General features: G+C 58.8%; 178 protein-coding genes, 8 tRNA genes, 1 other RNA gene and 2 pseudogenes. 94 read left to right on the forward strand and 95 right to left on the reverse strand.

All coding sequences use genetic code 11. The features are described from left to right. Nucleotides 1-115: 115 nt before the first annotated feature. Entirely contained in the window at nucleotides 116-1,645 is a 1,530-nt protein-coding gene (locus tag AABE20_RS10275; protein WP_338332976.1) for an efflux transporter outer membrane subunit, read from the reverse strand. Nucleotides 1,646-1,782: 137 nt separating this feature from the next. Here AABE20_RS10275 and AABE20_RS10280 point away from each other — a divergent pair, with 137 nt between their 5' ends. Continuing rightward, nucleotides 1,783-2,430: a TetR/AcrR family transcriptional regulator C-terminal domain-containing protein gene (locus AABE20_RS10280; protein WP_338332977.1), complete on the forward strand. Its 648-nt coding sequence runs from the start codon at nucleotides 1,783-1,785 to the stop codon at nucleotides 2,428-2,430. A 67-nt stretch (nucleotides 2,431-2,497) separates the two neighbouring features. Here the strand turns inward: AABE20_RS10280 and AABE20_RS10285 are convergent, their stop codons facing one another. The 6 genes from AABE20_RS10285 to AABE20_RS10310 form a co-directional block, all read right to left on the reverse strand. Beyond that, the gene (locus AABE20_RS10285; RefSeq protein WP_338332978.1) at nucleotides 2,498-3,424 is read right to left on the reverse strand and encodes an FAD-binding protein; all 927 of its coding nucleotides are present in this window, start codon (nucleotides 3,422-3,424) and stop codon (nucleotides 2,498-2,500) included. 2 nt (nucleotides 3,425-3,426) lie between these two features. Further along, entirely contained in the window at nucleotides 3,427-4,176 is a 750-nt protein-coding gene (locus AABE20_RS10290) for an electron transfer flavoprotein subunit beta/FixA family protein (protein WP_165992143.1), read from the reverse strand. Between the two features lie 63 nt (nucleotides 4,177-4,239). Continuing rightward, entirely contained in the window at nucleotides 4,240-5,877 is a 1,638-nt protein-coding gene (locus AABE20_RS10295; RefSeq protein WP_338332979.1) for an electron transfer flavoprotein-ubiquinone oxidoreductase, read from the reverse strand. Between the two features lie 114 nt (nucleotides 5,878-5,991). Then, on the reverse strand, nucleotides 5,992-6,669 hold the full coding sequence (locus tag AABE20_RS10300; protein WP_338332980.1) for a 2OG-Fe(II) oxygenase: 678 nt from the start codon (nucleotides 6,667-6,669) through the stop codon (nucleotides 5,992-5,994). Between the two features lie 161 nt (nucleotides 6,670-6,830). After that, complete coding sequence (gene hemN / locus AABE20_RS10305) at nucleotides 6,831-8,222, reverse strand: oxygen-independent coproporphyrinogen III oxidase (protein ID WP_338332981.1); 1,392 nt, start codon at nucleotides 8,220-8,222, stop codon at nucleotides 6,831-6,833. A 9-nt stretch (nucleotides 8,223-8,231) separates the two neighbouring features. Next, a complete protein-coding gene (locus AABE20_RS10310) occupies nucleotides 8,232-9,068 on the reverse strand; it encodes an OmpW/AlkL family protein (RefSeq protein ID WP_338332982.1) in 837 nt (278 codons plus the stop codon). A gap of 301 nt (nucleotides 9,069-9,369) precedes the next feature. On the opposite strand from AABE20_RS10310, the gene AABE20_RS10315 reads away from it, so the two are divergent. Beyond that, nucleotides 9,370-10,152: a Crp/Fnr family transcriptional regulator gene (locus tag AABE20_RS10315; RefSeq protein ID WP_338332983.1), complete on the forward strand. Its 783-nt coding sequence runs from the start codon at nucleotides 9,370-9,372 to the stop codon at nucleotides 10,150-10,152. A gap of 108 nt (nucleotides 10,153-10,260) precedes the next feature. On the opposite strand, the gene AABE20_RS10320 is transcribed toward AABE20_RS10315, so the two are convergent. Beyond that, nucleotides 10,261-11,841 carry a Do family serine endopeptidase gene (locus tag AABE20_RS10320; protein WP_338332984.1) on the reverse strand — a complete coding sequence of 527 codons (1,581 nt, stop codon included), beginning with the start codon at nucleotides 11,839-11,841 and terminating at the stop codon, nucleotides 10,261-10,263. 153 nt (nucleotides 11,842-11,994) lie between these two features. After that, nucleotides 11,995-12,474, reverse strand: a complete 480-nt coding sequence (locus AABE20_RS10325; RefSeq protein WP_408740891.1) for a nucleoside deaminase — start codon at nucleotides 12,472-12,474, stop codon at nucleotides 11,995-11,997. Between the two features lie 250 nt (nucleotides 12,475-12,724). Between AABE20_RS10325 and AABE20_RS10330 the strand changes: the two genes are divergently transcribed. From AABE20_RS10330 to AABE20_RS10365, 8 genes are all read left to right on the forward strand, one after another. After that, on the forward strand, nucleotides 12,725-12,880 hold the full coding sequence (locus AABE20_RS10330; RefSeq protein ID WP_338332985.1) for a hypothetical protein: 156 nt from the start codon (nucleotides 12,725-12,727) through the stop codon (nucleotides 12,878-12,880). 122 nt (nucleotides 12,881-13,002) lie between these two features. Further along, nucleotides 13,003-13,734: a gamma-glutamyl-gamma-aminobutyrate hydrolase family protein gene (locus AABE20_RS10335; protein WP_338332986.1), complete on the forward strand. Its 732-nt coding sequence runs from the start codon at nucleotides 13,003-13,005 to the stop codon at nucleotides 13,732-13,734. After that, a complete protein-coding gene (locus AABE20_RS10340; protein ID WP_338332987.1) occupies nucleotides 13,731-14,507 on the forward strand; it encodes a pseudouridine synthase in 777 nt (258 codons plus the stop codon). Before AABE20_RS10335 ends, AABE20_RS10340 begins: the two co-directional genes overlap by 4 nt. After that, nucleotides 14,507-15,094 carry a 16S rRNA (guanine(966)-N(2))-methyltransferase RsmD gene (rsmD, locus tag AABE20_RS10345; protein WP_338332988.1) on the forward strand — a complete coding sequence of 196 codons (588 nt, stop codon included), beginning with the start codon at nucleotides 14,507-14,509 and terminating at the stop codon, nucleotides 15,092-15,094. The genes AABE20_RS10340 and rsmD overlap by 1 nt, the downstream gene beginning before the upstream one ends. A gap of 108 nt (nucleotides 15,095-15,202) precedes the next feature. Continuing rightward, nucleotides 15,203-15,763, forward strand: a complete 561-nt coding sequence (gene ssb, locus AABE20_RS10350; protein ID WP_338332989.1) for a single-stranded DNA-binding protein — start codon at nucleotides 15,203-15,205, stop codon at nucleotides 15,761-15,763. 344 nt (nucleotides 15,764-16,107) lie between these two features. Further along, nucleotides 16,108-16,521 (forward strand): RNA polymerase-binding protein DksA, encoded by a 414-nt coding sequence (gene dksA / locus AABE20_RS10355; protein ID WP_025828648.1) that lies wholly within the window; start codon nucleotides 16,108-16,110, stop codon nucleotides 16,519-16,521. 69 nt (nucleotides 16,522-16,590) lie between these two features. Further along, nucleotides 16,591-16,665 (forward strand) — tRNA-Thr (locus tag AABE20_RS10360). 291 nt (nucleotides 16,666-16,956) lie between these two features. Further along, entirely contained in the window at nucleotides 16,957-18,075 is a 1,119-nt protein-coding gene (locus AABE20_RS10365) for an acyltransferase family protein (RefSeq protein ID WP_338332990.1), read from the forward strand. Nucleotides 18,076-18,320: 245 nt separating this feature from the next. On the opposite strand, the gene AABE20_RS10370 is transcribed toward AABE20_RS10365, so the two are convergent. From AABE20_RS10370 to AABE20_RS10390, 5 genes are all read right to left on the reverse strand, one after another. After that, the gene (locus tag AABE20_RS10370) at nucleotides 18,321-18,812 is read right to left on the reverse strand and encodes a hypothetical protein (RefSeq protein ID WP_338332991.1); all 492 of its coding nucleotides are present in this window, start codon (nucleotides 18,810-18,812) and stop codon (nucleotides 18,321-18,323) included. 29 nt (nucleotides 18,813-18,841) lie between these two features. Beyond that, nucleotides 18,842-20,104, reverse strand: a complete 1,263-nt coding sequence (gene tyrS / locus AABE20_RS10375) for a tyrosine--tRNA ligase (protein ID WP_338332992.1) — start codon at nucleotides 20,102-20,104, stop codon at nucleotides 18,842-18,844. Nucleotides 20,105-20,226: 122 nt separating this feature from the next. Then, nucleotides 20,227-21,684: a metalloprotease TldD gene (gene tldD, locus AABE20_RS10380; RefSeq protein ID WP_338332993.1), complete on the reverse strand. Its 1,458-nt coding sequence runs from the start codon at nucleotides 21,682-21,684 to the stop codon at nucleotides 20,227-20,229. Between the two features lie 98 nt (nucleotides 21,685-21,782). Beyond that, complete coding sequence (locus AABE20_RS10385; protein WP_338332994.1) at nucleotides 21,783-22,466, reverse strand: histidine phosphatase family protein; 684 nt, start codon at nucleotides 22,464-22,466, stop codon at nucleotides 21,783-21,785. Between the two features lie 27 nt (nucleotides 22,467-22,493). After that, nucleotides 22,494-24,668, reverse strand: coding sequence for a GMP reductase (locus AABE20_RS10390; protein WP_338332995.1), 2,175 nt, complete (start codon nucleotides 24,666-24,668; stop codon nucleotides 22,494-22,496). Between the two features lie 479 nt (nucleotides 24,669-25,147). On the opposite strand from AABE20_RS10390, the gene AABE20_RS10395 reads away from it, so the two are divergent. Beyond that, the gene (locus tag AABE20_RS10395) at nucleotides 25,148-27,829 is read left to right on the forward strand and encodes a DNA translocase FtsK (RefSeq protein ID WP_338332996.1); all 2,682 of its coding nucleotides are present in this window, start codon (nucleotides 25,148-25,150) and stop codon (nucleotides 27,827-27,829) included. Between the two features lie 8 nt (nucleotides 27,830-27,837). Next, nucleotides 27,838-28,503, forward strand: coding sequence for an RluA family pseudouridine synthase (locus tag AABE20_RS10400; RefSeq protein WP_338332997.1), 666 nt, complete (start codon nucleotides 27,838-27,840; stop codon nucleotides 28,501-28,503). A 126-nt stretch (nucleotides 28,504-28,629) separates the two neighbouring features. Here AABE20_RS10400 and AABE20_RS10405 read toward each other — a convergent pair whose 3' ends face one another. Genes AABE20_RS10405 through AABE20_RS10430 form a run of 6 tightly spaced genes read right to left on the reverse strand, consistent with a single transcriptional unit; the run spans nucleotide 28,630 to nucleotide 34,316 of the window. Then, nucleotides 28,630-29,778 (reverse strand): glycosyltransferase family 4 protein, encoded by a 1,149-nt coding sequence (locus AABE20_RS10405; protein WP_338332998.1) that lies wholly within the window; start codon nucleotides 29,776-29,778, stop codon nucleotides 28,630-28,632. 30 nt (nucleotides 29,779-29,808) lie between these two features. Then, nucleotides 29,809-30,468 (reverse strand): glutathione S-transferase, encoded by a 660-nt coding sequence (locus AABE20_RS10410; RefSeq protein ID WP_338332999.1) that lies wholly within the window; start codon nucleotides 30,466-30,468, stop codon nucleotides 29,809-29,811. 20 nt (nucleotides 30,469-30,488) lie between these two features. Beyond that, complete coding sequence (gene mnmA, locus AABE20_RS10415) at nucleotides 30,489-31,571, reverse strand: tRNA 2-thiouridine(34) synthase MnmA (RefSeq protein ID WP_338333000.1); 1,083 nt, start codon at nucleotides 31,569-31,571, stop codon at nucleotides 30,489-30,491. A 32-nt stretch (nucleotides 31,572-31,603) separates the two neighbouring features. Beyond that, nucleotides 31,604-31,918 carry a ferredoxin family 2Fe-2S iron-sulfur cluster binding protein gene (locus AABE20_RS10420; protein ID WP_338333001.1) on the reverse strand — a complete coding sequence of 105 codons (315 nt, stop codon included), beginning with the start codon at nucleotides 31,916-31,918 and terminating at the stop codon, nucleotides 31,604-31,606. Nucleotides 31,919-31,973: 55 nt separating this feature from the next. Further along, nucleotides 31,974-33,158, reverse strand: coding sequence for a cysteine desulfurase family protein (locus AABE20_RS10425; RefSeq protein WP_338333002.1), 1,185 nt, complete (start codon nucleotides 33,156-33,158; stop codon nucleotides 31,974-31,976). A gap of 9 nt (nucleotides 33,159-33,167) precedes the next feature. Continuing rightward, nucleotides 33,168-34,316, reverse strand: coding sequence for a cysteine desulfurase family protein (locus tag AABE20_RS10430; protein WP_338333003.1), 1,149 nt, complete (start codon nucleotides 34,314-34,316; stop codon nucleotides 33,168-33,170). A gap of 475 nt (nucleotides 34,317-34,791) precedes the next feature. On the opposite strand from AABE20_RS10430, the gene AABE20_RS10435 reads away from it, so the two are divergent. Further along, the gene (locus AABE20_RS10435) at nucleotides 34,792-35,457 is read left to right on the forward strand and encodes an alpha/beta hydrolase (RefSeq protein ID WP_165992122.1); all 666 of its coding nucleotides are present in this window, start codon (nucleotides 34,792-34,794) and stop codon (nucleotides 35,455-35,457) included. Between the two features lie 159 nt (nucleotides 35,458-35,616). Here the strand turns inward: AABE20_RS10435 and AABE20_RS10440 are convergent, their stop codons facing one another. Next, nucleotides 35,617-36,390 carry an RNA methyltransferase gene (locus AABE20_RS10440; protein ID WP_338333004.1) on the reverse strand — a complete coding sequence of 258 codons (774 nt, stop codon included), beginning with the start codon at nucleotides 36,388-36,390 and terminating at the stop codon, nucleotides 35,617-35,619. Continuing rightward, a complete protein-coding gene (gene cysS / locus AABE20_RS10445; protein WP_338333005.1) occupies nucleotides 36,387-37,763 on the reverse strand; it encodes a cysteine--tRNA ligase in 1,377 nt (458 codons plus the stop codon). The genes AABE20_RS10440 and cysS overlap by 4 nt, the downstream gene beginning before the upstream one ends. A gap of 141 nt (nucleotides 37,764-37,904) precedes the next feature. Here cysS and AABE20_RS10450 point away from each other — a divergent pair. Beyond that, nucleotides 37,905-37,979 (forward strand) — tRNA-Thr (locus AABE20_RS10450). A 309-nt stretch (nucleotides 37,980-38,288) separates the two neighbouring features. On the opposite strand, the gene AABE20_RS10455 is transcribed toward AABE20_RS10450, so the two are convergent. The 7 genes from AABE20_RS10455 to tsaE form a co-directional block, all read right to left on the reverse strand. Then, entirely contained in the window at nucleotides 38,289-39,431 is a 1,143-nt protein-coding gene (locus AABE20_RS10455) for a hypothetical protein (RefSeq protein WP_338333006.1), read from the reverse strand. 265 nt (nucleotides 39,432-39,696) lie between these two features. Next, nucleotides 39,697-41,043 (reverse strand): bifunctional folylpolyglutamate synthase/dihydrofolate synthase, encoded by a 1,347-nt coding sequence (locus tag AABE20_RS10460; protein WP_338333007.1) that lies wholly within the window; start codon nucleotides 41,041-41,043, stop codon nucleotides 39,697-39,699. Between the two features lie 8 nt (nucleotides 41,044-41,051). After that, nucleotides 41,052-41,957 (reverse strand): acetyl-CoA carboxylase, carboxyltransferase subunit beta, encoded by a 906-nt coding sequence (gene accD, locus AABE20_RS10465; RefSeq protein WP_338333008.1) that lies wholly within the window; start codon nucleotides 41,955-41,957, stop codon nucleotides 41,052-41,054. A gap of 166 nt (nucleotides 41,958-42,123) precedes the next feature. Continuing rightward, entirely contained in the window at nucleotides 42,124-42,450 is a 327-nt protein-coding gene (gene trxA, locus AABE20_RS10470; protein WP_338333009.1) for a thioredoxin TrxA, read from the reverse strand. 130 nt (nucleotides 42,451-42,580) lie between these two features. Next, nucleotides 42,581-46,153 carry a double-strand break repair helicase AddA gene (gene addA / locus AABE20_RS10475; RefSeq protein WP_338333138.1) on the reverse strand — a complete coding sequence of 1,191 codons (3,573 nt, stop codon included), beginning with the start codon at nucleotides 46,151-46,153 and terminating at the stop codon, nucleotides 42,581-42,583. Beyond that, nucleotides 46,153-49,230 carry a double-strand break repair protein AddB gene (gene addB, locus AABE20_RS10480; protein WP_338333010.1) on the reverse strand — a complete coding sequence of 1,026 codons (3,078 nt, stop codon included), beginning with the start codon at nucleotides 49,228-49,230 and terminating at the stop codon, nucleotides 46,153-46,155. The genes addA and addB overlap by 1 nt, the downstream gene beginning before the upstream one ends. Then, a complete protein-coding gene (tsaE, locus tag AABE20_RS10485) occupies nucleotides 49,227-49,685 on the reverse strand; it encodes a tRNA (adenosine(37)-N6)-threonylcarbamoyltransferase complex ATPase subunit type 1 TsaE (RefSeq protein WP_338333011.1) in 459 nt (152 codons plus the stop codon). Before tsaE ends, addB begins: the two co-directional genes overlap by 4 nt. Nucleotides 49,686-50,126: 441 nt before the next feature. Here tsaE and AABE20_RS10490 point away from each other — a divergent pair, with 441 nt between their 5' ends. After that, entirely contained in the window at nucleotides 50,127-50,885 is a 759-nt protein-coding gene (locus AABE20_RS10490) for a response regulator transcription factor (protein WP_338333012.1), read from the forward strand. Nucleotides 50,886-50,937: 52 nt separating this feature from the next. On the opposite strand, the gene thiD is transcribed toward AABE20_RS10490, so the two are convergent. The 17 genes from thiD to secA form a co-directional block, all read right to left on the reverse strand. Further along, the gene (gene thiD, locus AABE20_RS10495; RefSeq protein WP_338333013.1) at nucleotides 50,938-51,771 is read right to left on the reverse strand and encodes a bifunctional hydroxymethylpyrimidine kinase/phosphomethylpyrimidine kinase; all 834 of its coding nucleotides are present in this window, start codon (nucleotides 51,769-51,771) and stop codon (nucleotides 50,938-50,940) included. Nucleotides 51,772-51,789: 18 nt separating this feature from the next. Further along, a complete protein-coding gene (gene glmM, locus AABE20_RS10500; protein ID WP_338333014.1) occupies nucleotides 51,790-53,148 on the reverse strand; it encodes a phosphoglucosamine mutase in 1,359 nt (452 codons plus the stop codon). 147 nt (nucleotides 53,149-53,295) lie between these two features. Beyond that, nucleotides 53,296-54,327, reverse strand: coding sequence for a dihydropteroate synthase (folP, locus tag AABE20_RS10505; RefSeq protein WP_338333015.1), 1,032 nt, complete (start codon nucleotides 54,325-54,327; stop codon nucleotides 53,296-53,298). A 96-nt stretch (nucleotides 54,328-54,423) separates the two neighbouring features. Continuing rightward, entirely contained in the window at nucleotides 54,424-56,355 is a 1,932-nt protein-coding gene (gene ftsH, locus AABE20_RS10510; protein ID WP_338333016.1) for an ATP-dependent zinc metalloprotease FtsH, read from the reverse strand. Between the two features lie 118 nt (nucleotides 56,356-56,473). After that, a complete protein-coding gene (gene tilS, locus AABE20_RS10515) occupies nucleotides 56,474-57,781 on the reverse strand; it encodes a tRNA lysidine(34) synthetase TilS (RefSeq protein ID WP_338333139.1) in 1,308 nt (435 codons plus the stop codon). 27 nt (nucleotides 57,782-57,808) lie between these two features. Further along, complete coding sequence (locus AABE20_RS10520) at nucleotides 57,809-58,657, reverse strand: tol-pal system YbgF family protein (protein WP_338333017.1); 849 nt, start codon at nucleotides 58,655-58,657, stop codon at nucleotides 57,809-57,811. 145 nt (nucleotides 58,658-58,802) lie between these two features. After that, the gene (gene pal / locus AABE20_RS10525; RefSeq protein ID WP_165991207.1) at nucleotides 58,803-59,276 is read right to left on the reverse strand and encodes a peptidoglycan-associated lipoprotein Pal; all 474 of its coding nucleotides are present in this window, start codon (nucleotides 59,274-59,276) and stop codon (nucleotides 58,803-58,805) included. Between the two features lie 319 nt (nucleotides 59,277-59,595). Continuing rightward, a complete protein-coding gene (tolB, locus tag AABE20_RS10530; protein ID WP_338333018.1) occupies nucleotides 59,596-60,963 on the reverse strand; it encodes a Tol-Pal system beta propeller repeat protein TolB in 1,368 nt (455 codons plus the stop codon). 25 nt (nucleotides 60,964-60,988) lie between these two features. Beyond that, nucleotides 60,989-61,996 carry an energy transducer TonB gene (locus AABE20_RS10535; protein WP_338333019.1) on the reverse strand — a complete coding sequence of 336 codons (1,008 nt, stop codon included), beginning with the start codon at nucleotides 61,994-61,996 and terminating at the stop codon, nucleotides 60,989-60,991. A gap of 32 nt (nucleotides 61,997-62,028) precedes the next feature. After that, nucleotides 62,029-62,460: a protein TolR gene (tolR, locus tag AABE20_RS10540; RefSeq protein ID WP_338333020.1), complete on the reverse strand. Its 432-nt coding sequence runs from the start codon at nucleotides 62,458-62,460 to the stop codon at nucleotides 62,029-62,031. 2 nt (nucleotides 62,461-62,462) lie between these two features. Beyond that, nucleotides 62,463-63,203, reverse strand: a complete 741-nt coding sequence (gene tolQ, locus AABE20_RS10545; protein WP_025826892.1) for a protein TolQ — start codon at nucleotides 63,201-63,203, stop codon at nucleotides 62,463-62,465. A 97-nt stretch (nucleotides 63,204-63,300) separates the two neighbouring features. Beyond that, the gene (gene ybgC / locus AABE20_RS10550; RefSeq protein ID WP_338333021.1) at nucleotides 63,301-63,714 is read right to left on the reverse strand and encodes a tol-pal system-associated acyl-CoA thioesterase; all 414 of its coding nucleotides are present in this window, start codon (nucleotides 63,712-63,714) and stop codon (nucleotides 63,301-63,303) included. Further along, nucleotides 63,711-64,787, reverse strand: coding sequence for a Holliday junction branch migration DNA helicase RuvB (ruvB, locus tag AABE20_RS10555; protein WP_338333022.1), 1,077 nt, complete (start codon nucleotides 64,785-64,787; stop codon nucleotides 63,711-63,713). Before ruvB ends, ybgC begins: the two co-directional genes overlap by 4 nt. Then, a complete protein-coding gene (ruvA, locus tag AABE20_RS10560; RefSeq protein WP_338333023.1) occupies nucleotides 64,784-65,392 on the reverse strand; it encodes a Holliday junction branch migration protein RuvA in 609 nt (202 codons plus the stop codon). Before ruvA ends, ruvB begins: the two co-directional genes overlap by 4 nt. Beyond that, the gene (gene ruvC / locus AABE20_RS10565) at nucleotides 65,389-65,895 is read right to left on the reverse strand and encodes a crossover junction endodeoxyribonuclease RuvC (RefSeq protein ID WP_338333024.1); all 507 of its coding nucleotides are present in this window, start codon (nucleotides 65,893-65,895) and stop codon (nucleotides 65,389-65,391) included. The genes ruvA and ruvC overlap by 4 nt, the downstream gene beginning before the upstream one ends. A gap of 2 nt (nucleotides 65,896-65,897) precedes the next feature. Continuing rightward, nucleotides 65,898-66,647: a YebC/PmpR family DNA-binding transcriptional regulator gene (locus AABE20_RS10570; protein ID WP_338333025.1), complete on the reverse strand. Its 750-nt coding sequence runs from the start codon at nucleotides 66,645-66,647 to the stop codon at nucleotides 65,898-65,900. A gap of 40 nt (nucleotides 66,648-66,687) precedes the next feature. Continuing rightward, on the reverse strand, nucleotides 66,688-69,411 hold the full coding sequence (gene secA / locus AABE20_RS10575) for a preprotein translocase subunit SecA (RefSeq protein WP_338333026.1): 2,724 nt from the start codon (nucleotides 69,409-69,411) through the stop codon (nucleotides 66,688-66,690). Between the two features lie 245 nt (nucleotides 69,412-69,656). Here secA and AABE20_RS10580 point away from each other — a divergent pair, with 245 nt between their 5' ends. The 5 genes and pseudogenes from AABE20_RS10580 (at nucleotide 69,657) to AABE20_RS10600 (ending at nucleotide 76,026) form a co-directional block, all read left to right on the forward strand. Next, complete coding sequence (locus tag AABE20_RS10580) at nucleotides 69,657-70,586, forward strand: peptidylprolyl isomerase (RefSeq protein WP_338333027.1); 930 nt, start codon at nucleotides 69,657-69,659, stop codon at nucleotides 70,584-70,586. 86 nt (nucleotides 70,587-70,672) lie between these two features. Further along, nucleotides 70,673-71,920, forward strand: coding sequence for a bifunctional glutamate N-acetyltransferase/amino-acid acetyltransferase ArgJ (argJ, locus tag AABE20_RS10585; protein WP_338333028.1), 1,248 nt, complete (start codon nucleotides 70,673-70,675; stop codon nucleotides 71,918-71,920). Between the two features lie 56 nt (nucleotides 71,921-71,976). Then, the gene (locus AABE20_RS10590) at nucleotides 71,977-72,639 is read left to right on the forward strand and encodes an RDD family protein (RefSeq protein ID WP_338333029.1); all 663 of its coding nucleotides are present in this window, start codon (nucleotides 71,977-71,979) and stop codon (nucleotides 72,637-72,639) included. A gap of 46 nt (nucleotides 72,640-72,685) precedes the next feature. Continuing rightward, nucleotides 72,686-75,261, forward strand: a pseudogene (locus tag AABE20_RS10595) (mechanosensitive ion channel family protein). 12 nt (nucleotides 75,262-75,273) lie between these two features. Next, nucleotides 75,274-76,026 (forward strand): 2OG-Fe dioxygenase family protein, encoded by a 753-nt coding sequence (locus tag AABE20_RS10600; RefSeq protein ID WP_338333031.1) that lies wholly within the window; start codon nucleotides 75,274-75,276, stop codon nucleotides 76,024-76,026. A 24-nt stretch (nucleotides 76,027-76,050) separates the two neighbouring features. Here AABE20_RS10600 and AABE20_RS10605 read toward each other — a convergent pair whose 3' ends face one another. Next, entirely contained in the window at nucleotides 76,051-76,374 is a 324-nt protein-coding gene (locus tag AABE20_RS10605) for a hypothetical protein (RefSeq protein ID WP_338333032.1), read from the reverse strand. Between the two features lie 174 nt (nucleotides 76,375-76,548). On the opposite strand from AABE20_RS10605, the gene AABE20_RS10610 reads away from it, so the two are divergent. Next, nucleotides 76,549-76,962 carry a hypothetical protein gene (locus AABE20_RS10610; RefSeq protein ID WP_338333033.1) on the forward strand — a complete coding sequence of 138 codons (414 nt, stop codon included), beginning with the start codon at nucleotides 76,549-76,551 and terminating at the stop codon, nucleotides 76,960-76,962. A gap of 74 nt (nucleotides 76,963-77,036) precedes the next feature. On the opposite strand, the gene AABE20_RS10615 is transcribed toward AABE20_RS10610, so the two are convergent. After that, the gene (locus AABE20_RS10615; protein WP_338333034.1) at nucleotides 77,037-77,966 is read right to left on the reverse strand and encodes a DnaJ C-terminal domain-containing protein; all 930 of its coding nucleotides are present in this window, start codon (nucleotides 77,964-77,966) and stop codon (nucleotides 77,037-77,039) included. Nucleotides 77,967-78,386: 420 nt separating this feature from the next. Between AABE20_RS10615 and AABE20_RS10620 the strand changes: the two genes are divergently transcribed. From AABE20_RS10620 to AABE20_RS10660, 9 genes are all read left to right on the forward strand, one after another. Continuing rightward, entirely contained in the window at nucleotides 78,387-78,677 is a 291-nt protein-coding gene (locus AABE20_RS10620) for an accessory factor UbiK family protein (RefSeq protein ID WP_338333035.1), read from the forward strand. 60 nt (nucleotides 78,678-78,737) lie between these two features. Continuing rightward, entirely contained in the window at nucleotides 78,738-79,238 is a 501-nt protein-coding gene (locus AABE20_RS10625; protein ID WP_338333036.1) for a type III secretion system chaperone family protein, read from the forward strand. Nucleotides 79,239-79,240: 2 nt separating this feature from the next. After that, nucleotides 79,241-80,062: a pyrroline-5-carboxylate reductase gene (proC, locus tag AABE20_RS10630; RefSeq protein ID WP_338333037.1), complete on the forward strand. Its 822-nt coding sequence runs from the start codon at nucleotides 79,241-79,243 to the stop codon at nucleotides 80,060-80,062. A gap of 71 nt (nucleotides 80,063-80,133) precedes the next feature. Further along, complete coding sequence (locus tag AABE20_RS10635) at nucleotides 80,134-80,793, forward strand: TetR family transcriptional regulator (RefSeq protein WP_338333038.1); 660 nt, start codon at nucleotides 80,134-80,136, stop codon at nucleotides 80,791-80,793. 69 nt (nucleotides 80,794-80,862) lie between these two features. After that, nucleotides 80,863-80,937, forward strand: a tRNA-Gln gene (locus AABE20_RS10640). A gap of 735 nt (nucleotides 80,938-81,672) precedes the next feature. Continuing rightward, nucleotides 81,673-82,401 carry an FkbM family methyltransferase gene (locus AABE20_RS10645; protein WP_338333039.1) on the forward strand — a complete coding sequence of 243 codons (729 nt, stop codon included), beginning with the start codon at nucleotides 81,673-81,675 and terminating at the stop codon, nucleotides 82,399-82,401. A 56-nt stretch (nucleotides 82,402-82,457) separates the two neighbouring features. Beyond that, nucleotides 82,458-83,942, forward strand: a complete 1,485-nt coding sequence (locus tag AABE20_RS10650; RefSeq protein ID WP_338333040.1) for a hypothetical protein — start codon at nucleotides 82,458-82,460, stop codon at nucleotides 83,940-83,942. A 34-nt stretch (nucleotides 83,943-83,976) separates the two neighbouring features. Beyond that, nucleotides 83,977-84,741, forward strand: a complete 765-nt coding sequence (locus tag AABE20_RS10655) for a hypothetical protein (protein ID WP_338333041.1) — start codon at nucleotides 83,977-83,979, stop codon at nucleotides 84,739-84,741. A 399-nt stretch (nucleotides 84,742-85,140) separates the two neighbouring features. Next, nucleotides 85,141-86,382 (forward strand): MFS transporter, encoded by a 1,242-nt coding sequence (locus AABE20_RS10660; protein ID WP_338333042.1) that lies wholly within the window; start codon nucleotides 85,141-85,143, stop codon nucleotides 86,380-86,382. A gap of 91 nt (nucleotides 86,383-86,473) precedes the next feature. Here AABE20_RS10660 and AABE20_RS10665 read toward each other — a convergent pair whose 3' ends face one another. Beyond that, a complete protein-coding gene (locus tag AABE20_RS10665; protein ID WP_025826862.1) occupies nucleotides 86,474-86,743 on the reverse strand; it encodes an HU family DNA-binding protein in 270 nt (89 codons plus the stop codon). A 403-nt stretch (nucleotides 86,744-87,146) separates the two neighbouring features. On the opposite strand from AABE20_RS10665, the gene AABE20_RS10670 reads away from it, so the two are divergent. Both AABE20_RS10670 and AABE20_RS10675 read left to right on the forward strand, forming a co-directional pair. Continuing rightward, a complete protein-coding gene (locus AABE20_RS10670; RefSeq protein ID WP_338333043.1) occupies nucleotides 87,147-87,587 on the forward strand; it encodes a hypothetical protein in 441 nt (146 codons plus the stop codon). A 126-nt stretch (nucleotides 87,588-87,713) separates the two neighbouring features. Further along, nucleotides 87,714-88,412: a hypothetical protein gene (locus tag AABE20_RS10675; protein ID WP_338333044.1), complete on the forward strand. Its 699-nt coding sequence runs from the start codon at nucleotides 87,714-87,716 to the stop codon at nucleotides 88,410-88,412. Between the two features lie 403 nt (nucleotides 88,413-88,815). Here AABE20_RS10675 and AABE20_RS10680 read toward each other — a convergent pair. Next, a tRNA-Gly gene (locus AABE20_RS10680) sits at nucleotides 88,816-88,890 on the reverse strand. A gap of 180 nt (nucleotides 88,891-89,070) precedes the next feature. Between AABE20_RS10680 and AABE20_RS10685 the strand changes: the two genes are divergently transcribed. The 9 genes and pseudogenes from AABE20_RS10685 (at nucleotide 89,071) to ubiM (ending at nucleotide 97,380) form a co-directional block, all read left to right on the forward strand. After that, nucleotides 89,071-91,122, forward strand: coding sequence for an NAD(+) synthase (locus tag AABE20_RS10685; RefSeq protein WP_338333045.1), 2,052 nt, complete (start codon nucleotides 89,071-89,073; stop codon nucleotides 91,120-91,122). Between the two features lie 58 nt (nucleotides 91,123-91,180). Further along, nucleotides 91,181-91,777 carry an imidazoleglycerol-phosphate dehydratase HisB gene (gene hisB / locus AABE20_RS10690; protein WP_165991186.1) on the forward strand — a complete coding sequence of 199 codons (597 nt, stop codon included), beginning with the start codon at nucleotides 91,181-91,183 and terminating at the stop codon, nucleotides 91,775-91,777. Nucleotides 91,778-91,914: 137 nt separating this feature from the next. After that, on the forward strand, nucleotides 91,915-92,571 hold the full coding sequence (gene hisH / locus AABE20_RS10695) for an imidazole glycerol phosphate synthase subunit HisH (protein WP_338333046.1): 657 nt from the start codon (nucleotides 91,915-91,917) through the stop codon (nucleotides 92,569-92,571). Then, nucleotides 92,571-93,910, forward strand: a pseudogene (gene hisA, locus AABE20_RS14395) (1-(5-phosphoribosyl)-5-[(5-phosphoribosylamino)methylideneamino]imidazole-4-carboxamide isomerase). The gene hisH and the pseudogene hisA overlap by 1 nt, the downstream one beginning before the upstream one ends. Then, nucleotides 93,904-94,692, forward strand: coding sequence for an imidazole glycerol phosphate synthase subunit HisF (gene hisF, locus AABE20_RS10710; protein ID WP_338333049.1), 789 nt, complete (start codon nucleotides 93,904-93,906; stop codon nucleotides 94,690-94,692). The pseudogene hisA and the gene hisF overlap by 7 nt, the downstream one beginning before the upstream one ends. Further along, a complete protein-coding gene (locus tag AABE20_RS10715; RefSeq protein ID WP_338333050.1) occupies nucleotides 94,689-95,171 on the forward strand; it encodes a phosphoribosyl-ATP diphosphatase in 483 nt (160 codons plus the stop codon). Before hisF ends, AABE20_RS10715 begins: the two co-directional genes overlap by 4 nt. A 7-nt stretch (nucleotides 95,172-95,178) precedes the next feature. Then, on the forward strand, nucleotides 95,179-95,553 hold the full coding sequence (locus AABE20_RS10720) for a histidine triad nucleotide-binding protein (protein WP_338333051.1): 375 nt from the start codon (nucleotides 95,179-95,181) through the stop codon (nucleotides 95,551-95,553). 40 nt (nucleotides 95,554-95,593) lie between these two features. After that, the gene (locus AABE20_RS10725; RefSeq protein ID WP_338333052.1) at nucleotides 95,594-96,175 is read left to right on the forward strand and encodes a nitroreductase family protein; all 582 of its coding nucleotides are present in this window, start codon (nucleotides 95,594-95,596) and stop codon (nucleotides 96,173-96,175) included. A 5-nt stretch (nucleotides 96,176-96,180) separates the two neighbouring features. Then, nucleotides 96,181-97,380: a 5-demethoxyubiquinol-8 5-hydroxylase UbiM gene (ubiM, locus tag AABE20_RS10730; RefSeq protein ID WP_408740873.1), complete on the forward strand. Its 1,200-nt coding sequence runs from the start codon at nucleotides 96,181-96,183 to the stop codon at nucleotides 97,378-97,380. Here the strand turns inward: ubiM and AABE20_RS10735 are convergent. Together AABE20_RS10735 and AABE20_RS10740 are read right to left on the reverse strand one after the other, a co-directional pair. Continuing rightward, nucleotides 97,356-97,832, reverse strand: a complete 477-nt coding sequence (locus tag AABE20_RS10735; RefSeq protein WP_338333053.1) for a DUF4186 domain-containing protein — start codon at nucleotides 97,830-97,832, stop codon at nucleotides 97,356-97,358. The two genes, ubiM and AABE20_RS10735, sit on opposite strands and share 25 nt — an antisense overlap. A gap of 8 nt (nucleotides 97,833-97,840) precedes the next feature. Then, a complete protein-coding gene (locus AABE20_RS10740) occupies nucleotides 97,841-98,293 on the reverse strand; it encodes an Ivy family c-type lysozyme inhibitor (protein WP_338333054.1) in 453 nt (150 codons plus the stop codon). Nucleotides 98,294-98,647: 354 nt separating this feature from the next. Between AABE20_RS10740 and AABE20_RS10745 the strand changes: the two genes are divergently transcribed. Together AABE20_RS10745 and AABE20_RS10750 are read left to right on the forward strand one after the other, a co-directional pair. After that, nucleotides 98,648-99,631, forward strand: coding sequence for a glycosyltransferase family 2 protein (locus AABE20_RS10745; RefSeq protein ID WP_338333055.1), 984 nt, complete (start codon nucleotides 98,648-98,650; stop codon nucleotides 99,629-99,631). 269 nt (nucleotides 99,632-99,900) lie between these two features. Then, nucleotides 99,901-101,319 (forward strand): DUF2142 domain-containing protein, encoded by a 1,419-nt coding sequence (locus AABE20_RS10750; RefSeq protein WP_338333056.1) that lies wholly within the window; start codon nucleotides 99,901-99,903, stop codon nucleotides 101,317-101,319. Nucleotides 101,320-101,390: 71 nt separating this feature from the next. Here AABE20_RS10750 and AABE20_RS10755 read toward each other — a convergent pair whose 3' ends face one another. From AABE20_RS10755 to mnmE, 7 genes are all read right to left on the reverse strand, one after another. Then, nucleotides 101,391-102,791 (reverse strand): hypothetical protein, encoded by a 1,401-nt coding sequence (locus AABE20_RS10755; RefSeq protein WP_338333057.1) that lies wholly within the window; start codon nucleotides 102,789-102,791, stop codon nucleotides 101,391-101,393. A 498-nt stretch (nucleotides 102,792-103,289) separates the two neighbouring features. Next, nucleotides 103,290-103,365: transfer RNA gene (locus AABE20_RS10760), tRNA-Lys, on the reverse strand. A gap of 67 nt (nucleotides 103,366-103,432) precedes the next feature. Then, nucleotides 103,433-104,344: a ParB/RepB/Spo0J family partition protein gene (locus AABE20_RS10765; protein ID WP_338333058.1), complete on the reverse strand. Its 912-nt coding sequence runs from the start codon at nucleotides 104,342-104,344 to the stop codon at nucleotides 103,433-103,435. Continuing rightward, nucleotides 104,341-105,132, reverse strand: coding sequence for a ParA family protein (locus AABE20_RS10770; protein WP_338333059.1), 792 nt, complete (start codon nucleotides 105,130-105,132; stop codon nucleotides 104,341-104,343). Before AABE20_RS10770 ends, AABE20_RS10765 begins: the two co-directional genes overlap by 4 nt. Beyond that, nucleotides 105,119-105,715 (reverse strand): 16S rRNA (guanine(527)-N(7))-methyltransferase RsmG, encoded by a 597-nt coding sequence (gene rsmG / locus AABE20_RS10775; protein WP_338333060.1) that lies wholly within the window; start codon nucleotides 105,713-105,715, stop codon nucleotides 105,119-105,121. The genes AABE20_RS10770 and rsmG overlap by 14 nt, the downstream gene beginning before the upstream one ends. Continuing rightward, entirely contained in the window at nucleotides 105,705-107,585 is a 1,881-nt protein-coding gene (gene mnmG, locus AABE20_RS10780; protein WP_338333061.1) for a tRNA uridine-5-carboxymethylaminomethyl(34) synthesis enzyme MnmG, read from the reverse strand. Before mnmG ends, rsmG begins: the two co-directional genes overlap by 11 nt. Nucleotides 107,586-107,609: 24 nt before the next feature. Then, nucleotides 107,610-108,929 (reverse strand): tRNA uridine-5-carboxymethylaminomethyl(34) synthesis GTPase MnmE, encoded by a 1,320-nt coding sequence (gene mnmE / locus AABE20_RS10785; RefSeq protein ID WP_338333062.1) that lies wholly within the window; start codon nucleotides 108,927-108,929, stop codon nucleotides 107,610-107,612. A gap of 183 nt (nucleotides 108,930-109,112) precedes the next feature. Between mnmE and AABE20_RS10790 the strand changes: the two genes are divergently transcribed. Continuing rightward, nucleotides 109,113-109,577 carry a methylated-DNA--[protein]-cysteine S-methyltransferase gene (locus tag AABE20_RS10790; RefSeq protein WP_338333063.1) on the forward strand — a complete coding sequence of 155 codons (465 nt, stop codon included), beginning with the start codon at nucleotides 109,113-109,115 and terminating at the stop codon, nucleotides 109,575-109,577. 56 nt (nucleotides 109,578-109,633) lie between these two features. On the opposite strand, the gene AABE20_RS10795 is transcribed toward AABE20_RS10790, so the two are convergent. Then, a complete protein-coding gene (locus AABE20_RS10795) occupies nucleotides 109,634-110,311 on the reverse strand; it encodes a hypothetical protein (protein ID WP_338333064.1) in 678 nt (225 codons plus the stop codon). Nucleotides 110,312-110,562: 251 nt separating this feature from the next. Between AABE20_RS10795 and AABE20_RS10800 the strand changes: the two genes are divergently transcribed. Continuing rightward, the gene (locus tag AABE20_RS10800) at nucleotides 110,563-111,009 is read left to right on the forward strand and encodes a hypothetical protein (protein WP_338333065.1); all 447 of its coding nucleotides are present in this window, start codon (nucleotides 110,563-110,565) and stop codon (nucleotides 111,007-111,009) included. Between the two features lie 219 nt (nucleotides 111,010-111,228). On the opposite strand, the gene AABE20_RS10805 is transcribed toward AABE20_RS10800, so the two are convergent. The 5 genes from AABE20_RS10805 to hemE form a co-directional block, all read right to left on the reverse strand. After that, nucleotides 111,229-111,305: transfer RNA gene (locus AABE20_RS10805), tRNA-Pro, on the reverse strand. Between the two features lie 69 nt (nucleotides 111,306-111,374). Next, the gene (locus tag AABE20_RS10810) at nucleotides 111,375-111,959 is read right to left on the reverse strand and encodes an LOG family protein (RefSeq protein WP_338333066.1); all 585 of its coding nucleotides are present in this window, start codon (nucleotides 111,957-111,959) and stop codon (nucleotides 111,375-111,377) included. Nucleotides 111,960-112,170: 211 nt separating this feature from the next. Then, nucleotides 112,171-112,623: a protoporphyrinogen oxidase HemJ gene (hemJ, locus tag AABE20_RS10815; RefSeq protein ID WP_338333067.1), complete on the reverse strand. Its 453-nt coding sequence runs from the start codon at nucleotides 112,621-112,623 to the stop codon at nucleotides 112,171-112,173. Continuing rightward, a complete protein-coding gene (locus AABE20_RS10820) occupies nucleotides 112,623-113,315 on the reverse strand; it encodes an HAD family hydrolase (RefSeq protein WP_338333068.1) in 693 nt (230 codons plus the stop codon). The genes hemJ and AABE20_RS10820 overlap by 1 nt, the downstream gene beginning before the upstream one ends. Next, nucleotides 113,315-114,394, reverse strand: a complete 1,080-nt coding sequence (gene hemE, locus AABE20_RS10825; protein ID WP_338333069.1) for a uroporphyrinogen decarboxylase — start codon at nucleotides 114,392-114,394, stop codon at nucleotides 113,315-113,317. Before hemE ends, AABE20_RS10820 begins: the two co-directional genes overlap by 1 nt. A 368-nt stretch (nucleotides 114,395-114,762) precedes the next feature. On the opposite strand from hemE, the gene AABE20_RS10830 reads away from it, so the two are divergent. From AABE20_RS10830 to AABE20_RS10845, 4 genes are all read left to right on the forward strand, one after another. Further along, nucleotides 114,763-115,395, forward strand: a complete 633-nt coding sequence (locus AABE20_RS10830) for a Maf family protein (RefSeq protein WP_338333070.1) — start codon at nucleotides 114,763-114,765, stop codon at nucleotides 115,393-115,395. Nucleotides 115,396-115,494: 99 nt separating this feature from the next. Continuing rightward, a tRNA-Ala gene (locus AABE20_RS10835) sits at nucleotides 115,495-115,570 on the forward strand. A gap of 172 nt (nucleotides 115,571-115,742) precedes the next feature. Next, a complete protein-coding gene (locus AABE20_RS10840) occupies nucleotides 115,743-116,288 on the forward strand; it encodes a Spy/CpxP family protein refolding chaperone (RefSeq protein WP_338333071.1) in 546 nt (181 codons plus the stop codon). Nucleotides 116,289-116,433: 145 nt separating this feature from the next. Then, the gene (locus AABE20_RS10845) at nucleotides 116,434-117,666 is read left to right on the forward strand and encodes a multidrug effflux MFS transporter (protein ID WP_338333072.1); all 1,233 of its coding nucleotides are present in this window, start codon (nucleotides 116,434-116,436) and stop codon (nucleotides 117,664-117,666) included. A gap of 9 nt (nucleotides 117,667-117,675) precedes the next feature. On the opposite strand, the gene AABE20_RS10850 is transcribed toward AABE20_RS10845, so the two are convergent. The 4 genes from AABE20_RS10850 to AABE20_RS10865 all read right to left on the reverse strand — a co-directional run bounded on the left by AABE20_RS10850 (nucleotide 117,676) and on the right by AABE20_RS10865 (nucleotide 119,990). Then, the gene (locus tag AABE20_RS10850; RefSeq protein ID WP_338333073.1) at nucleotides 117,676-118,071 is read right to left on the reverse strand and encodes a hypothetical protein; all 396 of its coding nucleotides are present in this window, start codon (nucleotides 118,069-118,071) and stop codon (nucleotides 117,676-117,678) included. Between the two features lie 34 nt (nucleotides 118,072-118,105). Further along, a complete protein-coding gene (locus AABE20_RS10855; protein WP_059024588.1) occupies nucleotides 118,106-118,291 on the reverse strand; it encodes a Trm112 family protein in 186 nt (61 codons plus the stop codon). A 23-nt stretch (nucleotides 118,292-118,314) separates the two neighbouring features. Then, nucleotides 118,315-118,956 (reverse strand): LON peptidase substrate-binding domain-containing protein, encoded by a 642-nt coding sequence (locus AABE20_RS10860; RefSeq protein WP_338333141.1) that lies wholly within the window; start codon nucleotides 118,954-118,956, stop codon nucleotides 118,315-118,317. A 77-nt stretch (nucleotides 118,957-119,033) separates the two neighbouring features. Further along, nucleotides 119,034-119,990, reverse strand: coding sequence for a tetratricopeptide repeat protein (locus AABE20_RS10865; RefSeq protein WP_338333074.1), 957 nt, complete (start codon nucleotides 119,988-119,990; stop codon nucleotides 119,034-119,036). 236 nt (nucleotides 119,991-120,226) lie between these two features. Here AABE20_RS10865 and uvrA point away from each other — a divergent pair, with 236 nt between their 5' ends. The 8 genes from uvrA (at nucleotide 120,227) to AABE20_RS10905 (ending at nucleotide 129,145) form a co-directional block, all read left to right on the forward strand. Then, complete coding sequence (gene uvrA / locus AABE20_RS10870) at nucleotides 120,227-123,094, forward strand: excinuclease ABC subunit UvrA (protein WP_338333075.1); 2,868 nt, start codon at nucleotides 120,227-120,229, stop codon at nucleotides 123,092-123,094. A 35-nt stretch (nucleotides 123,095-123,129) separates the two neighbouring features. After that, nucleotides 123,130-123,909 carry a creatininase family protein gene (locus AABE20_RS10875; protein ID WP_338333142.1) on the forward strand — a complete coding sequence of 260 codons (780 nt, stop codon included), beginning with the start codon at nucleotides 123,130-123,132 and terminating at the stop codon, nucleotides 123,907-123,909. A 135-nt stretch (nucleotides 123,910-124,044) separates the two neighbouring features. Next, nucleotides 124,045-125,244, forward strand: a complete 1,200-nt coding sequence (locus tag AABE20_RS10880) for a YncE family protein (protein ID WP_338333076.1) — start codon at nucleotides 124,045-124,047, stop codon at nucleotides 125,242-125,244. 84 nt (nucleotides 125,245-125,328) lie between these two features. Then, the gene (locus AABE20_RS10885; protein WP_338333077.1) at nucleotides 125,329-126,543 is read left to right on the forward strand and encodes a DUF2075 domain-containing protein; all 1,215 of its coding nucleotides are present in this window, start codon (nucleotides 125,329-125,331) and stop codon (nucleotides 126,541-126,543) included. Nucleotides 126,544-126,747: 204 nt separating this feature from the next. Further along, nucleotides 126,748-127,308, forward strand: coding sequence for a NifU family protein (locus tag AABE20_RS10890; protein WP_338333078.1), 561 nt, complete (start codon nucleotides 126,748-126,750; stop codon nucleotides 127,306-127,308). 102 nt (nucleotides 127,309-127,410) lie between these two features. Further along, a complete protein-coding gene (locus tag AABE20_RS10895) occupies nucleotides 127,411-127,995 on the forward strand; it encodes a malonic semialdehyde reductase (protein WP_338333079.1) in 585 nt (194 codons plus the stop codon). Beyond that, nucleotides 127,995-128,687: a tRNA (adenosine(37)-N6)-threonylcarbamoyltransferase complex dimerization subunit type 1 TsaB gene (gene tsaB / locus AABE20_RS10900; RefSeq protein WP_338333080.1), complete on the forward strand. Its 693-nt coding sequence runs from the start codon at nucleotides 127,995-127,997 to the stop codon at nucleotides 128,685-128,687. The genes AABE20_RS10895 and tsaB overlap by 1 nt, the downstream gene beginning before the upstream one ends. Beyond that, a complete protein-coding gene (locus AABE20_RS10905; protein ID WP_338333081.1) occupies nucleotides 128,687-129,145 on the forward strand; it encodes a GNAT family N-acetyltransferase in 459 nt (152 codons plus the stop codon). Before tsaB ends, AABE20_RS10905 begins: the two co-directional genes overlap by 1 nt. Before the next feature lie 78 nt (nucleotides 129,146-129,223). Here AABE20_RS10905 and purD read toward each other — a convergent pair whose 3' ends face one another. Next, nucleotides 129,224-130,513, reverse strand: coding sequence for a phosphoribosylamine--glycine ligase (gene purD / locus AABE20_RS10910; protein ID WP_338333082.1), 1,290 nt, complete (start codon nucleotides 130,511-130,513; stop codon nucleotides 129,224-129,226). 43 nt (nucleotides 130,514-130,556) lie between these two features. Between purD and xseA the strand changes: the two genes are divergently transcribed. The 4 genes from xseA (at nucleotide 130,557) to AABE20_RS10930 (ending at nucleotide 133,812) form a co-directional block, all read left to right on the forward strand. Beyond that, a complete protein-coding gene (xseA, locus tag AABE20_RS10915; RefSeq protein ID WP_338333083.1) occupies nucleotides 130,557-132,005 on the forward strand; it encodes an exodeoxyribonuclease VII large subunit in 1,449 nt (482 codons plus the stop codon). Nucleotides 132,006-132,095: 90 nt separating this feature from the next. After that, entirely contained in the window at nucleotides 132,096-132,434 is a 339-nt protein-coding gene (locus tag AABE20_RS10920; RefSeq protein ID WP_338333084.1) for a hypothetical protein, read from the forward strand. 84 nt (nucleotides 132,435-132,518) lie between these two features. Beyond that, nucleotides 132,519-132,605, forward strand: a tRNA-Leu gene (locus AABE20_RS10925). A gap of 31 nt (nucleotides 132,606-132,636) precedes the next feature. After that, nucleotides 132,637-133,812 (forward strand): phosphoserine transaminase, encoded by a 1,176-nt coding sequence (locus tag AABE20_RS10930; protein WP_338333085.1) that lies wholly within the window; start codon nucleotides 132,637-132,639, stop codon nucleotides 133,810-133,812. Between the two features lie 210 nt (nucleotides 133,813-134,022). Here the strand turns inward: AABE20_RS10930 and AABE20_RS10935 are convergent, their stop codons facing one another. The 5 genes from AABE20_RS10935 to AABE20_RS10955 all read right to left on the reverse strand — a co-directional run bounded on the left by AABE20_RS10935 (nucleotide 134,023) and on the right by AABE20_RS10955 (nucleotide 139,436). Next, nucleotides 134,023-135,414: an NAD-dependent succinate-semialdehyde dehydrogenase gene (locus AABE20_RS10935; RefSeq protein ID WP_338333086.1), complete on the reverse strand. Its 1,392-nt coding sequence runs from the start codon at nucleotides 135,412-135,414 to the stop codon at nucleotides 134,023-134,025. A 36-nt stretch (nucleotides 135,415-135,450) separates the two neighbouring features. Further along, complete coding sequence (gene adhP / locus AABE20_RS10940) at nucleotides 135,451-136,479, reverse strand: alcohol dehydrogenase AdhP (protein ID WP_338333087.1); 1,029 nt, start codon at nucleotides 136,477-136,479, stop codon at nucleotides 135,451-135,453. A 65-nt stretch (nucleotides 136,480-136,544) separates the two neighbouring features. Next, a complete protein-coding gene (locus AABE20_RS10945) occupies nucleotides 136,545-137,960 on the reverse strand; it encodes an NAD(P)(+) transhydrogenase (Re/Si-specific) subunit beta (RefSeq protein ID WP_253543732.1) in 1,416 nt (471 codons plus the stop codon). A gap of 1 nt (nucleotide 137,961) precedes the next feature. Continuing rightward, nucleotides 137,962-138,288, reverse strand: coding sequence for an NAD(P) transhydrogenase subunit alpha part 2 (locus AABE20_RS10950; RefSeq protein ID WP_048854975.1), 327 nt, complete (start codon nucleotides 138,286-138,288; stop codon nucleotides 137,962-137,964). Further along, the gene (locus AABE20_RS10955; RefSeq protein WP_338333088.1) at nucleotides 138,288-139,436 is read right to left on the reverse strand and encodes an NAD(P) transhydrogenase subunit alpha; all 1,149 of its coding nucleotides are present in this window, start codon (nucleotides 139,434-139,436) and stop codon (nucleotides 138,288-138,290) included. The genes AABE20_RS10950 and AABE20_RS10955 overlap by 1 nt, the downstream gene beginning before the upstream one ends. Nucleotides 139,437-139,844: 408 nt before the next feature. On the opposite strand from AABE20_RS10955, the gene AABE20_RS10960 reads away from it, so the two are divergent. The 7 genes from AABE20_RS10960 (at nucleotide 139,845) to AABE20_RS10990 (ending at nucleotide 146,417) form a co-directional block, all read left to right on the forward strand. Next, entirely contained in the window at nucleotides 139,845-140,867 is a 1,023-nt protein-coding gene (locus AABE20_RS10960) for an aspartate-semialdehyde dehydrogenase (RefSeq protein WP_338333089.1), read from the forward strand. A gap of 137 nt (nucleotides 140,868-141,004) precedes the next feature. Next, nucleotides 141,005-141,478, forward strand: a complete 474-nt coding sequence (gene sdhC / locus AABE20_RS10965) for a succinate dehydrogenase, cytochrome b556 subunit (RefSeq protein ID WP_338333090.1) — start codon at nucleotides 141,005-141,007, stop codon at nucleotides 141,476-141,478. 1 nt (nucleotide 141,479) lies between these two features. Next, complete coding sequence (gene sdhD, locus AABE20_RS10970) at nucleotides 141,480-141,893, forward strand: succinate dehydrogenase, hydrophobic membrane anchor protein (RefSeq protein ID WP_338333091.1); 414 nt, start codon at nucleotides 141,480-141,482, stop codon at nucleotides 141,891-141,893. A 116-nt stretch (nucleotides 141,894-142,009) separates the two neighbouring features. After that, nucleotides 142,010-143,821, forward strand: a complete 1,812-nt coding sequence (gene sdhA, locus AABE20_RS10975; RefSeq protein ID WP_338333092.1) for a succinate dehydrogenase flavoprotein subunit — start codon at nucleotides 142,010-142,012, stop codon at nucleotides 143,819-143,821. A gap of 24 nt (nucleotides 143,822-143,845) precedes the next feature. Then, the gene (locus AABE20_RS10980) at nucleotides 143,846-144,628 is read left to right on the forward strand and encodes a succinate dehydrogenase iron-sulfur subunit (RefSeq protein WP_338333093.1); all 783 of its coding nucleotides are present in this window, start codon (nucleotides 143,846-143,848) and stop codon (nucleotides 144,626-144,628) included. A gap of 180 nt (nucleotides 144,629-144,808) precedes the next feature. Then, nucleotides 144,809-145,471: a tyrosine-protein phosphatase gene (locus AABE20_RS10985; RefSeq protein ID WP_338333094.1), complete on the forward strand. Its 663-nt coding sequence runs from the start codon at nucleotides 144,809-144,811 to the stop codon at nucleotides 145,469-145,471. Nucleotides 145,472-145,499: 28 nt separating this feature from the next. After that, on the forward strand, nucleotides 145,500-146,417 hold the full coding sequence (locus AABE20_RS10990; protein ID WP_338333095.1) for a DMT family transporter: 918 nt from the start codon (nucleotides 145,500-145,502) through the stop codon (nucleotides 146,415-146,417). Nucleotides 146,418-146,509: 92 nt separating this feature from the next. Here AABE20_RS10990 and AABE20_RS10995 read toward each other — a convergent pair whose 3' ends face one another. Genes AABE20_RS10995 through AABE20_RS11005 form a run of 3 tightly spaced genes read right to left on the reverse strand, consistent with a single transcriptional unit; the run spans nucleotide 146,510 to nucleotide 150,731 of the window. Continuing rightward, nucleotides 146,510-147,736: a phosphoglycerate kinase gene (locus AABE20_RS10995; RefSeq protein ID WP_338333096.1), complete on the reverse strand. Its 1,227-nt coding sequence runs from the start codon at nucleotides 147,734-147,736 to the stop codon at nucleotides 146,510-146,512. Further along, nucleotides 147,736-148,758, reverse strand: a complete 1,023-nt coding sequence (gene gap / locus AABE20_RS11000) for a type I glyceraldehyde-3-phosphate dehydrogenase (RefSeq protein ID WP_338333097.1) — start codon at nucleotides 148,756-148,758, stop codon at nucleotides 147,736-147,738. The genes AABE20_RS10995 and gap overlap by 1 nt, the downstream gene beginning before the upstream one ends. A gap of 20 nt (nucleotides 148,759-148,778) precedes the next feature. After that, nucleotides 148,779-150,731, reverse strand: a complete 1,953-nt coding sequence (locus tag AABE20_RS11005) for a transketolase-like TK C-terminal-containing protein (protein WP_338333098.1) — start codon at nucleotides 150,729-150,731, stop codon at nucleotides 148,779-148,781. Nucleotides 150,732-150,984: 253 nt separating this feature from the next. On the opposite strand from AABE20_RS11005, the gene AABE20_RS11010 reads away from it, so the two are divergent. Together AABE20_RS11010 and hemA are read left to right on the forward strand one after the other, a co-directional pair. Then, nucleotides 150,985-151,476, forward strand: coding sequence for a hypothetical protein (locus AABE20_RS11010; protein WP_338333099.1), 492 nt, complete (start codon nucleotides 150,985-150,987; stop codon nucleotides 151,474-151,476). 60 nt (nucleotides 151,477-151,536) lie between these two features. Further along, nucleotides 151,537-152,850 carry a 5-aminolevulinate synthase gene (gene hemA, locus AABE20_RS11015; protein ID WP_338333100.1) on the forward strand — a complete coding sequence of 438 codons (1,314 nt, stop codon included), beginning with the start codon at nucleotides 151,537-151,539 and terminating at the stop codon, nucleotides 152,848-152,850. A gap of 68 nt (nucleotides 152,851-152,918) precedes the next feature. On the opposite strand, the gene AABE20_RS11020 is transcribed toward hemA, so the two are convergent. The 8 genes from AABE20_RS11020 to AABE20_RS11055 form a co-directional block, all read right to left on the reverse strand. Beyond that, nucleotides 152,919-154,172 (reverse strand): methyl-accepting chemotaxis protein, encoded by a 1,254-nt coding sequence (locus AABE20_RS11020; RefSeq protein ID WP_338333101.1) that lies wholly within the window; start codon nucleotides 154,170-154,172, stop codon nucleotides 152,919-152,921. 594 nt (nucleotides 154,173-154,766) lie between these two features. Next, entirely contained in the window at nucleotides 154,767-155,504 is a 738-nt protein-coding gene (locus tag AABE20_RS11025) for a class II aldolase/adducin family protein (protein WP_338333102.1), read from the reverse strand. A gap of 31 nt (nucleotides 155,505-155,535) precedes the next feature. Next, nucleotides 155,536-156,582, reverse strand: coding sequence for an isopenicillin N synthase family dioxygenase (locus tag AABE20_RS11030; protein ID WP_338333103.1), 1,047 nt, complete (start codon nucleotides 156,580-156,582; stop codon nucleotides 155,536-155,538). Continuing rightward, nucleotides 156,582-157,448, reverse strand: a complete 867-nt coding sequence (locus AABE20_RS11035; RefSeq protein WP_338333104.1) for a sugar phosphate isomerase/epimerase family protein — start codon at nucleotides 157,446-157,448, stop codon at nucleotides 156,582-156,584. Before AABE20_RS11035 ends, AABE20_RS11030 begins: the two co-directional genes overlap by 1 nt. Before the next feature lie 27 nt (nucleotides 157,449-157,475). Then, nucleotides 157,476-159,836 carry a TonB-dependent receptor gene (locus tag AABE20_RS11040; protein WP_338333105.1) on the reverse strand — a complete coding sequence of 787 codons (2,361 nt, stop codon included), beginning with the start codon at nucleotides 159,834-159,836 and terminating at the stop codon, nucleotides 157,476-157,478. 154 nt (nucleotides 159,837-159,990) lie between these two features. After that, nucleotides 159,991-160,743, reverse strand: a complete 753-nt coding sequence (locus AABE20_RS11045; protein WP_338333106.1) for an amino acid ABC transporter ATP-binding protein — start codon at nucleotides 160,741-160,743, stop codon at nucleotides 159,991-159,993. After that, nucleotides 160,733-162,310 carry an ABC transporter substrate-binding protein/permease gene (locus AABE20_RS11050; RefSeq protein ID WP_338333107.1) on the reverse strand — a complete coding sequence of 526 codons (1,578 nt, stop codon included), beginning with the start codon at nucleotides 162,308-162,310 and terminating at the stop codon, nucleotides 160,733-160,735. Before AABE20_RS11050 ends, AABE20_RS11045 begins: the two co-directional genes overlap by 11 nt. Beyond that, nucleotides 162,310-163,263 (reverse strand): LysR family transcriptional regulator, encoded by a 954-nt coding sequence (locus tag AABE20_RS11055; RefSeq protein WP_338333108.1) that lies wholly within the window; start codon nucleotides 163,261-163,263, stop codon nucleotides 162,310-162,312. The genes AABE20_RS11050 and AABE20_RS11055 overlap by 1 nt, the downstream gene beginning before the upstream one ends. A gap of 315 nt (nucleotides 163,264-163,578) precedes the next feature. Between AABE20_RS11055 and AABE20_RS11060 the strand changes: the two genes are divergently transcribed. Genes AABE20_RS11060 through AABE20_RS11070 form a run of 3 tightly spaced genes read left to right on the forward strand, consistent with a single transcriptional unit; the run spans nucleotide 163,579 to nucleotide 166,702 of the window. Next, nucleotides 163,579-164,451 carry a dimethylarginine dimethylaminohydrolase family protein gene (locus AABE20_RS11060; protein ID WP_338333109.1) on the forward strand — a complete coding sequence of 291 codons (873 nt, stop codon included), beginning with the start codon at nucleotides 163,579-163,581 and terminating at the stop codon, nucleotides 164,449-164,451. A gap of 26 nt (nucleotides 164,452-164,477) precedes the next feature. Beyond that, nucleotides 164,478-165,422: a 2-hydroxyacid dehydrogenase gene (locus AABE20_RS11065; RefSeq protein WP_338333110.1), complete on the forward strand. Its 945-nt coding sequence runs from the start codon at nucleotides 164,478-164,480 to the stop codon at nucleotides 165,420-165,422. Nucleotides 165,423-165,457: 35 nt separating this feature from the next. Continuing rightward, on the forward strand, nucleotides 165,458-166,702 hold the full coding sequence (locus tag AABE20_RS11070; protein WP_338333111.1) for a M20 family metallo-hydrolase: 1,245 nt from the start codon (nucleotides 165,458-165,460) through the stop codon (nucleotides 166,700-166,702). A gap of 138 nt (nucleotides 166,703-166,840) precedes the next feature. Here the strand turns inward: AABE20_RS11070 and AABE20_RS11075 are convergent, their stop codons facing one another. Together AABE20_RS11075 and AABE20_RS11080 are read right to left on the reverse strand one after the other, a co-directional pair. Further along, nucleotides 166,841-168,022 carry an aminotransferase class I/II-fold pyridoxal phosphate-dependent enzyme gene (locus AABE20_RS11075; protein WP_338333112.1) on the reverse strand — a complete coding sequence of 394 codons (1,182 nt, stop codon included), beginning with the start codon at nucleotides 168,020-168,022 and terminating at the stop codon, nucleotides 166,841-166,843. A gap of 476 nt (nucleotides 168,023-168,498) precedes the next feature. After that, on the reverse strand, nucleotides 168,499-169,275 hold the full coding sequence (locus AABE20_RS11080) for a DsbA family protein (RefSeq protein ID WP_338333113.1): 777 nt from the start codon (nucleotides 169,273-169,275) through the stop codon (nucleotides 168,499-168,501). Between the two features lie 193 nt (nucleotides 169,276-169,468). Between AABE20_RS11080 and AABE20_RS11085 the strand changes: the two genes are divergently transcribed. Then, the gene (locus tag AABE20_RS11085) at nucleotides 169,469-170,905 is read left to right on the forward strand and encodes a gamma-glutamyltransferase (RefSeq protein WP_338333114.1); all 1,437 of its coding nucleotides are present in this window, start codon (nucleotides 169,469-169,471) and stop codon (nucleotides 170,903-170,905) included. Nucleotides 170,906-171,167: 262 nt separating this feature from the next. Beyond that, a complete protein-coding gene (gene recA, locus AABE20_RS11090) occupies nucleotides 171,168-172,199 on the forward strand; it encodes a recombinase RecA (protein ID WP_338333115.1) in 1,032 nt (343 codons plus the stop codon). Here the strand turns inward: recA and AABE20_RS11095 are convergent, their stop codons facing one another. Further along, entirely contained in the window at nucleotides 172,200-172,715 is a 516-nt protein-coding gene (locus AABE20_RS11095) for a GNAT family N-acetyltransferase (protein WP_338333116.1), read from the reverse strand. A 64-nt stretch (nucleotides 172,716-172,779) separates the two neighbouring features. On the opposite strand from AABE20_RS11095, the gene AABE20_RS11100 reads away from it, so the two are divergent. The 3 genes from AABE20_RS11100 to mdoH all read left to right on the forward strand — a co-directional run bounded on the left by AABE20_RS11100 (nucleotide 172,780) and on the right by mdoH (nucleotide 176,915). Continuing rightward, complete coding sequence (locus tag AABE20_RS11100; RefSeq protein ID WP_338333117.1) at nucleotides 172,780-173,154, forward strand: winged helix-turn-helix domain-containing protein; 375 nt, start codon at nucleotides 172,780-172,782, stop codon at nucleotides 173,152-173,154. 63 nt (nucleotides 173,155-173,217) lie between these two features. Further along, the gene (locus tag AABE20_RS11105) at nucleotides 173,218-174,762 is read left to right on the forward strand and encodes an OpgD/OpgG family glucan biosynthesis protein (RefSeq protein WP_338333118.1); all 1,545 of its coding nucleotides are present in this window, start codon (nucleotides 173,218-173,220) and stop codon (nucleotides 174,760-174,762) included. Between the two features lie 2 nt (nucleotides 174,763-174,764). Beyond that, complete coding sequence (gene mdoH / locus AABE20_RS11110; RefSeq protein ID WP_338333143.1) at nucleotides 174,765-176,915, forward strand: glucans biosynthesis glucosyltransferase MdoH; 2,151 nt, start codon at nucleotides 174,765-174,767, stop codon at nucleotides 176,913-176,915. 54 nt (nucleotides 176,916-176,969) lie between these two features. Here mdoH and AABE20_RS11115 read toward each other — a convergent pair whose 3' ends face one another. From AABE20_RS11115 to AABE20_RS11125, 3 genes are read right to left on the reverse strand one after another with little or no spacing between them, the layout of a single operon-like run. Further along, on the reverse strand, nucleotides 176,970-178,076 hold the full coding sequence (locus tag AABE20_RS11115; RefSeq protein WP_338333119.1) for an N-acetylglucosamine-6-phosphate deacetylase: 1,107 nt from the start codon (nucleotides 178,074-178,076) through the stop codon (nucleotides 176,970-176,972). Nucleotides 178,077-178,079: 3 nt separating this feature from the next. Further along, entirely contained in the window at nucleotides 178,080-179,414 is a 1,335-nt protein-coding gene (gene gluP, locus AABE20_RS11120; RefSeq protein ID WP_338333120.1) for a glucose/galactose MFS transporter, read from the reverse strand. Nucleotides 179,415-179,458: 44 nt separating this feature from the next. Further along, entirely contained in the window at nucleotides 179,459-179,884 is a 426-nt protein-coding gene (locus AABE20_RS11125) for a hypothetical protein (protein WP_338333121.1), read from the reverse strand. Nucleotides 179,885-180,027: 143 nt separating this feature from the next. Here AABE20_RS11125 and ffs point away from each other — a divergent pair. The 6 genes from ffs to folB all read left to right on the forward strand — a co-directional run bounded on the left by ffs (nucleotide 180,028) and on the right by folB (nucleotide 184,584). Next, an RNA gene (gene ffs, locus AABE20_RS11130) (signal recognition particle sRNA small type) lies at nucleotides 180,028-180,125 on the forward strand. An 86-nt stretch (nucleotides 180,126-180,211) separates the two neighbouring features. Beyond that, the gene (locus tag AABE20_RS11135; RefSeq protein WP_338333122.1) at nucleotides 180,212-182,263 is read left to right on the forward strand and encodes a DNA polymerase III subunit gamma/tau; all 2,052 of its coding nucleotides are present in this window, start codon (nucleotides 180,212-180,214) and stop codon (nucleotides 182,261-182,263) included. A 119-nt stretch (nucleotides 182,264-182,382) separates the two neighbouring features. Continuing rightward, nucleotides 182,383-182,706, forward strand: a complete 324-nt coding sequence (locus AABE20_RS11140) for a YbaB/EbfC family nucleoid-associated protein (RefSeq protein ID WP_048854954.1) — start codon at nucleotides 182,383-182,385, stop codon at nucleotides 182,704-182,706. Nucleotides 182,707-182,751: 45 nt separating this feature from the next. Continuing rightward, nucleotides 182,752-183,348 (forward strand): recombination mediator RecR, encoded by a 597-nt coding sequence (gene recR, locus AABE20_RS11145; RefSeq protein ID WP_338333123.1) that lies wholly within the window; start codon nucleotides 182,752-182,754, stop codon nucleotides 183,346-183,348. Between the two features lie 29 nt (nucleotides 183,349-183,377). Further along, on the forward strand, nucleotides 183,378-184,178 hold the full coding sequence (locus AABE20_RS11150; protein WP_338333124.1) for an SDR family oxidoreductase: 801 nt from the start codon (nucleotides 183,378-183,380) through the stop codon (nucleotides 184,176-184,178). 4 nt (nucleotides 184,179-184,182) lie between these two features. Beyond that, nucleotides 184,183-184,584: a dihydroneopterin aldolase gene (gene folB, locus AABE20_RS11155; RefSeq protein WP_338333125.1), complete on the forward strand. Its 402-nt coding sequence runs from the start codon at nucleotides 184,183-184,185 to the stop codon at nucleotides 184,582-184,584. A 99-nt stretch (nucleotides 184,585-184,683) separates the two neighbouring features. On the opposite strand, the gene AABE20_RS11160 is transcribed toward folB, so the two are convergent. Next, nucleotides 184,684-185,013, reverse strand: coding sequence for a TIGR02300 family protein (locus tag AABE20_RS11160; RefSeq protein ID WP_338333126.1), 330 nt, complete (start codon nucleotides 185,011-185,013; stop codon nucleotides 184,684-184,686). Between the two features lie 246 nt (nucleotides 185,014-185,259). On the opposite strand from AABE20_RS11160, the gene aroA reads away from it, so the two are divergent. The 3 genes from aroA to rpsA all read left to right on the forward strand — a co-directional run bounded on the left by aroA (nucleotide 185,260) and on the right by rpsA (nucleotide 189,257). Then, on the forward strand, nucleotides 185,260-186,609 hold the full coding sequence (gene aroA, locus AABE20_RS11165; protein WP_408740888.1) for a 3-phosphoshikimate 1-carboxyvinyltransferase: 1,350 nt from the start codon (nucleotides 185,260-185,262) through the stop codon (nucleotides 186,607-186,609). Continuing rightward, complete coding sequence (gene cmk, locus AABE20_RS11170) at nucleotides 186,609-187,259, forward strand: (d)CMP kinase (RefSeq protein WP_408740892.1); 651 nt, start codon at nucleotides 186,609-186,611, stop codon at nucleotides 187,257-187,259. Before aroA ends, cmk begins: the two co-directional genes overlap by 1 nt. Nucleotides 187,260-187,544: 285 nt before the next feature. Continuing rightward, entirely contained in the window at nucleotides 187,545-189,257 is a 1,713-nt protein-coding gene (gene rpsA, locus AABE20_RS11175; RefSeq protein WP_048854947.1) for a 30S ribosomal protein S1, read from the forward strand. A 104-nt stretch (nucleotides 189,258-189,361) separates the two neighbouring features. On the opposite strand, the gene rdgB is transcribed toward rpsA, so the two are convergent. Further along, on the reverse strand, nucleotides 189,362-189,961 hold the full coding sequence (gene rdgB / locus AABE20_RS11180; RefSeq protein ID WP_338333128.1) for an RdgB/HAM1 family non-canonical purine NTP pyrophosphatase: 600 nt from the start codon (nucleotides 189,959-189,961) through the stop codon (nucleotides 189,362-189,364). After that, nucleotides 189,958-190,692, reverse strand: a complete 735-nt coding sequence (gene rph / locus AABE20_RS11185) for a ribonuclease PH (RefSeq protein ID WP_338333129.1) — start codon at nucleotides 190,690-190,692, stop codon at nucleotides 189,958-189,960. The genes rdgB and rph overlap by 4 nt, the downstream gene beginning before the upstream one ends. A 125-nt stretch (nucleotides 190,693-190,817) precedes the next feature. Between rph and hrcA the strand changes: the two genes are divergently transcribed. The 7 genes from hrcA to AABE20_RS11220 all read left to right on the forward strand — a co-directional run. After that, nucleotides 190,818-191,897 (forward strand): heat-inducible transcriptional repressor HrcA, encoded by a 1,080-nt coding sequence (gene hrcA, locus AABE20_RS11190; RefSeq protein ID WP_338333130.1) that lies wholly within the window; start codon nucleotides 190,818-190,820, stop codon nucleotides 191,895-191,897. Nucleotides 191,898-192,005: 108 nt separating this feature from the next. Then, nucleotides 192,006-194,723 (forward strand): penicillin-binding protein 1A, encoded by a 2,718-nt coding sequence (locus tag AABE20_RS11195; protein WP_338333131.1) that lies wholly within the window; start codon nucleotides 192,006-192,008, stop codon nucleotides 194,721-194,723. A 59-nt stretch (nucleotides 194,724-194,782) separates the two neighbouring features. Further along, nucleotides 194,783-195,914 (forward strand): peptide chain release factor 2 gene (gene prfB, locus AABE20_RS11200; RefSeq protein WP_338333132.1). Its coding sequence is split into 2 segments (ribosomal slippage): nucleotides 194,783-194,851 and nucleotides 194,853-195,914, totalling 1,131 coding nucleotides; the frame shifts between segments, so codons are not numbered across the junction. Nucleotides 195,915-196,216: 302 nt separating this feature from the next. After that, on the forward strand, nucleotides 196,217-196,909 hold the full coding sequence (locus AABE20_RS11205) for an energy transducer TonB (RefSeq protein WP_338333133.1): 693 nt from the start codon (nucleotides 196,217-196,219) through the stop codon (nucleotides 196,907-196,909). A 120-nt stretch (nucleotides 196,910-197,029) separates the two neighbouring features. Continuing rightward, nucleotides 197,030-198,043 carry a MotA/TolQ/ExbB proton channel family protein gene (locus AABE20_RS11210; RefSeq protein WP_338333134.1) on the forward strand — a complete coding sequence of 338 codons (1,014 nt, stop codon included), beginning with the start codon at nucleotides 197,030-197,032 and terminating at the stop codon, nucleotides 198,041-198,043. A gap of 3 nt (nucleotides 198,044-198,046) precedes the next feature. Beyond that, nucleotides 198,047-198,472 (forward strand): ExbD/TolR family protein, encoded by a 426-nt coding sequence (locus AABE20_RS11215; RefSeq protein ID WP_338333135.1) that lies wholly within the window; start codon nucleotides 198,047-198,049, stop codon nucleotides 198,470-198,472. Nucleotides 198,473-198,544: 72 nt separating this feature from the next. Next, the coding region (locus tag AABE20_RS11220; RefSeq protein ID WP_338333136.1) for an ExbD/TolR family protein at nucleotides 198,545-198,789 on the forward strand (245 nt) is incomplete at its 3' end.

Genomic DNA, 198,789 nt, shown 5'->3' on the forward strand with positions numbered 1-198,789 from the left:
CTAATCAAAAAATCCCAGAAAACCGCCATGCCCCACACTAAATGTTCCTACCCCAAAATAAAAACAGGCCCATAAGGCCCGTTTTTGGTTTGAAATATCTTATGCACCCAAGCGGTTAAGTATGTTTGGGCTGCGCCAGCGGAAAGGTTGTCTGCCATCCGCCGCCCAGCGCGTTATACAGGCGCACCAGATCGTCCGAGATAGTGGCCGTGCTCTCGGCCAGACTGGTCTGGGACGAAAGCAGCCTGCGCTGTGCATCAAGCACCTGAAGGTAATTCTGCAATCCATGTTTGTACTGGCTTTGCGCCAGATCCATGGAACGCCTGTCTGCTGCGACCTGATCGCTCAGGCGCTGATTCTTTTTCTGCTCTGCCTGATAGGCCGTCAGCGCGTTGTCCACCTCGCTCCATGCATTGAGCACCGTCTTGCGGTAGCGCAGGGCTGCGGCCCTCTGGGACGCCTTTTTCATCTGCAACTGCCCGGTCAGGCGGCCACCTTGAAAAATGGGAATGGTGATGGATGGCCCCACATTCCACATGCGGGAACTCCACATGCCCATATCGCGGAACGAGAAAGACTGAAGCCCAAAGCCCGCATCAATTGTGACCTTGGGGTAAAAATCGGCCATGGCCTGCCCCACTTCCGCCGTGGCGGCATGCAGTTCGGCCTCTGCCTCGCGGATGTCCGGGCGGCGGTGCGCCAGTTCGGACGGCAGGCCAATGGGCACGGCGGGGGGCACCAGCGGAATACCGGCCGTTTGCACCAGTTCGCTATTCAGCCCACCCGGAGGCGCTCCCATAAGCAGATTGATCGCGTTGATCTGCATGGCAATGCGCTGCTCGAACTGGGGGATCAGCGCGCTCGTATGCTGGAGTTCGGACTGCGCGCTATCCACATCCAGTTCACTGACCAGACCCGTTTTATAACGTGACTGGCTGAGTTGCAGCAGCTTGGCCGCTGCATTGCGGTTGGCAACGGTAATGCGCAACTGCTCCTGCAGGCTGCGCAGCGTCATGTAATCGGACGCAAGTTCGGACTGACGGGCGATCAGAATACCCCGGCGTTCTTCCATGGTGGCGTTGGTGTAGGATTTGGCTGCCTCGTACTGCCTGCGCACACGACCCCACAGGTCAACCTCCCAACTGGCCTGCACGCCATCCTGCCAGTTATTCAACAGGGGGATTGTGGCCTCGGAAGACTGGCTGGTCAGCATATCTCCCAACTGACTACCTGCGGAATGCTCACCAATGCGCTCCACAATCCGTTGCAACTGCTTGCTACTGTGCTGCACACGACTATACGACCCGGACGCCGCAAGGTCTGGAAAGCGCTCTGCCCCGGCCAGCAACAACTGCCCACGGCTGACGGCAAGCTGCTCGGATGCCTGCAACACATCCAGATTCTGCGCGGCCAGACGCTGCTCAAGCGATGTTAGCTCCGGGTCATGGAACACGGACCACCATTGTACGTCCGGCTCCTGCTCCGTAGGGACACTCAGAGCACTGGTGCGCTCCTGTGTTGCCGCCTTCTGCCACTGTGCGGGAGACCACGTCTGGGGCTTTTTATAGTCTGGCCCTACGGCACATCCTGCCAGAATAAAACCGACTGCCAGTGCGCCTGCCCGCCGTGCATTCCTTCTTGCCACCCGCTTACCCTCGTCGAAATTATGCGCCTGCTTTAATATGCGTTATAACCGCTACGCTGACCGACCAGTTCGGTCAGGGCATACCCTATCGTCTTTCCCTACCGCGTCAATCACAAGTCTCCAAAGCCCGAAAATCCATGGCCTTATCCTCCTCAGTTCCCGCACCGTCCAGCTCACCCTGCATGGGAGAGTCCGAGACCAAACGACAGCAGATTCTCACCGGCGCCAGCGCGGTTTTTGCCGAGCATGGCTACGAGGGAGCAAGCATGTCCGCCATTGCGCGGCAGGCTGGCGTGTCCAAGGGAACGCTGTACAATTACTTTGCCAACAAGGCCGAGCTGTTTGCCGCCTTTGTTGAGCAGCGCTGCCGGGAAAAACTGCCCGTAGCCCTTGCCCCCGTGCGCGAGGATTCGCCCCCGCGTGAAACACTGACCGCCGTGGCCCGCGCCATGGTGCGCCTGATTACCCAGCCCGAAAGCCTGATGCTGTACCGGATTATTGTCTCCGAAGCGCCGCGCTTTCCCCAGCTTGGGGCCGTATTCTGGGAGAATGGTCCCCGAGTCGGCATTGCCACACTGGCCAACTGGATCCGCGAGCAGGAAGCACGGGGCACACTTGCCACCGATGATCCGGTTTTTGCCGCCGAACAGTTTTTTGCACTTTGCCAGACGCGCATTGCCCATCTCAGGCGCTTTAACCTCAACCCCGAGAACAGTGCCGAGGATGAGGAAAAAGTCATCCATGCTGCAGTCCGGGTATTTATGGCCGCATACGGCGTGGAGTAACCTTACAAAAAAGGCCCGCATACCACCGGTATGCGGGCCTTTTCAGGCATAAGAGCAGGAGCCGCGCTTATTTTTTAAGCGCTTCCGCCAGTTGCGGCACAACCTCGAACAGGTCGCCCACAATGCCGTAATCCGCCACCTGAAAAATAGGGGCTTCGGGGTCTTTGTTGACCGCCACGATCACGCGGCTGTCCTTCATGCCTGCCAGATGCTGGATTGCGCCGGAAATACCAAACGCCATGTACAGCTCAGGAGCCACGATCTTGCCGGTCTGACCAACCTGCAACTCGTTTGGCACAAAGCCGGAATCCACGGCAGCGCGGGATGCGCCAACAGCAGCACCCAGCACATCGGCCAACGGGTCAAGCGCGTGGAATTTTTCCTCGCTGCCCATGCCACGACCGCCAGAAACCACAACGCGGGCCGATTCCAGATCAGGACGGGCGGAGTCGGATAGCTGAACAGCTTCAAAGCGGGACACGTCCGGGCTTTCCACCACTGCCACAGCCTCAACCGGAGCGCTGCCACCTTCAGCCGGTGCGGCATCAAACGATGCACTGCGCACGGTCAGAACTTTTTTGGCATCGGAAGAGCGTACCGTTGCCAGCGCATTGCCTGCATAGATCGGGCGCACAAAGGTCTGCGCGTCCACAATGCTCACCACATCAGGGATGGGCTGCACGTCCAGCAGGGCGGCGGCACGCGGCAGCACGTTTTTGCCCGTAGCACCGGCAGCGGCCACAATGTGGTCATACCCACCAGCAAGCGAGACAAGCAGGGCCGCCAGAGGTTCGGCCAGTTCGTGCGCATAGCGCGCATCGGCGGCATGCAGCACTTTGGACACACCCGCAATCTGGCTTGCGGCCTGCGCCAGAGCGGCATCACCCGTGACCAGCACATGCACATCACCCAGACGGGCAGCGGCGGTTACAGCAGAAAGGGCTGCCTTTCTGATCTGGCCGCCTTCATGATCCAGAAGAACAAGAGCGGTCATGTTCAGATCACCTTTGCTTCGTTACGCAGTTTTTCCACCAGCTCCGCAGCGGAGCCAACCTTGATGCCAGCCTTGCGTTCAGCCGGTTCAGCAACAGACACAATGGTCAGGCGCGGGGCCATGTCCACGCCAAGATCGGCGGCGGGAATGGTTTCCAGCGGCTTTTTCTTGGCTTTCATGATGTTGGGCAAAGAGGCATAGCGCGGTTCGTTCAGGCGCAGATCAGCCGTAATAATAGCTGGCAGGGCAAGGGAGACCTGCTCCGTGCCGCCATCAATTTCACGGCTGACATTCACGCGGCCATCAACCACATCAACCTTGCTGGCAAAGGTGCCCTGACCCCAGCCCAGCAGACCGGCCAACATCTGGCCCGTTGCGTTCATGTCGTCATCAATGGCCTGTTTGCCCAGCACAACCAGCGAGGGGCCTTCTTTTTCGACCAGCGTTTTCAGCACCTTGGCAACAGCCAGAGGTTCGGGGCTTTCATCGGTCAGCACCAGAATGGCCCGGTCAGCGCCCATGGCCATGGCGGTACGCAGGGTATCTTGGGCCTGCTGCACACCAATGGACACAACAACGACTTCCGAAGCAGCGCCTTTTTCACGCAGGCGCACGGCTTCTTCCACCGCAATTTCGTCAAACGGATTCATGGACATCTTGACGCCAGCGGTTTCCACTCCGCTGCCATCCGCCTTGACGCGCGGTTTGATGTTGTAATCAACAACCCGCTTTACAGGTACGAGTATCTTCATGACTTCTTTCGCTTGCAGACGCAGGATGGTTCGAACGGTTCTTTATCGTACTTTGACCGAAATTCACATACCAGCCGGATAATTGGGACCACCACCCCCTTCTGGCGTGGTCCAGTCTATGTTCTGGGTGGGGTCCTTGATGTCGCATGTTTTGCAATGCACGCAGTTCTGGGCATTGATTTGCAGGTGTGGCGCACTCTGCTCATCCGCTACTTCGTACACACCCGCCGGGCAGTAACGCGCCTCTGGTGCGTGGAACACATCCCAGTTGACCGTTTTCCACAAGGATGGGTTTTTGAGCCGCAGATGGACCGGCTGGTCCTCCTCGTGATTGGTCGCAGACAAAAACACGGAGGACAGGCGGTCAAATGTCAGCTTGCCATCGGGCTTGGGGTAAAATGGCTTGGTGCACAGGTCTGCCGGACGCAGCGTTTCGTTATCATGATGTTTGAAGTGCAGCGTCCACGGTGCGCGCCCACGCAGCAGCATGGCGTCCAGCCCTGCATATACAGCACCACCCATGGCGCCAAACCGTGCAAAGGCAGGGCGGATGTTCCGCGCGGTGCGCAGTTCCTGCCATAGCCAGGACTGCCGGACTTTTTGCGTAAAGGACCCCGGTTCCACACGGTCGGTCTTGATGGCCTCCACCACGGCTTCGGCCGCCAGCATGCCCGACTTCATGGACGTATGCGTGCCCTTGATTTTGGGCACGTTCAAAAATCCTGCGGAATCCCCGATCAGCGCGCCACCTGGGAAGGTCAGGCGCGGCACGGACTGCAACCCACCTTCAGACAGAGCGCGCGCACCGTAGGAAATACGCCGCCCCCCTTCCAGATGATGGCGGAAGGCGGGGTGCAGCTTGACGCGCTGCATTTCCTCAAACGGAGAGAGCCATGTGTTGGCGTAGTCCAACCCGACCACAAACCCGTAGGATACAAGGTTGTCACCAAAATGGTACAGCCATGCGCCACCATAGGTCTTGTCGTCCAAAGGCCAGCCAAAGCTGTGCTGCACCAGACCGGGGCGGTGGTTTTCGGCCGGGATTTCCCACACTTCCTTAATGCCAAGGCCGTAAGTCTGCGGGTCCACGCCCTTGCGCAGGTCGTAATGGACCATGACCTGCTTGGTCAGGGAGCCACGGCAGCCCTCGGCAAACAGGGTGTAGCGCCCGCGCAGTTCCATGCCCGGCTGGTAGTTGGGGCCGGGTTTGCCGTCCCGGCCAACACCCATATCCCCTGTGGCCACACCCACCACACGGTTGCGTTCGATCAGCACTTCGGAACCCGCAAAGCCGGGGTAGATCTCCACCCCCAGTTCCTCGGCCTGTGTGGCCAGCCAGCGGCAGACCTCGCCCAGACTGACAATATAGTTCCCGTGGTTGGCCATGTGCGGCATGACCTTGTCCAGCATGGGCACGCGGATACTGCCGGTTTCGGTCAGGTAGAGCATATCCTCGGCCGTAACGGGCGTGTTCAGCGGTGCGCCGCGTTCACGCCAGTCTGGCAGCAGTTCGGCCAGAGCGCGCGGCTCAATGACCGCACCAGACAGAATATGCGCCCCGATCTCGCTCCCTTTTTCAATCAGGCAGACACTGGTCTGGGGCGAAAGCTGGCGCAGACGAATGGCAGCAGCCAGTCCGGCGGGACCACCGCCAACAATGACAACATCGAACTCCATCGACTCACGCACAGGTTCACTCATTCCCGTTTTATCCCCGTTGAAATTTCTGTAGCTTTCCTAAACCCGATTTGTCACAGAATTGCAAAAAACGGGCACCCCGGCCCGTTTTGCGCCATTTCTGCCAAACAGGAAAGGTCAGGACCGGGCCATACGCGGTCCAAAGGCCAGTTCGTGCACGGCACGCCAGTTTTTATCGACAAAATTCACAATCAGGGTGCGCCGCGTTCCCCTGATCGGGCGCTGGACAAAGCCATGCCACGTCCTGTCAGACGGAATGAACAGCACCCCCGAATTGAATACCCCCGATGCACGCGCCACGGACTCGCCTTGCGGGGTCATCAGGTCCGTACCCCATTGCTCCGCCTCCTCCCCAATGGACAGGGAGATAAGCAGGGTCAGCTTTTTGGCCCCGATATCCGTATGCGGTTCCAGCCAGAATCCATTCGTATCCAGGCACAGCTCCAGCCGCAGGGCGGCTTCATCCAGCGGGGTTTCACACACGCGTTCGAATGTTTGGCGCATGGAATCGGAATCCAGCAACCGGGCCATGCGGTCCAGCCGGGCATCCCCTGCGCGCACCGCAGGGTCCACAAAAACGCGGAAAGCATTGCGCGTTTCCCGCCGTCCGCCAACATCCCCTGCTATGGCTGCCTCGCCCGGATTCCACGCCACCAGAGCATCGCATGCAGGGGGTTCCAGCACGTTGTCCAGCATCCAGTGGGGGAACGGATATGTGGCGGCAGATGTATGGGTCAGCCTGTCTGGCAGGGTAAAATGTCCGGTCTGGCCGGGCAAAGGAGCATCAGGACGCATGATGTCCGATCCTTCCGCTGAAACAGAAAATATGCTGGAGAACCAGAGGTGCAGGACTTTTTGCAGCATTGCCTCTGCGGTTCAGAAGCTGTTCCTCCATGCGCCAAAACGACCTGATGATCAAGTTGCATGGCAGAAATGCCAATTTGAACGGTCTGTACTTACAGCGCGCCAGAAAAACGGGGCGCGGGCGATTTGCCCGTGCTGGCCGCAGCCAGCTCTTTCTGGCGCGTATCAAAAACAGCAGCAACATTCCGCAGGAACGGACGCCCTTTTTCCGTTACCTCTATGCGGCTGTCTGTGCGTGTAATCAGCCCATCGCGCTCAAACAGGTGCAGGCTGGCCAGTTCCTCCGCAAACCCGTCCATACCCGGATTACCGGGAATGTGGTTTGCGCTCAGGTCGACTGCCAGATCGCACATAATCCGCTCGATAATGGCCCCACGGCAGCGATCGTCCGCCGTGCAGGCAACCCCACGCATAACCGGCAGCTCCGCCGAATCGGCCAGTGCGCGCGCATAGGTGGCAACGGAGGCAATGTTCTGGGCAAACCCTGCTGGCGCCATGGAAATGGCCGAAGCCCCCATGCCGAGCAGAACCGGGCAGGAATCCGTTGTGTAACCCTGAAAGTTACGATGCAGGGTGCCCGCGCGCGCAGCTTTGGCCAAGGCATCGTCGGGCAGGGCGTAATGGTCCAGCCCGATGGCCTGATACCCCGCCGCCTGCAACACCGCATCAATCTGCGCCCGCTGCGCCAGCCGTTCTGACGAACCGGGCAACGCATCTTCAGGAATAAGTTTCTGGCGCTTTTGCTTCCACGGAATATGGGCATAACCAAAAACGGCCAGCCGGTCGGGGCGGAGCAGGGCAATCTGGCGCGCCGTCTCGCCCACGCTTTCCACCGTCTGGTAGGGCAGGCCGTAAATCAGGTCGATATTAACGCCTGTAACACCCGCGGCGCGCACCTGCTCAATACAACTCTGGGTCTGCGCAAAGGACTGGTGACGACCGCAGGCTTCCTGCACTTTTTCGTCCAGATCCTGCACACCAAGGCTGATGCGGTTGAACCCCAGCGCACCCAGCAGAGCAGGGTAGCCTTCGGGCACATGCCGTGGGTCCATTTCCATGGCCAGTTCGGCATGGTCGGCAAAACGGAAAAAAGTACGCACAGCCCGCATAAGCTGCCGGAGCGATGCAGGCGGCAATGTGGTGGGCGTGCCACCGCCAAACTGAAGATGATGGACCGTGCGCTGCTCGCCCGTTAGAGCTACAACCCGGCGCATTTCCTCGCGCAGCAGGTCGCCATAGGCTACGCGCCCGTCCTCATGCCGCATAACGGAGGTATTGCACCCGCAAAACCGGCAGAGTTCATCACAGAATGGAACATGAAAATAAAGCGAGACAGGCAGGTCTGCTGGCAGCGTACGCCACCAGCTTTCCACGTCCTGAGACCCGACCGCATCTGAAAAACTCGCAGCGGTCGGGTAACTGGTGTAGCGCGGCAGATTCCCGCCGTAGCGGGAAATCAGGTCAGAGACGGGGTCCGCGCTCATCAGCTTAGATCAGAAGCGGTATGCAATACCGGCGGACACCACGGTGGGGTCCAGGGATTCATGAGCGCGAACCTTAACAGTTTCAGCCGCATTTTCAGCCCATGCATGCATACGAACGAACATCTGCTTGACATCGGCGTTGAAGAACCAGTTGCCAACCAGCTGATAGTCGAAACCAACGTTAACGGTCGGGCCACCGGTGAAGCCGGAGTTAAGCTTGGTCAGACCGCCAACCTGCGGCAGAGCGCCTGCACCACGCATGTTGTGGAACCACATAGCGGTTACACCCACACCCACATACGGGTTGAAGCGCTTGTGCGGACGGAAATGCCAAGCGAAGGTCAGCGTCGGGGGCAGAACCCAGGCAGAACCGACATCCAGCACGCGCGAACCACCGTTCAGACCCTGCAGATCGCTACCAACAGCGTTCACACGGTGGTGGGTGCTGGTGGCAATCAGGTCAACAGACAGGTTGTCCGTAAGGAAGTATTCAAGCGTCAGTTCCGGCATCGCCTGATTGGTGGTGGACAGGTGGGTGCTGTTCAGATGTGCGTAAGACGCACCACCATTTGTGCTCACCTTCACGCTGCTGTCACGGTCCTGCGGCAGAACGCCAACGCCGGACAGACGGACCATGAAGTCACCACGGCCCAGACCAATTTTGGTGCTGGCGCAGGTTTCAAAAATACCGCAGTGGCCAGAGCCTTTCTGCGCATCGGGGATACGGTTCATAACCGGGGCATTAACGTAGGCAGCATTGGGGTTTGCTGTCTGCGCCTGAGCGGCACCCGTCAGGGCGGCCACACCAGCCACTGCGGCTGTCAGAAAGGAACGGAACTTGACCATTGTGTTTTGTCTCTTCCACTGCACTGTAATTCTGTGCCGGAAAAACCACGCCCACGCCGTTGCAACCTTGATTTAGATCAAGTCTGCCCCATACTGGGTAAAGATGGGTCAAAACTGTGTCATTTTGAGCACAGCCCCCGGTTTCGACTTTTTTGCAGTTCTGGCCTGCAATTAAAATAATCCCTTGGCATGATTGATTTATGTCAACAAAAGCTCAATGCTGCGGGGCGACCTTCTACTGCCCCAACCGTTATAACAAGCCGCAACTGGTTAATACTAAACGGTTTTCTGGATTTATCGCATGACATCTTCTCCCCAGACATCTGCCTTTGCGCATCCCGGCGGGGCAGCACATGCCCCCAAAGCGGATATGGATGTCATGCGTTGCCTTGTGTGTGACATCCGGAACAGGAGTCTGTGCAACAGTATGGATGAGGAAGGGCTGGCAGCCCTTGCCCACTCATCCCGCCAGTTACTGCTGCCGCCGGGCACCACAATTGTTGAAGAGGGTGAGCCTGCGCTGGCATTTTTCAATGTGACGCGCGGCACGGTCAAACTGTTCAAATCCCTGCCCGATGGACGCAGGCAGATTACGGGTTTTGCCGATGCAGGGCAGTTTTTGGGCCTGAGCACGGCGCAGACCTACTCTTTTGGGGCAGAAACGGTGGATAACGTGCGCCTGTGCCGCTTCCTGCGCCCCCAGCTTGAGACATTACTGAGCGACTACCCAACATTTGAACGCCGCCTGCTGGCCGCCGTAACCGACAAACTGGCCGAAGCGCAGGAACAAATGCTGCTACTGGGGCGCAAAACCGCGCGCGAAAAGGTTGCCACCTTTCTGCTGGACCGGATGAAAGCCTTCCACCAGACCGCAAACCGGCGGCAGGAGGCGGAAAATCTGGCCTCCGTGCCCATGACACGGGTGGATATTGCCGATTATCTGGGTTTGACGATTGAAACCGTCAGCCGGACCATAAGCGCATTCCGTCGCAGCCTGCTGATTGCCAGCGCGGAAAACCACCGGATTCGCATTCTGTCGGTAGCCACTCTGCTCAACATCGCCTCCGGGCAGAAGGCCGACTAGGCCGCACTCCCCCACGCATAAAAGCCAACCGGGCACCGCTCCAAACAAAAGGCCGACTCCATGGGAGCCGGCCTTTTGCCTTAATAATACCAGACGGGGCGGAACCACTCAGTTCTCGTCATCATCCCCGCTGCCAAGGCCACTCTCGGCAGGCAGGCCAGCATTACTGCCATCTGGCGAAATCGCGATGAACAGAGACTGCCCTTCGCGCAGAATACGCAGCAGCAATGGTTTTTTGGCCGCCATTGCTGCCTTGATCAGACCCACGGCAGCCTTGGGAGCATCCACCTGCTGGCTACCCACGGCCTGAATAACATCCCCCGGGCGAATACCCGCCTGATCGGCAGGGGACCCGGCTTCCACATCGCTCACCACAACGCCGTGCGCGTCCTGCGGCAGGCCAAGCTGCTGGCGCGTATCGCGGTTAAGGGGGGCCAGAGCTATGCCCAAGTGCTGCCCACCAACCGCACTGGCGGTTTTGCCCGTATCGCCCGCAGCACTGGCAAGGTTGCCAATTTTGAGGTTGACCGTCTGCGCCTTGCCCGCACGCACAAAGCCAATTGTAACCTGCGTACCCGGCGCAACCGCCGCCACACGCACGGCAAGGTCATGCGGGGTGGCAATCTTCTGGCCATTAAAGTCGGTAATCACGTCTTCGGCCTTCAGCCCTGCTTTTTCGGCCGGGCTGTCCTGGCTCACACTGGCCACCAGAGCACCGGCAGGCGGCGTACCAGCCACGGCCGGGGCAGGCAGGTTGAGCGCACTGGCCATAACGGGGGAAATAATCTGCGCGTTAACCCCAAGGTAGCCCCGCACCACATGGCCGGTCTTGCGCAACTGGTCCACAACACTGCGCACCGTATCGGAGGGAATGGCAAAGCCAATACCGATCGACCCCCCACCGGAGGGGGAGAGAATGGCGGTGTTCACACCCACCACCTTGCCGTCCTGCGTAAACAGCGGGCCACCGGAGTTGCCACGGTTAATGGGCGCATCCACCTGAATGAAGTTGTCGTACGGGCCTTCGTTAATGTCGCGCCCACGGGCGGAAACAATACCCGCGGTAACCGTGCCCCCCAGCCCATACGGGTTGCCAACCGCAATCACCCATTCGCCCGGCTGGACATCATCAGACTCGCCCAGTTCAATAAAGGGGAGCTTTTGCGTAGGCGTGACCTTGAGCAACGCCAGATCGGTCTTGCCATCACGGCCGACAACCTTGGCGGGCAGGGTCGTGCCATCATCCAGTGTGACCGTAACCTTGGTCGCCCCTTTGACCACGTGGTTGTTGGTCACCACATACCCATCGGCCGAAATGACAAAGCCCGACCCGCGCGCCTCGATCAGCTGCTTGGAGGGCTGGGGCATCATCTGGAACGGAAAGGGGAATGGAAAAGGCCCGCCACCACCGCCCATACCCATGTTACCGCCCTCGCCTTCCATGGCGTCGGAACGGATCATGGAGGTAATGGACACCACGGCCGGTTTGACCTGTTTGACCAACTCCACAAAATCGGGAATCCGCTGGGCGGGGCCGCTGGGCTTGATCATGCTGGACGTATCCGCCCATGCCGCAGCACCAGCCCATGGCCCGGCGGCGGAAACCAGCATGCAGCCAGCGAGCAGAGCCTTGGTCCAGTTGCGGCGGCTGCCACGCGTGCAAACGTTTGTCACAGATTTTTCCGACATCACGATCTTGACTGTTCCTTGTTGTACCCAAGCAGGACTCGTTTCGGGTGATCCGGTTTGACCGGGTGGCCATTTGCACCAAACAGCCACCAGAACCTGCGCCACCTTACGCCCTACAGGCTAACATGGTTTCCTTTTTGGAAAAAAAAAGCCTTAATCTGGACCTGTATGCAGGCTTTCATGCGGGGGCGGGGGCACCTCATCACGCAGGGTGCGGAAAAAGCTTTTCAGCATCTCGCCCGCCTCACGCTCGCGCACGCCGCCCACAATATCGGGGCGGTGCAGGGCCTCGGCCCGGTAGGGCAGCCGGGGGCCATGTTCCACGGCGCCACCCTTGGGGTCATACGCGCCAAAAACCAGCCGCCCGAGCCGAAAATGGGCCATGGCCGCAGCACACATGGGGCATGGTTCCAAGGACACAACCAAGGTGCAGTCTGCCAGCCTGCGGCCGTGCCGCTGGCGCACGGCCTCGCGCATGACCAGCATTTCCGCATGGGCGGAGGGGTCTTGCAGTTCTTCCACCCTGTTGCCCGCCTGCGCCAGCACCATGCCCTGCGCGTCCAGCAACACCGCCCCAACCGGCACCTCGCCCCGGCCAGCCGCCAGACGGGCCTGCTGCAAGGCCAGCTCCATGCCGCCCCCCTGCGCCTTGCCAGCGGGGAGCGTGGGTGTATGACAAACCATTCCAACGCCTTTCATGGCCCCTGCTCCCGCATTTGAACACTTTGGGGTCAGAAACATCACATTTTTCTTGCAATCCAAACCGTAATTTTGTCATCCTGCCTTAAAGCCGCCACTATCCTTGGTTTTTGCACCGCAACGGTGCGTCTGACCCGGATCATGGCCTGCTGGTCCTTCACTCATGGCTGGAAAGGTCGGAACCATGCATTCTCTGTCTTTCATTCTGGCCGCGGCTGCAATGGGGTTTGGTCTTGCTGTTGCGGACAGGCTTCCCAGCGAATCCTCCACCCCCGCAACCGCGCAGGTTACCAGCAGCCACATGATGCCACACAACATCCCTTCGTTCCTGACCCGCTAGGCAGGCCACACGGCGCGCACGCACGGGCCAGACGGGAAAAGATGCAAAATTTCAGCACCTGTGGCACCTGACACGAAACAGTTCCGGTTTTCCTATGGCTTTTCGTGCAGGACCACAGGCTTATGGCAGCAGAGCGCCCCGTTATTGGCATTACCCTTGATCTGGAAGAGGGCGGTGCAGACCGTTACTCCCGCTTTGCGTGGTGTGCCCTGCGCGAAAATTATTTGAGCGCCGTAGCCACAGCTGGTGGCCTGCCGGTGGCCCTGCCCCTGTTCCCCCAGCTTGGGCAGGAATACGTGGCCAAGCTGGACGGGCTGGTCATAACCGGTGGTGCGTTTGATATTGACCCCCAGCTCTATGGCGCAACCGAGCGCCACCCCAGCGTAACCCTGCGCCCACGCCGCACACGGGCCGAAAGCATGCTGCTGGCGGCGGCCTTGCAGCGCAACATACCTGTGCTGGGCATATGCGGGGGCATGCAGCTGATTGCCGTAGCCCTTGGGGCAACGCTTATCCAGCACCTGCCCGATACATACCCCTCCGCATTGCCGCATGAGCAGCCAAACCCGAGGGACGAGGCAAGCCACAGCGTTACAATCCAGCCAGACACCCTGCTCGCCCGCATGACCGGGGGGGCAGAACGCATTGCCGTAAACTCCGCCCACCATCAGGCCGTAGGCACCCCCGGACGTGGCCGGGTGAATGCCATTGCCGAGGATGGCGTGATAGAAGGCATAGAAGACCCGGACCATCGTTTTTGCCTTGGGGTGCAATGGCACCCGGAATTTGGCATAGACCCGGCAGACAGAACTCTTTTCAAGGCCTTCATACAGGCATCAGGAGAACAGGCGTGACGCAGGAAGCGCGGGGAGAACGCATTGCAAAGTGGCTGGCACGCTCAGGGGTGGCCAGCCGGCGCGATGCAGAGCGCATGATTGAGGAAGGGCGTGTGCAGCTGAACAGCCAGACCGTTACGCACCCGGCAACCTTTGTCACCGATGGCGATATTGTTCTGGTGGATAACCAGCCGGTTTCCGCCCCCGAACGCACAAGGCTGTGGCGCTACCACAAGCCCGACGGGCTGGTAACAACCCACAAGGACCCGGAGGGACGGCCAACCGTTTTTTCCTCCCTGCCAGAAGGCATGCCCCGCGTGATCAGCGTTGGCAGGCTTGACCTGAACAGCGAAGGGCTTTTGCTGCTGACCAATGATGGCGAACTGGCCCGCAGGCTGGAACTGCCCTCCAACGGCTGGCTGCGCCGTTACCGTGTGCGCGTCTTTGGCGTGGTGGATGAAGCCCGTCTGGCCTCCCTTGCCCATGGCTGCGTGTTCGAGGGGGTGCGCTATGGCCCCATTATTGCCGCCCTCGATTCGCGCAAAGGGGACAATGCGTGGCTCACCGTCTCGCTCAAGGAAGGCAAGAACCGGGAGATCCGCAAGGTCATGGCCGGGCTTAACCTGCATGTCAGCCGCCTGATCCGCACCAGCTACGGGCCATTCCCCCTTGGCACGCTGCAAAAAGGCGAGCTGGAGGAAGTGCCCCCCCGCGTCCTGCGTGACCAGTTGCCCAAAGCGCCGGAAAAAACCACGCCGTCAAACACCGCACTCCGCAACAAGGCCCGCTGATGGTGCGCATTATTGCCGGTGCGCGCAAAGGCCGTGTGCTGGCCGCCCCCACCGGCGGCGCCACACGCCCCACGGCGGACCGCGTGCGCCAGGCCCTGTTTGACGTGCTGGCCCACGCCCCGTGGGGTGGGCCAGCCCTGCTGGAAGGCGCACACGTGCTGGACGCCTTTGCAGGCACAGGCGCACTCGGGCTGGAGGCTATGTCCCGCGGGGCGGAGCATGCTGTTTTTTTTGAGACAGACCGCCCTGCCCTTGCCGCCCTGCGCGCCAATATTCACGCCTGCGGGTGGGATGGGCAGTGCCAGACTTACCCGCGCGATGTAACCAGCCCGCCCACCGCGCGCGCCACCCCCGCCACCTTGGTGTTTTTGGACCCTCCCTACCATAAGGGCCTCCCCACCAAGGCGCTGGCAGCCCTGAAGGCAAAGGGATGGATTGCCCCCAACGCCGTGGCCGTAATTGAAACCGGGCGCGACGAACCCCTGCCCTTTACGGATGAGACCGAAGAGGCTCCCCCCTGCCCCCATACCCTGCTGGCAGAGCGCCAGCACGGTGCCGCACGCCTGTCCATCTGGCGGCTGGCATGAGGGCAGACGTAAAAAAACACCGCACATATCTAATGGCCGCACGCGCCTTGCTGCGCTACACAGACCAGAACAAAACGATTTTACAGGTTACAGAAGGCAAAGAGAAACATGGCTGGAAGCGTTAACAAGGTCATTCTGGTCGGCAATCTGGGCAAAGACCCCGAAGTCCGCACCAGCCAGGGCGGGCAGAAAATTGTGTCCTTCTCCCTCGCTACCAGCGACACATGGAACGACCGCGCCTCGGGCGAAAAGCGTGAGCGGACGGAATGGCACCGTGTTGTTATTTTTAACGACCGGCTGGCCGATGTGGCAGAGCGCTTCCTGCGCAAAGGCCGCAAGGTTTACCTTGAAGGCTCGTTGCAGACCCGCAAATGGACCGATCAGGGCGGGCAGGAACGTTACACGACCGAAGTTGTTGTGGACCGCTTCCGTGGCGAACTGGTTCTGCTGGACAGCCGCAATGGTGGTGAAGGCGAAGGCGGCGGCTTTGGTGGTGGCAGCAGCTACGGCGGCTACAACACCGGCGGCGGCAATGCAGACTACGGCAATGGTGGTGGCAATGGTGGCTCCCGCCTGCCCGCCCCGCAGCGTGGTGGCGGCGGTGGCGCACCTTCTGGCGGGTGGGATGCCTCGGGCAGTGGCGATCTGGATGATGAAATTCCGTTCTGAACGCACAACCCGCGCAACAATGACCAAGGGGGCCGTTGCCATACGGCCCCTTTTTTTATGGGTGGGAATAAGGCCACCACCTTGCCATCCCGCCCCAGCAAAACAAAAAAACGGGGTGGAGGGGTTGGCGCATCACATCCGATTTTATTGAAATTTTAATAAAGTGATGTTTTCTGTTTATTACTTTTTCCAAATATCAGTTTTTCTTTATCTTACTGACCGATCATTCTGCTTTTCTTCATGCATTGGTGCATAAATTTCTTGGCGCATGGGCATGATGCCGCTATAAGCCGCGTCATTCTTTCAAGGCAGGTTTCCTGTCATTGCAAAGGCTGACGACAGACATGATTACTTTACCGCCAGATTATCGCCCGTCGGAAGACGAAGAGTTCATGAATCCTCTTCAGACGGAATACTTCCGGCAGAAACTGCTCAAATGGCGCGCTGATCTTTTGAAAGAGGCGGGGGACACCCTGGCCAGCCTTTCCGAAGGTGGCATTCATGAAGCCGATATTACCGACCGCGCCAGCGTGGAGACGGACCGTGCGCTGGAACTGCGCACCCGTGACCGCGCACGCAAGCTGATTGGCAAGATCAACCTTGCTCTCCAGCGGGTTGAAAACGGCAGCTACGGCTATTGTGAGGAAACGGGCGAGCCGATTGGCCTCAAACGTCTGGAAGCCCGCCCCATCGCCACCTTGTCCATTGAGGCGCAGGAACAGCACGAGCGTATGGAAAAAACGCATCGGGACGATTAATTTTCGTCTTTTTTTGTTCCCCCCGCTCTTGCGGTGTCCGGCCCAAAAGGCTAGAACCCCGCAAGCAGTGCTGCTGTAGCTCAGTGGTAGAGCACTCCCTTGGTAAGGGAGAGGTCGACAGTTCAATCCTGTCCAGCAGCACCAGCAATCTTCCGTTCTTCACAGGCGCTTGGGCGTCTGGTTTGTCCGGCGTGGCACACAGGCAGAGCACCGTATGCTCTGTGGCCTGTCAGTGCTTACGCATTGTGGCGTTGAGGGCCGTATGTGAGCGGCATAAAATTGCCGTTGGGAAATATGATTATTTCCTCTCTCCAAAAATAAATCTTGAGCCAAAAATACTTGTCTTCTCGTTGCATGAGAGTATGCGAAACCGCGTGAGACTGATCTTTCAGGCATTTGAATGATTTTTCGTGACGTAGAGGACGCCGTATTTTTATGAAGCACCCCATTAACTCCATTCAAATGCTGCGTGGCATTGCCGCACTCGCTGTCGTTTTATGCCACTCTCGCAATTATCTTGTTGGGGATGCGTTCAACGCGGCTGATCATATCTTGTTCAATGGCGCCATGGGGGTGGATCTGTTTTTCATTATAAGTGGATTCATCATGGTGATCTCCACTTATCAATACCGTGGCACGTTCCTTGATGTGGTCGATTTTCTCATCAAGCGTGTTTCAAGGGTTCTGCCGCCCTACGTTATTGCGACATTCATCTACATCTTATGTTCGGCTGGCCTGTCCTATTTTACGCAGCCACACGCTATATCCGGTCTTTTTAGAGCATTTGTGTTCCTTCCTGAAACATATATGCCGTATTTTAATACGCCGCTCCCTGTGGGATGGACGTTAAACTTTGAAATGTATTTCTATCTTATTTTTTCCATATCTCTTTTATTTGGAAAATTTAGATTCCTTGCTTTGTGTTCGTTTATTTTTGTAACTGTTTGTTATATTCCAAAAAAATTGGGCGCTTTCACGCTCAATCCTTTGCATTTCCAGGACTATTCAGTCCCTTATTATAACATGATGGCAAACCCCTTTATTCTTGAATTTCTGTGTGGGGCAGGCATTTCATATATCTGTCTCTATCTTCGGAAACATCATACCAAGCTGGCAGGACTGCCTTACCTGCCTTACCTCTCCCTTGGCTTTGGTCTTACTTTTTTACTGAACTGGACCGATATTCCACATAAGCTGCACTCCCATGGTCTACTCAACTGGGGCATACCGTGCGTATTGATTTTTTCCATTATTGTCATAATGGATGTTATCCATACCTTTAGAATACATCACTTTCTGACCAAAATAGGCAATGTTTCTTATACTCTTTATTTAACACACACGTCCTCACTACTGGTTCTTAGCCATCTTTTAGACCGTATTCATCTTGGCGGCATGAAAATCTCTGTGTTTTATGCGCCATTTTCCGCCACAATCTGCGTTATTGTCTCTTTTTTACTTTATAATGTTATGGAAAAAATTCCGTCTGATTATATTCGCACAAAACTTCTCTCTGGTGTGCGGTCTTTTCGGGTACGAGCCGTCCAACAATAACCAAAGCCGCGCCCGCTCCCACACACAGAGCGGGCACAGCGTGACTATACGGCCAACAACAGGCCACCAGATGATTGTTTGGACAGACCCGCAAAAGAGCGCATCCGTCAGGACGACCCCACGGCAGCTCAGGTGCTTTGCCTCACAAGGCATCTAAAGTTCACACCATACAAAAAAGGCCCCGCACTCTGGCGGGGCCTTTTGCAAACAACCTGATCATAAGGCCACGTCAGGCCCGGAGCGGTTCAACCACGCGGGCCACCTCTGGAACCACCCTCACCCGGACCGCCACCATGGCCACCGCCGGATGGGCCGCCGCCATGTCCGCCACCGCCGGGGCGTTGTCCACCACCCCCACCGGGGCCGCCGGGCGCTCCACCACCGCCAGAACCATTACCGGGGCCACTACCGGGAGCACCACCGGGACGATTCCCGGGACCACCACCGGGGCGGTTACCACCCCCCGGTCGCCGCCCTATGCTTCCACCACCACCGCCGCCACCGGGGCGACCGGGACCCATACCCGGCCTGCCCATGGGCGGGCGTGGAGCCGGGCGGGACCAGCCACCACCGCTGTAATATCCGCCGCCATAGCCGTAATAATCATCATACCGCACGCCGGAACCCGCATATCCGTATGGATAATACGGACGTGGCCCCGGACCATCGGGGCCAACGCAGCCCGCCAGAGTTGTTAAAGACCCCAATGCCGCCAGAGCGCACACAAGACGTTTCATAACTATGGCCTCCTGCTGGTGGTCAGCACTCAGGCGCCAACTTTCACCAGCACATGATGTTTTTTGCCAGCAGAGAGCCTGATGGCGCCGTCCACACTATCGTGCTCCATAATCAGGCGATTTTCATCCGCGATCACGGCATTGTTGAGGCGCGCGCCACCCCCACGTACCAAACGCCGGGCCTCGCCATTGGTTTTGGCAAGCCCGGCCTCCACCAGCAGGCGGAAAACGGGAATACCCTGTGCAAGGTCTGGCTGGGCCACCTCATGCACGGGCAGGTCGGCAGCGGTGACCCGGCCTTCCTCAAAGGTCTGGCGGGCGGCCTCGGCGGCGGCCAGAGCGGCCTCGCGCCCGTGGCACAGGGCCGTGGCCTCGGTTGCCAGCACTTTTTTGGCCTCGTTAATTTCGGCCCCCTGCAAGCCCTCAAGGCGGGCGCATTCCTCCAGCGGAAGGTCCGTGAACAGGCGCAGGAAGCGCCCCACATCGGCATCCTCCGTATTGCGCCAGAACTGCCAGTAATCAAACACAGGCAACCGTTTGGGGGAGAGCCACACCGCACCACTGGCTGTTTTGCCCATTTTGGCACCCGATGAGGTGGTCAGCAAAGGGGTGGTTAGGCCCATGACGGACTTCTGGTCCGTCCTGCGCACCAGTTCCACACCCGAGATAATGTTACCCCACTGATCAGACCCGCCAAGCTGGAGCACCAGACCGTATTTGCGGCTGAGTTCGCGGAAGTCATAGGACTGAAGAATGGAGTAGTTGAACTCCAGAAAAGTCAGCCCCTGCTCACGCTCCAGCCGGTTTTTGACCGAGTCGAACGCCAGCATGCGGTTAATGGAAAAATGCACCCCCACATCACGCAGCAGGTCGATATAGGCCAGCTTGTCCAGCCAGTCGGCGTTATTCACCAGCAGCGCATCGGACGCGCCCGTGCCAAAGGTCAGGAACTGGCGCAGGCACCCTTCGATCCCGGCAAGGTTGGTCTGGATAATGTCATCCGTCATCAACCGCCGTGCTTCCTCACGGAAGGAGGGGTCGCCAATCCGGGCGGTGCCGCCACCAACAAGGGCAATCGGGCGGTGGCCATGCTTTTGCAGCAGCCGGAGCATCATAATCTGGATCAGCCCGCCCACATGCAGGCTGTCCGCCGTGGGGTCAAAGCCGATATAAGCCGAAATGGACTCCCGTTCCATAAGTGCGTCCAGCGCCTGCGCATCCGTGCACTGGAAAATGAAGCCACGTGCTGCGGCCTCGCGCATGAAAGAACTCTGAAATCCGCTCTCGACCATTTTCCTGTCCCTATCCTCCGGCCCGCATCAGGCGGGCAGAACCCAAGGCACACGCTCTAGCATGAGAGCGCGCGCAACAGGAACCGCCCACGCGCGAGCGTAATGCTCTGGGGGTTGTGCCCTCAGGCCGTGCCACCCACGGTCAGCCCGGTCATTTTAAGGGTCGGCTGGCCCACGCCCACCGGCACGCCCTGCCCGGCCTTGCCACAGGTGCCAATGCCGGGGTCCAGTTCCAGATTACCCCCGATCATGGAGACCTGCGTCATGGCCTCCGCCCCGCTGCCGATCAGGGTGGCCCCCTTGACCGGGGCCGTCACCCGCCCGTTTTCGATCAGATACGCTTCCGATGCGGCAAAAACGAACTTGCCCGAGGTAATATCCACCTGCCCGCCACCAAAATGCACCGCATACAGGCCGCGCTTGACCGAGCGGATCATTTCCTCCGTGGTGGCGTTGCCTTCAAGCATAATGGTGTTGGTCATGCGCGGCAGGGGCATATGCGCGTAGGACTGGCGGCGGCCATTGCCCGTGGGGGCCACCCCCATAAGCCGCGCGTTCAGCCGGTCCTGCAGATACCCTTTGAGAATACCATCCTCAATCAGCACCGTGCGGCCTGTGGGGGTGCCCTCGTCATCTATGGTCAGGCTGCCGCGCCGGTCGGGCATGGAGCCATCATCAATAACCGTTACACCGGGGGAGGCCACGCGCGAGCCAATGCGCCCGGCAAAAACAGATGTGCCCTTACGGTTGAAGTCCCCCTCCAACCCGTGGCCCACGGCCTCGTGCAGCAAAATGCCGGGCCAGCCAGCACCCAGCACCACTTCCATTTCCCCTGCCGGGGCGGCCTGTGCCTCCAGCGCAACCAGCGCCTGCCGCAGGGCCTCGTCCACAGCGCCGTGCCATGTTTCCGCATTCAGCAGGCGGTTAATCTCGTACCGTCCGCCAAGGCCGTAGCTCCCGCTCTCGCGCTTGCCAGCATGTTCGACCACCACCGACACATTCAGCCGCACCAGTGGCCGCAGGTCGGCCACACGCGCGCCATCTGCGCGGATGATCTGCACGGCCTGCCACTCGCCCGAGAGCGAGGCCATGACCTGCACCACGCGCGAATCCTTGGCCCGTGCATACGCATCTATGCTGGAAAGCAGGCCCGAACGGGCGGCAAAATCCGTATCTCCCAGCGGGTTGGCATCCGTGTACAGCCGCTGGTTGGTGGGGCGTGGGGGTGGGGCCATCTGCCCCGACCGGCCCGCGCGCACAGCACTGACCGCATCGGCCGCGCGCAGCAGGGAGGTGCGGCTCATCTCGTCCGAATGGGCAAAGCCTGTTTCTTCCCCCAAAACCGCGCGCAGGCCAAAACCCGTGCTGGTGTTGAAGGAGGCGGAACGGATCACCCCGTCATCCAGTGCTATGGATTCGCTCTCGCGGTATTCAAGGAACAGTTCGCCATCATCCATGCCGTCCAGCGCCGTGCGGGTCAGCTTTTCGGCTTCATCGCGGTTGAGCTGGGCCTGCTCTTTGGCAAAAAACAACTGGTCTGTGGCGGCCAGCGCCCCGGCGTGTGAGGGAGAGAAAGACATGGACCAAAGCCCTCCGTCTGGAAAATATCCGTACTGGAAATAACGGCGGCCCGTATGGCCCGCCACCTGTTTTGCCTGAATGCCAGAAGCCGCGCGGGTCAGATACCCGGCAACTCATTAACCGTAACCACCCGCCAGCCCGAATCCAGCCGCTCCAGAATGGTGAGTGAGAGATTCTGCACCGAAAAATGCAACGCTGTCTCGGCGTGTATGCGCAGCGCATGCGCAAGAGCTGCACGAATAACCCCACCATGGGCCACCGCCACAATGTTCCGCCCCGCATGCGTTCTGGCCAGCCGGTCCAGCAGGCGGCCAACGCGGCTACAGACCTCAATCACACTTTCGCCCCCCGGGGGGCAGTCCGTGGCGGCCACGGGCCAGAAGGGGTGGGGGGGCAGGGTCAGGTGTTCTGGCAGGGCGTGGTATTCCAGCCCCTGCCATGTGCCCAGATTCTGCTCAATCAGGTCTGGCTCCACCGTAAGCGGGCGGGGGCCGTAGCCTGCCTCCTCAATGGCCTGCGCGGTGCGCCGTGTGCGTGAGAGCGGGCTGATGAACCACTTGGCATCCTGCGGCAGGCGTTCGGCCAGCGCGCGGTACATGGGTTTTTGGGCAATCAGGCTCTCGGGGCAGAGCGGCACATCCATGCTGCCATACATGCACATACGGGCGTTCTCTTCCACCAGAGCGTGGCGGATCAGCCAGAAGCGGGTAATACCGGTTGGAAGTTCAGGCCCATCAAGAAAATGGTCCTGAGAAGAGGATGAGGCTTTTTCGGCAGTCATGTGTTCGCTCATGCCTCTGTTGTGGAATCAGCTTTGCCGGAGCGCAAGAGCAGAAATGCCCTGCCTGCCCAGAGCATGAACCTGCCGGGGCACACCCGCCCCACCGGGCAGGCCAGTGCTGAGCACACTGAGGCCACAAGGCGGCGTGGCATGGGCCAGATCCGCCCAATAGCGCAGGATCAGCCCCAGTTTGGCCAGCATCCATGCCACGGGGTGGTCTGCCGCCACACCCCCCTCCGCAACGGACAGGCCAGCAGGCCATACTGCGGCATAGCCCCCCCCCGTACCCGAAATATGCCGTGCCGAGGCCGAAACCCGCAGCGCCCCCATGCCCGCCTCCACACCACCAACCGTGGTTATGGCAACAGGTTGCCCCACATGGCACGGCAGAGCCGCAAGAGCGCGCTCTCCCTCCCGCAGGGTTGCGGGCAGGTGGGGGGTCATATCGGCCAGCAGCCAGCCGTGCAGGTGTTTTGCCTGTTCAAAATCCAGCGCCGCGCCATCCACCAGCACAACAAACGCCAGAATACTGGGCAGGCTGTCCCACGCATCCGCTTCTGGCTGGGCGCAAAGCGCGACCGAAGGCAGGAGGCGCACAAACGGGCAGGCATCCAGCGCAGCCGTGGCGTCTTGCATAAACTGGTGCAGCCGGTCCCTTTTTTGCGCATCCGGCACAGCGGCAAAGGCCACCATTTCGGCCCGTGCGCCGCTCCAGCGCAGGAACAGGCCCGCGTTCAGGCCCAAAGGCAGGGTACGGGCCGCAGGCAGGTCCGGCCATTCCGCCCGCGTGGCGTAAGCCGCCAGACCCGTGGGCAGGCGGCTCTGGCGCAGCCGGTCCAGCCAGCTATCGGGCAGGAACAGCGCGCCGCTAAAGGGGGGGCCGGTAAAAAACTTGGACCCTGTTACCATAACCGCCCAGCCCCAGCTTACATACTGGTGCACAGCTTCCGGCCGCAGCCGGGCCTGACAGGCATCCACCAGCACATCCACCTGTCCGGGGTAGCGCGCGCACAAGGCCCGCACCCTGCTGGCAGGCAACACCAGTTGCCCGGTTTTGGAAACATGCAGCACATACAACAGTACGCGCCGCCCCGCCCTGACCGCACGGGCTATCTGCTGCGCGCAGGCTGCAAACAGGGCATCATCTGGCACACGCTCGCCGCCATCTGCGCGCAATGGCAGGGCGACATGCTCCGCATCGCGCATGAACCCGTCTATGACAGCGCCTTTTTGCACGCTTTGCCCACGCGCGGTGCGGTTGGCAAAGTGGCGGCCGCATGTGGCCAACGGCACACCGCTACCTGTTTCCTCCACTCCGGGCAAAATGGTGGTGAGGGGGGCATGCAGCAGGCCCATCAGTGCTGTGGCGGCCAAAGCGCAGTCTGTCCCCGATGGAGCCAGCACAACACGCCCGGCACCATCCAGATGGTAAAAGGCGGCAAGGAATGCCTTGACCTCCTCCACCGCGGCCTCCCCCGCCTGCTCGTCCACTGCAAGACGGATCAGCCGGACACCAGCCTGATGAATGGCGTGTGCCGCAGCCAAGGTGGGGGTGGAGGCTGTGGAGGAGGAAAAATCCAGCTCTCCATAGCGGGGGAAGGGCTGGCACCCATACCGGTTAAGCCCGGTCTGCGCGCCGGGGTCCAGTCGTTCGTCCCCGCCTTGCACCACCAGCCATTCCGCTGGCTGCAAAACCGGCCATGCCGTGCAGGCCCATTCGTGCAGGGCCTGTGCATCTACCCCGCGCGGGCGGAGCGCAGGAGCCACACAACACGCCATGTCCGCAACACACAGAGCCAGTTGGGCGGCATCGGGCACGGCAGGGCCAGCAAGCGCGCCCCCCCATGACCACGGCAGGTTTGCCCCCCCTCTGTCTGGCGGGCAGAATGGTCCGGTACGCCATGCGCAGGCCGTAACCCTGACCGCCGCCAGCAGGATGCGCGCCATCCGCTGCCCATCCATGCCCTCCACCGCATCCTGCGCATGGTGGGCTGAGGCGGTTACAAGGGCTGCAAGTTCGACCGCCAGACGGGCAAAAAACCGCGCTTTTGCAGGTCCAACCCGTTCTGGACCACACAGAATGGTCCCATCAGGCTGAACGCACACAGGGTGTTCCAGCATGGCATGTTGCACAACCGAGCCGGGCGCCAGCATATGCCGCAAAATGGGGGAGGACTGCATATGCTGGAAAACATCGGTCAAATTACTTGCGTCCATTCACTCAGCACACCTTGGAGCGGAAGATAAACAAAAACAGACATCCGCCATTCCGCCGGGCCTGCGCACCCTGATCTTTATTTTTAACCCACAACAGCCCCGCCCCTGACTGTATGGTCCCATGCACCACACGCCCCACCCCGGTAAAGGCGGGAACACCCGTTAAGCCGGTATGGTGGTCATGCTGCCCCTTATATTGTCGATCCCCCGCGTCTGAACAAGCAGAACACGCCACTGCCGCCTATGTCCGCCACGCCGGGTGGCCATGCTCCACCCCCGGATGCCCCCGCCAGCCTGCCACGCAGACCGCCCGCCTCTGGCCGTAATCTTGTGCGAAGGATGCGGTTCGCAATACTCGGCAGGGCTGCTAAGAAGAATGCAGTCACCCTTTACAACCACCCGCGCCCGCGATTCCTGCCCCACGCAGGAAGCAGGTGCGGCCTCTGGAGTCAGGACCGGCACCCTTGGCGCGCACAAGCCCTCTCAATACCACCAACTCTCCCGTTCCCCACAAAAGTGCCCTGCGCCTGCGCATGGAGGAAGGGGGCGGCGTTGCGCTATGCGTTCTGGCCTGTGCCCTGCTGGCCGCCCTGCTGACCTATAACCCGACGGACCCGTCGTTTAACACCGCCACCAACCAGCCGCCCACCAACCTGCTGGGCACAACCGGTGCGTTTATAGCCGATACGCTGCTACAGGGAATCGGGCTTGGGGCCACCGTGCCCGTGCTTATTCTGATCGCATGGGGGTGGCGTTTTATGGGCCACCGCCTGCTCGGCCATGAAACAGGGGTGATCTTTGGCATGCGGGTGGCCGCCATTTTGTGCCTGCTCCCTGTTTCTGGCGCGTTGTTCGCGGCTGTTCCGCTCCTGTTTACCGCACTACCCACGCCTGAATGGCCAACACAGGCGGGTATTGGCGGGGGTGTTGGCCACTCCATTGCCCAGACATCCATTGCCGCGGGCATGGCGGCCATCGGGCCTGCGGGGGGCATGGTCATCTGGCTTTTAGGCGGGTTGCTTGCGGGGCTTCTGCTCGCACTGGGCACCGGCCTGCGGCGGGAGGAATGGTTTGCCATCTGGCGGGCATTTGCCTTTGTGGTCTGCCTGCCCGGCAGGCTGGGCAGGCGGTTTGTACGCTACTACGCCAGCCACAAACCACAGCCCGCACCCAGCGCGCAGCCCGCCGCCTACACCACACCGGCCCCGCCAGCAGCGGACCCGTTTTATGGCAGCACCCTGCCCTCCAACGCCTTGTTTGATGATGAGGAGGACGAGCACAGCCCCGCCCCTTACCATCCCACACAGGCTACACCCGCCCAGACCACGGGCACGGGCACCGCACTGGTGCTGCACGGCGCGCAGGATCACGCGCCCACCACCAGCCACGCCCTTGTTCCCACACCACAGGACACACCAACGGGCAGTGGCGCGCGGGCTGCGGCCATAACGCCGCTACCCGCCACAAAGGCCGAGTCTGCCTTTACGCTGCCCACGGCCACAACACCGCATTCTGTGCCGGAAAAACCGGCCAAAAGCGGGTTGCTGGGCCGCCTGTTCTCCGGCTCCAGCCAGCCTGAGAGCACCCCCGCCAGCCCGGAGCGCAACCCCACCACCACCCGCAAGGGCGGGTGGGAACTCCCCCCCATGAGCCTGCTGCGCGCAGCCCCCGGCAACGCCCATACCGGCCCCTCGCCCGAACTGCTGAACGCCACCGCCCGCATGCTGGAGCAGGTTCTGGCCGATTACGGTGTGCAGGGCCGCATTGTGGGCATGAGCGCTGGCCCCGTGGTCACACTTTACGAGCTTGAACCCGCACCGGGCATTCGTTCTGCCCGCATTATCGGACTGGCGGACGATGTGGCGCGCTCCCTGTCCGTGCTGAGCGTGCGTATTGCCACCGTGCCGGGGCGCAACGTGATGGGGATTGAGGTTCCCAACCAAACGCGTGAGACGGTTTATCTGTCCGAACTGCTCAACCAGCCCACATGGCGTGAGGATACCGGACAGCTCCCCCTTGCCCTTGGTAAGGACATTGCGGGCGAACCCATGTTCTCCGACCTTGCGCGCATGCCCCACCTGCTGGTGGCAGGCACCACCGGGTCGGGTAAGTCGGTTGGGGTGAACGCCATGATCCTCTCCCTGCTCTACCGGCATTCGCCCGATGAGTGCAGGCTGATCATGATTGACCCCAAGGTGCTCGAACTTTCCATTTACGATGGCATTCCCCACCTGCTGACCCCGGTCGTGACCGAACCACCCAAGGCCGTAAACGCGCTCAAATGGGTCGTGCGCGAGATGGACCGCCGCTACCGCACCATGGCCCACCTACAGGTGCGCAACATTGCAGGCTACAACGCCCGTGCGGCCGAAGCCCGGGCAGATGGGGAGGTGGTGGTCCGCCGCGTGCAAACCGGCTTTGACCCCGAAACCGGCAACCCGGTGTTTGAGGAACAGTCCGTCGCCCTCGATCCCATGCCCTATATTGTGGTCATTATTGACGAAATGGCCGACCTGATGATGACCGCAGGCAAGGAAATTGACGCCTGCGTGCAACGTCTGGCGCAAAAGGCGCGTGCTGCGGGTATTCACGTTATCATGGCAACGCAGCGCCCTTCGGTGGATGTGATTACCGGCACCATCAAGGCCAACTTTCCCACCCGTATTTCGTTTCAGGTGATCAGCAAGTTCGACAGCCGGACCATTCTGGGCGAGCAGGGGGCCGAGCAGCTTCTGGGTCAGGGGGACATGCTGTTCATGCAAGGTGGCGGCCGCATTACCCGTGTGCATGGCCCGTTTGTGGCCGACAGCGAGGTGGAGCAGGTTGTGAACTTCCTTAAAGAACAGGGCGAGCCGATTTATGATGACGACGTGCTGGCCGAACCCATGGAGGAAAACACATCCTCCAGTAGCGGCAGCCGTTCTGGCGGGAACGAAAACGCCGAAGCTGACATGTACACCGAAGCCGTGAACATTGTGACGCGGGAAGGCAAGGCGTCCACCTCCTTCATCCAGCGCCACCTGTCCATTGGTTACAACCGCGCGGCCAAGCTGATTGAGCAGATGGAAAAAGAAGGCATTATCAGCCGGGCGGACAATGTGGGCCGCCGCAAGGTGCTGGTTGGCTCCGCGCGGGACGAAGACTAGGCCACTCCATGCTCCCGGCCCTTCCCCCCCTGCTCTACCAGAGCAACCATGTGGTTATCCTTGATAAGCCCGCGGGCCTGCCCGTGCATACCGGCCCCGGCGGCGGAGCCTGCGTGGAGGACTGGTTCCCCCAGCTTTCCCGCCGTAAGGATGGACCGTGGCTTGCCCACAGGCTGGATGCCGAAACATCGGGCTGCCTTGCCATAGCCCTGCGCAAACAGCCATTACTGGCCATGCAGCAGGCCTTTGCCAGCAAAACCGCGCGCAAGACCTACTGGGCCGTAGTACACGGCGGCCCGCAGGCCACAAACGGGCGTATTGACCTGCCCCTGCTCAAAACCACCACCAGAACAGGCTGGTCCATGCAGGTCGCGAATGGTGGCGCACTCTCCGCCACAACATGGCGGGTGCTGGGCCGGAGTGGCGCCACAAGCTGGCTGGAACTGGAGCTGGAAACCGGGCGCACCCATCAGGCCCGTGTGCACTGCGCCGCCATGGGCTGGCCCATTATGGGGGATACCCTGTACGGCAAACCCGACCCGGCTGGCCTGCACCTGCTGGCCAGAAGCCTGCACCTCCCCATTGATAACGGCATTACCGCAACCGCCCCCCCACGCGCGGGCATGCAACCCGCCCTAAGCGCCTGTGGATGGAACAAAACCGGCCAGGGCTGAACCAGCCCCCCACAGGAAGCCCCCCGGTAGCCCGCCCGGCACCCACAACAGGCCCGCGCCCATGGGGGAGCAGGCACCACCGCGCTCAGCCGGGCCACCCCCACGTGCTCCGCCAACGCCCGTAACCTAAGGCTGCCCGAGCAGCCCCACATCTGGCCAGCACCGCACAAGCCGCGTGTGCAAACTCTGGCGTTGGGGGCGCAGGGCGGCACTGTCAAACATTTGCGCCCGAGCGCGGCCCGCCTGCCCCATGCGGGTCCGCAGATCGGGGTCAGACATCAGGCGGTCGAGTGCTTCCACCAAAGTGGGCAGGTCATCCGGGTTGGCGTAAAGGGCGGCCTGCCCTGCAACATCAGGCAGACCACCTTTGGCGGAGGTGACCAGTGCCGCACCACAGCCCATGGCCTCCAACGCCGCCATGCCAAAGGGTTCGGCCCACCGGCTGGGAACAACCACAATGGCAGCATGGCTCATGGCCTGCACAACCTGCGTATGGGGCAGGTAACCCGCCATATGCACCCCCGCAGCCCGAGCCTGCGCCTGCACCTTGGTCAGAAATTCTGTTTGTGGAGAGGCCGGTCCAAACCTGTCCGCCCCTATAATTCTGGCCTGCCATGTGGGGTGGCGGGGCAGTACGGTGGCGCAGGCCTGCACAAAGGCGTCCACCCCCTTATCCGCCACAACACGGCCCGCAAACAGCACAAGATTATCCCGCACAGGGGCAGGAGCAGGCAGCGCGGCAAGGTCCAGCCCATTGGGCAGAACCGCAACGTGCCCCTGCGCCCCCTGCCCCAAAAACCGCTCCCGCACCCAGCCCGAGACCGCCACAACCGCCATGTTGCGCGCCAGTTCCGTGCGCTCCGCTGCGGTTTTGCCCCCCCGCATGCCGCACGGGTCGTTATGCAGGACCAACACAAGCGGAATATGGGGAAAGCGCTGCCGCACGGCCCGCGCCAGATCCGGGCGATTATGGATTTCCACCAGATCGGGGCCAATCTTGTGGATCAGCCGTGCCACGCCAGCACGGTACCGCCCCATGGTGCCCAGCGGGAACAGCACGGACGGCACAGGGGCAAACGCCACATCGCCATAAGGGGGCGTTCCGGGCGGGCTGCCCACCACCACCTCGCCAGCACCCGCCATGCGGTGCACCAGCAGGGCTATGGCCCCTGCTTCGCCGGGGGCAAAGCGTTCACGCGGCGGCAGAACGGTCATGACCCGCAAAGGCCGTGAAAAATGTGCAGCAGGCCCGCCTACGGGGCTGGCTCTGTTCATACTTGCGCCCGGCTGCCGGTCATGACGTGGTCAGGCCAGAGTTTCGTACATATCCAGTTGCCATTCCACCGGCTCCCGCGCAGCAGCGGCGTACCACTCCACCATAAGCGGGTGGTGCCGCACGGCCTGCATGTAAGCCTGCGCCGTAGCGGAAAGACCCGGCACATCATAGGACAGAAAACGGCAGACAACAGGGGCAAACATGGCATCCACATTGCCCATGCCCGGCCCGCACAGGAACGGACCGCCCCGGCCAGCCCCTTCGGTCCAGATGGCGTTAATGCGCGCAATATCCTTGTGCACATCCTCCCCCAGAGGTGCGGCCAACGCGCGGTTGCGCCCCAGATTCATGGGCAGGGCGGAGCGCACGGCCCGGAAGCCGGAGTGCATTTCGGCCGCAGCCGAGCGCGCCCATGCCCGCATAGCCCGGTCCGTAGGCCACAAAAACCCGTGGTGTTCCGCGCAGTATTCCGCAATGGAGAGCGAGTCCCACACCACAGCGCCTTTATGCTCCAGATAAGGCACACACCCGTTGGGCGAGAGGGTTTTGAGCGCTACGGTCTGGCCTGCACCGGCCAGCGGCACAACCTCCACCCCCACATCCAGCCCTGCCAGACGCACACTCAGCCAGCCCCGCAAGGACCATGACGAATAACGCTGTGTGCCAATAACCAGACGACCTTCCGCCATGCGCGTACTCTCCCTGTTTTTTAAGCCGTCGCCTGCTGTTCCGTCCGGCGGATGAACCCGCCACCCAGAATACGGCTCCCCTGATAAAACACGCAGGCCTGACCGGGGGCGGGCATGGCTGGTTCTTCCAGCAGCACCGTAGCGCCATCGGGTGTGGGCACCACGCGGGCGGTGCGCGGCTCTTCACGCGCGCGCATCTGCACCTTGCAGACAATCCCTTCCGGTGGGGCGTCCACCAGCCAGTTCACATCCCGCACAGACAGGGAACTGACAAACGCATGCGCGCGTGGGCCAATAATAACCCGCTTGCGCCCCGGCTCCACCCCCACCACCATCTGGCGTTCGCCCTGCAGGCGGGCGGCGTTGCCCAGGCGTTTGCTCTGCCCCACGGTAAAGCGCATAACGCCTTCATGCTCGCCCACAACATGGCCGGACTGGTCCACAATCTCGCCCGGGCCTGCCATTTCGGGGTGCATGCGCTCCACCAGATCCACGTAGGACCCATCGCTGACAAAGCACAGGTCCTGACTGTCGGGCTTGCCTGCCACAACCAGCCCAAACCGCTCGGCCTCCTGCCTTACGGCGGCTTTGTCGGGCATATCGCCCAGCGGGAAGCGTAAAAAATCCAGTTGTTCACGCGTGGTGGCGAACAGGAACCAGCTCTGGTCGCGGGCCTCGTCCACCGGGCGGTGCAGTTCCGCCCCCTGCGGGCCTTCCACACGGCGCACATAATGGCCGGTGGCCATGGCATCGGCCCCGATTTCCTTCGCCAGTCCCAACAGGTCCGTAAATTTGACGCCCTGATTGCACGCAACGCAGGGGACCGGGGTTTCGCCCGCCGCATAGGCATCGGCAAAGCGTTCGATCACACTGTCCTGAAAACGGCGTTCGGCATCAATAACGTAATGCGGGAACCCCAGACGGTCGGCCACGGCGCGGGCATCGCGGATGTCCTGCCCTGCACAGCACGCCCCTTTTTTGGCCGCCCCTCTGGAGTCGTAGAGTTGAAGGGTCGCGCCCACAACCTCGTGCCCTTCCTCTAAAAGACGGGCAGCCACCACGGAACTGTCCACCCCTCCGGACATGGCAACAAGAATACGCATGGGCGGGATATCCTTCCCCTTAATCTGTAAGGTCAGGCCTTGCTGGGCAGGCGCACAACCAGACCATCGAGTGCTTCGGTCATCACGATCTGGCAGCCAAGGCGTGAGGTTTTTTCCAGCCCGAAAGCGAGGTCGAGCATATCTTCCTCATCATCGGTGGGCGCACTCAGCCTGTCCGCCCATGCGGGGTCCACCACCACGTGGCAGGTGGCGCAGGCCAGCGAGCCTTCGCATGCACCTTCAAGGTCCACATCGTGCTTATGGGCAATTTCCAGCACGGACAGGCCCACCGGGGCATCAACCGTGCGTTCTGTTCCGTCCTGCTCAACAAACGTCATCTGGGGCATTGGTTTCCATCCTGCCAAAAAATATCATGGCGGCGGCGGCCTGTAGGGTCGGGCCTTAGGCTGCTGGCGTGGGCCGCCGGGGTGTGGCCCGCACCTGTAGGGCAGCCTGTGCCAGACTGTCCGCCGCGCGTTCTGCTTCGGCGGTGGAGGTAAAACGTCCGGGGGACAGACGCAAGCTTCTTCCTGCCTCATCAAAGCTCAGGCCCATGGCTTCCAGCACGTAGGACGGGGCCAGTTCGGCCGAGGAACAGGCCGAACCGAGGGAAACCTCAAGCCCCGGCATGGCCGCCAGCACGTCCGCTGCGCGCAGGTCAGCGGGTAAGCGCAGGCTGAAAATACCCGGCAGGCGCGCAGCCCCCTCCGCATTGACCACACAACCCGGCAGACGGGTGGACAGGTGCTCCAAAAAGCAGGTCTGCACCTTGGCCAGATGCGTGGCGTCACGCGCCATATCCGCTCTGGCTATTTTACAGGCCTCCCCAAAGCCTGCCAGCAAAAAGCCCGGCAGGGTGCCTGAGCGCAGACCCCGCTCCTGCCCCCCACCGGAGAACAGGGGGGTCAGGCGCACACGCGGGCGGCGGCGCACAAACAGCGCACCCGCACCCTTTGGCCCATACAGCTTGTGGCTGGAGACCGAGGCAAGCGCCACCGGCAGAGCGTGCAGGTCCAACGCGATCTTGCCCGCCGCCTGCGCCAGATCGGTATGGAGCAGCGCACCGGCCTGCGCGACCAGCGCCCCCAGTGTGGCAAGGTCCTGCAAGACCCCGGTCTCGTTATTGGCTGCGGCAATGGAGACCACTGCCGTTGGCGCACCCGCCAGAGCGCGGGCCAGCACATCCGGCTCCACCTGCCCGTGGGCGTTAACCGGTAGAATAACCGGCTCAAACCCTTCTCCAGCAAGGTCCTCCACACTTTGCAGCACGCATTTATGCTCGGTCGCCACCGTGATAACCCGGCGGCGGGGGCTTCCCTGCGTTGCCAGATGCCGGGCAGCCCCCTTGATGGCAAGGTTGTTGGACTCGGTCGCACCAGAGGTAAACACAACCTCGCGCGCCTCTATGCCAAGCAGAGCGGCAACCTCCGCACGGGCGTGCTCCACCATCTGGGCCGCACGGGCGCCACTGGCATGGGTGGTGCTGTGCGGATTGCCGTTTTCCTCCGCCAGAGCGCGCAGCAGAACAGCCTGCACGCGCGGGTCGCACGGGGTGGTTGCCGCGTGGTCAAAATACAATGCCGCCATGCCTGCCCCTTACCGCGCCAGCGCCAGACCGGACCCAGCCGCCATGCGCGTATAACTGTGCACAAACCGCTCCACGTCTGCTGCGCATACGTTCCACGGCAGGGACACGCGTATGGCCTGCCCTGCCAGTTCGCCCAGCCCCATGGCGTCCAGCACGTGGGAGAACGCAACCTTGCCAGATGAACACGCCGACCCTGCGGACACACAAACCCCATCCAGATCCAGCCGCATAAGCTGCCCCTGCGCGCGCCGACCGGGCAGGGCGAGAGACGCCGTGTTGCCCAGCCGGGGCACCTCCGCCGCGCACACCACGGCCCCGGCGGCACGGGCGGCCTGTTCGATCTGATGGCGCAAGGGGGCCAGATCACGCGGGTTATCCAATGCATCGCACAAGGCTGCGGCCAGCCCGGCTATGGCGGGCAAGGGCTGGGTGCCACCCCGGCGGCCCTGTTCCTGCCCGCCGCCATCAAACAGGGGGGTTAATGGCCTTGGGGCCGGTCCGCGCAGCAGCAACGCCCCCGCACCCTTGGGGCCACCCATTTTGTGGCCCGAACAGGCCAGACTATCCGCCCCCAGTTCCTCCACATTGACCACCATACGGCCTGCGGCCTGCACGGCATCCACATGCAGGTGCGCGCCGTACTGGCGGCAAAGACGGGCGACCTCGCCCAATGGGTGGAGCACCCCTGTCTCGTTATTCGCTAACATCAGGCAGACAAAGGCGGGGGCGCCGGGGGCGCACAAGGCGGCCTCCAGCAGGTCCAGCCGGACCTGCCCGTTGCTGTCCACCTCCAGCCATGCCACATCCGCCCCGTCTGGCGCGCCTTTGCGCACGGCGTCATGCTCGGTGCGGCCAAGCAGAAAACGCCGCCCCTGCCCAAGCCCGTGCATGGCCAGCACGTTGGCCTCCGTGCCACCAGAGGTAAACACGCAGTTGAGCGGGGCCACCCCCATGCGGCGGGCCACCGTATTGCGCGCCTCTTCCAGCACGGCGCGCGCGCGGCGGCCTGCAAAATGCACGGAAGATGGATTCCCCGTAAGGTCCGCCGCCTCCAGCATGGCCGCGCGGGCGGCCGGGCGCAGGGGTTCAGTCGCATTGGCGTCCAGATAGACGGGTTGGGAAAAACCCTTTGCCCTATCGTCTGTTTTATCGTTCATGCTTTTTATCTATCCGTAACCATACCAGAACTGCGCTTTTTGCAGGCCGAACAGAATGGCCATTAGCACGATTTATGTAGAAATTCTGGCCCCCAAGCCGCTATAGAGTGCCACATGGTCAGCACCACAGGGCACAACGAAGACGGCAGGCAGGAAACGTGTTTCCCGCATATGCGGTATTCACGAACAACACCACGCGTGATTATGCCTGCGTTTTGCACAAGGTCAACGCCAGAGTGTGCCTTATCCCCTTTTCAGGTCGTGGGACGGACACCATGTGTTTGAATGCGCTCCTTTTTCCGTTTTCCCCCAGAAGCGGAAAGGGGAGACATGCTGACTGAGAGTTCAAGCTTGCGGGCCTTTACCTGCCCGCATGTTCCGACCCGGAACGTGGCATCGTTCCCCGCCGGGGCAGTTTATCAAACCCGGAAGCGTCATGCCCGTGGACGCCTTTCCCAGATCAAGCGGAACCTACATGCCTGAGGTTATGTTTGCCGGCCCGGATGGACGTCTTGAAGGACGTTATCACCACTCAAACGAGCCCAACGCCCCGCTTGCCCTCGTGCTGCACCCCCACCCGCTGCACGGCGGCACCATGAACAACCGGATTACATACGCCTTGTACCGTACGTTCGAAAACATGGGCTTTTCCGTCATGCGCTATAACTCCCGTGGGGTTGGCCGCTCGCAGGGGCGGTTTGACGGGGGCATTGGCGAAATTTCCGATGCAGCAGCAGCCCTTGACTGGATGCAGATGATCAACCCCAACGCCAGCGGTCTGTGGATTGCCGGGTATTCGTTCGGGGCGTTCGTGGGCATGCAGTTGCTGATGCGCCGCCCCGAAATTACCGGCTGGATCAGCATTGCCCCCCCTGCGGCACATTATGACTTTGGCTTTCTGGCCCCCTGCCCGTGCGGTGGGCTGATGATTGCCGGTGGCAAGGATGACATGGCCCCCGAGCCTGCCATCCACAAACTGGTGGACAAGCTGAACACCCAAAAGGGCGTTGCGGTGGACTACCGTGTTTACCCCGAAGCGGATCATATTTTTGCCAAACAGGCAGACAAAATTACCGCTGCGGTGGAAGACCACGTCACCCGCGCCATGGGCCAGCAGCATATGGCCCTTGCCGCGGACTAAACGCCTGATACTGCCTCTGCACGCCTTGAGCGGCAGAGGCGCCAGCACCCCCCGACCTGCATGTTCCGCACGGTTCGGGGGTCTGCCGCCCACACGGGCACAAACCACCCTCTGCCTGACTTTACCCACCGTGGCGGCACACCACCACAGGCTGGCAGCCTAGTCCTCCGTGCGGCGAGGGTGGGCAAGTTCGCGCACAACACCATGCAGGGTCCGCAGCTCCTGCTCGGTCACTTCGCCACGGGTGAAAAAGTGGCGCAGGTTGCGCACCATGCCGGGGCGTTTTTGCTCATTGCGCAAAAAGCCGCAGCCATCCAGCTCGCGCACAAGGTGGCCCATAAAGTTTTCAAGCTCGCCCTTGGTGGCCACATGGGTCTCGTTGGTCATGAGCGTGCGTGGTGGCGTGGCGTCTGCGGCCATCCACCATTCATACGCCATAATCATGACCGCCTGCGCCAGATTGAGCGACATAAAAGTGGGGTTGAGCGGGTAACGGATAAGCGCATCCGCGCGCGCCATGTCCTCATTATCCAGCCCTGCGCGCTCGGGGCCGAACATCAGCCCGACCTTTAAGCCCCGCGTAGTGGCCGCGCGCAGTTCGGCCGCACCGCCACGCGCGGTCATAACGGTTTTTACAATATGGCGCGGCCGTGGGCATGTGGCGTACACATGGTGCAGATCGGCTATGGCGTCATCCACACTCTCATGCACCGTGGCGGCTTCCAAAATCCTGTCTGCCCCAGAGGCCGTGCGCCATGCCCTGTCCTGCGGCCAACCATCCCTTGGGCTAACCAGCCGTAAATGGAACAGGCCGCCATTGGCCATGGCGCGGGCCGTAGTGCCAATGTTTTCGGCCATTTGCGGCCGCACCAGAATAACAACAGGTGTGTTGCCCAAAGGCTCCAGCGGCGCCCCGCCGTCCCGCCCGGTCATGCGCGCCTCCAGCTTGTTCCATCTTTTGTATCTTCAAGCACAATGCCCTGTGCCTGTAGCCGGTCGCGCAGGGCATCGGCTTTTGCAAAGTCCCGCGCTTTTTTGGCGGCCAGTCGCTCGGCTATAAGTGCTTCAATTGCGCAATCTTCCTCAACCGAAGCCCCCCCTTTGAACCATTGCGCCGGGTCATCCTGCAAAAGACCCAGCAGCGCACCCCCGGCCCGAAGTGCGCCAGCGGCCTGCCTGTCCCCCCCCATGGCCTGACTGGCCAGCACATGCAGTTCGGCAATGGCCTTGGGGGTGTTCAGGTCTTCCTCCAACGCGGCGCGCACGGTTTGTGGCACGGGGGCGTCGGGTACGTCCGGCACGCTGGAAAGCGCGCGGTAGAAGCGGTCCAGCGTTTTGCGCGCCTCGGTCAGCCCGGCCTGTGTGTAATTGAGTGTGGAACGGTAATGCGCGCCCAGCAGCAACAGGCGCAGCGCCTCTGCCGGGGCCTGTGCCAGCACATCGCGGATGGTCAGGAAATTGCCCAGTGATTTGGACATTTTCTCACCTTCCACCAAGAGCATGGCATTATGCACCCAGTAATTGGCAAACTGGCTGTGCGGAAAGCAGCACAGGCTTTGCGCGCGTTCGTTCTCATGGTGTGGGAACAGCAGGTCCGAACCGCCGCCATGAATGTCAAAACTGTCGCCCAGATATCGGTGCGACATGGCCGAACATTCAATATGCCACCCCGGACGCCCCCTGCCCCACGGGCTTTCCCACCCTGGCTGGTCCGCATCCGATGGTTTCCACAACACAAAATCACCCGGCGCTTTTTTGTATGGGGCCACTTCCACCCGCGCCCCGGCTTCCAGCTCATCGGGATTACGGCCAGAAAGTGCGCCGTAGGACGGGAATGACCCAACCGAGAACAGCACATGGCCCTGTGCTTCATACGCATGCCCGTTTTCAATCAGGCGGGCGATCATGGCCTGCATCTCGCCAATATTATGGGTCGCGCGGGGCTCTATATCGGGTGGCAATACCCCAAGGGAGGCCAGATCGTGATGGAACTCCTGCGTGGTGCGCTGGGTGAGCGCGCCAATATCTTCCCCATTCGCGCGGGCGCGGGCGGTTATCTTGTCGTCCACGTCGGTAATATTGCGCACAAAGGTCACACGCGGATACAGGTGACGCAGGAGCCTGACCAGCACATCCGCCGTAAGCATGGCGCGCAGGTTACCAATATGGGCCAGATCATACACTGTGGGACCACAGTAATAGACCTTGATATGGGCCGGATCGAGCGGCTGGAACGGCACGGTTGCGCGGCGTTGGCTATCGTGCAGAAACAGGGCGGGAGCGGGGCTGGGGGAAACGTGCGGCATGTCCGCCTAGATGCGCCACCCACGAAAACGATGCAATATGTGTATGGGCCAAAAAAACCGCGATTATTCCAAAAAACAGGACTTGACGCTCTTACCCTTTTATCGCTTATAGTCCGGCCTTAGCGCAGAATATGTGCATGTGCCCTTATAGCTCAGTGGTAGAGCAACCGCCTTGTAAGCGGTAGGTCTTCAGTTCAAATCTGAATGGGGGCACCATTTTTTTCCACATCATGCTGCCTTGTTTCTGGCCGTAGCCTCCACACCCGCTGCGTGCAGGGACTCCCCTCAGCCAGTACATATCGGTCATATTTGTAGGCTGCCCGCACTACTGGCAGACCCTGTGCATGACCTCTCCCGCCCGCACGGCAGCCAGATACGCATTCAATGGCAATGTGTGCCGCATATAATAATCCTGATAAGGCTGGGGAACGCAGGCATTCATGCCCACTTTAAGAGCATAGATATTCCATACAGATAATACTGCAATCAATACAATCTGAACAACCTTAACAAACACAACAAACCTCATGTTAAGAAGAATGTATTCATGTACCAAATCAAAACAAAACAAACATGCCCCGCCCCCAAACCCACCAGTATGTTCCGTGTCTCCCTGTAAGGCAGCTTGACTGTAAGATACGCCAGAAACTCTATGGCCAGAGGGTTTGCAAGAATATGGCGCTCAATCGCCACCACTCCAGTGGATGCGCCCACAAATGCTGTGGTGCTCAGGAGCAGGGCATTCACCATCCATTTTTTACGCCACATCAAAAACAGCAGCACCATGACATAAATGGCATACACGCCGAATATTTTGCGATCCGCGCTCTCTAACGCGATGAGAATATGCTGTGGAAAAAACAGAAAATGCCTCCCCCAAGCTTTTTCCACATGCGCAAAAGCAAAGCCGTCACCGATCAGATCATAAAAATACAGGACAAACGCCGAAAGCCCCGCCCCCGCAACGGAAACCAGCAAGGCGGCCTCGCGCAGGCGGTCCAGCATGGTTCGTTCCTGCATGGACCGGTCTTCTGGCTGACGGGCGGTAAAAAACCACCATGCGGCCAGACAGATTACCATGAGAAAACCGGTGGGTCTGGATATGGAGAGGAAAAAACCCAGAATACAGGCCAGATATAATTTATAGAGCCTAAGGGAAACAAGCATTCCCATAAGCAAAACGCCATAAACCGCTTCTGAGTATTGCGAATAGTACCATATATTCAGAGGATAAACTATAAAAAACAAACAAAACAGAAGATTGTTAACTTCAATACCCCTTAATTCCATATCTTTACAGCATAAAAGCACAATAACTGGCCACAACAAAATATTGACCAACAACCCGGACGTTATAACCTTGATACCCAGCCCCCATGATACAAGGCTGGAAATAATCGGATATAACGGAAAAAATGCCCAGTTCTTCTGAGCGCCAGCGTTATAGACCGTCTCGGTCGATAAGGGCATGTACCCGTTTTGGGCAATTCCAACGTACCATGTGCAGTCCCAGCGGCAGCTTGCTTCCACCAGACCGCCCCAGGGTATGGCCAAAACCGCATTAAAAAAGAGCTGCACACCACTCATTGCCAGAATAACCAGCATAAGCCGTGCGCCACGCAGCGTGGAAAAACGCTGCACCATGCCCTGAAGATTAAAAGCCTTCATGCCGCACCAGAACGCCACGGATTGCTGGCTGAACTTTTACGTTTTGCATCCACAAGGATTTTGCCAAAATATTCGCCAGAAATGTCCAGCCGAAACATTTTATACTGCCCGCGCTAAAATCCACCCCGACACCAGACAGACAGCCTGACAGAGCACACCACTGTTTATGACCTGCGCCGGAAACTTACAAAATAAAATCAAAAGGGATAGCCATGCCGTAAAGACACATCTTTTTACGGCTCCAAAACGCACTCACCCGCAAAAATTACCTTACAACCCAGCCATCCTGCCTGAGTGCAACACCCGCCAGATACAGACTGCCACAAATCAGCACCCGGGCGGGCTGCTGTGTGTGGGCGTGGGCGGCCAACGCGCCAAGTGCACGGGCAAGGGTGGGGCCAATATGGGCCTTACCGCCAGAGGCGTCCACAATAGCCTGTACGGGCAGGGCAAGGTGCTGTTCGGGTTCGCAAATCGCCCACAAATCATCCGCATATGGCAAAAGCGGCCCCAAAAAGCCTGAGGCGTCCTTGGTCTGCTTCATCCCCACCAGTATGTGCAGAGGGCGGTCTTTCCAGTGCTCCAGTTCCTGCGCCAGTGCGGCTCCGGCTCCGGGGTTGTGCCCCCCATCCAGCCACAGTTCCCACCCGTTGGGCAGCAAAGCCGCCAGATGGCCGTGCAGGCGCTGCATGCGCGCAGGCCACTGCACCTGCCCAACGCCCTGCCATGCAGCCTGTGGCACAGCCAGCCCGGACAAACGCAGAGCCTCCACCGCCAGAGCTGCGTTTTCCATCTGCCATGGGCCTGTCAGGGCTGGCATGGGCAGGTCGAGCGATCCTTTGGCATCGTTCAGGCGCAGTCCGGCGGGCCTGTCCGCAGCACCCGGCTGTGGGGCAATGTTCCACTCAACGCCACGGCGGGCCAGACCAGCCCCCACCGCCTGCGCCTGTGCCTGCAGAACCTGCATGACCTCGGCAGGTTGGTAACCTGTAATTGCTGGCACGCCGGGTTTGAATATCCCCGCTTTTTCCGCAGCAATCGCGGCCAGAGACTCGCCCAAAAACGCCTCATGATCGCGCGAGATGGAGGTCACAATGCACGCGGCGGGGTGTTCAAGCACATTGGTGGCATCGCACCGCCCACCAAGACCGACCTCAATAATGGCCAGTTCCGCCGGGTGGCGGGCAAACAGCACAAAGCCCGCTGCCGTTAACACCTCGAACACGGTAATGGGCGCACCGTTGTTCACGCGCTCAATTTCCTCCAGCGTGGCCACAAGCTCGGCCTCGCTGACCAGCTTGCCCGCAATGCGGAACCGCTCGGTCACATCCACCAGATGCGGGGAGGTCATAACATGCACACGCCAGCCCGCCGCCTCGGCTATGGCGCGCAGGGTGGCGCAGGTGCTGCCCTTACCATTGGTGCCCGCCACATGGATAACCGGCGGCAGTTTGCGCTCGGGGTGGTCCAGACGGGCCAGCAGGGCTTCCAGCCGACCGAGCGAGAGGTCGATCAAGGCGGGGTAAAGGTGGTTCAGCCGTTGCAGAACCTCCCCCGTGCGACCGGTAAATTCGGGCACAGGGGCCGTACCCCCGGACTGCGGCTGGGTCACGGAAGGGTTTACTCTGCTGCGGCAGCGGGGGCTGCAACCGGCTTGGGCGGGGGCGCTTTTACATCGGCTGGAGCGTGTGTCAGCAGGCCAATCAGGCGTGACAGGGTGGCAGGCAGATCCTTGCGGGGCACAACCATGTCCAGCATACCGTGCTCGACCAGATATTCGGAACGCTGGAAGCCTTCTGGCAGCTTTTCACGCACCGTGTCCTGAATAACGCGCGGACCGGCAAAGCCGATCAGGGCGTTGGGTTCCCCGATCTGCACATCCCCCAGCATGGCGAAGGATGCCGTAACCCCGCCCGTGGTCGGGTTGGTCAGCACCACAATGTAGGGCAGGCCCGCATCACGCAGCATCTGCACTGCAACGGTTGTGCGGGGCATCTGCATCAGGCTCAGAACGCCTTCCTGCATGCGTGCCCCGCCCGATGCGGTAAACACCACCAGCGGAGATTTTTGCAAAATGGCCAGTCGGGCGGCAGCCACAAAGCGCTCGCCAAAGGCCGCACCCATGGTGCCTGCCATAAATTCGAACGCCATAACGCCCACAACCGCATTGTGCCCGCCAATGGTGCCATGCGCGACCACAAGGGACTCGTCCAGATGGCTTTTGGCGCGGGCGTCTTTCAGGCGGTCGGTATATTTTTTCTGGTCCCTGAAGCCCAGTGGGTCCACGGGGGCCAACGGCAGTTCAATACGGGTGAATTCACCGTTATCAAAGGTCCATGCCAGCCGGTCATTCACCAGCACACGCATATGGTGCCCGCAATGGGGGCAAACATTCTGCGCCTTGCGCAGTTCCTTGGTCAGGACCATCTGGGAGCACGAATCACAGGTGGTCCACAGGTTGTCCGGCACATCACGGCGCAAAAGACCGCGGATTTTAGGACGGACGTATTCGGTGATCCAGCTCATTTTGAACCCTGTGACTGCACTAGACTAACTCTGCGGACCCTGCCCGCCTGCGTGGTTGCATTACGCGGGCGGCGCCAATCTGCCAAGTGATTATGAAAAAACCTGACCATGCCGCACAGGTGCGCCCCGTTGTAAAACGTAGCGCACCCGTGCGTAAAAGCGTGGCTTAAAGCGCGCCTTCAACCCATGCCTTGAGCTGGCTTTTGGGCAGTGCGCCAACCTTTGTGTCCACCACCTTGCCATCGCGCACCAGCATAAGGGTCGGAATGGAGCGCACACCATAGGTGTTGGGTGTTACGGGGTTGTCATCAATATTGATCTTGGCAACCGTCACCTTGCCCTGCAGGTCCTTACCGATTTCTTCCAAAGCCGGGCCGATCATTTTGCACGGACCGCACCACTCCGCCCAGAAATCGACCAGCACCAGACCGGACGCCTTGAGCACGGAGGCATCAAAACTGGAATCGCTGACAGCAAGCGTATGTTCACTCATGACATGTTTTCCTTACTACTGGGTGCTGGAGCACCACATGCTGTCCTTATTAACAGGTCTGGGGCCACGCACACAGGGTGCGAACCACCACACCGGGGTTAGCTAACACTTAAGGTGGCCTGCGCCGTGGTCAAGATGCCACCCGCCCCAAAGCCCCCGGCGCATACTGGTCCAGCAGGTGGTCTGGCAGCCGGTCGGCACGGGGCAGTTCGGTCCAGACCAGCACACACACAACCGGCCTGCCCGGCCATAACCCCTGCAACAAGGCCCGGTACGCCGCCATCTGGCGCAGGTACAGCACCGGTGTCTGCTCCACGGAGCGGGGGGCGTGGCGACCACTTTTGTAATCACACACAACAACCCGGTCAGGCAGTACGCACATGCGGTCCACCTGCCCCACAATCACCTGCCCACCGGCAATACCAGCCAGCCGCTGCTCCGCCCGGGCATGCGGGGTAAACAGGTCCACCAGTTCGGGCATGCGCAGCACAGCCACAATCTGCGCGCCAAGCTGCGCCGCCTCCTGCGCGGACAGGCCCGATGCGGGGCGGGCCAGCCAGTCCGTGGCCAGCCGCTCCCACGCTTCGGCAGGGTGGTCGGGCAGGAACTGGAGGAGCGCATGGACCAGATTACCCTTACGGAACGCCGCCTCGCGCGCCTTGGCCGGGGTAATGGCCGCCACATCCAGCGGGGAGCGCGCGGGGGGCAGCGGGCCAAGCATGGTATCGTCCGGTCTGCTTGGGGCTAATGGGCGGGCCAGCGGCCCCTCCGCCTGTGGGGGGCTGGGCCACCATAGGGGCGCCTGCCCCACCCAGCCGGGCAACTGGTGGGGGGTGGCATCTGGCCCGCCCGGCACAACTGGTGGCGCGGGCGCGGGCTGGGTGGTGGGGGTGGCCTGTTCCTCCAGCACCAGTATTTTGCCTGACCAGTCCCCAATGCTCCACTCGCGCTCCTGTGCGCCTGCGCGTTCAAACCCAAGGCGGCAACGTTCATACCAGCTTTCTGGCGGCACGGTGCGGCCGGGCATCCAGCCACAGACCACCAGCCTGTCGGCCGCGCGGGTCAAGGCCACGTAGAGCAGGCGGTTGTACTCCTCTATCGTCCTCTCACGCAGGCGCTCGTACAGGCTGCGGGTCAGCCCGACGGACAGGGCGTTGCGGGGCACGTAAAGGGGCACCTCCACGCCTGTTGCCTTATCCTGCGCCCAGAAGAGCCGGTCCTCAAAGCGGGGCAGGCCCACCGTATCGGGCAGAATAACCAGCCGGGCCTGCAACCCCTTGGAGCCATGCGCGGTCATAACCCGCACGGCATTGCCCCCGGCTTCCGCCTCGCGCTTGACGCTCTCCTGCGAGTGGCGGAGCCAGTGCAGGAACCCCTGCAAGGACGGCGGATGCTGCTCCTGATAACGCAGGGCGGCGGACAGCAGTTCGTCAATCGGTTCGGCGGCTTCTGGCCCCAGACGGGCCAGAAGGCGGGCGCGCCCACCCTGCTGGCCAAGGGCTGCGCAGAGCAGTTCGTACGGGCTGAGGTAGTCCACCCGACCAAACAGGGTGTTGAGCATCTGCCATGCCTGCGTCCAATCCGCCTGCTGGGCATGCCGCTCGCGCAGAATGGACCACAAAGGCGCTCCGGGCGCACGCCCGACGGCCAGAGCCATCAGGCTGTCATCGGACAGGCCACCCAGAGGGGAAGTCAGCACGCAGGCGAGGGTCAGATCATCCTGAGGGAGCAGAAGGGCCGCACACAGGGCCATAAGGTCCTGCACGGCAAGCTGGTCGGCAAGGCCCGTGCGCACCAGTGTCGCCACCGGAATGTTGTGCCCCTTGAGTGCTCGCACCAGCAACGGCACAAAGGAGGAGCGGCGCGGCACCAGCACCAGCACATCGCCCGCGGTCAGGGGTTTTTGCCCCGGCGGGGGTGGGGCCGCCAGTTCACGCGCAATGGAGCTGGCCAACGCATCGGCCAGTTTCTGCCGTGGGCTTTGCCGGGTGGCGTTAACGGCTGCTGGCTCCCACGGGCTTATGCTGTCCTCCGCGTCCTGCGTCTCTGCTAACGGCCAAAGCTCCACACGCCCGCCTTGGCCGGGCCGGGCCGTAATGTGTTGCATGGCGCGGCCGTGCTCCTCCGCAACGCCACGGGCGGCCTGTGCATCGGCAAAAACCGCATCAACCAATTGCAGGACTGGTGCTGTGGAACGGAAGGAGACAGTCAGTTCCGGCTCCCGCCATGGCAGGTTTGCTGCGTGTGCGCGCTGTTTGAACTGCGCCCGCCATGCCCGGAATTCATCCGGGTCGGCCCCCTGAAAACCGTAGATGGACTGTTTGTAGTCTCCCACGGCAAAAACCGTCCGGGGGCTTTCCTCCCCCCGCGCCCCGGCACCTGCAAAAAACTCCGCCGTCAGGTCGCCTGCAATGCGCCACTGCTGGGGGGAGGTATCCTGCACCTCGTCCAGCAGCAGGTGGTCTATGCCGCCATCCAGCTTGTACAGCACCCAAGCCGCCCCCGGTGTGCGCAGGAGCGAGAGTGTGCGGTGGATCAGGTCATCATATTCCATCTGGCCCTGCAGGGCCTTGCGCTGGTCGAACAGTGTGGCCACAGGGGCGACCATCTGGAGCAACGCCACGCCCAGACGGGCCAGATGGCGGGCATTCCTGCCCTCTTCCACCGCCAGTATGCGTTCGGCCTCCTTTGCCAGCGCATCGGCCACATCCGTGTATTTTTGCGCAAGTTTGGTCGAAAGCAGGCTACGGCTGCGCAGCTTGCCCTCCTTGGTCAAAAACCCGTGGCGCCACACGCCCCACTGCGCGGCCCGCTCGGGCGGGGGCAGGGCCAGCCAGTCCAGCAGGAGCAGCGCACTGGCCCTGGCTGTGGCCGAACCTTCCTCCACCACAGCCAGCAGGCCAGTGCGCAAGGTGGCCTCCGCCGCAAACCCCGTGCAGGCGGCAAGCAGGAAGGCCTCATCAGTCTGTTGCAAGGCGGTTTCGGGCAGGTCCAGCACCCGGCACAGCATGGCCTGCGCCTGCTCTGGCTGGGTGCTTACGCGCGCACGCGCGGCCTGTGCCCGCTCATCGCGCCGCAAGGTGCCTGCAAGGGCAATAAAGTCGCCAAGCCCGATCTGCCCGGCCAGAGGCGCCACCGTGCTGGACGCCTGTGCGCCCAGTACGGTTTCCACACAGCTTTGCAACGCCAGTGCCGCGTCTGTTTCCTCCATGACCGTAAAATGCGGGTTCATGGAGGCTTCAAGCGGGAACCGCCGCAAAAGCGACTGGCAGAACGCATGAATGGTGCCAATACGCATACCACCGGGCAGATCCAGTACCTCTGCAAACAGCGCGCGCGCCTTGCGCCGGGTCTGCTGTGTGCAGGGGACGGACAGGGCCTTGAGTTCCGCATCCAGCCGGTCATCTGGCAAAGTCACCCACCGGCCAAGGCGGGTTTGCAGGCGAATGGCCATTTCCGCCGCCGCAGCCTTGGTAAAGGTCAGGCACAAAATCCGCGCAGGATCGCTGCCGGGCACCACCTCGCCATTGGTTTCCACCCGTGGGAGCATAAGCCGGAGCAGGCGGTCAATCAGCAGTTTGGTTTTGCCACTCCCCGCCGAGGCCGAAACAAAAACAGACGCCGTGGGGTCAGACGCCATGGCCTGCTGCTGGTTGGCCTGTGCAATGGCGGCATCCAATGCGCCTTGAGCCGTAGGGGGGATCATGCATCGGTCTCCGTGCGGCCTGTGTTCCATTCCGGCACGCGGGCCAGACGGGCATAATCGGCAAAACGTGGCTCCTGCCCCGGATGGGGGTGGGAAAGATAGGGCTGCGTGGGCTGGTCATACGCGGCAATCCGGTCCAGCAGGCGCTGCCATGTCTGCTCGGCCAGAGCCGTCAGGCTGTCATGCTCCTTGGGGACTACGGCCACCTCCCCCCCCGGTTCCGCCCCACCTGTGAGCCGCCAGTAGATCAGCCCTTCAATCTCCGTCACATTGGAGGCAGCGGCAAACCCGCCCCGCAGCAACATGGCGGCCTCCAGCGGCAGTTGCGGACTCCAGCCAGACAGAACATCGCGCAAGGTGGGCAGCATGCCTGTCTTGTAGTCCTGCACAATCACCTGCCCCTGCGCGCCAAGTTCCACCCGGTCGGCCCGGCCCACAAGGCGGAACGGCCCACCCGGTGCATCGGGCACCAGCACGGCTCCTGCAATTTCGGTCAGAATGGCCTGTGGTGTGCCGTTGGCCGCCCGGCGCTGCTCCTCCGCCTGCGCAACCCAGCTTGCAATCCGCTCCAGCCGGGGCGCCCACCATGCCTGTAGAGCCGGACGCAGGGCCTGCTCGGCAAGGCAGGTCTGAAACACCTCCGCCAGCCTGCGCTCCGCATCCATGGGCCACGCCGCGCCATGGGTTTTAACCCAGCGTTCCAACGCTTCATGCACAATCATGCCGTAATCGGAGGCATCGGCCCCTTCCTCCAGCTCTGGCAGGGGGTCAAGGCGGAGGATGTGGCGGGCATATATGGCGTAGGGGTCGCGCATCCATGTTTCTATTTCCGTCACACTCAGTTGGCGCGGACGCAGGGCAACAGCGGGCGTGGGGCGGGGTGGGGCCACCGGCATGGCGGGGCCATCCGGCTGGTCCAGCCGCGCAAGCCAGGACAGCACCGGGTGTTCGGGCACTCGCCCCCCCCAACCAGCCAGAAAAGCGTCCAGCCGGGTCAGCCAGCGTGCGGGCACCACGGGTGCGCCATCGCGCCGGAGGGAGGAGGACAGAACAACCTGCTCCGCCGCTGCCGCCATGGCAAAAAAGTCATGCGCGGCCTGCCCCACCGCCTGTTCGGGCGGGGGCAGGCCCACACGCTGGCGCATGGGGCGGCTCATCCACGGTCCCGCATCGGGGGCGGGGGGCCACACCCCTTCGGACAGACCACCCAGAATAACAGTTTCCGCCGTTTGCAGGCGTGCTTCAAACAGGCCCCAGATCAGCACGCGCGGATGCAGGGCCTGCGGGTTATTCCCACGGCGGGTGGCTACGCGCTCCTGCGCCAGAACCGCACTCAGCAACCCATCCAGCACGGCGGGGGGCTGGGGGGGCAGCACATCGGTCGCCAGCATAAGCTCGCTCAGCCGGGAAGCCAGAAGGCTGCCATCCTCCCCTTTCCACAACCGGGAGGCCGCGTCTTCCTCCTCCGTGCTGGCAAGGCGTTCGACTGTGGCTATCAGGGCTTCCAGCAAAGCTGGCACCGTTGCCTGATGCCGCGCGCCCGCAACCCCGGCCGCGACCGCGCCCTCCGCCTGATCCCAGCCCAGAACTGGCTCAAGGCAGCGCGCCAGCCGATCCATGAAGGCAGGCAGGGGTTCGGGGCCAAACGGACGGTCGGCACTATGGCCTTCGGCTATGCGCTGGCGATCTTTTTCACGCCTGGGTTCCAGCTTGCCCTTAACCGCCGCACACAGCCCCGCAAAGCCGGGTGCTGGGGATGGGCCGCGCAGCACCGCGCGCTCCAGCAGGCGGGCGGAGGCACGGCACACACCCGGCCCCAGACCACAAGCCACCAGCGGGTGCTTGAGCACGGACAAAAGTGCGACCGGGGCAAACTGGCTGTCCACCAGCCGCGCCACCAGCCGCAACAGCACCGCTGCGGGTGTGTCCGCCAGTGTGGCCCCCGCACTGTCATCGGCCAGAATGCCCCACCGCTCCAGCTCGGTGGCCACGCGCGCGGCCAGCCCCCGGTCGGGCGTGACCAGCGCCACACGGTGGCCGGGCTGCTCAATGGCGTTGCGCATGAGCATGCTAATGGCCACGGCCTCCTCCTGCTGGTCCGCCGCCTCAAACCGGCTGACATGGGCCAGCGCCACCGGGCCGGGCTTTGCCCAGTCATCCAGTGCGGCGGCAGGCAGCATGACGCGCGACAGAACGGCCGCGCGCTCGGGCTGGCCCCCTTGCGCGCTCCAGACCTGCACATCCTCACGCCCGGATTCCAGTGCTGCCAGCAGGTGGCTCATGCCCGCCTGCGGGTGGCTGTCGGGCAAGGTTGCAAACACATCCTCGGGCATGAGCGTATCCAGCCCCGGCAGAATAACCTTCCCCCCCGGACAGGACAGAATGGCCCGCAGCGCATCCGCCGTGGGGGCCATGGCATGCGTAAAACCCGCAGCCCATAAGGGTGCGGCATACCCCTGCCCGCCCATGTTCCGCCACAACCGCGCCTGCGCGCCAAGCAGCGCCACCTGCCGGGCCACGGGGTTAACCAGCCCCTGCTCCTGCAGCCATTTGGGCCACTGGTCGGTCACGATTTCCAAAAACCGCAGAATAATCTGCCAATGCTCGGCGTGGTCCTCCTGCACCGCATCGGGCAGACGTTCGAGCAGATTGACCCCCGCCCACTCCGCCTCGTCCATCAATTCGGCCAGTGCACGGGCCAGCGGCCATGCCTGATCCAGCGTGGGGCGGGTGCCAAAGGCCTTGTCCGCCCTTAAAACAAGCAATGTCAGCATAGCCAGCCGGGTCATGGCGGGCACGGCGGGGGGCAGGGCCAGCGCATCCGCCCCACCACAGGCGGAAAGCCCCAGTTCGGTCTCGTCCAGCGCGCCAATGGGCATAATGCGTGGCAGGAGCATGCTGCGCCCATCCATCTGCCGCAAAAAGGCTTCCGTTAACGCACGCGCCGCACGGCGGCCGGGCAGCACGATTGTGCCTTCCCCCATGGCTTCGGGGTCATGGCCTGCCGCTTCGATCCAGCGCGCGGCCAGATTGTCCAGAAAAGGCAGATGCGCGGGAATGGTTGCCAGCTTCATGCCGTCTGCTCCGGGGGAAGAACCGATGGGGATTGCAGCCGTTCCGGCCAACCCGCCAGGGTGACCTGCCGGCTACCATCGGCCCCGACTGTCAGGGTGATATGCAAGGCGTTAGGCGGGGTCATATCCTCCAGCCGTTCGGGCCATTCCACCAACATCACGCCCTCGCACGCATCATCCCACCCCAGTTCGTCCAGTTCCTCCACGCTGCCCAGACGCCACAGGTCAAAATGATATGCCGTGGCCACGGGGCCGTCATACGCCTGCACCAGCGTATAGGTCGGGCTGGGCACCTCCATGTCCGGTGTGGCGCAAAAACTGCGCAAAAAAGCCCGCGCAAACACACTTTTGCCCGCCCCCAGCGGGCCAGACAGCAAAATGGCGTCTCCCGCACGGGCAAGGCCTGCAAGCGTTCTGGCCAGTTGTGCCGTATCGGCTTCGGTTTTCAGCAACATGACCGCTCCGTGTTCCTGCTTCCATGGTGGGCGCGCACCCATGCATCATGGTTCAAGACAGACCTTTTTCATATCAGGCCAAAAACGGAAAGGGTGGAGCACTATGATTGTAGATTTTTTACAAAACCGGATATTTGTTAGGAAATAATAAAACCTTATTGAGAAAAATTGCATATTCCGCAAAAAAATTACTTCATAATACTTTATTGATTATCTTTTCCGGAACTTTCTGCACATATAATCTTTTTACCAAGGTGATAAATCGCTTGCTGGATATATCACCCGAAGCCATACCCTGATCACATACCTGTTATTACTGAAACTATAAAAATAATATGAATTTGTGTTTATTTTTTCAGAAAAACACGTAAAGGTGTCATTCATGCCATCAAATACAACCTTAAGGTGTATAACCCTTCCAGCAGCTATGTGAGGCCAGTCATGCGCATCCTGTTTGCCGAGGACAAATTTACCTCCAGCCGCGCCATTCTTTCCGCCCTGAAAAAAGCAGGCTTTGCGGCCGATCTGGCCCGATCCGGCCAGAACGCCATAGAATTACTGCGTGACTACGATTACGGACTTGCCATTATTACCATGACCCTGGCGGACATGGACGGATATACCATCCTCAACACCCTTCGCACGCTCAAGATCACAACGCCGGTTATCATTCTTTCCAACATAGATACGCCAGCCGCCAAGATCCGGGCTTTTGCACTGGGCGCTGATGATTATCTGGCCGAACCGTTTGAATCCGCCGAGCTGATTGCCCGCGCACAGGCCATTCTGCGCCGCTCAAACGGATATGCACATCCGGTTGCGCAGGTTGGCGCATTAACCCTGCACCTGAACAACCATACGGTTACAGTGGAAAACCGCCCCATTCACCTGACCGGCAAAGAATTTGCCATTCTGGAATTGCTGGTGCTGCGCAAGGGCATTGCCCAGACCAAGGAGACATTCCTCAACCACCTGTACGGTGGCCGGGATGAACCCGATATCAAGATCATTGATGTCTTTATTTGCAAGCTGCGCAAAAAGCTCCAGACCGTGGGGGCCGAGGACCTGATTTCCACCGTATGGGGCCGTGGGTACATTCTGCATGACCCGCAGGCACAGCCTGTTCCCGCCCCCCTGCTCGCTCTTTCGCAACTCCCCACACCACCAGAGGCAGCCTTGCTCCACGCTGTTGGGGACTAATTACGGCGCGACCACGCCGCTTGATACGACAGATTGACGCACACAACGTTACTCAGGACCGGATTGCAGGGTACCAGGGATGAGCATGCCACAATGGCCCGGCTCCCTTGCCCAGTTCCGGGGCCTGTAAAATAGCATCATACACATACTTGCAGGACCGCCCGACCGCATCGGGCAAAGCAAACCCCTGCGCAAGAGTGGTGGCCAACGCACTGGCCAGTGTGCAGCCCGTGCCATGTGTATGCCGGGTTGGAATACGCTGCCCCAAAAATTCGCTCACCCCGGACTGGTCCAGCAGAACATCCACCAGATTATCCCCCGCCAGATGCCCGCCCTTGAGCAGGATGGCCGCACCCGTCTGCTGGTGTAGCCACAGGGCAGCAGCGCGCATGTCCTCTACCGTATGGATGGCGCGGCCTGTCAGTTTTTCCGCTTCGGGCAAATTGGGCGTAACCAGCGTGGCAAGGGGCAGCAACGTGGTGCGCAGGCAGGCAAGTGCGTCTTCCGCCAGCAGGGCAGCGCCTCCCTTGGCCACCATAACCGGGTCCACCACCACATGCAGCGCAGGTCTATGCTGGCGGATCCGGGCTATGTCCTCCGCCACGGCCTGCGTTTGCGCAGCACCGCCCAGCATGCCCGTTTTTATGGCGTCCACCCCAATATCGTCCACCACACAGCGGATCTGGTCATGGATGAACTGCGTGGGAACCGGCATAATAGCCTGCACACCCTGCGTGTTCTGGGCGGTCAGGGCGGTTATGGCGGTCATGGCATACCCGCCCAGCGCCGTAATGGTTTTGATGTCCGCCTGAATGCCCGCCCCTCCACCAGAGTCGCTCCCAGCTATGGAGAGAACTCTCGGGCGCGAGGGGGCGGATCGGGTCATACAGGGCATTCTTTCGGCTCAGGCTGGCTGGGTTGCTTTTTCCAGCACGGCACACATTTTGCTCACGGCTTCTTCCACCAGGGCGGCATCTTCTGCCTCGGCCATCACGCGCACCAGCGGTTCCGTGCCACTACGCCGGAGCAGCAGGCGGCCCTGACCGGCCAGAATACGCTCCACCTCAAGCTGGCGCTGGCGCACCTCGTCCGTATCCAGCGGGCAGGCTCCGGCGTAACGGACATTCCGCAGCTTTTGCGGAAAAGGCTGGAAAAGACGGCAGACCTCGCTTGCCGGGCGACCAGACTCGACCAGCACGGCCAGAATCTGCAATGCGGCAATCAGCCCATCCCCCGTGGTGGCAAAGTCGGTCAGCACCATGTGGCCAGACTGTTCGCCCCCCACATTCACGCCGCGTTCGCGCATGCGTTCGACCACGTGGCGGTCCCCCACAGCCGTGCGCTCCAGCCCCACGCCCATTTTTTCCAAAAACCGTTCAAGCCCCATGTTGGACATAACCGTGGCCACCACGGCGTTGCCCACCAGACGCCCCTCCGCAGTCCATGACCGGGCGATCAGGGCCAGAATCTGATCGCCATCAATCAACCGCCCGGTTTCATCGGCGATCAGCACACGGTCCGCGTCCCCATCGAGGGCGATGCCAATATGCGCGCCGTGCTGCACCACCGCCTTACAGAGGGCCTCGGGGTGGGTGGAGCCACATTGTTCGTTAATGTTCACACCGTTCGGCTCACACCCGATGCGAATAACCTCCGCCCCAAGCTCCCACAACGCCGTGGGGGCAACCCGGTAGGCCGAGCCATTGGCGCAGTCGATCACAATTTTCATGCCATCAAGGCGCAGCTTGCGCGGGAAGGAGGATTTAGCACTCTCAATATACCGCCCGGCCGCATCGTTCAGGCGCGAGGCACGGCCGATCTGGGCCGGGTCCGCCATATCCGCATGCAGGTCGGTCACCATCAGGTTTTCAATTGTGCGCTCATCCTGATCGGAGAGTTTGAAACCATCGGGGCCGAACAGCTTAATCCCGTTATCACCAAACGGATTATGGGAGGCGGAGATCATAACCCCCAGATCGGCCCGTAAGGAGCGGGTGAGCAGGGCAATGGCCGGTGTGGGCAGCGGCCCCACCAGAGTGACATCCATACCAGCGGACAAAAAGCCGGAAACCAGTGCGCTCTCGATCATATAACCGGATAATCTGGTATCCTTACCCAGCAGCACACAGTGCCGGTGGTCCCCACGGCGGAAATGTAGCCCCGCCGCCTGCCCCAGCTTTTGGGCAATTTCCACCGTCATGGGGGCTATATTGGCGGTGCCACGAATACCATCTGTTCCGAAAAATCGCTTCATAATACTCATTCCATTCCGCAATCGGCAATGGACCTGAATACTCTGGCCGTTGCTGGCGGAAACTCCTGTCCTGTCCTGCTGATCTTTCCTAAAACGGTTTTGGGTTGGAAGAAACCGTGTTCAGGCCACAAAAAATATTTTTGGCACGCGCGGCACTCATGCCCCCAGCGCGCCCTGCCACACCCGAACGCCCTGCGCCATGCTGGCCACATTGTGCACCCGCAGCACCGGGTTCCCAAACGGCAGAGCCATAAGAGAGGCCGCCACCGTGCCACTATCGCGCTCCGCCGGGTCCGCAACGCCGGTCAGTGCGCCAATCATGCGCTTGCGCGAAAGGGCGAACACCACACGGCACCCCAGATTGGCCAGCAGCAACACACGGCGGAGCAGCACCACATTTTGCTCCTGCGTTTTGGCAAAACCAAAGCCGGGATCAACCATCAGCCGTTCACGGGCAATGCCTGCCGCCACGGCGGCCTGCACCCTTTGCCCCAGTTCCCGCACCACATCGCAGGCAACATTGGTGTATTGGGTATGCGCCTCCATTGTCTGGGGGGTGCCACGCATGTGCATGAGCACAACGCCGCAACTTTGCCCCGCCAATAGTGGCAGGGCGGCAGGGTCATGCCCCAGAGCGGAAACATCGTTAATCACATCCGCCCCCGCAGCCAGTGCCCGCTCCATGACCAGACTGTTCCGCGTATCGACCGAAAGAGGCATACCCGGCAAACACTGGCGCACCCCTTCCAGCACCGGGCCTACCCGCTCCCACTCCTGCTGGGGGGAAACAACCGCCGCACCGGGGCGTGTGCTTTCCCCCCCTATATCGAGCACACCGGCACCGTCGCGCGCCATCTGCTCCGCGGCCTGTATGGCGTGGCCTGCGTTATAGTGCTGGCCCGCGCAGCTAAAGCTGTCCGGTGTTGTGTTGAGAATACCCATAACCAGCGGTCCCGCAGGCAACCCAGCCTCCGGCACGGGGGACACAAGGCGCTGCAACACGGGTAGCCAGCCATGGGGCACAGCCGCCACAGGCATGGGGCCGGTTGCTGTATTGCCCTCTATGAGCAACACGGTTGTAAAAGCAGCAGTACTGTTCTGGAGTGGTAACGCCACGCCCTGACGGATGGCCTCCTGCGCCATTTGCCCGAACAGCAGCCCCATGGGTTCAACCAGCCTGTGCCACATGCTTCTGGTCCTTTGAGTGGGTCTCCACCACGTAAAAAAGGCGGCACCTCATGCCGCCTTTTTGACTAAAAACTCTTTTTATCACCCAATCCGGCCTTAACCGGGCTGGGGGGCTGGCACTGGGCCACCATCTTCTGCCGCCGGGCCGGAGGACGGGGCATCCCCCGTAACCTGCGGCACAGATGCCCGGCGGTTGACCGGACCCTCATCAGCTTCTTCGGGGCGTTCAATCGGCTGACCACGCATGATCTGCCGGATCTCCTCACCTGTCAGGGTTTCGTATTCCAGCAGGGCTTCGGCCAGACGGTGCAGTTCATCCACGTGGTCGTGCAGGTAGTTACGCGCCTGCACATAAGCCTCGTCAATCAGGCGTTTGACTTCAACATCAATATCGCGCGCCGTCTGTTCGGAGAAGTTACGGGACGCCCCAAAAAAGCTGTTCCCCTGATCTTCATCCGCATAGGCGATCATGCCCAGCTTGTCGCTCATACCCCATTCGGTCACCATGCTGCGGGCAACGCGGGTAGCCATTTTGATGTCTCCCATCGCGCCATTGCAGATGTTGTCCTTACCGTAGACCACCTCTTCAGCCACACGCCCGCCCATGGCCACAACAAGGTGGGCAATGGCGTTCATTTTGCTCATGGACAGCCGGTCGTCCTCTGGCAGGCGCATGACCATGCCAAGGGCACGACCACGCGGAATAATGGTGGCCTTGTGAATGGGTTCGCTCTCGGGCACCAGCACGGCGGTAATGGCATGCCCGGCCTCATGGTAGGCAGTGCGCTTTTTCTCATCATCACTCATGACAAGGGAGCGGCGTTCCACGCCCATCAGCACCTTGTCCTTGGCGTCTTCAAACTCACGCATGGAGACGGTGCGGCGGCCAAGGCGGGCAGCGGACAGGGCGGCTTCGTTTACCAGATTGGCAAGGTCCGCGCCGGAAAAGCCGGGAGTGCCACGGGCAATAATGCGCGGGTCCACATCGGACGCCAGCGGCACCTTACGCATGTGCACACGCAGAATTTTTTCACGCCCGCTTACGTCAGGGTTGGGCACGACAACCTGCCGGTCAAAGCGGCCGGGGCGCAGCAATGCGGGGTCCAGCACATCCGGGCGGTTGGTTGCGGCAATCAGGATCACGCCCTCATTGCTTTCAAAACCGTCCATCTCGACCAGCATCTGGTTCAGGGTCTGTTCGCGCTCGTCATTACCCCCGCCCATGCCCGCACCACGGTGGCGGCCAACGGCGTCAATTTCATCGATAAAGATAATGCACGGAGCGGATTTTTTGCCCTGCTCGAACATATCCCGCACACGGGATGCGCCAACACCAACAAACATTTCCACAAAATCGGAACCGGAAATGGTGAAGAAGGGCACATTGGCTTCCCCCGCAATGGCGCGGGCCAGCAGGGTTTTACCCGTGCCGGGGGGGCCAACAAGCAGCACGCCTTTGGGAATTTTACCGCCCAGACGTGTGAACTTCTGCGGGTCCTTGAGGAAATCCACGATTTCTTGCAATTCGCCCTTGGCTTCATCAATGCCTGCCACGTCTTCAAACGTAACGCGACCGTGCTTTTCGGTGAGCATTTTGGCGCGGGACTTGCCAAAGCCCATAGCGCCACGCCCGCCCGCACCCTGCATTTGCCGCATCATGAACAGCCATGCCGCCACCAGCAGAATAATGGGCAGGGAGTTCAGGAAGTAGCGCAGCAGCGGGCTACCATCCTGCTCCAGCGGTTTGGCCACAACCTCCACCCCTTTACCCACCATGCGCGAGACAAGGGAGGGGTCCATGGGGGCATAGGTCTCAAACGCGGTGCCATCGGTCAGCGTGCCGGAAATATTGTGATTCTGCATGACAACAGACCGCACGTGGCCCGAATCAATATCGGCCACAAAATCGGAATATGCCAGTTGCTGCGCGGCATGTTGCGCCGTGCCCGGCTGGAACATGTTCACCAGCAACAGCAGCAGCAGGATAATGCTGACCCAAAGCGCCAGATTGCGACCTAAATTGTTCATCTTGCCCGAGTGTCCATACTTCTAGTGCGTAAAGCGCCGGAGTGTCCTGCCATCTTGCCCAGCGCCCGGGGAAAAAAGCAACCTTTGCTCTTATAAATGGGATGCCTGAACCATTTTCCTAGCCCATGGGTCCCACATAGTTCCTGTCGTGTACTTTTTTGCACCCGTACACACCCATCCCGGTTACGGGAACAGGCGGTCTGAACTCAAAAAAAGCGTCTTTCCAGTCTGCCGTAAGGCACCATTGCAGATGCGGCACGGCAACCCGTTGCCCCTGCCACCACAAGGCAGGCAACCCCGCACAGAACAGGGCTGGCCACCCGGCACGGACCTTGCGTTCCAGCCCGTAACCGGCAGGCCCCACATATACCCCGCAACGCAACAAGGCAGAAGGGGCGTGCAGCACAAAGCGGCTATCCCACACAACGCCGGGACTGGCCGCAACCGGAGCGGCAACCCCCGCCTGCTCCCGAATGAGAAACCACTCATCACGCCATCTGGCAAGCCGCGTACCCGCCAATGTGCCCGCGCCGCCGTTTTTGCACAGCCGCGCCACAGCCGCCGGGGCTGGTGGGTACTGCTGCGCGCCCACAGTACGGATCAGCCCCGACAGCACGGCAGGTTCTGGCAACACCTGCCCCAGCCTGACCCAACCATGGGGGAAAAACGCACAGGTCTGCGCCAGCGCCACGGCCTGTGCGCTCTCACGCGCCATGCGCTCAAACCCCGCATCCATGGCAAGGCACCAGAACTGTTCGGACTGGCCGTTCTCATTAAGCGCAAAGCGGACACGCACGCGTTCGGCCCGCAGGTCCAGGTTGGAGGGGTCATCCACCCATGTCTGCCCTGCTGCGCGCAACGTATTGCGCAATGCGGCGCGGGAGACCCCTAGCAAAGGCCGGACCAGCCGGACATCCGGCGTGTGGGTAATCCAGCCCATGGCCGCAAGGCCATCTGGCCCACTGCCTGCGTTGGAGCGCATCCATGCGGTTTCGGCCTGATCATCGGCCTGATGGCCAAGCAGCAGGTCCACACACCCGGCCTGCTGGCAGGCCTGCACCATGCGGGCATAGCGGGCCTTGCGCGCCCGCGCGGCCATGGCGGGGCCTTTGGTCAGGTCTGTCAGGGTTATCAGGCGGGCAGGCACGTCCATTGCGTGCAGGCGCGCAAGTGTAAGCTGGGCCTCGGCTGCGGATTCGGGGCGCAGACCGTGGTCCACCACAAGAGCCAGCAGATTGCTCCGCCAACGCCGGGCCAGCCACGCTAGGGCCAGACTATCCCCCCCGCCAGAAACAGCCAGCGCAACCGGAGGCTGCCCCGGCTTATCCTTTAACCACGGGCCAAGCGTGTCCAGCAGTGCGGCAAACCAGTGTGGCGGAACCGGCTGGTCGGAAAAAACCGGGCGCTGTGCAAAACAGACCGGAATATTCCTACCCCCCGCACCGCAGGTCCATCAGTTACAGCCACCCTTACGCCCGTATATTTCCGCCGCATGCGCCACGCGCGGTGCGGGGGACGGGAACTCGTTATTCAGCTTGCCCAGTGCCTCACACGCGGATTTTTTGTCCCCCAACGCCAGAAGTGCTGCCGTAACCCCCAGCAGGGCATCGGGCGCACGGGCACTTTTGGGGGACTGGCGATACGCATCGTAATACGCCACGGCGGATTGGCGATACTGCTTTTGCCCGGCAAGGGACTGGGCCAGAAGGAACTGCGCATCCACCCGGAACGCACCCTTTGCACTTTTCAGGGCGGCCTCGGCATTGTCATGCGCGGTATCGTAATCACGCTTTTGCAAGGCGGCCTTGCCGGCACTCAGCAGGGCATCTGGCGTGCTGGGGCGGGCTGCGGGTTCTGCTGGCGCTGCGGCAGAAGCAGCCGCACCACCCGCCCCGGACTGTGCGGCAAACTGGCTGTCCGCCACCTGCTTGGACAGGGCCGCCGTTTTTTGCTGCAGGTCGTTGGTCAGTTGGTCAATCTCGCCGCGCATGTCGCGCTGCTGCTGTTCGAGCGTGCTCACACGCTCCAGCAACTGGGACACCAGATCACCATTGGCGGTGGAGGAAGCCCCCCCCGGTGTGGCGGATGGTGGCGGCAGTGCTCCCCCTTCGCTCTGGGAGGCCTGCATCTGGCTCATGGTCTGCTTGAGAGCAAGAATCTGGTCCTGAAGGGCAATGCCTTCCCGGCTGGTAACGTCCTGTGCATGGCCCATGGGGCTGGTTGTGCCCATAAGCACGGCCACCAGACCCGAAAGCACCAGACCATGACGAACAACGCGTACTGCTTTAACCCGGGACTTCATTGAGAACCTCACCCCATCCATAACAAACGGGCAAGAATTCCATCATTCCGCCCCGTAAAACAAGACACGAAATACAAAACAGGCCGGGCTTTGAGGCCCGGCCTGTTCCGCTAGATCAGTCAGATTTCAGAAATATCTGAAAATCTTACTTCACAGCCGTAATAGCGTTACGGTTCTGTGCCCATGCTTCTTCGGTGTCGCCCAGAGCGGTGGGGCGGTCTTTACCGTAGGAGATGGTGGAGATGCGCGAAGAGGTCACGCCTTTTGCCACCAGGAAGTCACGAGCGGCGTTTGCACGACGCTGACCCAGGGCAATGTTGTATTCTTCGGTGCCGCGGTCATCGCAGTTGCCTGCAACTTCAACGTTCACCTGGGGATACTTGGCGAGCCAGTCAGCCTGCTTCTGCAGGGTGGTTTTGGCATCGGCGCTCAGACCGCTCTTGTTCAGGTCATAGAATACGCGGTCCCCCACGTTAGCGACCAGATCAGCTTCGCTGCCCGGCACCGGGCCAGACGGCTGGACAGCCGCGCCGGTGGAAGCACCCGTGTTTGCATTTTCGTGCGCACAGGCTGACAGAAGAGCAACCATACCAAGCGCAGCAACAACTTTCAGTCTCATGTGTCGGATCCTGAGAATTAGCCTAAGGGCTATTCGGAGAAAAAGAAGTTAATAACCTTGTATCCCCGCGTATTCTTCTGCTCCCCTCCGAACCCTTCGAAGAGCCGACGAATTTTGGAGACCATTCCGCCGTAAGCCATAGCTTATGCGGCCGGTCAAGCATGTTCTCTGTTTCTCATACCAGCCATACCTTGACTGATACCCAAACAACACACCCCGGCCCTGAGCACATTAACCCTAATTTACGAAATTATAAAGAAAATTACGGCGGAATTATGAAAACTTCTCCCGCCCAAAAGCCGGGCGGGAGAATAATCCTTCACCCATTCAGGGGGGACCATGCCGGGTCGGATGCCCCTTCTGGCGTAGGAATAACGCGGTCGTTAAAGCCCGTAATGTCGACCATGCCGATGTTGGAGCTGAATCCGCTCCCCCCCACCCCGGCGCGGCTCTGGCGGCAATAGGCCAGCACACGCCCGTTGGGGCAGAAGCTCGGACTTTCCACCGTAAAGCCCTCGGTCATGATCCGCTCACCCGTGCCATCGGGCTGCATGACTCCGAGCGAGAACATGCCCCCCGCAATGCGGGTAAAGGCGATCAGGTCCCCACGGGGGGACCATACGGGCGACCCATAGGTGCCCTGACCGTAGGAGATACGCTGCGCGTTCCCGCCGCCTGCGGGCATGATGTACAGCTGCGGGCTGCCCCCCCGGTCGGAGTTGAACACAATCTGGGAACTGTCCGGGCTGTAGCACGGGCTGGTATCAATCGCGCCCGATGCCGTAAGCTGGCGGCGCGCGCCCGATGCCAGATCGACCGAATACAGGTCAGACCCACCGTTGCGGGTAACGGACAGCAAAACCGAGCGCCCATCGGGCGAGAAGCGCGGCGCGAACGAAATGCCCTGAAAATCGCCCAGAATCTGCTGCCGACCGGTATTGAGGTCAAACAGATACACCCGTGGCCGGTTGTTGGCGTAGGACATGAAAGCGATCTGGTCCTTGGCGGGGCTGAAGCGGGGCGTCAGCGTCAGCCAGTTCCCGGCTGTGAGCATACGGGCATTGGCCCCGTCCTGATCCATAATGGCCAGCCGGGTGCGCTGGTGCCCACGCGGGCCAGAGCGGGAAATAAAGGCGATGCGGGTATCAAAATACCCTTTTTCACCCAGCATCCGCTCGTAAATCACATCGCCCACAATATGGGCGATACGCCGCCAGTTGGCGGAGGAGGTGGTGTAGGCCGTGCCCTGAATCTGCTGCTTGGTCAGCACATCCCACAACCGCATTTCCACCCGTACGGACGCCCCGCTGCCCGTAACGCTGCCCGTCACCTGTGCATGCGCGCCAAGGCCCTTGGCCGTGGCAAAATCGGGCTTGGCGGCGGCGGATGAACCGGGAATGACTTTGAACAGACCCGTGTTGTTCAGGTCGTTGGTCAGCACCTCGGCCATTTGCTGCCCAAGACCACCCCCAAAATCGGGAATGATAATGGGAATGGGCGCCGTGCGGGCCTGATCCACCGTAATTTCCGCCTCCGGTGCGGCCGCTGTTGCAGCAAAAGCCGCCAGCGGGGTTGCCAGAATGCCCCCTGCGGCAACACTCGCGCCCAGCAGGGTACGGCGGCGCAGCGCGCCCACCAGAGCATCTGCTTCCTGATCGGAAATAAGAGGCCGGGTACTCATCAGCATGTGTTTTCCTCCGTGTGGCCTGCTTTTAAGGCCTGAAGACAAATTTGAGTTGCCGGGTCTGCCCAAGAAGTTCCTTGGGAATCGGCAGTTTGGCGCATGTGGGGCTCAACACGGCCGCGCGTGCGCGCTCGGCCAGAGCGCGGTAGGACGCATCCGCACTCATGCGGGCCTGTGTTTCCGGGGCGAACTGCACAATCCGTGCCTCACCCGTAGCATCCACGGTAACAACAAGATGGGCCACAAAACTGGCATAGTCCTTGGCCGCCGTATCCTCCGAATAGCAACGGCGGACGGACGCCCCAATGGCCTTTTGCTGCCCAACGCTCAGGCTGCCCGTAATGTTACTGCCCACGGGTGACCCACCCCCATTGGGAGCACCACCAGCCAGCGGGTTGGCCCGCGCCTTGGGGGCGTGAGTCTGCTTCTGGTCCGCGCGGAAGGTATCCAGCGTTTCCAGCAAGGAGTGTGTGTCCGGCTCGCTCTTTTTGGCCTTGTTGGGCTGCGTCATGTGCGAGGGCACCACCGTGTCGGGCAGTGTGTCCGTCTGCTGCGTCATGGGGGATGGGGGCGCCACACTCGTGGACGGCTTGAGCGGCGCCGGAGGAGATGGCGGCGTCTTGACCGCCTCTGGCGAGGGTTCCTCCGCCTTGGGGGGCAGGGGCACGTCAGGCAGCGGTTCCGCCTCCGCCTGCGGCGGGGGTGGCACAGCCTGTGGGGGAGGCGGTGGCGGGGGTGGTTCCTCGTTCGGCACGTCCTTGGGCGGCTCAGGCGTGGGCGGAGCGTCCTGCACGGCGGGCGCGGGTGGGCGCTGCTCATCCGCGGGCTTTTCAGCCTTGGCGGACGGGCCACCGTCCTGCGCATCGGATGGTTCAAACTCCATCTCGACCGTTGGCTGTGGGGGTTCTTCCGGCGGCTTTGGCGGCGGCAGGGAGATCAGCAGTGCCACAAGTGCTGCGATATGCGCCGCACCTGACACATAAAGAGACCGCCTGAGCATACGCTGATCAGACCGGCGTGGCCGTGCCATGGGCATCGTGTTCGTACCTCTCCACCCGACCGGATGGCTTATTGCCCGGAGCTGGCGGGTTGCTGCGCCAGCAGAGCCACATGCGTAAATCCACCTGCGGTAATCTGGCCCATGACCTGCATGACCTGCCCGTAGTCTATGTGGGCATCACCGCGCACAAAAATGCGGTGGTCGGAGTCGTTATTCGCAGCAGCCTTGAGCTGGGCCACAAGCTGGTCCGTAGTCACCGGCTCATCCCCCAGATAGAGGGACCCATCCGCCTTGATGGACACCGTAATCGGCTTGTTGTCCGAGTTCACGGGGCGGGCATCGGTTTTGGGCAGGTCAACATTCACGCCGCTGGTCATCATGGGGGATGTGACCATGAAGATGATCAGCAGCACCAGCATGACGTCCACCATGGGAGTCACGTTGATCTCGGCCATAGGACGCCTGCGTCGGCGGCCGCCCCCTCCAGATGACATGGCCATGCTTAGACCCTTTCTTCAGACTGGCGGGAGAGAATGGCGGCAAATTCCGTGCCGAACCCTTCCAGACGGTCCTCAAACAGGTCCATGCTGTTGCTGATTACGTTGTAGGCCACGTAAGCGGGAATGGCGGTCAGCAGGCCAATGGCGGTTGCAAACAGCGCTTCGGAAATACCGGGGGCCACAACGCTCAGATTGGTGTTGTGTTCAGCCGCAATGGAGCTGAAGGAATGCATGATCCCCCACACCGTGCCAAACAGACCCACAAAAGGGGCAACAGGCCCAACGGTTGCCAGAAAAATAACCCAGCGGCGCAGGCGATCCATCTCGCGCGTAATGGTAATGCCAATGGCGCGGTCCACGCGCTCCTTGACCCCACCACGCACCAGATCCACGCCGGGAATACGGGCAGAACGCCGCCATTCGCCCATGGCTGCGCCAAATACGGCGGCCATCGGGCTAACGGGCTTTGCGCCATCGCTCTCGTACAGGTCATCCAGACTGCCACCGGACCAGAACCGGTCTTCAAAGCCTGAAGCCGCCCGGTTGATCCGCCGGATTGTTACAAACTTGTCGATAATAATGGCCCAGACCATGATGGAGCACAAAAGCAGCCCCAGCATGACCAGCTTAACCACAAGTGAGGCGTTCATAAACAACGCCCAGACCGACAGGTCTCCCGCCGCGCTTACGCCGAGATTTGCCGCATCAACCGCACGATCCAATAATGCCTCCTGCCTCTGCACCCGTTGCGGGCCACCAGTCTCCGACTCGGGCGAGATTGCTCACGGCCCAACACTGCTGCTTCTTACTGTTTTCCGTAAAAAAGCAGAAGAGGCGCTTTTAGTCCTTCGGTGCCAACCTGCTCAGAAGATCATGCCATAAAGGCGGAAATCGGGCAGGACGCCCATCTGCCGCACGCACACATGCCAGACCCACATCCACCTCGGCCGCAACATCGGCCCCACGGGTTACAATCTGCTCCAGCCGGCAGCTTGCCGCACGCAGGGATGTCAGCCGTGTTGTTACGGTCAGCACATCATCCAGCCGCAGGGGTGTGCGGTAGGTCAGCCTGGCGTCGTGCACCACAAACACAAGTCCGTAATCATGCAAAAGACCAGAGGCAGGCATGCCGCAACTGCGAATGGCCTCCGTCCTTGCCCGCTCGGCAAAGGCCAGATACCGGGCGTGGTACACAATGCCCCCGGCGTCCGTATCTTCATAATACACACGAAAATCTATGGAGTGGCTGCTCATGGAGCTTCCTCATCATCCGCCAGAAAATCCATCTGAGGTCCGGCAGTGTTTTCTGGTCTGGGTGGAGGCGTCAAACCAAGGTGCCGCCAGCCCCGCTCGCCCAGCACACGGCCACGGCTTGTGCGCAGGACCAGCCCCTCCTGAATAAGGAACGGCTCGATCACATCTTCCAGCGTATCGCGCGATTCGGCTAGTGCTGCGGCCAATGTTTCCACCCCCACGGGGCCACCGTGGTGGTACTCTGCTATGCGCCGCAGGTATCGGCGGTCCATGCCGTCCAGCCCCAGCGCGTCCACCTCCAGGCGGGTCAGGGCGGCATCGGCCACGTCTGCCTCGACCACCTGCCCTTCCGGCACGGAAAGGGAGGCAAAATCACGCACCCTGCGCAAAAGCCGTCCGGCAATACGGGGGGTCCCCCGCGAGCGGCGCGCAATTTCCATCGCCCCTGCGGCGGACAGGGCAAAACCCAGTTTTTCCGCCCCACGGGCAACAATGCGGGTCAGTTCCTCTGGTGTGTAAAACACCAGCCGGAGCGGAATGCCAAAGCGGTCACGCAAAGGTGTGGCCAGCAGGCCCGCGCGCGTGGTGGCCGCCACCAGCGTAAAGGGCGGCAGGTCAATCCGTACGGAGCGGGCCGCCGGGCCTTCGCCAATAATCAGATCAAGCTGGAAATCCTCCATTGCGGGGTAGAGAATTTCCTCAATCGCGGGCTGAAGGCGATGAATTTCATCAATAAACAGCACATCACGCGGTTGCAGGTTGGTCAGAATGGCCGCCAGATCCCCCGCGCGTTGGATAACCGGGCCTGATGTGGCCCGAAACCCCACCCCAAGTTCACGCGCCACAATCTGGGCCAATGTGGTTTTGCCCAAGCCCGGTGGCCCATGCAGCAACACATGGTCCAGCGCCTCGCCCCTATTCCGGGCGGCATGGATAAAAACGGACAGATTCTCACGGCTGGCCTTCTGCCCCGTAAAGTCAGACAGGGTTTGCGGCCGAAGTGCGGCCTCGCCCGCATCCTCCCCCTGCCGGGTGGCGTCAATCTCGCGCTCGGGGGAGAACTCCATGCTCATCGGGCAAGGTCTTTCAGGCTGTCACGCAGCACGCCATCCAGCGTGGCGTCTGGCCCGCTGGCTTCCATAATGCGGCGCACAACGGGGGCGGCCTCCATACGGCGGAAGCCAAGCCCGGCCAGCGCCATAAGGGCATCGGCCTCTATGCTGCCAACGGGGGTCGCCATGGCGGGCACACTAAAGCCACCCTTGTTGCCGGGCATCTTGCCGGCTTTGTCGCGCAGTTCGGTCAGAATCCGTTCGGCCAGACGGGCGCCAACACCGGGGGCGCGCATCAGGCTGGCCTTGTCCGCCGTGGTCAGGGCTGCAACCAGTTCCCCTGCCGAAAGGGCGGACAGAATACCCAGCGCCACCTTGGCCCCAACCCCCTGCACCCCTGTTAGCAGACGGAACCACTCGCGCTCCGCACTTTCGGAAAAACCGTAGAGCAGAATGGCGTCCTCACGCACAACGGTCTCGATCAGAATCCGGGCTTTTTCGGGCGGGTTAGGCAGGGCTGCCAGAGTGCGGGTGGAGGCCGCGACCAGATAGCCCACGCCGTTTACGTCCACCACACAACTGCCCAGATCGACCTGAATGACAAGGCCGCACAAAAACGCAATCATGCCATCCGCACTCCGGCTGCAATGTGGCGGGCACTCGCCCTGTGGTGAGCATGGCAGATGGCAACGGCCAGAGCATCGGACGCATCCGCCCGAATAACTTCCACGCCCGGCAAAAGCCTGCGCACCATCATTTCCACCTGTTTTTTATCAGCCGAGCCGGTGCCAACCACCGCTTTTTTAACCGACAGCGCGCCGTATTCGGCCACACTCAGCCCCGCAAGGGCGGGGGCCAGCAGGGCCACACCACGGGCATAACCCAGCTTGAGCGTGGCTGCCCCGTTGCGGTTGACGTAGGTTTCCTCCACCGCGGCTTCGGCGGGCTGGAGGCGTTCGATCAGCATAGACAGGTTGTCGTGCAGAACCTTCAGCCGGTCTGGCACGCTATCGGCACTGTTGGTGGCGATCACGCCGTTTTCCACATGCCGGAGCCTGTTGCCCTCGACATCAATCACGCCCCACCCTGTAAACCGCAGGCCGGGATCAATGCCGAGCAGACGGACCACAATCAGGCCGACAGTTTTTCCGCCAGATCATCCGGCAGGTCAAAATTGGCATACACGTTCTGGACATCATCATTGTCTTCCAGAACGTCAAGGAACTTGAACAGGCTCTGGGCCTTTTCCTCATCCAGTGTCACGGTGTTTTCAGGCCGCCAGTCCAGCTTGCCACTTTCCGCCTCGCCAAAGCGGGCTTCCAGCGCGTCCTTGACCGCAAAAAAGGATTCCACTTCGCACGTCACTTCATGGGCGGCATCGGTGGAGACCACGTTTTCGGCCCCGGCCTCAATGGCGGCTTCAAGCATGTCATCTTCGGAAGCCACGGATGCGGGATACGTGATAACCCCAAGCCTGCGGAACATGAAGGAGACGGAGTTGGTCTCCCCCATGGAACCCCCACATTTGGAAAATGCCGCCCGCACTTCGGACGCGGTGCGGTTGCGGTTGTCCGTCAGGGCTTCCACAATAACCGCAACACCTGCGGGGCCGTAGCCCTCGTAGCGCATTTCCACGTAGTCATCGCCACCTGCACCACCAGATGCTTTTTTGATGGCGCGCTCAATGGTGTCCTTGGGCATGTTCACCTCACGCGCGGCCACAATGGCCGCACGCAGGCGTGGGTTGGAGTTGGGGTCGGGCAGGCCGGAGCGCGTGGCCACGGTCAGTTCCCGAATGATCTTGCCAAACTGCTTGGCGCGCTTGGCGTCCTGCGCACCTTTGCGGTGCATGATGTTCTTGAACTGGGAATGACCAGCCATATTCCTTACCTTACCTGTCCTGCCCGCGGGCGGGCCGTGCTCAGCCTAACTGCCCGTGGCAATGCTTGTATTTTTTACCCGATCCGCATGGGCATGGCGCGTTGCGGGGGGTTTCTCCCCAGCTTGACGGATCATCCGGCATAATGGCGCTACCCCCGATGGGTACGGCCATTTCCGGCGCGGCACCCGGCGTAAGCCCGGTACCCGGTTCCGAGGCATACCCTGCAACTTCGGGGTCAGCATGAATGGCCGCCGTGTCTGCAAAGGGGTCTTCCATCGGCGGAGGCGAGACCTCCACATGCGCCATCAGCGATGCAACGCGTTGGCGCATTTCCTCAAGCATGAAGGTAAAGAGCTGGAAGGCTTCATGCTTGTATTCGTTCAGCGGGTCTTTCTGCCCGTATGCACGCAGGCCAATGCCCTGACGGAGCTGGTCCAGCGCGTGCAGGTGTTCCTTCCACACCGCATCATACGTTGTGAGCAGAATCTGCTTTTCAATAAACCGCATCAGGTCCGGGCCAATATTGGCCGCCCGCGCGGCGTGGGACTGGGTAACCGCCTGACTGATCCGCTCGGCCACGCTCTCGGCGTCCATGCCGTCCTCACGCGCCCAGTCGGCAATGGGCAGGTCAAGGCCAAACACCTTGTGGACCTGCTGGGTCAGCCCCTCAACATCCCACTGCTCGGCAAAGGATTTTTGCGGAATGTGGCGGGCCACCAGCATATCGGTCACATCATCCTGCGCCTCGGCCACAATGGCGGATACATCGTCCTGCGCCATGAACTCACGCCGGTGGGCGTACACTTCCTTGCGCTGGTCGTTCATCACGTCATCATATTTGAGCGTGTTCTTGCGCATGTCGAAGTTGCGGGCTTCGACCTTTTTCTGTGCCCGCTCAAGCGCCTTGCTCAGCCACGGATGCACAATGGCCTCGCCTTGCTGCATGCCCATTTTCTGGAACATGCCGCTCATGCGGTCAGACCCGAAAATCCGCATCAGGTCATCTTGGAGCGAGATAAAGAACTTGGAGTTCCCCGGGTCACCCTGCCGTCCGGCGCGGCCACGGAGCTGGTTGTCAATCCGGCGGCTTTCATGCCGTTCGGTGCCGATGACGTACAGCCCACCGGCCTCACGCACAATGGCGTGGTCGCGGGTCACGCGGTCGCGGATTTCCTGCTCCGCTGCGGCGCGTTCGGGCGTGTCGTCCATATCGCCCAGTTGCTGGCCGATCAGCATTTCCACGTTGCCACCGAGTTTGATGTCCGTTCCACGGCCAGCCATGTTGGTGGCAATGGTAATGGACCCCGGCGCCCCGGCCTGCGCCACAATCTTGGCCTCCATTTCATGGAAGCGGGCGTTCAGCACGTGGTGGGGAATGTTCTCGCTTTTGAGCAGGGCGGACAGGGCCTCGCTCTTTTCGATCGAGGTCGTGCCAACCAGAATGGGCTGCTGGCGCTGGTGCACCTCGTGGATGAGTTTGACAACGGCGGCAAATTTTTCGCCTTCCGTCAGATAAATCTCGTCGTCCTCATCCTTACGGGCCACAGGCCGGTTGGTGGGAATGGCCACCACGTCCAGATTATAGATTTCGGCAAATTCATCGGCTTCGGTCATGGCCGTGCCGGTCATGCCCGAAAGGCGGGGGTACAGGCGGAAAAAGTTCTGGAAGGTAATGGAGGCCAGCGTCTGGTTTTCCTGCTGGACTTCCACGTGTTCCTTGGCTTCCAACGCCTGATGCAGACCGTCGGAGTAGCGGCGGCCTTCCATCATACGGCCGGTGAACTCGTCAATAATCACCACCTTGCCGTCACGCACGATGTAATCCACATCGCGCGAGAACAGGGTGTGCGCCCGCAAGGACTGCTGCACATGGTGCACCACGGCCACGTGGTGCAGGTCATACAGCCCGCCCTCGTCCAGCACGCCTTCGGCGCGCAGAAGAAGCTCAACCGCATCCGAGCCGGCATCGGTCAGGATAACGGTGCGGAATTTTTCGTCTTTTTCGTAGGTGGCGGGGTCCTGCACAAGCTGGGCCACCACAGCATCGACCGAGCGGTACAGGTCGGAACTGTCTTCCGCCGGGCCGGAAATAATGAGCGGAGTCCGGGCCTCGTCAATCAGGATCGAGTCCACCTCATCCACAATGGCGTGGTGGAAGGGGCGCTGAACCATCTCGGCCAGCTGGTATTTCATGTTGTCGCGCAGGTAGTCGAACCCGAACTCGTTGTTCGTGCCGTAGGTTATATCTGCGGCATAGGCCTGCCTGCGCTGCTCGTCTGGCATGTTGGGCACGATCACGCCCGTGGTCAGGCCCAGAAAATTGTAAAGCTGCCCCATTTCCGCCGCATCGCGCGAGGCAAGGTAGTCATTGACCGTGACCACATGCACACCTTTGCCAGAAAGGCCGCTCAGATACACAGCCAGTGTTGCCACCAGCGTTTTGCCTTCCCCCGTGCGCATTTCCGCAATGCGGCCGGAGTGCAGGACCATGCCGCCGATCAGCTGCACGTCAAAATGGCGCATGCCCAGCACACGGCGCGATGCCTCACGCGTGACGGCAAAGGCCTCGGGCAGCAGGTCATCCAGTGTGGCTCCTTTGGCCAACCGGTCCCTGAACTCTATGGTTTTGGCTGCCAGGGCAGCATCATCCAGAGCCTGAATCTGAGGCTCCAGGGCGTTAATTTCCGACACACGGCGCTGGAATGCCTTGAGCGTCCGGTCATTGGCTGTGCCGAACAGGGCGCGGACGAAGCGTGAAAGCATGAACACCTTTCCAGAACAGTGCAGCCTTGCCTTACCCCTGCTTCGAACCCGCAGAAAGGAAGCGGGGCAGAGTGAAAGACACAGGCATTTTGTGTGGCTTGCCCTGCAAAATAGGACCGGGCCGGTGTTCGGTCAACCAAGCTTACCGCCCGGCCCCCATATCCGAACGAAACAGGGGTTGCCGGGGCGGGTAGCCTCCTTCATACATATCGAACTGTTTTTTACCGACTTTAAGGTTTTGTCCTATGCGGTTTATTCCCTACGCGTTCGGGTTGGCAGCCACTGCCCTGCTCGGTTCCTCCATGCTGTGTGCTCCCTCCTTTGCGGCGGCTCCGGCACCGGCGGCCTCCACGGCACCTGCCCAGCCCACTGACCCGAACACGGTTGTCGCCACCGTTAATGGTGAGAAAATCACCGTTGCCGATGTGCAGAACGCCATGGGCACCATGCCACCGCAGATGCGCCAGCTCCCCCCGACGCTGGTCTACCCCATGCTGATCAACCAGCTGGCCGACCAGAAAGCCATCCTGATTGCAGCACAGAAGGAAGGGCTGAACAAAAAGCCCGACACCCAGAAGCTGATGCAGACAGCAGCAGACAACGCGCTCCAGAATGCGTGGCTGTCCCAGCAGGTCATGCCCCACCTGTCTGATGACTCCATCAAGCAGTATTATAACGAAAATTACGTGGGCAAACCTGCCGAGCAGGAAGTTCACGCACGCCACATTCTGGTCAAGACCGAAGCCGAAGCCAACGACGTTATTAAAAAACTGCAAGGTGGCGCGGACTTTGGCAAACTGGCAGCCGAAGTCTCGACCGACAAAGGCAGCGCTGCGCAGAACGGTGGCGACCTTGGCTGGTTCAAAAAAGGCGACATGATCCCCGCCTTCTCTGATGCCGCTTTTGCCATGAAAAAGGGGGAAATCAGCACCAAACCCGTGCAGAGCCAGTACGGCTACCACGTTATTCAGGTGCTGGACACACGCACGGACCCGACCCCCACACTGGACGCCGTGCATGACAAGATCCGTCAGGCCCTGATCCAGAAATACGTGCGTGAAGCCGTGGAAAAAGCCGCTTCCGGTGTAAAAATCGTGCGCTTTGACCCGACCACAGGCAAGCCGCTGCCAGATGCGCCCGCCGCTGGCGCTGGTTCTGCCGCACCCAAAAAATAAAATACTCCAACCGTTAACAGCCCCGCTGCCCATCAGGTCTGGCCTGAATGTGAAGCGGGGCTGAAATCTGCCAAGGATACCGCCAGATGGCGCAGTCTCTCCCCGTTTCTCCCCTCGCCCAGCCATTGCCTGAGCTTGGCACTGTTCGTGGGGTAAGGCTTGGCGCCATTGCCGCAGGTATCCGCTACAAAGGCCGGACCGATCTGGTTCTGGCCGAATTTGCCCCCGGCACCACGGTGGGAGGGGTCTTTACCAAATCCAAATGCCCCGGCGCCCCCGTGGACTGGTGCCGCGCCATTCTGCCCACCGGGCAGGCCCGCGCACTGGTTGTAAACGCTGGTAACGCAAACGTGTTCACCGGCCGCGCAGGCCGCCAGACATGCGAGGCCACGGCACAGGCTACCGCCACAGTAGCCGGATGCGCACCCGATGAGGTCTATCTGGCCTCCACCGGCGTGATTGGGGAAATCCTGCCCGCCGAGCGCATTACCACCGCCCTGCCCGCACTCCACGCAGCCCTGTCCGAAACAGGGTGGGAAGCGGCTGCACGCGGGATCATGACCACGGATACCTTCCCCAAGGCAGCCGTGCGCAAAACGCAAATTAACGGCACGGATGTGGTTATTCAGGGCATGGCCAAAGGCAGCGGCATGGTCGCGCCCGACATGGCAACCATGCTGTCCTTTGTGGCCACAGATGCAGCCCTTCCCGCCCCGGTGCTGCAAACCCTGCTGGGTACGGGGGTCAAAAGCACCTTCAACTGCATTACGGTCGATTCCGACACCTCCACCTCCGACATGGTTCTGCTTTTTGCCACGGGGGCTGCGGGCAACGCTCCGGTGGCCGATACGGTGGACGCACTGCACGACCCCGCTCTGGCTGATTTTCGCACAGCGCTGAATGACCTGCTGCGGGAGCTGGCCCTGCTGGTCATCCGCGATGGGGAGGGCGCTACCAAGCTTATGACCATTACGGTAAGCGGCGCGGTGTCTGACGAATCCGCATGGCGTGTGGCCATGGCCATTGGCAATTCCCCCCTGGTCAAGACCGCCATTGCGGGCGAGGACGCCAACTGGGGCCGCGTGGTCATGGCTGTTGGCAAATGTGGAGAACCCGCCGACCGGGACACGCTGAGCGTATCCATTGGTGGGGTCTGCATTGCCCGCGACGGGACCGTAACCGAAGGGTATGACGAAACACCCGTGGTGGCCCACATGAAGGGGCAGGAAATTGATATTGCGGTTGATCTTGGACTGGGCACAGGCACAGCCCGCGCATGGAGCTGCGACCTGACACACGGTTACATCGACATCAACGGCTCATACCGTAGCTGAGCATTCCGTTTTTTGCAGATGATCCGCCAGCCTGCGGCATACCAGGGAGCCTGACCATGTCCAGCATTACGCCCCCACCCGGCTGGGGAGCCGCGCCACAGCCCCAACCCGCCGGGTCCGGCCAGTGGAACGCGCCACAACAACCGCAGCCCGATATATGGGTCTATGCGGGGTTCTGGTGGCGTGTATGGGCGTTTTTGGTTGATGCGGTCATTCTCAGCACGGCCGAAGGTATTCTCAGCCTGTTTTTTGGCCCCAAGATCAATGTGGACTGGGAAGAACTGCCCATTCCCGATGCCTCCGGCCAGACGGTGGATGTGGTCAATATCGCCACAACATCCGTGCCCCATGCCAGCCCTGTTTCTGTCCTGATCCCGCACCTGCATGCGGGGTCGGAATGGCATACATTTGGCATGATTCTTACCCTGCTGCCCATGCTGTACTGCGTGATGTTCGAGGCATCCTCGTTCCGGGCAACACCGGGCAAGCGGCTGTTCGGGCTGGAGGTTGTCTCGCTTCAGGGGGGGCAGATTTCCCACCTGCGCGCGCTGCTGCGGTTTGTCATCAAGGCGTTTTTGTCCTTCCCCCTGCTTTATATCGGGGTTTTGATGGTGGCCTTCACCCAGCGCAAACAGGGCCTGCATGACATGATTGCGGGCACTCTGGTGCTCCGGCACACAAAACCAGCCCCGATTGTGCCTTTTCCACCCCACGACTGACCCCATCCCCCTGCCCGAATAACAGTTGATCCGGTTGTCGGTCTTGATACCGCCAGATTTGCCTCCTACCCTGCGGGCAACATCAGGCGCGTAGCGCAAAACCCCCAGACCATTCAGCAAAGGACAGGGCAGGTCATGACCGCACACAGCCGGGACCGGTATTTCTTTTTTTCCTGGATATTCAAAACCTGTTTTGTTTTTTTGCTTGGCTGGGGGCTGCTCCCCCATGCTCCCGCTCTGGCAGACACCCCCGCCACGGCACAGGCGGGCGGGCTAAGCCAGCAGGATGCCCAGCAACTCCTGAATGTGCTGAACGACCCGCAAAAGCGCGCTGACTTTACAAAAACACTCTCGCTCATGGCCAAAGGGCTGCCTCCAGCCCCGGCGGGTGCCACATCCAAGCCCGCGGCAAGTGCGGCCTCGCCCGCCGTCATAGACAATTCCGTCCATTCGGAACTGGATGATCTGGGCAATACCGCCACCGAGTATGTCAACAACTTTACCAGCCTGTTTACCGACCTTGGTTCTGTGGGCACATGGTTCCGCCACGAAATTCAGAACCCGCAGTCGCGCCAGTCCTTGCTGGATTCCTTTGGCCGCGCCCTTCTGATTATTGCTCTCGCCCTTGTGGCGGAGCGCGCAACCAGCATTGGCCTGCGCACCCCCCTGACCGCTGTGAAAAAAATGGCGGAAGCGCGCGAGGCCCGGCAGTCCGAAGCCCAGAGCCGCACCAACGCTACACCGCCCAGCACGGATGCAGCCCCCGCAACACCGGACACGGACACCCCAACAGAAGTCGATACCACCCAAACGCGTGAGACGGACCAGCGCCGGGGGGACGAGGTCCTGCGCTACCTTGTTCGCGTTCCCTACAACGCCATGCATTTTCTGCTCAAGCTGCTACCCGTGGGGATTTGCCTGCTGCTGGGCTACCTTGGCGCGGAGTTCCTGACCTCCACCGATCAGGCACGCACAGTGGCCCTGACACTCGTGAACGCCTACGCCATTGCCCGCTGCCTGTACCTGGTTGTTGAAACCATTCTGGTCCCCCGCTCCCCCGCCATCCGCCTGCTGCCCATGCCAGATGACACGGCACGACTGCTAACGCGCTGGTGGAACGTGCTGGTTGCCGCCCCGTCCATTGTCATCTGCCTGTCCATTCTAGGGCGCGAGTTTGATCTGGACACACGTGGGGTGGAAGCCATGATGCGCGGCGTGGTGCTGGTTGAGCACCTTCTGATCGCCGCCTTTATCTGGCGTATCCGCCATATTGTGGCCCGGGCACTCCAGCCGCCTCCGGGGCGGCGCAAAAATGCCCTCTGGGCGTTTGCTGGCACGCTGGCCAAGCTGTGGTGGGTGCCTGTTATTTTTCTGGACATGGCTCTGTGGTTTGTCTGGGCGGCCCACCTGAAGGGGGGGTACCAGTGGATTCTGCACGGCACGTTGCTGACCTTCCTGTGCCTTGTGGTCTCACGCGTGCTGGCTTTGCTGGTGTACGGGCTACAGGACCGGCTGTTCCGCGTTGGACCGGAATTGCAGGCCCAATACCCCGACTTGCAAAAACGGGCGGATTTTTACTACCCGTTCGTGCGCAAGATCATGACCATTGCCATTATTCTGACCACCGCAATCTGTGTGGCGCAAAGCTGGAGCATTCCTACCTTTGACTTTTTCCTCCACTCAGCCCTTGGTCTGCGGCTGGTTGGGGCTGCGGCCTGCCTGCTGATTGGCATGACCATTGCCGCTTTGGCGTGGGAGACTGTGAACAGTATTCTGAACAAACAGATCTCGCGCTATTCCGCCAGCGCGCAGGAGGCGCGGGCGGCACGGCTGCGCACGGTGCTGCCCATTATTCGCACCGTGCTGCTTACCGTAATTATTATTTTTGTGGCTGTGACCACCCTCTCCCAGATCGGGATCAACGTAACTCCGCTGCTTACGGGTGCGGGTATTCTGGGTGTTGGTCTGTCCTTTGGTTCGCAAAGCCTTGTTAAGGACGTGATCACCGGCTTTTTCATGCTGGCGGAAGACGCCATTCAGGTCGGGGACTGGGTAACAACGGGCGGCATTGCCGGAACGGTTGAACACCTGTCCATCCGCACCCTGCGGGTCCGCTCGTTTGATGGTGACCTGCACATTATTCCGTTCTCCTCCGTGACCTCCATTGCCAATACCGCGCGCGGCTTTAACCAGATTATTGTGCGCCAGACGCTGGATCTGAGCGAAGACACGGGCAAGGTCGTCAAGATCATGCAAAAGGCCATTGAGGACATGCGCAAGGAAGATACCTTCCGCCCCATGATCTTCTCCGATTATACCGATCTGGGGGTAGACAGTTCGGATGGGAACGGCGCTGTGCTACTCGGCATCATCAAAACCGCCCCGATGATGAAGTGGAAGGTCCAGCGCGAATTCTACCGCCGTATCGCCCTGCGCATGGCAGCTGCGGGTGTTAAGTTCTACACCCCCACCAGCTACTCCACCACGCCGCCCAACGTGCCGCTGCACATGGCGCTCGACGCCATGCCCGCCATGCCGCAGAATGCGCCAGCACCGGCCAAAACCGTGCAAAAGCCCACCACGGACACACCACAGGCCCCACCACCCAAAACCCACGAATAAGAGACCCATCCCATGTCCGAGCCTATTTTTGCGGCCACCCTTGCGGGCAATATTATCCAGACTCTGGAAACACCTTTGGCGGAGGAGGGCTTTGCCTTCCTTCAGGCTCAGGCCATGCGGGCCGTGCTGGAGGCCGATGGGCTGGTCGGGTGGGAGGACTTTGCCGCAAGCTGGAACGATCTGGGCATGGACCGTTACATGGCCGATGGCGGGCGCTACCGGCGCAGGCGCTACGCCACGTTCTCGTTGACCGAGGGGGCAATTACACGCAAACCCCACCAGCCCCACTACCAAAGCCGGGACTACAATACGCTTAATGGCGGCGTGGAACGCTGGTTCAAGCCCGTTCTGCCCGCTCTTGGCGAGCACCCGGCCCTTATGGCCATCCTACGGCTGGCCCTGCGCGTGATAACGGACATGACCCCGCCCGAGCGCAGGCCCAACGCATGGCACACGGAAATACACCAATTCCGTATTGAAGCCCGGCCCGATGCGGCAGGTTGCCCAACCCCCGAAGGGCTGCACCGTGATGGCGTGGACTGGGTTTTTGTTGTGATGGTCCGGCGGGAAAACGTGGCACGGGGGGAAACATCCATCCACGACCTCAGCCACAAACAGGTTGGCAGCTTTACCCTGACCAACCCGCTGGACACAGCGGTTGTGAATGACAACAGGGTTTACCACGGTGTTACGCCCGTCCAACCCGTAGACCCCAACCGCCCCGCTTACCGCGATGTGCTGGTGGTAACCCTCCGCCACGAATAGGCGGCGGATGAGCCGGGCGGGGTCTTAGTAGCCCGCGTAATAAATGGCGTGCAGCCCAAGGGCTACAAAACAGATAACAAACACCAGTGCTCCCGCCATCTGGGAGAACTCCTTGAACGTCATCCCCGGATCGCGCGCAGGTGGGGCAACCGGGTGCTGGACCGGGGCGGGCTTGTCTGGCTGGGAGGCAGGCAGCACATGCACCGGCTCAGCCAGTGCCTCGTGCGTTTGCGTGTGAACCGTCTCGCTGCTGGGCGGGGTGGCGTTTGTGGCCGGTGCCGGTAGGGTCTGCCCATCGTGCAGAGGAGCGGTCCCGTCAACACGGCCTTGTGTTTCCTGCTCACTCATGATGCTGTTCTCCACGTGGTTGTCATGCAGACCGAAAAGGGTCCTGTTTTTTTGGTCCTGTCATGGGGGTTCGTCAAGCGGTTCAGGGTATCTGCCCCTCGGTGCCAGCACTGGACGCGGCCTGAACAAACACGCCACATAGACCGGACCTTATTTTGTGCTACGGAAGCAGACATGAAACATATTCTTCTTTGTTCCGCCGTGCTGGGGCTGGCAGCCGCTCCGGCAATGGCCGCCCCACACACAGCAGCCCCCACCCCAACACCCGCACAGGCTGAAACCACTTACCCCACGGCCACCTTTATGGGGGCATGGACCGTTCGGGCGGAAGTGCCCGCCTTTACGGTTGCAGCCAACAAGGCGTTGGGGCCTGCGGCAAGGCTTCTGGTCAGTGTGCCAGACGTTTTTGCTGCAACCATTGGCGAAAACCGGTTCAGCCTTGCCAGAAAAAGCGGCGCGTCCTGGACGGGCACCCAGCATGACACAACCATGACCATGACCCTGATTTCCCCCAACGCGGGACATATCCTGATCACCAACACGAACGGGCACAAGGTGGACGTTCCGGTGTACCGCAACGACCCCTGACCCCCTTGGCGGCCTGCTGGCCGCCCTGCCAGAGCGTACCCTCCCACACGCCTGCGCGCGTGGGAGGATGAGCGTTACGCGTTAACGGCGGCCTCTGGCGTCCAGTCTTTCAAAAACGCTTCCAGTGCGGCATCGGCCTTGCCGACCTTGACCTCCAGACGCACGTAAAGATTACCCGCATCCTTGCCGCCATGGGCCTGCACACCCTTGCCACGCAGGCGCAGCACGGTGCCGGTATCGGACCCGGCGGGTACGTTCATCTTAACCGTGCCTGTTGGGGTTGGCACCATAATGGGGCCACCCAGCACGGCGGTTTTGATGTCCACGGGCAGGGTTGCGCGCAGGTCGGAACCTTCACGCGTGAAGGTCGCATCGGGCAGCACGGTTACGGTAATCAGCGCATCCCCTGCGGGACCACCCTGCACACCGGGCATGCCCTTACCGCGCAGGCGCAGGACCTTGCCATCCTCCATACCCGGCGGAATACGCACGTCCAGCGTGGCGCCATCGGGCAGGTTCACACGGGACGTGGCGCCATTAACCGCATCCAGAAAGCTGACATTGAGTGCGAAGGAGCGATCCGCCCCTTTGCGCGGTCCGGCCCGGCGCGCACGCGCACCACCGCCAAACATGCCGCCGAACAGGTCGTTAAGGTCTTCTTCCTGAAAGCCACCCATGCCGGGGCCACCGGGGCGGAACCCGCCCGCGCCGCCAAAACCACCGCCAAAGCCGCCGCCACCAAAACCGCCACCACCGCCAAAACCGGGGTGGCGTTCCTGCCCGGAGGCATCAATCTCGCCCCGGTCAAAACGCGCGCGCTTGTCCGCATCGGACAAAAGGTCATTGGCCTGATTGAGCGCCTTAAATTCCTCTTCGGCCTTTTTGTCGCCGGGGTTCAGGTCGGGGTGATATTTTTTGGCCAGCTTGCGGTAAGCCTTGCGGATGTCATCCTGACTGGCTGTTTTGGCAATGCCCAATACTGAATACGGATCGCGATCACTCATGCAGCCGTCCCTTCCCCCATCCTGTTACCGTTACCGGGCCGCACCGTGCGCGGCCCACAACCAGCCACCGCCCTAAAAAGTGCGTTCAGGCGGGGTTTGCAAAAATCCTCCGCCAAGACTGTGCTCATTATACTGCTGTCTCCATACCACGGGCGCGCCCACCTGATGCGTGTTGGCTGCGCGCTCCGGTTTTTCAACTGTTATCTCTAATAATGGGAACGCGACCCCAAGCGGTCAATGGAGTGTGAACGAAAGCCACGTGTGCGCCATGCGGATAAACTGCGCCACAAAAATGGAATCCGGGGCATGGCCTCTGTCCGGCTGGCGCTTTATTCTTTATAAAGTCGGGACCATAAGAGCGCTACGCCAGACAGCAACAGGCTGTTGGTCGCTCATAACGGATTGATTGGAGACCCCCGCATGGCTGACAAACCGCGCTTTTTTGATGATCTTGCAGGTGTTGCCGGAGGTGCCGTATCCGCACTGACCGGCGTACGTGAGGAAATGAACGCCATTGTCCGCAGCCGTGTGGACGAAGTGCTGACCAGCCTGCAGGTTGTCCGCCGCGAAGAATTTGAAGTCATGCGTGAACTGGCAGCACAGGCGCGTATTGGTCAGGAAGAGGCCGAACGCCGCATGGCCGCACTGGAAGCCCGGGTAGAAGCACTGGAACAACACCTGACCGGTGGCCACCAGCACGGCGCGCACTAAAACCCGCGCGCCAGCGACCGTCCCGTTTTTGTTTTTGACCGCAGGCACGGGAGTCATGCCATGCCAGCCCTGACAACCGGCTCCACCACCCCACCCACCAACCCGCTGGACCTGATGGAACAGGTCATGGCCGGGCATGGGTGGACCTTTGACCGCTGCACCCCGACCGAAATGGCGGCCGAAGCCCCGGCCAGATGGTGCGACTACGGATTGTTCTTTTCGTGGTCGGCCGAGCTGGGCACCATTTTGTTCACCTGCGCCTTTGACCTGCGCGTAAGCCCGGACATGCGTCTGGCCCTGTACGAGCTGATCGGCCTTGCCAACGAACAGGTCTGGGTTGGCCATTTTAGCGTGGATACGGAGGATGGGGTGCTGCTGTTCCGCCACGCCCTGCTCCTGCGCGGCACGGAAACCGCGACCGACATTTTTGAAGACATGATCGACATCGCCCTGACCGAGTGCGAGCGTTTTTACCCCGCCCTGCGCTTTTTCCTGACTGGCGGGCTGAGTGCGGCGGATGCGCTGGCCTCGGCCATGCTGGACTGCCACGGAGAGGCATGACCATGACCGAGCATTTCCCCCTTCCCTCCATTCTGCTTGTCGGGTGCGGCAAAATGGGTGGCGCCATGCTTGAAGGCTGGCTTGGCGCCGGTTTGGCGCCCTCCGTTATTATTGACCGCCACATGGCGGACCTGCCCGCCCCCCACCGTATTGTGCGGACCATACAGGACGTTCCGGCCGATTTTGCGCCTGACGTTGTTATTGTTGCGGTCAAACCGCAAAAGGCCGACCCGGTTCTGGCAGAACTGGCCCAGCGCTTTGGGCAGGCAACGCTGCTGTCTGTCATGGCCGGGCGCACCATTGCCAGCCTGCACGCAACCTGTGTGCAGGCCAATGCACAGGCCAACCCGGTTATTATCCGCTCCATGCCCAACACGCCGTGCGCGCTGGGTGCTGGCATGAGCGGGCTGTACGCCCCCGCCAACGCCACTGCCGAACAAAAAGCCCATTGCGATGCGCTGCTCAAAGCCGTGGGGGAAACCGTGTGGGTGGAGGAGGAAGGACTGATCGACTCCGTTGCCGCCATTTCCGGCAGTGGCCCGGCCTATGTGTTTTTAATGGCCGAACTGCTGGAAAAAGCCGGGGTCGAACAAGGCCTGCCAGCCGAGGTCGCCCGCAAGCTGGCCCGTGGCACCCTGTATGGCGCGGGCTGCATGCTGCACACCCTGCCAACCGATGCGGCAGAACTGCGCCGCAACGTGACCAGCCCCGGCGGCACCACAGCCGAAGCGCTCAAAATTATGATGGCCCCGCAGGCGTGGCCCGCCACAACCTCCGCAGCCATTGCCGCCGCCGTGCACCGCGCCCGCGAACTGGCCAGCTAATTTCTTTTTCCTCATTCTCTCAGGTGCCGTGCGCGCCCTGCTCCTTACCGCTCATGCGACAGGTCTTTGATATGGATAATGACGACTTTGACACAGCCCTTGTCTCGGCTGCCCTAACACTGGCTCAGGACCGGGGCTGGGGTTCCGTTACCGTGCTGGCGGCAGCCCGTGAGGCAGGGCTGCCCCTGCCCGAGGCCCGGAGGCGTTTTCCACTCAAGGCCAGTATTCTGCTCCGCCTTGGCCGTCTGGCCGATGATGTGGCTTTGGCGGACGACATGATCTGTGGTGCGGTGCGCGAACGCCTGTTTGACCTGCTTATGCGCAGGCTGGACGTGTTCCAGCAGTATCGGGGCGGGCTACAGTCGGTTTTTCGCAGCCTGCCCATGGACCCGGCCCTGACGCTGCTGCTTGGTGGCGCTACGGTGGAAAGCATGCGCTGGATGGCCGATGCCGCGGGTGTGAACGCCAACGGCGTGTTCGGTTTTGTCCGCGTGAACATGCTGGTCGCTGTATGGACCCATACCCTGCGCGTGTGGGAAAAGGACGAAAGCCCGGATATGGGCAGCACCATGGCCGCTCTTGATCAGGCATTGGACAAGGCGGGCCGGTTTGGCCTGTTCCCCACCGGGGCAGACGAAAACGCCACTCAGGACGGTCTGGCCGATCTGGATGACGTGGCGGATATGGACGTAAGCTTTGCCAACACCACAATATCGGCACAAGAGCACTAATTTAGCAACAAGCGGCCTTTACGACCGAACCCTGTTTAGCTTAAAAGGGGCGCAGGCAGTTCAGGCCATTGGGGCGTAGCCAAGCGGTAAGGCAGCGGATTTTGATTCCGCCATGCGGAGGTTCGAATCCTCCCGCCCCAGCCAGAACCTGTTTTTTCCCATTCCATTATGGTGCGCCCATCCTTCCCAACGCAGAAGCTGGATGGAAACCCTATGCTTTGCCTAAGCTGTGCCGTGGGGCGTGAAAATGTGAGAGCGCAGCCTTAATCATGTTGCGGTCTGTCACTGGTCTTTGTTGTTTGTCATCGTGTTTTCAACAAGGTGGCGTTTTATAGAGGCGTCCCCTATCCTTCTTCGGCGGAAGACAGGCGGTTCTCTTCCCTGTTGCACGAGAGCGGCCGCCTCCACGGCTTTCGATGCGGCCGTCTGTTTCCCGCTCAGGCGGTCCCAGAGAATAAAACGCGTGCATAGGGCCTTGTAAGACCCCTCTCCTTTCGGCGCATTTTCCCGCTCAATCCCGTTCCATGTTACGTACATACTCTCCGGCGCTCTGCCACGCGAGGGACACCCTGCACCAATAAAAATTGCAGCCAGATCAACTCCATCTGGTGTGCTCAAAGCAAAACTGTGCCCGCTCACAGGCCACCACCACAAGTGAACCTGTGCACCACAACACACTCTTTAACTGCGCCAAGAAAGAGGCCCTGAGCCTGATTGACATGCTGTAGGCCCGATGTGCCGCAGGTTTTCAAAAATTGATTGATACGCTATAATCTTGCTAATCTAGATCCTTTGCACTGCCAAATGGCTTTTAATATTTTCCGCTTTCGGAATAACATCTGCGCATGCCACACTGCACTTACAATAAAGAGAACACAAATGATCAGCAATCAGTTTATTCTTGAAGAGAACAAGCTCCACTCGCTAGAAAATTCTCCAATAAGTGACAATGTTCCGTGCTGCCCAGAAACATATTCCCAAGATGGTGAAGATATTATTATCTCATCACTGCTGAGAGCACAGTTGCTTCGCGAAAAGCGTTCCATGAGCGATGTATTTTATATTGAAATAGGCGCAAACCACCCAATATACGCAAGCAACACCTATCTTTTATATAAAAAATATGCAGCCCACGGTCTTTTAATTGAAGCTGATCCCAATCTTATTGCTGATCTAAAAAGAGTGCGCCCGCGCGATACAGTCGTCCAATGTGCAATTTCCAACCTGCATGCTCCAGAGCTTGTCTTCCATGTTGCACAGGCATCCGAACTCTCTTCCCTCAATCCCGATCATATTCATAGCTTTGGAAACTTCTTTGGCCATGGTGGCATTTCTCAAAATGTGCGCGTTCCCAATATCCATATCAATACTCTTCTTGAAAATGTAAATAACGTTGACTTCCTTTCCATTGACTGTGAAGGGCTTGACTACGATATTATTAGCAGCATTGATTTTGAACGTTTCAAACCTTTTATTATACAGTGCGAACCCAGTGAGCATTTTATGAAAGGGAATACACAAAAACTGATCAGTTTTATGGAAAGCCATTCGTATAAGCTTCAGGCCCGGACAGATATTAATCTGATATTCACACGCCTCTCTCTTTGAATAAAAAACTCCAGACCCGTATTCTACATTATTAATGAGAAGGATATCTTCGTACCGTGTCCGAATATAAGACTGAAGCTCCAGACAAGACCCCGGATGGTCGTCCCTGTATTCGTACGTTTGATATCTTTGATACCCTGATTGCCAGACGCTGCGTTCAGGCCGTTGATATTTTTTGCCAGATTGAAGCAAAATCTGGCATTAAAGATTTTGCGTCCATTCGGCGTCAGGCCGAACAGAACGTTATGCATGCTCCACATGACCTTAACACCATCTATACCGAGATCGCGCGCCTTATGGGGACCACCCCGCGCGCTCTGGATCCTGTCAAGCGCATGGAAATTGACATTGAGCATGACAATATTATTCCAATTTTAGAAAACATCGCTCAGGTCCGGCATGGAGATCTCCTGCTTTCGGATATGTATCTGAACAAAGAGCAGATTTTGAGCCTGCTGGATAAAGCTGGTTATCAGCGCAAGACAGGCCTTATTGTCAGCAATAGCGGAAAGAAGGATGGTTATATCTGGCCAGAAATCTCAAGCAAAATAAAGATTGAACAACACCTGGGCGATAACTCTCATTCTGACATTGAGATGCCCAGAAGATTTAATATTCCCGCTGTTCATACAAAAATTTCCGAACCCTCCCCAATTGAAGACATCTTTATCAAGATCGGTGCGCCCCAACTTGGTCAACTCTGCCGCGAATTACGGCTGAGAACGTGGAACGCCAATCAGGATTTGCGTACAGTTCAGCTGATTCAGGCTAATTTGAATTTTCCGCTTTTCCTGCTGGCAAGCATTGCGCTAGCCAGAGCGGCTGAAAAACTCAACAAGCGGTCCATTCTTTTTTCCAGTCGCGATTGCGAAATGTGGCTTCCTCTGTTTACGGAAATAAGCAGGCGGCTTGGGCTAACTTTTGATAGCATTTATTTTTACACCAGTCGTTTGACAAAAATAAATCCGTCACACGATTATCTGGAGTATGGGCGGCACCTTATTACACAGGATGCTCTTGTTGTTGATATTTGTGGAACAGGCTGGTCTATTTCTCATTTTCTAAAGAAATTAGACCTGCACAATGTTCCCGTTCTTATGCTGCACAAATTGCCTGCCGCAGCGGCGTATGAAGCAACGGCGGAAACAGCACAGTCATGCACATTTTATTCCATTGTTAATCAGGATCGTACGGATTTTTCAAATACGCTTCTTGAGATGTGCAATTATTCAGACCACACAATGGTCACTGATGTCATTCTATCAAAAGAGAATGTTATCCCTGTTCTGTCAAAGGAAACACGCTCTGCGCATGAGCTTGACTGCATCAACTGCCAGAAAGATGTCTTTAATCTCGGCATATCTTTGCTAAAAGATCATTATAACATATGCGATATTTTATCACTGGATATGAACTCCATTGTACAATTATGCGAGTTTCTCTACTCTGAACTGTCCAAGCAGAAGGTATTAAGAAATATATATGGCAAAAGTCATACTTCTGAAGAAAATGAAATCCGCAAGATGATTTTAACAGCATAATGTTTATTACGTATCATAACGAGGCTACACAGGCATGACGAATACAGACATATCCTACAGCGTGATTACAGGCTGGTACGCCAATCATAAAACGCGGGATTACAAAGTATATGGGAACGAATTTGTTCGGTCTGTTGAATGCTTTGATTTATGGTATTATTGTATTAACAAATTCACAAACCCAGAAAAAATTTTCATTATTGATGCAAACTCGCCAATACAGCCAAAATTCCCGAAAAATGACTGTATCAATGTTATCCGTATGCTGCGTAACCATCAACATGCCGCTCAGTCTCATACCCATCTCAGCGGTTGGTCTCGCACTTTATTATGTGGGTTGATGTGTGGCCTGGCGAACGGCAGCGCTTACACTGTGCTTATTGAGCAAGGCTCCCTTTTCTGCGGTCATGATATTATTGAAAGAGAAATAGAGGCTTATCCCGATGCGGATATTATAGTGCCAACAGGAACAGGCACACCTCAACCGATCCAGACCGGAATTATGATATTCCGAAACGAGATTGTTACACAATTTATCAATAACTATTTCAATATTCTTGCACATGACAGCATCGTCACACCTGAAAAAAAATGCACCCTCGCTGCAAAGGATATGAAAATCGCTTTTTCTTCCTTACCTTTTGGGCGGCGGCGTCCCATAGATTTCAATTACCAGCATATGTTTATTCGGCATGCCAATTTGGAAGAAATCCAGCATTTCATCCAAAAAATCAATTATGGCGCAGATAGTCTCCAAACCTATATGGCGCGTTGCAAAGCGGAGTTATCGCATTCCTGACCCGTATTCTCCATTAGTCCGCCTGACCGTTATGGCAAGCTGGGTAGCAACATAGCAAAGCGCTTCCAGCTTACCGTAACAGGTTGCACTGCCACCCAACGGCTTCAACCTGACAAAAACGGGTATGTCGTGTTTCAGCTTTTAGCATTTGGAAAAGCAGAGAGTCCTTCAAAGGATACCCCCTACGCTCCCCCGGACTGCCCAATGGCCTAACCTGCCCCTTAATTTTTACGGACACCCGCGATATACGAGGGAGTGCAAAGCACTCATTCGATCACACTCAAGGCTGTAATTTTTGCCAATACGGTGTTTTGATTGGTGTTCGGGGGTGTCCTGCGCCTTCATGCCCACACCGACAGCCCTTTCCCTTTTGTTTTTGGATCCAACGCACCTCCCGCCATGACCGATACCCCTGCCGCTCCCCCCTCCCTCCTGCGCCATCCCGGTCTGGTGGCCGTTATCGGGGCGCGGGCCCTGTCCTCCTTTGCCGGGCAGGTGCAGGCCGTGGCCGTTGGCTGGCAGGTTTATGCACTCACCCATAGTGCGGCAGCTCTGGGGTTTGTGGGGTTGGCCCAGTTTTTACCCATGATGGCGTTTATTTTCCCCGCGGGGCACGCGGCAGACCAGCACGACCGCAAACGCATTGTTATGACCAGCCAGAGCATTGCGCTGCTGGCTGCCGCATTCATGGCCTATGCCTCTTTTACGCACCAGTTGAGTGCGGCGATGATTTATGGGCTGGTGGCCATATTTGGCACCTGCAAGGCGTTTGAAATGCCCGCCCAGCAGACTTTTCTGCCCTCTATTGTGCCCCCCGCCCTGTTCCCCCGCGCAACGGCGCTCTCGTCCTCCCTTTTTCAGGTTGCAAGTATTGCTGGCCCCTCCCTTGGTGGACTTTTGTACGGTCTGGGAGCTGGGGTCTGCTATTCGCTTTGCGCGCTCAGCTTTGGCATAGCCGCGCTGGCCACGTGGTCCATGGTCCTGACCAACCCGGCACGGCCCCGGCAGCGGCCAACTCTGGCGGCAGTTTTTGGCGGCATTGCCTTTTTGCGCCGCAAACCCACCATGCTGGGGGCAATCTCGCTTGACCTGTTTGCCGTCCTGCTCGGTGGGGCTACGGCCATGCTGCCCATATTTGCTACGGATATTCTGCATGCAGGCCCATGGGGGCTTGGGCTTTTGCGGGCATCCCCCGCCATTGGCGCGCTGCTGGTTGCTACCGTGCTGGCCCGCCACCCGCTGGGGCGGCATGCCGGGCGATGGATGTTTGCAGCCGTAGCGGTTTTTGGTGTTGCCACCATTTTGTTCGGCCTGTCCCACTCCATTGCCGTATCCGTGCTGATGCTGGCCATTCTGGGAGGGGCGGATGTTGTGAGCGTTATGGTGCGTGGCGCATTGGTGCAACTTGGCACACCTGATGAAATGCGCGGTCGGGTTTCCGCCGTGAACATGCTGTTCATCGGGTCTTCCAACCAGTTGGGCGAGTTTGAAAGCGGCATGCTGGCCGCGGTTATGGGGCCTGTTGCAGCCGTGGTACTGGGGGGGATTGGCACACTGGTGGTAACTGGTGTGTGGATGGGCCTGTTCCCCGGCCTGCGCAGACTGGACAGGCTGGAAGACGTTACAACCGAGACCATATAGAACCCGATAGCCACAAAAAAAGCCGCACCATGTTACTGGTGCGGCTTGATCAGGCCCCGGCTCACACCGAGTGGGGAGACCTGATTTTTTCTCAGACAGCTTTTTTCAGGTTGGGGCTGGCCTTGAAACGGACCGTTTTACCGGCCTTAACCTTGACCGGCTCACCCGTGCGGGGGTTAAGCGCCTTGCGGGCCTTTGTTTTGCGGACCGTAAACGTGCCAAAGGACGGCAGGGTAAACCCACCCTCGCGCTTAAGTTCAACGACAATGGCGTCGATAAGGTCATTCGCTGCCTGATTGGCGGCAACCCCTGTGCAGTTGATCGAATCCTGGATCACTGCTGCAATAAAGGCCTTGCTCATAGAGTTACTGGCTCCCTTTCAGACAGAATTTTGTACATGATAATTATTGAACGGATATGCCTAAAAGGCTTTACGGCTTGTAGTCACATTTTTTGAAAATTACCAACATAAAAAATATATCTTTTTCGATTCCTGCCGATGGGAACAGCAAAAACGGAATCTGTGACTTTGCAGACACACACAGGCACTCCCCAGAAGCCCAAGAGCAATGGACCAGAGCGGCCAGACACACGCGCCTTATTCGTAAAATGTTACAGACAAAGCTAATGTTATTACACAACTCTGCCCCGCTGGCATGCATGAGGATTTACATAAAAAATTCATAACTTCTATTATTTCTGTGTCGCATTAAAAAGACCGTGCCCTATACTGAACCGCCGGAGAATTCGGGCACAAATAATTGTTGAACACGCCATTGCTTTGCACACGCGCCGTCGGAACTCTCCAGAGCGTCCTTGGTCAGGCCGCCCACTTCGACAAGCTCGAAAGCCATCCGACCCGCGGTGCCCGCAAGCTAGCCGTGAAGAAGAAGCAACGATGCCTGAGCGTAGCCGAGATCAAGGAGTTGGGCAGGGCGATGCGACATGCGAGGCGCAACGACGAAAGCCCCGTGGCCTTTGCGATCGTCCGCTTCCTTGCCCTGACGGGTTTCCGTCTCTCCGAGGGGCAGGGCCTGCAACGCCCCTGGCTTAACGTCGACGCCGGTTACGTGGCCTTCCCTGACACCAAGGGGGATGCACAGGTCCGAGCGATCGGACCGTCCGCCGCAAAGCTTGCCGCCAGCCAGCCGGTGAGAGGCACGAGCCCCTACGTCTTCCCGTCCGATGTCATGCGAACAAGATAGACGGGCATGTTGACGTCCTCCCTCAGAAACTAGACTTGCCGAACGGCGGAAGGGTTGAGCATATTCCCGATTTTTTTTGATGATAAATTCTCCAAACACGACGTCACTAACAACCGGGGATGATGAATGCTCGACCGTCTGACCAGCATGAAGGTGTTTGCCAAAGCTGTGGAACTGGGCTCCTGTGCAGCGGCAGCCCAGCATCTAACCCTGTCTCCACAAATGGTGAAGAAACGACGCGCGATTCTGATACCCGCCCTGATATCCGCTCTGGCGATGCCCGCCCTCGCGAGGGATCAGACACCTCCCCCCGCAATGCTGCCGGACCCGCCACGCGGATACAGCGTGCTCACTCAGGAAACCCTTCTGACCGGCCACCCCCAGCGCAGATTCGAAATCGTGGCGCTGGGCCGCGACGACGAAGCCCCACACGGCGAAGCCTCGGCACGCCCCTTGCTGATCTTCGAGCAGCGCGGCGATCGGTTCGTGCAAATAGCCCGTAACGATCAGGTCATCTTCAAAGCGGACGAGGGCGGTCAATGCGATCCCTTTCTCGACGGCTATGACGGAATTGTTGTCACGGGCCGTTTCTTCACCGTGCAGAACGGCGTCGCCTGCGGACAGCACTGGACCGACTTCATCACCTTCCGTCTCGATGACCGGTTCGGCTTCGTCTTCGACAATGAACGCGCTGAATCCTGGTCGCTTCACGCGACACACGGCACGGCGGACGACGGAGAACTCATGCGCGACAGACCGCAATCCATCCGCCGCGACAAACCCGGACATATCACCACATTTTCGGACTGGCACCGCGAGCATTAGGGTAGGCACTCACTGATCACAGCCAGAATATGACGATTGCGGCGAGGGTAGGCAAAGTCGGGGTTTGCAACAGGACGTCAAATGAGCGGAACCGATACGACTGGGACCTGTACGCCGCGCCCGCCTAGTCGAGAATCCGGTGATCAATTGGATCTAGCACGCAAGGCGGTTGATCGATTTGTGCAAGAGAGCGAGACGGGCACGGGGCACCGATAAACCAACGTAGGACAGTTTTCTCCGCCACCTCGACGTCGACCTGCCCGCCATTCCTCACGCCAAAAACGCGCTCTGGTATCCGACAGCACACTTCCTCGTGCTGACAAAAAACGTCACATGAGACGTTGTCAGCAAAAAACGGCCCCGAAGGACTGTTCTAACCGACCCAAATTTTCTAAGGAAAATCTGGAGCGGGCGATGGGATTCGAACCCACGACCCCAACCTTGGCAAGGTTGTGCTCTACCCCTGAGCTACGCCCGCATCAGATGGGCTCCTTTTATGGGGGAGCGCGTGATCGCGCAAGAGGGAAAATGCAAAAAAGCCGCTTTTTTTTCATGCCCCTGCACGCATCTGTCATAAAGCAGCACTTTACCAGCCCTTGGCGGCCACTTTGCCCGCCTGCTAGACAGAACCATGCACCCCCGGCAAGGAAGGAAAGCCGTGACCCCGTCCTTATTCCGATCTCTGTACCATCAGGGATTTGTGCGCGTGGCGGCCTGCACGGCACCCGTCACCCTTGCTGACCCGCATGCCAATAGCGAGCAGATTGTCGCCACAGCCCAAACCTGTGCGGAGCAAGGCGTTGGCCTGTGCGTTTTTCCCGAACTGGGGCTAAGCGGTTATTCCATTGAGGACCTGCTCCAGCAAAGCACGCTATTGAACGGGGTGGACAAGGCCTTGGCGGCACTGGCACGGGCCACGGCGGACCTGCTGCCCGTGGTGGTGGTTGGCGCTCCCCTGCGCCATAGGAACAGCCTGTATAATTGTGCTGTTGTGCTGCACCGGGGGCGTATTCTGGGCGTGGTGCCCAAAAGCTACCTGCCCAATTACCGCGAATTCTACGAAAAGCGGCATTTTGCACCCGGTGCGCAAGTCCGTGGCCAGACCATACTTGCAGGTGGGCAGAGCGTGCCCTTTGGCGTGGACCTTCTGTTTACAGCCCGCGACGTACCGGGCTTTTGCCTTGGGGTGGAAATCTGCGAGGATATGTGGGTCCCAACACCCCCGTCCACCGCGCAGGCCATGGCGGGGGCTACCGTGCTGGCCAACCTTTCGGCCAGCGACATTACCGTGGGCAAGGCTCGTACCCGCACACTGCTCTGCCTCTCCCAGTCCGCACGGTGCGTGGCGGCCTACCTGTATGCCGCTGCGGGAGAAGGCGAATCCACCACGGATCTGGCATGGGATGGCCAGACCGCCATTTTTGAAAACGGCGCGTTGCTGGCCGAAAGTGAGCGCTTTCCCTCCGGTGCGCGCGCGGTGGTGGCCGATATTGACCTGACACTCATCCGCCACGAACGCGCACAGGTTGGCTCCTTTGCGGATTGCGCGGCCATAACCGGCACCCCCGACCCGCTCTGGCGCGCCATAGAATTTACACTCGCTCCCCCCACGGCCGACCTTGGGTTGCGGCGCCCGCTCTCGCGCTTTCCCTTTGTGCCCGCAGACCCCGCACGGCTGGAGCAGGACTGTTTTGAAGCCTTTACCATTCAGGTTTCGGCCCTCAAGCAACGCCTGAAAAGCTGCCGGGCGGCGGGCATGGTTATTGGCGTATCCGGTGGGCTGGACTCCACCCACGCCCTGCTGGTGGCCGTACGCACGGCAGACGAACTGGGCTGGCCCCGCACCGCCATACGGGGCTACACCATGCCCGGCTTTGGCACCACGGAGCAGACACTGGCCAGTGCAAACGCCCTGATGGCGCATTTGGGCATCACGCGCGCAACGCTGGACATCCGCCCCGCCGCAACCCTTATGCTCCAGACCATGGACCACCCCTTTGCCAGAGGTGAACCCGTGCATGACATTACGTTTGAAAATGTGCAGGCCGGTCTACGCACGGATTTTCTGTTCCGGCTGGCCAACCAGCACAACGGCATTGTTATTGGCACGGGCGACCTGTCGGAACTTGCGCTGGGGTGGTGCACCTACGGTGTGGGGGACCAAATGGCACATTACAACGTAAATGCGGGTCTGCCCAAAACCCTGATCCAGCATCTGATCCGCTGGTGCATAGCCTCGGGCCACTTCCCGGCTGATGTCTGCACCGTCCTGCGCACCGTACTGGCGACCGAAATCTCGCCCGAGCTGATCCCCGCAACCGCTGGGGCCAGCCAGAGCACGGAAGACACAATCGGGCCATACGCCTTGCATGACTTCACACTTTATTACGTTCTGCGCCACGGCTTTGGCCCTGCCCGCATAGCCTTTATGGCCGAACAGGCATGGCAGGACGCCACCCAGGGCGCATGGCCACCGGGCTTTTTGCCGCATGACCAGAAAAGCTACGGGCTGCCGATTATTCGCAAATGGCTGAAGGTCTTTATGTTCCGGTTTTTCACTACCAGCCAGTTCAAGCGCTCGGCCATGCCCAATGGCCCCAAGGTTATGGCGGGGGGGAGTCTCTCCCCCCGTGGGGACTGGCGCGCCCCAGCCGATGGCAACGCAACCCTGTGGCTGAAGGAGCTGGAAGACCATGTGCCCGAAACCTGAAACTGCCCCCCGCGCGTGGAATGGCATTGTGCCCGGTCTTGGGCTATAAGCTGGGACCATGACAACATCGCGCCACGCCACAGTTCACCGCGTTACCAGCGAAACCGATATTGCCATTGCCCTGACTCTGGACGGGACTGGCAAGGCTCGGGTTGAGACCGGTATCGGCTTTTTTGACCATATGCTGACCGCTCTGGCCAAGCATGGCCTGTTCGATCTGGACATAACGGTCAAGGGCGACCTGCATATTGATGGCCACCATACGGTGGAAGATACCGGCATTGCACTGGGGCAGGCCATGCGGCAGGCACTGGGCGACAAGCGCGGCGTACGCCGGTTCGGCTCGGCCCTTGTCCCGCTTGATGAAGCCTTGTGCGAGGCGGTGGTCGATCTTTCCGGCCGTCCGTTCCTGACGTTTGAAGCCACCTTTGACCGCGACCGCATTGGCGGGCTGGACACGGAACTGGTGGAAGAGTTTTTTCGCGCGTTCGCCATGTCCGCCATGCTGACCCTGCACCTAAACCAGCGGGCAGGCAAAAACTGCCACCATATTGCCGAAGCCGCCTTCAAGGCCCTTGCCCGCGCACTGCGCATGGCGGTAGAGCCGGACCCACGCGCCCTTGGGGCCATTCCGTCCACCAAGGGTGTGCTGTAAACGCGCTGGCAGCGCATGTGATCCAACCATGTTCGGGTCTGAACATGGGGTAGGCCAGACAGACAACCGGCCTTGCTTTTTGCCAACACATAGGCGGAAAGCAGGGTTTTCCGCAGGATCAGAACCAGGAGGGTTTTATGGCCCAGCCTCTCTCCATTGCTGTTGTTGATTACGAAGGGGGCAATCTGGCCTCCGCCGCCCGTGCCGCCATGCGCGCCGCCGAGCTTTCGGGTCTCAACGCCTCCGTTATCATTACCAACGAACCCGCCGAAGTCCGGCGCGCGGACCGCATTATTCTGCCCGGCCAAGGCGCTTTTGCAGATTGTGCACACGGGCTGGAAGCCATTGCCGGACTCAAGGACTCCATTTTGCAGGCCGTTGCAAAGGGTACGCCTTTTCTGGGTATCTGCGTTGGCATGCAGCTTATGGCCGAGCGCGGGCTGGAGCATGGGGTAACAGAAGGGTTTGGCTGGATTGCGGGCGAAATTGCCCCCATGGAAGCCCCCGGCCTGCGCCTGCCGCAGATGGGCTGGAACGAGCTGAACCTGCACAAGCCCCACCCGCTCACGCACGGGCTTGGCCCAGCCCCCCACGGCTATTTTGTGCACTCCTACGCCCTGCGCAACACAACCGATGCCGTGCTGCTCGCCAGTGCGGATTACGGCGGCAGCGTGCCTGCCATTGTCTGCCGCGCAAACGTGGCGGGCACGCAGTTCCATGTGGAAAAAAGCCAGACTGTGGGCCTCAAAATCCTTGCAAACTTTCTTGCATGGCAACCGGAAGCCACATTCTGATGTCCCGCGTGCCTCGCGTTCAACGTATTCTCTCGCTGGAGGAGGACGACCTTCAGGCCCTGTGCGAATCCGTGGATGCCGCCATTCTGGACGGTGGCGGGTTTGGCTGGTTGCAACCACAGGGGCGGCAGGTGCTCGAACGCTATTTTCGGGGTCTGCTGCTCGTGCCCGAGCGTATGCTGTTCGCCATCCGGCTGGACGGGGTTATTGTGGGTGGCGCGCAGCTTATTCGCGCCCCGCGCAATAACGAACTGCAGGCCATGTGCATCACTCTGGCCCATCTGTTTGTTGCCCCCTACGCGCGTGAGCAGGGGCTGGGGGCTGCCTTGTTGCAGGAGGTGGAAAATGCCGCGCGCAACATGGGATTCAGGGTTCTGAACGTGGATGTGCTGCAAACACAGACCGCCGCCATTGCCCTGTTTCAAAAAACCGGGTTCCACATCTGGGGCCAGCACCCGTTTTACGCACGGGTGGGGGACGAGCTCGTACCGGGGCTGTTCCTGACCAAATGTCTGGATGATACCCTGCCTATACAGTCCGCCAAGACCCATAACGAACAAGAAGCCAGTCCCACACCATGACCACACTCCCTCCCTCCCGCCCGCTTACCCTGTACCCGGCCATCGACCTTAAAAACGGGGCCTGCGTGCGCCTGCGCCGTGGAGAAATGGACGATGCAACCGTCTATTCCGACAACCCCGGCGCACAGGCCACGGCATGGCAGGCGGCAGGCTTTGAATGGCTGCATGTGGTGGACCTGAACGGCGCATTTGCCGGGGCATCCGCCAATACCGACGCCGTGCGCTCCATTCTGGCCGCAGCCCATGTGCCGGTCCAGCTTGGCGGGGGCCTGCGCGACATGGCCGCCATTGCCGCATGGCTGGAGGCGGGCATTACCCGCGTTATTCTAGGCTCGGTCGCGGTCAAAAACCCCGCATTGGTGCGCGAAGCCTGCAAGGCGTTCCCCGGCCGCATTGTGGCGGGGATTGATGCACGCTCGGGCCTTGTCGCAACCGAGGGCTGGGCCGAAGTGTCCGACATGCAGGCAACCGACCTTGCCCTGCGCATGCAGGACGCCGGTGTGAGCGCAATTATTTTTACCGAAATCAGCCGCGATGGCATGCTTGAAGGGCTGGATATCGAACAGACCGTGGCACTGGCCAACACCGTATCCATTCCCGTTATTGCCAGCGGGGGCGTTGGCTGTATGGACCACCTTGCCGCCCTGCGCACAGCAGCCAACACCACACCGGGCATAGAAGGTGTTATTGTTGGTCGCGCGCTGTATGATGGGCGCATTGACCCCAAGCAAGCCCTGCGAGTGCTGAGCGGATGCTAAAGCTACGCGTTATTCCCTGTCTGGACGTTAAAAATGGCCGGGTGGTCAAGGGGGTCAACTTTGTCTCCCTGCGTGATGCGGGCGACCCGGTTGAACAGGCCGCCGTGTACGATGCCGCCGGAGCGGATGAGCTGACTTTTCTGGACATTACCGCCAGCCACGAAAACCGGGACACCATTTTGGACGTGGTCAGCAGAACGGCGGAAAAAATTTTTCTGCCCCTGACCGTAGGTGGGGGGGTGCGCACAACGGACGACATGCGCCGCCTGCTGCTGGCTGGCGCGGACAAATGCGCCATGAACTCGGCCGCCGTCTCCCGCCCTGAACTGATCAGCGAAGCCGCGCGCAAGTTTGGCAGCCAGTGTGTTGTTGTGGCCGTGGATGCGCGCCAGAGCGCTCCGGGCAAGTGGGAAGTGTTTACCCATGGCGGCCGCACCCCCACGGGCATGGACGCCATAGACTGGTGCAAACAGGCCGCCGAACGCGGTGCGGGCGAAATCCTGCTGACCTCCATGGACCGCGATGGCACGGGCAGCGGGTTTGATCTGGACCTGCTGCGCGCGGCAACGCAGGCCGTGCGCCTACCCATTGTGGCCTCTGGCGGCGTTGGCACGCTTGACCATTTTGTAGAAGGCGCCAAGGCCGGGGCGACCGGGCTGCTGGCCGCCAGTGTTTTCCATTTTGGGCAGTTTACGGTTGCGCAGGTCAAACAGGCTTTGACCAATGCCGGACTGCCGGTCCGCCCCTCCCCCGCTCCTTTTCAGGTCAGTCAGACGTCATGATCAAAAAAGCTCCGTCCAAAGCCACTACCAAAGCCGAGACAAAAACCATCAAGGCCAAAAAAACCAAGGTGGCGGAAACTCAGGACCTGCCCACCCCGTCCGATGAGGCCGATGCCTCTGTGCTGAACCGGCTGTATGATGTTGTGCAAAGCCGCAAGAATGCAGACCCATCGGTCAGCCATTCGGCCCGCCTGCTCTCACGCGGGACATACAAGATCGCCCAGAAGTTTGGCGAGGAAGCCGTGGAGTGCCTGATCGAAGCCGTGGCTGGCCGCACCAACCTGCTGGTGGGGGAAAGTGCAGATGTGCTCTACCACCTGATTGTCATGTGGGTGAATGCAGGCATTACCCCCGACGAAGTCTGGGCCGAACTGGCCCGGCGCGAAGGCACAAGCGGCATTGCCGAAAAAGCCTCCCGCCCCAAGCCGTCCCTGACAACACCGGACGTTCCCACACCAGACACAACAAAACAGGACTGACCCCACCATGGCTGTGACCGGCAAAGGCCCATACGACCCGCAGAATATTTTTGCCAAAATCCTGCGCGGCGAAATTCCATGCAAACCTGTTTTTGAAAACGAATGGGTTCTGGCCTTTGAGGACATAGCCCCCAAAGCCCCCGTGCATGTGCTGATCATTCCCAAAAAGCCGTATGTCTCCTTCATGGATTTCAGCAAGACCGCTCCGGCGGAAGAAATTGCCGAAGTCATGCGCTCGGCCGGGCACATTGCCCACACATTGGGGCTGGAAGAAAACGGCTACCGGCTGATCACCAACGCAGGCACCAATTCGGGGCAGGAAGTCCCGCATTTTCATCTGCATCTCATGGGGGGTGGGCCACTTCCGGCGTTTCCTCAGTAACGCCGCGCAACGCTCCCTTTTGCAATAAAGGCACCCGATCATGACGCCTATGGACATGCTTCTCTCCCGCGCATCCACCGACCGGCTGCAAGCGCCTGCCCCAACGCCCGAGCAGTTGACGGATATTCTGGCCACAGCCATGCGCGCACCCGACCACGGGCGTGTCCAGCCGTGGCGCTATGTTGTGATCGAAGGGGCGGACCGCCCCGCACTGGCCGAGCGTATTGTGGCCTCCATGGCGCGCGTGGAGCCTGATGCCCCCGCTGCCAAAATTGAAAAACGCCGCTCCCGCTTTGCCACCATGCCCATGATTATTGCATTGGGCATGCGCTTGCACCCCGAGCATAAAATACCGCTCTGGGAGCAGGAAATGTGCGTGGCCGCCGGAGCCATGAACATTCTTAACGCCTTGCACGCCACGGGCTTTGGCGGTGTGTGGGTTTCTGGCGCATTGGTGGATGATGCCGCTCTGGCGGCTGATCTGGGCGTTGCCAGACTGGCGGGCTTTTTGTTTGTTGGCACACCCGAGGGTACCCCCCACACGCCCAAACGGGCAGACCCGGCCCTGTTTACCGCGCGCTGGCACGGCCAGCCTGTAACCTTTGGCGCAGACAAGGACTAACCCCCATGTCCGACATACAGCACACAGACGTTGCGGTTATTGGCGGAGGTCCCGTCGGGCTGGCCACAGCCCTGCTTATGGCGCGTGGTGGTCTTTGTGTGACCGTTATGGAGCGCGCCCCGCTTGATACATGGGCCGAACCCGGCTTTGACGGGCGCGAGATCGCCCTGACCCACCACTCCGTGCGTGTGCTGGAGCAGGCCGGAGCATGGTCCCATATTCCGCAGGCCGTTATCTGCCCGCTCAAGGAAGCACGGATTGAAACAGGCAGCTTCCGCCACCCGCTAACGTTTGATACGCGTGGCGAAGGGGTGGACGCGCTGGGCTGGCTGGTCTCCAACAACCAGATCCGCCGTGCCCTGTTTGCTGCGGCACAGCACATGCCCAACATTACCCTGCTCCCCAGCACAGCCGTGCAGACCATTCGTCAGGGGCAGGACTACGCCGCCGTTCACCATAATGGTGGGCAGGTCAACGCCAAGCTGGTTGTTGGGGCGGATGGGCGTTTTTCCCCCACACGGCAACGGGCTGGCATTGGCGCCATTGTGCATGATTTTGGCAAATCCATGATGGTCTGCCGCATGGCGCACGAATCCCCCCACCACAATGTTGCACTGCAATGGTTTGATGAAGGGCAGACAATCGCCCTGCTCCCCGTGAACGGCATGGCCTCCTCCCTTGTGCTGACCCTGCCCCCGCAGGAGATCGAAGCTCTGGCCCACATGCCGCGGGAGGCATTTAATGCCGAAATCATGCGCCGCGTGGGCAACCGCCTTGGCGCCATGCGGCTGGTCAGCACGCGCCACGTCTACCCGCTTAAAGGCGTTTATGCGCACAGGTTTACTGCCCGCAGGCTGGCTTTAGTGGGGGATGCGGCCGTGGGCATGCACCCCATTACGGCACACGGGTTTAATCTGGGCTTAAAGGGGCAGGAAACACTGGCCCGTCAGGTTCTGGCCGCTGTTGCCCAAAATGGCGATGCAGGCTCCCCCGCAGCCCTGCGCGCGTTCGAACGCCAGCACCGCAAGGCAACAGCTCTTCTGTTTGCCGGGACCAACGGCATTGCATCGCTCTACACCCACGATGGCCCTCCTTTCCGCCAGATCCGCGAAGGATGCCTGCGTATGGCGGACAGGTTCTCCCCTTTCAAAAAAGCCGTAACATCCTTGCTAATGGACCGTCAGCCTTCCGCTCCGCGCGCCTGATTGCCCCTTGCCTTGCCGGTCCTGTGTGCTGGCTGGGGCACACGGGGCTGTTGCAGTTCTCTGGCCAGCCACTGCGCCAGCACGCTAAGAATATAGTTCTGCTCCGCCTCGCTCAGGCGGCGGCCGGAGGGCAGCGCATGCCATTTGGCCAGACATGAACGGCAACACGTGCCTGTGGCATGCTGGGCCACAAAAACCGGGTGCCCCTTCCACGGTGTCTGCCGTCCATCCTTAAGCGGCACAGCCGGAGCCAGCCGCCGGGCAATAAAATCCTGCCCATGTTCGAGCACCAAAGGCAGACCTTTTTCCCGCAGATACGCCAGATCCTGCGTGTTCAGGTGGAACCGCCGCCTGAACGCCGAACGCGCAAGTTTTTCCCACAGTTCCGCGGGCACCACCACCTGTGGCGCAACAGCCTGCCGTGGAAAAAGGTCACTTTGAAAACCCGTCATACCTTACTTTATGGGGTGGCCGGGTCTGTTTTGCCAGTGTTGCCGACAGTGTGGCCGGGCTGGTCCGGGTTGTTGGTTGCATAAGCCGCGCGGAGTGCCGCCAGCACCGGAGCAGTGGGGTCACCTAACGGCATCTGGTACAACTCACCATTGCTAACAACAGACAGAAAACCCCATGCCTTGCGCCCGTCGGGAGTAAACAGCACCTCTAGCTGGTAGGCTGCGCAATCATGGGGCTTGCACGTGTGCCCCAGCAGATAGGGCTTGCCATCAATACTGGTTTTTTCAACCGGGACCGAAGTCGCCTTCAACTCCGATATCCAGGCAGGCAGAGTGCTCATGGCGTGGTAGGCTGGCGCAAACGCTGGCTGGGCGGCAAACTCTGCCGTCACAGGAAACTGTGCCGCCAGAGCAGGCGTTGCCACACTCAGAGCGGACAGCAGAAGGAGGGAAAAACGCATGGTCGCACCTCATGAACTCTGTTTGCCAGAACAACAGCGCCATAACCCGGCGGATCTGGCCGATTGCCAATCTTACCCGTGCATCTTGCTCAAACAAAGGCAGCGGGTTGTGCAACCCTAACGCCAAAAACAGGGGAGCGAAGGCATAACAAACGCGTTCCTTTGCACGGTCGGCAAAGAAAGGGCCATAGTGCCCCAACCTCCCCCTACGTGGCCTGCCCGGCACAGTTCTGCTCTGCTCCTTGGCTGCTGGTTGACAAATACAGGCTCTGCATAACAGATGCTTTTTAGAATTTTCTAGAGTACAACGCCGTCTTGAAGCACCACAGATTTGGCGCCGGAAAGGTAGATTTTATGGAAAAAGATAAAAAATGGAACATTTCCGTTGTCATACCAAGCTATAAAGTAAAAAAACATATTATAGATGTTATCCAGAGCATTGGCTCAGAAGTATCCTACATATATGTTGTTGATGATTGCTGCCCGGATGGAACGGGGGACTTTGTTCTGCAACACAATACTGATCCCCGTGTTTCTGTTATCAAACACACGGAAAATCAGGGGGTTGGTGGTGCCGTTCTAACGGGGTATCAGGCGGCAATTAGAGACAAATCTGATGTTATTGTAAAAATAGACGGCGACGGTCAAATGGACCCTGCCCTTATAAAAGAATTCATAGAACCCATTATTTCTGGGCAGGCTGATTACACCAAGGGCAATCGTTTTTTTAACCTTGATAGTTTGAAAGACATGCCAAAAATGCGTATTTTTGGTAATGCGGTTCTTTCCTTCATGACCAAAATTTCGTCTGGATATTGGTCACTGTTTGATCCAACCAATGGATATACCGCAATCCGGGCGGATGTTGCGGCCTTGCTCCCTGTTGGCAAAATAAGCAGACGGTATTTTTTCGAAAGCGATATGCTGTTCAGATTAAATACCTTGCGGGCAGCCGTTATAGATATTCCAATGGATGCAAAATATGGTGATGAAGTTAGCAATTTACACATAAAACAGATTATTTTTTACTTTATCCGTAAGAATTTTATCAATTCCTTGAAAAGAATATTCTACAATTACTACCTGCGCGATATGTCCATTGCCTCTTTTGAACTTCCTGTTGGCATTTTGCTCATTATGATCGGGCTGATCGTGGGAATACCAAATTGGATCGAAAGTTTGGAAACAGATACATATGCCTCAGCTGGAACGGTTATGTTATCTGGGCTGCCCCTTATAGTAGGGACACAGTTTTTACTATCCTTCATTGCGTATGATATAAACTCAGAGCCTAAAAGAAGTATTCGACCCAAATCTTACTCTAGTTTAACACCATAGAAATAGGACCAGATCCTATTCTATTCATGCTGGTATTTATGGTTTTTCAATCATGTTGGTCACGTTTTCAGCAAAGAAATATCATAAATACCGTATGCGTCTGATTGCCTGATCGTCATACCCGGCCCTAACGCTGCAATCACTTGGTCCAATATGCTCCTGCCGGGTCGTTATAATCTCCTGATGGATTATGATAGCCATAAAGAATTCCTTACACTATCACTCAAAAACAAAGCCTTGCGTCCTATTTCAAAACTAAGGATAGAACCGTGATCGCATTGAACTGTTCACATTTTTCAAAAAAAATAGCGAGCATTCCATTAACTGTTCTGTATGGAATTTTCATGTTGTTCGCAGGGGGAGTGGGGCTGATTATGACCCCGCCTTTTTTGGTGCCTGATGAACCTTCCCATTTCATACGGGCGTATCAGGTTGCGCAAGGCGGCATGACTGGCACTCGCATTTCTCCCACCCAAAGTGGCGCTTATCTGCCTGAAACGGTGGAAGACATTGCAAAGCCATTCACGCCTTTTTTCACGGATAAAGGCGAAAAAATTACAGGCTCAATACTGGCTCAGGCATTTGACATGCAATGGTCAACTCCACCAGTCTTTGTCAATATGCCCAATACCGTTGTCTACCCACCCACCTCTTATATAGGGGGTGCTGCTGGCATTTTTGTTGCCCAAAGACTCAACGCCAGCCCGTTTGGCACATTTTATCTGGCACGTGCGGGCAGTCTTATTCTTAACACCTGTCTGGGCATGTTAGCACTCTGGATTGCAGGAGATGCGGGAGTATTTCTTCTCATTCTCCTCGCTATGCCTGCCTGCGTAAGCTTGGAAGCCTCCTGCTCGCAAGATGGCCTTGTGCTGGGGCTTACGGCACTGGCCGTTAGCATTCTGCTTCAGTTGGCAAAAAGACCTGTATCAGATTGGAATAACTGGCTTGTTGTTGGTTTATCCCTCACTTTTGGATGTATTGCCGCAGCAAAAGTGCCGTATCTTTCTTTTATCTGCCTACCATTTTTGATCTGCCCCTTAAAAGACTGGAAAAAGCCTCTTTCCATTCTGGGGGGCGGTCTGGTTTTTTTCCTGTTGTGGACATTGATCCAAATCCAGTCATCCGTTCCCTTGTTAGGGATGCCGGGATCATCTTCTGCTGAACAGTTGCATTATCTTTTGAACGCTCCAGCCAAGGTCATAAACGTGACTTTGACCACCCTACGCCTTAAATCCGGGCACCTGTTCCGGCAGGTCATGGGCATGTTGGGTTGGGGGTATGTCAATCTGCCCAAAAAATTCTATACGTTGGGAGAAATCGCTCTTTTTCTTTCCTTCATGTGGCCGTTTTTCGGCAGGCTAAAATCTGTCCGCAACAAAGAGTTTTTAATCAGAACCAGCCTGTTGCTTGGGGTTTTTCTAATCACGACAGAAGGTATCTTTATGGTGCTTTATCTGGTCTTTAGCCCTGTTGGAGCCTCTTATGTCTTTGGTCTACAGGGCCGCTATTTTATTCCCCTGTTCATGATTCTCGCTTTGTGCCCGGCATTCCTGCCCAAAAATGCAACGAATGAGAATGCAACCTCAGCTTTAGCCAAGCCGTGTTTGATGCGCGTTTTTCTCGCCTTGTTTATGCTGTATTCTCTTTGCACACTGTACAGCACGCTTTCCGCACACTACTGGTAAGCCTGTAGGGTCCATCATGCACTCATCTCACGGCCAAAGTGAACGCCCTGTTGTGGCATGGCCGTGTAACCTTACATATTGTGTGATGTGTTCTCTCCGTTTTTCGGAGAGACAAATAATGGTTTGAGTGGCAGCCCTTGCAAAGAAATACGCTCAGATACAAGCATGACCACAGCCAGCAAAACAGAAAAGACCATCCAAATTGAATACCGAAATTCAGTACTCGGTGCGGCAATAAAAAGGGGTAATTCCACCATAACCCCACTCAAAGCCGTGATAGCAGGCAAGGGACCAAAACGGCCAGAAACAAACGAGAGACGTTGCTTCCGTAGGTATTGAAAAATTATGATAAATGCCAAAAGAAAATAGAGCCATACGCGGTAGACAGGCCAACTTGATACTTTCTGAAACAAAGGCATCATACGGTGCCTGACGACTTCTGGATTGGCAAAATCCAGTTCAAACATATTCGGTTTATCAATCCCGGCCTTATGATAAGGGTCATGAATACTATGCGTAAGGCCAAGCAAAGACCACGCCACATGCATACGATGTGCCATATAAGGACGGAAATTATGTAAGACTGTGGTGGCCCAATATTTATGGAAATCCTGCTCCTTTTCCCGCGCAACAAAAGGGGATACGTCAAAAAGTTCTACAACATTCGGGTTCCAATGCTCGCGCACCCGCCCCATAAAATTTGGGCCGGGTGTCTTGTTCAGGTAGTCGGGAAATAAATCCTTATTCTCAGCCACACTGATTGCAGACAAATCCCACACCATAGGTACGTTCAGTGCCGAAACATGCTGTGTTCCAATACTGATAATCCGAATACCCAAGATGAAAGCAAGAGCTAAGGCAAAAAAAGTTTTTACTGTTGATTGTATTCGAGCCGAGGAATACCCCGAAAAACACCAAGCCGTATAAGCCAATAACGGCAAAACACCTGTAATGCCGTTATAGCGAAAAGCCATGACAACAAATAATGATCCTGTTGCTATAAATAGCCAGATTTTTTTCTTATCTTTACAATGCGCTGCCAGACAAGCAACCGTAAGGGCCAGAAAACTCATCATTCCAACATCGGCCCAGAGATGCAATGATATGATATAAAGCGGTGGCCAAAACCCTATTATTAAAACAAGCAGTATTTGTACCCACGTCCGAATAGCAACAGCATATGCGAAAATGGCAATTCCGCCCCAGTAGACAAATTGATCAAATATCAGCAGTGTGCCCGGCGATTTTACAATCAGGCACATGCTTCTCCATAGATAGGACATTCCGGGCGGATGAAAGTCTGTAAGTGGTTCCCTGCCTAAGGCCTGTCCATACTGACTAAATGAATCATAGCTCATGAAACCCGGGAAAAAAATTACTATTGATATGATCGCCAACAAGCATGCAGATAAATAAGGATTAAAAATATTAGTTTTCATAACCCTTACAATCATGTTTGCTTTTTTTGACATAATTTTCTTTTTGCTTTGAAGATTTTATTCGGTGTTCCTACTATAGATATTTTTTAGTCGTTTCAAGGTTACGTTACAATTAAGACAATGACCTGCATTCTGATAAATCGCCCGCTCAGCATCTATCTTGCGATAGCCTCCTTGGCCCATTTAAGATGGCCAGATTTACAAAGCTTTTGAGGCTAGTTTGAAATAAAATTATTCTAATATTGATATTCTTAAATACTGAGTTTTACTTTTACACACGGATACAAAAATAAAAACCCCATGTGCTTTGTCGATACTCTATCCAACAAAAATTGACGTGCATAAATATGCCCACCATTTTGCACAATGCAATTCAGATGAAGGCTATCTTATTTTAGCTTGAATGAGACCCGGAGTGGGAGGATATTTTTAGGTCTGATTGGCTCAGAAAAAGCCATTCCATACATCAGCGCCAAGCTGGGCATCCTGCCAGCCTGAAACCTGAAAACCACCAGAAGCTAAGGAAAAGCTTGGTGGGTGCACAAGGACTCGAACCTTGGACCCGCTGATTAAGAGTCAGCTGCTCTACCAACTGAGCTATGCACCCCAACAGCCCATTGGACTGAAGTGGAGGCTTTTTACCACCCCTTTTTCCCAAGCACAAGCCTGAAAATTCAGGATTTTAACAAAGCCAGAACTGTGTCCAACTGATCGAGGCTTTTATAGTGGATTTCCAAAGAACCACCTTTGCGCCCATCAAAATTAACCGCAACCTTTAGCCCCAACCGGCCAGCGAGATCACGCTCAAGCGCTGCGATTTCCGGGTTTTGAGGTTTTTTCTCTTTTACCGCCGGTTTACCATTCTGCTGTTCCAGTGCTTTTTGCACCAGAGTTTCCGTCTGCCGAACAGATAGACCTTTGGCAATAACTTCAGCCGCAGCCGCTATGGGGTTAGGGTGCGGCAGTAACGCCCTGGCATGCCCTGCGGAGAGTGTTCCTTTTTTAAGCTCTGCCCGCACGGCATCTGGCAGCTTGAGCAAGCGTAGCGTGTTAGCAACATGCGGCCGGGACTTGCCAATGGCTTTGGCCAGATCTTCCTGCGTTAGACTATAATCATCCATCAGGCGGTTAAAGCCTTCCGCCTCTTCCACCGGATTAAGGTCCGAACGCTGAAGATTTTCAACCAGAGCGGCGGCCATGGCATCGGCTTCGCTCAGGTCACGCACATGCACCGGCACCTCGTGGCACTGGGCAAGTTGTGCTGCCCGCCACCGCCGCTCGCCTGCAATAATCTGGTATTGGCCTTTTTTGTTCGGATCGGGGCGTACCAAAATGGGTTGCAATATGCCACGAGCGCGAATGGAATCCGCCAGTTCCTCCAGTGCCGCTGGTTCCATATCCTGCCGTGGCTGAAACGGCCCGGCCACAAGTGCTTCCACCGGAAGAATGCTCACCGCTCCACCCTTTTGTTCAGAACCAGTCCCTTTGCCACTGGTGGAGGCTCCTGCGGCCTCCCCTAGCAATGCGGCAAGTCCACGCCCCAGTTTAGGGCGAGGCACAGATTTGCTCCGTGGGGGCGCGCTCATGCCGTTCTCCTCATAATTTCGGCGGCAAGCGCCTGATAAGCTGTTGCCCCGGTTGCGCGTGGGTCGTAGGTCATGACCGGCAGGCCGTGGCTTTGTGCCTCGGAAATACGAATATTTCTGGGAATAATGGTCTCAAGCACATCATCGCCAAAAAAGCTGCGTGCATCGGCTGCAACCAGTTCGGACAAATTATTGCGTTTGTCGTACATGGTTAGCACTATGCCCGCGACCTTGAGGCCGGGATTGAGGTTTTTGGTCACATGACCAATCGTTTTAACCAAATGCCCTAGCCCTTCGAGCGCAAAAAATTCGCACTGCAATGGGGCCAGCACACCATGGGCAGCCACAAGCGCATTCAGGGTTAGCAGGCCAAGGCTGGGGGGGCAGTCGATAATAATATAGTCAGCCTGCTGTGCCAGTGGGGCTAGCGCCTCGCGCAGTCTGTATTCACGGCCTTCAGTTTCAACCAGTTCGATCTCGGCCCCGACCAGTTCCGTATTGGCTGCTATGACCGACAGGTTTTCAATCTCGGTCGGTTGAAGAATATCCTGTGCTGATTTTTCATGCATAAGCAGAGCATAAGCCCCACCTTTTCTGGCATCGTAGCTGACACCAACGCCTGTAGAGGCATTGCCCTGCGGGTCCAGATCCAGAAGTACAACACGGGCGCCATCGGCTGCCAGAGCTGCGGCCAGATTGATGGCCGTGGTTGTTTTGCCCACCCCACCTTTCTGGTTTGCTACTGCCAAAATGCAGCAGTCTTTTCTGTTCTTGTTAGCCTTCTGCACGATTAAAATTACTCACTTCCAGAATAACACCATCGGGGCTTGTCTTGCTTGGCCATGACCGGACATCAAACGTCCATGTCTTTGCCGCGTCTTCAATTTCCTGCTCAGCCTGACGTCCCTTTAGAAACAGGCCAACACCATTAGGCGCCAACAGCGGGCGCGCCCATGCAAGCAACTTGTCCAGCGGGGCCAGCGCACGCGCCGTAACCACGGGAGCAGGAACAACATCGGCCTTGTCCAGCCGACACGGCAGAATGGTCAGTGGCGCCCCCGTTACTCTGGCGGCCTCACGCAAAAACGCGGATTTACGCTGATCCGATTCGATCAGCACCCCCGGAATATTAGCCGCAATACCAACCACAATGCCGGGAAAACCACCCCCCGACCCCATATCCACAAATCGCTCGCGCCCTTTTACCAAAGGTACAAGCTGGAGACTATCCAGAATATGCCGCTCCCACAGGTTATCCATATCCTTGGGGGAGACCAGATTGATCCGCTCGTTCCATTTTTGGAGCAAAGCCATATAGGCCTGCAAACGCTCTTCTGTTTCACGTGAAACAGTTATGCACTCAGCCTGCATGGGTGTGCTCCTGACCTTTGCGCAAATACGCCAGAATAGCCATGAGGGCTGATGGCGTAATACCGGGAATACGCTGTGCCGCACTAAAACTTTCTGGCCGGGCCTGCGCCAGCCTTTCCTTCATTTCTGAACTCAGCCCCCCTATGCCCGCAAAATCCATTTGCGCAGGAAAACGGATTTCCGTCTCGGCTTCCAGTTGTTTGATTTCCCTGTTCTGGCGGGTCAGGTAGCCACTGTAGCGCGCCTGCGTGGTAACATACTGCCGCACACGTTCAGGCACACCAAGGAACCATGGAGCAATCTGCTCTACAACAGACAGGTCTGCCCCGTAGCCCAGAACCTCCAGCAAAGTCCTGCGCCTGCCATCCTGTGCGACCTTCATGCCCACGCTGGCAAGCTGCTGCGGTTGCCAGCCTTCGGCTCCGGCGCGCTCGGTTGCTGCGTTAATTTCTGCCAGTTCCTGCTCAAAAACCGCCTTACGCTGCGCCCCCACACACCCCCAGTCCATGCCTAGCTGTGTCAGGCGGATATCGGCATTATCAGCCCGCAAGGTCAGCCTGTATTCCGCACGGGATGTGAACATACGGTAGGGTTCGCTTACACCCTGCGTTGTCAGGTCATCGACCATAACGCCAATATAGGCTTTCCCCCGGTCCAGACTGACGGGGGCTTGCCCACCAGCACAACGCGCGGCATTGACCCCGGCCAGAAGCCCCTGCGCCCCGGCTTCCTCATAGCCTGTTGTTCCGTTGATCTGCCCGGCCAAAAACAGACCGGGGCACTGGCGCAGTTCGAGCGAGGTTGTAAGCTCACGCGGGTCAACATAATCATACTCCACCGCGTAGCCGTATTGTGCGATGACCGCGCGCTCCAGACCGGGGATGGTATGGATCATGGCATCCTGCACATGGGCAGGCAGGCTGGTGGAAATACCATTGGGGTAAACCAGATCTCCCCCTTCATGCTCGGGCAAGGCTTCGGGTTCGAGGAAAATCTGATGACTGGTTTTTTCCGCAAACCGCACGACTTTATCTTCGATCGATGGGCAATAGCGCGGACCACGGCCTGAAATACCCCCCCCATATACGGCGGACAGGTGCAGATGCTCGCGAATAATATCGTGCGTTTTGGGCGTGGTGGCCGTAATGCCGCAGACCATTTGCGGGTTGGTAATAGCCTGCGTCATCCGGCTGAATGGTTCGGGCACAGCGTCCCCTTTATCTTCAGCCAAAGTGCTCCAATCAATACTTTTCCGCTCAAGCCTTGCCGGAGTGCCGGTTTTTAACCGGCCCATACGCAGGTTCATAGCCCGCAGGCGTTGCGCCAGAGCAATAGCGGGTTGCTCGCCTATCCGTCCGGCGGGTTGTGACTTGTGCCCGATATGGATAACGCCATCCAAGAACGTGCCCGTTGTCAGTACAACAGCACCAGCCTGCCACTGCCTGCCATCCTCGCAGACAACACCGCTAACGCGCCCGTCACTCTGGCACAACAGATCGGCGGCGGCACCTTCTACAATATCCAACCCCGGTGTCTGGGCCAGCAGGTCCTGTATGGCCTGCCGGTATAACATACGGTCTGCCTGCGCACGCGGCCCCTGCACTGCTGGCCCTTTGGACCGGTTGAGAAGCTTGAAGTGAATACCCGCACGGTCCGCCGCACGGCCCATTAACCCATCCAGTGCATCTATCTCACGCACCAGATGGCCTTTGCCAATCCCCCCGATAGCAGGGTTGCAGGACATAGCGCCGACCGTCTTTTTATTATGTGTCAGCAGGAGTGTTCTGGCACCACACCGTGCGGCTGCGGCTGCGGCCTCGCACCCCGCATGACCACCCCCAACCACAATCACATCGTAAGACCCCATCATACCCACATGCCCTGCACTACAGTCTTATTTGCCAATACAGAACTGCCCAAAAATGGCATCCAGCAGTTCCTCTACCCCTACGTGTCCGGTTAACCGCCCCAAAGCCCGCATGGCCAACCGCAGTTCCTCGCCCCGCACTTCCGGCCATTCCTGCCGGAGAGCTTCCTCCAGACTGGCGCAGGCATCCTGTACACCAGCACTATGGCGTGCGCGGGTCAGCAACGGCATACCTGTGGATGATGCCGTTAATGCCTGCACCCTGTCTTCCAGAATCTGGCGCAGGGTTTTTAGTCCCTGACCGTTTTTAAGACTGACCGGAATAACGCGAACGCCCTCTACCTCTGCCGGAAGGTCCGCCAAGTCAAGCTTGTTCCCAACCAGCAGAGCGCCGGGGAAGACACTTTGCGGCACATCGGGGGCCGCAAACATTTGTAAAACACAGTCTGCCTGTTTCACGTGAAACAAAGCGCGGCGCACGCCTTCGGCTTCGATCTCATCTTCAGTTTCACGCAGGCCTGCGGTATCGACAAATGTTACCTTAATCCCTGCCAGACTCCCTACAATTTCCAGCGCATCACGCGTTGTGCCTGCAATGGAAGAAACAATGGCGGCATCCCGTTCGGCCAGCCAGTTCAGCAGACTTGACTTGCCCGCATTGGGGGGGCCTGTAATGGCAAAAACCACACCCCGCCGAATACGCTCCCCCCGCTGGCCATCTGCAATATGCTGCTGCATTTCGCTTATAAGCTGGCGAATGCCTGAGCGGATTTCCTCCTCTACCTCGGGAGGCAGATCCTCATCGGGAAAATCTATCAAGGCTTCCTGAAACGCCAGAAGCTTTTTCAACCGCTCTGACCATCCTTCATAAACACGGCTCAATGCGCCATCGGCCTGCGCCAAAGCCTGCCTGCGCTGGCTTTCTGTTTCCGCGGCCACAAGGTCAGCTATGCCCTCGGCCTCCACCAGATCCATCCGGCCATTGGTAAAGGCTCTGCGTGTAAATTCACCAGCTTCCGCCGGGCGTGCGCCCCCCATGACAAGAGCATGGGCAACAGCCTGAATAATGGCTGGCCCTGCATGCAGGTGCAGTTCAAACCCGTCCTCCCCCGTATAGCTTTTGGGGCCGGGAAACCACAGCACAAGGGCTTCGTCCAGCAAGGTATCCTGCACATCTGCCTGCTGCCAAACCCGGCGCAGAACGGCCTTGCGTGGCGGAGGTAATGGACCACAGAGCTTTGCCAGAAGGTCTGCACTGCCTTTGCCGCTCACGCGCATAACGGCAATGGCTGCGCGCTCTACCCCTGTAGACAGAGCAAAAATCGTGTCTTCCCCCTGATACCCCACAGTGCTCTGTTCCTTACTGTTCTGTTCACGATAACAAAGCGTTTTTAGTGTAGTTTTGTCCGCAAACGTAGATATAAAAAATGATAAAAAGCGGACTATATGGGGTATATGCCGCCAGTAAGGCTGCCCCTTACCTGCTTTTGCGCCATTCCACTTGAGTTTTATCCAGAAAGTGCCCGATCAATGCCCCAGCTTTCCCTCCACTCTCCTCTGGGACCGCTTACCTTGTCTGAAGAAGATGGAAAAATCATTTCTCTGGATTGGGGCTGGGGCCGAGACCAGACCGAAACGCCACTCCTGTGCCAAGCCCGAGAATGGCTGGACCAATGGTTTGATGACCCCTCGGCACTCGGGGCATTCCCCTTGCCACTGGAACCTTATGGCACAGCATACCAGAAAAAAGTCTGGGCTTTTTTGCAGACTATTCCAGTTGGTCAAACCATAACATACGGCGAACTGGCGCAAAAAGTAGGGGGAAGCCCCCAATCCGTAGGGCAGGCTGTTGGCCGCAACCCTATTCCCGTATTGATTCCATGCCACCGTGTGCTGGCACGCAATGGTCTGGGTGGGTATTCAGGGGATGGTGGCGTGGACGATAAAATATGGCTGCTGGAGCTTGAAGGCGTGGAACTCTCCACAAAGGCCTGATCACGACCGCTGGTTGCCAAAACCCGGCAGGGCAACGGCAACCAATGGTTATGACCTTACCGCTTATCGCAGTTCTGCGTTAAATTGTTGTAAAAGTAGCCATCCTTGCAATTAAACATTGCGGTGCCATCGCTCCCCTGCATTGTTCGGGGGGGAGATTGGGCCGGACCTGTTGCCGGATACTGCCCATAGTCAGGGCTGGCATAATAGGATGGTGGTGCATAATAGCCCTGCCCTGTTCCCTGTTGGGCCGGTGTTCCCTCTGGCATGGGTGGTGGAGGGGCCTGATCATACTGTGCGGAGGTGCCTCCATAGGTCTCTACGTCAGCCATGCGGCCATAGGCGTATGGCATGGACCACCCCCAGCCCCAACCAGCCCAGTAGGGACTCCAATATGGGTTCCCCCAATACGGGCTCCAGCCACCATATCCGCCATACCCCCCGTAACCACCGTAGTAGTATGGGTAGCCCCAACCGCCGTAATAACCACCCCAGCCGCCGCCCCACCCACCGGGGCCACCACCGTGCCAGCCGCCACCGCCGCCCCAACCACCCCAACCGCCGGGGCCACCGCCATGCCAGCCACCACCTGGACCACCAAAATGGCCACCCCCACCGGGACCACCTCCAAAATGCCCACCACCATGTTGTGCATACGCATGGGTGACAGAAAAATTAGCCCCCGCCAGCAGCACGGCTAACAGGCCCATTTGTATCTTGCTTGTCTGCTTCATTCCAACGTCCCCCACTCTTGCCTGTTGGTTAGCAGACAAGAAAATCATGTCCTAAAAATGGGCATGACCAGGAATGCTTTCCAGCGTGCGCTACCCTCTTTTTTGGTATGTCAGAAAAGCTGGGAGCGCGCGATTTGTCTTGCATATACTGAATACCTGATATACTATTTAAGCAATGGAGAAAGCGGGGTGTCTCCATACACCGTTCCGCTTTTGCCCCCTAACAAACCCAAAATTAGGAGGCCGGAAACATGGCATGGAAAAAAGCAACATTCGTTTCGCTCTGGCTCGCCGCCCTGAGCCTTGCTATCTGCTCCACTTTTATTCTTATGACGTGCGGACTCAAATTTTCGGTTTTTCACGCAGGTCTGGCCGTGCATTGGCAGGATTTTACCGATAATTCCGCCCTGTCGCATTTTTTGTGGCAATCCCTGCCTGAGTCCGAACAATGGTCGGACTATGCGTTCTCGCTCCCCGGTCTGGTAGCCGGAGCTGCTTTTGTTTCCAGCATTGTTCTGGGGTCTTTTGCTGCCTTGCAGTTTGAAGAACTCAACAAAGGTATTCAGGCCGACCGACAGGCAGATATGCGCCGCTGGGAAAACCTTCTGGTCGGGCATGTGCATGATGCGCAGCCCAACCTGTTTGCCGCAAATGCTGTGGTGGATGGGCCTTATCCGCCAATCGCCAAACGAGCCTGACCACCTGAGTGACAAACAAAACCCCCTGATGTGCCACTTTGAGCCATCAGGGGGTTTTTTATGGCCTGAACAGTCTTGTCCAATGCCTTATCTGACAGGCACCCCATGACTGAAAACAGGTATCATACTGCAAAACAGTCTTACTGTTTTTGGCACACAAAAACAGAGCGCCTTTACGGCTATCCCCAACAGGGAAAATTTATTTTTTAGGAAATGCCATGGTCGGAGTGAGAGGATTCGAACCTCCGGCCCCTGCGTCCCGAACACAGTGCTCTACCAGGCTGAGCTACACTCCGTAATGGCTGAATGCGCTATACATCTCTCTTGCTGTATAAGCAAGAGAGGAAATGCATAAACCCCCAGCCTTAAAGGGCGGACATAGGCAGATCGTTAACCTGATCAGACAGGGTGGAGCAGGCCAGAGCAGCCGATACATCTGGCACAACCTGAAACAGAGCCCGCGCCTCGGCAGAAGCAAAACCCTGACTAACCGCTATATCCAGCATGGCGACCATGGCATCGCCCCACCCATCCACATTCACTAACAGAATGGGTTTTTTATGCTGGCCCAGTTGCTTCCATGTCAGAATTTCCATTGTTTCATCAAAAGTGCCAAATCCACCGGGAAGAATCCAAAATGCATCAGCCTGCGCAAACATGATCTGCTTACGCGCATGCATGGAGTCCGTAACAATCAGTTCGGAAACCTGATCATGCATCCGTTCACGGGTTTTCAAAAACTCGGGAATAACCCCGGTAACAGCCCCACCAAATTTGATAACGGCATCCGCCACCACCCCCATAAGCCCATTGGCCCCGCCACCATAAATCAATCTGATATTTTTTTCGGCCAGTGTTTTGCCAGCCAGTTCGGCTGTCTGGCGGTAAACTGGTTTGTCCCCCATCCGGGAGCCACAAAACACTGCAACGGAACGCACAGTTAAGGACATATGACGTCTTCTCCCTGATATTTTATTTTTATAAATTTTAACAATTCAAACAGATGGGCAAAAAATATTCCATGTTTTTGCCGTGTTTTCAGAACCTTTATGCAAGGTTACAAGGATTTACATAAAACGCAAATTCATACCCTGCTCTGACCAGCCACAAACCATGACCTGACACGATAATATATGAAATACCAATCTATTATATTATTTTTCAAAACGGACGGACAACAACCATAATCACAATGATCATCATCAGGACTGTTGGTACTTCATTGGCCAGTCTGTAAAATTTTTCAGAATGCTGATTATTGTCTTGTGCAAACCCCCGGTACCAGCGGCCACAAAACCCCTGAAAACCAAACATCAGCAGCACTGACAACAGTTTTACATGCCACCAGCCAGCGCTCCAGTCGACTGACCCCGGTGTTAAAACCAGCAGAACACCAAAGAGTAGACTGGAACACATGGCTGGCACCATAATAGCCTTGATCAGCCGGCGTTCCATGGTTTTAAACCGCGCACTTTCCGCAGTACCGACCTTGACCTGACAATGGTACACAAACAGCCGCGGCAGATAAAACAGCCCCGCCATCCATGCCATAACAGACATGATATGAAAGGCGACAAACCACCTGACCCACGGAAGCAGCACGTCAAAAACCATTATGATGTGACCTTGACCAGATTGGAAAGAATATGTGGAAAATCAGATAACTTGCTTATTCTTTCAATCCCTTTCCAATCTGGAACGGGTTTTTCGGGTGCGCGGAGCATAACGCAGGCCATGCCCGCATCAACTGCGGCTTTTGCCCCGGGGTCACTATCTTCCAGCACCACGCATTCGCACGGCAGAACACCCTGAGCCTGCGCGGCTTTAAGGTAAACATCGGGGCGGGGTTTGGGCACCCCCATATCCCGCGCGGAGTGAATACGCCCCTCAAAATACGGAAAAAGACGGGTTTTTTCAAACTTTACATCCATTTCCTCGCACGAAGAATTGGATGCAACACGCACGGGAATACCCAGCTTCTGCACCGCATCAAGCATGGCATGCACCCCTTCTATGGGTTCCACACCTTCCTTCATGGCGGCCACAAAACGCTGCTGCATTGTTGGCTCCCATTGGGAACCAAGTTTTTTGCCAGCGTTCTGTTCAATCATGGGCTGGATGGTTGCTAACGACATGCCAGAAAATGTTTGAACGGCCAGAGTGTCTGGCACGTTCCACCCGGCCTCCCGCGCCGCCTGCGCACACAGGCGGCAGCAGGTTTCCTCGCTATCAACCAGCACACCATCGCAGTCAAAAATGACCAGCCTGAGTGGACCGCGAAAAACCTGTGAGAGAGCCGCAGACATCAGGCCGTTTCCCGCACTGTCCGCACAAGGTCCGCCACATGCTCAACAGGTGTTTGCGGCAGAACGCCGTGCCCGAGGTTAAACACGTGGGCGCGCCCACGTCCGGCTTCGCGCACCTGCAGGGCTTCACGCCGCATGGCCTCGCCCCCAGCAAGAACCGCCACAGGGTCCAGATTACCTTGCAGGCCCAATGTTTCTGGCACCATTGTGCGCACGGTTGCCATATCGGCCCCGGTATCCAGTGCAAGAACATCCACACCTGTTTCCCGTGCATATTCCGCAGCCATAACCCCGGCAAGGCGGGGGAAGCCCACTACTTTTACATGCGGGTAACGGGCCTTAATGGTCTGCACAATCTGCCGGCTGGGCTGGATGACGTGACGGCGGAATTCTGATGGCGGCAACAAACCGGCCCATGAATCAAACAGCATAACGGCTTCCGCCCCGGCTTCGATCTGGGCGCAAAGATAGGTGGCTGTTGTTTCCGTCAACAGGGCCATAAGCCTGTCAAACAGAGCAGGTTCGGAAAAAGCCATGTTCCGCGTTACAGAAAACTCGCGTGAACCACGCCCTTCCACCATGTAGCACGCGACCGTAAACGGAGATCCGGTAAAGCCAAGCAGTGTTGTGGCTCCCGGCTTGGCGGCACCAATGCTGTCTGGCCCATCCACTGCCTTACGCAGGCGAGTAAGGGTTTCGAGCACAGGGGCGGTTGCCTCCGCAATGCGGGCCGGGTCCAGTGCATTCAGGTCCTGTTCGGAGCGGATTGCACCCAGCACGGGGCCTGTTCCTTCCACAAACTCCAAGGACTGGCCCATAGCCCACGGCAGGATCAGAATATCCGAGAACAGGATTGCACCATCCATGCCAAAGCGGCGGATAGGCTGCAAGGTCAGTTCCGTTGCAATATCGGGGGTCATGCAACGGGTCAGAAAATCCGCCTGAGCGCGCATTGCGCGGAATTCGGGCAGGAACCGGCCAGCCTGTCTCATCAACCACATCGGCGGGGGCCACAGAGCCTCCCCGTTAAGAGTTCTAAGCAGGCGTTTGGCGGCGGGAATATGTGTTTGCGTTGTCATGAGCAGAAGTCCTGCACGTCTTTGTCCGCGCTGTCCACGTCCCTCTTCCTATAAAAAAAGAAAGAAAAAGATTTGATGTAATATGAGGGTACTGTTGATAACGGGGTACCCGGCATTCCAAAAATGTACCCCATCTTTCCCACAGTGTGTACAGTTTCAAGACCCTTGCAAAATAAAGGGTTTTTAGGGTTATCCAGAAAACATCCAACTACCCCTGTGTACAACTCACCGGTTCATGAGAGTTGCAGGTTGTGCCCGGTACTCGGTACGGCCATGTTCTGAACTCCGTACAATCCACATGTACCCCGGTACTAAGGGAAGTACTCACAGCCTCATTTTTGACCAGTACCTGAAAGAGACTCGCTTCCGTGACCGATTTAGTACTAACGCCGACTCTAATACAGAACAGAGCGGATAAACTGCTTTTGGCCAGTGGTTCTGAAGCCAGACGGCGTATTTTGCAAAATGCCGGACTGGCTTTTGATGTTGAGACTTCATCGATCAATGAGGCCCCTCTCAAGAACGAAGGTCTGCAACATAACTGGTCGGCCGATACCGTGGCCCTCCGCCTTGCGGAAGCAAAAGCACTATCGGTGCAAAAACCGGACAGAATTGTGATTGGCGCAGACCAGATGCTCAGTTGCGAGGGGGAATGGTATGACAAGCCGGAGGGAGTGGACGGCGCACGCCAGCAATTGCTTAAGCTCAGGGGCAAAACCCATATCCTGCATACTGCTGTTGTTCTGTGTTTTAACGGGCAGGTTCTCTGGCGGCATGTTGCCCGGCCCATGCTGACCATGCGTCAGTTCTCCCATGCTTTTGTGGAGCGCTATCTGGCAATGGAGGGGGATGCCTGCCTTGGCTGTGTGGGGTCTTACCGGCTGGAAGGTCCGGGCATACAGTTGTTTGCGACAATAGAAGGTGATGCATTCGCCATTCAGGGTTTGCCGCTGTTACCTCTGGTCGCTGCATTACGGACACTGAAAGTGCTATCAGATTAAAAATTAGGGCTTGTCAGCATTTTAAGTAGGTTGTAAGAGGCTCAACACACACAGCGGAACTGTTGCAAAACAGTTTTGAGCCGTGTGTGACAGAACAGTGGGGCCATAGCTCAGTTGGGAGAGCGCTTGAATGGCATTCAAGAGGTCGGCGGTTCGATTCCGCTTGGCTCCACCAGTTCTTTAAATCCTCAAAATTTCGCAGTTATCCGCTCCCGTGTCTTAATGGTGCGGGTCTTGCTGCGTGTTTTTGCAAGCAGTGCCTTTTTTCAGACATATCGGGGTGCCACTGTTCCTGACAGGCAGGGTGTATGTCGCCTTGCAGATTGGTATTTATGAACGAAGGCTGAATGATGAAAAGAGCATTGCTGGCAACAACTCTGGTTATGGGCCTTGCAGCTTTTTCCGGGGCTGCGGCCCGGGCTGATGAAGCCGCTGCCACTGCTGGAGCACCTCCTCCCCCTCCGCCTGAATGTGGCGGTATGCACCATGGCCCCGGTGGGCCGGGTGGACATATTCTCAGACTGGACGGGGTCAAACTGACTGCTGACCAGAAAAAGAAGATTAAGGCTGTGTTGGATGCCAACCGGCCAGAAGACCCCAAGGCCGATATGGAGCAGGTCCATGCCCTGCAGGAACGGATCCGTACCGTACTGACAACGCCCGGTCCGGTTGATCAGGCCAAGTTGCAGGATCTGGAGCAGCAGATCAGCACGCTGCACACACAGCATGCGTTGCACAAGCTTCAGGTTGAAGCCCAGATTCATGACATTCTGACCAACAAGCAGCTCAAGCAGATTGCGGACCAGCCGGATCATCCGCCCGGTCATCATCCTGAATGTAGCGGCAAAATGCCGCCACCGCCCGAGGCCACCCAGAGTGGCAAGCCAGAGTAACATTGTATCAGGGGCTGCCGGATTACCCGGCAGCCTTTTTTAATGAGATACGCTACCCGATCAGGAGATACCCGGTTTTAGGTGGTGGACAAAAGCAGAGGAGAAGGGGAAAAAAAGACCCATTCTTCCTCCGGTAATTGGCGAGATGACAGTTCCTTCCACGGCCCAGATATCTTCTTTTCCATTCCGGCTTATTTTTCTTCTGGGGCTGGTTACGGCCATAGGTCCCTTGGCAACAGATATGTATCTGCCTGCTTTTCCTTCGGTCGAGCATGATCTGGGGGGAGGTACCGGGTCTGCACAGTTTACACTGGGAGCGTGGTTTTTGGGGCTGGCTTTTGGTCAGTTTTCGCAAGGCCCTCTTTCAGACCGGTTTGGGCGTAAGGGACCGCTGGTTGTGGGGCTGGGTGTGTACGGGCTGGCATCCGCCGGATGCGCCCTTGTTAGCAGTTACCACCTGTTCTGCCTGTTTCGTTTTATTGGTGCTTTTGGTGGGTCGGCCTGCGCGGTTATTCCACGTGCTATTGTGCGGGATGTGGCAACAGGCAAAAAGGGTGCGCATATTATGGCGCAACTCACACTGGTTTTTGGTGTTATGCCCGTTCTTGCTCCGGGGCTGGGGAGCCTTGTTCTAAAAATAGGTGACTGGCGGTGGATGTTCTGGATTGGAACATTGTATGCCGTAGCTGCCATTGTGGGCGTTGTGGTCATGCTGCCCGATACGCTGGCGGTTGCCAGGCGTATTCGTTTCCGCCCAGTGGAAATACTTTGGCGGTACCAGAGTATTCTGCGCGAACCTGTCTTTTTTTCTAATGCGCTGATCACGACTTTTTCCACATTTGTTATGTTTGCTTATCTGGGGAGTGCTCCTGTTCTGTTTGAGCAGACATTGCATTTTTCGGCGGGAGCGTTTGGTCTGTTTTTTGGTGCCAATGCAGCCGCTTTTATTTTGGGTACCCAGATCAACGGACGTCTGATCCACCGCGTTTCCATGCCAGCCCTGCTTGAAGGGGCTATAGTGTGGGCCTTTGCACTTGGGTGTGTGTTTGTGGCTCTGGCATTGGCTGGCGTGGTGGGGGTCGCCCATCCATGGCTGACCTGCTGCTTTATTGTGGGTATGACCGGTGCTCTGGGGTTTATTGGTCCTAACGGCACGGTCATGTCTTTTTCCCGGCATGGGCACCATGCGGGGAGTGCTTCTGCCCTGCTGGGCACCATGCAGTTCAGTTTTGGGTCCTTGAGCAGTGTTTTGGTGGGTCTGTTACCCGGAGGCGGAGCTATTCCTACAGCCGTGGGGATGATGACCGGCGTGGTGGGGATGGCCATAGGCGATCTTCTGCGCCGCCGAACAGCAGACCAGCATGATGCCGAGGACTAGAATAGAGCGTTATTTGGTTTTTTGGATCTGGCTGTCGTCCTGCTTGCCATAAACAGCCTGTGCCTGTGGTGTAATGGTATGACCATTATCCGTACGCATGGGGCCTGCGGAGCCTCCGCCATCGTACATGGGGGGCAGGACTTCGTAATGATCTTCGGGTTTTGGCGGGGTGTCTGGCTTTTTTATGCCTGCGGCTTCCTGTGCCGCTTCCAGTTTTTCCTGCCGTTCAACATCTCTTTGTGCGGCACGCGCTTCGGCCGGTGCGGCTTCGGGTAAAAAGCGACCGGGCCGTTCGGGGGGGAGATCAATATTGTCTCCCTCAATCATATGGTGGCAGCCTGCAAGCAATGGGGCCAGCAGGAGCAGGCTACCAAAATAAGCGCTATTTTTTTTTCCCAGAAGCATGGGCAAATCCGAGGCAGAGGGAAAAAAGCGTCAATCAGCCTTCAATACGGCGGGCTTCATCAGGCAGCATAACGGGAATGCCATCAAGAATGGGGAAGGCAAGCCCGGCTTTTTCGCTGATCAGTTCATTGGTCTGTGCATTAAAAACCAGCGGGCCTTTGGTCACAGGGCAGACCAGAATGGACAGAAGGCGCGGATCAAGCGGTGCTGTATCGGACATAAAACTGTTCCCACATCATATAGTCAGGAAGGAGGGCCTTCCTGTTCCGGACCGGACAGGTCTAGCAGTGTTTGCAGGACCCGCACACGGTCTGTCAGATTTTCTGCATCCAGCAATGCCTGTTTTTCCGCCGGAGGGAAAGGACAGATCATGGGTAAAGTGACCAGAAGCAGGCTGTCATCCATCTGTTCTATCAGGGACCAGCGGGCGTTCAGCCCTTTTTTTTGAAAATAACTCTTGAGCGAGTTCAAAAGCTGGGCACGGTCGAAGGGTTCGGATGGAATTTCGTTCAGGTCTCCCGCAAAGGAAGACACATCAATCCGTGCAACCCGGTAACCACGGCGCAGCCCCGTCTCGCGCAGTAAGCGGAAGCGGAGCAGACCGGTCAGGGTCACGGCGTAAGTCCCGTCGGCCCGTTCGGTCATGGAGGTCAGGCGGCCAAGGCAGCCAATGGTGTACAGGGGCGGGGCCTCGTTGTCTTCGTCCTCATCCTCCTGCCAGCGGGGCTGGATCAGGCCGATCAGCCGGTGGGTGGCCAGAGCGTCCTCCACCAGTGCAATGTAGCGGGGTTCAAATACGTTCAGCGGCAGCTTGCCTCTGGGCAGAAGCAGCACACCGCTGAGCGGAAAAAGCCCCACTTCTGGCGGAATATCCGCCAAAGTCATGTCCCCCAGCCGTGGAATACGGCGGGGGACATCGTCATCATCACCAAAAGGGGGTGCTGTGCGGGGCAAGGGGCGGGTCAGGAAAAAAGAAGGGAGGAAAGGCGGCGGCGGGAGGCAGCGGTCGCTGGGTCTTCGTTCCCCCATGCCTCAAAAAAGCGCAGGAGCTGCTGGCGGGCGGCCCCATCTTTCCAGCCGCGGTCAACCTTGATGATGTGGAGCAGCTCGTTTGCGGCGTCCTCACGCTTGCCTGCGGCGTTCAGGGCTGTGGCCAGTTCGCAGCGGGCTTCGTAATCCTCGGGGTTGGCATCCAGGCGTGCGCGAATGCCTTCCATGGCTTCGGCTGCCTGACGGCCTTCCTTTTTCAGTTCAAGGGCTGCGCGGGCTCCGGCCACTTCGGGGGCATCGGTAATTTTTTCTGGCACATCGGCCAGCGCGGCTTCGGCGGCGTCTTCATCATCCAGAGCCAGCATGGCGCGGATCAGCCCCCCCCATGCCTTGGGGTTTTCGGGTTCTTCGCCAATTACGGTGGAATACATGGCTGCGGCTTCGGCCGGGCGGCCCGTTTCCATGGCCACATCGGCTTCGTGTAGCTGTTCGGATGCGGGCAGAACCCCGCCCCCGCTGGCCTTGAGCAGGGTTTCCACAAACTTTTTCACTTCGCTTTCGGGCAGAGCACCTTGGAACATGTCCAGGATCTGCCCTTTCCAAAAAGCGGCCACCAGCGGAATGGACTGGAGCGGCAGGCCAGCCTGCGCCAGTTGACCTGCCAGTGCGCGGTTGGCTTCAATATCAATTTTAACCAGCCGGACCTTGCCTTTGGCGGCGGTCACAACTTTTTCCAAAATGGGGGTCAACTGTTTGCACGGACCACACCATTCCGCCCAGAAATCGACCAGAACAGGCACGTCCCGGCTGGCGTCCATAACGTCGTGCATAAAGCTGGCCTGTGTGCCATCGGTAATAACCTTAGCTGCACCCGAGCCGCCAAAACTGTTGTTCGTAGCCGGGGCTGGCTGACCGATCAGATGCTCCATCTGGTTTTGTTCCTCAAATTTCTGTCACGTAGGCAAAAGGGCGCCTACCGTGCTTTGGCCACAGTACATCACTTGTGTCTGTAAATGGTCAATCATGCGTACAAGCGCAATGGTCAGAATAGCGGGGCAGGCCATTTTGCATGGCAGCGGTCTTTGGTGTGTTTCATGCATTGCATAGGGACGGATTAAAGCGCCATAATAGAGGACAAAACAGGAACGGCGGCAAAGAGCTTTTTATGACAAAATCAGGTCTTCCCGGTCAGCACAGCATTCGGGTGCGTGGGGCACGTGTTCATAACCTGAAGAATGTTGATATCGATATCCCCCGTGACCGGCTGACCGTCGTGACCGGGCTTTCCGGCTCGGGCAAATCCTCCTTGGCGTTCGATACCATCTATGCCGAAGGGCAGCGCCGGTATGTGGAGAGCCTGTCTGCCTATGCCCGCCAGTTTTTGGAACTGATGGGCAAGCCGGATGTGGACTCCATAGAGGGCCTGTCCCCCGCCATTTCCATAGAGCAGAAAACAACCTCCAAAAATCCGCGCTCCACCGTTGGCACGGTGACCGAGATTTATGACTATATGCGCCTGCTCTGGGCGCGGGCAGGTGTGCCCTATTCCCCCGCCACAGGCCTGCCCATTGAGGCACAGACGGTCACCCAGATGGTGGACCGCGTTCTGGCCATGCCCGAAGGCACGCGGCTTATGCTGCTCTCCCCCGTTATTCGGGACCGCAAGGGCGAATACCGCAAGGAACTGGCGGAACTCCAGCGCAAGGGTTTTACCCGTGTGCGGGTGGATGGTACGTTGTACGAAATTGCGGACGTGCCAAGCCTGAACCGCAAACTCCGCCATACGGTGGAAGTGGTTGTGGACCGTGTGGTGGTCAAACCCGGCGTGCAAACCCGTCTGGCCGATAGTTTTGAAACCGCGCTAGCCCTGAGTGACGGTATTGTCTATGCCGAGGAAGTGCTGAAGGACGAAGAGCGCGAACCAGAAAAACTTGTGTTCTCATCACATTTTTCCTGCCCTGTTAGCGGTTTTACGCTGGAGGAAATAGAACCTCGCCTGTTTTCTTTCAATGCGCCACAAGGGGCCTGCCCGGCCTGTGATGGGCTGGGGGTGGAAACGTATTTCAACCCTGTTCTGGTTGTGCCCGATATTTCCCTCTCTCTTGCAAAAGGGGCCATTGCGCCATGGAAGGATGCCAAATCTCCCCTTCTGGAACAGACGCTGCAAAGCCTTACACAGCATTTTGGTGTGAACATGGACACCCCATGGCGTGACCTGCCAGAGGAAGCCCAGAATGGCATTTTATACGGGGTGGCGGACGATATAAGCTTTACCTATCACGATGGCAAAAAAAGCTATGTTGTCGATCGGCCTTTTGAAGGGGTTCTGACCAGCCTGCAAAAAAGACTGGCCAACACGGATAGTGCATGGGTTAAAGAAGAACTTTCGCGTTATCAGTCAGAAAAAGCCTGCCATGTCTGCCATGGTGCGCGCCTGCGGCCAGAGGCCCTGTCCGTTCGGGTGGCGGACAAAACCATTGCACAGGCCTGTGACCTGTCCATTGGCCATGCGCTGGACTGGTTTGATACGGTCATGCCAACCCTTACCCCCCAGCGGGCGGAAATTGCCCGGCGTATCTTGCGTGAAATTCTTGAACGTTTGAAATTTCTGGATGATGTGGGGCTGGATTACCTGACCCTCTCGCGCGGTTCGGCCACCCTGTCGGGTGGGGAGAGCCAGCGTATCCGTCTGGCCAGCCAGATTGGTTCGGGGCTTACGGGGGTGCTTTATGTGCTGGATGAGCCTTCCATTGGCCTGCACCAGCGCGATAACGCACGCCTGCTTGGAACGCTTGAGCGTTTGAAAAACCTCGGGAATACACTCATTGTTGTTGAACATGATGAGGACGCCATAAGAAGTGCGGATTGGCTGGTGGATATGGGGCCTGCCGCAGGTGTGAATGGTGGGCAGGTTGTGGCGCAGGGCACACCGGAGCAGGTCGCCAAAAACCCGGAAAGTCTGACAGGCGCCTACCTGTCCGGCCGTAAACGTATTGAGGTGCCACAGCAGCGCAGGCCCGTGAACAAAAAGCGGATGCTTACGGTAGAAGGGGCATCGGGGCATAATCTTAAAGACGTTACCGCGCATTTTCCGCTTGGCACGTTTACCTGCGTGACGGGTGTTTCAGGCAGTGGCAAGTCCACATTGGTGATTGATACGCTATACAAGGCGCTTTCGCGCCAGTTGATGGGGTCTGCTACCTCACCCGAGCCGTATAAAAAAATCAAAGGCATGGAGCAGCTCGATAAGATTATTGATATTGATCAGTCCCCCATTGGTCGCACCCCCCGTTCCAACCCAGCAACCTATACAGACCTGTTTACCCCCATCCGGGACTGGTTTGCCGAACTGCCAGAGAGCAAGGCGCGCGGTTACAAGGCGGGGCGCTTTTCCTTTAACGTTAAAGGGGGACGGTGCGAGGCCTGCCAGGGTGATGGGGTGCTTAAAATAGAAATGCACTTTCTCCCCGATGTGTTTGTAACCTGCGATGCCTGCAAAGGTGCCCGCTATAACCGCGAAACACTGGATATCCGCTTCAGGGGCAAGACCATAGCCGATGTTCTGGCCATGAGCGTCGATGAAGCCTATCCGCTTTTTTCCGCCCAGAACCGGATCAGGGACCGGCTCGCCATTTTGCAAAAAGTGGGGCTGGGGTATGTTTCTCTTGGGCAGCAGGCGACCACCCTTTCGGGCGGGGAGGCGCAGCGCATCAAACTTTCCAAGGAACTGGCGCGCAGGGCCACGGGCAGAACCGTATATATTCTGGACGAACCCACAACCGGGTTACATACAGATGATGTTAGAAAACTTCTGGAAGTTTTACATGCCCTTGTTGATCAGGGGAATACGGTTATTGTGATCGAGCATAATCTGGAAGTTATCAAAACCGCTGACTGGATTATAGATGTAGGGCCAGAAGGGGGCGATGGTGGGGGGACTATTGTGGCCGAAGGCACGCCCGAAACAATTGCCGCGTGCAAAAAGAGCTACACTGGGCAGTTCCTTGCACCCCTTCTGGTGCAGCCAAAATGAAAAAAGCAAGCCTTGTTCGTCTGTTTTTTGGAATTATGGCAGGTTTTCCCCTGTCAGCACAGGCGCAGTGCCTTAAACTTCCCCAAAGCGTTCTGTTTGAAAAACTGACATGGACTGAAATTGCACAGGATATATCCTGTGGTTATACAACCATAATTGTACCAGTTGGTGGTACGGAGCAGAGCGGGCCGTACATAGCGGTTGGTAAACATAATAGCCGTGTGCTGTTTCAGGCTGAAAAAATAGCACGTCAATCAGGCAGAACACTGGTCGCACCAGTTGTGGCGTATGTGCCGGAGGGGGGAACTGCTCCGCGCACGTCGCATATGCGCTTCCCCGGCACCATTACCCTCCCCCCCGATGTGTTTGAAAGAATGTTGGCCTCTGTTGCAGACAGCTTTCGGGTGCAGGGTTTCAGGCTGGTTGTTCTGATTGGTGACCACGGAGGGTACCAGAAAGATCTGGAAAAACTGGCAGCCCAGCTCAATACCCGTTGGCAGGCCACGGGGGCGCGTGTGCTGTACGTGCGTGATTATTACAATGTGATCCCCCACCAGTACAGTGAATGGCTTAAACAGAATGGCTACAGGCTGGATGTTGGTCAGCATGCGGATATAAGCGATACATCGCTTATGCTGGCCGTTGATCCTTCCATGGTCAGGGAGGATGCGCTCCGTCACGCGCCCAATCCCTCCATTGCACAGGGTATTTACGGGGGAGACCCACGTCGGGCGACATCCACGCTGGGGCAACCGGGCCTGTCCATGCAGGTGGATGTGGCAGTGAAAGCCATTGATGATGCGCGCAGCAAATAAATATATAAAATAATTTTTCTATAATAATAAATGGGAGATTTTAACCACTCCCGAATAGACGTTATTTATTCCACATGATAAATGCGAAGCCTCATCAAGGGTTAGAGTGATAACAGGCACAGAAGGGTCTGGGTTATGGGTTTTAAGCAGTATCTGGTTGCAGCAGTTGCCATTGCTGGTGTGAGCACCGGCAGTGTGGCGTGTTGGGCGCAGGATGTTGGCACACCTTCCGCTGGAGCCGCGGCAGAAGCGCCTCTCGTTCAGACCATTCCTGGCATGCCCGCAGTCCCTAACCCCAATAACCTGTACAGCGAAACAGGCGTTGGTCACATTGCGCCTGATGTTGCACAGGACCCGGAGCGGGTTTACGTGCCCAACCTGCGGTCTAACGATGTGTATGTCATTGACCCCGCGACCAACAAGGTTGTGGATCGTTTTCCCGTTGGTAAAAGCCCCCAGCATGTTGTGCCGTCATGGGACCTGCGCACCCTGTGGGTGACCAACAATGCCGAAGGCACCATACATGGTAGCCTGACCCCGATTGACCCACGCACGGCCCGCCCCGGCCCCTCAATTGCGGTGGATGACCCTTACAACATGTATTTCACCCCCGATGGCAAGTCCGCCATTGTGGTGGCCGAAGCCCGCAAACGTCTGGACTTCCGTGACCCGCATAGCATGCAGTTGCAGCAATCCATTGATGTGCCTGAGTGCAAGGGCGTCAACCATGCCGATTTTTCCATAGATGGGCGTTACGCCATTTTCACCTGTGAATTCGGCGGCCATCTGGTCAAGGTGGATATGGTGGACAAAAAGGTGCTGGGGTACCTCAAGCTGTCCAGCGGTGGTATGCCGCAGGATATTCTGGTCTCCCCCGATGGCAAAACCTTCTATGTTGCCGACATGATGGCCGATGGCGTGTTTTTGGTGGATGGCGATACATTCCGCGAGACAGGCTTTATTCGCACAGGGTTGGGCGCGCATGGCCTGTACCCCAGCCGTGATGGCACAAAAATGTATGTCGCCAACCGTGGTTCGCACCTGATTCACGGCCGCCCCCATAGCAAGGGGGGCGGGGTTTCGGTCATTGACTTTGCAACAAACAAAGTTGTGGCCACATGGCTTATTCCCGGCGGTGGCAGCCCGGACATGGGTAACGTTAGCGCGGATGGCAAGGCTTTGTGGCTGTCCGGCCGGTTTGATGATGTGGTCTACCGGATTAACACCGATGATGGAACCATGGTCAGCATTCCGGTTGGGCAGGAACCACATGGTCTGACCGTATGGCCACAGCCGGGTCGGTACTCCATTGGTCATACAGGTATCCTGCGCTAAATAGCAGGCAGGTTTTCTGGACGAAGTAAAAGCCTTTCCTCATAATGGAGGAAAGGCTTTTTTTATGGCGGCAGGGGAGTGAACATGGTGGACGCGCAGACAAATCAGGCTTTGCAAAAGCTTTCCCCAGAACGTGTTCTTTCTCCCGAGCAGCAGGCATTATGCACAACTGTTGTAAGGTTCTGTCAGGACCATATTGTACATGGGAATGCGGTTTTTGTTATTGAGGGCGATGCGGGAACAGGAAAAAGCATTGTTATCAATAAAATTTTTAATGAAATCCAAAAACTGTCCCGAGAAAAAATCAACCGAACGCCACTGTCGGGCACAAAAAACTACCTGCTGGTCAATCATCCAGAAATGATGAAACTTTATAGGAATATCTCGGAAAAATCAGATTATGTGAAAAAAAAGGATTATGAGCGGCCAACCACCTTTATCAACGCCATGCACAAAACCGGACAGATGGCAGATATCGTTCTGGTGGATGAGGCCCATCTTCTTTTAACAAAGTCCGATAAATACAATAGGTTTGCGCAGGACAACCATCTGGAGGAAATTCTTAAATGCGCCAGGGTTGTCGTTCTTGTTTTTGACGACAAGCAGGTGCTCAAGTTCAAAAGCCACTGGACAAAAAGTGCTCTTGCATCGGTTCTGGCGCAAAAATATGTTCAGACCTGCCAGCTTAAAAAACAGTTCCGTATGCATGCCAGTGCAGAAACCTGCTTATGGATAGAAGAGTTTTGCAGGAAAAATGTATCACCCATTCCCAAAGACCCTTGTTTTGACATCAGGTTTTTTGAGGATGCACAGGCTATGTATGATCTGGTCCGGCGCAAGAATGCGGAGTTCGGGCTTTCACGCATGGTGGCGACCTATGATTACCCTTACCGGCTGGATGGCAAGGAGCATTTTGTAACCGAAGGGCGGTTCCATTTAAGGTGGGACATGGCAAAGCCGGAAGCACGCCTGCCATGGGCCGAGCGGGCCGATACCATAGATGAGGTGGGGGCCGTGTACACTGTGCAGGGGTTTGACCTGAATTACGTGGGCCTGCTGATTGGCCCCTCCGTGCGGTATGATGCCGCGGCCAGAACCCTCGTGCTTGATCCGACCCGGTATGAGGATGGAGCGGCTTTTGCTGGCCGCAACGGCTTTGCCCAGCCCGAACAGACCATGGAGCGGATCATGCTCAATGCGATCAATGTGCTGATGACGCGCGCGGTCCGGGGGTTATATATTTATGCACATGACCCCGCGTTAAGGGCGCGCCTTGCGGGTTTGCCGGTTGGGTTCTAGGGGATAATCTGCGGGCTGAAGGTCGCTCATGGCATGGCAGCTTTGCCATAACGGCAGACTTGAACCGCGCAAAACAGCCATATTCCGCTCTGGTTGCGGGGTGGGTGGCACTAAAATTTTCATACAGAACTTGTTCTGTCCTCATTCTGGTGCCAACTGAAAGATAATCATACAGGCTTACCCTACAGATCGGACATTTCCGCCATGTTTATCGAAACCGAAGGCACTCCCAACCCCGCAACGCTCAAGTTCCTGCCCGGTCAGGCCGTGGTGGGGGATGCGGGCACCATAGATTTTATTGATGCCGACGCCGTGGTCGGGCGTTCGGTTCTGGCCGATGCCCTGTTTGCCCTGCCCGGTGTTGCCCGCGTGTTTTTGGGGAATGACTTTGTCTCCGTCACCAAGGCCGACAGTGCGGACTGGGAGGAACTGCGTCCGTTGGTGCTGTCCGCCCTGATGGACCATTTTGTGGCGGGTCTGCCTGTGGTCGCCGAGGGTGTGGCTGTTCTTGAGGACGAAATTGCTCCCGAGGATGCGGAGATTGTTGTCCAGATTAAGGAACTGCTGGATACGCGCGTGCGCCCCGCCGTTGCGGGGGATGGCGGGGATATTGTTTTTCGCGGGTATCGCAACGGTATTGTGCGCCTGACCATGCAGGGTGCGTGTTCTGGCTGCCCCTCCTCGCGCGCAACGCTCAAGCATGGGGTGGAAAACATGCTCAAGCACTACGTGCCAGAGGTTGTTTCAGTTGAGCAGGTGGACTGAGCTATCAGCCACAAAGGCGGCCCTTTTCCGCGTGGAGCACTTGCCGTAAAGGTGTAAGGCAACGCGCCGAGCACGTTGGCGCAGCAGGAGGCAGGACGGAATATGTTGGACGCAAGTGGGTTAGAACTGCTGTTTACAAAGGCGCGAACCCCCCTGCGCTGGACAACCCGCACTGTGGAGGAAGACCTGTTGCGCCAGATGTATGATCTGGTGCGTATGGGGCCGACCTCGGGGAACTGTTGCCCTGCGCGTATGGTTTTTATTACCGGCACAGCAGGGCGCGAAAAACTGCGGCCTGCCCTGTCCGCAGGGAACGTCAACCGGGTTATGGGCGCACCAGTTATTGCCATTATTGCCCATGACCCGCTGTTTTTTGAACAACTCCCCAAGCTGAGTCCGGGGGAGGAACTGCGCTCATGGTTTGCAGCAGACGTGGGCCTGTCCGAGGAAACCGCGTTCCGGAATGGCACCTTGCAGGGCGCATATATGATTATGGCTGCCCGTGCTCTTGGGTTGGACGTTCTGCCCGTTTCCGGTTTTGACCAGTCTGTGGTGGAAGATGCTTTTCTGGCGGAGTGGGGCTGGCGCGCCAACTTCCTGCTCTGCCTTGGGTATGGAGACTTTGCAGGGCAACCCGAACGCGCCCCCCGCCTTGAGTTCGATCAGGCCTGCCGGATTGTAGACTAGTGGTACAGCGTATTCTGGTGCTCGATGGTAGCCCTGCGGGAGACAACGCCTGCGGTACCGCAGCCTGTGTAACCAATACGGATGGCGCGTTGCAGGTTCTTGCCTGCATGCAGGAGGCAGGCAAGCAGGCGGCGGAAGGGGTTAGCCTGCTGGCGGCACAGGTTTTGCAGCAGGCAGGCTGGTCATACGCGCAGGGCACCGCACCCGATCTGGTGGCTGTTGTGGTGGGGCCGGGGTCTTTTACCGGGTTGCGGGCATCCTGTGCGGCGGCGGCAGGGTACGGCGTGGGTGTGGGCTGCCCGGTAGTCGGGGTTACACGAGCCGAAGCTCTGGCCCCGGAACTGGATGCGGCCCTTGCCGCCCAGCCACAGCCCATGTCTGGTTGGCTGGTCGTTACCGCCGCCCGGCGTGGCCGGGTCTTTGTGGAGAGCAGGCAGGGTGTGCAGGCGGCTACCATAGCGGACTGGTCCGCCCCGCAGGGCGCATGGCTGGTTGCGGGGGAAGCCCGCGCGGAACTGGCTTTTCCCTCCGCCGTTTTGTGCCCGATCACTCACCCCGATGTCGCGCAGATTGCCGCCGCCGCATTACGCCGGGTGAGTGGGGTGTTGCCTCCACGCGCCGCACTTCCTGTGTATGTGGACCCGCCAGAGGCCAAGCTGCCAGCCAACGGGTTGCGGGCCGCCCCCATATAATGGCTTTTGTGCAAATGGAGTGCGTGGGCGCAAGCCATGCGCAGGTGCTGGCCAGTTTGCACGCGCAGTGCTTTGCCCCGCAGGAGCAATGGAATATTGCCGCCATGACCAGCCTTTTGGGGTCGGTTGGGGTGTGTGCCGGTCTTGTTCTGGTGGATGGGCAGCCTGTGGGGTTTGCCATGCTGCGTTGTGTTGCGGACGAGGCGGAAATTCTGACCCTGTGTGTTTTGCCCGAACACAGGCGGCACGGGCTGGCCGCGCAACTGGTTGCATGGAGCCTGGCCCACGCCTGCGCGCAAAAAGCCGATATGGTTTTTTTGGAAGTATCCGTTGGCAATACTGCCGCGCAAAAGCTGTATGCGCAGGCGGGGTTTGAGCCAAAAGGCCAGCGCCGCGCCTACTACCCGGATGGCTCGGATGCCCTTGTGCTTGGGCGTATGTCCGGGAGTGCTGCGTAAGGGGGCCATGCCGCAGGTGCTACGGCACGGCTGTAACCTTATCCGGCACCAAGGGCCGGGCTGGTTCTGGGCGCTGCCTTACAGTGCCCGGTTGCCAATATCGGTCCGCCAGACCGCACCGTCCCACGTAATGGCGTTAACGCCCGCATAGGCGCGTTTTTGCGCCTCCTGCACCGTGTCTGCCAGAGCGCATACCGCCAGTACGCGCCCGCTGGAGACCACCAGTTCGCCCGCCATGTTCTGTGTGGTGCCAGCCTGAAAAACCCGCACACCCTCCAGCGCATTGGCATTGTCCAGACCGTGAATGACAGCGCCTTTTTCCGGTGTGCCGGGGTAGCCGCGTGCCGCCATAACCACACAGACCGATGCCTGATTGGAAAACGTAATGGGGGCAACGTCCAGCCGGTCTTCGGCCAGAGCCTGCAATGCGGGCAGCAGGTCCGATGTCAGACGCGGGAGCAGGGCCTCGGCTTCGGGGTCACCAAAGCGGACATTGTATTCAATCAGGGATGGCCCCTGTTCGGTCAGCATCAACCCCGCAAAAATAACGCCACGGAACGGTGTGCCCCGGCGCACCATTTCGCGCAGCATGGGGCGCACCAGCAGGTCTAGGGCTGCTTCCTGCTCGGCCCGGCCAAATCCTTTGGGGGGCGATACAGCGCCCATGCCGCCGGTATTGGGGCCTGTATCCCCATCTCCAATGCGTTTGTGGTCCTGTGCCGCACCAATCAGGCAGGCTGTCTCCCCCGCGCAGAAGGCAAAAAGCGAGACTTCCTCTCCTACAAGGCAATCCTCAATGACCACGCTACGGCCTGCATCGCCCAGTGCGCCGCCGGTCATCATGTCTGTAATGGCGGCTTCGGCTTCGGCGACAGTTGTGGCCACCACAACGCCTTTGCCTGCGGCAAGCCCGTCGGCCTTGACCACAATGGGCGCACCCTTCTGGCGCACATAGGCAATGGCCGGGGCGGCTTCGGTAAAGCGCTCCCATGCGGCGGTGGGAATGCCTGCGGCATCGCACACTTCCTTGGTAAAGCTCTTGCTGCCTTCCAACTGGGCGGCGGCCTGCGTGGGGCCTGCACAGGGCAGACCGACCAACGCGCACGCATCGGCCAGCCCTGCAACCAGAGGAGCCTCGGGGCCGGGTACCACCAGATCAATTTTCTGCTCGCGCGCAAAGGTCACCAGAGCCGCCACGTCATGCGCGCCAATGGGCACGTTGACCCCGCAACGGGCCGTGCCGGGGTTGCCGGGGGCAATGAACAGCGCGGAAAGTGCGGGGGATTTGGCCAGTGTTTCGGCCATGGCGTGTTCGCGGCCGCCTGAGCCTACCAGAAGTACGCGCAATTCTTTTCTCCTGCTGTTCATGTCTGCTCTTTCAGGGCGAGCGTCTGTAGCATAGGTTGTGCGGATGCACGAAGAGTTTGGAGCCGCCCCCCCTTCTGGCGGCAATGTCCCTGAATATACGGTTTCGGAAATTTCCGGCGCAATCCGGCGTACGCTGGAGGGTTCGTTCAGCCGCGTACGCGTGCGTGGCGAAATTACGGAATTCAAACGCTACCCCTCCGGGCACATCTATTTTTCGCTCAAGGACGAGCAGGGCAAGATTTCCGGCGTGGTGTGGCGTGGCAGCGTAAGCCGCCTTGGTCTGGTGCCCGAAAACGGGCTGGAAATTATTGCAACCGGCAAGGTCTCCGCTTACGGCGAGCGCTCAAGCTACCAGCTTATTGTGGAGCGCATGGAATACGCGGGTGAAGGCGCGCTTCTTGCCCGTATTGAACGCCTGCGGATCAGACTGGGGGAGGAGGGGCTGTTTGACCCCGCCCGCAAAAGCCCCATTCCCCTGTTGCCCCGCGTGATCGGGGTTGTGACCTCCCCCCAGGGGGCGGTGCTGCATGATATTTGCACAACCCTCAGGCGGCGCTTCCCGCGCCCTGTGGTGGTGTGGCCCGTGCCAGTACAGGGCGAAGGGGCCGCCGCCCAGATTGTGGCCGCCATTAACGGCTTTTCCGCGCTGGATGGCACAGGCGTGGTGCCCCGCCCCGATGTGGTTATTGTGGCGCGCGGTGGCGGCTCGCTCGAAGACCTGATGGCGTTTAACGATGAAGGCGTGGTCCGGGCGGCGGCGGCCTGTTCCATCCCCCTGATCTCGGCTGTGGGGCATGAGACCGATACAACCCTGATCGACTTTGCATCCGACCGCAGAGCGCCAACCCCTACAGCCGCGGCGGAAATGGCCGTGCCCGTGCGGAGCGAACTGCTGGCCGAGATCGAACACCGCGCGGCCCGTGCCACAGGGGCGCTGGCGCGGCATATGCAAACGGCCCGGCTCAGGCTGGACAGGGCCGCCGCCGCCCTGCCCGACCTGCCTGCCCTTGTGCAGACCGCGCGCATGCAACTGGATGACCGAGGCCGCAGGCTGGATGTGGCTCTGCCTGCCCTTGTCCGCCGCCGTAAGGCGGATCTGGTGGCGGTGGAGCGGCACATGCCTGCGGTGGAAACGCTGCTCTCTGGCCGCAGAACACGGCTTGCCGTGCTGGGGGGGGCTTTTGCAGGCGGTATGCAGCACACGCTGCAACGTCAGGAAGGGCGGCTGGGTCGTTGCCGTGTATCCCCCGCCCCTCTTATGGCGCTTTTGCGCGAGCGGCGGATTGCGCTGGGTGGCGCTGCGGGGCAACTGGAGGCCGTATCGCCTCAGGCTGTGCTGGCACGGGGGTATGCGCTGGTTACGGCGGAGGGCCACCCTGTTACAAAGGTCACCGAACTCAAAAACGGGCAGCAGGTTGACCTGACCTTTGGCGATGGTTCCTGCCGCGCCGTTATTGGGAGCCGTCCGGTGCAGGGGTTGCTGGACCTGTAAGTCCGGCTTGGGTACAGGCTGGCATACGGGTATGCTGGCCCTTACAACCGTGTGGGCGACACGCCACCGCGTGCTGAAAGACAGAAGCGCATGTCCATTCCTGTTCGTATTCCGGTTTTGGGTTCGGCCCTCATGCTTGGGCTGCTGGCCGGGTGTGCCAGCCCACCCACCCGTATTCCCCCACAGAGCTTTGCGCCGGGGCTGAGTGCGGAAGCCCCTCCCGCCAACGAAAGTCAGTTGGTGAACGATCCCTCAGCCCCCGCCAATACGCCCCTATGTGGTGCTGCCGCGCGGGAGGCTATGGCCATGGCCGTGCAGAACTACCCCCAGCCCTTGGCTGTAGGGGGCAGTTGCGTACGCAGTGCGTGCTATAATACCCAGACCGGCACCTATATTGCAGCAGATGGCACGCAGCGCGTCTGCCGCTAGGCCGGTTGAGGCGCTTTGTGTAACAAATGCGGCCAACAAACCCTTTTCCGGGCGGCAATTTGCTGGTAGGGGAAAAAGCAGTTCGCGAGAGTGACGGAACTGGTAGACGTAGTCGACTCAAAATCGACCGCCCTTACGGGCTTAGGGGTTCGAGTCCCCTCTCTCGCACCAGACTTGTCCCTTCCTCTTCTCGGCCAAGGTTATGAACGCCCTTTCCCCTTCCGCTTCGTCCCGCCCGGCCATTCGCCCGCTCAATCCCTGTTTTTCGTCCGGTCCGTGCGCCAAACGCCCGGGGTGGAGCCTTGCAGCACTCGATAACGCGCTGGTCGGCCGCTCTCACCGCTCGCCAGAAGGGCGCGCGCGGCTGAATGAGGTTATTGTGCGTTCGCGCAGTATTCTGGGTGTGCCCGAAGGCTGGCGTGTGGGCATTGTTCCCGCGTCCGACACGGGAGCGGTGGAAATGGCTCTGTGGTCCCTGCTGGGTGCGCGCCCGGTGGACGTGCTGGCGTTTGAAAGTTTTTCGGCCCTGTGGGCGCAGGATATTGTGACCCAGCTCAAGCTGGACAACACCCGTGTGCTCAAAGCCGATTACGGTCAACTGCCCGATCTGTCAGAGGTCAACTGGGCGCATGACGTGGTGTTGGCATGGAATGGCACCACCTCTGGCGTGCGCCTGCCTTCGGCCAACGCCATTCCCGCCGAGCATGAGGGACTGGTGATCTGCGATGCCACATCGGCGGCCTTTGCCATGGACCTGCCATGGGACCGGCTGGATGTGGTTACATGGTCCTGGCAGAAAGCCCTTGGGGGCGAGGCCGCCCATGGCATGATTGCACTTTCCCCCCGCGCGGTGGAACGGCTGCAAACCTACAAATCCCCCCGCCCTCTGCCCAAAATCTTCCGCATGACCGCCAAGGATGCGCTGATTGAGGGCATTTTTAAGGGCGATACCATCAACACCCCTTCCATGCTGTGTGTGGAAGATGCGCTGGATAGCCTGCGCTGGGCGGAGTCCGTTGGTGGGCTGGAGGGGCTTAAAGCCCGCTCACAGGCCAATCTGGCAGCCGTTGCCGCTTGGGTGCAAAAAACCGACTGGGTGTCCTTTTTGGCGGAAAAAGAGGAGGAACGGTCCTCCACGGCTATCTGCCTGCGTATTGTGGCCCCCTGGTTTCTGGCGCTGGAGCGCGACAGGCAGATGGCAACAGTTAAAACAATGCTGTCCGTGCTGGATAAGGAAGGCATTGGTTTTGACCTTGCCAGCTACCGTGATGCCCCCGTGGGCTTGCGGATATGGGGTGGCGCAACGGTAGAGACAGCCGATATTGCCGCGTTGCTGCCGTGGCTGGACTGGGCATTTGCGCTGGTTGTGCCTGCGTAAGCTGTTAAGGCGCAAAGCCTGACCATTGTGTAAAAAAGGCCGTGTGCTTCGCACCCGGCCTTTTTTAATGCCTGAGTGGCCAAGGATCAGTCCGGAAAAAGTATGATCCATGTAGAGGGTATTCCAAAGTTACTGTGGCAATACCCCCTACAAAAAGGGCGGAAGGATTTCTCCTTCCGCCCTTTTCAGTTCACGCCGTTCAACGTTGCATTAGAACGGTGCGTCAATGTCCACAATGTCAATCAGCTTGGCATTGACGAACTCTTTCAGGCCAAGACCGAGCAGTTCGCGGCCAAAGCCCGAACGCTTGACGCCACCAAACGGCAGATCGGCTTTAACCATGGTCGGGTGGTTAATGTAGACCATGCCCGTATCAATCCGCCGTGCCAGTTCCGCACCACGTTCTTCGTCTTTGGTGAAGATGGACCCACCAAGGCCGTAGGGGGAGTCATTGGCAATTTCAATGGCGTGGTCAGCATCTTTCGCACGGAAGAGCATGGTCACGGGGCCAAAGAATTCCGTACGACGGGCCGGGTTGCTTTCTTCCAGATCGGTCAGAATAACCGGACGGAAGAAACAGCCTTTGTTGGGCATTTCCAGCGGAATTTCTTCTGCTTTTGCACCCTGTGCCACGGCATCGGCAACCTGCTGCTTCAGACCGTCCACAGCCCCGCGGGAGGACAAGGGCGGCAGCGTGGTGGCGGGGTCCATCGGGTCGCCCATGCGAAGGGCTGCAATACCCTTGCGGTACAGATCGACAAACTTGTCGTAAACGCCGTCTTCCACAATCATGCGCTTGGAGTTAACGCACACCTGCCCACCGTTCCAGTGGCGGCCAAAAACGGCCCACTTGGCGGCTTTTTCCACATCGGCATCGTTGAGCACGATCAGGGCATCGGACCCACCGAGTTCCATGGTGCATTTTTTGAGCGCAAGACCCGCTTCAGAAGCAACCTTCGCACCTGCCCCTTCGGAACCGGTCAGGGCCACGCCACGTACGCGGATGTCGGCAATAATCTTGGCCAGCTGGTCACGCGTGGGGTAAAGGTTCTGGAACCCACCTTCAAGCAGACCGGCATCATGCATCAGCTTTTCCATGGCTGCGGCACACTGCGGCACGTTGGATGCGTGCTTGAGAATAACCACGTTACCCGCGGAGAGCTGCGGCGCAATAATGCGGGCAACCTGATAGAACGGGAAGTTCCACGGTTCAATAGCCAGCAGAATGCCCTGAGCTTCGAACACGATCTTGGCGCGACCTTCCTTGACGGAGGCAAGCGGCAGCACTTCTGGGGCCAGCAGGCGTTCTGCATTGACCGCGTAATATTCAAAAATTGCGGCGGACAGTTCGGTTTCCGCCTTGGCTTCGGCGTAAAGCTTGCCCATTTCCAGCGTCAGCAGCTTGGAGTATTCGTCCACGTTGGCGCGCAGCAGATCGGCCGCTTTTTGCAAAACGCGGGCACGTTCAGCAAAAGATGTGTTTTTCCATTTTTTGAAGGCAGCATGGCCCTTGTCCAGCGCTGCATCCACTTCGGCATCAGTCGGGCTTGGAAAAACCTTGACCTGTTCTTCGGTAAAAGGGTTTGTCGTTGCGTAAGCCATGGAAAAAATCCTTTTGTTCGTCACTATTGAGAGCGGTTAGTTCCTGAAATCCAGAACAACACGCCCTTCAACACGACCATGCTCAAGATCATCAAATATCTGATTGATGTTTTCAAGCCGATCAGTCTTGGTAACCGAGGTCACTTTTCCTTCAGCAAAGAAGGACAGGGCCTCAATCATGTCCAGCCGGGTACCCACAATGGAGCCACGGATGGTAATGGCGTTCATGACCATATCAAAAATGGAAATGGGGAAGTCCCCCGGCGGCAGGCCATTCAGGACCAGTGTGCCACCAGCACGCACATACCCCATGGCCTGAGAAAAGGCCTTGGTGGAAACAGCCGTGATCAACCCCCCATGAGCGCCGCCGACTTCCTTCTGGATAAAGGCCGCCGGGTCCGTTGTTCTGGCGTTAACGGTGTGTGCAGCGCCAAGTTTCCGTGCGGTTTCAAGTTTGGCGTCGTCAATATCCACCGCAATCATGTTCAGGCCCATGGCAACGCCATACTGGATGGCCATCTGCCCCAGCCCACCCGCGCCGGATACGGCAACCCAGTCACCCGCCCGCGTGTCGGTCATTTTCAGACCCTTGTAAACGGTCAGCCCCGCGCACAGAACCGGTGCAATTTTAATGGGGTCCGCTCCCGCAGGAATATGGGCGACATAACCGGGGTCCGCCACCACGTATTCCGCAAAGCAGCCATTAACGGAGTAGCCGGTCTCTTCCTGCTTCTGGCACAGGGTTTCCCAACCCGCGTAGCAGTGCTCGCAGTGACCACAGGCGGAATACAGGAATGGCACGCCAACCACGTCCCCTTCCTTGATCCAGTCAACATTGCTGCCAACCTCCACCACGGTGCCCACGCCCTCGTGCCCGGGAATAAAGGGGAGGGTGGGTTTTTTTGGCCAGTCACCGCTGGCGGCGTGCAGGTCTGTGTGGCAGACGCCGCAGGCAATCATTTTGACCAGAATCTGGTTGGGGTTGATGGAGGGAATGTCCAGTTCTTCAAGCGTGAGCGGCTTGCCAAATTCATGGACAACAGCGGCTTTCATCTTGCCTGACATAATCTTCGCCTTTTGTTGCAAACAAAAAAAACGGGAGGGACCTTCTGGTTCCCTCCCGCTTGCCCTCAGGCTGTGCCGAGCGCTTTAACAGCTTCGACCATTTTGGAGAGCACGGCCTGTGCATCCCCAAAGACCATGGTGCAGTTCTTCTGGAAGAAGAGCGGGTTCTGCACCCCGGAGTAACCCGTGCCGGACCCACGTTTGATGACAAAGACCTGACGCGACTTGTAAGCGTTCAGGATCGGCATGCCATAAATGGGGGAGGACTTGTCGGTCAGGGCTTCGGGGTTGACCACGTCATTCGCACCAATAATCAGGGCAACGTCGGTGGTGGCAAAGCTGTCGTTAATATCGTCCATATCGTAAATCATGTCGTATGGAACGCCAGCTTCGGCCAGCAGCACGTTCATGTGCCCCGGCATGCGGCCTGCCACGGGGTGGATGGCGAATTTGACATCCACACCATCAGCCACAAGCATTTTTACAAACTCATACAGCTTCTGCTGCGCCTGCGCCACGGCCAGACCGTAGCCGGGAACAATAATCACGCTGGATGCATACCGCATGGAGGTGGCGGCGTCCGACGGATCGGCAGATTTCATTTCCCCTTCAGGGCCTTTGGCGGTGCTTGCCGTGTCCCCAAAGTTGCTGAACAGCACGTTGGTGAGCGAGCGGTTCATGGCTTTTGCCATCAGCGCGGTCAGCAGTGTGCCCGCGGAGCCGACGACCATACCTGCAATCATCAGCGCCGGGTTGCCCATCACGTAGCCTTCAAGGCCCACGGCAAGGCCGGTAAAGGCGTTGTAGAGCGAGATCACAACCGGCATGTCCGCCCCACCAATGGGCAGGGTCATGCAGATGCCAAACAGCAGGGCCGCACCAAAGAACAGAATGCCCGGCAGAACGCCTTCGGGGGTGCCATACTGCATGACCGTGAGCGCACCCAGTGCAAGTGCAATCAGGAACAGGGCGGCGTTGAAGATCCGCTGGCCACCAAAGCGCACGGGCTTTCTCATCCGCCCATCAAGCTTGGCCCATGCAATGATCGACCCGGTAAAGGAGATACAGCCAATAAGCGCGCCAACAATGGTCACGCTCAGGTGCAGGCCGGATGTGGCATGGTCGGACAGAAGGCTGACCGCAGCAAGGGATGCGGCCGAACCACCCCCCATGCCGTTAAAGATGGCGACCATCTGCGGCATGGCGGTCATCTGCACCGTGCGGCCGCGCCAGCCGGTCCACAGGCAGCCCAGCAGCAGGGCCACAACGGCCAGCGCCACATTGACCATAAGGTGCGGGCGGGCGTCGGGGCTGACGTTGAACAGGTTGAGGAACGTGGCCCCAACCACAAACACCATGCCATAGCCTGCGGTAACAATGCCCGATACGGCGGTTACGGGGGAGGACATGGCCTTCAGCCCGTAAATGAACAGTCCTGCGGCGATCAGTCCACTCAGACCAACAATGTATTCGATAAACATGTTACTGCTGGCCTTTTTTCTCTGGTGTCTGTTTTTGGCTCGGGCGGAACATGGCCAGCATGCGGTCGGTTACGACGTAGCCGCCCATAACGTTCCCTGCTCCCAGAAAAACGCCGACAAATCCAATAATCTGCCCGGTCAGTGTGGTGGCGTTGAACAGGGCGTCCAGCGCGCCAACCACCACAATGCCGTGAATAAAGTTGGAACCCGACATAAGGGGCGTGTGCAAGATGGAGGGCACCCGGCTAATCACCACGTAGCCGGTAAACGCGGCCAGCATGAAGATGTAGAGGGCGATAATGAAGGTCATGGATGTTACGGAATCCATTATGCTTTCTCCGCTGGTGTGCCTTCGATGACCTTCTGGATGGCGGCATTGGTAATCTTGCCATCATGGGTCAGGGTGGTGCCGGTTATGACTTCGTCTGTAAAATCGGGCTTGAGCACACCATCATGCAGAACCTGCTCCAGCAGGTTGTAAATGTTCTTGGCGTACAGCTCGCTGGCCTGTGCTGCCAGGCTGGAGGGCAGGTTGGTCGGGCCAACCATGACCACGGGACCAACCTTAATGGTCTCACCCGCCTTGGTGCCTTCACAGTTGCCGCCGTTGGGCGCACCCATGTCCACCACAACGGAGCCTTCCTTCATGCCTGCCAGTTGTTCGGCGTCAATCAGGCGTGGGGCCTTGCGACCGGGGACTGCGGCAGTGGTAATGATCAGGTCTGCCTGTGCAATATGCTGCGACAGGGCCGCCCGCACCTTGGCTTTTTCGTCTGCCGTCAGTTCGCGGGCGTAGCCGCCTGCGCCGCGTGCATCAATGCCCGTGTCCACAAACTTGGCGCCCACGGATTCCGCTTCTTCCTTGGTTTCTGGGCGCACGTCGTAGCCTTCGCACACAGCGCCAAGGCGGTGTGCCGTGGCCAGTGCCTGCAACCCTGCAACACCCAAGCCCATGACCAGCACGCGGGCCGCACGCAGCGAGCCTACGGCGGTGGTCATCATGGGCAGGATTTTTTGCATGTGTACACTGCCCAGCAGGGGGGCGTAGTACCCGGCAAGGGCTGCCTGACTGGACAGGGCGTCCATGGCCTGCGCGCGGCTGATGCGGGGGATAAGCTCCATGGCAAACGTTGTGATTTTGCCATCCCGCAACGCCTTGACCAGATCAGGCTGTGTCTGGGCGTAAATGAAGGAGACCAGCAGGGCGCCGGGCTTCATTTTTTTGACGGTCTCGACCGATGGCGGCTGGACGGCCAGCACAATATCCGCATCGGCAACCAGTTTCCCAATATCGGGCTCCTGCGTTACTTCCGCCTTTGTGTAGGCATCGTCGGTGTAGGTTGCAGCACTTCCCGCTCCCTGCTCCAGAACAAGATTTGCCCCAAGCTTGGCTATGCGCTGTGCTACCGCGGGAATCATGGCAACCCGGCGTTCGTCGGGCTGCGTTTCCTTCAGGATGGCAATTTTAACGGTCACGTTCTTTTCCCAATGCATTCTGTATGGGGTGAGGAGGGACCGGGATGGCGGGGTAGAAAAACGGTCGTCCTCCACAACTTCTTCTGGTTGATATGACAAGCATATCTGAAAAAGGTTGCATTGATATGCGTCAAAGAAACCTTTCCCACGGGATATAAAATTATTTTTTTCATTATTGCACTTTATAAATAAGTTTCAGGCGTCATTTCTTCTCATGCGTGGGTGTTCCGTTGTGCGTGTGCCTTTGCCACCCAGGCCCGAACACCGCTTGGCCAGAAGGGGCGGGAAAGCGTGAGGGCGGGCAATTCCATTTGCAGGCGGAATGGTCTAGGGTTCGCGCCATCGAACGCCCCCCGCGCGGGGGAGCGTTTTTGCTGATTTCAACGTGCTCTGAATCAAAGGTGGATTATGGGTTATCGGGTTGCTGTTGTAGGCGCGACAGGTGCAGTGGGACGGGAAATCCTCAAGACACTGGCCGAACGGGAGTTCCCGGTGGATGATATTGTCGCACTGGCCTCCCCCCGCTCCGCGGGACGTGAAGTGTCCTTCGGGGATCGCGTTCTGAAAGTACAGAACCTTGAAACCTTTGATTTCAAGGGCTGGGACGTAGGGCTGTTTTCCCCCGGCGGGTCGGTGTCCGCCAAGTATGCGCCCATTGCGGCCAAGGCTGGCTGTGTTGTGATCGACAACACATCGCACTTCCGCATGGAGCCGGATGTGCCGCTGGTGGTGCCCGAGGTAAACCCCCTCGCCCTTAAGGACATGAAGCGCAACATTATTGCCAACCCGAACTGCTCGACCATTCAGATGGTGGTGGCGCTCAAGCCATTGCACGATCTGTTTACCCTCAAGCGGGTTGTGGTCTCCACGTATCAGGCCGTATCCGGCGCGGGGAAGGATGGCATGGACGAGCTGTTCGCTCAGACCCGTGGCAGCTTTGTGAACGATCCGCCCAAGATCGAACAGTTCCAAAAGCAGATCGCCTTCAACTGCATTCCCCAGATCGACCGGTTCATGGATGACGGTGCGACCAAGGAAGAATGGAAGATGCGAGTCGAGACCAAGAAAATCCTCGATCCGGACGTGGAGGTTCTGGCCACCTGCGTGCGTGTGCCGGTGTTTGTCGGGCACTCCGAAGCGGTTATTGCCGAGTTTGCGGAGCCGGTGGACCTTGAGCGCGCGCGTGAGGCGTTGCGGGAGTCCGAGGGTGTTGTGCTGCTCGACCAGCGCGAAGATGGCGGCTACGTGACCCCGCTTGAATGCGTTGGAGAGGATGCAACCTACGTGTCACGCCTTCGTGTCGACCCGACTGTTCCCCACGGTCTGGCCTTCTGGTGTGTTGCCGATAATCTGCGGAAAGGTGCGGCTCTGAACGCGGTTCAGATTGCTGAAACCATGATTGCACTCGACCTGCTGCCCAGACACGGCTGAGTGAGAATCCTCCCCCTCTCGGTCTCGTGTTGATCCACTGAATTGACCGGGCCGAGGCACGGGGCGTAGGACAAAACCGATGCAAAATGCTGGATGCAACCAGCACTCAGGGATAGACACGGGGTACGAGGCTGACAATGCAGGATATCCGTAAGGCCCTCTATGTAGGGAGCCGAAGTGACGGCACACTGATCCAGCGGCCCATGTCGCCGCACTTGCAGGTGTACCGTTACCGGCTTTCCATGGTTCTTTCCATTTCGAATCGAATCACGGGAGTGATCGCCACGGCCGGTGCCGCACTGGGCGTTTTCTGGCTTGGGGCTGCGGCCAAAGGGCCAAAGTCTTTTGCTACGGCACGTAAGGTAACGGGCAACCCGCTGGGCAAGCTTGTGCTGGTGGGCTGGCTGGCTTCGGTCGTTTACCACACGGTCGGTGGCATCCGCCATCTCATCTGGGATGCGGGTTATCGGTACGACAAGGAAGAACTGAACAAGGATGGCCCAGTGGCGGTGGGTGTTACAGCCGGTGTGAGCACCGTGCTGGCCGTCGCTCTGCTTGCTGTGGCGGGGTGCCGCAGAAGCAAACGCGCCAAAGCCGGGAAGGTGTCCTGACATGAACGCTTCTGTTCCACATATTGAAGTCATGCGCTCCCAGCTTGGGCGTGCACGCGGTCTGGGTGCGGGGCACTCGGGCGTTGGTCACTGGTGGGCCGAGCGCGTTTCCGCCGCCAGTCTGCTGCCGCTTTCCACATGGTTTGTGGTGCAGATGTTCCGCCTTGGCGGGGCGGACCATGCCGAGGTGGTCAAATGGGGCGGCAAGCCCGTGAACGCCACCATGCTGGCGGCACTGATCATTACCACATTCTACCATGCGCAGGTTGGCCTGCAGGTGATTGTGGACGATTACGTGCACGGCAAGGCGCACCTGCCTGCCCGCCTGCTGATCAAGATTGGCACGTCCCTTATGGGGCTGCTTGGCGTGTTCGCTGTGATCAAGCTGGTGGCGCGGAGCAGCACCGGCAAATAAGCCGGGCATCTGCCCAAGTATACAAGAGCCTTGTGCCGCCGATGGAACAGGTCGGATACGCGGTGGCATGAACCTGAACGACTGACAGGCCGAACGCATATGGGAGCGCCGTCACGATGAATGCCAATTCCTCTCCTTCTCGGGGAGCTTACCGGATTGTTGATCACGCATACGATGTTGTGGTCGTGGGTGCAGGTGGTTCGGGCCTGCGTGCAACGCTGGGCATGGGGGCCGCTGGCCTGAGCACCGCTTGCATTACCAAGGTTTTTCCCACCCGTAGCCACACCGTGGCCGCACAGGGTGGTATTGGTGCCTCCCTTGGCAACATGGCCGAGGATAACTGGCGCTGGCATATGTACGACACCGTAAAGGGGTCTGACTGGCTGGGTGATCAGGACGCCATCGAATTCATGGTGCGTGAGGCCGTGCCCGCCGTGCAGGAACTGGAACATTTTGGTGTTCCTTTCTCCCGCACGGAAGAAGGCAAAATTTACCAGCGCCCCTTTGGTGGCCATATGAGCGACTTCGGCAAAGCACCTGTGCCCCGCGCCTGTGCCGCTGCCGACCGCACGGGCCATGCCATTTTGCATACGCTGTACCAGCAGTGCCTTAAACATAATGTTGAGTTCTTTGTCGAATACTTCGCCATTGACCTGATTATGGATGACGAGGGCGCATGCCGCGGCGTTATGGCCTGGTGCCAGGACGATGGCACGATCCATCGCTTCAACGCCAAAACGGTGGTGCTGGCCACGGGTGGTTATGGTCGTGCCTACCAGTCCTGCACATCCGCCCATACCTGTACGGGTGATGGGAACGGCATGGTCATGCGTGCTGGCCTGCCCACGCAGGATATGGAATTTGTTCAGTTCCACCCCACGGGTATTTACCCCGCAGGCTGCCTGCTGACCGAAGGCTGCCGTGGTGAAGGGGGTTACCTGACCAACTCTGAGGGTGAGCGCTTTATGGAGCGTTATGCTCCAACAGCCAAGGACCTCGCCTCGCGCGATGTGGTGTCCCGCGCCATGACGATCGAGATCAAGGAAGGCCGTGGCTGTGGTCCCAAAAAAGACCACATCATGATGCATCTGGAACATCTGGGTTCCGATCTGCTGCATGAACGCCTGCCGGGTATTCTGGAAACATCGCGTATTTTTGCTGGTGTGGACGTTACCAAGGAACCCGTGCCTGTTCTGCCAACCGTGCATTACAATATGGGTGGTATTCCCACCAATATTCACGGCGAAGTGGTGCGCCCCACAGCGGACAACCCCGATGCGGTGGTGCCGGGCCTGATGGCCGTGGGCGAGGCCGCCTGCGTGTCCGTGCATGGTGCGAACCGCCTTGGCACCAACTCTCTGCTCGATCTGATCGTGTTTGGTCGTGCGGCTGCCCGCCGTGCGGCGGAAGTGGTCAAGCCGACGGACTTTGTGCGCCCACTGCCCGCAGGGGCTGGGGAAGCTGCACTCGATCGTCTGGACAAGCTGCGTTACGCCAAGGGTGGGACCAAGGTTTCCGCCATGCGTGACCGCCTCCAGCGCGACATGCAGGCCCATGCCGCCGTGTTCCGTACGCAAGAAAGCCTACAGGAAGGCGTTAACAAGATCCGCGAAATCTGGAGTGGTCTGGGTGACATCTCCGTTTCCGATAGCTCACTGATCTGGAACAGTGACCTGATGGAAGCGCTGGAGTTTGAAAATCTGCTGGCCAATGCGACTGCCACGCTTGAAAGCGGCCTTGCCCGGCACGAAAGCCGTGGCGCGCATGCCCGCGATGATTACCCCGATCGTGATGACAAGGAATGGCTCAAACATTCCGTTTCGTGGCTGGATGACAAGGGCGGCGTCAAGCTGACCTATCGTCCCGTGCATATGAAAACCCTGACCGACGATGTCGAGGTTTTCCCACCCAAAAAGCGCGTTTACTGATCCGCAGGGCAAAGGGAGGCGAACATGGTCGAACTCAGACTGCCGCGTAACAGCACCGTAGGGAAAGGCAAAACCTTTCCCGCTCCGGCCGGCGCAAAAAATGTTAAAACCTTTCAGGTGTACCGCTGGTCCCCTGACGATGGTAAAAACCCGGTCATAGACTCATACGAGCTTGATCTGGATACCATTGGGCCAATGGTGCTGGATGCCATCATCCACATCAAAAATGACGTTGACCCCACACTCACATTCCGGCGCTCCTGCCGCGAAGGGATCTGTGGGTCCTGCGCCATGAACATTGATGGCGAAAACACGCTTGCGTGCCTCAAGCCGATCAAGAGCATTCAGGGCGATGTGCGGATTTACCCGCTGCCCCATATGCCGATTGTCAAGGATCTGGTGTCCAATCTGGATGGTGCTTACGCGCAGCTCCGCTCCATCCAGCCATGGATGCAGTCGGACAGTGCTCCACCACCAGATGGCGAGCGCCGCCAGAGCGTGGAAGAACGCGCCAAGCTGGACGGGATGTGGGAGTGCATTCTGTGCTTCTGCTGCACCACGTCCTGCCCGTCCTACTGGTGGAATGGTGACAAGTATCTCGGCCCGGCCGTGCTGCTTGCCGCATACCGCTGGATTGCAGACAGCCGTGACGAACATACTGGTGAACGTCTGGATTCACTGGAAGACACGTTCAAGCTGTATGCGTGCCGCACCATTATGAACTGCACCCAGACCTGCCCCAAGGGGCTGAACCCGGCCAAGGCCATTGGCCGGATCAAGGAACTGCAGATCGAACGCAAGATCTGAGCCGACAGGCTCAGTCTGGTAAGACTTGGGAACAACCCCGGCAGGAACACCCTCCTGCCGGGGTTGTTTCTATTTCGGGTTGTGCGCTGCCGTGGTGGGCAGGCGCCAATATTGACGTAGGGAGCCGGAGGTGGAACATGGGGGCCAGCCATGCACCCGCATGATGCATAAGGGGGTTTTGTGTTTAACGGCCATCTTTCTTCCCTGACCGGCCGTGCCAGAGCATGGACGGACAGCCTGTTTGTCGACCATGCTATTCTTCGTCTGGTCTGGACCAACTTCCATGCCGTTATTCCGGGCAAGGTGTACCGCTGCAACCACCCGACCCCTGCCCGCCTGCGCCGTGCTGTGCGCAAACTGGGCTTGCGCACATTGGTCAACCTGCGCGGCCATAGGCAATGTGGTTCGGACGCCCTTTCGCGCAGTGCGGCTGCACGTATTGGCATAACCCATCTGGATATGGCGTTTGAAAGCAGGGGCGCTCCGCACAAGGACCGTATTTTGCGGTTTGCGGATATGTACAGCACGTTGCAGTTCCCCATGCTCATGCATTGCAAGTCTGGTGCGGACCGGGCCGGTCTGGCCTCCGCACTGGTTGTTATGTTCGAAGGCGGGAGTGCGGAGCAGGCACTGCGCGAACTTTCGTGGCGGTTCGGGCATTTTCGTGGGTCGCGCACGGGTATTCTGGATGCATTTTTTCTGCGGTATCAGGCTCAGGCGGAAGGGCGCATCCCGTTCATGGACTGGTTGCGCACGGAGTATGATGAGGCCGCGCTCAAGCAGGATTTTGTGGCGGGCCGGATTGCGGCCTTCCTGACCGATCAGGTGCTTAGAAGAGAATAATGCTTCCAAGACAAACATGGTGGCTTGCATGACGGACAAGGGCGCGGTGCTGCGCAATGTTCCGGTTCTGGCTGTTTGTGCGGCTATTCTGTTCTGGGCCAGTGCTTACCCGCTTGTGCGTATGGCGTTGGTGTATGTGCCCCCTGTTCCGCTGGCCTCTGTGCGCTACGCTGTGGCGGGGCTGATTGTGCTGGGCTGGTTTTGCATCCGGCGGCCTGTAACCCCTCAATTGCGCGATATGCCCCGGTTTATACTCTGTGGGGCCGTGGGCATTGCGCTGTACAATATTCTGTTCAACACGGGCGAGCAGACGGTCTCTGCTGGGGCCACCAGCCTGCTTATTAACTTTGCACCGTTCATGTCCGCTTTTGTGGCTGTGGTTTTTCTGGGCGAGACGCTGCCCTTGTGGGGGTGGGTTGGCTCGATCATCAGCTTTACCGGCATTGTACTGATCGGGAGCGGCCAGCCGGGTGGTTTTGCCTTTGGCTCTGGGGCTACGGATGTGCTGGCGGCGGCCTTTTGTTCGGCTTTGTATTTTTTGCTGCAAAAACCCTTGGTCGCACGGTATGGCGCGCTGGCGTCCACCGCGTGGATTTTGCTGATTGGGGCGGCCGTACTGCTCCCTTGGTTGCCAGGGGGCCTTATGGCCCTGCATGCACAAGGCCCATGGCCGTGGCTGCTGGCGTTTTTGCTGGGGCTTTTTCCCGCCGTGCTGGGTTATGCAGCTTGGGCGCATGTGGTGGGGCAGATGGGTGTAGCCCGGTCATCGGGGTTTTTATATCTGCTGGCCCCGACAACCCTGCTGCTTGCTTATGTGATGACGGGTGAAGTCCCGACCCTGAAAACATTGCTTGGCGGGTGTGTGGTCATGTCCGGCGTGGTGCTGATGCAGACTTATGGGCGGCCCCGGCCTGTTGTGCCTACGCTGCCAGATGGCCAGACCTGAGCACTGTGCTTGTGGTTAGGGCGTGCCCCATAAAAAAAACCGCCGCAAGCCAGAGCTTACGGCGGTTTTTTCGTATAAACGGTTGTGCGGGCTTAGATCGGCAGGGTTTTTTCCAGCGTGGTGCTGATCGCCGTCAGGCCCGGCAGAACCTTGCCTTCCAGCCATTCCAGAAAAGCGCCACCTGCGGTTGAGACATAGGTCATGTCATGCAGCACACCAGCATGGCGCAGGGCGGATACGGTATCCCCCCCACCGGCAACGGTTTTGAGTTTGCCAGCTTTGGTCAGTCGGCCAGCTTCCTGCGCAACGGCGTTTGTGCCCTCATCAAACGGAGGGAGTTCAAACACGCCGAGCGGGCCATTCCAGACCAGTGTTTTCAGGCCAGCCAGTTTGCTGTTGAGCAGCTTGACTGTTTCCGGCCCAACATCGAGCGCCATCCAGCCATCGGGAATGGCGTTTGCCGGTACGGTGCTTGTGGGGGCACCCGCCATGAAGTCTTCGGAAATGATCATGTCGACCGGCAGGATCAGGTCGCAGTTTTTGGCTTTGGCCTGCGCCATAATCAGGCGGGCCGTATCCAGCATGTCGTCTTCCTTGAGCGACTTGCCAACACTCAGCCCCTGTGCCGCCAGAAACGTGTTGGCCATGGCCCCGCCAATGGCCAGCATGTCCACCTTGTCCAAAAGGTTTTCAAGCAACTGGAGCTTGGTGGAAATCTTGGCGCCGCCCACAATGGCGCCCACTGGACGTTCGGGGTTTTCCAGCGCGGCATACAGGGCCTGAAGTTCGGCCTCCATCAGGCGGCCACCAAAGGACGGCAGGTGGCTGGCAACCCCTGCCGTGGAGGCATGGGCGCGGTGTGCGGCGGAAAACGCATCGTTTACGTACACATCGCCCAGACTGGCGAGTGCTGCGGAAAGTTCTGCGTCATTCTGCTCCTCACCGGGCTGGAAGCGCGTGTTTTCCAGCAGCAGCACTTCCCCGTCATTCAAGGAGCGGGTTGCGGCTTCCGCATCGGGGCCAATGCAGTCATGCGCAAAGTTGACCGGGCGGCCCAGTGCCGTGGCCAGTGCCGTGGCAATGGGTTTGAGCGACATGGCAGGCACAACCTGCCCCTTGGGCCGGTCAAAATGGCTGAGCAGGATGACCCGCCCACCTTTTTCCGCAAGTTCGCGAATGGTGGGAATAATCCGCTCTATCCGGGTCTGGTCGGTAACCTGACCGTCCTTCATGGGAACATTCAGGTCAACACGGAGCAGGATACGCTTGCCCTTGGGGTCCAGCGTGTCCAGCGTGGCGAAGGGGAGGGTTGTAGCCATTAGAGCGATCCAAACAGGGCTGCCGTATCGGACATACGGTTGGAGAAGCCCCATTCGTTGTCGTACCAGGAGCACACGCGCACCAGCTTGCCGCCATCCACCAACGCTGTCTGTGTGGCGTCAAAGGTGGAAGATGCAATGGCGTGGTTGAAGTCGGAGCTGACCAGAGGGGCTTCGTTATAGGCCAGCGCGTTTTTCATTTTGCCCGAGTCCACAACCGCGCGAATGGCGTTGTTGACCTCTTCCACGCTGCCGGGCGCCGTTTTGGGCACAAAGTCGAGCGAGACAACGGAAACATTGGCCGTGGGCACACGAATGGCCGTGCCATCCAGCTTGCCCTTGAGCTGCGGCAGAACCAGACCCACGGCGCGGGCCGCCCCCGTGGAGGTGGGGATCATGTTCATGCCAGCAGCGCGGGCGCGGCGCAGGTCCTTGTGCAGGGTGTCCACCGTGCGCTGGTCGCCGGTGTAGGAGTGAATGGTCACCATGTAACCACGCTCGATGCCAAAGGCATCTTCCATCACCTTGGCAACAGGGGCCAGACAGTTGGTGGTGCATGATGCGTTGGAAATAACGGTCATGTCCGATGTCAGCACATTTTCATTCACGCCGAACACGATGGTGGCGTCCACATCCGTGGCCGGGGCGGAAACAATAACCTTGCGTGCGCCAGCAGCCAGCAGCAGGGCGGCTTTTTCCTTGGTGGTGAACAGGCCAGTGCATTCCATGGCCACGTCCACGCCAGCAAAAGGCACTTTGGAGGGGTCACGCTCGGCGGAAACGGTAATCGGGTCCCATGTGCGGCCATTGGCGGAAATGATCAGCTTGCCATTTTCCACCCGAACGTCCGCAGGCAGGCGGCCATGCACGCTGTCATAGCTCAGGAGGTGGGCGTTATCTTCAACGCTGCCCAGATCGTTAATGGCAACCGGCACCACGTCCGTGCGCCCGCTTTCAATAATGCCGCGCAGCACAAGGCGACCGATACGTCCAAAGCCATTGATGGCGATTTTGACTGCCATGGGATGTGTCTCCGTATTTTTTATAATCTTGTTATCGTTAGTGACATGTCCAGGTCTTCCAGCCGGGACGGGGTTGGGGCGGTCGGGGACGAGTCCTTTTGCGCTCCAGATGCAAGAAAACGCGCAAGCACTTTCTCGCAGATCGCTCCGGCTGTAATGCCAAAGCGTTCATACACCGCGTTGGCAGGGGCGGATATGCCAAAATCATCCATGCCAACGAAAATTCCATCCGTTCCCAGCCAGCGTTCCCAGCCAAAGCTGCTTGCTGCCTCTATTCCCACACGCAGGCCTTCGTGGCCCAGTACGGCTGTGCGGTAGGCGGGGGGCTGCTGTGCAAAAACCTCCCAGCAGGGGATGGACACAACGGCCACGTTCAGCCCCCGCTCGGCCAGATGCTGCCCTGCCTGCGTGGCAATGGCAACCTCGGGGCCGGACGCCATGAGTGTGACGTGCCGCGCCCCTGCCCCACAGCTTATAAGGTAACCACCATGGGAGGGGCCGCCATAATGCCCCACCCGCCTGCTGGCGCGCGCGGGTGGGGGGTGGGGGCACAGGATCAGCAGGGCCGGGCCTTGTGGCCAGCTCAGGGCCGCCTGCCAGCAGGCAAAGGTTTCCTCTGCACAGGCGGGGCGGAACACAGCCAGATGCGGCATGGCGCGCAGGCTGGCCAGTTGTTCCACGGGTTGCCAGCCGCCCCCGTTATCACTCAGGGCCAGTCCATCATCGGTTAGCAGGTAGAGCACCTTGCTGCGCATGAGGGCTGTCATGCGCAGGGCGGAGCGCATGCGGTCAATGGTCATCATACCCGCGACCCCGCACGGCAGAATGCCGCCATGGCGGGCCATGCCATTCAGCATGCCCGCCATGCCATGCTCCTGTATGCCGCAAGGCTGCGCGGTATGGATAAAGGGCACGGGCAGGTTGGCGCGGCGTGAACTTCTGGTGCTGGAGGTGGCGGCCAGAATGGCCACGTCCTGGCGCAGCATTGTAAGGGAGCGCAACCCGGCAAAAGCCGCCTGCTGGGAGGACCCATCGGGCGCTGCGCGCATGGTCTGCCGCCATAGCCGCCCCCAGTCCTCGCGCATGGTCTGGCGGGCCTTGCCGGACTGGTCACGCTCAAAATCCGCGCGTGCGCGGTGCTGGGCCAGCCTGCGCAACCATGAGCGGCGGATGGAACTCCCCCGCCGGGCGGTGGGGCTCCACGGGCCGGTCAGCTCTTCTTCTGGCGGCAGGTCGGCCAAGGTGGGGCAGCATTCGGGCATGCACGCCAGCAGGGTGGGCTTTCTGGCCCGCAACGTGGCCTGAAGTGCCGCCATGATGCCACCAAGGTCATGCGCGCGCACTTTGCGCACACTCCACCCCGATGCGCCAAACCGGGCCAGTGAGTCCGAAAAATCCGCAGGGTCGGTCAAAGGGGACGGGCAGACCAGAACGGCCATGCGGTTCAGGCCAAAGCGGCTGGCAAGCTGTGCGGCCTCCAACGCAACCCCTGTGGCCAGATCACTGTCGCGCGCGACAACCCATGTACGGTGGTTAACCAGCGAGCGCCCGTAATGGCTGGCCAGTTGCTGCTCGGCCAACGCCATGCCTGCGGCTGCCGCCATGCCCTGCCCGGCTGGCCCGGTTGCAATTTCCACCGCCGGATGCTGGCCGTATTCCAGCATGGGGCCGAGGTCCTGCGTATCGGGCGTAGTCAGCCGCAGCATGGCGGCCAGCAGGGGCAGCATGGCGGAGGAGGGCACAACGCAGCGGTCCCTGTCCGGCCAGTTGGGCACGGCGGGGTCAAAGCGGAGGATGCGGCACCACAGGGCTGTCATGGGCAGGCACAGGGTCTGGAGTTCAGCCTGCGTGTCTGCCTCCGTGGTACTGGAGGCCATCAGTGCGCGTGCAGCCTTGTCCATGCGCAGCACAAGCGCGTCCTGCGTGGGGGAGGAAGATGGGGTCGTATGGTCTGGAGTAGAGGTGCTGGCCATCAGCCCTGTGTCTGTCAGAGGGGGTGCTGTACAGGTGCTCCCGGCGCAACTGGTCCGGTGCTGTCAGGCAGTTAACCCCAGAGCAAACGGTTACCGCAAGAGGCAGTTTTACACCGCGATACGTGTTTTTAGGGGCAGGAGAGCGGTGTAAGGGCTTGCGCCGGGCGCGTGGGAGCGCGAAAGAAGAGGCAAGAGTCCTGCAAAATATGTGCGTCTGGCGCGCTATCAGTCTCAGCGGAGAATGGGTCCGGTCATGCTGTCTGTTTTTCATGCCGCAGAAAAGGGGTGTGCTTTTCGGGCCGCTCTGGCCATCTGCCTGCTAACAGGTATGGCCGGGTGCAAACCGCTGGACCAGAGAACTTTCGATCCTTCCGCCAGTGTGGAGCCTCAGCCGTATATTCCTCCGCCACCACCCGGCCCGCCGCCCGTGCCACCTCTGATCGAACTGGTGGCCGGTACGCCGCAGGCGGAATGGAAGGCTCCAGTGGACCAGATTGCCCGCAAGGCTCTTGCGCGTAAAAAGGAAGTGCTCTTTGTTGTAAGCTGTCTGGTGCCACAGCAGACGGAGCCAGATCAGGCAGGGCAGGAGGCGGAACAGACCGCCTTGCAAACACTGGTCCAGCATGATGGACATGCCGTTATGCAGGAACTGATTGACGCAGGTGCTCCAGAAGCACAGGTGGAAATGTCCGCTATGCCGGATTCGTCGGTGACGAAGCCAACCGTACGGGTGTATGTGCGATAGGTTGCCTAACCGAAACACAACAGATGAAGACAAAAGGCCAGACGGCCGATGGGTAAGCCCATGCCCCGACCGTTTCTGACGAGAAGCGAGGAGAAACCAAGCGTGGGAGCGATCAAGAACGCCCGGCATCCTTTTTACGAGCATTGCGAGGAGGCGCTGGGGCGGATCAAGCAACAGGGGCGTTACAGAACCTTTACGCCACTGGCGCGTCAGGCGGAGCGTTTTCCCCTGTATGAGGAATACGTAGCCAACATGCCTGAAGGGCGTGAGGTTATCGTCTGGTCCACCAACGACTATCTGGGTATGGGCGTTGTGCCCGAAGTGCAGGATGCTGCCATTGCCGCCATACGCGAGCACGGTGCGGGAGCGGGGGGTACGCGCAACATTGCAGGCACCAGCCCGCTGCATAACCAGTTGGAAGCCGAGCTTGCCGCCCTGCATGGCAAGGAAGCCGGGCTGCTCTTTATTTCTGGCTATGTGTCCAATCAGGCCAGCCTACAGACCATTCTGATGTCCATGCCCGGTTGGATCTGTTTTTCCGACCGCCTGAACCATGCCTCCATGATTGCGGGCATTAAAGGGGCGCGGGGTTCGCAGACCGTTATTTTTGAACATAACGACCTGCAGGATCTGGAGGCAAAACTGGCGGCCGCTCCAGCGGATGCCCCCAAGCTGATCGCGTTTGAGAGCGTGTACTCCATGGATGGAGATATGTCCGATATTGGCGCGATCTGTGCTTTGGCCAGAAAATACAACGCTCTGACCTATCTGGACGAAGTGCATGCCGTGGGGCTGTACGGGCAGGAAGGGGGCGGTGTTTCGCAGCGCGATGGTGTTGCTGATCAGGTGGATATTATCGAGGGCACGCTGGCCAAGGGCTTTGGCGTGCATGGCGGTTACATTACCGCATCGGCCGAGATTGTGGATTTTCTGCGCTCAACGGCTTCGGGGTTCATCTTTACAACTGCGCTGCCTCCGTCCGTAGTTGGGGCGGCGCTGGCCAGTGTGCGTAAGGTGCGGGCGGAAAACTGGCGGCGCGAGTCCCTGTTCGAGCGCGTGCATACCATGCGCCAGCGCCTGCGGGCCGCAGGTGTGCCCTTTACCATGACGCCAAGCCACATTGTTCCCATTCCTATTGGGGATGCCGAGCGCTGCAAGCGGATATGCCGCCGCCTGCTGGTGGAGTTTGGCCATTATGCAACGCCGATCAACTATCCGACCGTGCCGGAGGGAACCGAGCGCCTGCGCCTGACACCCGGACCTTTCCATACGGATGAGATGATGGACGATATGGTGCGCGCACTCTCCCTTCTGCTGCGTGAGGAGGGCATTATTCCCGAGCATATGGCGCAAAAGGTTGAAAAAGTGGCCTGACTATCCTGCCCGAAATAAAAAAGGGCACAGGCCAGTCAAAAACCCCTCCATGTAAATGGAGGGGTTTTTTATTGCAGGTTATAATGTGCAGGCAGGCAGTTCATGCTGGTTGTGATCTGTGCAAGTTCGGAAACATTGATGAACAGATTGTCGCAAATGGCGTTAGTGTTATGAACAGTCTCATTATTTTTTGCTGTTGAGACGTTCAGTTTCTGCATAATTTGGTGGAGTTGGTGTATTTCTTCTTTTTGTGCAATGGCGGTTTGTTCAAACTCCTTAAATGAATCACTTATTTTTTCAACGTGATGAATAATTCCAGCCAATGTCTGGGAGTTATCATTCATGGAGTCCGAGCAGGTGCTTATGGCATCTTGTGAATAGATAATGAGTTTTCTTGTCCGTTGCAGGGATTCCGATGTTATGCGGGACAGATTGCGTATTTCCTGCGCCACAACGCCAAAGCCCGCACCATAGCTGCCTGCTTTGGCGGCTTCGATTGTGGCATTGATGCCCAGAATATTGATCTGGGATGCAATGCTTTTCATAATATTCAGAATTTTTCCAATATCTTCGGATGCTTCCGATATTTTTTTGAACTTTTCGATGGTGTCATTAATTTTAATGCACGATTCACGAATATTAACGGATGCGTGCTGAACATAATTTCTGGATTGCTCCATTTTTATGTTCTGATCTTCTGTTTTTTGAATGGTAGATTTTATTCTCTGGTCTGATTCAAGGAGATGCATATTCTGGGTGCTGTTCCGCTCGGACAGATTTTCAGATTCGTCCTTGAGATTGCGGGATTCTGTATTGATCGAATGTGTAGCGGTCTGAATTTTATTCAGTGTTTCGTGGAGTGTTCTGGTTCTGGTCTGCAAGGTATCGGAAATGCGATTACTGTGTATGTAGGACATCCGCATAAGGTCAAAGGGCGTTGCGGTGCCGACATAGGATTTATTATCGGTAATAATAAAAGATTTGTTAATATCGGATATTTTGTTGTTCAGGATCTGTTTTGTAAAATCAAGAATGGGAGTTTTGGCTTCCACTGTTAATGGATTGTCGTCCATGAGCAGTGTAACAGGCCGCTTGTGGTACAGCGCGTAGGAAAACGGGCTGGACATGAGGGAAAGGAACCTTTGCCTTTCCACCACGCCAATAGGCATGTTCTGGGTATTGATAATGCAAATATGATGGGTGTCTGGATGATTTTTGAAAATATCCATCACCGCGCTGCCAGATTCTGTCGGACAGAGTCTGAACCCATCTTGCGCGAGGGAACCCATGCAGAGCTGATCGAATTGTTGCGGCAGGGTCATTGGTCAATTTTTTGTTAAAATAGAAGGATTTATGAAGATAAGATCAGTTTTTGCGGGGAGTAAAGTGACAGTTTTATGTCGGGTTGCGCGCGGTCTTTTACACGTCATACAGCGGGTGTCTATGGAAGTAGAGCGGGCAAGTCTTTATCAAATCTTGTTATGTCATAACAGAGAATATGAATTTAATGTGATATTTTTGTAAATATTGCTTTTTTATGCGGGCGGATTGCACGAATCGCAGGGCAATATGTGCGATGCAGCATAAGGTGCGCCGAATATGGGCTTTACAGACCAGACGGTTTTCTTCGTTCGAATTGGAGCAGGCTGGGCAATAACGTGCAGCCCAATCCAGTGCCTTATGCCACATCAGGTTAGCCGGATTATGCAGTGCGTAGGGAACGGGGGCGTATTGGCCCTTAAGCCGCTGCTGCCCATAGGTGCATACATTATAAACCCTGAGCGGTGTGTGCACGGGGTATGGCTGCCTATGGTGGAGCGGGGGGCTCGTTTTGGCCAGTCGTTTGGGGGGGGTATAAGCTCACAAGGGGAGATTTGCGCCTTCCCTTGTGAGCGTTGGTTGCGGGGCTTTGTGAATCAGTTTTTGTAGTCAGGCTGTTCCCGGTCAAGTTTGCGGCGCAGCGCTTTCCAGATCATCTGGCCCTGATCGGGGTCGGTATCAAACTGGTTTTTGGCGCGGAGCAGCTTTTCTTCCGATGGGATGTGGAGCGGCACGCCAGTGGATTGTGCTGCAATCTGGATTTTGCAGGCCTGTTCCATATAGTACATGCGGTAGAAGGCTTGGGCGACTGTGCTGCCAACGGTCAGTAGACCGTGGTTTTGCAAAATAATGGCGTTGCGTGTGCCAAGGTCGCGCACAAGGCGTTCACGCTCGCTCAGATTGTCATCCGCGGCAATGCCTTCATAGGCATGGAAGGCAACCACGCCATAAAATTCAATATTGATCTGGTTAAGCGGGAGAATGCCTTTGTCCTGCGCCGCAATAACCATGCCTGCAAGGGTATGGGTGTGCATAACACATGCTGCATCCGGCCGGTTGCCATGGACGGCGGAATGGATAACAAACCCGGCGGGGTTGATGTTCCAGCTTGTTTTCTGCTGTGGCACACCGTCCGCGTCCACAATAACCAGACTGCTGGCTGTAATTTCTTCAAACAGAAGCCCGTATGGGTTGACCAGATAGCGGTGCCCTTCACCGGGCAGGCGGACGGAAAGGTGAGTATAGACCATATCCGTCATGTTAAAATGCGCCATAAGCCGATATGCGGCTGCCAGGTCCTCGCGCAGTTCCTGTTCTGTCTGCTGTACCGTCATTGGTGTGTTATCCTTAAATGCAAAAGGTGGTTCAGGTTGATGCAACGCGTTTGAAATGTCCGAAAGTTGCAGTCCTGCGTGCTCCTTCGGGGAGTGAGAGGTCCCCTTTTTCAACCTTGCGAACCAGATACTGGTATGTTTGCAAGGCTTGCGCCCACATATGCTCGCCAATGGTTATGGTCTCATAGGACGCATCATCATTTTTGGCAAAAGCAGGTAGGGGGCGGATCTGGGTGTGGTAGTCACATGCATAAAAGAGCGGAAAAGAATAACGCTCTTCAGCCACTTTGCGGACCCTGTGTGCCGTGGCCACAAATTCGCCTGCGGTCATAACTTCAAGCATGTCGCCAATATTGACAACAAAAGCACCGGGGATTGGGGGGGCGTCAATCCAGTCTCCATGACCGTTCATAACTTCCAGCCCCGGCTTGTCCGCCAGCAGGATTGTAAAACATTCGTAGTCTGTATGGGCGCCAATGCCGGGGGCATCCTGCGCGTGTGCATCGTGCGGATAATGGATCATACGCAGTTTGGAGGGCGGAAAGTTGGCGACGGAATCAAAGTAGTTTTCATCCAGCCCTAAAGCCAGAGCAAAACCGCGGAAGAGTGTGCGCCCCAGATCAAAAACCGCGCCATAGTAGGCTTCTGCCGCTGCGCGAAAATTGGGGAGGTCAGGCCAGTTGTTGGGGCCGAGGAGCGGGGTCCCGGCCTGCACCAGCGGATGGTTGGCTGGAACTTCGTAGCCAATATCAAACGCTTCCTTGTGGTCGGGGCGGCCTGCGGAATACACTTCCTCTCCCTCGGGCACAAAGCCTTTGTGGGTGGCGGATGTGCCAATGTAGTATTCCATTTTCTTGTCAAAAGGCTGGGCAAAAAAATCACGCGCGGCTTTGCGGACGCCCTCGATCAGCTCTGCTGGAACACTATGGCCGGAGATAAAGAGAAAGCCGACATTACGCGCAGCATCGCCCAGTTTTTCTGCCACGGCCTTGCGGTGTGCAAGATCGGGGCTGTACAGGCCGCTAATATCAATAACGGGAATACGGGTGAACGTTTCAGTGGTGGTGGAAGCGGACATCACCCCAGATCCTTCTTGCTGCCATAGTCTAACATGGCGTGTTGAAAATGCTGGCGCTCGGTCTGGCCAGTCCAGATGTTGAGAGACCACAGATCGGCTACGGGCATATTGGTAAATGGCAGGGTATGCAGGTAACCGTCTGGCCCACATTCAGGGGTCATGGTGGTGGTGGTGTAGCCACGTGCCTGCTGGCTTTGCCAGATCTGTTGCCAGATGTTCTGGTGGAAGCGTAAAGCCGGTGCATATTCCGGAGCACCCGGATGGGGTGCCTGTGGCCCCTGATCATACCCCACGCGGGCCTGAATGTGGTGCACCCGCGTGATAAAGGCTGAAAGGTCATCTGCGGGGTCATCCAGCAGGCGTTCACAACAGACAACCCAGTGGCTTATGTCGGCTGTAAACAGCATGTCGGGCAACTGGGCAATCACATCCAGCGTGACCCATGGTGTTGCCAGAATGCGGGAGCGGTGTGTTTCAAAGCAGCAAAGTATATTTGCAGACCGGCAGATTTCCTGTGCCTGCGCAATAAAATCGACCTGCTGGGTGGCGGGCCAGCGGTCATTTCCCCCCAGAATGGTGACAAAACGGGGGTTCATGTGCAAGGCGCGGTCTACCGCACTACGCAGGTCGTCCAGATGGTTTTGTACGGTCGCACTCTGGTTGGGAATAACGCCACCGCCAGTCATGGCGATGGCAATGTAGGGTGCGGCCTCCTCACGCAGGATGGTGGCGCACTCTTGGGTTGCAGTCAGTGTCGGGGGAATACGGGCTTCCAGACCGTCAAAACCGGCGGCCCGGGCTTGCGCCAGTGGGTGGTCCCACCGGCGGTTATCCCCCCATAAAGTACGGAAAAGTTCAAATTTCATCATCGCTTTCCCGGTTTTGGTTAGGTTTTAGAAGTTGTAGTGCAGGTCACAGCCGACCCAGCGGGGTGTTTGAATGTACTGGGCGCGGTTTCCATCGCTTCCGGTAAAGGAGTAGGTGGAACCATGGTTGTCCTGCAGGTTGTCAACATAGATGGCGGCAGTCCATTTGCCGGTTTTGGGGCCGACTTCCATACGCAGGCCAAGGGCGCTGATCTTGTCAGTTTTTGCGTTGTTGTCCCCCAATGCGGCCCACATATTATCTTTCCATGTGTAGCTTGCCTGCAATGTGGTGCGGTAGCGGTTAAAGTCGATATTGTAGCGTGCAACGGCACTCCACGAGAACCGCGGAGAGAACGGAAGCTGAGAGTTGTGCGCAATGGTTGGATCAAGGGTCAGGCCGGGGAGCGAGCTAACCGGGCTTTTGATCTGCGCATCCAGGTAGGCAAAGGAGCCGTGTAGATCCAGATTGGGAATAACGTTGTGCAAGGTGGTGGAAACTTCGCCACCCCGAGTGCGCGCACGGGGAATGGTGCCCAGTGTTAGGGAGTTGCTGGTAATGTTCGGGTTTGCATAAGGCTTGAAAGTGCCAAAAAAGAGCGTCTGACGATTATGATATTCATAGTCGAACAGGGAGCCTTCCAGAATAACCTTGTTGTGCAGCAAGGAGGATTTAATGCCGACTTCGTAAGCAATTAGGTTTTCAGGGCGGACGTAATCCAGTGCGGCGGGTGCGAGCACAGGTGCTGCAAAGTAGCTGCCAGCCTTATACCCGTTGGAAATGGTACCGTAAGCGTATGTTCCGGGCACAATCTGGTAGCGCAGGCCAACACGTCCGGTAAAGCGTTCGTAGTCGTGGCGTTCGTTCAGATGATTGATCTGGCCATTAAGCGTTGCATTGTAAGGAGCCGCAAGGCGCGGGCTGCCTGGTCCAATGGCCGAGTATCTTGAGCCGCCATTAAAGCCACGCTCGTCATAGGAAAAACGACCTGAGGCAATAAAGTCGAGCTTTTTTGTAATGTTGGTGACCGTGTTGACGTACACGCCGGTGGACAGGTTCTGTTGCGAAAAATGGTTGGTCAGATTGACCATGCTGCCGGGGTCATCCAGACGGTAGCTGGTATAACTGCCGTCAATCTTGTCATAAGATTCGTAAACACCAACGGTCAGGTGGAAGATTTTGGCCAGATTCATACGCAGGTGCATGTCATGAGACTGGGCAATGGCTGTATCATTCCAGCGGTAGTCAGCATATTTTGTGCCAACACCGGCTGATGTGGTGCCCAGACCATCATAGTTGTCCAGATCGTTACGGCGATAGAAGTCAATCCCCGTTGTGGACGCGAACGTGCCGAAATCAAAAGCCTTGGTATAGTTGAGCGAGACACCCCCACCGTTTTCGTTGCGCTGGGGGGGCGTGTTGCCAACATTAACGGCATGCGGGTTGGGGTTTGCCCCCGTGCCGCCATCGGAGATCGAGCCGAGATCCTGCGGGGATGTGGACGTGCCCTTATCGCGCGTATAGTGGATGTTCAGCAAGAAGGAGGATGTATCGTCAACCGTAAACTTGGTCAGGTTACGGATTGCCAGCAGATCCTGCGAGCCATAACGCGCCCCAGTCGTAATATCTTTCTGCCAGCCATCACCTTTGACATAGTTAAAGGCCAGACGGTTGGAAATCTTGCTTGTAATGGGGGTGTTAATGGCAAAGCGGCCACGGCTTGTATTGTAGCTGCCGTAACCCCATTCCGCATAACCACCAAATTTGTCTGATGGTTTTACAGACTGGATGTTAATGCTGCCACCTGTGGTGCTGCGCCCCATGTCAAAGCCCTGTGGACCTTTTTCTGTTGCAACGCTTTCCACATCAAGCATCTGGCCTGTGTAGAACACAGGAAAAGGAGCCAGAACACCATCCAGATAAATCCCGATCCCGCCCATGTTGGTGCCAACATAGTCATCCAGACCAACGCCACGGATGGAAAAAATGGGGGCAGAACCCGATACGGCGTTAGTGGCCGTTACACCGGGGGTGAAGGAGGCAATGTCCTTGGGGTTTTCAAGGTGGAGAGAGCGCAGTTCCTGCCCACTGATCACATTAACCGTGGTGGGTTCGGACAGGTAGCGGTGTGTATGGGACTGCGTGACTTCGACATCCTCGGAACCCCCCTGGCGCGGCGCCAGATTTTTGCGCCGTGGGGCCTTGCCCGCATGGTTGTGGCCTGCAGCAATATGGCTTGTATCTGCGGGTGGTGGGCTGGCGGCAGGCGTTGCGGCCGTTGCGATTGGTGAGGTGGATGTCAAAAGCAGGCAGGGCAGAGCTGGCAGGGTAACATACGCTGGAACCGAAGCCAGAAGACGGAAGGACCGACGTAAAAATAAGGATTTCATGCCCGGATTCCTGATTTTATTCCAGTTGGGACCGGCGCTGGGCTTCAGAGGCAACCGGTTTTTTCATTTCCATTTGATAACGAAATATCCGGCGTATTCGTTTGAAAATGACTAAATCATACTTTTGTTTGCGGGCATGCGGCCGTATGGGCCGTCAATAACGGAGCATCTGGTTAAGAAAATTCTGTGCTCTGTCCGTTTGGGGGGCGGTAAAAAAAGTTTCAGGTGGAGTAATTTCTACAATTTTCCCCTGATCCATAAAAATAATACGGTCCGCAATGCGGCGGCTAAAGGCCATTTCATGGGTGACGCAAACGGTTGTAATGCCCTGTTCCGCCAGTTCATCCATAATGCCGACCACGCCTACAATGGCTTCGGGGTCCAAGGCTGCTGTTGGTTCATCAAACAGCATCACTTCTGGCTGCATGCACAGCGCACGGGCAATGGCCACGCGTTGCTGTTGGCCACCAGAAAGCTGAATGGGGTATTTGTCCGCCTGATCGGGAATGCCCACCAGATCAAGGTAACGGCGGGCCAGAGTCGTGGCCTCTAGACGGGTCATGCGTTTGACCCGCATGGGGGCAAGAATGCAGTTTTCCAGCACACTCAGGTGCGGGAACAGGTTGTAGTTCTGGAAAACCATCCCCACCATGCACCGGAGTTGAATGGGGTCGGTCTTGTCGTTGATCAGCTTGCCATCAATGGTGAGCATACCGCTGTCATGTGGTTCAATCCGGTTAAGTGTGCGGATCAGGGTGGATTTTCCCGACCCGGACGGCCCCAGCACCACAATTTTTTCACCACGGCTTACGTCAAAGTCCACACGGTCAAGGGCTACAAACTTGCCAAACAGTTTGCTCATGCCCCGTACGGAGATCATGGGAGGGTTTGTGGTTTCATGCTGCATTGGAAGCAACCTTTTTGCGGTCGGACCAGGAAAAACGTCGCTCTACCCGTTTTTGCAGGAAGAGAAAAAAGAAGACCATAACAAGATAGTAAATAAGGGCCGCGGCATAATATTCGGTAAAAGCAAATGTCCGCGCGACCTGTATCTGCGTTACGGCCAGAAGTTCCTGCAACGAAATGACTGACGCCAGCGATGTAATTTTTAACAGGTTGATAAACTCGTTAATGGTCGGCGGCAGGGCAATGCGGAATGCCTGTGGAAAAATAACGCGCCAGTAAATATCGCGTCGGCTCAGGCCCAAAGCGCTTGCGCCTAATTCCTGCCCCGGATCAACCGCACTCAGGGCGGCGCGGTTAATTTCAACCTGATAAGCGGATTCGTTAATGGACAGCGCCAGAATGGTCGCCAAAAAAGGAGTAAACCACTGTTCCCGAAAAATAGGGAAAAACTGCGGCACCGCGTTCCAGATAAACAGGAGCTGGAGCAGCGTTGGCGCCGCCCGGAACAGCGAGACATACCCTTCGAGTGCAATTTTAAGCACGGATTGTTGTGGGTTGTTGAGCACAATGGCGATGGGGACAGATAGTGTAATGGCAATAATGTGCGAAATAAGCGCCACGCTGAGCGTAATCAGCGCGCCATGCAGGAAAGCCGTGGACGTTAGGGCGGAGAAGAAGGCCGACCAGTCAAACATGCCGCTGGCGGCTGCCTCGTCCGGTCCATTTTTGGTGGACTGGTCGGTTACAGACCATTTGGTACGGAGCGTTTGCAAGGAACCATCGGCATCCAGCGCCGAAATGGCGTTTTGCAGCAGTGTTCGGTCCTGCGCGTTCTGGCGGATATAAATGGCAAAATGGCGGTAGTCGGGAATGTCGGGGGTAATCAGCACATGCAGTTTGTCGTGGAGTTGGCGCATGCGGTAGAACAGCTCCACATCCTGACTGACAAAGGCAAACACACGCCCGATCAGCACCTGCTGCACAACCTGCTCTTCGGTTGGATATTGCTGGATAATCATGGGGGGCTTGCCCGCAGCCACCAGAGCATCGTTTACAACGCCCAGTCGGGTGACGTAGCTGGTGCCCGATTCCACCGCAACGTCCTTGCCCGAGAGTTCGTCCATGCTGCTGAGGGCAGGCGTGCCCTTGCGCCCGACAACAACCAGAGCCGTGTCCTGATACGAGACGGCGTCAAAACTCTTTTCCCGCGCAGGTGTGCGGATAATCCCGCTCATGACCAGACCGCACCGTTGGGCGGAAAGGCTGGGGAACAGACCTGTAAAATCCATTGTTATAACGGATAGGCGGGCATGCCAGCGCGTGGCCAGCGCTTGGGCCACGTCTATGTCAAACCCCTCAGGGTGGGAGACATCCTGCCCTTTAACAAATGTCATTGGAGGGAGTGTGGGGTTGGTGCAGACGGTCAGTGTGCCGTCTTGCACAAACGAGGGAACCTGTTCGGCATAGGCCGCACCGTGCGCTCCAATGGGCGCGCCAAGTGCTACCGCAAGGGCGGCCGCACGGCGGAACCTGCGCATGAGCGGCAGGCGGGAGAAAAAGCTGGTCATTAATATGAAGCTTCCAGAAGGGTACGGAACGTCTCGACCATCAGACTGGTTTCGGGGGACGTGCGCGCCAGAAAATGACAGCAGGTGATCAGGCGTAGATCGTTAAAAACAATCCGGCGCAGCAGCCCCTGCGCAACAAGGGGAGCTGCAAAAATTTCGGGCAGAAAACCAATGTAACTGCCAGAAAGAATAAGGAGCGCGCGCGCATCTACCTTGTCGGCCTTGGCGCGGTAGGTAAAGAGCGGACGGATTTCCTCCCACCTGTCGGACGTGGCGGCATCGGCCACACTGACCATGCTGTGGCTGGTCAGAACATCCAGCGTGATGTCCTCTTCCGGCATGTGGAAAAGAGGATGGCGCGCGCCGCAGAACAGGAAGGAAGCCTCCGCCACAAGCGGGCGGCAGCCCATGGGGGCCTGCCCCTGTGCGTACAGGGCTATGCCTGCCGTTGCCTGCCCGGTCATGACCGCAACCTCGACCTCCTTGGTGGAGGCGGAATGCAGGTTCATGAACACGCCGGGGTGGCTTTGCGTAAAGGTGTGAATGGCTTTGACCAGCGGTGTCTCGCCATGGGTCTGTATGTTGTCCGGCACATACAGGTTGAACGTGCCGCTCAGCATGCCACTGGTCTGGTTGATCTGCTGACGGAAGTGCTCAAGACTGACAAAAAGCTTGCGGGTGGCCTCCAGCACTTCGCGCCCTTCATCCGTCAGGGCAAAGCCACTGCGGCCACGCAGGCAGATGGTCAGGCCCAGACGGGTTTCCAGTGCGGAAATGTCCAGACTGATGGATGATTTGCTTTTGCCCAGCGTAATTTCGGCCGCACTGAAGCCCCCCTGCTCCGCCACTGTGTGAAAGACACGCAGCAACCGCAGGTCAATTTCTGAAACATGCCCCTGAAAACCACGAGGTCTCTTTCTGATGCCGGGTGTTTTGTGGCTGCTTCCCGTCATGGATCGAATGCTCCTGTCAGATAGGGCGTCAAGAAGAGGGCGGAGGGTGCTGCCAAAAGCTCCTGTTCTATGCTGGCAAACCGGTATCGTTATTCATCCAGAACAATTATGGCGTGTAAAATATACGATGGGAAGAGAGAACAGGTGCCGTGCATAAACATGCATGCCCCAGAATATGGGAGAATGACGGTTTTCTGCGTTGTTGAGATATGTTTGCGAAAAAACTAAAGTAAACTCATGTCTGTTCATATTGGGTCCGAAACGAGGCTCGGATAGCCTGCGGGAGAAAACAGATACCTTGGGGATTTTTAAGACATGGCTGCAAACAGGTGGTTTATTGATAGTGAAACCGGTGTGCTGACAGATGTTCTTTTATGCCCGCCAGATTACTATGAATGGATTCCGAGCAACGACATCGCCATTCAGACCATGGCAGGCGGTGGCAGCATTGATCGCAGCATTCTGAGCAGCCAGTTCAATGAACTGGTCGCAACCCTTAAGGGGGCAGATGTTTCCTGTCATTTTCTCACACCGCATGAGGGCATGCCATACGAGGTTTACACGCGGGACAGCTCACAGACCACGCCTTTTGGCACGGTGGTCACCAGCCTTTCCCGCCCCGAGCGGGTGGGGGAAGAAAAGGAAATCCGCACGTTCTATGCACCAGATGAAATCTGGCGCACCTGCACCGCAGGCCGGATTGAAGGGGGGGATATTCATATTATCCGCCCCGGCCTTCTGGCTGTAGGGGTGAGTGGTGGACGCACGGATACAAAGGGTGCTGCCGAGTTTATCAGCTGGTTTGAAGAAGCAGGCTGGACCTGCCGCATGATCCACTTTCCCGAACATTTCCTGCATCTGGACGTTATTTTTTGCATGGTGGCGGAAAATCTTGCAATCGCTGCGGTGGACGTGCTGGACGAGGCTGATCTGGAATGGTTCCGTGAGCAAGGTATTCGCATTCTGCCTGTAACCTACCGCGAGGCCATGCGGGACATGGGGTGCAATGTGCTGGCGCTGGGGCGCGATCGGGTTGTAAGCCCGCGCCATTCCACCCGCATTAACGCCATGCTGCGCGCTGAAGGACTGAGCGTGCTTGATCCCGAGCTGAACCAGTTCTCCCGCGGTGGTGGCAGTATCCATTGCATGACCATGCCTTTGCGCCGTCAGTCTTTGCAAACGGCATAAAACAGCCAGTAAGGGAGCGGGGGCAAATGCCAGCACGGATTGTTATCAGCGCGGATGGCGAACAGGCGTTTGAGAGCTGGCGTCAGGCTTTCGCGGTTGTCGCTCCTGATCTGGATGTCTGCTCATGGTACGACCCCGCGTGGCAGGCTGGCGCGGATGATTACGCGCTGGTCTGGCAGCCCGAGCCTGAACATATGGAACGCCTTGCGGGCATGAAGGGTATTGTGTGCACGGGGGCCGGGGTGGACCACCTTCTTGCTCACGCGCATTTTCCACGCGCTGTGCCGCTTGTGCGAATGGGTGGGGAGCAGACCGCCCGCCTGATGGCGGATTATGTGCTGTGGGCGGTTATCGGCCTGCTGCGGGATGCGCGGACATGGGCCGTGCAGCAGCAGCAGGGCATATGGCGCAACAATGTGTGCAGCCGTACGTCCAGCACAACCAGAGTTGGCATTATGGGGCTTGGCCACCTTGGGGCCTATGTGGCGCAGGCACTGGCCCATGTCGGATTTTGTGTATCCGGCTGGAAGCGCACACCCGCCACGCTGGATGGTGTGGCTGTGTGGAGTGGTGTGGACAAACTCCCCAATTTTCTGGCCGAGCTGGATGTGTTGGTCAATCTTTTGCCCGCAACCCCCGCAACGGATGGGTTGATCAACTACGCGTTGCTCAGCCACCTGCCCAAAGGGGCGGGTTTTGTAAATGTGGGGCGTGGACGCCATGTGGTGCAGAGCGATCTGCTCCGCGCACTGGATGATGGAACCGTGTGTGGCGCGGTGCTGGATGTGGTCACACCCGAGCCTTTGCCGCAAGCAGACAGCCTGTGGCACCATCCGCGCCTGACAATAACGCCCCATGTCGCATCGGAAGCAGCGCGGGAGGTACAGGCCCGCTACGTGGCCGATGTGGTGCGTTGTCTGGCACGGGGGGAAAAACCCGCGTTGTTGTGCGATGTCACGCGTGGTTACTGAAAATACAATAGCTTGAAACGGGGAATGGACAGGATATGAGCCAGTACGCCGATCTGACAGTGAATGGACAGGCCCTGTGGCATGATCTTGTCACAACCGCAGCCTTTGGCGGAACGGAAAAAGGCGGTGTGTGCCGCCTTGCCCTGACGGATGAGGACCAGCAGGTTCGCGCATGGTTTGAGCAGACATGTACCGCACTGGGCTGTACGGTAAGCTATGATTCCATGGGCAACCAGTTTGCCCGCCGCCCCGGAACCCGCACCGACCTGCCCCCGATTATGATGGGGAGCCATCTGGATACACAGGTCACAGGTGGACGCTTCGATGGCATTCTGGGCGTGCTGGGCGGTATTGCCGTTCTGCGGACACTGCATGAAAAAGGGATAAGCACCGACCACCCGCTAGAGGTTGTAAACTGGACAAATGAGGAGGGTGCCCGTTTTACCCCGCCCATGCTGGCCTCTGGTGTTTTTGGTGGTGCCTTTACCGAGGAGTTTGCCGGTGGCAGGGCCGATGCGGCAGGCATGACCTTGCGGCACGAACTTGAGCGTGGTGGTTTTGTGGGTGCGGAAAAATGTGGCCAGCACCCGGCTGCGGCGTATTTTGAGCTGCATATTGAGCAAGGACCGGTGCTGGAGGCAGAAGAACGCACCATAGGCGTTGTAACGGGTGTGCAGGGTATGCGCTGGTACGAGGTTAGCGTGCGGGGGCGGTCGGCCCATGCCGGTACAACCCCCATGCCCATGCGTAAGGATGCCCTGCTGGCAGCAGCCCGCATGATCGAGCAGGTGAACGCCGTGGCACAGGCCCATGCGCCGGATGGGTTAAGCACAATTGGCATTATTACCGCACTCCCTGCCAGCAGTAATGTGGTCCCGCGGGAGGTGCGCTTTACTGTGGATTTGCGTAACCCGTCCGAACCGGTGTTGCAGACCATGGAAGAGGATTTTTTGCAGCGGATGCAAAACTGCGCGCGGGAAAACGATGTGCAGGTAACGGTGACACCAACATGGAACTCCCCAGCCGTACATTTTGACCCACGTTGTATTGCCAGCGTTAAGGAGAGTACAAAAGAACTAGGTTATACCATGCGCGATATTGTTTCGGGTGCTGGGCATGATGCCGTGTACGTCTCCCGTGTTGTGCCGACAGCCATGGTGTTTGTGCCGTGCCTGCATGGTATTAGCCACAACGAGGCAGAAAGTGCTACGCCAGAGGATGTTACAGCGGGCAGCAATGTTCTGCTGCATGCCGTATTGAAAGCCGACAAGGTTTTTTAGAAAATCTGTTTTTCAGTGTGTATTTTTGTATAATGCATGTTTGAGTGCTGTTGCCACAGCGGGTTGTCCAAAAAAAGGGATGGGGGAATTGAATGTCCTCCATCCCTTTTTTCATGTCTTGGGGTTTGGAAAAGGGGTTTATGGAAGCAGCAGGGAAACCTGTTCCATGGCTTTGCAAAAGACCTGCACATTACTGGCAGAGCCAACGGTAATTCTGGAGCATGTTGGCCATATATCCCAGCTCCGTCCAATTATCACACCGTTTTTCGCAAAGGTGGAAACAATCGGGCCGGGGGGCTTGCGCCAGTCAGCCATAATCATGTTGGCTTCACTTGGAATGGTCCGCACACCGTAATGGGTCAGGCAATCCTGCATGGTTTTACGGTTCTGTTTTGTTTCTGCCCGGCGTTTGGCAATTTCAGACGGGTCTTTCAGGCTGTCGGTACCAATGGCCGTTGCTGGAACAGACAGCATGGTTGTCTGGTAAATGCCATCATAACGCATCATTCTGTTTTGCAGGCTGGGGTGGGCGATGCTTAACCCCAGACGAAGCCCGGCCATGCCAAATAATTTGGAAAAAGTGCGTAAAACAATCAGATTACGGCACGACCCCAGCAAAGAGACAGCAGAGGGCGCATTGCTGAAGTGCAGATAGGCCTCGTCCACCACCAGAACGGAGTTTGCGGGAATATTGCGCGCGAGCCATGCAATATCGGATAACGGCGTTACGGTGCCGGTCGGGTTATTGGGGCTGCATATGTAGTACATGCCAGCATGCGGGTTGGCCTTGAGCATGGCCCTTACATCCGCCTTATAACCGTTGTCCGGGCGTAAAGGGACTTTGGTCAGGGGGATTTGCAACCATTCCGCAACGCCCCAGACTGTCTCGTAAGTCGGGTCGCAGGTTACAAGGCCCTGTGTTGGGGAACAGAAGGAAATGACCGTCCTGCACAGCGGGTCGCTCGAACCCGGCCACGGGGTTATGAGTTCTGGGGCAATATGGTCGTAGGCTGCGGCTGTTTCAACCAGTGTCTGGCGTTCCTGGCCCGTCAGGTAACGGTTGCCGTTCAGTAACGCTTTTTGCCCCGCAGGCAGTGCGGAGGGGAAAGGCCCGGTCCAGAATTCATTACCATTGAGCAAAATGGAGCCGGGCGGATAGGTCCCGCCAACGGGCAGGGTATCCGCACGGCTTCTGTGCCATGGCATGCCTGCTACAGCCGCACCTGCACCAAGCACAAGGGCAATGCGACCGATCTGCCTGCGCGAAAAACCACGCTCCTGAAACTCCTGCTGTGTTTGCGGTGGCAAAGGGGCTGCCATGGCGTGTCTCCTGTTGGAAAAAGGAAGAGATTACGGGCCAGCATATCTAGGGCTGGTGCAGACGAGCATGATAACCAGAGTAGAAGGGCCATGAAGGCAGGGAAAAGAGAAGAATGGAAAAGTTCACTTTTGTTGTAACGGATTTTGCCCGATATATTTCTTGATCGTATCGAAAAATAAGCCGCGAACACAAGCGCGGGGTCATAAAATAAATATATTTTGAAAATAAAGTGATCAGAGCAGCCGTTGTTTTTGCCGCATGTTTGATCGTCTGGAGGCTCAGTTATGGCAGAATGGATAATTCATTCTCCACACAGCGTCTTACACACTCTGTTGACGGTACGGGTGTCTATTCGTTGGCTCACTCCGGGTTTAACGCCGGAGTGGGTCAAGGGGCATCGCGCTTATGCCGCCCTGTCCGCACTTTACGTTGCGGACAGGCTTCAACTTCGCTTTCAAAAACTGAAAGACTGGTTTTAGTGCTGTTGTTTAAGCTTTTCGACAGCAGCTTTCAGGTCGTCCAGCGAGACCGCGCCGGGAATGATCTGCTGTTCGCCAATAATAAAGGTCGGGGTGCCGTCCAGATCAATCGAGCGGGCAAGGGCCACATTCTGGGCCAGAGCCGTGGCAACGGCGGGGCTTTTCATGTCCCTGACCAGCCGGTCCGCGTCCAGCCCGGCCTGTTTGGCGGCGTGGCGAATCCGCTCCACTCCGGGGGCGGAGGGGTCTGCCATAAGGGCCTGCTGGAACGGCTTGTAGCCATTTTGCAAGCCGGCCGCCACAATGGCCTGAGAATCCAGAACACTGTTCGGACCCAGCACGGGAATAACTTTTTCCACCAGTCTCAGGTCCGGTTCCGCCGCGACCAGTGCATCCAGATCAGGCAGAACCTTGCGGCAGTAGGGGCAGCGCGGGTCATAAAATTCGACCACGCTCAGGGTGCCGTGGGGGTTGCCCAGAACAATGTCGGTCGTGCTGTTGCCAAACTGCGCTTTGTTGTGGCGCACAACGTCCAGCGCGGATGTTGCCTTTTGTTCCGATGCCTTGCTCTGCATGGCGGCAACGGCATCGGTCAGGATTGTGGGGTCGGTTTTGAGTGCGTTGCGGACGATCGAGACAATTTCGGCCCGCTGGGCGGGGGTAAAGCTGCCATCGGTTGCAGCCTGCGCGGCGGTTTGCCCACCAAACGCAAACAGGATTGCCAGAGCGCCTGAGGCTGTCAGACGAAAGAGGGATGAGATCAGTTTCTGCATGGTGTCCTTATCCGTAAAACAGGACGCTACGGCGCGCACACCCCTTGGGGCAAGGGAATACAATAGTGTTCTGTGGGCATGATGCCACGCAAGTCTGTTGCTGACAGCGGGAAAGCAGGGTAATCCAGCTATGAGATTATTATAGAAAAAACGTCTGCCCGCCGGACGGGCCCAGAAGTGGAGAGAGCTAGGCGTGGCTGCCCGATTCAACAAACACCGTTCTGTCCTGTCCCGCACCGGTTTGTCCGGTCGTGCCCGCGCGGCAGCGCTTGCTCTTGCCCTGACCAGCACACTGGCCGCCTGCGGGGGGCCAGACCAGCATGTGAGCCAGCCCGTAGTGAGCGGGTTTGTGGGGGAAGTGGCGGCGGATGAGCCACGTGCGGCCCTGATCGCGCGCGATATTCTGGCCAAAGGAGGTAATGCGGCCGATGCGGCGGCGGCACTGGGGCTGGCGCTTTCGGTCTCTCTGCCATCACGCGCTTCTCTGGGTGGGGGTGGAGCCTGCCTTGCATGGCGTCCGGGCGAGTCCACCGGACAGGCATTTGTGTTTGTGCCCCAAGGTGCCAGTCAGGCCGATGCAAAGGCAGACAGGCCCGCATCCGTACCCATGCTGGCACGTGGCCTTTTTCTGATGCAGATGCGCTATGGCAGCGTGGATTTTGCAGACCTTATTGTGCCCGCACGGAACCTTGCCTCGCACGGGGTGCCCGTGGGGGGGCTACTTGCTGCGGATATGGCGGCGGTTCAGTCCTCGCTTTTGGCGGACGATAAAGTGCGTGCGGTCTTTGGTAATGACAGCGGGCATGTTCTTGCGGCGGACGACATACTCGTACAGACCCGTCTGGCTGGCGCGCTCGAACGCATGCGTATTGCTGGGGTGGGGGACCTGTACACAGGGGCTTTGTCCCAGACGTTTATTGAGGGCGCTCAGGCAGCAGGTGGTGGCCTGTCCTCCTCCGACCTGCGTGGGGATGTGCCCGTGGCGGAACCGCCCCTTACGGTACATGCTCGTGGGTTGGATATCAGCTTTCTGCCACCCCCGGCCGATGGTGGGCTTGGCATGGCTGCCGCGTATCTGGCTGGCGGTCATGGTGGGGAGCGTGTTGTGGCGGCATGGCGTGCCCGCCAGAGCGGCAAAGGCAGCAGCGTGAGCGTGGCCGATGCACAAGCACTCCTTAACTCTGGCAGCCTGTCCTCTGGCGGTGCGTTGCCTGCCCTGCCTGCCTCCACATCGTTTGTGGTAACCGACCGGCAGGGGCAGACCGTGGCCTGTGCGCTGAGCATGAACAACCTGTTTGGCACGGGCCGCATTGCGGGTTCGACCGGCATTGTGCTGGGGGCATCGCCCGTGCAAAGGCCGCAGCCATTGCTGGCAGCCGGTATTGTGCGCCAGGGTGGGGAGTTCCGTGCAGCAGCAGCGGCATCGGGGCAGAATGTGGCGGCGGACACGGCCGCTATTGCTCTACAGGCCGCGGTTGCCGGTGTACGCCCGCAGGTGACCAACGGTAATGGCCGCGCCAATTTTGTCTCTTGTCCGGGTGGGCTTGCCTCTGGAACAGGCCGGTGCTTTGGCTGGACAGACCCCAGAGGGTCCGGTCTGGCCGTGGGGAGTGCGCCGGTCGCCCATTAACTGCGGGGTTATCAGCCCTATGGGGTGGTTCGCCGGAATCCGGCGCCACCCTTGCTATGTTTTTGTTTTGTTCTATAATGGAACAAAACGGGTCCAAATTCTTAACGGGACTTGTGTCAAAACCGGGCTTTCGTGGCTGTGCGTTGCGGAGCAAATGTGTTTGTGGCAGGGATTCTAATACCTGAACGAACAGGTTTCAGGCCCGGGGCCGCACGGGGTTCTGGTCGGGTGTTCGGCTCATATGCTGAGGGAATGGTAGAGAATGGATAAGGCAAAGGCGCTGGAAGGCGCTCTTGGGCAGATTGAGCGGGCTTTTGGCAAAGGGTCCGTCATGCGGCTGGGCCAGCGGCCCAAGGAACAGTCAGATGTCATCTCCACCGGCTCGCTTGGGCTGGATATTGCTCTGGGCATTGGTGGCCTGCCACGCGGTCGTGTGGTGGAAATTTATGGGCCGGAAAGCTCGGGCAAAACCACTCTGGCCCTGCATGCCATTGCGGAAGCCCAAAAACGGGGCGGCACATGTGCGTTTATTGACGCCGAACACGCGCTGGACCCCGGCTACGCCAAAAAGCTGGGTGTGGACGTTGATAACCTGCTGATCAGCCAGCCCGATGCAGGCGAACAAGCGCTCGAAATTGCCGATACTCTGGTCCGCTCCGGTGCGATTGATGTGCTGGTGGTGGATAGTGTGGCAGCCCTTGTGCCCCGTGCCGAACTTGAAGGCGATATGGGCGACAGCCACGTAGGCCTGCATGCCCGGCTTATGAGCCAGGCGCTGCGTAAGCTGACCGGCACGGTTGCACGCTCGAACACGCTGATGATCTTTTTGAACCAGATCCGGCTCAAAATTGGCGTGATGTTCGGCAACCCCGAAACCACAACGGGCGGCAACGCGCTCAAGTTCTATTCGTCTGTCCGTCTGGACATCCGTCGGATTGGCTCGATCAAGGACAAGGACGAAGTCACGGGCAACCAGACGCGGGTCAAGGTGGTCAAAAACAAAATGGCCCCACCGTTCCGGCAGGTCGAGTTTGACATCATGTACGGCGAGGGCATTAGCAAAGTGGGCGAGCTGATCGACCTTGGTGTCAAGGCCGCTGTGGTGGAAAAATCCGGTGCGTGGTTCTCCTACGATAGCCAGCGTATTGGTCAGGGGCGTGAGAACGCCAAGCAGTTCCTGCGTGACCACCCCGAAATGGCGGCTGATATTGAACGCAAGGTGCGTGAACACGCAGGCGTTGTGGCTGAAGCCATGATGGTCGCCCCCGAGCATGATGCCGAGGGCGAGGACTAACTACCCAACAGCGCGGGAGAGCAGGCTGGCCTGCGGGTCGTAAGAGGCCAGAATGGCCTGCTCTTCCGCGCTGATCGCCTCTGGCGTAAATCCCTGCCGCGCCCAGAATTGCAGGGCATGGCGGGTGGAGGTCAGGGTGAGCACACCCAGCCCGGCCATGCGGGCGGCCTCTTGTGCACGGGTAATAGCCATTTGGGCGTACCCCCTGCCGCGCCCTTGCGGGGCAACCACCAGATCATGAATATACCAGCGGTCAGCCGGTGTGGGCAAAGAACCCAGTAAGGTATTGAGCGGAGGGGAGAGCAATCCCCGCCACGGATGGCTGATCAGATAGCCACCAAGCTGCCCATCCAGGAACAGGCTCAGGCAGCCTGCGGGGGCAAGGCGCAGGCGTTCGGCAAAAATATCTGTATCTTCGGGGTAGTCAGGGTGCACACTGGCGGCCAGTGCTGTAACGTGACCAAGATCATCTGGCGCCATCAAACGCCAGGTGGTATCTGCGCGCAAAGTGTTCATACCAAGGTTCCGCTGTTTATGCGTGGTGTTGCACGGAGCCACTTATGACTGAAAAGCAGAGATCATGACAGGGCGACTGAGACTGACATTGCGGGTTGATGCCGATGGACGTGCCGCATTGGGGCACGGCAAGGTCCGCCTGCTGGAGCAGTTGGCCGAAACAGGCTCCATTTCTGCCGCCGGGCGCGCCATGGGCATGTCCTACAGGCGCACATGGCTTTTGGTGGACAACCTGAACCAGCTTTTTGTGGAACCACTGGTCATGACCAGACCCGGTGGTGGGGGAGGCGCGTTCCTGACCGAAACAGGCAAAACCGTTCTGGCCCTTTACCGCCAGATCGAGAGCGATGCGGCGCAGGCAACCCGTTCGGGTCTCAGCCAGATGGAGGCTCTGCTCGCGCCGGTGGCGGAATGCCTCCAAAAAACCTTATCTGAGTGACAAATTGCATGGCGCAGGTACAATTGCGCCAGATTATGAGCAGGCAACAAGCGGGAGATTAAAGTGTCATCAAACGTACAGCGACGAGGGGTCATTCGGGCCGGGGCGGGCGTGACTTTGGCATCGCTCGTTGGTGGAGTCGCCCGCAAGGCGCGTGCGGAAGGGCTGAGTGGGGCCACCGGCAAGTTTGATGACAGCACCGTAATCCAGATTGCCCGCAGGCTGGCAAATGCGGAGTATCATCCACCGGGGCAGAGCCTGCCCAAAGCGCTGGATAACCTGACGTTTGACCAGTATCGCGGGATTGCCTACCGGCCCGACCGCGCCTTGTGGACGGGGGATAATCTGGCGTTCGACGTGGAGTTTTTCCCCCGTGGTTTTCTCTATCGCCCGCGCATAGAAATTTACGAGGTCAGGGACGGGCAGGCTGGAGTTGTGCCTTATTCCCCCGACCTGTTCACCTATTCCGACCCGGCCTTGCGGGTTACGGACGATCTGGGTTTTGCCGGAGTGCGGTTGCGGACGGCCATTAACACGCCGGGTGTTATGGAAGAGTTCTGCGTATTTTTGGGGGCGTCCTACTTCCGCGCCGTGGCCAAGGGGCAGGATTATGGGCTTTCCGCCCGTGGGTTTGCCAATGGCACGGGGGACCCAAAGGGCGAGGAGTTTGCCCTTTTCCGCGCATTCTGGCTGGAAAAACCGCAACCGGGCGTGCAGTCCGTGGTTGTGCATGCCCTGCTGGACAGCCCAACGGTAACAGGCGCTTTCCGCTTTACCATCCGTCCGGGCGACAACACCGTGTTTGACGTGCAGACAACTCTGTTCCCACGCGCCAAGATCGAACAGTCCGGTATAGCGCCCCTGACCGGCATGTTCTATTTTGATGTGAACGACCATAACCATGTGGATGACTGGCGTCCCGCCGCGCATGACAGCGAAGCCCTGCAAATGTGGACAGGTGCGGACCAGCAACTCTACCGCCCATTGCGGAACCCGCTGGACCTCCAGTTTTCAACTTTCTCCGATGTCTCCCCTCGTGGGTTCGGGCTGATGCAGCGCAGGCGCGCATTCCATGACTACGAGGATCTGGCCCTGCATTACGAAAGGCGGCCTTCCCTCTGGATCGAACCGATCGGGGACTGGGGGGCAGGCTGGGTTGATCTGGTGGAAATTCCCACCCCGAACGAAGTGAACGATAACATCGTCTCCTTCTGGCGGCCCAAGGAACCGTTGCGCGCGGGGCAGGAATACCACTTTACCTACCGCATGTACTGGGGGTGGGATGCGCCCTTCCCCACACCATTGGCCCGAATTGGGGCAACCCGCGTTGGCTCGGTGGTGGATAATAACGATGCTCGCTTTTTTGCCATCGACTTTATGGGCACACCCTTTGAGCATCTGCCAAAGGATACCCATTTCCATGTCACGCCCAAAACATCGGCGGGTAAAATCCAGAATGTGGTGGTCGAGCCTAATCCGGCGATCAATGGCATCCGCACGACCTTTGAATTTATTCCCGGAGACGCCAAGGTGGCGGACCTGAGTGCGGCGCTGGAAACCGATGCCGGTCCCATTTCCGAACAGTGGCTGTATCGGTGGACGCCCTGATTATGCCGGAGCAGAATACGGGCACGCACGTGCCGCCGTTTGAGGCCCTGCCCCCGGAAGCGCAACTGGATATGCCGGTCCAGAACCTGCAAAAACCTGCCAATATGGAAGGGCGCGGGCGGATACCCGCCACATCGCCCTCCAGTATTGCGTTGCGCCGCTTTTCGGTTATCGGGTCCGCTCTGGCACTGACCGCCTACGGTGCATGGCGCACACATATGGTTATGGACGAGGCCGGTGTGTCCGCCTTGGGCGTGATCATGCTTGTGCTGTTTATTACGCTGTTCATGTGGATAGCCCTTGCGTTTACCTCATCGGTGGCGGGGTTCTGCTCACTGGTTGCGCATGGTGGCCTTGGTCTTGGCATCCGCCGCACAGGCCCCCTGCCCCAGCTTACCCGCAGAACCGCCCTGTTGCTGCCAACCTATAACGAGCCTCCACACCGCGTTATGGCCGGATTGCGGGCTATTTACAGCAGTCTGGAAGAAACCGGACAACTGGCGCAGTTCGACCTGTTCATCCTTTCCGACACCACAAATCCGGATGTATGGGTCAAGGAAGAAGCCGCCTTTCTGGCCCTGCGAGAGCAGGTAGGCGGGCATGAGCGTATTTTTTACCGCCGCAGGCATAATAATGTGGAGCGCAAGGCGGGCAATGTGGGGGAATGGGTGCGCCGTTTTGGCGGTGCCTATGACCACATGGTTACGCTGGATGCGGATTCCGTTATGTCCGGTCAAACGCTGGTGCGCATGGCCGATGCCATGGAGCGTAACCCCGGCGTGGGGCTGATCCAGACTTTGCCCGTTATTGTGGGGGGCACCACTTTGTTTGCCCGGTTGCAACAGTTTGCGGGCCGGGTTTATGGCCCCATTATTGCATACGGCATTGCATGGTGGCACGGCGCGGAGGGGAACTACTGGGGGCATAACGCCATTATCCGCACCCGCGCCTTTGCCAGTCAGGCCGGTTTGCCCCATGTGCCGGGCAAGCCGCCCTTTGGCGGGCATATTCTGAGCCATGACTTTGTGGAAGCGGCTTTAATGCGCCGTGGTGGCTGGGCCATTCACATGATCCCGGCACTGGATGGATCGTATGAGGAAAGTCCGCCATCGCTGACCGATGTGGCCATTCGTGACCGGCGCTGGTGCCAGGGTAACCTGCAACACGTCAAGGTGCTGCCCACCAGGGGGCTGCACTGGGTCAGTCGTATGCATATGGTTGTGGGGATTGGTGCGTATGTGACCTCCCCCCTCTGGTTGGTGTTCCTGCTGACCGGGATTCTGATTTCGCTTCAGGCGCATTTTCAACGCCCCGAATATTTTGGGGATACCAAACTCCTGTACCCGCACTGGCCGCATGTGGACCCGGTGCAGGCTAAATACGTGTTTATTGGCACAATGGTTGTGCTGCTTGCGCCCAAGCTGCTGGCCTATATTGCGCTGCTGCTGGACCCGGAAATGCGGCGCGGCAGCGGTGGGCCGGTGCGCGCGGCCCTGTCCGTGCTGGTGGAAACATTGATTGGCGGCCTGATCGCCCCGATTGCGATGTTGATCCAGACATCGGGGGTGATTTCCATTCTGAGCGGTCACGATTCCGGCTGGAACACGCAGCGGCGTGATGATGGCGGGATTCCGTTTATGGAGGTGGCGCGCCAGTACGCGCGCTTTACCCTGTTCGGGCTGGTGCTGGGGGTTGGGGCATGGGTTGTTTCTCCTTCCCTGTTTTTTTGGATGACGCCGGTTCTGCTCGGGCTGGTGTTTTCCATCCCTCTTGTGGCGTTTACCAGTAGCCGGGGGGTCGGGCTTGGTTTCCGGCGGGCCGGGCTTTTGCTGGTGCCGGAAGAAACACACATGCCAGACGTTCTGCAAAAGCTGGAGCAGGAAGAGGCAAAAGACCAGACCCCAACCCTGCCAGATGATGCCCTGCGCGCCCTGCGGGCTGATCAGGCGTTGTGTCAGGCGCATATTGCCATGCTGCCAGCCGAGCGTAAGGCGGGGGACCCCATTAATGCTGACCAGCTTGTGGGGCTGGTCAAACTGGCCGAAGCACCCAGCCTGCCTGATGCGGAAAGCCGCCTGACGGTTAAGGAAAAAGCCGCCGTGCTCGGGAGCCGCAAAGGTGTGGACCTGATCCTGCATCTGCCCGAGTCGTAAAATTACAGCAGGGCAGGTGGTTCCATTAAGGAGGCAGGCGGGGGAGTAGGGTGTTCAGGCAATCCGCACCCCCGCGACCCAGACTTCCTGCACGTTCAGGTCAGCATCCATAACAACAAAATCGGCGCGTTTGCCTGTGTGCAGGGTGCCCCGGTCGTGCAAGCCAAGATAGTGCGCCGGGTTGCGGGTCAGCAGCACTGCCGCCTGATGCAAAGGAAGGCCTGCCTGCACAGCATTGCGCAAGGCGGTATCAAGGGTCAGCACGCTACCGGCCAGATGACCGCCGGGTAGGCGCACGGTGCCCTGCTCCACCATAACCTCCTGCCCACCCAAAAGGCTTGGGCCATCTGGCAGTCCGGCAGCCCGCATGGCGTCTGTTACAAACAGCAGCCGTTCGGGCATAACGCGCTGGGCCAGCCGGAATGTGGCGGGGTGGACGTGGTGTGTGTCAAAAATCAATTCGGCGTAGGCATCGCTGCACATCAGGGCGGTGGCCGGTCCGGGTTTGCGGCTTTCTATACCGGCCATGGCGTTGAACAGGTGGGTCGCACCTGTTGTGCCCCCTGCTGAACAGATATGGCAGATGGCCTGCTCGGTCTGTTCATACCCGGCAAGGGTGTGCCCAAGGCTGACCCGCACACCAGCGCTTGCAAAAAGCTGCATGGCTTCCTGAGCATGAGGGAGTTCGGGGGCAAGAGTAACAACCCGCACACAGTTAAAGGCCAGAACTTCTGCCACACGTGCGGGTGCAGGGGCCATGGCGTAAGGCGGTTGCGCGCCCAGCTTGTGGGGGCTGACAAAGGGACCCTCCAGATGTGCCCCATGCACATATGGCCCGTTTGGTAGGGTTGTACCACTTAGTTCGGCAATGGCGGCAAGGGCGTCCAGCACGTCCGCCCACGGGCTGGTAATGGTGGTGGGCAGAATGGTGGTGGTGCCATGCTGGGCATGGAAACGGGCCAGAGTGTGAATGGCCTGCACGCCGTCCATTGTATCAGCCCCGTTGCCGCCGTGTACGTGGCAGTCAATAAAACCGGGCAGAATATAACGCTCAGGTATGGCGGTGCTGTCCGGTATTATGGACTGCATATGTTGGGCAAAAGCAATACGTCCGGGCATAATGCGGTCGGGTAGGACAAGATGCCCTTTGAGTTCAGCCATGGTTCAGATTTCTTTTGCCACAAGAAGGGGTTTGTTTAGATTTTTGTCCGTGAAGTGGTGTGCGTATAAGGCGACCAGTCCGTAAGACAGAAGTGCGAGGCAGGCGAATGCCGCCTGAAAACCCATGAAAGGTTTCAAAAGAACAAAAAGTTGCGGCATAACGCCACCTCCGCAATACGCCATGACCAGAAAAGCCGAAACCTGTGCAGTATGCTGGCCAGAGCCTTTGAGCGCGAGTGGAAACAGGGATGGAAAAATCATGGAGTTTGCAAAGCCGAGCAATGTTACGCATGCAACGGATAAGTACCCATGCGTAACCCATGCCGCCAGACTAAGCAAAGCGCCACATAAGCAAGAGAGGGGAAGGTAACGGTCCTGCGTGATAAAACGGGGGGACAGAACAAGCCCCGCACCATACCCGCAGAGCATGAAAAAAAGAGTCAGGGACGTAAAAAACTTTGTCTGATCAAGGGGAATGCCAAACCCTTGTGCGTAGGTGCCCACAGCATCCCCGGAGAGAACCTCCACCCCGACATAAAAAAACATCGCTCCAGCACCCAGCCGCGTTCGGCTGCTGAGTGATGTAATCAGTGTTTTGACAAAATGTTTTTCTGTATCGTTATTTTTGAGAATATCTGTTCGTATTTCCGGCAGGGATGAGCGCATAACCCACAGCGCGGTCAGGGCCAGTAAAAAGGCCATGCCCATATAGGGCCAGTAAATGGCATTGAGAAAACTCTGCTGGACAGATGTTCTGTAAGCCGGGTCAGTCAATGTTGGCAGTGTTGCGGATATGCTGGCAATATGGCGCATGGCCAGTGTGGCCAGTGCAATGGGGGCAACAATGCCACCAACCTTGTTGCATATGCCCATAATGGCAATGCGTTGCGCACTCCGGTTATCCGGGCCAAGGAAGCTGACATAGGGGTTTATGGCCACCTGCAACAGGGCAAGACCGGCCCCAAGCACCAGAAATCCCGCTAAAGCGCCGGGGTAGGACCTGGCATGCAGGCATTGCCCGGTGAGCATCATCCCCCCTGCCATAACCAGCAAGGCGTAAACCAGCCCGTTTTTCAAGCCGGTGCGCGTGACGCTCAGGCTCGCGGGGATGGAAAATATGAAATAGGAAAAATAGAAAACAAGCGGCACCAGAAAAGCCGCCAGATCGTTAAGGGTAAACGCTACCCGCACAAAGGAAATAAGTGGCCCGTTCAGCCATGTTACAAACCCGACAATAAAGAACAGCACAGCGCTCAGCACCAGTGGCCGCCACCCGTAGGGTCCCGCGGGGCAGGGGATGCGCGCGGCGCCGGTGGTCTGGGTGGGGGGCTGTGGCATGTCCGGCTATGGCCCGTTTGAGGGGGGAGATGTCGTGGAAGGGGCTAGTCGGCTGCCTGTGTATCCTTGGAGGGCAGGCTGTCTATTTTTTCGCAGGAGCGGCGGAGTTCGGTAGAGGGGTTGGGACTCTCGCACAGTTTTTCCACATCGGCGGCGCAGGCTTCGATCGAATTTTCAAAGTCGGATTCGAGCACGTCCTCGGCAACCGTCAGGTCCTGATTGCGAGTGTTTTCCTCATCTTTTTGCAAAAGGTCCTGTGTTTTGTGCAGTTCCTTGAGCGATTCAATGCACGCAGGCCCCGCCGCATCGGGTTTGAAGTGCAGAACGGCCAGTTCCTTTTGCAACTGTACGTTGTTGATGTTGTTGCGTGGCGCTGTTTCATCGTCAGCCCAAACGGGGGAGACCGCAGCCAGACCACCAGCCAGAAGAACAGATGCCATAGCGGCATGATACAAACGAAAACCGGACACGAGCACAATTCTCCTGAGTCTGCGACGGTGCGCACCAATTATCCTGTTTTCTAGCCCGTCTGTGTTGGAGAGGTAAAGAAACAACCCCGAAAAGGTGCCAGCAGGCTTGGCATGGGCTGGGGTTTGGTGCTAGGTGTGACCTCGGAAAGTCGGCGGTGGACGGACACCTTGCTAAACCGGTCAGGTCCGGAAGGAAGCAGCCATGGTGAGTTTCGTCCGGGTCATTGTTCGGCTTTCCACCTTAATTTTCCGCCCTTGTGGATCAGACCATTTTGCACCGGTTGTGCCGGGTATGCAGGGCGTGACCTTACATTCTTCGGGCAAGGCATGAGCGATACGACTGACGAGCAGTTCCCTCACGACGAGGGGCTTCCCAGTCCGGAACCGGAAGGCCCCGGTCTGTTTGGCGAGGCCGAACCGCCCGCCCCTGCCGCCACGCCCCAGCCCCCAGCGCCCACGACCGCAACGCTGCCCTACCGGGTGCTTGCGCGCAAATACCGCCCCACCACCTTTGATGACCTGATCGGTCAGGAGGCCATGGTCCGCACCTTGCGCAATGCGTTTGCGCTGGGGCGGGTCGCCCATGCCTTTATGCTCACAGGGGTGCGTGGTGTGGGCAAAACCACCACTGCGCGCATTATTGCCCGTGCCCTGAACTGCACCGGGCCAGACGGCAAGGGTGGCCCCACGGCCGACCCCTGTGGCGTATGCCCCAACTGCGTTGCCATTCTGGCCGACCGCCACCCCGATGTGCTGGAAATGGACGCCGCCTCCCGCACAGGGGTGGATGATGTGCGCGAGATCATAGAGGCCACGCGTTTTCGTCCCATGCAGGGGCGGATGAAGGTCTTTATTATCGACGAAGTGCATATGCTCTCGCGCAATGCCTTTAACGCCCTGCTCAAAACGCTGGAGGAGCCTCCGGCACAGGTCACGTTCATTTTTGCTACGACCGAACTGCGCAAGGTGCCGGTGACCGTACTGTCACGCTGCCAGCGGTTTGACCTGCGGCGCGTGCCGCAGGCCGAACTGGCCGGGCTGTTCGCGCGGATCGCGCAAAAGGAACAGGTCCGCCTGTCTGACGATGCACTGGCCCTGATCGCCCGCGCAGCAGATGGCTCGGTGCGTGATGGTCTTTCCCTGCTGGATCAGGCCATTGCACAGGGGAGCAGTCTGACGGATGAAGGCGGGGTTATAGGCGCCTCCATTGTGAGCGACATGCTGGGTCTGGCTGACCGCGAGGTGGTGTTCGACCTGCTCGAAGCCGTGTTGACCGGCAAGCCCGATACAGCCCTTGCCCTGCTGGATGGAGCCTACGCCCGTGGGGCGGACCCCGGCCTTGTGCTGGGGGACATGCTGGAGCTTGTACACATTATCTCGCGCCTGCGGGCTGTGCCCGGTTTGGGGGACTCGGCGGATATGCCAGAGGCCGAGCGGGTGCGCGGCACGCATATGGCCAGCACGTTTGCTGTGCCCGTGCTCATGCGGGCATGGCAGATGCTGGTCAAGGGTGTGCGGGAAGTGGAAAGCGCGCCAGACCGGCGCGCAGCGGCGGATATGGTGCTCATCCGCCTGTGCTATGTGGCCGACCTGCCATCGCCCGAGGATCTGGTCAAACGTCTGAGCGGCACATCGGATGAGGGCGCGCGCGGTGCGGCCCCTGTTGCCCCATCCGCCCCACCGACTGGTGGAACCTTCGCACAGGCGGGGGGGCAGGCCGGGGCGTCCAGTCCGGCTGTAACGGGCACGTTTGTTGCGCCACAGGCCGAACCGCCGGGCAGCACAGGGCATGAGCCACCGCGCCTGCGCATGGTCAGCTCCGGCGGTGTGGCCGTGGCCCAGCCCGAGCCGGTTATGGCGCCTGTGGTGCAGCCCGTGGCCCCGGCGGAACCCGCAGCACCCCCCATTCCACGCACATGGCGGGAGGCCGTGGCGTTGGTCAAGGACCAGCGCGAGGCCATTCTGCACGGGCAACTGCGCCATGCGACCCATCTGATCTCTTTTACGCAGGGCCGGATTGTTCTGCGGTTCGAGCGCGGAGTCCCCGGCGATGTTGTGCCCCAGCTCCGCCGTGTGCTGGACCGCGCAACGGGTATGAGCTGGCGGATAGAGACCGGGCCGGAGGAAGGCGAACCCACGCTGGATGTGCAAGGGGCGGAGGTCATTCAGTTCCGGCGGCGCGAGGCAGAGGCCCACCCGCTGGTCCGTGCGATTTTGAACGCGTTCCCCGATGCACAACTGGGCGAGGTGCGCGACCATGGGCTGGATGATTACGGCCTGCCGCCAGAAGAACCCCCCGAACTGCTGTTCGCCCCCCTTGACGCGCAACCGCTGGATGAGGACGACCGGCCCTTCGACCCCGGAGCCTCGCAGGACTGAAGTGAGCAGGCCGGGCTGGCAAAACAGCGCGTTCTGGGCCAGATAAAGAACAGGTGATGCGCCGCAGGGGTGCGCCATAGCCGCACCATGCGGCAGACAGACAAGCTTAGGGGATGACCATGAAGAACCTTGCCTCACTGATGAAGCAGGCCACGCAGATGCAGTCCAAGATGGAAGCCATGCAGAGCACACTGGAAGCCATGAGCATAGATGGCTCCGCTGGTGCAGGCATGGTCAGCGTTGTGCTGAGCGGCAAGGGCGACATGCGCTCCATCAAGATCGACCCCAAGCTTGCGGACCCGACCGAAATGGAAATGTTGCAAGACCTGATTGTGGCCGCCTGTGCGGATGCGCGCAAAAAGCTGGACGAAAAAGCCGCCGAGGAAATGCAGAAGGTCACAGGGGGCCTTAACCTGCCCGCAGGCATGAAGCTGCCGTTCTGATCCACAGACAAAACCGACCTTGAGCGCGGGGGAAAGCAGGCGGGCATGGGTGGTCAGGAAATAGAGCAGCTTATTCGCCTGCTGGGGCGTCTGCCGGGCTTTGGCCCGCGTTCGGCCCGGCGGGTGGCGTTATACCTGCTCCGCGAACCCCATACACGGCTGGCGCCTCTGGCCCGCGCCATGGAACGGGCGGGGGAAGCCATTCGCACCTGCTCGTCATGCGGGAATCTGGATACATCAGACCCGTGCCATATCTGCGCTGACCCGCTGCGGGATAAGGGGCTGGTCTGCGTGGTGGAAACGGTGGGCGACCTGTGGGCGCTTGAGCGTGCGGGGGTTCACCGTGGTGTTTATCAGGTTCTGGGGGGCACCCTGTCCCCACTGGCGGGTGTGGGGCCTGAAGACCTGAATGTGGCAGCCCTGCTGACCCGCCTGCACGAAGGCACTGTGCGCGAGGTTATTCTGGCCCTTGGGGCCACGGTAGAGGGCGCCACCACCATGCACTGGCTGATGGACCAGCTTGAAACGTATGAGGGGCTGACCGTTAGCCGTGTGGCGCAGGGTGTGCCCATGGGTGGTGCGCTGGATGTGCTTGATGACGGCACATTGGCCGCAGCCTTGGGTGCCCGCCGCCCCGCCTGAGAACTCACGCCAGCAAAAAGGATACAACCATGCCCGTGGACATGCTGCCGATCAGTGCGGCCATACCGCGCCGCGCTCTGGTGAGCGGGGGCGGCGCACGGCTGGGCCGGGCCATTGTGCTGGGGCTTGCCCGTGCCGGGTTTGACGTGGCCATCCATTACCGCAGCAACAGGGCCGAAGCGGAGGATACGTTGCAGGCCGTGCGCGCACTGGGCCGCACAGGCTGTGTGCTTCAGGCCGACCTCATGCGCGAGGAGCAGGTGCAGGCCCTGTATGGGCAGGCCACGCAAGCACTTGGCGGTCCCTTGGGGGTTCTGGTCAACAATGCGTCCACTTTTGAGCGGGATGAGTGGGATGATACCTCGCTTGAAAGCTGGATGATGCATATGAAGCCCAACCTGCGCGCACCCTTTGTGCTGATTCAGGCGTTTGCAAAGGGGTTGCCACAGGGGGCGCAGGGTATGGTGCTGAACATGCTGGACGAACGGGTGTGGTCTCTGACCCCCCATTTTGTCAGTTACACCGTGTCCAAAAGTGCGTTGTGGACGCTTACGCAGACCATGGCGCTGGCGCTGGCTCCCAAGGGGATCAGGGTCAACGCTGTTGGTCCCGGCCCCGCCCTGCCCAGCCCCAGACAGACGCAGGAGCAGTTTGCGCGCCAGTGTGCCTCGGTGCCGCTGGCCCACGGGACCTCGCCTGATGAGGTCGCGCTGGCGGCTCTGGCCCTTTTGGCCCTGCCCTCCGTTACCGGGCAGATGCTTGCTCTGGATGGTGGGCAGCACATGCAATGGTCTCCGGCCCCATTGGCCGGACATGCCTTGGAAGAATAAAAGAATGGCCGTTTTTGCTCCGTGGGCGGACCAGCCGCCGCTGCGTTGCCTGTTTTTGAAGAACATGGTGCTCGATGCCCATATTGGCGTGTTCCCCCATGAGCAGGGTGTAACCCAGCGCATTCGGGTGTCTGTCCATTTTGGGGTGGATGACCGCACGGATCTGGAGGTCGGGCCGGATGACCTGAGCCGCACGGTCTCGTACGAGCGGGTGGTCCAGCTTGTGCACCGCATTGTGCGCGAAGGGCATGTGCGGCTGGTGGAAACACTGGCCGAGCGGATTGCTTCGGGCGTTCTCAGTGACGACCGCGTGCGCGTTGTGCGGGTGCGCATAGAAAAACTGGATGTGTTTGAGGAAATAGAAGCCGTGGGTGTGGAAATAGAGCGCCGCCCCGCATGTGTGTGACGCCCTACGGGATGACCTGACTGGCATAAAAAAAGCCCGCTGGATGCCAGCGGGCTTTTTTTTGGTCTGACACGATGGTGTTCAGCACCCCCGGAGGGGTCAGGACTCGTGGTCGTCCGAATCCGTGCTGACATCGATGTCTGAACTGATGTCGTCGTCATCATCATCCAGATCAGCGGTGTCTTCCATCACATCGTCGTCTTCGGTATCGTCATCGGTGTCGATATCGATATCTTCATCGGCCTTCTTGATGGGGGCAGCACTCGCCGGAACGGGGGACAGGCTATCAGAGTTGCGGCGCAGGCGCGGCACCAGAGCAGGCTGTTCCGTTCCGCATTTGGGGCAAATGGCGGGTGCGCGGTTCAGGTCATAAAAACGGGCACCACAGGACACGCAGACGCGTTTGGTGCCGAGATCGGGCTGGGACATCTTGCTACCTGTCAATCCTGAGCAGATATTGGGGCCAACGCCCCGGAACACGAACGAACCCCGAACAGCAACGCAAAGCTGAAGCAGGACTCGAACCAGACTGTTAAGGCGATGCCCAATGCCACTGTGTTTCGGGTCGTGTCAAACCCGGAGTTTGCATATGGTTGTATTTTCTGCATCTCCCACCCTCTTTTTCTGCCTCTACCCGGATTGACTTGCAGGCCATCCCGCCGGAATGAAAAGGGCATGACACACGCATCTTCCCCCTCCGCCCGTCCGCTGCGGGTTACGCGCGCGCAGGCCCCTCTTTCCGGTTCCATCCGTGTGCCGGGTGACAAATCCATCAGCCACCGTGCGCTCATGTTTGCCTCTCTCGCACGGGGGGAAACCCATATTACCGGGCTTTTGGAAGGGGAGGACGTTCTGCGCACCGCCGCTGCCATGCGCGCACTGGGCGCACAGGTTACCCAGCATGCACCGGGGGACTGGCGCGTGAGCGGGCTGGGCATTGGCAAGCTGCGTGAGCCGGGTGATGTGCTGGACATGGGCAATTCCGGCACGGCGGCGCGGCTTTTGTCCGGCATTCTGGCCAGCCACGGCATGGTGTCGGTCATGACGGGGGATGCCAGCCTGCGCCGCCGCCCCATGAAGCGTGTTATGGACCCGCTGGCGGGCACGGGTGCTACGTTCATGGCGCGCGAGGGTGGGCGCCTGCCCATGGCTATTGGCGGTCTGGCAGACCCCAAACCGCTGGACTACCGCCTGCCCGTGGCCTCCGCACAGGTCAAATCCGCCGTGCTGCTGGCGGGGCTGAACGCGCAGGGCCAAACACGGGTGGAAGAACCCGTAGCCACCCGTGACCATACCGAAAACATGCTCCGCCACTTTGGCGCGCACGTTACGGTGGAGGAAACCGCGCAGGGTGGGCGGATTATTGTGCTGCAAGGCCGCCCCGACCTTGTTGCGCGCGATGTGGTGGTGCCGGGGGACCCGTCCTCCGCCGCCTTCCCCATTGTTGCGGCTCTGCTGGTGCGGGGCGCGGATATTGTTATTTCCACCGTGGGGCTGAACCCCCTGCGCACCGGGTTGTTCATCACCTTGCAGGAAATGGGCGCACAGCTTGAGGTCACCAATGTCCGCACCGAAGGGGGCGAACTGGTGGGGGACCTGCACGTGCGGGCCTCTACCCTCAAGGGTGTGACCGTGCCCGCCGATCGCGCCCCCTCCATGATTGATGAATATCCCATTCTGGCTGTGGCGGCGGCGTATGCCTCTGGCGTGTCGCGCTTTTGCGGGGTGGAGGAACTGCGGGTGAAGGAGAGCGACCGACTGGCCGCGACCGTAGCGCTCTTGGAAAACAACGGCGTTAAAACAGCGGTCGAGGGGGATGATCTGGTCGTGTATGGCACCAACAATGCCATTCCCGGTGGCGGTGTTGTGCAGACCCACATGGACCACCGGCTGGCCATGAGTGCGTCCGTGCTGGGGCTGGTGGCCCAGAACCCGGTGGAGATTGATGATACCGCGTTTATCGATACGAGCTTTCCGGGCTATTTGCAGTTGATGAACAGCCTTGGCGCGGGGTTTGCGCTGTGATGCGCGGCGGACCGGTTATTGCCGTGGATGGCCCGGCTGCGGCAGGCAAGGGCACGCTGGCCCGCAAGCTGGCTGAAGCACTGGACCTGCCCTATTTGGACACAGGGCTGCTGTACCGCGCTGTGGGGCGGCTGGCCCTTGATGCCGGGCAGGACCCCGCACAACCGGCTGAACGGTTTGCGCAGGCCCTGATGCCAGCGGACATGCAGCGCAAGGACCTGCGCACGCCAGATGTGGCGCAGGCTGCCAGCAAGGTTGCAGCCCAGCCTGCCGTGCGCGCGGCACTGGTGGAAACCCAGCGCCGGTTTGCCGCCGAGCGCGGGGCCGTGCTGGATGGGCGCGATATTGGCACCGCCATTTTCCCCAATGCGGATGTCAAGCTGTTCATCACCGCATCCCCCGCTACCCGCACCCTGCGGCGTTTTTTGCAAAGTGGGGGGGATGTGAACGCCCCAGACGCGCCAACCCTGCTGTGCGAGATGGAAGCGGCCCTGCGCGCACGTGATGAGGCCGATGCCAGCCGGGATTCCGCCCCCATGCGCGTGGCGGATGACGCGCATGTGATCGAGACGGACACGTTGGACGCACAGGCCGTTCTGGCCGAGGCTCTGCGCTTTACGCGCGAGCGACTCGTGGCCGCACGGGGCTGAATACTGGCCTCCCGCAAATGGGGGGACGTATGATGAGGCACATTTTTTGCCCCCTTTTGCGCTCAGTACTGCGCTTTGAGTTGACAAACGGGGGTCAGGTGTTCTCTGTGCAAACAGAAATCCGCCCCTGATGGTGGGTTTTTCTTGATAACAGTCTGGTCTGACCTACAGGGTCGGGGGGCGCTGGTGCCCATCCGTTCCGTCAGGCAAGTCGTGCTGCAAATTGCGGGGCGCAGGAACAGTCTGCAGGCATGTTGCCCGCAGGCTCAGGATTTACGGTACCACATGGCTTCAGCCACCACCCAGACCACGGATCACTTCCGTGGCGAAGATTTTGCCGCCCTTCTTGACGAGACCCTTGGCCGCGATTCCGGCTTTGACGGGTCCGTTGTGCGCGGTCGCGTTGTTCGTCTGACCGATGACTACGCAATTGTTGATGTCGGCCTGAAGAGCGAAGGCCGCGTTTCCCTGCGTGAATTCGCACCTCCGGGCGTCAAGCCTGAAGTGCAGCCGGGCGATGTGATCGAACTGTACGTCGAGCGTTACGAAGACCGCGACGGCAGCATCGTTCTCTCCCGCGAAAAAGCACGCCGTGAAGAAGCATGGACCAGCCTCGAAAAAGCTTTCGAAGCCAACCAGCGCGTTAACGGCACCATCTATGGCCGCGTAAAAGGTGGCTTTACGGTTGATCTGGGTGGCGCCATGGCGTTCCTGCCCGGCAGCCAGGTGGACATCCGCCCTGTGCGTGACGTCGGCCCGCTGATGGGTGTTCCCCAGCCTTTCCAGATCCTGAAGATGGACCGTGCGCGCGGCAACATTGTTGTCTCCCGTCGTGCCGTTCTGGAAGAAACGCGTGCTGAACAGCGCAGCGAACTGATTCAGGGCCTGACCGAAGGCATGATCCTTGACGGCGTGGTCAAGAACATCACCGATTACGGTGCGTTCGTTGATCTGGGCGGCGTTGATGGCCTGCTGCATGTGACCGATATCGCATGGAAGCGCATCAACCACCCCTCCGAAGCACTGCAGATCGGCCAGCCGGTACGCGTGCAGGTGATCCGCTTCAACCCCGAAACGCAGCGTATCTCCCTGGGTATGAAGCAGCTTGAAGCTGATCCTTGGGAAAATGTTGCCCTCAAGTACCCGCCGGGTGCCCGCTTTACGGGCCGCGTGACCAACATTACCGATTACGGCGCATTTGTTGAGCTGGAACCGGGCGTTGAAGGTCTGGTGCACGTTTCCGAAATGTCCTGGACGAAAAAGAACGTCCACCCCGGCAAAATCGTTGCGACCTCTCAGGAAGTGGACGTGATGGTTCTGGATGTGGACAGCTCCAAGCGCCGCATCTCGCTGGGTCTGAAGCAGGTTCAGCGCAATCCTTGGGAACAGTTCGCTGAAGAACACAAGGTTGGCTCCACCGTGGAAGGCGAAATCCGCAACATTACGGAATTCGGCCTGTTCATCGGCCTGTCCGCAGACATCGACGGCATGGTGCACATGTCCGACCTGTCCTGGGACGAAGCTGGCGAAGAAGCCATGAAGAACTACGAAAAGGGCCAGGTTGTAAAAGCCAAGGTTCTGGACGTGGACGTGGAAAAAGAACGTATCTCCCTTGGCATCAAGCAGCTTCAGGAAGATCCGGCAGCCGACGCTCTGGCCAGCATCCAGAAGGGCACGATTGTGACCTGCATCGTGACCGCTGTGCAGACCAACGGCATTGAAGTGAAGGTTGACGACGTTCTGAGCGGCTTTATCCGCCGTGCGGAACTGGCCCGTGACAAAGCCGAACAGCGCCCAGAACGCTTCGCCGTTGGCGAACGTGTGGATGCCAAGGTTGTGTCCGTTGACCGGACCTCCCGCAAAGTTGCCCTGACCATCAAGGGCCGCGAAGTGGAAGAAGACAAACAGGCTATCAACGAATACGGCTCCGCAGACAGCGGCGCATCGCTCGGTGATATTCTGGGTGCGGCAATCCGTCGCCGTAACACCGAAGACTGAGCATAAAAAAACCGGGGTGGTTTGCGCCATCCCGGTTTGGCAGAGCAGTTTGCCATGCAAAAAAATAGCGCCCCACAAGGGCGCTATTTTTTTATGGGCTGTGTTTAGTCCAAACAGGCCTTGCGGAAGGCTGCAAACGCGCGCGCACGGTGGCTGATGGCGTTTTTCTGCGCATCTGTCATTTCGGCAAAGCTGCGGGTTTCGTGTTCGGGCTGAAAAATCGGGTCGTATCCATGCCCGTTGCTCCCACGCGGTGGCCAGACAATCTGCCCGTCAATCCGTCCTTCAAAAGTAAGGGTGCGCCCATCGGGGTAGGCAAGGCAGAGCACGCATACAAACCATGCCGCGCGCTCGTCCTGCCCAATGCCTTCCTCAATGCGGGCCATGGCGGCGGCAAAGTCCTTGTTGGGGCCAGCCCAGCGGGCGGAGTAAATGCCCGGCGCTCCCCCAAGTGCGCTGACACACAGGCCGGAATCATCGGCAAGGGCGGGCAGGTTGGCAGCCTGTGCAGCCGCCAGCGCCTTGATGGCGGCATTGCCGGCAAAGGTTGTGGCGGTTTCCTCCGGTTCAGGCAGGTTCAGCTCCCCTGCGGAGAGAACGGTAATGCCAAATTCCGCCATGAAGGCAGAAAACTCGGCCAGCTTGCCAGCATTGTGGGAGGCAAGCACCAGCTTGTCGCCGGATTTGAGGGTAGGGTGGGTCATGGTATGGGCTGCTCTGCTGTGTTGATGGCGCTCAACTGGGCTGCAAACAGTTCATCCGCCCCTTTGCGGGCAAGGGTGAACAGGGTGTTAAAGGCATCTTCGCTAAAGGGCGCGTGTTCGGCCGTGGCCTGAATTTCCACAATACGGTTATCAGCGCTCAGCACAAAGTTGGTATCGGCAAGGGCGGCGCTATCTTCGGTGTAATCAAGGTCCAGCACGGCCCCGGCGCTGGTCAGCCCGCAGGATACGGCAGCCACCTGCCCGGTAAGCGGTATATGCCGCAGCACACGGTTGGCCACCAGCTTGCCAAGGGCCAGCCGGAGCGCCACCCATGCGCCGGTAATGGAGGCGCAGCGTGTGCCGCCATCGGCGTTGAGCACATCGCAGTCCAGTGTAATGCAGAGTTCGCCCATGGCCTTCAGGTCCGTGACGGCGCGCAGGGAGCGGCCGATCAGGCGCTGGATTTCCTGCGTGCGGCCAGACTGTTTGCCCCGTGCGGCCTCGCGGTTGCCGCGTGCGTGGGTGGCGCGGGGCAGCATGCCGTATTCCGCCGTAACCCAGCCCTGCCCCTTGCCGCGCAGGAATGGGGGCACGCGGCTTTCCACGCTGGCGGTGCACAGGACCTCGGTGCCGCCAATGCGAATAAGGGCGGAGCCTTCCGCATGGTGGGAGAAACCGGTCTCGATAACAATGGGGCGCATCTGCCCGGCCTGTCGGCCTGATGGACGCATGGTGCTGCTCCTGCAAAACAATGACAAAGGGTTGTGTCTGCACATAAAATGCTTTTGGCAGGAGTAAAACCGGCAATAAGCCGCTATAAACGCTTATCAGACCGCACGAAGGAGCCCTGAGAGCCATGAAGCGTGGCCTGTTGCCAGCCCAAGCAATGCTACCACCCGAACTGGACGGACGCTCCGCGAACATCCTGCGCGAGATTGTGGAAGAATATATGGCCAGTGGCGAACCCGTGGGTTCGCGCACCCTTTCGCGCAGGTTGGGGCAACCCCTTTCGCCTGCCACAATCCGCAATGTCATGGTCTCATTAACCGAGGCGGGGCTTTTGTTTTCCCCCCACACCTCGGCAGGTCGCCTGCCAACGGAAAAAGGCCTGCGCCTGTTTGTGGACGGGCTGCTCCAGTTTGGTGCGCTCTCCGAGGACGAGCAGAAGGTGATTGGCCATTCGCTGGAGGCGCGCGGCCGTTCCTTGCAGGATACGCTGACCGAGGCATCCTCCCTGCTGGCGGGTATGTCCGATGCCGCGGGGCTGGTGGTGGCCCCCAAGGGGGAAGGCGGGATCAAACACATAGAATTTGTAGCCCTTGGTGGGAACCGTGCTCTTGTGGTGTTGGTGGGGGCCGATGGGCATGTGGAAAACCGGGTGATTGAAATTCCTGCGGGAACCCCGCCCTCCGCACTGGTGGAAGCGGCCAATTACCTGAACGCGCGCGCCATGGGGGCATCCCTGCCCGACCTGCGCCACCGCGTTGGGGCGGAAATGAGCGAGAACCGCACAGTGCTGAACAGCCTGACCGCCGAGGTGGTGGAGAGTGGTCTGGCCATCTGGAATGGTGAGCGGGGGGAAAGTGGCGGCACGTTGATTGTGCGCGGCCAGTCGCGCCTGCTGGCGGATGTGGACGGGCAGGAGCGCCTTGCGGCCATACAGACCCTGTTTGACCGGCTGGAAGCACAGGAGACCATGTTGCGCCTGTTGGAGCTGGTTGAGAGTTCTGAGGGCGTGCGTATTTTTATTGGCGCGGAGAGTGGTCTGTTTGGTACCACGGGCATGTCCGTTGTTATGGCGCCTGCCCGCAATGAGGCGAACAGGATTGTGGGGGCCATTGGCGTTATTGGGCCTACGCGTATTAATTACGGGCGCGTTGTGCCGGTAGTGGACTATACGGCGCGCATATTGGGCGAACTGCTCGGTCAGGCGTAAGGGCCTGAGTGGGTATGGGCTGGAGCACAGGTCGGAATTCCGCCACGATTGTAAGGAGAATGTCGATGGCAAGGAGACGACAGGATATGGGAATGATAAAGGACCGGTATGACACGCACTCCGCCTTCTGATGACCCGGATTCCTCCCCCCCGCATGATCGGGACACCACACGGTCTTTTCCATTGAGCAGGCCCCGTTTCCGTCAGTGGCGCATGTTGCTGGGCACGGCTGCGGCTGTGCTGCTGGTGGGGAGTGCCGGTGGTGCTGTGGTGGTGTGGTCGCAATACCAGAGTATTGTTGCTGACCTTCCAACAGTGGACGGGCTGCGGTCCTACCAGCCGCCGGTGATGAGCCGCCTGTACGCAGGGGATGACCAGCTTGTGGCCGAACTGGCCGATGAGCGGCGCGTGTTCGTGCCCTCCAACGCCATTCCCGACCGGGTGAAAAGCGCGTTTATCGCGGCGGAGGATCAGAAGTTCTGGACCCATAAGGGGGTGGACCCTGCCGCCATTATCCGCGCGGGCCTGACCGACCTTACGCGTGATCGCGGGCGCAGGCCCATTGGTGCGTCCACCATTACGCAGCAGGTTGCGCGCGTTATGCTGCTGGGCACCAATGCTGTGTCGTTCAAACGCAAGGCCAAGGAAGCATTTCTGGCCATGCGTATTGAACAGGTGCTGCCCAAGGAAAAAATTCTCGAAATTTACCTGAACGAAATTTATCTGGGCAACGGCGCCTATGGCATTGGGGCCGCCGCCCAGACGTATTTTAACAAACCACTGGACCAGCTTGATAACGCTGAGGCCGCCTTTCTGGCCGCTCTGCCCAAATCACCCACCAATTATAATCCAGCCCGCTTCCCCGATGCCGCACGGGGGCGGCGGAACTGGGTGCTGGAACGCATGGCCGATGTAGGGGCCATTACGCAGGCGGAAGCCCGGCTGGCCGAGGCAGAGCCACTGGTCAGCATCAGCTATTCCCGCCCCGGCCCGGCCCCCGGCTCCGAATGGTTTGCCGAGGAAGTGCGGCGCGAACTGCTGGAAAAATACGGGCAGGACGTAACCATGCAGGGCGGGCTGGATGTGCATACCAGTCTGGACCTGCCCCTCCAGCGCGCGGCCCAGAGCATTTTGCAACAGGGTCTTATGGCGTATGACCGCCAGCACCGTGGCTGGCATGGCCCTGTCACACATCTGTCCACGCCAATCCCTCTGACGCAGGAGGAGTGGGTGCGCGCCCTGCGTACGGTCAGTGCGCCTGCGGGTATGCTGGACCAGTGGCGTCTGGCCATTGTGCTTGACGGCAACAAGGGGCAGGTCGGCTGGCTGGAAGGCAGCGTGGTCCGCCGGAATACCGCACAGGGGGGGGAACCCCACACAGGCCAGATCCAGCCCAAGGATATGGCATGGGTCCGCCGTGCCCGCCCCCTGCGCACGGGGGATATTGTTATGGTCGAACCCCAGACCGGGCAGTCCGTTGTGGCGCTTATGCAGATCCCTGTGGTGGAAGGGGCTATTGTGACCATGAACGCCCGCACGGGGCGTGTGCTTGCACTGGTGGGGGGGTGGTCTTTTCAGGCCTCTCAGTTCGACCGGGCGACACAGGCGCTGCGCCAGCCGGGGTCATCCTTCAAGCCATTTGTGTATCTGCAGGCCATGGAGCAGGGCATATCGCCCTCTCAGGAGTTTGACGATTCCCCCGTGTCCTATGGCACATGGCACCCGAATAACTACGAAAAAGACTTCTGGGGTCCTACCTCCCTGCATGATGCGTTGCGAGAGTCGCGCAACCTTGTGACCATCCGCCTTGCCGCCCATCTGGGCATGAACACGGTGGCGGATACGGCCATAAAGCTTGGGTTGGTGGATAGCATGCCCCATGTGCTGCCCGCCGCACTGGGTGCGGTTGAAACAACGGTTATCAAGGAGGCCGGAGCCTACGCGGCCCTTGCCGCCGGAGGGCGCAGAATTACCCCCACCCTGATTGATGATGTGCAGGACAGGGACGGCCATGTTATCTGGCGGCCCGCAACGGGGTTATCTCTGGTTTCCGCATCCTCCGTGCCCACCGGGGCTTCGGCCCCGACAGCCGGGGTGGATGCCGTCCACCCGGATGCGCCACAGACCCATGCGGAGACCGCACAGGCCACCACCCCACCTGCGCCGCCTTCTGTTGTGGTGCTGACCCCGGAGGACCTGCCTGCCCTGCGGGATGACCGGCCCGTGGCGGCATCCGAACAGAGTGCTTTCCAGATCACCACCATGTTGCAAGATGTTATTCGGCGCGGCACGGGTGTGCGTGCAGGCGAGGGCATAGATGTGCCCATCGCGGGCAAAACCGGCACCAGCCAGAACTTTAACGACGCATGGTTCGCGGGCTACACGCCCGAACTGGTGACGGTGGTCTGGATCGGGTTTGACACGCCCCAGTCCCTCGGTCGGAACGAAACAGGGGGCGCGATTGCTGGCCCGCTGTGGAATAAGGTGATGAAGACGGCCCTCAAGGACCAGCCAAAGCTGGACTTTGCCGCCCCCGATGGGGTGACACTGGTCAGCTACGACACAGGGCGTGGCGTGGCGATAGATGCGTTCAAGGATGGCCAGCTCCCCGGCGTAAGCGCCAATCTGCTGAGCAATGTGGATGCCCAGCAGCTTAGTGCAGCCGATACAGGGGCCGAGAACATGCCGGATTCGGAGAGCGATATGGCAGCCAGCGCCAATGGTTCGGGCCAGCCCGGAGCAACGGGCGCCAGCCCGGCCGAAGGGGGCAGCCCATCCGCGCCCGCACCTTCTGGGGGTGACATTGGCATGGGTGGCCTTTATTGAAAGCCCCAGAGAACGGAATTGGACGATAAGTCCCCCAAAGTAGATGGAGAACAGGCCCGATGTCCGCCGAGACAGAAGCCCTTAACGAACAGATCAAGCAGTCGGTCGCACTGCTGAGGAGGCATCTTTAACTGGGATGTCGCTGAAGCCCGCCTTGCGGAACTGAACAATCAGGCCGAAGACCCAGACCTGTGGAATAACCCAGAAGCCGCGCAGAAAATGATGCGTGAGCGCACGCTTCTGGCCAACCAGATCGAGGGTGTGCAGGCGTTGGAAACCAACGTAAGCGACACCTCCGAACTGATCGAGATGGCCGAAGCCGAAGGGGATGCCGATCTGGTGTCCGAGGGTATGGCCAGCCTGCGCGCACTGGCGGAAGAAGCCAAACGGCGCGAGATTGAAAGCCTGCTTTCGGGCGAGGCGGATAGCAATGACTGCTATTTGGAAGTCAACGCCGGTGCTGGTGGCACGGAGGCGCAGGACTGGGCCGAAATGATGCTGCGCATGTACACCCGCTGGGCGGAAGCGCACAATTATAAGGTCACGCTGATTGAAAGCTCCGAAGGCGAACAGGCCGGGCTTAAATCCGCTACCATTCTGGTGTCCGGCCCCAATGCCTATGGCTGGATGAAGACCGAAGCCGGTGTGCACCGCCTTGTGCGGATTTCCCCTTTCGATGCGGCAGCCCGGCGGCAGACATCATTCGCATCGATTTGGGTCTACCCGGTTATTGATGATTCAATTGAAATTGAAATCAATGATGCGGACCTGAAGGTGGATACCTTCCGCGCCTCGGGCGCTGGTGGTCAGCACGTGAACAAAACGGATTCCGCCATCCGTATTACCCACATTCCAACCGGCATTGTGGTGGCGTGTCAGACCGATCGTTCGCAGCACCGGAACCGCGCCACGGCCATGCAAATGCTGCGTGCGCGTATGTACGAAGCAGAACTGCAACGGCGCGAGGCCGCCGCAGCGGAAGCCGAGGCCGCCAAGACCGATATTGGCTGGGGGCATCAGATCCGTTCGTATGTTCTGGCTCCTTACCAGATGGTCAAGGACCTGCGTACGAATGTTGAAACGGGCAACCCCGATGCCGTTCTGGATGGGGATCTGGACGCCTTTATGGCCGCAGCTCTGGCCATGCGTGTCGGGGCGACCCGTTCGGAGGCGAGCGCTAACGCGCAGTAAGCCATGGGTGTTTGGCCATGCCGGTTATACGGGATGGGAAAGAAGGCGGGCTCCAGATCGGGGCTCGCCTTTTTTTCTTTTGTGCAAAGTACTTAAGATCATAAAGTTCAGATGCAAACTTTTCTCAGACAACCTGCTTGACATCTGCCGTGCCAGATTGCCCAATCATCGAAATGGATAAAGGCAGGTCATCAGGCCTGCTGGTTCTGGCCCATGTGGCCAGAGTAAAGTTCCTGAGTGTTTTCGTGGCTGAAAACGGAACAGATATGCTCCGTTTGGCGGTTTGAAGAGGGAGGGCCAGAATGAGTAACCCTGAGCAGCAGCCAGGTTTGGCAAAGTATGCCTTTCGGGCAAGTGCTGCTGTTGGTGTGGTCGCGTTCCTGCTCGTGCTGGTCATGCACGTGCTGGGGATATGGGGGCTGATCTACGGTATGGGTAATGGCGAAAGCCCGCCTCCGCCGGTGCACCCTCCTATCCAGACGCGGGTTCTGCCGCCGCCTCCGCCGCCACCCCCTCCGCCGCCGCCTCCACCACCCCCGCCGGTTATGACCGTGCCGCCGCCGCCGTTCATTCCGCCGCCAAAGATCGAGGTGCCACCGCCCCCCAAACCCCCCATGAAGCACGTGGCCCGTACACCGCCCAAGCAGCCTGTGGCGCCACCCACCCAGACCGCCAAGGCGCCACCAGCGGACACGCCGCCCAATGACTCGCCGGACACAACGGCAGGCACATCGCCGCTGAACAACGTGCGCCCCGTCTATCCGCCAGAAATGGAGGAAGACAACATTGAAGGCCGCGTAACCATTGTGTGCGATGTGGAAACAACGGGCATGACCAGCAACTGCCGTGTGCAGTCGGTTACGGGTGGTCAGGCGTTTGCACAGTCCGCGCTGGATTACGTGCGCAAGGCCCGCTACCGGCCAGCAAGCCGCAACGGTGTGCCTGTGCGGGAATTGAACAAGACGTATGTCATCCGCTTCCGGTTGGATGACTGACGCAGAGCAGACGGCCCGGTCCAGACCGGGCCACCCTGGATAACACAGCAATACGGACCGCCCGGTCCACTCCGGCAGGGGATTATGGGGCCGGGCTTTTGGATGAGGATCTTGAGTAACATGAGCAGACTGCCCCGTTCTTTTGTGTCAGGTCTTGCCGCTCCGGCTCTTGTGCTGCTGATGAGCACGGCAGCCCCCGTGGCCGCCTTTGCGCAGGATGCAGCCGCCGCCACGGCTCCGGCCCCGGCTGAAGGCGCTGTTGCACCTGCCCCCGGCCCGGCAACGCCCGCTGCCCCGGATGCCGCCACAACCCCGGCTCCCACCGATGGCACAACAGCCCCAACCCCCGCAGCCGCCGCAGCAGCAGAAGCCCCGGCTCCAGCCGCAGACGCCAAGGATGACGCCAACCCCTACGGCCTGTCCGCCCTGTGGTCGAACGGCGATGTTATCGCCCGTGGTGTGCTGCTGATCATGCTCATCATGTCGCTTGGCACATGGTTCATCATGATCACCAAGTTTATCGAGCAGGGGCGTCTGTTTGCGGCGGGCAAGGAAGCGACCAAAAACTTCTGGACCAAACACAGCATTCAGGAAGGAGCCTCCGCGCTCTCCTCCTCCTCTCCGTTCCGCTATATTGCCGATACGGGTATTACGGCGGCCGAACACCATGAAGGCACCATGCAGGAAGCCATTGACCTGCATAGCTGGACCTCCATGTCCATCCAGCGTGCGGTCAACAACATCCAGAACAGCCTGCAAAAGGGTCTGGCCTTCCTTGGCACCGTGGGGTCCACCTCTCCGTTCATCGGGCTGTTCGGCACGGTGTGGGGCATCTACCACGCGCTGACCGCCATTGGCATTGCCGGTCAGGCCTCCATCGACAAGGTGGCAGGGCCTGTGGGGGAATCGCTGATCATGACCGCCATTGGTCTGGCAACGGCTGTGCCAGCGGTGCTGGGTTACAACCTGCTGGTGCGCCGCAACAAAGGGGCCATGGATCAGGTGCGCGACTTTGCCGATGACCTGCAGTCCATCCTGATTGGCGGCGTGCGCCACGGTGCGGCTGTTGATGCGGTGCGGGTGAATGCCGATCACTCCCCGACCACGGTCACAACCTCCAACCGGGTGGGCTGAAGCATGGGTATGCAGGTTGGCAACGAAGGAGGGGACGACGAAGTCGTCTCCGCCATCAACACGACCCCTCTGGTGGATGTGATGCTGGTTCTGCTGATCATCTTCCTGATCACCATTCCGGTGGCGACCCATACGGTCAAGGTCAACCTGCCGCGCGACATGAACCAGCCCACACAGACCAAACTGAGCAACGTGGTGCTGGCGGTTACGGCGGATGGCAAGGCGTTCTGGGACGAAACACCGCTCAAGGACCAGGCGGACCTACTGGACCATCTGGAAAAAGTGGCGGTTGTCAAACCGCAGCCCCAGATCCAGATCCGTGGAGACATGAAGGCGCGGTATGAGACGGTGGGCAGGATGGTGGCGGCATGCCAGCAGGCTGGCATCTATCATATCGACTTCATTACCGAGAAGCCGAAGACCAACTGACAACGGCGGGCCGAGGCCCCCGTCCCCCGCGCCAACGGGCGCGGGAGGGTGGAGTAAAGAGAGTAACTGATCATGGGCATGAATGTCGGGTCGGATAGCACAACGGAAGACGAAGGCATTGTAGACATCAACACCACGCCATTGATTGACGTGATGCTGGTTCTGCTGATCATGCTGATCATCACCATCCCGTTGCAGACCCAATCCGTTGCGATTGATCTGCCGCAGGGCAACCCGCCGCCTTCGACCGAGGAGGTGCCGGTTGTAACCCTTGTGGTGGACTTTGATAATACGATTACGTGGAACGGGCAGCCGGT

It is taken from the genome of Acetobacter zythi (assembly GCF_963921165.1).
Lineage (GTDB): Bacteria > Pseudomonadota > Alphaproteobacteria > Acetobacterales > Acetobacteraceae > Acetobacter.

Coding starts and splice junctions, on each gene's coding strand:
- AABE20_RS10720 (WP_338333051.1), top strand. CDS start 95,179: ATGGCTGTGACCGGCAAAGGCCCATACGACCCGCAGAATATTTTTGCC.
- hisH (WP_338333046.1), top strand. CDS start 91,915: ATGGCCCAGCCTCTCTCCATTGCTGTTGTTGATTACGAAGGGGGCAAT.
- AABE20_RS10905 (WP_338333081.1), top strand. CDS start 128,687: ATGGCTTTTGTGCAAATGGAGTGCGTGGGCGCAAGCCATGCGCAGGTG.
- hemA (WP_338333100.1), top strand. CDS start 151,537: ATGCCCCGACCGTTTCTGACGAGAAGCGAGGAGAAACCAAGCGTGGGA.
- AABE20_RS10400 (WP_338332997.1), top strand. CDS start 27,838: ATGCTCCCGGCCCTTCCCCCCCTGCTCTACCAGAGCAACCATGTGGTT.
- purD (WP_338333082.1), bottom strand. CDS start 130,513: ATGAACAGCAGGAGAAAAGAATTGCGCGTACTTCTGGTAGGCTCAGGC.
- AABE20_RS10865 (WP_338333074.1), bottom strand. CDS start 119,990: ATGGAGCATCTGATCGGTCAGCCAGCCCCGGCTACGAACAACAGTTTT.
- mnmA (WP_338333000.1), bottom strand. CDS start 31,571: ATGCGTATTCTTGTTGCCATGTCCGGAGGGGTGGACAGTTCCGTGGTG.
- AABE20_RS10315 (WP_338332983.1), top strand. CDS start 9,370: ATGACATCTTCTCCCCAGACATCTGCCTTTGCGCATCCCGGCGGGGCA.
- AABE20_RS11035 (WP_338333104.1), bottom strand. CDS start 157,448: ATGAAATTTGAACTTTTCCGTACTTTATGGGGGGATAACCGCCGGTGG.
- AABE20_RS11030 (WP_338333103.1), bottom strand. CDS start 156,582: ATGTCCGCTTCCACCACCACTGAAACGTTCACCCGTATTCCCGTTATT.
- AABE20_RS10300 (WP_338332980.1), bottom strand. CDS start 6,669: ATGCGTCCTGATGCTCCTTTGCCCGGCCAGACCGGACATTTTACCCTG.
- AABE20_RS10620 (WP_338333035.1), top strand. CDS start 78,387: ATGGCTGACAAACCGCGCTTTTTTGATGATCTTGCAGGTGTTGCCGGA.
- accD (WP_338333008.1), bottom strand. CDS start 41,957: ATGAGCTGGATCACCGAATACGTCCGTCCTAAAATCCGCGGTCTTTTG.
- AABE20_RS11135 (WP_338333122.1), top strand. CDS start 180,212: ATGAGCGATACGACTGACGAGCAGTTCCCTCACGACGAGGGGCTTCCC.
- AABE20_RS10820 (WP_338333068.1), bottom strand. CDS start 113,315: ATGTCTGCGGCTCTCTCACAGGTTTTTCGCGGTCCACTCAGGCTGGTC.
- AABE20_RS11045 (WP_338333106.1), bottom strand. CDS start 160,743: ATGCAGCATGAAACCACAAACCCTCCCATGATCTCCGTACGGGGCATG.
- uvrA (WP_338333075.1), top strand. CDS start 120,227: ATGACAAAATCAGGTCTTCCCGGTCAGCACAGCATTCGGGTGCGTGGG.
- gap (WP_338333097.1), bottom strand. CDS start 148,758: ATGGCAGTCAAAATCGCCATCAATGGCTTTGGACGTATCGGTCGCCTT.
- hisF (WP_338333049.1), top strand. CDS start 93,904: ATGCTAAAGCTACGCGTTATTCCCTGTCTGGACGTTAAAAATGGCCGG.
- AABE20_RS10930 (WP_338333085.1), top strand. CDS start 132,637: ATGAACGCCCTTTCCCCTTCCGCTTCGTCCCGCCCGGCCATTCGCCCG.
- AABE20_RS10990 (WP_338333095.1), top strand. CDS start 145,500: ATGACGGACAAGGGCGCGGTGCTGCGCAATGTTCCGGTTCTGGCTGTT.
- AABE20_RS11160 (WP_338333126.1), bottom strand. CDS start 185,013: ATGTCCCAGCCCGATCTCGGCACCAAACGCGTCTGCGTGTCCTGTGGT.
- AABE20_RS10875 (WP_338333142.1), top strand. CDS start 123,130: ATGGCAGGTTTTCCCCTGTCAGCACAGGCGCAGTGCCTTAAACTTCCC.
- trxA (WP_338333009.1), bottom strand. CDS start 42,450: ATGAGTGAACATACGCTTGCTGTCAGCGATTCCAGTTTTGATGCCTCC.
- folP (WP_338333015.1), bottom strand. CDS start 54,327: ATGTGGCACAGGCTGGTTGAACCCATGGGGCTGCTGTTCGGGCAAATG.
- AABE20_RS10735 (WP_338333053.1), bottom strand. CDS start 97,832: ATGACGGGTTTTCAAAGTGACCTTTTTCCACGGCAGGCTGTTGCGCCA.
- glmM (WP_338333014.1), bottom strand. CDS start 53,148: ATGAGTATTATGAAGCGATTTTTCGGAACAGATGGTATTCGTGGCACC.
- proC (WP_338333037.1), top strand. CDS start 79,241: ATGACCGAGCATTTCCCCCTTCCCTCCATTCTGCTTGTCGGGTGCGGC.
- AABE20_RS10520 (WP_338333017.1), bottom strand. CDS start 58,657: ATGAAGTCCCGGGTTAAAGCAGTACGCGTTGTTCGTCATGGTCTGGTG.
- AABE20_RS10405 (WP_338332998.1), bottom strand. CDS start 29,778: ATGAACAGAGCCAGCCCCGTAGGCGGGCCTGCTGCACATTTTTCACGG.
- hemN (WP_338332981.1), bottom strand. CDS start 8,222: ATGAGCGCGGACCCCGTCTCTGACCTGATTTCCCGCTACGGCGGGAAT.
- hrcA (WP_338333130.1), top strand. CDS start 190,818: ATGAAGCGTGGCCTGTTGCCAGCCCAAGCAATGCTACCACCCGAACTG.
- ssb (WP_338332989.1), top strand. CDS start 15,203: ATGGCTGGAAGCGTTAACAAGGTCATTCTGGTCGGCAATCTGGGCAAA.
- AABE20_RS11115 (WP_338333119.1), bottom strand. CDS start 178,076: ATGGCTGAACTCAAAGGGCATCTTGTCCTACCCGACCGCATTATGCCC.
- AABE20_RS10895 (WP_338333079.1), top strand. CDS start 127,411: ATGTTGGACGCAAGTGGGTTAGAACTGCTGTTTACAAAGGCGCGAACC.
- AABE20_RS11065 (WP_338333110.1), top strand. CDS start 164,478: ATGCCAGCACGGATTGTTATCAGCGCGGATGGCGAACAGGCGTTTGAG.
- AABE20_RS11020 (WP_338333101.1), bottom strand. CDS start 154,172: ATGACCCTGCCGCAACAATTCGATCAGCTCTGCATGGGTTCCCTCGCG.
- AABE20_RS10285 (WP_338332978.1), bottom strand. CDS start 3,424: ATGACCGCTCTTGTTCTTCTGGATCATGAAGGCGGCCAGATCAGAAAG.
- AABE20_RS10410 (WP_338332999.1), bottom strand. CDS start 30,468: ATGGCGGAAGGTCGTCTGGTTATTGGCACACAGCGTTATTCGTCATGG.
- gluP (WP_338333120.1), bottom strand. CDS start 179,414: ATGCCACAGCCCCCCACCCAGACCACCGGCGCCGCGCGCATCCCCTGC.
- rdgB (WP_338333128.1), bottom strand. CDS start 189,961: ATGACCCACCCTACCCTCAAATCCGGCGACAAGCTGGTGCTTGCCTCC.
- AABE20_RS10330 (WP_338332985.1), top strand. CDS start 12,725: ATGCATTCTCTGTCTTTCATTCTGGCCGCGGCTGCAATGGGGTTTGGT.
- ubiM (WP_408740873.1), top strand. CDS start 96,181: ATGTCCGACATACAGCACACAGACGTTGCGGTTATTGGCGGAGGTCCC.
- AABE20_RS10960 (WP_338333089.1), top strand. CDS start 139,845: ATGGGTTATCGGGTTGCTGTTGTAGGCGCGACAGGTGCAGTGGGACGG.
- AABE20_RS10795 (WP_338333064.1), bottom strand. CDS start 110,311: ATGAAGCAGACAAGCAAGATACAAATGGGCCTGTTAGCCGTGCTGCTG.
- pal (WP_165991207.1), bottom strand. CDS start 59,276: ATGAGACTGAAAGTTGTTGCTGCGCTTGGTATGGTTGCTCTTCTGTCA.
- AABE20_RS10675 (WP_338333044.1), top strand. CDS start 87,714: ATGCTCGACCGTCTGACCAGCATGAAGGTGTTTGCCAAAGCTGTGGAA.
- AABE20_RS10280 (WP_338332977.1), top strand. CDS start 1,783: ATGGCCTTATCCTCCTCAGTTCCCGCACCGTCCAGCTCACCCTGCATG.
- thiD (WP_338333013.1), bottom strand. CDS start 51,771: ATGACCCGATCCGCCCCCTCGCGCCCGAGAGTTCTCTCCATAGCTGGG.
- AABE20_RS11010 (WP_338333099.1), top strand. CDS start 150,985: ATGCTGTCTGTTTTTCATGCCGCAGAAAAGGGGTGTGCTTTTCGGGCC.
- sdhD (WP_338333091.1), top strand. CDS start 141,480: ATGAACGCTTCTGTTCCACATATTGAAGTCATGCGCTCCCAGCTTGGG.
- AABE20_RS11080 (WP_338333113.1), bottom strand. CDS start 169,275: ATGCAGAAACTGATCTCATCCCTCTTTCGTCTGACAGCCTCAGGCGCT.
- folB (WP_338333125.1), top strand. CDS start 184,183: ATGGCCGTTTTTGCTCCGTGGGCGGACCAGCCGCCGCTGCGTTGCCTG.
- AABE20_RS10655 (WP_338333041.1), top strand. CDS start 83,977: ATGACGAATACAGACATATCCTACAGCGTGATTACAGGCTGGTACGCC.
- hemJ (WP_338333067.1), bottom strand. CDS start 112,623: ATGGTTTTTGACGTGCTGCTTCCGTGGGTCAGGTGGTTTGTCGCCTTT.
- AABE20_RS10580 (WP_338333027.1), top strand. CDS start 69,657: ATGCGGTTTATTCCCTACGCGTTCGGGTTGGCAGCCACTGCCCTGCTC.
- hemE (WP_338333069.1), bottom strand. CDS start 114,394: ATGACAACGCAAACACATATTCCCGCCGCCAAACGCCTGCTTAGAACT.
- AABE20_RS10645 (WP_338333039.1), top strand. CDS start 81,673: ATGATCAGCAATCAGTTTATTCTTGAAGAGAACAAGCTCCACTCGCTA.
- AABE20_RS10665 (WP_025826862.1), bottom strand. CDS start 86,743: ATGAGCAAGGCCTTTATTGCAGCAGTGATCCAGGATTCGATCAACTGC.
- recR (WP_338333123.1), top strand. CDS start 182,752: ATGGGTGGTCAGGAAATAGAGCAGCTTATTCGCCTGCTGGGGCGTCTG.
- sdhC (WP_338333090.1), top strand. CDS start 141,005: ATGCAGGATATCCGTAAGGCCCTCTATGTAGGGAGCCGAAGTGACGGC.
- tldD (WP_338332993.1), bottom strand. CDS start 21,684: ATGTCTTTCTCTCCCTCACACGCCGGGGCGCTGGCCGCCACAGACCAG.
- AABE20_RS10440 (WP_338333004.1), bottom strand. CDS start 36,390: ATGACCGGGCGGGACGGCGGGGCGCCGCTGGAGCCTTTGGGCAACACA.
- dksA (WP_025828648.1), top strand. CDS start 16,108: ATGATTACTTTACCGCCAGATTATCGCCCGTCGGAAGACGAAGAGTTC.
- AABE20_RS10320 (WP_338332984.1), bottom strand. CDS start 11,841: ATGTCGGAAAAATCTGTGACAAACGTTTGCACGCGTGGCAGCCGCCGC.
- ybgC (WP_338333021.1), bottom strand. CDS start 63,714: ATGAGCAGCCACTCCATAGATTTTCGTGTGTATTATGAAGATACGGAC.
- AABE20_RS10435 (WP_165992122.1), top strand. CDS start 34,792: ATGCCTGAGGTTATGTTTGCCGGCCCGGATGGACGTCTTGAAGGACGT.
- AABE20_RS10725 (WP_338333052.1), top strand. CDS start 95,594: ATGACGCCTATGGACATGCTTCTCTCCCGCGCATCCACCGACCGGCTG.
- AABE20_RS11205 (WP_338333133.1), top strand. CDS start 196,217: ATGAGTAACCCTGAGCAGCAGCCAGGTTTGGCAAAGTATGCCTTTCGG.
- AABE20_RS10800 (WP_338333065.1), top strand. CDS start 110,563: ATGGCATGGAAAAAAGCAACATTCGTTTCGCTCTGGCTCGCCGCCCTG.
- AABE20_RS11060 (WP_338333109.1), top strand. CDS start 163,579: ATGGCTGCAAACAGGTGGTTTATTGATAGTGAAACCGGTGTGCTGACA.
- AABE20_RS10625 (WP_338333036.1), top strand. CDS start 78,738: ATGCCAGCCCTGACAACCGGCTCCACCACCCCACCCACCAACCCGCTG.
- aroA (WP_408740888.1), top strand. CDS start 185,260: ATGACACACGCATCTTCCCCCTCCGCCCGTCCGCTGCGGGTTACGCGC.
- AABE20_RS11210 (WP_338333134.1), top strand. CDS start 197,030: ATGAGCAGACTGCCCCGTTCTTTTGTGTCAGGTCTTGCCGCTCCGGCT.
- mdoH (WP_338333143.1), top strand. CDS start 174,765: ATGCCGGAGCAGAATACGGGCACGCACGTGCCGCCGTTTGAGGCCCTG.
- AABE20_RS10745 (WP_338333055.1), top strand. CDS start 98,648: ATGGAAAAAGATAAAAAATGGAACATTTCCGTTGTCATACCAAGCTAT.
- adhP (WP_338333087.1), bottom strand. CDS start 136,479: ATGTCAGGCAAGATGAAAGCCGCTGTTGTCCATGAATTTGGCAAGCCG.
- cmk (WP_408740892.1), top strand. CDS start 186,609: ATGCGCGGCGGACCGGTTATTGCCGTGGATGGCCCGGCTGCGGCAGGC.
- AABE20_RS11100 (WP_338333117.1), top strand. CDS start 172,780: ATGACAGGGCGACTGAGACTGACATTGCGGGTTGATGCCGATGGACGT.
- AABE20_RS10740 (WP_338333054.1), bottom strand. CDS start 98,293: ATGCGTTTTTCCCTCCTTCTGCTGTCCGCTCTGAGTGTGGCAACGCCT.
- AABE20_RS10950 (WP_048854975.1), bottom strand. CDS start 138,288: ATGGATTCCGTAACATCCATGACCTTCATTATCGCCCTCTACATCTTC.
- tsaE (WP_338333011.1), bottom strand. CDS start 49,685: ATGTTGCTGAAAACCGAAGCCGATACGGCACAACTGGCCAGAACGCTT.
- AABE20_RS11075 (WP_338333112.1), bottom strand. CDS start 168,022: ATGGCAGCCCCTTTGCCACCGCAAACACAGCAGGAGTTTCAGGAGCGT.
- secA (WP_338333026.1), bottom strand. CDS start 69,411: ATGCTTTCACGCTTCGTCCGCGCCCTGTTCGGCACAGCCAATGACCGG.
- AABE20_RS10935 (WP_338333086.1), bottom strand. CDS start 135,414: ATGGCTTACGCAACGACAAACCCTTTTACCGAAGAACAGGTCAAGGTT.
- AABE20_RS10310 (WP_338332982.1), bottom strand. CDS start 9,068: ATGGTCAAGTTCCGTTCCTTTCTGACAGCCGCAGTGGCTGGTGTGGCC.
- AABE20_RS10425 (WP_338333002.1), bottom strand. CDS start 33,158: ATGGCGGCATTGTATTTTGACCACGCGGCAACCACCCCGTGCGACCCG.
- AABE20_RS11050 (WP_338333107.1), bottom strand. CDS start 162,310: ATGACCAGCTTTTTCTCCCGCCTGCCGCTCATGCGCAGGTTCCGCCGT.
- cysS (WP_338333005.1), bottom strand. CDS start 37,763: ATGCCGCACGTTTCCCCCAGCCCCGCTCCCGCCCTGTTTCTGCACGAT.
- AABE20_RS10570 (WP_338333025.1), bottom strand. CDS start 66,647: ATGGCTGGTCATTCCCAGTTCAAGAACATCATGCACCGCAAAGGTGCG.
- AABE20_RS10850 (WP_338333073.1), bottom strand. CDS start 118,071: ATGCTTCTGGGAAAAAAAAATAGCGCTTATTTTGGTAGCCTGCTCCTG.
- AABE20_RS10420 (WP_338333001.1), bottom strand. CDS start 31,918: ATGCCCCAGATGACGTTTGTTGAGCAGGACGGAACAGAACGCACGGTT.
- AABE20_RS10535 (WP_338333019.1), bottom strand. CDS start 61,996: ATGCCCATGGCACGGCCACGCCGGTCTGATCAGCGTATGCTCAGGCGG.
- rpsA (WP_048854947.1), top strand. CDS start 187,545: ATGGCTTCAGCCACCACCCAGACCACGGATCACTTCCGTGGCGAAGAT.
- AABE20_RS10385 (WP_338332994.1), bottom strand. CDS start 22,466: ATGACTGCCGAAAAAGCCTCATCCTCTTCTCAGGACCATTTTCTTGAT.
- AABE20_RS10660 (WP_338333042.1), top strand. CDS start 85,141: ATGACCGATACCCCTGCCGCTCCCCCCTCCCTCCTGCGCCATCCCGGT.
- AABE20_RS10880 (WP_338333076.1), top strand. CDS start 124,045: ATGGGTTTTAAGCAGTATCTGGTTGCAGCAGTTGCCATTGCTGGTGTG.
- AABE20_RS11095 (WP_338333116.1), bottom strand. CDS start 172,715: ATGAACACTTTGCGCGCAGATACCACCTGGCGTTTGATGGCGCCAGAT.
- AABE20_RS10860 (WP_338333141.1), bottom strand. CDS start 118,956: ATGACTTTGGCGGATATTCCGCCAGAAGTGGGGCTTTTTCCGCTCAGC.
- AABE20_RS11150 (WP_338333124.1), top strand. CDS start 183,378: ATGCCCGTGGACATGCTGCCGATCAGTGCGGCCATACCGCGCCGCGCT.
- AABE20_RS10715 (WP_338333050.1), top strand. CDS start 94,689: ATGATCAAAAAAGCTCCGTCCAAAGCCACTACCAAAGCCGAGACAAAA.
- mnmG (WP_338333061.1), bottom strand. CDS start 107,585: ATGATGGGGTCTTACGATGTGATTGTGGTTGGGGGTGGTCATGCGGGG.
- AABE20_RS11070 (WP_338333111.1), top strand. CDS start 165,458: ATGAGCCAGTACGCCGATCTGACAGTGAATGGACAGGCCCTGTGGCAT.
- AABE20_RS11025 (WP_338333102.1), bottom strand. CDS start 155,504: ATGACGGTACAGCAGACAGAACAGGAACTGCGCGAGGACCTGGCAGCC.
- recA (WP_338333115.1), top strand. CDS start 171,168: ATGGATAAGGCAAAGGCGCTGGAAGGCGCTCTTGGGCAGATTGAGCGG.
- AABE20_RS10605 (WP_338333032.1), bottom strand. CDS start 76,374: ATGAGTGAGCAGGAAACACAAGGCCGTGTTGACGGGACCGCTCCTCTG.
- AABE20_RS10590 (WP_338333029.1), top strand. CDS start 71,977: ATGTCCAGCATTACGCCCCCACCCGGCTGGGGAGCCGCGCCACAGCCC.
- AABE20_RS10490 (WP_338333012.1), top strand. CDS start 50,127: ATGCGCATCCTGTTTGCCGAGGACAAATTTACCTCCAGCCGCGCCATT.
- AABE20_RS10615 (WP_338333034.1), bottom strand. CDS start 77,966: ATGAGTGATCGCGATCCGTATTCAGTATTGGGCATTGCCAAAACAGCC.
- AABE20_RS10290 (WP_165992143.1), bottom strand. CDS start 4,176: ATGAAGATACTCGTACCTGTAAAGCGGGTTGTTGATTACAACATCAAA.
- xseA (WP_338333083.1), top strand. CDS start 130,557: ATGCACGAAGAGTTTGGAGCCGCCCCCCCTTCTGGCGGCAATGTCCCT.
- AABE20_RS10325 (WP_408740891.1), bottom strand. CDS start 12,474: ATGGAGCTGGCCTTGCAGCAGGCCCGTCTGGCGGCTGGCCGGGGCGAG.
- AABE20_RS10980 (WP_338333093.1), top strand. CDS start 143,846: ATGGTCGAACTCAGACTGCCGCGTAACAGCACCGTAGGGAAAGGCAAA.
- rsmD (WP_338332988.1), top strand. CDS start 14,507: ATGGTGCGCATTATTGCCGGTGCGCGCAAAGGCCGTGTGCTGGCCGCC.
- AABE20_RS10335 (WP_338332986.1), top strand. CDS start 13,003: ATGGCAGCAGAGCGCCCCGTTATTGGCATTACCCTTGATCTGGAAGAG.
- tolB (WP_338333018.1), bottom strand. CDS start 60,963: ATGCTGATGAGTACCCGGCCTCTTATTTCCGATCAGGAAGCAGATGCT.
- AABE20_RS10635 (WP_338333038.1), top strand. CDS start 80,134: ATGGATAATGACGACTTTGACACAGCCCTTGTCTCGGCTGCCCTAACA.
- AABE20_RS10370 (WP_338332991.1), bottom strand. CDS start 18,812: ATGAAACGTCTTGTGTGCGCTCTGGCGGCATTGGGGTCTTTAACAACT.
- AABE20_RS11215 (WP_338333135.1), top strand. CDS start 198,047: ATGGGTATGCAGGTTGGCAACGAAGGAGGGGACGACGAAGTCGTCTCC.
- AABE20_RS10855 (WP_059024588.1), bottom strand. CDS start 118,291: ATGTCCGATACAGCACCGCTTGATCCGCGCCTTCTGTCCATTCTGGTC.
- AABE20_RS10810 (WP_338333066.1), bottom strand. CDS start 111,959: ATGTCCTTAACTGTGCGTTCCGTTGCAGTGTTTTGTGGCTCCCGGATG.
- AABE20_RS10845 (WP_338333072.1), top strand. CDS start 116,434: ATGACAGTTCCTTCCACGGCCCAGATATCTTCTTTTCCATTCCGGCTT.
- AABE20_RS10920 (WP_338333084.1), top strand. CDS start 132,096: ATGTCCATTCCTGTTCGTATTCCGGTTTTGGGTTCGGCCCTCATGCTT.
- tolR (WP_338333020.1), bottom strand. CDS start 62,460: ATGGCCATGTCATCTGGAGGGGGCGGCCGCCGACGCAGGCGTCCTATG.
- AABE20_RS10995 (WP_338333096.1), bottom strand. CDS start 147,736: ATGGCTACAACCCTCCCCTTCGCCACGCTGGACACGCTGGACCCCAAG.
- AABE20_RS11055 (WP_338333108.1), bottom strand. CDS start 163,263: ATGACGGGAAGCAGCCACAAAACACCCGGCATCAGAAAGAGACCTCGT.
- AABE20_RS11195 (WP_338333131.1), top strand. CDS start 192,006: ATGACACGCACTCCGCCTTCTGATGACCCGGATTCCTCCCCCCCGCAT.
- rsmG (WP_338333060.1), bottom strand. CDS start 105,715: ATGCAGGCTGAGTGCATAACTGTTTCACGTGAAACAGAAGAGCGTTTG.
- sdhA (WP_338333092.1), top strand. CDS start 142,010: ATGAATGCCAATTCCTCTCCTTCTCGGGGAGCTTACCGGATTGTTGAT.
- AABE20_RS10840 (WP_338333071.1), top strand. CDS start 115,743: ATGATGAAAAGAGCATTGCTGGCAACAACTCTGGTTATGGGCCTTGCA.
- ruvB (WP_338333022.1), bottom strand. CDS start 64,787: ATGAGCATGGAGTTCTCCCCCGAGCGCGAGATTGACGCCACCCGGCAG.
- hisB (WP_165991186.1), top strand. CDS start 91,181: ATGACAACATCGCGCCACGCCACAGTTCACCGCGTTACCAGCGAAACC.
- ruvA (WP_338333023.1), bottom strand. CDS start 65,392: ATGATTGCGTTTTTGTGCGGCCTTGTCATTCAGGTCGATCTGGGCAGT.
- AABE20_RS10430 (WP_338333003.1), bottom strand. CDS start 34,316: ATGAACGATAAAACAGACGATAGGGCAAAGGGTTTTTCCCAACCCGTC.
- AABE20_RS10790 (WP_338333063.1), top strand. CDS start 109,113: ATGCCCCAGCTTTCCCTCCACTCTCCTCTGGGACCGCTTACCTTGTCT.
- AABE20_RS10600 (WP_338333031.1), top strand. CDS start 75,274: ATGTCCGAGCCTATTTTTGCGGCCACCCTTGCGGGCAATATTATCCAG.
- argJ (WP_338333028.1), top strand. CDS start 70,673: ATGGCGCAGTCTCTCCCCGTTTCTCCCCTCGCCCAGCCATTGCCTGAG.
- tyrS (WP_338332992.1), bottom strand. CDS start 20,104: ATGGTCGAGAGCGGATTTCAGAGTTCTTTCATGCGCGAGGCCGCAGCA.
- AABE20_RS10365 (WP_338332990.1), top strand. CDS start 16,957: ATGAAGCACCCCATTAACTCCATTCAAATGCTGCGTGGCATTGCCGCA.
- AABE20_RS10945 (WP_253543732.1), bottom strand. CDS start 137,960: ATGTTTATCGAATACATTGTTGGTCTGAGTGGACTGATCGCCGCAGGA.
- AABE20_RS10295 (WP_338332979.1), bottom strand. CDS start 5,877: ATGAGTGAACCTGTGCGTGAGTCGATGGAGTTCGATGTTGTCATTGTT.
- AABE20_RS10765 (WP_338333058.1), bottom strand. CDS start 104,344: ATGAGCGCGCCCCCACGGAGCAAATCTGTGCCTCGCCCTAAACTGGGG.
- AABE20_RS11005 (WP_338333098.1), bottom strand. CDS start 150,731: ATGGCCAGCACCTCTACTCCAGACCATACGACCCCATCTTCCTCCCCC.
- AABE20_RS11040 (WP_338333105.1), bottom strand. CDS start 159,836: ATGAAATCCTTATTTTTACGTCGGTCCTTCCGTCTTCTGGCTTCGGTT.
- AABE20_RS10610 (WP_338333033.1), top strand. CDS start 76,549: ATGAAACATATTCTTCTTTGTTCCGCCGTGCTGGGGCTGGCAGCCGCT.
- AABE20_RS10455 (WP_338333006.1), bottom strand. CDS start 39,431: ATGAAGGCTTTTAATCTTCAGGGCATGGTGCAGCGTTTTTCCACGCTG.
- ftsH (WP_338333016.1), bottom strand. CDS start 56,355: ATGAACAATTTAGGTCGCAATCTGGCGCTTTGGGTCAGCATTATCCTG.
- AABE20_RS10755 (WP_338333057.1), bottom strand. CDS start 102,791: ATGTCAAAAAAAGCAAACATGATTGTAAGGGTTATGAAAACTAATATT.
- rph (WP_338333129.1), bottom strand. CDS start 190,692: ATGCGTCCATCAGGCCGACAGGCCGGGCAGATGCGCCCCATTGTTATC.
- AABE20_RS10890 (WP_338333078.1), top strand. CDS start 126,748: ATGTTTATCGAAACCGAAGGCACTCCCAACCCCGCAACGCTCAAGTTC.
- AABE20_RS10885 (WP_338333077.1), top strand. CDS start 125,329: ATGGTGGACGCGCAGACAAATCAGGCTTTGCAAAAGCTTTCCCCAGAA.
- AABE20_RS11140 (WP_048854954.1), top strand. CDS start 182,383: ATGAAGAACCTTGCCTCACTGATGAAGCAGGCCACGCAGATGCAGTCC.
- addB (WP_338333010.1), bottom strand. CDS start 49,230: ATGAAGCTGGCAACCATTCCCGCGCATCTGCCTTTTCTGGACAATCTG.